Source organism: Peristeroidobacter soli (genome assembly GCF_004138485.1).
Lineage (GTDB): Bacteria > Pseudomonadota > Gammaproteobacteria > Steroidobacterales > Steroidobacteraceae > Steroidobacter > Steroidobacter soli.
On the sequence record NZ_ML142848.1, the window covers coordinates 1512785 to 1743470 of the forward strand.

Sequence of the window (230686 nt, forward strand, 5' to 3'; positions counted from 1 at the left end):
CGCCGGCGGCAAGCTGGGCAATGAGATCGAGATCAACGGCAAAGACGAGTTCGGTCGCCTGTTGCGCGCCATGCAGGACATGGACAACAAGCTGAGTGACATCGTGGGCACGGTGCGCCTCGGTGCCGATTCCGTCGGCTCGGCGGCTCGGCAGATCTCCAGCGGCAACGACGACCTGAGTCAGCGTACGCAGGAGCAGGCATCTGCGCTCGAAGAGAGCGCGTCTTCGATGGAAGAAATGACCGCGACCGTCAAACAGAACGCCGATAACGCCCGTCAGGCGAGCCAGCTCGCCACCGGTGCGCGGGATCAGGCGGATCGTGGCGGTGCCGTCGTGGGCCGCGCGGTTGGCGCGATGGGCGAGATCAGCGCCTCCAGCAAGCGCATCGCCGACATCATCGACGTGATCGACGAGATCGCGTTCCAGACGAATCTGCTCGCGCTGAACGCGGCGGTGGAAGCGGCGCGTGCCGGCGAACAAGGCCGCGGCTTCGCGGTCGTCGCCAGCGAAGTGCGTAACCTCGCGCAGCGTAGCGCGACGGCCGCCAAGGAGATCAAGGATCTCATCAACGACTCGGTCGCCAAGGTCCAGGCCGGCACCGCGCTGGTGGATGAGTCTGGCAAGTCGCTGCACGAGATCGTTGCGAGCGTGAAACGCGTCGCCGACATCGTCGCCGAGATCTCGGCCGCCAGCGAAGAGCAGGCCAGCGGCATCGACCAGGTGAACACCGCGATCACGCAGATGGATACGACCACTCAGCAGAACGCGGCGCTGGTCGAGGAAGCTGCAGCGGCGAGCAAGGCGATGGAACAGCAGGCGCAGGCGCTGGTCGACAAGATGTCGTTCTTCTCGACAGCCGGCAGCCATCACGCCGCGGCGGCGCCTGTCTCGTACAGCTCGAATGTTTCTTCGGCCCCGAGTGCGAACGTGCGTCCGATGCCGACTCGTAAGGTGTCGAAGCCGGTGAGCCGCCCCGCTGTGCGCCCGATGGCCAAGGCGAGCGGCGACGACGCGAGCTGGCAGGAGTTCTAAGGAATAACGGACGCCGCGGAGTGTGTTCCGCGGCGCGCCGACACCCAGCAGATCCGTTGCCGGCGGTGTTTCTCCACCCCACTTGAGAGAAGTGGTATCGGCACCCTGTCCCATCGGCGGGCGATATTCAACTCATATCGCCCGCGGTATTTCTTTCGATGACTGACAAGCAACTCGCGGGCTGTATCACGCGCTATATGAACGAGACGTCGTAGCGCCGCCGTGACCCGTCCAGTCGGTGTGGAAGAACTGTCCACGCGGCTGATCGATGCGCTCGTACGTGTGCGCGCCGAAGAAATCCCGCTGAGCTTGCAACAGGTTCGCCGGCAGCCGCTCCGCTCGATAACCGTCGAAATACGATAAAGCGGCGCTCATGCACGGCACCGGAATGCCACTCTGAACCGCCGCGACGATGGCTCGCCGCCAGCCGGCCTGACGCGTCGACACCGCGTCCCGGAAGAACGGGTCGAGCAGCAGATTGACCAGTTGCGCGTCGCGCTCGAACGCTTTCTTGATATCGCCCAGGAACGCCGAGCGAATGATGCAGCCCGCGCGCCAGACCAGCGCAATGCCGCCGTAATTCAGATTCCACTGGTAAGTCTTCGCCGCCGCGCGCATCAGTTGATAGCCCTGCGCGTAGCTGATGATCTTCGACGCATACAACGCCTGGCGCAGATCATCGATGAGTTGCTTGCGATCGCCCCGGAACTCGCTCACCACCGGCTTCAGCTGTTTCGACGCCTGCACGCGCTCTTCCTTCGCCGCCGACAACGCGCGAGCAAACACTGCCTCGCCGATCAACGTGAGCGGCGTGCCTTCATCGAGCGCCTCGATCACGGTCCATTTACCGGTGCCCTTCTGACCGGCCGCATCCAGAATCTTGTCGACGGTCGCCTCGCCGTTCTTGTCGACGAAGCCGAGAATGTCGCGGGTGATCTCGATCAGATAACTGTCCAGCTCGGCGCGGTTCCAGTCGGCGAACACGTCGTGCATCTCGGCATTGCTCATGCCCAGCACGCGCTTCATCACATCGTAGGTTTCACCGATCAGCTGGATGTCGCCATACTCGATGCCGTTGTGGACCATCTTCACGAAATGGCCGGCACCGTTCTCACCCATCCAGTCGCAACACGGCTCGCCGTCCGGAGTGCGCGCGGCGATCGCCTGGAAGATCGGCTTGATGTGCGGCCACGCGGCGGCACTGCCGCCCGGCATCAGCGAAGGACCGTTCAACGCGCCCTCTTCGCCGCCGGATACGCCGGAGCCGACGAACAGCATGCCGCTGCCTTCGACTCGCTTGGTGCGACGGATCGTGTCCGTGAACAAGCTGTTGCCGCCATCGATCAGAATGTCGCCCGGCTCCAGCAGAGGCAGCAATTGATCGATCAGCTGATCGACCGCGACGCCGGCCTTCACCAGCATCACGATTTTGCGCGGCTTCTGCAAAGACCCGACGAATTCCTTCAAGTCATGCGCCCCGATGAAGCGCTTGCCCTTGGCGCGGCCCTGGACGAAATCATCGACCCGCGACGTCGTACGATTGAAAACGGCGACCCGAAAGCCGCGGCTCTCCATGTTGAGCGCCAGGTTCTCGCCCATCACGGCCAGCCCGATCAGACCAACATCAGCAAATTCAGTGCTCATACGGTTCTCCGTTTTGAGCCGGTTATACGAGACTTGAGCGCGCAACGCCAGGAATGGACGTGCGCACCCGGGTTCACCAATTCACGACCCGACTTGTCATGACCCGGAGGGGCGAGTCCCCCTGACAGCCAGCCGCATCACCTGCGTGCTCAAGCGCAACGGACGCAACGGCTGATTGCGTGCATCGCCGCTCGCCCGCCAATCGCTGAACGGCGCGGCGCGCTCGTCGGCTTCGCTGTTCGGATCGATGACATCCATCACCCCGACCAGGTCATGGCCAAAAGGAGGCGCTGCGCTCACTTGAAAGCTCACCTTCTGGTTCCAGCGCGCACCGGTGCGGCGCTCCGTATTCTCGCCGGCCACCGTGCCGGTGCCGAAGCGAGGATGGGTCACGATCTGGGTGTACTCGAATGCCGTGCCCGGCGCCGTGGCATCGACGACGACTCGCCACATGCCGGGACGCGGCGTGGGAACGACAACCGTCTTGGTGACCGGTCGCGTGAAAACTTCACTGCCCCACAACTTACAAGTGCCGGTGACGCAGTCATACACGTAGAGCCCGAGACGCGACCGACCATCCGGCGGCGACGCAGCGACTCGCAGAGTCGTGCTGCCCGGCTCCACCGCAACGTTGTAAGCCCGCATGCCACTCGGCCCACCCACATCCTTCAGCGACCGACGCGCGCCGACTTCGGCGATGACTTCACTACGCTGCAACGGTGCGTAGATGTTGTTCATCCAAAGCGTGTTGCTGTTGTCGCCCGGCGGTTTCTCGTCCAGTTGGGAATCGACATAGCGGATCGACGCCGCCAGGCGCACATCTTTTGCGCCCGAGTTCGTCGGCAGCACCGTGATCTCATACACGCCCGGTGGCGGATACGGCACGAGCAACACGACCGGCGGATTCGATGCAATCACCTTGGACGACGGCAGATCGAGCGCGCCGCCCGTGAGCATCACTTGCATCTGCCCTGCGCCGACGCCCGCATCCAGACGCAGCGAGGAAATGTTCGGCGGTACTTCGACGAAGTATCTTGTCGCGGTCGCGCCAGGCAGCGACTGCTCGCGCTGCTCGACGCGATAGTTGTTCCCGGCGGTGAACGGCTCCGCCGCGATGATCGTCGTCATGAGCGCATGCACCGGCAATCCGCTCGCCTTGTCGATCAGATACAGCTGCGCGCTGTGAACGCCCGCCGCCGACGCGGAGATCTCGACCGGAATGTCGACCGACTCGTTGAACGGCAGTGAGACCTCGGTCGCCGTCGTGGCGAATGTTCCATCGTTGCCTTGCCACTGCAGTGAATAGACCAGCGGCGTGGCCGCACCACTCTGGCGAAGCAAGGTGATCTTGCGCGTATCCTTCTGGCGCACCCGCCAGCCTTCGCGCTCATACAGGCCCTGCCCCACACCGGGCTCGGGCAGGAAACGCGATAGATACGTTTTCACCGGCGCGCGCGTCTGGATATCGGGCAAGTCCAGCTTCCGATCGCGGAGCTGCTTCAACAATTCGAGGGCACGCGCAGTGTCGATGACGCCAAAGCCTTGCTCGTGCGGCTGAAAGCTCTCGATTCGTCGCGCACTCATGCGAAGCGCCCAGGCGATGTGACGCGCATCGGCGGGAAGACTCTCGGCCCGCGCAGCGGCGATCAGCGCGTCGGTCTCGCTGGCAGCTCGTGCAAACCCGCCGGGCGCGAGCAGATCGGGTTTCGAGGCACCGTCAACGGCCGGTCCCAGCGAGGCCACTTCCGGAATGCGCTCGTTCGCAAACTCGCCAACGGCCATCACCCGTCGTCCACTCGACGCCCCGGTCACGCTTTCGACGCGACCGAAGGCACCGGCGGCAAACAACAGCGGCGTGCTGTGAACTTCGAAAGCGCGGTTGGCCATGAGCGCGAACAGATCCAGACCGCCGCCCGGGAATCGGCCGGCAGCGTCGTCGCGTCCGATGACTTTGTTTTCGCCGCTGGCCGCGGCGGTCAGGAGAGATTCGATTTCGATGGCGAGCGAGGCAGACAAGGAGCCAACGTCGGCACCAAGCAGCGTATTCGTGGCATCGAACTGCGCCGGAACGGAAGCCGACGGACGCGTCTGCTCATTCAATGGATAACGCACCCGATCGCGATCGTTCTCATACAACCCGTGCTCGCCGCCGCCCTCCAGATGCGCCATCAGCACATTCGGTAGCACACCGACCTCGGCGAAGCGATCCAGCGCCAGACGCGCGCGTAGATAACCCACTTCGTCGAACCGCGTTTGAATGTCGCCGCCGAGCGCGGCGATGGCGGCCGCGACCTCGGCCGTCTTACCGACCTCCGTGGCCACCATGACCATGGCCTCGGTGTTGCCCTTCGCGGCAGCGTGGGCGAGCAACAGACGGTCGTGCAGATCGGGGCTCGCTGCCTTCCAGGAAGACAGCGACAACCCTTGTTTACTGAGTGGCGGAGGCGCGGGCGGCGGCTCGGGAGGGGGTTTGGCGCAGCCGGACAGCGTGGCGACGCCGAGCATGGCCACGAGCCAGGCCCGGCGGGACCTCACCAGATTTTGACTCGCTGCTCCGGCGGCAGGAACAATTTCTCGTCGGGCTTCACGTCGAATGCGGCATACCATTCGTCCATGTTACGCACAGCGCCGTTCACTCGGAAATATGGCGGAGCGTGCGGATCGGACAACACCTGCGCACGGAGCGCCTCGTCGCGGATCTTGGTCCGCCACACCTGCGCCCAGGACAGGAAGAACCGCTGATCGCCAGTCAATCCGTCGATGACCGGCGCGGGCTTGCCTTGCAGCGTGTTGTGATATGCCTCGTACGCCATGTTGAGGCCGCCGAGGTCGCCGATGTTCTCGCCCAGCGAGGTGGCACCGTTCACTTTCAAGCCAGGCAGCGCATCGAACGACGAGTACTGATCGACCAGCACCTTGGTCTTGGCGCCGAACGCATCGGCGTCGGCCTTGGTCCACCAGTCGGTCAGGCTGCCGTCGGGGGCGAACTTGCGGCCTTGATCGTCGAAGCCGTGCCCGATCTCGTGCCCGATGACGGCACCGATGCCGCCGTAGTTGACCGCGTCGTCGGCGGCCGGATCGAAGAACGGCGGCTGCAGGATCGCGGCCGGGAATACGATCTCGTTGTTGAGCGGGTTGTAGTAAGCGTTGATGTCGGTGACGTTCATGAACCATTCGTCGCGGTCCACCGGCTGATCCAGCCGCGCCACCTGACGGTTCCAATCCCACAGCGACGCACGGCGCACATTGCCGATGATGTCGTCGCGCTTCACATCCAGCGCCGAGTAGTCTTTCCACTTGTCGGGATAGCCGATCTTGGCAACGAACGTATTGAGCTTCTCTTCGGCGCGTTTACGCGTGTCGGCGCTCATCCAGCTCAGCGTCGCCAGCCGTTCCTTCAAGGCCGCGCGCAGGTTGCCGACCAGCCCTTCCATCTTGGCCTTGGATTCGGGCGGGAAATATTCCTTGACGTACACCTGGCCGACCAGCTCGCCCAGGCCATCGCCAGTCAGCGCGACGCCGCGCTTCCAACGCTCACGCTGTTGCGGCTGACCGCGCAGTTGCTGTCCATAAAACGCAAAGTTGGCTTGATCAAAACGTTTCGGCAGGAACGACGCATTCGAGCGCAGCAGATGGAACGTGAGGTAATCCTTCAACGTATCCACCGAAGCCTTGTCGAACACCTTCGCGCTATCACGGATCGCCGTGAGCGGACCGAGCACGAACTTCTCACGCGTGCCGACATCGGACGCGTCGAAGAACGCCTGCCAATCGAAGCCCGGCGCGTATGCCAGCAGCTGCGCCTTGCTGCGCGGGTTGTAGTTCGCCTCGGCGTCACGACGCTTTTCCAACGGCCACTGCACCTTGGCCAGCGCCGTCTCGAATTCCAGGATGCCCTTCGCCTTCCTGGCCGCATCCGGTACGCCGCCGAGCGTCAGCATCTGCTCGATGTATGCAACGTACTTGGCGCGATGCTCTTTCAGCTTGGCGTCGTCTTTCAGGTAGTAATCGCGATCCGGCAGGCCGAGCCCGCTCTGGCCGATCTCGATGGAATAGACGCTGGGATTCTTGGCGTCCGGTGAGATGCCCACGCCGAACGTGGACATGTAGCCCGGCAGACCGAACAGCGTCGCGATGTCTTTCTTGGTCCTGGCGGCCTGGATGCGCGCGAGCTCCGGCTCGATGGGCGCGATGCCCTTGGCCTCGATGCCCGCCTCGTCCATGAAGCTGGCGAAATAATCGCCGACTTTCTGTTCCGGCGTGCCGGCCGCGGGATTGGCTTGCGCGGCCTTCTCGATCAGGCTCTTGACCCGTTCTTCGGACAGGTCGTTGAGCTTGTGGAACGGGCCGTAGGAAGAACGATCCGGCGGAATCTCGAACGTGTCGTACCACTTGCCGCTGGCGTATGCGAAGAAATCGTCGCCGGGTTTGACCTGAGGATTGCCGGCGGTCAGGTCCAAGCCGAAGTCTCCCAGCTCAGGCTTCGCCGCGGCCGGGGCAGCAGCGGAAGTCACCGCTTTCGGCTCTTGTTTGGCACATCCAGACAGCAGCGCGAGCGCCGCGATCAGCAGCAACGATTTCTTCATGCCCTTCCAGGTTCCTGTCAGTGTTATCCATCATGCATTCACCACCGCGGGCTGCACCTGCTCGTCCGGTAAAGCGATGCGCCTGCCTCGCAAGTATTCATGGACATCGCCCAGAATGGAAAGTGCGGTCGGCCACCGGCCCGCGCCCTTCCCGGATAGACGCACTACCTGGCCATTTCCCGCCACTATCTCGGCGCGATTTTGTTCCGCCCGGGCGCCGGCGAGGAAATCACTCTCGGGCAGCTCGTGAAGTTTCACTACACCGAGCACCTGCCCTTCACTTCGCTCGCAGTTGCCGACCAGCTTCAAACTCGAGCCTGCTTCGCGAACCAGCGCGGCCTGACTGGCCGTGACGCCCACGATGCCGCGCACATTCAGCTCGACATGCGCAGCCTCGCCAAACGCGGCCCGCGCGATCAATTCCAGTTTGCGCGCAGCATCCAATCCCACCAGGTCGTCGTGCGGATCGGCTTCGGCGAAACCAGCGGCCTGCGCGCGTGCCACGGCCGTGTCGAAGTCTATCCGCTGCTCCAACGCATCGAGTATGAAGTTGCACGTACCGTTGAGGATGGCCCGGACCTGCGTAACGCCGGATTGACGAGCCAGCGCGGTCACCGTCTCGAGGATCGGCACAGCACCGCCCACCGCCGCACCGAACTTCAAGCGCGGCTGCTTGCCCGTGGCGAAACGCGCCAGCTTCTCCCACCAGCGGGACGCAATCAGCGCTTTGTTTGCCGTCACTACCGCCCGGCCGCGCAACAACGCGGCATGCACGATTTCACCGGCCGGCTCGAGGCCGCCGATGGTCTCGATGACCAGATCCGCCGGCTCCGTGACCGCGGCCCAAGCGTCGGTCGACAGCAGCGACTTCGGCACTTCCAGATTCGCTTCGTCGATGCGACGGGGCTTGTCCAGATCCCGCACCACGACCCGCACCACTTCAAACAAATCGGGCCGGCGGATCAGATGCGCGTACACGCCCAGACCGACCGTGCCCAACCCCAACAGCACGACGCGCAGCGGCTGGATATTTTCGTGAGGCACGCTCGCGATGTCGTCGGGGCCCTGATCGACCAGCGTGTACAAATTGGCACCGACGCAGGCGACTTCGAACGATTGGCCATGCGACTGCGCGAACTGCAGCGCGCGCGGCTGGATGATGCGGCCGCCGATTTCCAGCGCCGTGCGCCAGCTCAGACGATTGAAACGTTGCGCATGGTTCTCGAGCACGGCGGGATCGCTTTCATACACGCCATCGACATCTTTCAAGAGTCGACAGCGCGCTTCGAGATTCTTGGCGAGGAACAGCGCCGTGAGATCCGAACCACCGCGGCCGAGCAACACCGTGCGGCCTTGAATGTCCTGAGCGATGAAACCGGGGACGACCAGCACCCCGTGATCACGCAGATGATCGCGCAGATAGCCGGTGTTCAACGAGACCGGCGTGGACTCGTGCGGCTCGCCATGCGCGCGCAAGCCAGCGTCGCGCGCATCGACATAGCGTGCCGAGACGCCGTTGGCGACGAGCGCCGCCGCCAGCTTGGTGCCCGACTCTTCTTCGCCGCCCGCCACCCAGGCCGCCTGCTCGTGTAAATCGTTCGTGACTGCCCGCGTCTGCGCGAAGCGCCGATCGGTCTCGCCCGCAAAGGCGGAGACGACCGCGATGACTTGCCGGCCGGCCCGCCATTCACGGTAGATCTCATCGATCGCCTGCGGCAGGTCCGCCTCGGTCTGTAATACCGAGCTGCCGAATTTGAGCACCACAATGGAAGGATTCACGCCAGTCTCCAGCCTTATTCCGTTGGTTCACGGCGTCGACGAGGGCTGGCGGGAAAGAGACGGCGACCGGGGAAATGGTCCGGCAAGCAGGCATAAAAAAAACCGCTCGCCAAAGCTCAAGCAGGATTTGCTTCGCTTTAGCCGTATTTCTTACGCGCCCGCAAGCTGAACTCAAATCGGCGCAGGACGAACGCTAAAGGCTCGCCTCCGGGCTGTCAAGAAAACCGGGCCGCCACCGGACCGAACTGTGACCCGGGTAGAATCGGCCAAGTCGTTGTGCCGACAGGGATCTCATGCTCACCACGCTGGCCATCGCCCATTACCGCTCGCTGCGCACGGTGATCGTGCCCCTGACCGCATTGAACGTCGTCAGCGGCGAGAACGGCACCGGCAAGTCCAACCTCTACCGCACGCTGCGGCTGCTGTCCGATACCGCCCAGGGCAGCGTCATCTCCTCCCTGGCGCGCGAGGGCGGCCTGTCGTCGACGCTCTGGGCCGGCCCGGAAACGATTACCCGGGCGATGAAGCTGGGCGAGGTCCCCATCCAAGGGGGGCCGCGACGCGAGCCGGTGAGCCTGAAGCTGGGATTCGCCGCCACCGAATTCAATTACGCCATCGACCTGGGCCTGCCCACGCCTGGCACGTCCGCTTTCGGGCTGGATCCGGAGATCAAGCGCGAGTGCATCTGGACCGGACCGAAGCTCCGGCCCTCCTCGCTGCTCGTCGACCGTCGCGGCCCTGTGGTCCGCACCCGCGATGAGCACGGCGAGTGGCGGATCATCACGTCCAAGCTCGCGACGTTCGACAGCATGCTCACTGAAATTCTCGACGCCGAACGCGCGCCGGAAATTCTCACCGTGCGCGAAGAGATCCGCTCATGGCGCTTTTACGATCATTTCCGCACCGACGCCGACTCCCCCATTCGTCAGCCGCAACTCGGCACGCGCACGCCGGTGCTGAGTCACAACGGTCACGACCTCGCGGCGGCCATACAAACGATTCGCGAGATCGGCGATGTGCCACGATTCAACCAGGCGGTGGCCGACGCCTTCCCCGGCGCGTCGATCGGCATCCAGCAGATCGGCAACGGCTTTCTGGTGAACTTTCATCAGCACGGTCTGTTGCGACCTTTGAGCGCCGCGGAACTCTCCGACGGCACGTTGCGATACTTGCTATGGATAGCCGCGCTGCTCACGCCGCGCCCACCGCAATTGATGGTGTTGAATGAGCCGGAAACCAGCCTGCATCCCGATCTGTTGCCCGCGCTCGCGCGCCTGATCATCGCGGCGAGCCGCTCGACTCAAGTGTGGGTCGTATCGCACTCGGCCCGCCTGTTGTCCGTGCTCCAGCAGGACGAGCGCTGCAACGCCTTGCAGCTCAGCAAGGATTTCGGCGAGACGATGGTGAAAGATCAGGGACTGCTGGATCGCCCGTCGTGGCATTGGCCGGCGCGTTGAGGGGCGCGCGTCCGCAAATGGCCCACACTGACTTCAAGAATAGACACAGTTGAACTTTGCGACGTTTCGAATCGTTACTACGGCGCGCGGCGCACGCATGCGCTGCAGACTGTCAGGACACCGGAGACTCGCATGAACAAAGACATCGCAAGCGGCAACTTCAAGCAGCTCAAGGGCAAGATCAAGGAACAGTGGGGCAAGCTCACGGACGACGAGATCGACCAGATGGAAGGCCACGCCGAGATTCTGGCCGGCAAGCTGCAAGAGCGCTATGGAATCGCACGTGACGACGCGGAACGCCAGGCGAAGGAATTCCGCACTCGTAACAACTGGAATTGAGACAACTGGAATTGAGCGAATGAGCGTCGCGCCTCGGGTCGAACCGGGGCGCGGCGTTCTCAATCGGTGAGAGAGTCCCGCATGTGTCGCGGGTTCTCGTATAAGTCCTGCGCTTTTGCCCAGAAACGCTTTGCTTCTTTTTCGCGGCCCCGTCGCATCAAATAAACATAGCCGGCGCGACCGCCTTCCTCGGTGAGCTCGAGATCCTGCTCGACCGCCAGCAACAAATGTTTCAGGCCGCGATCGTCGTTGCGATCCAGCAGCATGCGTCCCATCAGCAGATGCGCTTTGGGATACTCGCCGTCGCGTGACAACAGTTGCTCGAGCGTCTCCATCGCCTCGACCTCGCGGTCGATTTCGAGCAGCAACAGCACCTTCTCCCAGATCTCTTTTTCGTTGAGCGCGGAGTTTTGTGCATCCTCGAGCAAGGTGAGCTTCGCCTTTGCCTCGGCGATCTCGGTGTGACGCTTGCGCCATTTGGGCGCCGTGTCCTGCTGCCACTCGTCGTCGAAGAATTTCACCAGCTGCGACGTCGATGGATGAAACAACGTCAGGGCTGAACGATCGGGATCGTGCACCGGCGTCGACGGCTCGATGTCGAGCGCAGCCAGCCGTTCGGCGAGACTGGGATGCGTATCCTCATCGGCGGCATAACGCCGCAAACTTTGCTGCAACCAATCCGGCCGCGCCCACTGCTGCTCCGCTGCTTTGAACGCGCGCGGCATCAACGCGTGCGGCATGTATGGCGGATCGGGCTGTCGCTCGACCTGATCGTACAATCGTTTCCAGAACACTTCGGACAGGAACCGGCCCGCAAGCTCCAGTTTCGTCAGTGCAGCGCCGATGGCCGCCGGGCTCGTCACATTCGCTGCCGCACGGTCCGCAACGTACTCATGATTGCGCGCGAGCACGAAGCTGTACGCATAGAAATACGGCGCGTACCAACCATAGAACGCGCCGAGAATCTGGTCGAATATTCCGACGGGATTGCTGAACTTCGATTCCAGCGCGTGCCACGTCACGCGCTGCCTGTAAATCCATGCACCGAACTTGCCGTGGGCCTGCGACAGATGGCCCATCTCATGCGCGATCACGGCTTTCAGCTCGTCGGTGGTGAGCACCATGGCGAGCGGCAAACCGATCTCCAGATGATTGCGATAATTGCCGAAGATGCCCCAGCTCGGCGTCTGCACGATGCAAGCATTGAACTCGGAGCTGACGGACACTGAGTCCACGCGCACTCCCCCGATCTTCGCCGCCACTTCGTCGATGGCTGCGAATAAACGCGGTGTTTCTTCCGGAGTGACGCGCAAGCCGGCGGGCTCAGCGATGTGAACCCACAGCGCGCGAATCATTCCCACCAATGTGACTAATCCAACGGCGCACGCCACGATGAGCGGTGCACGGAAACGTTCGCCGGAGAGCAACGGACTGAACGTGAACCAGAAGGTGATGAGGATGATGACCGCGAGCAAAAAGATCGAGGCGTAACCGAGCGCCGCGAGCGCACCGACTTTCAACGCATAAAACCCAGGATTGTCGTCGGCCTGGCGTTCCAGGCGCCCGATCAGGGCCGAGAACTCATGTCTTTCCATAATCTGTCGCCAGGGGACGGTGAACCGAGGCGAGGGTACGGAATTCGGTCACGTTTGCCGCGTGATGCGGTTCTCATTATTGGGTTATGTGTTGATGGGAGCGAAAGACCCCTCCCCTAACCCCCTCCCGTGCCCGGGTGGGAGAACAGGAAATTTATTTTTCTCCTGCGGAGGGCCCGGAACCCGATGCTCCGCTCCCCCACCGTGCGCGGGAGAGCTAAGGGATTTTTCCTGCGCAGCGCCTGGAGCTGAAGTTCGGACTCCCTGCCTCGCACGGGAGAATCGGGAATCTTTCTTTCGCTGATGGCCCGAGCCGGAGGTTCAGACTCCCCTGCCATGCGCGGCAGAACGAGGGATCTTTCTCTCTCGCTGATGACCCGAGCCAGAGGTTCAGACTTCCCTGCCGTGCACGGCAGAACGAGGGATCTTTTCTCTCGCTGATGACCTGGAGTCGGCGGTTCAGATTCCTGCCGTGCGCGTGAATGAGAGATTTTTCAGCGGGCGCGGATCTGGAAGGGCCAGCTCCTTTGTGAGCTCGGCATCGGAGGGTTCGGATTTCCCGCCGTGGACGGAGCGCAAGTTTTGAGGGGCGCCCTGTCGTTTGGAGATGCGGCTGGAATCGTCCCGGTGAATCTCCGGAAGAAAAAACTTTCTTAACAATTTGAATCCCCCTCCCGTTCACGGGAGGGGGACAAGGGGGTGGGTCTTACGGCTTGATTTACCAACAACGCTCAGTAGAACAACCCGTTCACCACACTCACAACCAATCCACTGGTAACCGCCGCCAACACCACATCATTATTCACCCGCACCCAATGATGCCCCCGCGGCGGCGCGTGCAAGTGATACCGGCCGTAGTCACTCACGATGTAGCGAGTCTCGCAGTACGACCGCGGCAGGTAGTCGCCATGTCGCCAACTGCGGACATAGTAGCCTCGCGGCGCGACGTAACGGCCTCGGTCGTAACGGTGCTGATCGACCCGGCCGTTCACATAGCCCGCCCGATACGCATCGCGTCGATCGTAACGATCATGATCGCGGCGATAGTCGCGACGGTCCCAGTCCCGGCGATCATGGTCGCGACGGTCCCAGTCTTTGCGACCATCGCGGTCATGGCTGCGATAGTCGCGGCGATCCCAATCCTTGCGTCCATCACGGTCACGACTCCACTGCTCGCGACGATCCTTGCCATGATCGTCGTAGCGACGCTCGTGACGGCCATGATCGCGATCGTCATTGCCCGCGTAGACCGTAGTCGCCGTGCCCGCGAGCATCGACATCGCTACGGCGGCAGCAAACAGGGTTTTCATCGCCATCTCCTCGTGACACCGGCACCGCCGGTGATGGGCAGGATGCCCAAATGCCTGGTTGTGCAGGGATGCAAACAACCGGCTTGGGAGACACTATTGCCCAACCGATCTGATCGGAACCTGAACGATTTTGGTCAGGTTGGGTTCAGCTGGTAACCTTCCGCCGCCTCAACCGTTGTGCCTTTCTCGTCAGCAACTTGGACCACTCATGATCCGACGTCGCGAATTCTTGCAATCCGCTGCCCTGCTTTCCGCACTCTCCGCTACCGGTCTCGCTTCCGCCGCGGAGCAACCCTATCGCGGGCCTGCCGAGCCCTTCGATTACGCCGTGCTCAAGGGCAAGGCGCGCGCGCTGGCGAGCAAAGCGTACGAGCCACCGGAGAAGCTGGCGCCGAAAGTCCTGGTCGACCTGGGCTACGACGAATATCAATCGATTCGATTCAAGCGCGAAGACGCGCTCTGGACCGATCTGCCCAACGGCAATTTCCGTTTGGAATTTTTTCACATGGGGCGCGGCTTCAAGGAGCCGGTGCGCATGCATGAGATCGTCGACGGTCAGGCGCGCGAGATTCTGTATCGCCCCGAGCTGTTCGACCTGGGTCGCAGCGGCATCAATGCCCGCAAGCTGCCCAAGGACCTGGCCTGGGCCGGCTTCCGCATTCATACCGTCACCGATTGGGAAAGAGACGTTGCGTCCTTCCTCGGTGCAAGTTACTTCCGCAGCGTCGGCAGCGACACCAGACAGTTCGGTTTGTCCGCGCGCGGCCTCGCCATCGACACGGCGTTGGATCCGGAAGAGTTCCCTCGCTTCACCGAGTATTTCCTCGAGCGTCCCAAGCCCGATGCGCGAACGTTGGTGATCTACGGCTTGATGGATTCGCCGAGCGTCGCCGGCGCCTATCGATTCGCGCTGACGCCGGGCGCGCCGCAGATCATCGAAGTTGATGCGGCCGTTTATCCGCGCAAGGCGATTCGACGCCTCGGCATCGCCCCGCTCACCAGCATGTATCAAGTCGGCGAGAACGATCGCCGCATGGGTTACGACTGGCGGCCGGAGATTCACGATTCGGACGGCCTGTCGCTGTACACGGGCAACGGTGAATGGTTGTGGCGGCCGTTGAGCAATCCGCCGCTGCTGCGCTTCAACTCCTATCTCGACGAGAATCCGCGCGGTTTCGGTCTGCTGCAGCGGGATCGCGATTTCAACAACTATCAGGACGACGGTGTGTTCTACGAGCGCCGCCCGAGCCTGTGGATCGAACCGAAATCGCCGTGGGGCAAAGGCTCGGTGCAGCTCACCGAAATCCCGACCGTGGATGAAACGTTCGACAACATCGTCGCGTTCTGGAATCCGGCGACACCGGTCAAGGGCGGCGAAGAGCTGCTGTTCAGCTACAACATGTACTGGGGCACGCAGATGCCCGTGTCTTCCAACCTTGCCGAAGCAGTCGCGACGCGCACGGGTCTCGGCGGCGTGGTGGGACAGCGGCGACGTTATTTCTCGTGGCGCTTCGCCATCGACTTCAAGGGCGGCGAGCTTGCAACCCTGCCCCGGGGAGCGAAGGTCGAGCCGGTCATTCACGTGTCGCGTGGCGAGGCCGAGATCACCTCAGCGCGTCCGCTGTTCGAGATCGACGGCTACCGAGCCATGTTCGATGTGAAACTGCTGGACGACAGCATGGACCCGGTCGACATCCGCCTGTACCTGCGCGTCGGCCATCTGCCGCTGACCGAGACGTGGACCTATCAGTGGTCGCCACCGCCGCTGAAAGATCGCTTGCTCATGCTTCAGCAAGCGGGCCACTAAAGCGGCGCAACGCGCGGCCGCCGGTGCACGATGCACCGGCGGCCGCCATTCCAGAACGGCTGCTTGAGACGAGGCAGCTCGTCAGAACCTGTAACGGAAGCCCGTCTTCCCGGTCCACGAATACTCTTCATACTGCAGCAGCCGCTTGCGACCGCCCAGGTTCTGATACGCGACGTACGGCTCGTCGCCCAGGTTCACGAACTCGGCGAACACCTGGAACTGCGGCGTCACGCGATACTTGGCACTGAGATCGAACTGGATGTGATTTTCGACGTACCGGTCGTTCTCGGGATCGTCGCCCAGCTCATCCAGATATTTGTCCCGATAAGCCGCCGTCAACCGGAAGCTCAGCGCTCCCTTCTCGTAACCCAGCGATGCGTTGAACGTATTCTCCGCCGAAGCCGGCAGCGAGATGGTGCGGCCGTTGAAGTCGCCTTCGGCATCGGTGTACGTGTAGTTGAAACCAACGATCACGCCATCGAGCGGCGCCGGCAGGAAGTTCAGCGACTGCTGATAGCTGAGCTCGAAGCCCTTCACCTTCGCTTCATCGCCGTTCTGCGGAATCAGCGCTTCGGTGAACGCGACGCCGAGGAACTCCGAGTCCTGGTACACGACGTCGACGATGAAGTCCTCGATGCGCTTGTAGAACACGCCCGCCTGCAGCACGCCGTTGCTGCCCAGGTACCATTCGGCGGACAGATCGAGGTTCCAGGCGTCGTAAGGCTTCAGCTCGGGATTGCCGAACTCGCCCTCACGCAAAACGACTTCATCGCCGTTGTCATCCTCGTCAACGGTCTCCTCGACCACGAAGCGTGGCGCCAACTGGCCAATCCGTGGACGCACCAGACTGCGATAGATGCCCAAACGCAGCAGCACATCCTCGGCGGCCTGATAGCGAACGTTCAAGCTCGGCAACACATCCGTGTATTCGCGATCGAAGCTGGTCGGCGTCACATTCACTTCTTCCTCTTCGTCCACGAATTCGACGCGGTTCGCGCGAATGTCGTTGCGCGTCTGTTCGACACGCACGCCCCCCACGAGACGTAGCGGCCCCTGATCGAGGCGACCGAGGATGTAACCCGCGTAGATGTCTTCATCGACGCTGTAGTCGGCAATGTTCGATTCGAACCTGGTGTCGAGATCGTTCAACTCGAAGTCCGCGATGTTGCGACTGATGAAATCGCGCACCGCCGGGCCATTGGGCACCGGCCCGATACCTGCGAGACCGTAGCTCGGCGAGCCCGCGACGTCCGCCAGCGTGAAGTCGCCGTCGAAGCCGTCGAAAATGTCCGCTTGCTTGTCGTAGGTCTTTTCGCGCTGCCGGGCCTTGGCGCCGAACTGGACCGTGAACTGACCGCTGCTCAGTGCGAAGTCGCGCGAGATATCGAAGCGCGCCGCCAGCTCCTCGTCCTTGGACAAGCTGAGTGAAGTGCGCTCGACTTTGTCGAACTCGTACTCCGCCGCGTCGCTGAATGCCGCGACGTTGTTGCCGCTCAGCGTGTAACGCGGCAGGCGCCAGTCGCCGTAGTTGAAGCTCACATCGAGCTCGTCGTCGCCGTCGAACGCGCGCTGGAACTCGACCGGGTCGAGCGAGCCGGCCTCGCGCTCCTTGGCGGCCGACCAGGAGCCGTTGTATTTGAACGTCCACTCGCCGGCGAAAGTCTCACCGCCGACGTTGAGCGACGTGATGGTCTGTTTCTCAAAACGATCCTTGATGTCGCGGGTGATCTGGATCTCGCCGTCGGCATCCGAGAAATTCGCCACGTCGGCGCCACCGCTGTTGGGATCTTCGTCCATCTCGAAGACCACGCGGCCGCGATACTCCTGATCTTCGAACTCGCTGCGCAGGAAACGTGCGTACAACGTCGTCGTGTCGCTCGCGCGGAAGTCCAGCGACAGTGAGCCACCCAGCCGCTTGCGTTCCACGTCGTAGTCGCGATATTCGACCGTGTCCGCGAAGGCCACGTCGTCGCTCACGTCCCAGCCATCCATCTCGATGTTGTCGGTGGAGAACTTGCGCTTGTAATAGGACAGGCCGCCGGCGATGCCGAGGCGATCGCCGATCATGCGTGAGAAATCCAGGCTGCCCTTGGGCGACCAGTCGTGGTTCATCTCGTTGAACGAGCCTTCGCCCGAGAACGACAGGAACGGCTCCTTGCGATCGAAGGCACTGGTGGTATTGATCTCGATGGACGCGCCGATGGTGTCGGCATCCATGTCGGGCGTCAGCGACTTCTTGATTTCGATGGATTCGATCAGCTCGGCGGGAATCACATCGAGCGCGACCGAGCGCACATCGGATTCGGGCGCCGGCACGCGCGCGCCATTGATGGACGCGGCGTTCAGATCGGGTGACAGGCCACGCACTGCGACGAAACGGCCTTCGCCCTGATCGTTGAGCACATTGATGCCCGCGACCCGGCGCAACGATTCCGCCGCGTTCTGATCCGGGAACTGACCGATACCGTCGCGGCTCAGCACGCTCTCGACGCCGTCCGCCGCGCGCTGACGGGACAGGGCGCTGGCGAGGCTGGCCTGCTGGCCGACCACCAGCACGTTTTCGATATAACCGCCATCGGCGCGGGCCGTGCCAAGCAGGATATCAGCGCTGCGCGTATCGCCGGCAACATCAACTTTTGTTTCGACCGCGGGAGCGCCGACGTACTGAGTCCGCAATGTGTAGGTGCCGTCCGGAACATCGCCAAAACGAAACAATCCATCGCTGCCCGTTGGCGCACGACGCTGCAATTCGACGATCTCGACCTCGGCGCTCTGCAGAAATTTGACGCCGGAAGCATCGCTCACGCGCCCCGACAGCGAGCCCGCCAGCGCCGCCGATGTCACCCACGAACCGGCCACGAGCCAGGCCGTCAAAGTCACCGGTGTGGACCAAATACCACGCCCTTCCCGGCGCCAATCCGAGCCTTTCTGAATTTTCACGACAATGCTCCCGCGACTGTAGCTGTGATTCGCGGGACGCTTTATGCAGTGGAGTCGTGACGCTGACGTTGCAATGAAATGACGAGACGGCGACAAAGTACCGCGATCACTTCGGAAAGCAGCACTGCTCGCGGGCACTGTCATGCAATTATCATCTGCACCGTCTCGCAAGGAATGCACGGGAATCAGCGGCTCGACACACCCGGCACCATGAGCAATACAGAGCACATCGTTCAATTTTTTCGCAGCGACGAAGAGTACGTGCGCGCCGCGGGCTATTTCCTGCAAGAAGGCCTGGAAGCGGGCGAGACCTGCGTGGCAGTCGCGACCGCCGAGCATCATCTGCAGCTCGATCGGCATTTACTCGCTGTCGGGCTGGATCCGAACATGCTGTCGGCCGAATATCGCTATGTACCGCTGCAAGCGGAACAAATGCTGGCGACATTCCTCGATGCACGCACCGGAATCGATCAGGAGCGCTTTCATCGACAGTTCAATCTGTTGATCAGTCAGGCCAGCTCGCGTGGACAACCCGTACGAATTTTCGGCGAAATGGTCTCGCTGTTAGCCGATCAAGGTCGGTCCGCCGCGGCCATCCAGCTGGAAGAGCTGTGGAACGAGCTCAGCCGCCAGCACCACTTCAGTTTGTTCTGTTCTTACAAAGTGTCGCCGTTCACCGAAAACCCGCGCTATCGCAAGCTTCTGCACAGCATTCACAGTCACGTGGTGTGCGAAGGCGCCTGAAGCAGCGGTTCGATCAGCTCCACCACCCGGCTCAGCGCACCCCGATTCGCCGCCACGATGGCCTTGGCTTTCGCGCCCATCTCCGCACGCGCGCCCGGGCTCGCGTACAGCTCCAGAATCGCCGCGGCCAATTGCTCGCCGGAATTTACTTCGCGAGCCGCCCCACTCTCGATCATCAGTTGCGCGATATCGGGTCCGTTGAAATTGTGGGGCCCCACCAGAATCGGACGCTCGAGCACCGCGGGCTCGAGCAGATTGTGACCGCCGACCGTCGCAATCAAACTGCCGCCCACGAACGCGATGTCGGCCGCGGCGTAGAACGTCATCAGTTCACCGAGCGTATCGACCAGTAACACCGACGTGGCGGGCGTCACCGATTCATTCCGGCTGCGCGCGGCAAACTCGACCTGCTCGCTCTTCAACCAGGCGCGCACGGCATCGAAACGATTTGGATGACGAGGCACGAGCACGAGCAATGCGTCGGCCCGTTGTGAAGTCACGATTCGATGCGCGGCGAGCACTTGCTGCTCTTCACCGTCGTGCGTACTGCCCGCCACCCATACGGGGCGGTTGGCGAGCTGAGTGGCGCGCAACGTTTGTCCGGCTTCGAGCGCTGCCTGCGGCACTTCGATATCGAATTTCACATTGCCCGTGACCAGCACCCGTTGCGCACCGATGGAACGATATCTCTCCGCATCCTGCGCGGTCTGAGCAGCCACCGTGACATTCCCCGACAGCGCATCACGAAACAGTGACGCAAACTTTCGATGCCGGACTGCGGACCGCTCGGAGATGCGTGCGCTCGCAAGCAGAATGGGAATGCGACGCCGCTGGCACTCTGCGAACAGATTCGGCCAGATCTCGCGCTCCATCACGATGGCCAGCCGCGGCCGCACCCGATTCAGGAAGCGCCGCACCGCGCCCGGCAGGTCGTAGGGCAAATAGGCATGACGGACGGAGTCGCCGAACAATGACCGCACCCGTTGCGCGCCGGTCGGGGTGGCGGTCGTGATCAAGATCAAATGCTGTGGATATTTTTTCAGTAGGGTACGGACCAGCGGCGCGGCGGCCTGCACCTCGCCCACCGACACCGCATGAACCCACAGGCAGGAGGCGGCACTCGATGACGCGCCCCCCCGCGTGTATCCCCATCGCTCCGGCAACCGATCGCGATAAGCGGGATCGCGCAGGCCTCGCAAGGCCGTGCCCACCCATACAATGGGCGCAAACACATGGAGCAGTGAGGTATAGACGGAACGCAGCATGTTGTGGTGTTCTTCTATAAGATGGTACCCGCAACTGCTGCCATCTATGAAGTGATGACTACATCACCGACGGCTCCATCCACTCAACGCGTCGCGCTTTCCCGCTTTCTCGGACCAAGGTTCTGGCCGATCTGGCTCGGGCTGGGCATCGTTCGCGCCCTGAATGTTTTGCCATTGCGCGCGCAGCTGGCGGTGGGGCGCGCGCTCGGACGGCTGGCGTATCGCTTCGCCCGACGGGATCGCCGCATCGCTGCCATCAATATCGCGCTGTGCCTGCCCGGCCTGTCCCCGGCCGAGCGCGACGATCTGGTCCGCGAGCACTTCGAATCGCTGGGCTGCACGCTGCTCGAGACCGGCCTGGTCTGGTGGGCCAGCGAAGCGCGCCTGCGCAAGCTCATTCAGTTCGACGGCGAGGAACATTTGCGGGCCGCGCTGGCCAGGGGCCGTGGCGCGCTGATGCTGAGCGCGCACTTCACCACCTTGGAAATGGGGGCGCGCGCGTTGACGCTGCTCGGTCCGACCAGCGTCATGTATCTCACGCCGAGCAATCCGCTGATCGCCGAGCTGTCGCGCCGGAACCGTGAAAGACACACCGTGCAGGCGGTGACCAGCGAGCAGATCCGCGAGCTGCTGACCAATCTGAAGAACAATTTGCCGGTGTGGTACGCGCCCGATCAGCGCTACACCGGCAAGAACAGCGCGACCGTGCCGTTCTTCGGCGTGCCCGCCGCCTCCAACGTCGCCACGTCCCGACTGGCGAAGATCTCCGGCGCGCCGGTGCTCCCCTATTTCCCTGAACGCCGCGCCGACAACTCCGGCTATGTGATCGTCATTCATCCGCCGTTGGAGCCGTTTCCCTCCGACGACCCGGTGGCCGACACGCTGCGGTTTCATGAGCTGATCGAAGATCACGCCCGCCGCAACCCGGCGCAGTACCTGTGGACCTACAAGCGCTTCAAGCGCCCCGACTACGACCCGTATCGACGTTGATGAAGACGCTGTTGCCCCTGCTCCGCCCGCACTACTGGCCGACCTGGCTGGCCATTGGCATGCTCAAGGCGCTGCAACCGTTGCCCGTGCCCGTGCTCACTCTGCTGGGCCGTGCGCTCGGCAGTTTCGCCGTGCGGCTGCCCATGTCGTTCGTGCGCATCGCGCGGACCAACATTAACATCTGTCTGCCGGAGCTTTCCGATCAACAGCGCGAGTTGCTGCTGAAGGAACATTTCAAGAGCCTGGGCCTGGGCATTTTCGAGACCGCAATGGCGTGGTGGGGCTCGAACCGCCGCATCGCGCGCATCACTCAGCTCGAAGGCCGCGAGCATTTGCGCGCGGCCCTGGAACGAGGCAAGGGCGCCATCCTGCTCAGTGCCCATTTCACCACGCTGGAAATCGGTGGGCGCGTGCTGTGCGATGAGTTGAAGCGCGAGATCAACATCATGTATCGCCCCACCGCCAACGCGGTGCTGGAACGATTCCTGGCGAAAAATCGTATCGATCACACCAAGCGAGCCATCCAGCGCGACGACGTGCGCACTCTGATCACGGCGCTGAGAGCGAACGAGCCGGTGTGGTATGCCCCCGATCAGGCGTATCGCAAGAAAGGCGCGGAGATGGTGCCGTTCTTCGGCATCCCCGCCGCGACCAACACCGCCACTTCGCGTCTTGCCCGTATGACCGGCGCGGCAGTGCTGCCGTACTTTCAGGAGCGCCTGCCGAGTGGCGACTATCGGATGGTGATCTCTCCGATGCTGGAGAACTTTCCCAGCGACGATCCGGTCGCGGACGCGCAGCGCTTCAACGCATTGATCGAATTGCAGGTCCGTCGCTTCCCCGAGCAGTACCTGTGGATCCACCGCCGCTTCAAAGGCCTGTCGCCGGACTACCCGGACTACTACAAGCGCAAACGCGCCCGTTAACCGGCCGCGTCCATCAGCCACTGCCACTGTTGCTCGCCGAATCTCACATCGGCGCGCTGGCCTTTGATCTTTTCCAGCGAGCGTCGCAGGCGCGCCAGCACCGCTAGTTCCCACGCGCCTCGGGCCTCGATCCGACCGCGGTCGAAGTCGAGCAGATAAACCTGGGATAGGTTTTCGGCGAGCAGGATGTTGTTGGCGTTGAGATCGGCGTGATGCACGCCTTCGCGATGAAAGGCCCCGACGGTCTTGCCGACCGCGCGCCAGCCCGCCTCGGGCAGATCGTGACCGGTGATCGTATCGGCGAGCGTGCGCGTGCCAGGCAACAGCTCGGTGATCAAGTCGGCACGATAAGTTAACAAGCCGCGAACGTAACGAGCCGCGATCGGCGCCGGCACCGGTAAACCCCGACGACGCAGCTCGGCAAGTAAGCGCCATTCAGCAAAGGAACGGGTTCGTGCCGCGCCGGACCAGAGATAGCTGTCCTGCGACAGCCTGGCGATCAAGCCGCCGCGCCGATAATGGCGCAGCACCCAGCGGACGCCTGCAACGCCCACATCCGAATTGGACCGATTCGAGTTGAAACCGGCCCCGCTCACATTCAATACGGCAATCGAGCTGCGCCCGCCCGCGATCTCCTCCAGCGCATTGCGCGACGCCCAGTGAGATCGCGAGAACAATTGTTCGTCTGGCTTACTTAGACGCGAGGCGTCGTATAGGATGCCGCCGCCGGCGGTGGCGATGAATTGCTCGTCGGTCATTTCGGACGGCAAATGTATAACGTCACTCATCCACCTGCCAGCGTCTGCATCCTGCGGCTCTCGGCGATCGGCGACACCTGCCATGTGTTGCCGGTCATCCGCACGCTGCAGCGGGTCTGGCCCGACACACGGATCACGTGGGTCATCGGCCGCCTGGAAGCCAGGTTGTTCGGGCATTTGCCCGACGTCGAGTTCATCGTCGTCGACAAGCGCGAGGGCACACTGAAGGCGCGCAACAAGCTGAAGCAGCTGCTGCGCGGCCGGACTTTCGACGTGCTCATGCATATGCAGCTGTCGCTGCGCGCGAGCGTCCTTTCGACCGCCATTCCGGCAAAGATCCGGCTCGGCTTCGATCGCAGCCGGGCGCGCGAGATGCAGTGGATGTTCACCAACCTGCGCATCGCGCCGGCCGCCCACCAGCACGTGATGGACAGCTTCTTCGGCTTCGCCGAGAAGTTCGACGTCTACGAGAAGCTGCTGCGCTGGGATATTCCACTCACCGCCGACGCCGTCGCCTACGCCGAGCGGGTCATTCCCCAGCCCGGCAACACCCTGATCATCAGCCCCTGCTCCAGTCATCAGCTGCGCAACTGGCGGGCCGAGTACTACGCCGAGGTCGCGGACTACGCGATCGCTTCGCTCGGCATGCGGGTGATTCTGTGCGGCGGCCCGAGCGACATCGAGCGGCGCACTGGCGAGCAGATCGTCGGGCTGATGAAGCAGAAATGCGAGAACACCATCGGCCAGGACACGCTGCTGCAGTTCTTCGCCACCCTGGAACGCGCGACGGCTCTGCTCACGCCCGACTCCGGCCCGGCGCACATGGGCACGGCTGCCGGCATTCCGGTGATCGGCTTGTACGCCGCGACCAATCCGGCGCGCAGCGGGCCTTATTTGAGCCGTCAGTGGTGCGTCGACAAGTACGACGTCGCCTCGCGCAAGCTGCTGGGCAAGCCCGCCGCCGAGATCCCCTGGACCACCAAAATCCAGCGTCCCGGCGTGATGGACCTGATCACCCCCGACGACGTCATCAAGAAGCTGCACGCGCTGCTGCTGAGCCTGGCGCGCCATAAGAAATAGCGAGCCTGCCGGGCAGGATGCCCGAACGCAGCAGGCACATGGACGTGCAGGACTGGCCATTGCCCGAGCACGCTGCGAAACTGGCGGTCATGGCCGACTCCAGTCAGCTCCCGAAGCTGCCCATCACCCTCCTGATCATCGCGCGCAACGAGGCGTCCGCGATCGGCCGCTGCCTGGACAGCGTGCCGTTCGCCGCCGAAAAACTGGTGATCGACTCGGGCAGCACCGACGGCACGCAGGAAGTGTCGCAACGGCACGGCGCCCGGGTGGTCTTTCAGGAATGGCTGGGCTTCGGACCGCAACGCAATTTCGCCAGCCTTCAGGCCAGCCACGACTGGATTCTGGTGCTCGATGCCGACGAAGCCCTGTCGCCCGAGCTCGCCAACGAACTGCGCGAGCGCCTGCCCCAGCTGATGCAGTCATCGAATGCCGGTGCAATTCTGCGGCGACAGACCTGGTACATGGGCGCGCCGATGCGCTGGTATCGTCCGATGGTTGGCGAGCGCATGGGCCGCCTCTATCATCGCGGCCGCGCGCGCTGGACCGACGTGCGCGTGCACGAGTCACTGCGCTTCGAGGGGCCGACGCCGACGCTCAAGCATCCGTTCATTCACTTGAACAATCCAACCCTGGTGCACAAGCAGCTCAAGACGTTGCGTTACGCCGAGCTGAAGGCACGGGACTGGCTGGATCGCGGCAAGCCGGTGAACATGTGGCTGACGCCGTTTGTTTATCTGACCGCGTTCATCAAGGACTACTTTCTGCGACTGGCGTTTCTCGACGGTTGGCGCGGCTTCATCGTGTCGCAGACCGCCGCGACGTATGCCGCTTACAAGCGCATGCGTTACTACGAGATGCGCCGGAATCCCGAATCGCGTGACATGGCCGCCAACTTGCTACACGGATACGGACTGGACCCCTGAATATCATAAAGTGACAAAACACTATCTTCTCTACGGCTCGGAGCGTTACGCGCTCGCCATTCTTCGTCCTCTGCAGGAAGCGATCCGCGCGCGCGGACACAAGGCCGCCTGGTTCTTCGACGGCCCGGGCGGTGAAGAGCTCCGCCCCGATGAAACATTCCTGCGTACGACGCGCGAAGTGCGCGAGTTCGCGCCCATCGCGGTGCTCACTTCCAGCAACGCCGTGCCGCATTTCTTTCCGGGCGTGAAGGTCGAAGTGTTTCATGGCTTCGACGCCGGCAAGCCGCGCCACATTTATATTCGCGGCTTCTTCGATCTGTACTGCACGACCGGTGCGCGCGACACGCAATCGTTCACCGAAATCTCGCGCAAGCTGGGACACTTCGCCGTCAAGGAAACCGGCTGGCCCAAGCTCGATCCGTTCATGCGCGAGCATGGCGCCCCCGAACCGCCGCCGGTTCGGCCGCAGCCGGTGATTCTGTATCACTCGACGTTCTCGCCTTCGTGGAGCGCGGCCGCCATTCTCTACGACAACATTCGTGAGATGTCGCGCACCGGCCGCTGGCGCTGGATCGTGACTCTGCATCCGAAGAGCGCGCCCGAGACGGTTGCCAGGTACAAGGCATTGGAGAATGACTATCTCCGCTTCGCCACCGAAGACAACATTCTCGACCTGTTCCCGCAGGTGGACATGATGATCTCGGACACCTCGTCCGCGCTGAACGAGTTCCTGCTGACCTACAAGCCGGTCGTCACCTTCAAGAACCGCCGGCCCGGTCCGCAACTGATCGATATCGACTCGCCGGAGCAGTTGCAGCCTTCGATCGAGAAGGCTCTGTCGCGCCCGCCACAGCTGATGCAAGCGATCCGCGAGTACGCCGACTCCATCCATCCTTACCGCGACGGTCACTCGAGCGAACGAGTGCTCGACGCGGTCGACCAGTTCATCGCCGCCGGTGCCCGCAATCCCAAGCCGAAACCCGGCAACTGGTGGCGTAAACTCAAGATCCGCAAACGCCTGGGCTATTGGGGGCCGAGCTGACCCCGCCGGCCCGCTTTTCCTGACGGCGCGCAGCGCCCTTAAATATTTTCTCCGTGGTCACCATGAGCACCGAAATCAAAGTTCCCATCTCCCCCGGCGAGCTGATCGACAAGATCACCATCCTGGAGATCAAGGCCGCCAACATCAGCGACGTGACCAAGCTGGCCAACGTCAAAGTGGAGCTGCAGCTGCTGCAGGAAACCTGGCAGGCCTCGGCCTATGCCTCGAGCAACATCGACGCGGAATGGAAACAGCTGCGCGACGTGAACAAGAAGCTCTGGGACATCGAGGACGACATCCGCGACAAGGAGCGGCAGCGCAAATTCGATCAGGAGTTCATCGAGCTGGCGCGCGCCGTCTACATCAACAACGACGAGCGCGCGGCCGTGAAGAAGACGATCAACACCAAGCTGGGTTCGAAGATCGTCGAAGAGAAGAGTTACGCGAAGTATTGAAGCGGCGGTTCCCGGTTCAGACCGGGAACACCGCCATGCTGACAGTGGCCAGGGTCGCGCCGATGATGGCACCAGCAGCCACATCGGTCGGGTAGTGCAGGCCCAGCACTACGCGTGACGCCGCCACCAACGTGGCGAACGGCACCAACAACCAGGCCAGCTCCGGATAGCTGGAGACGGCCAGGATCGTGAAGCTCACCGCATGCAGCGTGTGGCCCGACGGGAAGCTGTAACGGTCCAGCGCCGGCGTGCCGGGCACGATGCCCGCGAGCGAAATATACGGACGCTCGCGCACCAGGCGAGACTTCAGGTACTTGTACAGCAGCACCCCGACAATGCCGACCACCGCCATCCGTACCGAGGGCATGACGGCCGATTCGCCATAAATCGCCGGCAGCAGGAAGATCAGGATGTACCAGAACACACCGTCGCCGAGCTTGCTGACGGCGGCGAACAGGTCACGGACGATGCGCCGCCGCTGGCAGCCTCGGTTCAGGCGCAGGCACCACGCGTATTCGTACGCGTCGACTCTGCGAAATATTCCGTCCACTCGTGCCGTAGTCATGGTCATGGCAGACACCTCGCGCGATGAGTTCGCGCAGTGTCAATTTGCGCTCGGCATGCTGCGACAGCTTGACGAAGCCGTGACATTTGTGTGATGGCGGACCCGAAAACCGCGTTTGGATCACGTTTTTCAGGTATTTGCCGAGAACGGGGCGCGTTCCCGTACAATGTGACAACGATGTTTCAACGTGACCGAACCTATCCCGGCCGATATTTCCGCGCATGCGCCTGCTCCTGATCGAAGACCACCGTGACATCGCCGCCAACATCGCCGAGTTCTTCGAGGCGACCGGCGACACTGTCGAACATGTGCTCGATGGCGAGCGCGGCCTGCAATTGGCGCTGAATCAGAGCTACGACGCCATCGTGCTCGACCTGATGCTGCCCAGCCTGGACGGCCTGTCGCTGTGCCGGCAGCTGCGGCAGGCCGGTCACACGCGCGTGCCGGTGCTGATGCTGACCGCGAAAGATCTGCTTCAGGACAAGATCGAGGGCTTCGAGGCCGGCGCCGACGACTATCTGGTCAAACCGTTCTCGCTGGCCGAGCTCGACGTGCGCTTGAAAGCACTGATCCGTCGCGCGACCGTGGCGCCCGCTCAACGCTTGCTGACCGTCGGCGATCTCACATTCGATCTGGATACGCTGGAAGCCGAACGGGGTGGAGAACGAGTCAAGCTCAACCCGACCACCCGTCGGCTGTTGATCGTTTTGTTACAGAACTCGCATCGGGTGGTCACGCGCCAGGAGCTGGAGAAGGAGCTGTGGGGCGATCAGCCGCCGCAGGGCGACTTCCTCCGCGCGCACATGCATGCGCTGCGCACGGCCATCGACAAGAACTTCACGACCAAGTTGTTACATACCGTCCATGGCACCGGTTATCGACTTTCGGCGGAACCGCCTCGTCCGTAAGCTCGGCGAGCTGATCGCGCACCTCAGCCTGCGCGCGCGCATCGCCGGCACGATGATCGCGTTGCTGGCGGTCGCCGGCTTGATCCTGAGCGGCTGGGCCTATCTCGCCGACGAGCGTTTGAAACGAAACATCACGCTCGACCTGCTCTCCGAAGAGCTCACGCACTTCGAGCAGCGCCTGCATGCGGACCGCGGCGCTGAACCGTTGCGCTCGGCGCGCCTGAGCATTTACCGATCCAGCGATCTGGCCGAGCTGCCGCGACACATCGCCATGCTCAAGCCCGGCGAAATGCATCGGGTGCGCTCGGGCAAACGGTTGCTCGACGTGCTGGTCCGCGACGGCGATTTCGGCCGGCTCTACATCACCTACGATGTGACCGCTTACGCGACTCAGGAAAAGATCGCGCTATTGGTGCTGGGCTTGGGCGTGGTCGGCGTCGTTCTGGTCGCCGGTGCCGCCGCCACCGCGATCTCGCGTCGGCTGGTCGAGCCGGTGACCGTGCTCGCCGACCGGCTCACTCAGATCGATCCGGGCCAGCGGCACGTGCGCATCGGCGCGCAGTTCGCAGGCAACGAGCTCGAACCCATCGCGCGCTCCATCGATACATTCATGGAACGGCTCGACGGCTTCGTCGAACGCGAGCAGTCCTTCACCGCCACCGCCAGCCACGAGTTGCGCACGCCGCTCGCGGTCATGCGCGGCGCCGTGGAGTTGCTCGAAACGCAGACCGCCGGGCGCCCCGGGGCCGGCAAGGCCATCGCCCGCATTCAACGCGCCGTGCGCGAAATGACTGAATTCACCGACGCGCTGCTGGCCCTGTCTCGCGAGCCGCAGCTGGTCGCGCCGGCCGAAACGACCTGCGACGTGTACTCAGTGCTGGCGCGCGTGGTCGAGGACCAGCGCAGTGTTGCACCAGAAAAGCACATCGTCGTGGACCTTCACGGCGGCCCGGTGCGGGTCGCGGCCCCGGAAAGCATGGTGGCCATGACCCTGGGCAACCTGGTCCGCAACGCCGTCCAGCACGGCACTGGCACCGAGATCCTGTGCCGCTCACAAGGCCGCGAGCTGGTGGTCAGCAATGAGGGCGCTTTGCCTGCCGGACTCCCGCGGGATTTCCCCGGCCATGCTCCTTCCGTCGCACAGCCTTTGGGTCAGCTGGAAAACATCCCACCGCGCTTCACATCGCATCCTGGCGGGCACGGCATGGGCCTGTACCTGGTCAGGCGGATCTGCGAGCGCTATGGCTGGGCGATCCGGCTGGAAAACGCCGGCTCCGGCGTGACCGCCACAGTGAATTTCTGAGCGTCGGTCGACTACCACGCTCCAGGCCGGGACCGGCCCGGTTGTGATAGCATGCCGGCCCCCAAAATACCGGCAACCCACCTCTTACGAACCAGCTCCACGGAGTTCGTCGATGTCGACCGCAGTTAAACTGAACGTGCCCCCGCAGGGGCAGAAAATCACCATCCAGAACGGCAAGCTCAACGTTCCCGATCAACCCATCATCCCCTTCATCGAAGGCGATGGCACCGGTCCGGACATCTGGCGCGCCTCGGTGCGCGTGCTCGACGCAGCCGTGCAAAAGGCCTATGGCGGCAAGCGCAAGATCCATTGGATGGAGGTGTATGCCGGTCAGAAGTCGAATGACCTGTTCAACACCTGGCTGCCGGATGAAACCGTGCAGGCCTGCCGCGATTACCTGGTGTCCATCAAGGGCCCGCTGACCACGCCGATCGGCGGTGGCATCCGCTCCTTGAACGTGGCGCTCCGTCAGATGCTCGATCTGTACGTCTGCCTGCGCCCGGTGCGCTGGTTCAAGGGCGTGCCTTCGCCGGTGCGCACTCCGGACCGCGTCGACATGACCATCTTCCGCGAGAACACCGAAGACATTTACGTCGGCATCGAATTCGAAGCCGGCACGCCGGACAACAAGAAGTTCCTGGAAGCCTTCAAGGCCGCGTTCCCCAAGCAGTACGCGAAGATCCGCTTCCCCGAGACCTCGGGCATCGGCATCAAGCCGATTTCCCAGGAAGGCACCGAGCGCCTGTTCCGCTCCGCCATCGAGTACGCCATCGTCAACAAGCGCAAGAGCGTGACGATCGTGCACAAGGGCAACATCATGAAGTTCACGGAAGGCGCGTTCCGTAACTGGGCGTATGCGCTGGCGGAGAAGGAATTCGCCGAGCAGACCTACACCTGGGATCAGTGGGAGCGCACCAAGGCCGCCAAGGGCGAGAAGGCCGCGAACGAAGAGCAGGATGCCGCCAAGAAGGCCGGCAAGATCATCGTCAAGGACGCGATCGCCGACATCACTCTGCAGCAGGTGCTGACGCGCCCCGAAGAGTTCGACGTGATCGCCACCATGAACTTGAACGGCGACTATCTGTCGGACGCGCTGGCCGCGCAGGTCGGCGGCATCGGCATCGCGCCGGGCGGCAACGTGAATTACGTGACCGGTCACGCGGTGTTCGAAGCGACCCACGGCACGGCGCCGAAGTACGCCAACCTGGACAAAGTGAATCCGGGCTCGGTGATTCTCTCCGGCGAAATGATGTTGCGTTACATGGGCTGGACCGAGGCGGCCGACGCCATCATCAGCGCCATGGACAAGACCATCGGCCAGAAGACGGTCACTTACGACTTCGCGCGTCTGATGGAAGGCGCCAAGGAAGTGAAGTGCTCGGAATTCGGCGATGCTCTGATTCGCAATCTGTAATGTCGACAGGGGTGCCCTCTCCTTCCGGAGAGGGCATTCCCGCCAGTCTTTTTCCGGCGGCCCTCAATCGCCGTACGGCTCAAACCACTCCGTTCCGAGCCGTACCGCTCAAACCGCTCCGTTCCGAGCCGTACGGCGATTGAGGGCCTCTTACTTCTGGCGGTCGCGCGCATCACTGACAGCGCGGTAATATCTCAGACATGACTACGTCAGCAGCCAACGTTCTTTCTCGCGACGCATTGGTCGATACCTGCGCCGGCGCGCTCGTGCAATCGTTCGCCGATTACAACGCGGAATTTCGCTCCATCACGCGGCGGGCGCCTCAGCGCTTCGACGAGCGCGACTGGCGCGGCAGCCTGCGTGACGCGGTCGAGCGCATCGAGCTCTACGACAAGTGCGTCAATCGCGCCGTGCACCAGATGCAGGTACGACTCGGCGAAGACGTCACCGAGCGCGCGCTCTGGAGCAGTATCAAACGCCGCTTCACCGAGCTGATCGACGCCCTGCCCGACCTCGAATTCGACAAGACGTTCTTCAACTCCGTCACCCGTCGCACGTTCGGCACCATCGGTGTCGATGCCGCGGTGGAATTCGTCGCGCTGGATCTCGATCCCATCGCGTCGGTCAAGTCGCCGATCGAAACAAACGTTTATGTGAACCGCGGCTCGCTCGAGCTGCTGTTCGAGGAAGTGCTGGCCGACTTCCGCTTCCGCACGCCGTATCTCGACTTCGATCGCAGCATCCGCACGATCAGCAACGAAGTGCGCGCGCAGTGCGAAGTGGATGCCGATGCATCCAAGCCGCCGCTGCAGGTCGATCAGATCGAAATCATCCGCACCGTGTTCTTTCAAATGACGCGGGCCTACCTGGTCGGCCGCATTTCCGGCCCGGGCTGGCAGCTGCCGTTCGTGCTGGCACTGCAGAACACGGAAAGCGGCGTGCGCATCGACGCCGTGATGATGGACGAGAGCACCGTCAGCATCCTGTTCAGCTTCACGCGCTCGTATTTCCACGCCGACCTGGCGCACGTCGGTCAGGCCATCGTGTTCCTGAAGAGCATCCTGCCGCGCAAGCCGGTCAGCGAGCTGTACACCGTGCTCGGCCGCGCCAAGCAAGGCAAGACCGAGCGCTATCGCGAGCTCTTCAAACATCTGCAGAAGAGCGAAGATCAGTTCGTGCACGCACCGGGCGACAAGGGCCTGGTGATGATCTGTTTCACGCTGCCGTCGTTCGACGTGGTGTTCAAGATCATTCGCGACCGCTTCGCGTACCCCAAGAACATCCTGCGCGAAGAAGTGCAAAAGAAATACGAGATGGTGTTCAAGCACGACCGCGCCGGCCGGCTGGTCGACGCGCAGGAATTCAAACGCTTGAAGTTTCCGGCCGCGCGCTTCTCGAAGGAACTGGTTGCCGAGCTTCAGGATGAAGCCGCGAACACGGTGCACTTCGAGGACGGCTTCGTGATCATGGATCACGTCTACATCGAGCGCCGCATGACGCCGCTCAACCTGTACATCCGCAACGCTTCACGCGAAGACGCCGAGAAAGCCGTGCTCGACTACGGCCAGTGCATCCGCGACCTCGCGGTCACCAACATCTTTGCCGGCGACCTGCTGCTGAAGAACTTCGGCGTGACGCGTCACGCTCGCGTGATCTTCTATGACTACGACGAGCTGTGCGCAGTCACCGACTGCCGCTTCCGCGACGTCCCGCAATCGAAATTCGACGAAGACGACATGCGCGCCGAGGCGTGGTTCCACGTCAACGACAACGACGTCTTCCCCGAGACGTTCATGCAGTTCCTCGGCTTCGATCAGCACCTCAAGGACGTGTTCCTGAAAGTGCACGGCGAGATCATGACCGCCGAATGGTGGCGCGGCATCCAGCAGCGCCTGCGCGATGGAGAGGTACTGGAAGTGCTGCCCTATCACCGCCACCGCGTGCGGGTGTTCAGCAGCCTCTGAGCCCGATGACACGGGTGGCCGCATGGGCCACCCGTGAATCGCATTTAGAACATGTATCTGAAGATCAGCCGCGTCTGCGTACCGTTGGTCTTCTGCTCGATCTTCAGCGTCGACTGACTGATGCCGTTGCCGATGCGCGAAGTGGACTCGCCATCCACGTCCAGGAACGTGTAGCTGGCTTCACCGCCCACCGAGAAGTGGCCGCCGAACAAGTACTCGAAGCCCACTGTCGGCCCGATGCGATACCCGTCCTGATCGGTCTTGCCGTAGACCGGCAAACCGAAGCTGCTGTCATCCACCGTGGTGCTCTGGATATCGACGTAAGCCAGACGAGCGCCGTAATAGATGTGCGCGGTCTCCGCCACTTTCTTCAGGCCGAACACGCCGACGCCGAATTCCCATTGCTTGGTTTCCTGGCTGTCCGCGCCGGAACTCTGTGTATAGGTCTGTTCGTTCGAAACATAACGAACGCTCGGCTCGATCCGGAACGACGGGGTGATATCCACCGGCACATACAGAAAGCCGTCGTCCGAGCGCGCCGAGATGCCGACGCCGAAGTCCGCGGCCAGAGCGCTTCCCGAACACAGCGCCAACCCCACGGCTACATATAATTTTCGCATTCAAACTCCTCTGCTCCATTTTGGAGTGCGGGGAGTTTCCGGCATTGCCTTGCGGCCGGCTGTGCATGCGTCACAATTCGCCCGGTTTCGACCGTTCCGTGCATGAGATATGCAATCGGCGCGTCGGGCTGGCTGCAGTGGCGCCGCTTCCCTAAGATCGCTCGCGAGCGTCGATTTCCCACCTTTCAGAGGATTCAAAAAATATGCAGCGATCGCTTCTGCCTCGTTCTTCTCTGCTCCTGGCTGGTGTGCTCGCCCTGCTGAGCTCCGTGTCGAGCACGGCGCAGGCCCCCACGCCCGTCAGCAAAGTCGTTTATATCCACGCCGGCACGCTGCTCGACAATCCCGGCGCCAGGCCGCGCGGCAATTCGACGCTGATCGTGCGCGATGGCAAGATCGAAGCGATCCGCGACGGTTTCGTCGCGCCGGAAGGCGGTGCGAAGCTGGTCGATCTGAGCAAGCAGTTCGTGCTGCCCGGCCTGATCGACATGCACGTTCACATCTTCAACGACGATAACAAGCTGCGCGCCCGCATCGAGCAGAACAATCGCGACGTCGAAGACAACTTTGTGATCGGCATCGACAACGCACGCCGCACGCTCGAAGCCGGCTTCACGACGTTGCGCGATCTCGGCTCCGACGTTCACAGCGTCACGGCGCTGCGCGATGGCATCAACAGCGGCATGCTGGTCGGCCCGACGCTGTACGTCGCGGGACGCAGCATCTCCATCACCAGCGGTCACGGCGACGGCTCCAACAACACCAATCGCGACATCGCCGAAATGGTGCACGAGCACGCCAACAACACCTGCAATGGTGCAGACGACTGTCGCCGCGCCGTGCGTGCGCAGATCTCTCAAGGTGCGGACGTGATCAAGTTCGCCGCGACCGGTGGCGTGAACAGCAACATCGCCGGTGGCTTGAATCAGCAAATGTTTGCTGACGAAATGAAAGCCATCATCGATACCGCGCACATGTTCGGTCGCAAAGTGGCCGCGCACGCGCATGGTAACAATGGCATCAAGGCGGCCCTCGAGGCCGGCGTCGACTCCATCGAGCACGGTACCTACACCGACGCGACCACCAACGCACTGTTCAAGAAGACCGGCGCCTGGTTCGTCCCGACCATGGTCGCCCCGCACGCCGCGCTGGCACAGGCGCAAGCCGGCGCCCGTTCGCAGAACACCCTGCTAAAGGCACAGGAAGCCGTGGCGAGCCATGCAAAGAACACGGCGCTCGCGATCAAGGACGGTGTGAAGATTGCGTTCGGCACCGACTCGGGCGTCGGCGATCACGCCAAGAATGCCAAGGAGTTCGCGCTCCTCGTGCAGGCCGGCATGACGCCCGCCAGCGCGATCCGTGCCGCAACCATCGATGCCGCCACGCTGCTGGGCCAAGAGGCGCGCATCGGCTCGCTGGCAGCCGGTAAAGATGCAGACATCATCGCCGTCAACGCCAGCCCGCTCGAAGATGTGACTCGCCTCGAGAACGTGGGCTTTGTCATGCGCCGGGGCGTCGTGCACAAGATCGACGGCCAGCGTCAGCCGTTCCCGGAACAGCTCGCGAGCCGCTGAGCGGCGCTCGACGACGTTCCCAGGTGGCGCTGACCGGCTCCGGTCAGCGCCCCTCGCTCCGAGGGAACAAAATCCGGCCGCGCAAGTCATCACTTCCGGTTCCCGGCTTCATGGGGTTGTCACAGCAGGGGACCAGGGTGTTAACTTCGGCGTCGTTTCCGATCCGTCGGGAGACTCACCGTGTCGGCCAGTAGCATTCATTTCCCCCGTGCGGCCGCCTGGCCGCTGCGTAGCGACTTCAAGACCTCGCTGATCTGCTGGGGCGGGTTCATCCTCCTGCTGTCCTGCTACTGTGTGGTGTATCAGGCCGTCGTCGACAACGTCCCGGCGAACTTCACCGCCTCCTTCATCTATGTCTTCAAGAACTGGGGCGTGTGGCTGGTCAGCACCCCGGTCATCTTCGCGACTCTGCGCAAGTACTCCACGAAATGGCACGACCGCGCGGTCGAGTTCGTCGCATTGGTGGCGGTGGTGGTCTCCCTGTCCGCGGCGGTGCCGGTCACCATCGATTTGCTGACACACGCGCGCGACGCGTCGACCAGCCTGATGATTTTCCTGCCCCGCTATGTCGCCGTGGTTGGCGTCGTCTATCTGGTCTGGCACGTCTTCCTGAGAGAGCGCCGGGCGGAGACCGCGACGGCGAATGTTTCGCCGCCGCCGGCGATCGAACCCGCTGCGCCCGCCGCCGAGCCGCCAGCCACCCTGCTGGTCAGCAAGGGCGGCGATCAATGTTTGATCCAGATCAATCGCATCGAGTGCGTCAGCGCCGCCGGCAATTACGTCGAGATCGTCGAGCGCGGCCATCGTTATCTGCTGCGTGCCACGCTCAAGCAGGTCGAGGACCTGCTGCCCGCCACCGATTTCATTCGTATTCATCGTTGCCATCTGGTGCGGCGGGATGAAATCGAACGCATCAAGAGCCAACCCTCGGGCAACGGCACCGTGCAACTCCGCGGCGGTCAGCTCCTGCCCATGAGCAAAAAGCACAAACAAGCGCTGCAACGGTATCGCCCGGCGGAATAACGCCCCACCACCGCTGGCCGGCACGACGCATTGATTCGCAAGGCGCTGGACGTTCGTCCCAACGAGCCGCCATTCGTCCCTGACCCGCCTCCATTCGTCACATCGAGGCCCTGGCCGTCACATTTCGCTGGCCCGCCCCGGGCCTTGCCGCTGCAATGGCCTCCTAGCCAAGGAGAGCCCTGCCGCCATGCGAGCGCCGTCCATCGCGCCCCCTCTGGACCGTCGTACGTTCCTGAAGGCCTCGGCATCCGCCGCCGGCGCACTGCTGATTTCGATCCCCCTGCCTCCCCGTTCGTCGTTGGCTGCGCGAACGGTGGAGGCGTCCCCTTCCTGGTGCGTGTATCTGACCCTGCATCCGGACAACAGCGCCGAGCTGATGTCGCCGGTCATGGAGATGGGCCAGTTCATGCGTACCACCGGCCCGATGATTCTGGCCGACGAGATGGACCTGGACTGGTCGCGGGTGACCCTCACCCGGGACGAACCGGTCCGGATGATCAGAGATGACAAGGGCGAGGTGACTTACCAATACGGCCAGGCCAATGCCGGCGGCAGCCAGACCGTGCGCAATAACTGGGACTACATGCGCCGCGCGGGTGCGACGGTCCGTCGCATGCTGATCGAAGAAGCGGCGGATCGCTGGCAGGTCCCGGCGGACACGCTGATTACTCGCGACAGTTTCGTCATGGACCAGGCTGGAACCCGCCGGATCAGCTACGGCGAGCTCGCCGGCAAGGCTGCGCAGCGCCGCGTGACCCCAGAGCAGGTCGAGCTCAAACAACGTTCCGACTATCGCATCATGGGCAAGGATGCCGGTGTCGCGGATATTCGCGACATCGTGATGGGACGCCCGCTGTTCGGCATCGACGAGGACTATCCGAACGCTCTGCAGGCAGTCATCGAGCGAGCGCCGGCGCTCAACGCGGAGATCGCGGGCTACAACAAGAATGCAGCGCTGGCCGTGCCGGGTGTACGTCAGCTCATCGAGCTACCGCGCAAAGTCGAAGATCATTGGCCGGGTGGCGACGCGCAGGTTCTGGCGGCCGGCATTGCCGTGCTCGCCGACAGCCTGTGGGCGGCGATGCAAGGGCGCAAAGCACTGGCCGCTCGATGGAAGAACGCCGCCACTGACGACTCGACGCTGCAGCTTCAACAGTTTCATCGTCTCGTACAGAGCAACGACACGGCGGAGAAACTCGTCGACGACGGCGACGTGGACGCCGCGTTCGCCACGGCCGATCTGGTGCTCGATCACACGTACGAGAAGCCGCTGTTCGCGCATGCGTGCATGGAACCCTACAACTGCATTGCTGACATTCGCAGCGATGGCGCCACCATTGTCACAGGCCATCAGGTTCCGCATTGGGTCGCGCGCGAGGTCGAAAGCATCACCGGGCTCGATGCATTGAAAGTCAAAGTCATCAGCAAGCGTATGGGCGGCGGGTTCGGTCGTCGCGCGGAGCTCGATTACCTGCGTGAAGCGGTGACGTTGAGCCATCGGATCAAACGCCCGGTCAAAGTGACCTGGACTCGCGAAGACGAGATCCAACGCGATTTCTTCGATGCCGCCGCCGTCATGCGCGTGCGAGCAGCGCTGAAGAACAAGCGCATCGTCGGCTGGCATCATCGCCAGGCACAGACCCGCGGCTGGCCCGAAGCCCGCGACTATTTCCCCGCGAAGGTCGTGTCGAACTATCGCGTCGAACGCTTTCCGCCCACATCGAACATTCCTTGCGGGCCATGGCGCGCGCCCACTCAGTTGCAATGGGCCTTCGCCACCGAATCCATGCTCGACGAGCTCGCGCACGCGGCCGGCGAAGACCCGCTCGCGTTTCGTCTGCAATGGCTGCAACCGTACCAGGAACATCCCATCGAGAACTGGGCGGCCAGGAGCATTCACTCCGGCCGCATGGCTGCCTGTTATGAAGCGGCCGCGCGACTCGCCGATTGGAAACGTCCGCGTCCCAAAGGCACGGGCCTGGGAATTGGTGGCCATTTCACGTTCGGTACCTATGCCGCGTGCGTGCTCGAAGTCAGTGTCAGCGACAACGATGAACTGAAAATCCTGCGCGCCTGGGGCGCGATCGACTGCGGCTTCGCGATCAACCCGAATCACATCCGGGCGCAAATGGAAGGCGGCTTCATCGACGGTTTGAACGCGGCACTGTTCAACGCTGTGCACGTCAGCGAAGGCCGAGTCGTGAACGACAACTTCGGCAAGTTGCGCTGGATGAGGCTGCGCGAAGCGCCGCTGTCCATCGAAGTTGAAATCATCGACAGCGGTTACGCTCCCACCGGCGTCGGCGAGCCGCCCGTCCCTCCCGCCGGCGCCGCGCTGGCGAACGCCATCTTCGCCGCGTGCGGCAAACGCGTGCGTCGCATGCCCATCGCCGACAGCTTCAAGATCTGAGCCCGCCCATGCCCATCGAATTCACCCTGAATCGCCAACCGGTCACTGCGCCCGACGCCAAGGCCGAGATGCCGCTGCTGTGGTTTCTGCGAGAGGACTTGCGACTCAAAGGAACGAAGTTCGGTTGTGGCATCGGCCAGTGCGGTGCCTGCACGGTCCTTTCCAACGGCAGCGCCATCCGCTCGTGCGTGATGCGCGTGGCCGATGCGAAAGGTCTGTCCATCGTCACCATCGAAGGCCTGGCCGGCGATGAGCGACATCTGCATCCCGTGCAACAGGCGTGGATCGAAACCGACGTGCCTCAATGCGGCTACTGCCAGGGCGGCCAGATCCTTGCCGCCGTTGCCCTGCTCGAGCGCTCCCCCAACCCCACCGACACCGACATCGATGCGGCCATGACCAACCTCTGTCGCTGCGGCTCGTACGTGCGAATCAGAAAGGCCGTGAAGGCCGCAGCGCTGAGGACCAAGACGAGCCAGCGCTCACTCAGATCTTGACCTTGCCCAGCCAGATATCCCGATACATCACCCAGTCGCCGCGAAAACTGTATAGCGGCCGCTGGAAGCTGGCGGGTTTGTTCCTCTCGAAAGCGAAATGCCCGACCCAGGCGAAGCCGTAGCCGCATAGCAGGCCGACTAGCAGCCAATAGCCGTCGCCGGTGGCCAGAAGTAGTACCAGGCAACCGAGCGCCAGTGTCGAGCCGATGAAATGCAGGAGGCGGCAGGCGCGGTTGCTGTGCTCGGACAGGTAGAAGGGATAAAATTCCTCGAAGGTCCTGAACGCCTTCGGGTCGACGGCAGTCGCGGGCTCGGTGTCCATGCGGCTTCCCTCTGAATCGATACCGCATACCTTGCGCCCGCCGGCGCCAAACAGCAATGAGTTACGACGATATCCCCGACGTCCGCGATGGCCTGACCCGCAAGGAGCGCATCGTTCTGTACGTGCTGCACCAGACTCAGCAGGAACGCGGCGACCACAATGTCCCCACGCCCATGCTCTGGGGGCGCGTTTGTGAGTATTTCTATATCAGCCCGGAAGAGCTGTCGAAAATGCTGGCGCGGCTGGGCGCCATGAAATACCCGGGCCAGCCCTAGCCCGCGTTGGCCTCCGCCGCGATCTGATACGAGCGCAAGCGGGCGGCGTGATCGTAGATCATCGATGCGACGATGATCTCATCCGCGCCCGTGACGTCGGCGAACGCCTTCAACTCACGACGCACGGTGTCGACCGTGCCGATGGCCGAACAAGATAACACCTCATCCAGAATCGAGCGGTCGTGCGGATGCAGATTCTCGTAGTACCCCGGCACCGGCGGCTGCAGTTTCTTGGGCGTGCCTGAACGCAGATTCACGAACGCCTGCATCATCGATGTCACAACCACCTTGGCTTCTTCATCGGTGTCCGCGCCGAATACATTGAAACCGACCATCGCATAAGGCTTGTCCAGATACTGCGACGGTTTGAAACGCGCCCGATAGATCTCCAGCGCATGCATCAACTGCCCCGGCGCGAAATGCGAGGCGAACGCGAACGGCAATCCCAACGCCGCCGCCACCTGCGCACCAAACAAGCTGGAACCGAGAATCCAGAGAGGAACATTCAATCCCTGCCCCGGCACCGCCTGCACCCGCTGACCTTCCTGCAGCGGCCCGAAGTACGCCATCAGCTCCAGCACATCCTGTGGAAATGCATCCGGATCGGAATTGAGGGTCCTTCGCAGCGCCCGCGCTGTCGCCTGATCCGAGCCGGGCGCGCGCCCCAATCCAAGATCGATCCGGCCAGGAAACAACGACTCCAAGGTGCCGAATTGTTCGGCGACCGTCAGCGGCGAATGATTCGGCAGCATGATGCCGCCGGCCCCGACCCGAATGGTCGATGTTCCCGCCGCGACATGTCCGATCACGACCGCCGTGGCCGCGCTGGCGATGCCAGGCATGCTGTGATGTTCCGCGAGCCAGAACCTCTTGTACCCCCAGCGCTCGGCATGCTGAGCGAGATCGAGCGAATTGCGCAGGGACTGGGCGGCGTCGCTGTTCGCCGGGATAGGCGACAGGTCGAGAACGGATAGTGTAGCCATGGCGGCAGAATACTGGAGCCGCGTCTCCGGTATTCAAGCCATGCGGGAACGACAGAAGTTCACGGACAAAGAAAACCCGCCTCCGTGGGGAGGCGGGTCAGGTTCAAGGTTGGGTCGTCGGAAAACTATTGGCCGTCCCGTGTCTGTTCGTTGTGTTTGGCGTCGTAGATGTCGTGGCTCTGCTGATTCAAGTCCTGATGCAGGTCGATGCGCTCGTCCCGGGTCAACGTGCCATCGGCCTTGTAAGCCTGTTCGGTCTGCCGGATCTCACGCCGGCCGTCGCGCAGCTCCTGCGCCTCGTCATGCGTCAGCTCGCCCGTCTTCACGCCATTGACGATCCGACCGGTCTGATTCGCCTGCCGCTGATTCACGCCAGGATCGCGCACTGCCGCCGGCGGGCGATCCTGTGCGTCGTGCTTCTGGTTGTAGATATGACGGCTGGCCTGATTTTGTTCCTGATGCAGATCGACCCGCTCGGCCCGCGTCAGCTCACCATCGGATTTGTAAGCTCGCTCCAGCTGCCGGACATCGCGCTGCTCACGAGCCAGCTTGCCAGTCTCCCGACGCGTCAGCTCACCGGACTGCACACCCTGCTGTATCCGCTGCCGCTGATTCTGCTGCCGGGCATTGACGCCAGGATCCCGCACCCCGGCCTCCGCCTGACTCAGGCTGGCGACTCCCATGACACCGGCGATCATCAGCACCAAAGTGAAGCGACGTTTCATCGTTACGTTCGAGACCTGCATGGCCAGCTCCTCGTGTTGTTCCAGATCAAGCGGTCTGGGGGATACAACGCGGCTCGCCGCCGGCGGTTGACGCCTTTGGTTATTGTTAAGAGCGCGCCTGACAGTCGCTGCCCGGCGACATTGCGAGGCGTTCACCGATCTGGCGCGACAGTCGCGTTATCACTACGCCCGCGTGCTGGAAGAAACTCCCGAGGACGTCGAGTCGCTGTTATACGCCGGCACCGCCTCAATCTGGGCCCAACGCCCTGACGACCTCGCCCGTGACGGCCTGGTCCGCGCGTGGCGCGATCGAAAGATTCGTGACGATGAGATCGCCTACGCGCTGGCCTATCTATATGCACGCGACGACTATGCGGTCGCCACGCAGTATCTCGAACTCGCGCTGATGTACGCGACCGGCTATCGACGCCAGCAGCAACTCGCACGGGAGATTGGCGACTGGGGCGCGCATGCGCCGCAGAGTGCGGCGTCTAGGGAGTGAGTATAGGCAAGAAACCACCTCCACGGCGCCGACTGCTACCATTGCTTCTACACCCCCGGAATTGTAAAATCCTGCATTAGATTTCCGGGGTTGCAATTTGTGATCAGTCGCCGCCTGCGCCCGTACATCGAGGACCGGCTCAAGCACATGCCTGGTGTCGTGCTGCTGGGACCGCGCCAAGTGGGCAAAACCACAATCGCGCGCAGCATCGCTTCGCGCAAAGCGAAGTCGGCGGCTGTGTACTTGGATCTCGAGCGACCCGTCGATCAGCGACGGCTGCACGATGCGGATACGTTCCTGAGAGCACAGGCCGGAAAACTCGTGGTTATCGACGAGATCCACCGAGCTCCGGCATTGTTCGAAACACTTCGAGGCATCATTGACGACCGTCGAGCCGGAGGTGAGCGCGCCGGGCACTTCCTGTTGCTCGGCTCTGCGGCCATCGAATTGATGCGCCAGGCATCAGAATCGCTGGCTGGCCGGGTCGCATATGTGAATCTGGGGCCGATCGATGCTCTGGAATTTCCCACTCAGGTCGGCAACACCGATCGACTGTGGTTGCGTGGTGGCTTTCCGGATAGCGTGCTCGCACCCAGCGATTCAGCGAGCCTCGACTGGCGCCGCGATTTTGTCCGCAGCTATCTCGAGCGCGATGTTCCGATGTTCGCTCCGCGTCTTCCGGCTGAAACCATCGGGCGGCTGTGGACGATGCTTGCTCATGCGCAAGGCACGCCGCTGAACCAAGCGCGGCTGGCATCGAGTCTCGGCGTCACCTCTCCTTCGGTGAGCCGCTACATCGATCTGCTCGTCGATCTGCTTCTGGTCTGCCGCCTGCGCCCGTGGGCCGGCAACGTAGGCAAGCGACTGGTACGCACGCCCAAGGTCTACCTCCGCGACAGCGGGCTGACGCATGCCTTGCTGGATATCGAGACCTGGGAGGACCTGCTTGGTCACCCGGTCGCAGGCGCGAGTTGGGAGGGGTTCGTTATCGAGAATCTCATTGCGGCAGCGGGTGACAGACGTACTCCATATTTCTATCGCACCGAGGACGGCGCAGAAATAGATCTGGTGTTCGAACGAGGCGGCAAGCCGGAAATGGCGATCGAGATCAAGCGCTCATCCGCGCCAACGCTCTCACGCGGCTTCCATAGTGCTCGCCAGGCACTGAAAGTAAAGGAAAGCTATCTCGTTCACGGCGGGACGGAGTCGTGGCCGGAGAGTGACGGCGTCACCGCCATCGGCTTGGTCGAACTGATGCGCAAGCTCGCAAAGTAGGCCTGAGGGCCTGGGGTTCAACCGGCGGCCTCACAAGCCAACTTCCCTCAGACCGCCGCCCTATCTCGATTTGACCCGGCCGCCTTCGAACAGAATCGACCCATTGGCGTCCGTGGCCATATCCATGTGCTCCGAAAACCACGCATCGACCTGCTCGAAGGCGTGGGTCGCCGACGCCGGCGTTTCAAATCCGTGGCCGTCATCCACGTAGCGGAGCATCCGTGCGGGGACGTGACTTTGTCGAAGTATCGAGAACAACGCTTCAGCCGACGTAGGATCGCCCGCCGCGAGCGCTTCTTGGTTCCGATCGCCGCCGACCATGATGAGGGTCGGTGTCCGGCTCTTGTAACCATCGAACAGAAACCCGCCCAGAAAATCCTTCGGCCGCTCCGCGAGTTTGCCGACGCGCTGTTCCCAATACGCCGTTGAAGCAAGCGAACCGGTGCGAGCGCCGGTCAGTCCGTTGAGAAAATCAGGCAGGACGCCGGAGCCGATCTGATCGTGGATGGCGGCCGCACGATATCGCGTACTTCGAGTGAGAAGCAGATTGACACGCGCACCACCGGCGCTCGACCCGAGCACGCCGATTCGCCCGGCATCGATATAGGGCCGCTGCGATATCCACTCGACGCCAGCCTCGACATCGCGTGTATCGGCTTCGATTCCGCCGTAGTCGCCGTTGCGATGACGTGCGGCAGCGATCCCCGGTCCATATTCTCCGGAGGAACTGTAATCCGGCACGAATACCATATAGCCCTTGGTAGCCCAGGTGTGCCATTCCAACGGGCCCTTCGCGGTCAGCGCGCTGAGGGGAGCCATCAAATACAGAAAGCTGCTCGGCCCGCCGCCGTGGACATCCACGAACAGCGGATATTTCCTGTCGGGATCGAAGTCCGGCGGATAGATCACCCAGGCTGCCAGCTGCAGACCTGCACCGTTTGGAAACTTCACGCGCTCGAAACGACCGAGCCGAAAGCGCGTGGCCGGTTCGTTCAGTAACGCCACACGGACATCGCGATTCGCCTGCGTCGCGCGCCAGTGCAGCTCGATCCGTGCGAAGCCGTCGCTGGCGACATAGGCGAGTCGCTGCCCGTCCGTCGACAACTGCAACTCCCGCTTGAGCATCGGCGAGTCGGTCAGCGCGATGGCACGCCCCTCGAGATCGGAGCTCTGGATTTGTGTCCATCCGCCGTCGCGAGTCAGATAATAGAGTCGTCGTGAATCGGGCGCCCAGCGTACGCTCCGACCACTGACGTACTTGTCATGCGTGAGTCGTCGCACCTTGCCGGTCGACAGTTCCACCAGCAGCAAAGAGTTGAAGTCCTCCCAGATCTGCGAATCGATATCGCAAGTCAACGACATCCATCGACCGTCGGGAGAAACGCGCGGCGCGATGTCCTGCATGATTCCGCCGACCCTGAACACGTCGCGCGCCTCGCCCCCTTGCAGTACCCGCACGACGGTCTCGGTCGGTTCTCCATTCGTCGCCCAGAAGCGTTGCGTCACGAAGTACAGATCGTCCCCGGCACCAAGGTAAGCTTCGGGGCTACGAATCGCCTCGTGGTGCTCGACGCGTAGCAGACGCAGGATGCCTCCTGCGCGAGGTCCGGGACATCGGCGCTATTGCGCAGACGCGCCGACAGGAACCGCCGCAGGCGATGCCCGTACCGTACAGCGATCGCTGCTACGAAGTTCTGTTGGCGCTTGGCTGACATCGAGACGCACCGCTGACCCACCCATCCAACGGCTTAAGAGCGTTGGTGCGCGAAAAGTGGCTATGGGACGGGCGAACCCCAGCCTCGTGCGTAGCAGAATCAATCGGTTGGAGCGGCATCGGCAGGTCAGGAGCCCGCCAACGCCTCCCGCAAATCCGCGATCAAATCCTCGACATCCTCGACTCCGATCGACAACCGCATCGTCCGGTCCGATACCGCGGCCCACTTCTTTTCAGTTTCATTCAGATCCCGAGGGGTCATCAATTGCCCCGGTTGAATCAATGACTCGGTGGAGCCAACGCTGGCGGAGATAGCAAACAGCTTCAGTGCGTTCGCAAACGCCGTCGGCGCAATCCCGCCCTCTTTCAGCTCGATGGAAACGATCGCCCCGCCATCCTGCATCTGCCGCTGCGCCAGCTGATACTGCGGGTGTGAGCTCGAGCCCGGATAGGTCACACGCTCCACGTTGGGATGCGCTTCCAAAAAGCGAGCGATCTCCAAAGCGTTCGCACACTGACGTTCATACCGGAGCGCGTACGTCTTCAGCCCACGCTGGATCAGGAACGCCGTGTGCGGATCGAGCGTCGCGCCGATCACGATGAAATCGGTGCGCATCCGATCGATGAGTTCGCGACGGGCGATGACCGCGCCGCCCATCACATCGCCGTGCCCCGACGCGTACTTCGTCAAGCTATGCACGAACACATCGATGTCGAACTGCCCGTGGTTGTGAAAGCCGGCGAACGTATTGTCCAGCACCGTCAACGCACCATGCCGCTTTGCCGCCGCGGTGATGGCTTCGATGTCCGCGACCTTGAGCACAGGGTTGGTCGGCGTCTCGAAGATCACCAGGCGCGTCGGCTTGCTCGCCAGCGTCTGCTCGATACCAACCGTATCCTCGATCGACAGCATGGTGTGCGTGACGCCGAAGCGCGCCAGCAACCGACGGATCATGTAACGCGTCGGTTGATACATCTCCGCGAACAGCACGACGTGATCGCCCTGTTTGCACAACGCCAGCAGCGCAAGGTTGACGGCCGCCACGCCCGAGGCAGTCAGCAAACACTCGTCCCGCCCTTGCAGCTGAGCGAGCGTCAGGCCCAGCTGTTCCAAGGTGGGATTGGAAACGCGAGAGTACTGGAACCCTTCGCGCTGTCCGCGCGACTGCCGCTCCGACTCGGCGACGTCATCGAAGGTAAATTTCACCGATTGATAGATCGGCGCGACCAGCGGCCGGTTGTCGGCGGGCACGCTGACGCCGGGCGGGTGATTCAAGCGAGTGGAGATTTTCATGGCTCGGGCCCGATCTAAGTAAAGTCGCCACTGCGAAGATACGGCGCAATTCGCCTCCTCGCCACTATTCATGCAAAAATCGTTGACATGGGCGCGGCCGCGAGTAGGATGCGCGACCCCGAGTTCACAACGGCCTCAAGGAGCCGGTCAATGTTCGCACCGCCCAATCTCAACCTCGATATCAACTATCACGAGCGTTAGTTTCGCGAGATGACTTGCGGAGCGCGCCCGCTCCAGCAAGTCAGGTGCGTAGCCCTTTGGCTCCAACGAACCCCTGGCTGGGAAACCCGCCAGGGGTTTTGTTTTTCCGGCTTTGGAACTTACGAACACTTTATGAGCATTCACAAGCTGAGTCCCGAGAGCAGCGCGGCCGAGCAGAGCGCGTTGGCGGTCGGATTGAATTTTCATCACGAGATACACCGGTTCCCCGAAACCATCCTCAAGGCGCGGGCCATCCGTGCGCTCGAGAACATCGCGGCGAAGTACCCGGTGTATCGCCACGTGCGTTACGCGTCGCAACGCAAGCTCGAGGAGCTGTTCGACGATCTCGCCCTGCACTCGGGGTTGAGCGCCTGTCGCCTGGGCGCCGGCAGCCTGTTGCTGGAGGGGCCGGGGATCTTCATCAGCGCCGAAGGCTGGCGGACCGGCATGTTCGTGTCGTGCGGTTTCAACATCTGGACCGAGAGCGTCGCTCGCATCGAGGAAATACGCGAAAGACTGCTACGGATCATCGGCGAGGCGTTCGCGCGTCACCGCATGTTCACGCTGTCCTGGAACTTCATGGACAGCCGCTCGGGACTGAACTTCACGACGTTCGACGAGTTGGCCAACGACGACTTGCATGACGAGGCTTACCCGGTCTTCGACCGCCCGGTTCGCACCTTCATCCGCGACTATCTGGATGCGGACGAAACCGTGCTGTTGTTGCTGGGCCCGCCCGGCACAGGCAAGACCAAGCTCGTGCGGACCATCCTCGGCGCAATTTCCGAGCGCAAGGGCGATAGCGCGGAGGTGATGTACACGGGCGACAAGAAGGCGCTGGAGAGCGACGAGATCTTCGTCGACTTCATCACCGGTCAGCACGACGCGTTCGTCATCGAAGACGCCGATCATCTGCTGTTGGCACGCAGCAGCGGCAATCACGATCTGCATCGCTTCCTGGCGATCGCCGACGGCGTGGTTCGGGCGCAGGGTCGTAAGATCATTTTTACGACCAACTTGCCGAACGTCTCCGACGTCGACGAGGCCTTGTTGCGACCGGGCCGGTGTCATGCCGCCGTGCGCACTCGATTGCTGATTCGCGACGAAGCGCGGGCATTGATGCGTCGACTCGTTGCGGATGAAACTCGCTGCGACCAACTACTGAGCGAGTTGTTCCCGCCGGGCGTGCGGGCCGTGTCAGTGGCGGACGTGTATCAGGCCAGTGGCTCGACGCGACGTGCTTGATTGAGACGACACGAAACGCCCGGGCTTCGCGCCCGTGTGGTTGCCGTCGCTGATGACTTGCACGCCGTTGACGAACACGCTGGTCACACCGGTAGCGTAGCGGTGGGGTTGTTGAAACGTTGCGCGGTCGGCGACTGTGACTGGATCGAAGACGACCAGGTCCGCATAGTTGCCGACGCGCAGCGTGCCGCGATCGCGCAGACCGAGCGTCATCGCCGGCAGACCAGACATTCTATGTATGGCGTCAGCCAGGCTCAGTACGCGCTCTTCGCGGACATACTTGCCAAGCACTCTCGCGAAGGTTCCGTAGTCGCGAGGGTGCGCGCTGCGTTGAAGTGACGCTCCTTCAGCGGCACGTGAGTCGCCATCCGAGCCAAGGCTCATCCACGGCTGGCGCAGCTGCAACCGAACATTCTCTTCGGACATGGCGAAGTAGGCCACCTGCAGTCGACCGCCCTCCTCGATCACCAGATCCACGATGGCATGCTCGGGCGACACCTGCCGTTCGCGAGCGACTTCGCCAATCGTCTTGCCGAGCCACCGTCGCAAGGACGGCTGGTGAGCGCCGAGGATGAGCAACTTGTCGGGCGAACCGGCGTCATGCAGCGCATTCGACCAGCCCTGACCCGGACTTCCCATCTCACGCACGACGCGCTCGCGAATCGTCGGGTCTCGCAGCCTTGCAATCCAGGCCGCGTTACCGCCCTCCTGCACCCACGGTGGCATGGTCAGATCCAATCCAGTGAATGCGGCAGGGTAGGGATACATGTTGGCCGTCACTTGCAGGCCGCGCGCACGCGCGGCGGTGATCCTGTCGATCACCGTCGACATCTTCGGCCAGTTCGGTGCACCGAACGCTTTGAGGTGATAGATCGCGACCGGAAGCCGGGCGCGTTCGGCAATCTCGATCACCTCATCGACCGCTTCCAACAACTGCGCACCCTCGCTGCGCATGTGAGAAATGTAGCTCCCACCGAAGCGAGCTGCCTCCGACGCCAACGCCACCAACTCGTCGGTATCCGCGTAGATAGCCGGTGCGTACTGCACGGCTGACGTGACGCCGAACGCGCCATCCTGCATGGCTTCGCGAACCAGCGTGCACATTTGTTGCAACTCAGCCGCGGTCGCGCGGCGATTCTCTCGCCCTAGAACGTGCACTCGGATCGACGTTGCGCCGACAAACGACGCGATGTTGGGACTGACGCCGCGACGTTGGATCAGCTCCATGTACTGCCGTTGCGTGGTCCAGTCGGCTTGCACGTCAAGCTCCTCGAGCTCCGCCGCTGTCTCCCGACGCATGCTCGGATTGAGCGGCCCCATGGTCACGCCTTCGCCCAGCACTTCCAGCGTTACGCCCTGACGAATGTCGCTCTCGCTCCGGCTGTCGGTCAGGAAGGTCCAGCTGGCTTGACTCAACAGATTGATGAAGCCCGGCGCAACAGCGCGGCCATCCGCATCGATTTCCAGTTTCGCCGTCGACTGACTCAGGTCGCCGATGCTGACGATACGGTCGGCGCGCACGCCAACGTCGCCTTTCGTACCGGCCGTGCCGGTGCCGTCGTAGACGGTCCCATGGCGAATGATGACGTCGAAATCAGGTTCAGCGGCCATCGCTCCGACTGCGAGCAACAGCCCGACGACTGCGAGCAAACGCACTAGGGCGTCACCGGCTTGAACGCGCCGCCGAGCAGCACCCAACCAGGATCGAGCGAGCTGACGCGGCCCCGCGCATCGACTTGGAAGGTCGCAAAGAACTGCATCAACTCGGCGCCACTGGTCGCGACCTGCAAACGAAACGTATCGTGATGCCAGTGTTGCAGCCGCCAGCTGAACACGCCGGGCAGTTGCAGCGTCAGATCGTTCCCCACGCGCTCGACACGAATCTTGCCGAACGCAGCGTTCTGATAGTCGCCCGCATACGCAGACATCGGCAGCGAGGGCGGCGCCTTTGGCAAGCGCGAGCGCTGCAGTTGCCGCTCCGAGGCTTGCCGAGCCTGCTCACCACTTTGCATCGTTCGCAGAAAATCCGCGCTCCAGTCGTGGGGCGGCGCGCCCAACATCTCGTCCAATGCGCGCAGAGCGATGGCTGTGTTGAATAATCCGCGTCCGCCATAGCCATAGCTATTCGCCAGCACGACCACCGCCATGCGCCGCTCGGGCAGGATATCGATGCGCGACATGCCACCCAACAGCGCACCGCCGTGATTGATGATGCGATGACCGCGATAGCTGTTGACGAACCATCCCAGCGCGTAGGCCGGCGGATAGACGGCATGCTCACTGTCCGATTCGACCAGCCTCACCGCACGCGACGTGATATCGAACGACGCGGAGGGGGCATCGTGGACGAAGATCTGCGGCGTATGCAGCTCGCGCAAAGTATCGGCCCGTAGTAACGGCGTTGCGTTCGCGCCAGTGCCGCTACCCATATTGAAGCGCGTCCACTCGAGCAGGTCCTGGAGGTTCGACACCATCGAACCCGATGCGCCGATACCGCCGGTCGACAACACCTGCCAGGGCAATGGGCGACTGCCCTGTTCGGTGAGCCAGTGAGGCATGGCTACGTTCGCTGTGGGGACGTCATCGATACTGGCGCGCCCGGCCGGGGCCTGACCGTACATCGACGGCGCCAACCGATCGCGACTCCAGATGTCTGCAGCGACGACGTCAGCACGGGTCTCGCGCAGCTGCAGAGGAGTAAGGATGCGCTGCTGTACGAACTCACCCCAACTCATGCCGGAGACCGCCGCGACCACTTGCCCAGCGACGTCATACATCGTGTTGCTATAGAGCACGGAGTCGCGAAACGGAATGCGCGACGATAGCCTGCTCACATCGCGTAACAGCCGCTGCGCATCCGTGGGCACGATGGTATGCGTTCCGCCCTCCAGCCCGGTGCGGTGACCGACCAGATCGCGAACCGTGATGTTTTGCGTCAGCCAGGGATCGGCGACGCGAAACGCGGGCAGATGTTCGACCACAGGGTCGTCCCAGCCAAGCCTGCCCTCATCCACCAGAATGCCGAGCGCCGTGGCGGTGAATGCCTTGGTCAGCGAGCCGATCTGGAACAGCGTGTGCGCATCGACGCGCGGTTCCTTACCGATTTCTCGCGCACCGAACCCTTTGGCATACACGACCTCGCCGTCGCGAATCACACCAACCGCGACGCCGGGCACTTGCCAGTCTTGCCTCGCCTGCTCGATGTAGCGATCCAGCGCCGCCAATGAAGCGCCCGCTTCACTCGCCTGCGCCGAAGCGATCAAGAAGGCGTGACCGGCCAACACGGCCGCGGCCCCGAGCCGCAGCCGTTTCATCCACTGCTGACTATTCATGTTACCAGGTGTATTGCGCGGAGAAAGACAGGTTGCGTTCGTCGCCGTAGAAGCAGGCGAACGTGCACGCGGACACGTATTTCTTGTCCATCACATTTTTCACGTTCAGCGCAAACCGCCAATTGCGTGAATCGTAGCGCGCGGACACGTCGTAGTCCTGGTAGCTCGGCACCACGACGGTGTTGAGCGTGTTGAACGACTCGCCGATGTAACGAACGCCCGCACCGAGGCTCAGCTCTGCCTGCGCGCCGACGCGATAGTGATAATCCGCCCATAGCGACGCCGTGTTGTCCGGCACCGATGCGGGAGTGCGCCCCAGGTCCACCCCGTTGCTGCGAGTCACTTCGGCATCGGTATGGTTGTAGGCAGCGATGAGATCCAAGGTTTCACCGAACGAGACGCGCCCCTCCACTTCCACACCGCGCGCACGAATCTCCCCGGTTTGCACCGAGAAGCCGGTGTGCGCCGGGTCGATCGTGACATTGTTCTGCTGAGTCAGTTCATACACGGCGAAGGTGAGCGTGCCGAAGCCGCCCTTCGGCTCATACTTCAGTCCGGCCTCGTATTGAATGCCTTCGGTGGGATCGAACGGCTGACCCGCGAAGGTGCTGCCGCCGATCGGCTGGAACGACTCGGCGTAGCTCAAGTAAGGCGCCAGACCGATGTCGGAAAGATACAAGAAGCCGATGCGCTTGGTGAATGCATCCGCCTCGACGTTGCTGAGCGTCACCACGCCGGCGGTGGACACAGTGCGGTCGTCGGAGTTGGTGTCATCCCAACGTCCGCCGGCCAACAATATCCAACGACCGTCGAGCTTCAGGTGATCCTGCAGATAAATACCCAACTGCTGACTATCGGAGACCGTCCGAGTGGCAGTTGCCGCCGGCGTGACGACTGCGCCGTACACCGGAGCGAAAATATCCAGCGCACCGACCGTGCCCCTGCGGGAAGTGCGCTCGAAATCACGATCGCTGTAGTCCACACCGAACAACACCGAATGTTCGAAGCGGCCGAACGCCCATTTGCCGAGCACTTGATTGTCGATGCTCCAGCCCTGGTCGGCATCGCTGCGCATGTAGGGGAAGCGGTTGACTAGTCGACGCGTGGCCGTATCGGTGCTCGCACTCCCTTCGATGCCGGCGAAGTCCACTTCGTAATCGAACGCGAGCACGTTCTGGCGCAGCTGCCACGTGTCGTTGAAGCGATGCTCGAACAAGTAACCCAAGGTGCGGCCGCTCGGGTTGAACTTGTCGAAGCCCGGCTCGCCGACGAAGGTCTTGCGATCGACGCGGCCGTTGGGATTGGGCAGCACCGAGCCATCGAACGGCTTGCCGTGATCGTAGCCGGTCTTGCTATCGTGATAAGTCGCCAGCAACGTGAGCTTGGTGCGCTCCGAGAGCGACCAATCCATGGCCGCCGCGACCGAGATCCGGTCGTCGGGAATCTGCTCGATCATGGTATCGCTCTCGCGCACCAGGCCGGTCAGCCGGTAGCCCAAGGCACCGTCCGCGCTCAGCGGTCCACCGAAATCCGCGTTGATCTGGCGATGATTCCAACTGCCGATCTGCGCTTTCAAGGCATGCAGCGGCTCGGCGGTGGGGCGCTTGCTCACCATGTTGATGAGTCCGCCCGGCGGCGTCTGGCCGTACAGTACCGAGCCCGGCCCTTTCAATAACTCGACGCTCTCATACAGATACGGCTCCATCGCGCCACTGGTGGAGTTGATGGGAAACTTGCTGCCGTTGACGTACAGCGGCGCCGAACCGGTGACGTTGAAACCGCGCACCACGAAGCCCGTCGAACCGCGACGATTGGCGCCGCCGCCCATCGAGTAGATGCCGGCCGAATAACGAAACGCCTGCTCCAGGGAATCGACCGAGCGCGCTTCCATCTGCTCGCTGGTCACCACCGAGACTGACTGCGGCGTTTCGAGCAGCGGCAGGTCCATCTTGGACGCCGCACGACCGGCGGATGGCTGATAGAAGCGCGCGCCCCGCACCACGATCTCCTCGGGACCCGACTCCAGCTGGGCGACGGACGAGGTATTCGCCTGAGCCACTTTCAGCGGCCGCTCCTCGGCCGTCGAACGATAGGCAATCGGGGTCGAGGCGCCGGTGGCGGTGGCGGCCGGACGGGCCGAACGGATCGCTACCGTGCGAACATCCAAATACTCGTAGACCAGTCCCGTGTTCGCCAGCAACCGGGTCAACGCCGCGTTCGGATCGAAGCTGCCCGACAGCGGCGCGCTCATCAAACGCCGGCTCTCATCCGAGGCCAGGAAAAACACCTGCAGCCCGGTCTGGCGCGCGAACTCATTCAGTGCGTCGTCCAGCGACTGGGCACGAATCTCCATTTTCACGACGGTTGGCGGCGGCTCCTGCGCCGCCCGGACGCCGCTCACAGCCAATGTGCCGGCGACCAGCACGGCCGGAAATAGTGCTTGCATCGACATCTCCCCAGTATTTTGTAGCGGCCCGCCCTTGGTGGCGATGCCTATTGGTAATAGGCTGGGCACGCGTGCTTGAGTCACTAGTGCCGTCACGGTGCGATTTTTTTCCGCCGCGACTAGTGACTCTGGCCGGCAACACCAGTCGGTATCCTATATGGCGAACCAGAGCGTGCCGCGAAAGAACGACCAGCCGACCGACCCGTCGGAGCTGGCGGCGCGCGCGTTCGAAGAATTTCGCAGCGGGCTGTACCGCCTGTTGCTTCGCCGCCTGCGTAACGCCGAGACCGCGGAGGATCTGGCCCAGGAGGTCTACCTGCGCCTGTTGCGAACCGCCGATCCGGCGGGGGTGCGCTGTCCGCAGGCCTACGTGTACCGGATTGCATTCAACGTGCTGTATGAGTTTCGGCTGCGCGAGCGCGACCGGCCGATGTTGTTCGATTCGGCGGTGGTCGAGCACGCCACCGATCAATTGCCCGACGAAGCCGCGCGGCCCGACGAGGTCTACGAGCACACCGCGCAAACGCACGAGTTCGAACAGGCCATCCAACGACTGCCGCCCATGCAACGCGCGGTCCTACGGCTGGTCACTCATCACACGCTGTCGCATGCGCAGATCGCCGAGAAATTGGGTATCTCGGTGAGCACGGTGCGCAATCATCTGTACAAAGCCATCGATCACTGCAGGCATTACGTCGCTGCCGAATCGTCGGCGTCCGCGCGAAAGGAGTTCTGACATGCGCGCCAGTCACCGCGAAACGCACACCATCAGCGAACAAGCCTCTCAATGGCTGGGCGTCCTGGCCGAAGGCGGCGAAGCCGAGCATGCCGAGTTCCTGAAGTGGCTCAAACAATCGCCCCGTCACATCGAAGAATTCCTGTTCGCGAGCGCCACCTGGCAACGACTGCGCCAAAGCGCCGTCAGCCATCCCATGGAGATCGACGCCATCCTCGCCGAGCTCGACGAGGCGAAAGGCGCGGCAGTGATCCCGCTCAAGAAAGACATATCGCCTCGTTCGCCGCTGCCGCAGAACGCCGCCGTGGGCGCCAACAGCAAGTTCGGCCGGCAGGCCCCGTCCCGCTGGCGCTGGGCAGCCGCGGTGGCCACCATCGCCATCGCAGCGGCTTACTCATGGTGGATGATTGGTAGCGCCGGCCTCTATGCAACAGCGGTGGGCGAACAACGGATCGTGCAGCTTGCCGATGGCTCGGTGCTCTATTTGAATACGGACTCCCGCACCCGGGTGTCGTTCTCCGACCAGGCTCGAGACGTCGAATTGCTCGAAGGCGAAGCGTTGTTCGTGGTCGCTCACGACACGACGCGGCCGTTTCGCGTCAAGGCCGGAGCCGCGGTGATTCAAGCCGTCGGCACGCAGTTCAACGTCCATCGCCTGCGCAACGACACGCATGTTGCGGTGCTCGAAGGCCGGGTGAAACTGGCGAACACCTTGCTCAGCGCCGGCGAAGAAGCCGTCATCACGAATCGGGGCGGTATCGCGAAACAAGCGATCGCGGATAAGAATCAAACCACCGCCTGGCGCGAGCGTCGGCTGGTATTTCGTGCCGCACGGCTGGAAGACGTGGTGAACGAGATCAACCGCTACAATACCCGCCGCTTCGAGATCGAAGGCGCGACCGCTCGTAACACGCGACTCACCGCCACCTTCGACGCCGACAGCCCCGAGTCGCTCGCGACCTTCTTGAAACAATACAGCGGCCTGTCGGTGCACCCCGCTGGCGCCGGATTCGTGATTCGTTCGCAGTGAGCGGCGCTCCTCAAAGCTTGCAGAGCCGCTCGGCCGCCGCTTCCAGGGTCGAGTCGTTCTTGGCAAAGCAGAAGCGCAGGACGTTGAGCTTCGGTGGCGCCGTGTAGAACGGCGAGACCGGGATCGAGGCCACGCCGGCTTCGCGCAACACGCGGTCGGCGAACTCGACGTCCGTCTGGTCGGTGATGGCACTGAAATCCAGCAGCTGGAAATAACTTCCAGCGGCTGGGGTCCAGCTGAAACTCGAATCGCGCAGCAGCTCGAGAAAACGATCGCGCTTGGCCTGATAGAACGCACTCAATCCTGCGTTGTGCTCCGGCACTTCCTTGAGGAAGTCCGCGATCGCCAGCTGCAGCGGATGCGCGATGCTGAATGTATTGAACTGATGTACTCGCCGGATCTCGCGAGTGATATCCGGCGGCGCCACCGCGTAGCCGACGCGCCAACCCGTCGCATGCATCGTCTTGCCGAACGAGAACACGGCGACGCCGCGCTCATACAACTCGGGATGCTCGACGAGGCTCGCGTGACGAGCGCCGTCGTAAATCATGTGTTCGTAGACTTCGTCTGAAATCACCAACGCATCGGTCGGCCTGAGGATCTCCGCGAGAATGTCCAACTCCTTGCGCGGAATCACCGTCGTCACCGGATTGTGCGGCGTATTGATCATCACCAGCCGCGTGCGCGGCGTGATCGCGGCACGCACACGATCCCAATCGATCTGGAACCTCGGCGGATCGAGCGGAATATGAATCGGCCGACCGCCCGCCGAGATCACCGCCGGCGCGTACGAATCGTAGGAAGGATCGAACAGGATCACTTCCTCGCCCGGATGCACCAGCGAGACGACGGCGGAAAAGATCGCCTCGGTCGCCCCGAGCGTGACCGTAATTTCACTATCGAGATTGGGGAGGCGGCCGTAACTCGCCGCGAGCTTCAGCGCGATTTGTTCGCGCAACTCCGCGACACCAATCATCGGGGCGTACTGGTTCTGGCCCGCCGCGACGTGGTGAGCAAGCAGGTCCTTCAACCTGGCAGGCGCATCGTAGTCGGGAAACCCTTGCGCCAGATTGATCGCGCCCAGCTCCCGGGCACGATTGGTCATCACGGTAAAAATCGTCGTGCCGATGTGCGGCAGTTTCGAACGGATCTTCATCTCCGCCCCCACGGATAATCAGGCGCGCATTGTCGCCGATGCTTCAGGCGGCGGCGATAGCAGGCAGGGAACATCTGATCAATTGCCACTATTCGACTTCATCGGCTTCGATCGGCGAAGCATTTCAATCAGTTGCAAACTTGCCGGGACCAGGGAAGTCGATTAATCAGAGCTTCAGTAGGTCTTATTTATTTAGCAGCAGCCGCCATCTGCATGTCACGCAAGCGGCGTTTTTCCTGGCGCGCCATGAAGATGCCGGCCAGGATGACACCGATGGTCACGAGAAGCACGATGATGGTGGCGAGCGCGTTGATGTCCGGGCTCACTCCCAGGCGTACCTTGGAAAAGATCACCATGGGCAGTGTGCTCGAGCCCGGGCCGGATACGAAGCTGGTGACCACCAGGTCGTCCAGCGAAATCGTGAACGACAGCAGCCAGCCGGAAACCAGCGCCGGTGCGATGATCGGCAAGGTGATGAGAAAGAATATCTTCGCCGGTCGCGCGCCCAGATCCATCGCCGCCTCTTCCAGCGAATCATCGAGCGAGGACAGTCTGGACTGCACGATCACCGTCACGTACGCCAGCGTCAGTGTCATGTGAGCGATGGTGATGGTCGTGAAGCCCCGGCCGGCGGGCCAGCCGAAGGCCCCCTCCATCACCACGAACAACATCAGCAGCGACAGACCAGTGATGACTTCCGGCATGACCAGCGGCGCAGTCGTCATGCCCGACAACAGCGTGCGGCCACGAAACTTGCCGAAGCGCGCCAGCGCCAGTCCGGCCAGTGTGCCGAGAATGACGGCGCCTGTGGCGTTGATCGCCGCGATCTTCAAGGACAGCCACGCGGCATCCAGGATCTGGCGGTTCTCGAGCAGGCGACCGTACCACTGGGTCGAGAAGCCGCCCCACACTGTGACCAGTCGCGACTTGTTGAACGAGTAGACGATCAGCGACAGGATGGGGATGTAGAGGAACGCGAAGCCGAACACGAGCACGGAAATGCGGAACGTCGATGACTGCTTCATCGATGCGCTCCACGAGCTTCGGCAGCCTGCGCCCGCTGCAACAACACGATCGGAATCACCAGCAGCAACAACAACGCAATCGCCACGGCACACGCCGCCGGCCAATCGCGCTTGGTGAAGAACACCTGCCACAGCACCTTGCCGATCATCAACGAGTCCGACGGGCCCAACAGCTCCGGAATCACGAACTCGCCGACCGCCGGGATGAACACCAGCATGGAGCCGGCGACGATGCCCGGCAGGGACAACGGCAGCGTGATGGTCATGAACGTCTTGAACGGCCGCGCGCCCAGATCCGCCGCCGCTTCGAGCAAGGTCAGATCCATTTTTTCCAGGTTGGAATACAGCGGCAGGATCATGAACGGCAGGTACGAGTACACGATGCCGACGTAGATCGCGAAGTCCGTCTGCAACATCACGATGGGCTCGTCGATGAGCCCGGTCCACATCAGGAAATTATTGATGAGCCCGTTGTTCTTGAGAATGCCGATCCACGCGTACACCCGCAGCAGGAACGACGTCCAGAACGGCAGAATCACCATCATCAATAGGATGTGACGCCACGTCGACTGCGCACGAGCCACCGCATACGCCATCGGATAGCCGATCAGCAGACACAGCACGGTGGAGATCCCCGCGACCTTGATCGAGTTGAGATAAGCCTTCCAGTACAGGCTGTCCTCGACCATGCTGTAGAAGTTCTTCAGATGCACGTTGATCTGCATCACGCCGCCTTCCATCCACTGCACCAGCGGTTGATAGGGCGGAATGCCGATGCGCGCATCCGAGAACGCGATCTTCAGAACGATGATGAACGGGACCAGGAAGAACAGCAGCAGCCAGAAATAAGGGATGGCCGCGACCGCCGTGCGCCCCGTGATTCCCCAGCGCACCAGACGGGCCTGCGTCCAGCGATACGGCGGCAGGCGGTGCAGGAAATCGAGAATCAGCTGAACTCCCGCGGAGTGACGATGGCGGCGCGGCGCTTCAGCACGCGCGCTCATTCGCTCAGCACCACGGGACTGGAGGCATGCCAGCTCAGATACACCGTCTGCTCCCAGGTGATGGAATCGTCGGCATGCCGATACGTGTTGGGCTGCGTGACGCGCACGATCTTGTTGGAAGCGAGCTGCACCAGATACACGGACATGTCGCCCATGTACGCGATCTCCTTGACCACGCCTTGCGTGACGTTGTCGGTCTGCGCGGGCTTCTCGGTGGAGATATTGATCTTCTCCGGACGAATCGCGGCGGACACCACCGCGTCGGGCGCCGAGCTCACGCCGTGGTCGACGTAGACCGTGCCGCCCATCTCGGGCGAGTCGATGCGCACGTGATCCGGCTCGTCCTCGATCAACCGGCCTTCGAACATGTTCACGTTACCGATGAACTCGGCGACGAACCGGCTGTTCGGATACTCGTAGATGTCCTTGGGCGTGCCGACCTGGATGATCTCGCCCTGGTTCATCACGCCGATGCGCGACGACAGCGTCATCGCTTCTTCCTGGTCGTGGGTCACGACCACGAACGTCACGCCGAGCTGTTCCTGGAGATTCACCAGCTCGAACTGCGTGTGCTCGCGCAGTTTCTTGTCGAGCGCGCCGAGCGGCTCGTCGAGCAGCAGCAGCTTGGGACGCTTCACCAGCGACCGCGCCAATGCGACGCGCTGCCGCTGACCGCCCGACAGCTGATGCGGTTTGCGTTTGGCGAACTGCTGAAGCCGCACGAGCTTGAGCATGTCGTCGACGCGCGTAGCGATCTCGTCCTTGGCCACGCCGTCCTGCTTCAGGCCGAACGCAACGTTCTGCTCCACTGTCATGTGCGGAAACAGCGCGTACGACTGGAACATCATGTTCACCGGCCGCTCGTACGGCGGCAGATCGGTCACGTCGACGCCGTCGATGAAGAGCTTGCCGCTGGTGGGCTCTTCGAAGCCCGCCAGCATGCGCAGCAGCGTGGTCTTGCCGCAGCCCGAGCCGCCGAGCAGGCAGAACAGCTCCTTCTTGTAGATCTTCAGCGAGACGTTGTTGACCGCGACGAAGTCACCGAATTTCTTGGTGACACGATCGATGTGCACGTAAGGAACAGCTTGCGGATCGTTCCAGACCGCAAGCTGTTGCTGGGGCCGCGGATTCGTGGCCATGCAGTGTCTTACTTTGTTTGTTATTGACCGGTGGTGAACTTCTGCCACAGGCGCGCCATGGTCGCGGTGGCCTGTTCGCCGTAAGCCAGCGACGGGAACAGCTTGGCCTTCACTTCCGGCGTCGGATACACGCCCGGATCGTTCTTCACCTCTTCCTTCACCATCGTCAGCGAGTCGGCGTTGCCGTTGGCGTAGTTGACGAAGTTGGAATTGTTGGCCGCGACCTGCGGATCCATCAGATAGTTGATGAAGGCATGCGCATTCTTCGGGTGCTTGGCATCGGCCGGGATGGCCAGCATGTCGAACCACACGATGGTGCCTTCCTTCGGAATCGAGTACGCGATCTTCACGCCCTGGCCGGCTTCGGCGGCACGGTCGCGTGCCTGCAGGATGTCACCGCTCCAGCCGACCGCGATACACAGATCGCCGTTGGCCAGATCGTCGATGTACTGCGAGGAGTGAATCTTGCGGATGTACGGACGGATCAGCTGCAGCTTCTCGGCCGCGGCGGTCAGGTCCTCGTCCTTCTGGCTGTTCGGATCGCGGCCCATCCATTGCAGCACCACCTTGAGGATTTCATCCGGCGCGTCCAGCACGGAGATGCCGCAGTCCTTGAACTTGGCGATTTCCTTGGGATCGAAAATCTGATTCCAGGAATCGAGCGGCTTGTCGCCCAGGATCTTCTTGACCTTGTCGACGTTGTAGCCGATGCCGGTGGTGCCCCACAGGTAGGTCACGGAATGTTCATTGCCCGGATCGTGGAGCGCGACGCGCTGCTGAATGTCCGGATCCATGTGCGACAGGTTCGGGATCTGGCTCTTGTCCAGCTTCTGGAACACGCCCGCCTTGATCTGGCGCTCCAGGAACGAGGCCGACGGCACCACCACGTCGAAACCGGAATTGCCGGCCAGCAGGCGGGTCTCGAGCATGTCGTTGGAGTCGAAGACATCGTAGGTGACCTTGATGCCGGTCTTCTCCTCGAAGTTCTTGATGGTGTCCTCGGCGATGTAGTCCGACCAGTTGTAAACGTGCAGGACCTTTTCTTCGGCGGCGGCGGCGCCCGGAGCGTCGGCCTGTTTTGCTTCTTCCTTCTTGCCGCAGGCAGCGACGGCCAGAGCGATCGCCGTGACGACCAGCCCGGCGCGCAGTGAACTGTTGAACGCCCTACTCATCAGGAATACTCCCCGCAACGTTGGTTGTTGCGGGGGAGCGTAACGCAGAAGCAGGGGCCTGGGCTACAACCTGCCCTGCCGATGTAACTCGTCCCGGGTCTGATCCAAAGCGGCGCGCGCCTTTTCGACCAGTTCATCGATTTGCGCATGCGTGATGACCAAAGGCGGTGCAACGATCATGGTGTCACGCACCGCTCGCATCACCAGCCCATTGGCGATGCACAGGTCCCGGCAGATGACACCCACTTCGCCGGGGTCCGGGAAGTTCTGCCGCTTGGCCTTATCCTTGACCAGCTCGAGCGCGCCGATCAGTCCCACGATGCGAGCTTCACCCACCAAAGGATGGGACGCCAGCTCCGCCCAGCGCCGTTGCAAGTACGGCCCCACGTCGTCGTTGACCCGTGCGACGATGCGCTCGTCACGCAGGATCTTGATGGCGGCGCAGGCAACCGCGCAGGCCACCGGATGCCCCGAGTACGTGAAACCGTGGTTGAACTCGCCGGCCTTGACGGTCATGACCTCGGCCACCCGGTCGCCGACCATGACCCCGCCGATCGGCAGATAGCCCGAGGACAGGCCTTTGGCGATGGGCATCAGGTCGGGCCGGATGCCGAAATATTCCGAGCCGAACCAGCGGCCGGTGCGGCCGAAGCCGCAGATGACCTCGTCGGCGATCAGCAAGATGCCGTATTTGTCGACGATGCGCTGGATCTCGGGCCAGTAGGTCGACGGCGGGATGATGACGCCGCCCGCGCCCTGGATGGGCTCGCCGATGAACGCGGCGACTTTCTCCGGACCGACCTGCAGGATCTTTTCTTCGAGCGCCCGCGCCGCGACCAGGCCGAACTCTTCGGGCGACAGGTCGCCGCCTTCGCCGAACCAATAGGGCTGACGGATGTGCACGATGCCAGGAATAGGCAAGCCGCCCTGCTCGTGCATGGGCTTCATGCCGCCCAGGCTGGCACCGGCCATGGTGCTGCCGTGATACGCATTGTGACGACTGATGATGACGGTGCGTTCGGGCTGCCCGAGCACGTTCCAGTAATGACGCACGGTGCGCACGACGGTGTCGTTCGCTTCCGAACCTGAACCGGTGAAGAACACGTGCTTGAACTGCGGCGGCGTCACTTCGGACAGCAACCGCGCCAGCTCGATGGCCGGCGGATGAGCGACCTGGAAGAAGCTGTTGTAATACGGCAGCTCCTGCATCTGCTGGTAAGCGGCGTCGGCCAGCTCACGCCGGCCGTACCCCAGATTCACACACCACAGCCCGGACATGCCGTCGAGAATGCGACGGCCGCCGGACTCATATAAGTACACGCCCTCGGCGCGCGTAATGACCCGCGTGCCTTTCTTGCTCAGCGCCGCGTGGTCGGTGAATGGATGGATGTAATGGGCGGCATCGAGCGCCTGCCACTCACTGGTACTGCGATCGGGAATGGAAGACGCCATGTTGACCCGCTGAGCTGTCCGCTACCGATTATCTAAAACGACGAAAATAAGCCATGGTGGTTACACGTCGAGCACTCGCGTGCCCGCCTCATACATTGAGTAGCAGGTGCTCGCGCTCCCACGAGCTGATCACCTGCAAAAACGTTTCGTATTCGTTCTCTTTCACGGCCGCGTAGGCGATGACGAAACGCTCGCCGAGGATCTCGATCAACGGCCGGCAGTCACGCAGCAGCCGCAGCGAATCTTCGATGTTGCGGGGAAGAGAGAACGGCAAGTCATACGCGCTGCCGGTGATGGGCTCGCTCGGCTTCAGTCCTTCGACCATGCCGAGATAGCCGCACGCCAGCGAAGCTGCGATGGCCAGGTAGGGATTCGCGTCGGCGCCGGCGATCCGGTTTTCGACACGACGATTCTTGGGATTCGACACCGGCACGCGTAGTCCCGCGGTCCGATTGTCATAACCCCATTGTGTATTGATGGGCGCGGAGTAATGCCGCGTGATGCGCCGGTAGGAATTCACGTTCGGCGCGAACAGCGACATGGCGGCCGGCAGATACTTCTGCAGGCCGGCGATGTGCGAGAAGAACAGCGGCGACGGACGGCCTTCGGCATCGCTGAACACATTATTACCGGTGCGACGATCCACGATGCTCTGGTGGATGTGCATGGCGCTGCCCGGCTCGCGGGCCATCGGCTTGGCCATGAACGTCGCATACATCTTGTGACGGAGCGCGGCTTCGCGCGCCGTGCGCTTGAACAGGAACACCTGATCGGCGAGCGACAGCGCATTTCCATGCAACAGATTGATTTCCATCTGCGCGGCGCCGTCTTCGTGAATCAGCGTGTCGATCTCGATGTCCTGCGCTTCGCAGAACGCATACATGTCGTCGAACATCGGATCGAACTCGTTGACCGCCGCGATCGAATACGACTGACGCCCCACTTCGGGACGACCCGAGCGGCCGATCGGCGGCTTCAACGGATAGTCGGAGTCGGTGTTCGGCTCGACCAGATAGAACTCGAGCTCGGGTGCGACCACTGGATCCCAGCCGTGCTGCGCATACAGCTCGAGCACGTGCTGTAACACATAGCGCGGCGCCATCGTCACCGGCCGGCCGTCGGAATAGAAGCTGTCATGAATCACTTGCGCGGTCGGCTCGGCCGCCCAGGGCACCACGCGAACGGTGCTCGGATCGGCCTTCATCACCACGTCGATTTCCGACGGGCTGATGGCGCGCTCCTCATCCGGATAATCGCCGGTGACCGTCTGCAAGAAGATGCTCTCGGGCAGTCGCATGCCTTCTTCTTCGGCGAACTTCGCCGCCGGCATCACTTTCCCGCGCGGCACGCCGGCCATGTCGGGAATGACTGCCTCACACTCTGAAATGCCGTGTTCTTTGAAAAATTGTTGAATGGCGCTCATACATCACCTTGCCGCTCTCTGGCGGGCACGCTCGCGCGCGGCTTCGCCAAAGGCAGCGAACAGCGCACGCGAAAAAGGGTTGTCCTGGAACTTCCACTCGGGATGCCATTGCAACCCGAGCGCGAGCGACGGTGCATCCGCCGCCCGAAAAGCTTCGATCACTCCATCCGGGGCCCGAGCCTCGACGAGGAGACCGGCACCCAAGGTCTGCACTCCCTGAGAGTGCAACGAATTCACTTTCAACCGCCGCTCACCCGACAGCCGCGCGAGCAGCCCATCCGGTGTCAGCTCGATGTCATGCGCCGGGCCGTACTGCTCATCGAGCGGCGCCTCCGTGTCCTCGCGATGATTCTGGTAGCCCTGCACTTCGTGCAGCTTCTGCCAGAGCGTGCCGCCGAACGCGACATTCATCTCCTGGAAGCCGCGGCAGATCGCCAGTAGCGGCAAGCCCGCTTCGATCACTCGCGGAATCATCGGCAGCGTCGTCGCATCCCGATACGCGTCGTGCAACGTGCCCGGATCGCTGGCGGGACCGTTGTACCGATGCGGCTCGACGTTCGATGGACTGCCCGTCAGCAGAATTCCATCGAAGTCCGCCAGCAGCTCACGCGCTTCCAATCCGTCTCCCAGCGAAGGAATCAGGACCGGCACCGCTTGAGCGCCTTCCGCCACCGCGGCGATGTATTTCTCGCCGACGCAGTGGAAGTAATGGTGGCCCAGCAGACGCCTGTCCGCCGGAATACCGATAAGGGGCCTGCGAGTTGACACGTTTAAGATCTTTAACAACCGGCTGAATCAGCAGCCTGGTCGCGAGGCGTCATTTAACCACAACCGGAGCCCGGCCGCCCGTCCAGGATGGGAGGGTGGGGCTGAAATTCTCTATTTTCAATGGCTTAATGATGCCATATTGCTGGCCGCCCTCTTGCCGCCGGTCGCCGCGACTGGCTATCCTCGCGGCAGTTACATCGCCCGGTGACGTCTCAGGGCGTCCCCAAATCTTAAACAGGTAAACCCTTATGGCGGTCACTGACCCCTCTGTGCAGCTGACCTCCTTCCGGCAGCAACATCCCCATACGCGCTTTATCGATGTGCTACTCGCGGATTTGTGTGGAATCCCGCGCGGTAAGCGCGTGACCATCAACGAGCTGCCCGGGATGTACAGCGGCAGCTTCCTGCTGCCCGGCTCGATGTTCGCGCTCGACGTGCTCGGCGGCACGATTCAGGAAACCGGCCTCGGCTTCGACGAAGGCGACGCCGACCGACGCTGCCTGCCTATCGACGGCACGCTGGTGCCAGTGCCCTGGCGGCCGGGCGAAGGTATCGCGCAGATGCAGGTGTCGATGGTCGATCACGACGGCTCCCCTTTTTATGGAGACCCGCGGCATGTGCTGGCTTCTGTGCTGAAGCGCTTCTCGGCTTTGGGGCTGACGCCGGTGATTGCGATCGAGCTGGAGTTCTATCTGCTCGACACAGAGCGCACCGTCGACGGCCGCGCGCAACCGCCCCGCCTGCCCCAGACCGGCCGGCGCGAATATCAAACGCAGATCAACTCCATGGTGGACTTGAATGAATACTCGGCGGTGCTCGCCGAGATCTCCGCCGCTTGTGAGATCCAGCAGATTCCCTCCGGCACGGCGCTGGCCGAGTACGGGCCGGGGCAGTTCGAGGTGAATCTGCACCACTCCTCAGAGGCTCTGCTCGCCTGCGATCAAGCGATTCGATTCAAGCGACTGGTGAGAGGCGTGGCTGCTCGACACGGCATGGAAGCTACATTCATGCCGAAGCCCTACATGGATCATGCGGGCAGCGGAGCTCACATTCATGTGAGCATGCTCGATCGGGACGGCCGGAATATCTTCGCGTCCGACGACCCCACGGGCAGCGATCGATTGAAGCATGCAATCGGCGGACTTGCCGCGACCATGGCGGATGCCATGTTGATCTTCGCCCCGACGGCGAATTCCTATCGGCGCTATCGATCCGAGTCGTATGTACCGTTGAACCCGAGCTGGGCGGTGAACAATCGCGGCGTGGCCCTGCGCATTCCCGCCAGCACGCCGGAGAATCGGCGCATCGAGCATCGGGTTGCGGGTGCGGACGCGAATCCTTATTTGCTGACGGCAGCCGTACTCGCCGGCATTCACTATGGCTTACAGCGCGACCTCGACCCAGGCGCCCCGGTGGCCGGGAACGCGTACCGCGATGCCGTTACCACCCTGCCCATCACCTGGCCCGAGGCCGCGCTGAAGTTCGAATCCAGCGCTGTGTTACGCGACTACCTCGGCGAGAAATTCCACCAATTGTTCGTGACCACCCGCCGCGGCGAACTGCAGGCGTTTGAGTCGCATATCAGTCCGCTGGAATATGCGTGGTACGCGCGAACATGTTGAGCCATACCTAACTACTCACCCTCTTAAACTCGCCAGCCGTACCTCCAACGTGTCGGCGCAGGATAGGGGGTGGTACCTCGTCCCGGCAGATTCGAGGTACAGGGACGTGTTCTCGTATCAGGGCACACCATGGACGTGCGCCTAGGAGCGCAATGCGCGACGGGCGAGCCCGGTGCCGGGACGAGGTACCACCCCCTAGCCTGCGCGAACCACTGACGCCGACTCCGGTCTTCAGGGCGGCGCGTCCTTCCAAAACCACAACGTTTCGAGCTTCTTCTCTCGAGGCCAAACCTCATCAAGCGTACTAGCGTCGTAGATCCTTCCGTTCTTCATTACCAAACTCAGCGAGCTCGTATTGGTGATATCCGCGAGCGGATCGCGATCCAGAATCAGCAGGTCTGCGAACTTGCTCGCCTCGATGCTGCCGATCTCCGTCGCCCGACCAATCACCTCACTCGACCCAATCGTCGCCGCACGCAACACTTCATGCGTCGTAGCCCCTCCGGACGCATACGCCTCCAGCTCCCAGTGATACCCGATGCCCTGCATCTCGCCGTGACTGCCCATGCCGACCAACCCACCCGCTCGCTGAATCGCCAACGCATCCGCCGCGAACGTCGAATAAGTTTGATCTTGATGGCGGGTCCACTTCTGCGTGCGCGTCTTGACGTCCAGCAGCCCGCCTGGAATAAACCGCCGAACTTTCGGATCGCCCTGCGGCACATGACTGATCGTCATTTCATACAACGCCGGCCTACCTCCATACAGAACACTGATCGTCGGCGTGTATGAGATGCGGCTGCTGGCGAACAACTCGATCACGTCTTTGCGCAACGGCGAGACCGGCAGCGCGTGTTCATTCCCCGAGAAGCCATCCAGCGCGTGCGTGAGATTCAAACGAAAATCGGAGGCCCCTTCCGTCGTCGGCATCATCCCGAGCGCACTCGCGCCTTGAATCATGAACTGCCGCTCCTGCCTCCCACCGACCATGTACGACTTGATATTCCGCGTGCGGTAGTAATCGCGATAGCGCGTCAATACGTTGCGCGCATCCGCTTCCGAATGAATCTCGCTGCTCACGAACACGCCCGGCCCGGTGGAATAAGCACGCGGTCCCAACATCATCCCGGCGTCGATCATGTCCTGATAACCGAAGACATCGACAGTGAACGGCTGCACATCGAGCCCTGCCGTCACCCCGTAAGCAAGATTCGCCAGGAACGGCCACTGATTCGGCTCCAGGATGTCCCGCCGGATCTCCGCCCAATGCGCGTGCGTATCGACAAACCCCGGCACGATGTACTTCCCGGAAACATCGCGCACAACCGCGCCCGCCGGCACCTGCACACCGCCCCGCGCGCCGACGCCAACGATCTTGTTATTCACAACCACAACATCCGCGTTCGGCAGCACTTCATCGCCACGCATCGTGATCACCGTCGCGCCCCTCAACACCACCGCACCTTCCGGCACGTCGCGTTTGACCTCGACCACCGCGTCGAAGCGCTCAGCTGACTGCTCTGCGTCCGTCACATTGCTCAACGAAACGCGACGGAACGATGAGCCCACCGACCAAGTGATCGTGCGCCCGCCCTCAGCCCATCCGAAATAGTCCGCCCCGACTGCCGTGAGCTTCATCACCTTCGTAGCAGGCGCCAGCAGATTCACAACCGCCGGCTCATCACCCAACGTGGGTGGCACAGCGACCAGATAGAGCTGCGACGCGGCCTTGGCCAGCGCCCACTGCCCATCGGGACTGAGTCGCACCTCGTCGACGGGCGCCGGGCCATCGACATACTGCGACGGATGGCGCGACAGAATGACGACGACCCGCCGCGGCTCCGCCGAAGGCTCGTCGATCCGCAGCGTCTTGACAGCTTCGGGCGTGAAGAAACGAATCAGATTCGGCTCTCGACCGAAATCCAGGAAGCGCGCACCGTGAGCATGGGCAATCAGCTGCGCATCGCCGCCACTCACCGGCAAACGAATGATGTCGGTCGCACGACTCGGATCGATCTCCGATCGCGTGCGCAGTCGATCGTAGTGACTCGCCCGCAGCGCCAGCACGCTCTTGCCATCCGGCGAGAACACAGGCTCGGTGTAATACGCCGCTTCTTTGGTGATTTTCTTCGGAGCGCCGCCGGCGCGAGCGGGCATCGTCCACACCTGCCCGCCATCGAGCGGACTCCAAGTCACGAATGCAATCGAGCGGCCATCCGACGACCACGACGGCTGCACGCCCGCGCCCAAGGCACGCGGTTTGGCGTTCGCTTGCAGATCGAGCAGATATAACTGACCCAACGCGGAGAACACGACCGAGCGACCGTCCGGCGACTGCCGCGGCCGCTGAATCACTCGTACTCGAACCGGGCCGGTTTCCTCGTGCTGCTCGACTCGCGTCTGCGGACCGAGATCGAGCTCGACCTTCGCGGTGAACGGAATATCGGCCAGCTTGCGTCCCGCCAACTCCAGCCGCTTGATCTTGCCCCCGACGCTCAGAATGAGCGCGCGATCGTCCGACGTGAAGGTGTAGCGCGGCAGCAGATTCGCGTAGTAACCGCCGTCATGCCCATCGCGATCGACCGGATACAACAGCCATTGATCGTCGCCCGAATTCAGATCGCGGATGCGCAGGCCCGTGTCATTGAGATGGCGACTGGCGTACACCAACTTGCGACCATCGTGAGACACGACCGGCTGCATCGCCTCACCGAGCGAATTGACGATCTCCTCGTCCTTGCCGGAGCGCAGGTCTCGACGAGTGATGGACCACTGCGGCGGCTCCTGCTCGGTCCAGGTGGTACCGGCCTTCGAGGAGAAATACATGTAGCGACCCTCGGGCGAGAGCACCGCGCCCAATACGTTGCGCCGATTGTCGAAGTCCTCCGTTCCCGACGGCTTCGCCTTCGTCACCTGGGTGCCGACGCCGCCATCCTTGTTGAACATGAAGACTTCGAACGCCAACGTCGCATGCACCATGCGAGAGGCGTACAGATATTGGCCATCGGGCGACCAGCTCGGCCCGGTCCACATGACTGCCCCTTCATCCTGCGAGATCTGCTGCGGATTGCTGCCGTCCGCATTCGCGATCCACAGATTATTGGCGCCCGAGCGATCGCTGATGAACGCGAACTGCCTGCCGTCGGGCGAGAACACAGGATTGGCGTCGAACGCCGGCCCGGACAGAACCAGCCGCGCCTGACCGCCGCCGCTGCCGATGGAATAGATGTCGCCCAGCAGATCGAACAGGATGCTCTTGCCATCGGGCGCAACGTCCGGCGCCAGCCACGTGCCTTGATCCGTCTCGAACGCGATGTGCCGCGTCGACGCGAGCGGCAACGACGCGCCAGCGGTCACCGCACCGAACGACAGCAGCGAAGCAATGAAGGCCCTTGTGATCATGCGTTCGATCCCTAATGGACGGGTTAACTATGTATGAAAGACGCAGCGGCACGGAAAACCGTAAGATAGAGACCCGGACTGGAGCCCGATTTGACCACCGATCGCAACACCGCCGTCTCCTACTACGCCGCCTCCGCGAATCCCGCACCCGAGCATCCCCAGCTCAAAGGCGATGTGACCGCGGACGTTTGCGTCATTGGCGGCGGCATTGCGGGCTGCTCGACGGCGCTCGATCTCGCCGAGCGCGGCTATAAAGTCGTGCTGCTCGAAGGGCAGCGCATCGGCTGGGGCGCCTCCGGCCGCAGCGGCGGCCAGGCCATCAGCGGTTATGCGAGCGGTCAAAGCAAGCTGGTCCAGCAGGTCGGCATCGAGAACGCGAAGCGGATGTGGGACATCTCGCTGGAAGGCCTGCAGCTGATCCGCGATCGGGTCGCCAAGTACAACATCGACTGCGACCTGCACTGGGGCCAGATGCACGTCGCCATCAAACCCCGCCAGCGCGACGCGCTCTTGCACGAGAAGCGCGAAGCCGAGGAAATGTACGGCTATCGCCAGCTGGAGTTTCTGGAACGGGCGCAGGTCGAATCGAAGCTGGAGACCCAACGCTATTGCGCCGGCCTCTACGACAGCGGCGGCGGACATTTGCATCCGTTGAATTACACGCTGGGCCTGGCAGCGGCAGCGAGCGCCGCGGGTGTGGCCATCCATGAGCGTTCACTCGTTACAAACATCAGCTACGACCAGCCCGCGGTCGTGAGCACGGCGAACGGCCGGGTCAAGGCGAAGTTCGTCGTACTCTGTTGTAACGCTTATTTGAACGCGCTCGTACCGGCACTGCGCTCGCGCATCATGCCGGTGGGTACATATATCGTCGCCACCGAGTCGCTCGGCGAAGCACGCATGCAGCGACTCATGCGTGAAAACATTGCCGTCACGGATATCAACTTCGTGCTGGATTACTTCCGGCGCTCGGCGGACGCTCGTTTGTTGTTTGGCGGCCGGGTCAGTTATTCGGGCCTGGACCCCTTCAACACCGCGACCGCCACCCGCAAGCGCATGCTCAAAGTGTTTCCTCAGCTGGCCGACGTGCGGGTCGAATACGCCTGGGGCGGTTATGTCGACATCACCCTGAGCCGCGCCCCCGACTTCGGCCGCCTGGCGCCGCATATCTATTATTTGCAAGGATTCTCGGGGCATGGAATCGCGCTCACCGGAATCGCCGGCCGCCTGGCGGCCGATGCCATCGCCGGCCAGGCCGAGCGCTTCGATCTATACACCCAGCTGAAGCACCGGAATTTCCCCGGCGGCGAGCTGCTCCGTATGCCGGCACTGGTCCTGGCCATGCTTTGGTACCGGGCTCGCGATTTGCTCTAGCCCAGCGGCGCATCCTGGAACTTCCTTTGCTCTAGAGCATTGACCCTTGGCGCTCGGCAGATCTGGCCGCCGAGATCTCCTGAACGCCATAAAATATTGGGTCGCCGACCGCGAGGCGCCCCGGGTTCCAATCAGTGCGCGAATGAACCAGGTGACGGATACCGGCTCGACGCCCCACGCTCCCGCCAGCGTCGCGGCCGCCCCAGCGCCGGCCGAAGCCCGGCACCGGCCCGGCATCCTGCTGGTCGACGATCAACCCGCCCGGTTGCTGACCTATGAAGCCGTGCTGGCCGGTCTGGACGTCGAATGTGTACGCGCTTTGTCGGGCAGAGAAGCACTCAAGCAGCTGCTGACCCGGGAATTCGCGCTGATCCTGCTCGACGTGAACATGCCCGAGATGGACGGATTCGAGACCGCCCGCATGATCCGTGAACATCCCCGCTGGGAGCGCACGCCGATCATTTTCGTGACCGGCATGAACATCACCGAGCTGGACCAGCTCAAGGGCTACGAAGTCGGTGCCATCGATTACATTTCCGTGCCTGTGGTGCCCGAAATTCTGCGCACCAAGGTCACGGTGCTGACCGAACTGCATCAGCGGCGACGCCACCTCGAAGCGCTGAACTCGTCGCTGACCCAGGCACGCAACGAGCTGGAAGTCCGCCACGCCAATGCGCTCGCCGAACGCGACGCCCAGCTCCATGCCATCTTCGAACATCCCACCGAGTTGTTCGTCGTGCTTCAGGCGGTGCGAGATCCCGGGGGAACCATCGTCGATTGGCTGTTCCGGGACGCGAACACGAATTCCCTCGAGCTGCTCGGCCACAACCGCCAGCAGTTGCTCGGCTGCCGACTGACGGAGATGTTCGATCCCGAGCACGCCAGCCGCGTCATCGCCAAATGCGCGCAGGTGCTGCAGACCCGCCACGTCACTCGCTACGAAAGCCAATTCCGCAACCAGGACTTTCTGGTCACGCTGTTTCCAATGGGGCCGGACTGCGTCGTCAGCTCCGGCACCAACATCACCGAGCGCAAACAGACGGAAGCGGCACTGAGGCAAAGCGAAGCACGCTATCGGGCCAGTGAAACCCGGCTGCGCGAAGCCAATGCGCGCAAGGATGAATTCCTGGCGATGCTGAGCCACGAGCTGCGCAATCCCGCCGCCGCCATCGGCAACGCGGCACAAGCGCTGTCGCGCCTGGTGAATCATAAGAAAGAGCAAGCGCTGATCGGCATCGTCGAGCGGCAGATCGGTCATCTCGGCCACTTGCTGGACGACTTGCTCGACGTGTCGCGCATCACCCAAGGCCGCATCGAGATCAACCGCGAACGGCTCACGCTGCAGTCGTGCATCGACATGGCGATCGAAACGACCCAGCCGCTGATTCAAGAAAAGAAACACCGGCTCACCTCGAGCATGTGCCCCGAACCGCTCTGGGTGAACGCCGACAAGGTGCGCCTCGCTCAATGCATCACGAACCTGCTGACAAATGCCATCAAGTACACCGAGCCCGGCGGCGAGATCCAGGTGCGAACCATGACCGAAGACAGCTCGGCGATCGTGACGATCGCCGACAACGGCATCGGCATGCCGCCCGAACTGATTCCTCGCATGTTCGAGCTGTTCGTGCAGGGTGAGCGCGCGCTGGACCGCTCGCAAGGCGGCCTGGGCATCGGGCTCGCCGTGTGCCGCATGCTCATCGAAATGCAGGGCGGCACCGTAACGGGCAACAGCCCAGGCGCCGGCCGCGGTTCGACTTTTACCCTGAGGCTGCCGCTCGCAAACGAAACATCCGATTCGTCGATCGCCGAAACCGCCGGTAGCGGCGGTCCGGCACGCGTCATGATCATCGATGACAATCGGGACGCGGCCGACTCGCTCGCACTATTGCTTCAGCTCGAAGACCACTCGACGCTGACCGCCTACTCGGGCGCGGACGCGCTCTCACAGGCGGCGAGCTTCAATCCGCAGTTCGTGCTGCTGGATATCGGTTTGCCGGAAATGGATGGTTATGAAGTGGCGCGCCGGTTGAAGACGCTGGTCCCGCATGCGCGCCTGATCGCAGTGACCGGCTACGGCCTGGCCGGGGACAAACAACGCTCGGCCGATTCAGGCTTCGAGGCGCATCTGGTGAAGCCGGTGAGCCTCGACGATATCCAGGCGACGTTCGCCTCGCTGGCGAAGCACTGATCAGTCGCCGCGATACTCGCAGCCGCTGGTGCAAGTCTCGTGAATCACGACCTTGCTCAACAGCGGCAGCACCGCCTTGGTCTGCTGCCACACCCAGCGCGCCAGATTCTCGCTGGTGGGATTCTCCAGCCCCTCGATCTCGTTCAGATAATGATGATCGAGCCGGTCGTAGATGGGCTGGAAGGCGGCCTTCACATCGGCGAAATCCATCACCCAGCCGGTCGCCGCATCGACCTCGCCGTCGAGGTGCAGCTCGATACGGAACGAGTGCCCGTGCAGGCGCGCACACTTGTGGCCCGCCGGAACGTTCGGCAGGCGATGCGCGGCCTCGACGGTGAAGACACGGAAAATGTTCATATGTGAAAAAGGCGCCGCAAGCGGCGCCTTTCGATTATCTCAGCTGCTGAAGAATTACGCAGCTTTGCGACGACGCGAGCTGGACGCGCAGCTGCAAGTGCCACAGGTGCAACGGATGCCGCTGCAATCGCCGCAGACAGCGAAGTCCACCGAGCCGTAGTGACGGCGGCACGACTCGCAGTACGGCTTGCGACGGCCCGTACGGGCGGTCCGGTACGACTCGACGGCGGCCGCGCTCTGGTTCGCCGACTCACCCTCGCAGGGATTCAGATCCTTGCTGACGATCCCACGCATGAAGGTGCTGGAGGTCATCGAGCCGACCTTGAACAAGCGCATCTGTTCGCGGGCCAGACCCATCTGCGCGACCGGGTCGTAGATCACGACGCCCAGCTTGGGATGAAAATGAACCTGGAACGGATCGCCGCTCATAACAATCACTTCACAATCGAGTATGGGTGTGTGGCCCGGAGTGGGGGCCTGTAACGCGGGCGCAATTGTGCTGCAACGGGTCCGTCATGGCAATGCGCTTGCGCCGGTATTCGACGCTTTTTTTACGCGGGAAAACGCAGGGGCCACCCATTCCACGCAGCGTTTCCCTTAAAGCCCCTCACTCGCCGGTGGCTATTCGGACCACTGGCGGTGGGTCTTTCGCTCAGGGCAGGGCCGTCCTGCCAGCAGATTTTTCAGTAACTTCTGCCTTGGTTTCAGCGGCGGCCCGACGCCGTAAGACATAACAGGCGTGGATGCGCGGGTTGCGCTCGAAGTCCTTCGGCAGCGTGCGCCGGCCGATATCCTCGATCTCGAATGCGGCGAGCCCGTCGCGATCCAGGCGAAAACGCGTGTAATTGTTCGAGAACACGATGGTGCCATCAGGGGTCAACAGCTGTGCAGCAAGCGTCAATAGCTCGACGTGGTCCCGCTGCACGTCGAAGTCCTGGTCCATGCGTTTGGAGCGTGAGTGCGTCGGCGGATCGATGAACATCAGATCCCAACGTCGCGATTTGTCACATTGCTCGCGCAGCCAGGCCAGGCAGTCGGCCTGCACGAAGCCGTGCTCCGGGCCGGCGAGATTGTTCAAGGCCAGATTGCGCTTGGCCCATTCGAGATAAGTTCGGGACATATCCACCGTCGTCGACGACGCGGCACCGCCGCCCGCCGCATAAACAGTCGCCGTGCCCGTGTAAGCAAACAAATTCAAGAAACGTTTGCCACGCGCCAGCTCGCCGACATGACGACGCGTCAGCCGGTGATCCAGAAACAGCCCGGTATCCAGATAGTCGGTGAAATTCACCGTGAACCGGTACGGCTGCTCGCGGACGATGTGATATTCGCGCTCGTTATCGAGCTTCTCGTATTGAGTACCGTCTTTCTGCTGGCGACGCTCGCGAATGAACAGGCGATCCGCGGCGAGGCCCAATTCGTGCGGAATCACGGCCAGCGCTTCATTTCGGCGCGCACGCGCCGCTTTCGGCTCAATCGTCTTCGGCGGGGCGTACTCCTGCACGACGACCCAGCGGTCATCTTCGCCATTGCCGTACTGGTCGATGGCGAACGCGTACTCGGGCATGTCCGCATCGTAGATGCGGTAACAATCGACGTTCTCGCGCCGCGCCCAGTCCTGCATCGTCTTGATGTTTTTGCGTAAACGATTGGCGAACATCTGTGCGCCAGGCCGCTCGCGCACCTGGGCCGCATCCGGCGGCGGCTTGCGCTCACCGATGTAATCGGCAGGCGTTACCTCGAAGCGCAACAGCCGGCACTCGATGCGCCCGTTGAACAGCGTGTGCGTCCGGCGCGCATTGATGCCGACGGCTTTGGCCAGCGGCGGATTGCCCGTCAACACTGCCGCCTTCCACCCCTCGAAGTGCTCGCGCAACTTCGCGCCCAATGTTTGATAGAGCGCCTGCAATCGATCCTGTTCACCGATGCGCTCGCCATACGGCGGATTGGTGACCACCAGCCCGGTCGCCGCCTCGCTCTGACGCGTCAGCTGCTCCAGATCGCGTCGTTCGATATGTACAACTCCACGCAGCTTCGCGCGTTCGACGTTCTCGATCGCTGCGCGCACCGCAGTCGCGTCAGCGTCGTAGCCACGCAATGTGACTTTCCTCGTCGCCGCCGCTTCCCGGCGATCGCGAGCTTCCTGGATCAGCCGTTCCCACAACGCACGATCGTGACCGCGCCAGCGAATGAAACCGAAGTAGCTCCGCAACAGCCCGGGCGCCACGTCCAGCGCCATCAGCGCGGCTTCGATGGGCAGCGTGCCCGAGCCGCACATGGGATCGACCAGATCGCCGCCTTGCTCGGCGATGGCGGGCCAGCCACAGCGAAGCAATACGGCCGCGGCCAGATTCTCCTTCAAAGGCGCAGCGACACCCCGGGCGCGATAGGCGCGTCGATGCAAGCTGTCGCCGGAAAGATCCAGGCTGACGGTGGCACGATCGCGATCGAGCCGCACATCGATGCGAACATCGGGCTGCTCCAGCTGCACGGACGGACGCTCGCCGGTTCGCTCACGAAATTGATCGACGATGGCGTCCTTGGTCTTCAGCGCCCCGAAATGCGTGTGCGTGATGCCGCTCGACGAGCCGCCGAAATCGATGGCGAGCGTGCCTGTCGGATTGAGGTGTTGTTGCCAGTCGATGCTCGAGATGCCCTGATACAGCTCTTCTTGAGTCGCGGCCGGAAATGTCCCGAGAGGCAACAGCACCCGACTCGCCGTACGAGACCACAAGCACGCACGATAGGCGACTTCGAGCGAGCCTTCGGCTTGAACGCCGAGTTTGAACTCGCGCGTCTGAGTCGCGCCGCAATCCCGCAGCTCCGCGGCAGTGAGATCCGCAACGCCCGGCGGACATGAAACGAAAATTTGCATGAATAACCTTTACCCGCGCCTGCGCGCGGTCCCTCCTACTCGGAGAGAGAAAGAAATGAACGCGACGGTCCCGCCCAAACGCAGAGAAGAAACGAGCCCACGCGCTCCCACCCGGAGAAAGAACTTAAGTAGCGCTCGGCCTGCCGGAGAGCGCCGCGAATCAGCTCGCGCGCTGCCGGCCGTCGAGCGTCATGATCGGGCCGTACAACTCCGGCCGGCGATCGCGGAACACGCCCCAAGCGTTGCGATAGTTACGAATCGCATCGAGGTCGAACGTCGCAGTGAGGATCGCCTCGCCCTCGCGCGGCGCCTGCTTCACGATCGCGCCAGTTTGATCGGCGATGAACGACGAACCGTAGTAAGTCACTTTCCAACGCTCGCCCTGCTCGGTGCCGACGCGATTGGACGCCACCAGCGGCATGATGTTGGACGCGGCATGTCCCTGCATCGCGCGCTGCCAATGATCGCACGAGTCGATGCTCAGGTCCTGCGGCTCCGAACCGATGGCCGTCGGATAGAACAGAATCTCCGCGCCCTGCACGGCCATCGCACGCGCCGACTCGGGAAACCATTGATCCCAGCAAATCGCCACGCCGATGGTGCCGAAGCGCGTCGGCCACACCTTGAAGCCGGTGTCGCCGGGCGAGAAATAAAACTTCTCGTGATAGCCCGGGCTCTCGGGAATGTGCGCCTTGCGATACGTCCCCAGCAGCGAGCCGTCCGCATCGACGATCGCGACCGAGTTGTAGAACGCGTTGCCGGCACGCTCATAGACGCTGCAAGGGAGCACCACGTTCAGCTCGCGCGCCAGATCCTGGAAGCGGCGCACGGCTGGATTCTCCGCGATCGGCATCGCCACCGAGAAACACTGCGGGTTGTGCTCCTTGCAGAAATAAGGCGTCTCGAACAGCTCCTGGATCAGGATGATGTTCGCCCCCTGCCTGGCCGACTCACGCACCAGCCGCTCGGCGGTGGCGAGATTGGCCGTGCGATCCGGCGTGCTGGCGAATTGAGTGGCGGCAACAGTGGTCTTCATGACTGCTCGGGCGCTCTGAAGTAACAGTTAGAACGTGGGCGGCGTGCTGGCGCTGACGATCTCACAGGCCTCGTCGCCGACATTGCGGAACCGGTGCGGGACCGCGCTGGTGAAATAGTACGCGTCTCCGGGCCCGAGCACTCTGCTTTGACCCCCTACGGTCAATTCGATGTGGCCGGTCAGAATGATGCCGCCCTCCTCACCCTTGTGGCTGAGCATGTCGGCACCCGTGTCCGCCTTCGGCCGATACCGCTCGTGCATGATGGTCATGGCGCGGTGGGTCCGTTTCGCCGCCACCAGCCGCAGCTGCACGTCGCGATCGCCGATGTCCGCCAGCTCGTCGCGGGCGTAGAACACTTGGGGAGATTCCTGCAAATCCAAGGTGAAAAAATCGGCCAGCGACATCGGCACGCCGTCGAGCACCTTTTTCAGCGAGCTCACCGACGGACTGACCCGATTCTGCTCGATCAGCGAAATGGTGCCGTTGGTGACGCCGGCACGCTTGGCCAGCTCGCGCTGGGACAGCCCGTACATCATCCGGACCGCCTTCAAATGACCGCCTACATCGATGCTCATTGGCGCCTCGTTCATCCCAAGGCGTTTAGAATAATAGACAACCTTCCCCGGCGACTAGCACTTTATTGCGCTTTTTCGCAGGAATATTTGAGGCGCGTGTTGATTTTTCTTATCATCCCACGCATTGTCGATCTCCAATCCAATTCAGGCGGTGACCATGTCCTCGGCCCTCACGCGCGATGCTCTCGAAGCTTTCTGGATGCCCTTCACCGCCAACCGGCAATTCAAGAGTCAGCCGCGCTTGCTGGCCCGTGCCGAAGGGATGCATTACTGGACACCCGACGGTCGCAAAGTACTGGACGGGTGCGCCGGCCTGTGGTGCGTAAACGCGGGCCATGGCCGCAAAGAGATCACCGCCGCGGTCGCCGAGCAGATGGCGACGCTGGATTACGCGCCGGCGTTTCAGATGGGACATCCCGCCGGCTTCGAGCTGGCGAACCGGCTGGTCAAGCTCATGCCGGGCGATCTGAATCACGTGTTCTTCACCAACTCCGGCTCGGAGTCGGTGGACACCGCGCTGAAAATCGCGGTCGGTTATCACCGCCTGAAAGGCCAGGCTTCACGCCAGCGACTGATCGGGCGCGAGAAGGGTTATCACGGCGTCGGCTTCGGCGGCATCTCCGTGGGCGGCCTGGCGAGCAATCGCAAACTGTTCGACTCGATGCTGTTGAACACCGACCATCTGCGTCACACGCTCGACATCGAACACAACGCATTCACCCGCGGCTTGCCCGAGTGGGGCGTGCACCTCGCCGACGATCTGGAGCGCCTGGTGACGTTGCACGATGCATCGAGCATCGCCGCTGTGATCGTCGAACCAATGGCGGGCTCCGCCGGCGTCATCCTGCCGCCGAAGGGTTACTTGCAGAAGCTGCGCGCGATCTGTGACAAGCACGGCATTCTGTTGATCTTCGACGAAGTCATCACCGGCTTCGGCCGCCTGGGCACTCCGTTCGGTACGCAGTACTTCGACGTGATGCCTGACATCATCACGACCGCGAAAGGCCTGACCAACGGCGCGATTCCGATGGGCGCGGTATTCGTTCGCAAGCAGATCTACGACGCCTTCATGCAGGGCCCGGACGGCATCGAGTTCTTCCACGGCTACACCTATTCCGCGCATCCGGCCGCGTGTGCCGCCGGTCTCGCGACTCAGGAAATTTACGAGCGCGAAGGCCTGCTGACCCGTGGCGCTGAATTGGCGAAAGCGTTCGAAGACGCAGTTCACTCGCTGCGCTCGGCACCGAACGTCATCGACATTCGCAATCTCGGCCTGGTCGCAGGCATCGAGTTGCAGACTCGCCCGGGCGCTCCGATCGGCGCGCGCGGTTACGAAGCGATGGTGAAGTGCTTCGAGAAAGGCATCTTGATTCGCATCACCGGCGACACGATCGCGCTCTCGCCGCCGTTGATCATCTCCACGGCGCAAATCGACGAGCTCGTGACTCGTCTCGGCGAAGTGCTGAAGACCATATCGTAGTCTCCCGCCTACGCGCTCACTTCGAGGCCACGTGGTCGCTGGATGCAGCGACCACGCAAGGTGAGATGCATCGCTCAGTTTGGAAAATGCCTCCTGGCCAGTCGGCGCCGCGCTTCGCAAACTACGGTTCTGCCGAAGTATTTCAGCGCCGCTGTCGAAAATTAACGTGGGTTATTCTTTGTCGATCCGTGAATGGCGTCAGTGGCTCACCACTGTGCGCGGGAGACTCGCTGCCAACAGCCTGCTCTCCTCATGGAGCATTTCGACTCGGCTGATGGTTGCGTTCGCAAGTGTCGCGGTGCTGGCAGCCGCCGCGAACTTCATCGTCGAACGCAGTACTGAGATCGTCACTCACTCGACCGAGGCCGCGCCTCCTTCGCCTCCGCCGGTCGTGCGAGAAGCTGTCGCGCCTCCGGCGCCGGTTGTCGAAGTTGCCGAGCCCGTCGAAACGTTGTCGGGCGATGCACTGATCCGTGCGATCGAGCGCTTCGATGAATCGGTTTACTCGGCCGTGCAATCCAATTCGGTCGAAGCACTGGCGCGCTATCGCCAGCTCGGCAAGGAAGTCGATCGCGCGACCGCTCGCTTCATGGAGCGGGCCGAAGCGCTCGGCGAAACCTCGTACAAGTCGCTTCCGACCGCGCTTCAACGACACAAGCGCGATGCCGATCGTTGGATCGATCTGTCGCAGAATCGTCGCAAGCTGTTGGGCGAATATTCGGAAACGCTCGAACGGATGAATGGCCGGGTGAATGCGTCCCTCGACGGCGCCTTCAAGATCTTCGGACGCGTCGTGGCTCGGCAGTCGCTGATGAAATTGAACACGAGCCTGAGCGGACTGCGCGACAGCTTCGCGGCCGCCGTGCGCTCGTTCAGCTCAACGCCGGAAATCCTGGATCCACTCGGCAAGGCCGAAGCGGTCTTCGCGCAAGCGCTGCTCGACAATGGCAAGAGCCTGCGCAGCGCAGAGGGCGATGAGTGGTTTACTGCAATGGAGCAGGACTTCGCCAAGCTGACCGCGGCGCGCCTCGGACTGATGAAGACGCATCAGGAGCTGACGAAGACCAGCAACGGATTCGTTGAGCAGACGGCGAAGCTGCTGGCTCGGATGCCGAATGACGCGCCGGCGATTAAGAAACGCGCCGCCAAGCCGGCAGCGAGCAGTGCCCAGTCGCCGAGCAAAGGAGCAAACGCTCATCAGCTCGCCACGACACAGCCAACGCAGGCCGCGGGCGCAACTTCGCCTGCTCAAAATGCGACCGCGCCAGGACACACATCGAACACCAGCGCGATTGCCATTACCCCTGTCGAGCCGATGCAAACGCCGCCCACGATCTCGACCGCCAAGAACGCGATGCGCGCGGCGCAGTCGTCGCAGACGATCGCTGCCGAGAGCACGAGACCGACGGCGCAGTCGTCGCAAACGATCGCTGCCGAGAGCACGAGACCGACGGCGCAGTCGTCGCAGACGATCGCTGCCGAGAGCTCGAGACCGACGGCGCAGTCGTCGCCGACGATCGCTGCCGAGAGCGCGACATCCTCGCCCTCGCAGGCCGAGGAGCAGACTGACCGCTCTCTCGTCGCCTGGATCAGCATCGCAGTACTCGTGCTGCTGTTTTGGATCTCCATCGCCACCGTTCGCAGCGTCGTACTCCCAGTCCGCCGCCTGATCCAGGCCTCCGAAAAACTCGCCGGCGGCGAACCGTGCGCACGCGTCCCGCGCGGCGGCATCAAGGAGCTCGACTCACTCGCCGTTGCCTTCAACAACATGGCCGAGCGTCTCAGTCACGCACAGGCCGCGGCGCTCAACGCGCATCATCAGCTCGAAGAGAAAGTCGCCGAGCGCACGCGTCAATTGCAAGAACTGGCGGAAGTCGACCCGCTCACCGGCCTGCCGAATCGACGCCACCTCTTCCAACTGCTCAATGCCAGTCTGGAGCGTGCCTCGAGAACGAGCAGTCGCGTCGGCGTGCTGTTCCTCGATGTAGACAACTTCAAGAACATCAACGACAGCATCGGCCACTCATTCGGCGATCGGGTGTTACGCGGAATCGCGCAACGACTGCAGGCCGCCGCGCAGCCCTTAGGATTCGCCGCCCGCCTCGGCGGCGACGAATTCACCGTCATCTGCGAAGACGTAAACGACCTCGAGCAAATCCGCGCCGCCAGCGAACAGATCATTCGCGCATTCCAGACCCCGCTCGACATCGACGGCCGTGAACTGATCATCGGCGTGAGCGTCGGCGCCAGCATCTATCCGGATCACGAGCAGAACGCCGAAGCCCTGCTGATCGCCGCCGACACAGCACTGTTCCACACGAAATCCCTGGGCCGCGGCCGTGCAAGCATGTTCACGCCGGAGCTGCTGGCCGGCGCGTCCAACAAATTCCGCATCGAGCAGGACCTGCGCCGCGCGATCGAGCGCAACGAGTTCGAGCTGTTCTTCCAGCCCGAGGTCAGCATCGAGGATCTGCAGACTCAGCTGGTCGAAGCACTGATCCGCTGGCGCACGCCCGATGGTCGATATATTCCGCCGGGCGAGTTCCTCAGCGTCGCTGAAGAATCCGGCCTCATCATGGAGATCAGCGATTGGGTGTTGCGGACCGCGATTCGCGCCGCCGCCGAGTGGCATCGCGGGCCGTGGCCGCAGGCGCGAGTCGCGATCAACGTCTCGCCGCGACAGCTGCTGGACTATGGATTCGTCGACCGCGTGCGCGAACTGCTCGCTGAATTCGACGTGCCACCTCGCTGTATCGAGATCGAGCTGACCGAGTCGGTATTGCAGACCGGCCCCGCCACGATCGAACAGCTACATCGCTTGCGTGCGCTCGGCGTAGCCATCGCACTCGATGACTTCGGCACCGGCTATTCGTCGCTCTCCTCGCTGGAACGCTTGCCGCTGACTCGCGTCAAACTCGACCGCAGCCTGATCGAAAGCATCGACACCAACCTGCGCTCGCGCTCCATCGTCCGCGCGATAATCGACATGTGCAACGGCCTCGGCCTGCAAGTGACCGCCGAAGGATTGGAACGCGCCGAGCAGTTCGAGCGCTTCCTCGGCTGCCAGAATCTTTCGCTACAGGGATATCTGTTGTCACGCCCCGTCGCGATGGACCAGATCTTCACGGCGATGGCCAGCGCCGCGCAGCGCGCGCAAGAGCTGGTGCTGCTCTCCAAGCCCAATGCAGTCGCCAACGTGATCAAACAATTGCCCGGCCCGTCCGGCAAAGCGGCGAGCGCCTAAACAAAGAGCCCCGCACCTTTCGATGCGGGGCTCTTCATTCAAACAAACGTCAGCCTGAGAGCTGTCGTTTAGTTCTTGCTCCACGGGAAGGTGGTAGCGACCGTGAACACCACGCGGCCTTCGTTGTTGAAGGCGTCGCTGCGCACGACGACGTCGCCGTCCGTATCGACATACTTCAACGCGAGATTGAAGTTGCCGACGGTGTAGCCGACGCCGAGCGAATAATCGATCTGCTTGTCGCCGAACACGTCATCCCAATAATCGCCCCAGCTGTAACCCACGTGCGCCAGGACCGAGAAATTCTGCGGCAGCGGGAACGTGCCGTTGGCTTCCAGGTAGAAGGCCGAGGTATCGCCGGCCGTGCTGTCGCCGCCGAAATCGTTCGAGTACCACAGCTTGCCCTTGAACCAGTCCTTGCTGATGCTGCCGTAGGCTTCGAGATAGTTGAAATCGCTCTCGTCCGGATAGGTGTAGTACACCACACCCACGTCGTAACCCAGGCCGCTTTCGCTCTCGCCGGCAAAGCCCGTGTACACGTCGACTTCCAGATCCACATCGACGCCAGGACCGAAATCGACGTTGCTACCCCAGGCACCGACGTACCAGCCGCCGTCGGAGGCATAGTCGATGCTGCCCTGAATGGCAGGATCCTTGGCTGATTGGCTGTTGCCGCGGAAGTCGTAGTCGTTGGTCAAAGTCCAGGTCGATGACACACCGGCGTTGGCCACCGTCGCTGCCCCCAGCAATCCAAACGCCGCCAGAATCCTGAAATTTCGCATGGGTCTCCCCTTTGTGGTGAGAAAGAAACATACCGTACTTGGTATGTCGTTGAAGTTTACTTTAATTGGCCAGATTTACGTGAATCTGCGGCAAAAAAGCCACATGTGCGTCCCATAGTCATAATGCAGCAAGCATGCCAGGGCATTTCGAGCCGCGCGGGAGCACCGGCCGGTGGCCAGAGCTGGTCAACCAGCCAGCAACGGCGCGGGCTGTATATCAAAGGCTCGCGACCGGACGATGAGAGCCAGTGCTCACTGATGGGGCGCGGCGCCCCAGCTTGGAGCATCCCTGCCCGGCTTTGCACTATGCCGGCTCGTAGATCACATAGAGCTTGGCGGTGGGCTCGAGCACTTCCCAAACCCCGTTGAAACCCGCGGGAATGACGAAGGAAGCGCCGGCGGAAAAGGTCCATCCGCGACCCGACTCGTGCTCGATGCGCACGCGGCCGCGAGTGATGTAGCAGAACTCGTTCTCGGAATAACGCACGCGCCACTTGCCCGGCGTGCTCTCCCAGACACCGGCGAAGAAACGGCCGGTGCTATCGCTGAAGTAGTTGCGCGCGACCTGCTCGGGGTTACCGGCGAGCAAACGATCGGCGGGCGGCTTGGAATGCGTGGTCTCGGGAGCCGTGGCGCCGAAGTCCACGATCAACGAACTGGCGATTTCGGACATCACGATACTCGCTAGGCACATCTGAGGAACCCGCACTGTAGGAGCTGAGAGGGGCCATGGCTACTGCAGAAGCCGTTAAGAAGCGGCTGGCGCCGCTTTGTCCAATTGTCGAAAGCGGCCAAGGCCCTTCGACACGCCCGGCAAAAGACGCGACTTTTGCCGGGCTTCGCGGTCGTTATTGCGGACGAACTCACTCGCTACGCGCCACCGCCGTGGTGGCCGTGGGCCGAATGGACAGACTCACCCGACGCTCCCAGGCATACGCCTCCAGATCTCCCTTCGGCGCCGTGGTCAGATCCGAGCCATGCGCAGACAACTGAATCTGCTCCGGCGCGGCACCACCCCGAATCAACGCTTCCCTCACAGCGTTCGCGCGCTCCAGCGACAGCTCGAGATTCTTCTCGGACTTGCCGCGCGGATCGGCGAAACCATGCAGCTGCACTTCCAGCTGGCCATGCAGCGCCAGCAACTTGCCGAGATCCTCCAACTTGCCCACCACGTCGGCATCCATGTTCGCGTCGTTCGTACGGAACAACACGTCGGCATGCAGACGCTCGGCGAGCGCATCGAGCATTTCGTCACCGCCAGTACGCTCACTCGCCTTCGCCAGCGCGATGCGCGTATTGATCAGCTCCTGCTCGAGCTTCTGAGACTGCTCTTCCATCTGTTTGGCATGCAGCTGAGCACGATTCGTCGTGCCGACGCTGTCGCCGAGAATGCCGCCGACCATGAAGCCCACCGCCGCACCGATCGGGCCACCGACGATGGCACCCGCCGCCGCGCCGCTGAACATGCCGACGCCTTCTTCCTTCGTGAGCTTGTTCTTTTCACCCGCGTGAGCCGCACTAGCACTCATCGCCAGCGCCACCGCAGTCACCAACACTTTCTTGAACATAGTCGCACTCCTCGCCGAACCCCGTCGTTGCTCCCCTCTTGGGAGGCGGGTGACGTTTGCCCGTGAGTGCTATTCAAAGCCCGGATGCGGACGCAATCCGGGGCGGGGCATGGCGAGGTGAGGAAGGAGTGTGGCGAATTGTGGCGGGAGGTTGCTCCGCCCTTTCTTATTCTCACCCATGAATCACAGGTTGCTGGTGAGGTGACCGCCGTCGACCACCAGCGTCGCGCCATTCATGTAGCTCGACGCATCGGAGGCCAGCAACAACAACGGCCCTTCCAACTCTTCGAGCTCGCCGAGCCGGCGCAACGGCATGCGCTTGATCATCGCCAAACCACCGTCGGTATCGAAGAACTCTTTGTTGATGTCGGTCGCGAAATAGCCCGGCGCGATGCCATTCACTCGAATGTTGAACCGCGCGAGCTCCAGCGCCATCGATCGCGTGAGCTGCGTGAGACCCGCCTTCGATGCGGCGTACGGCGCGATCTGCCCCGCCTGCCTGAAACTCAGAATCGATTCGATATTGATGATGCTGCCGCCCTTACCGTCCGCTTTCATGCGACGCGCGACTTCAGTGGCGACCAGAAACGCGCCCCGCAAATTCACATTCACCACGGCATCGAAATCTTCCGCGGTCTGCTCGAGCAGCGGCTTGCCGATCGACACGCCGGAGTTATTCACGAGCACATCGATGCGCCCGAGCGACTGCTCGATCGCCTGCACGGCCTGGCGTATCGACGCGCTGTCGGACACATCGAGCTTGGTGGTCGCCGCCGCTCCACCCGCGCTTCGAATCTCCGCCGCCAGCGACTCCAGCGCATCCACGCGCCGCGCCGCCAACCCCACTTTCGCCCCCTCACTCGCAAGCACCCGCGCGAAATGAGCGCCGAAGCCGCTCGACGCACCGGTAATCAACACAACTTTGCCCCGCACGGAAAACCGCTGGCTGCTGGTCATGGCCTCTCCCTTTTGAGTCGCCCAGGACTGTAGCAAACCACGCTTGCGGAAAATCGATCTGAAGTGACGCCTTCATGGCACCGGCGACCGGCCGCCGTCGAGCGAATTCACGGCCACTTATCGGGCAAAGCCGGCATTTTCGCCCCAAAAAACGCATTTCCCGGCCGCTCGTCTTGACACCCCGGACGCCCCCCTGGAGAATCGCCGCCCCCGCTTCTCGGGAACCGCCTTCCGCGCGGCGCCCATTGTCGGAAAACGGCTTGGAAAGGTAGCTCAGCCGGTTAGAGCACAGCACTCATAATGCTGGGGTCGAGGGTTCGAGTCCCTCCCTTTCCACCATATATTTCCCTTAGCATTCCGCGAGTTACGCATTCGTAGCGTGGCGCCAGTGCCAATCCAGTGCCAGCGCCGCTTTGGGACGGGAAGGGACGGTGGGGGTCGTCGAATTCCAGCCCTGGCTCGGACCCGGTTAGCAGTGGCATTGGCGGCCTCGCCTCCATCGCTCAGCGAATCGCCTCGATGTCCTCCGACTGGGAGCCGTCGATCCAGGTGGCATACACATCGAGCATCGTCTGCACACTGTGGCCGTGCTGCTTGGCCACCCACAGCAGATTCTTGCTGAGCATCAGATTCCAGCTCACGAACGAGTGCCGCGCGTTGTATGGCTCGCGGTAACGGCCCTTCACCGTCATGGACAGCGTCCAGCGCCACCGGTCGTAGCAATACCTGAGAAGGCGGATTGGCTTGCCATTCGCGCGGAAGAACAGATGGTCGTGTTTGATCTTTCCTGCCAGCTTCATGCGCTCTCTCAATACGAGCTGGCGCTTGAGCACTTCGATTGCACGCGGACATAGCTCGACGATGCGATCGACGCCGGTCTTGGTGCGATCCTTGTCGCGGTTCATCACCCGAGCCTTGGTGACCTTGAGCTTGCCCTGCGTGAGATCGCAATCCTGGACCAGCAGTGCGATTTGCTCCGAGGGACGCAGGCCCGTAAAGAAACGAAACTCGTCGTAGTTGCCTTGCGCCTCACCCCAGTCGCGGTGAATCGCGGCGATGAGCGCTTCAGCCTCGTAGATCGAGAATGGCTCCGGCGCCGGGCGATCTTTCTTCGTCAGGCGGAAGCACTTGAGTGAGGACGCTGGGTTGCTCTTCCCGGGATGATCGCGATACCCATATTCGAACGCGCAGCGGATGACGCTCACGACGTTGTTGTGGGTCTTCTTCGAGATCTCCAACTTCGCATCCACGATTTTCGCCAGCGTCGAGTACTTCACCTCCTCGAAGATCTGGTTGCCGATGACAGGCCGCCAGGTCGACTCGAGAATCTTGCGATAACTCTCGACCGTCGCGAACGCCAGATCCGTCTTCGACATTCGCGCTTCGTTGTGAGCCATGAACTCATCGAAGACCTGGTTGCAGGTTCGCGGCTTTTGGACGGGGGCGAACGTGTCGAGATCGCGGAACTCCGGGAACTCCTCGGCGAACACGAACGTGCCGAGCGCGATTCGGCGCTTGATCTCTTTGAGTTGGACGTGAGCGCGCCGCAGGTTTGCTTCAGATGGGATGCGTTTGAGTGTGGGCCGGTAGCGCCGGCCCTGATACTCGAAGTCGAACTGGATGCGGTCCGGGCCTTTCGCTCGCACTCCAACGGTTAGCGACTTTCGACCCATCGGTGGTAGCCCTGCATGTCGATCATGATGTGACCATCCGGCGCATGCCGCCAGACTTTGCCCTCCTGCCAGTCACCGCGCTCGATCTTTCTCTCCATGGCTTTGACGGTGTAGCCGGTGAGCAGATGCGCGACGGGAAGCAAGACGTAGCGGGCGGGGTGCGAGAACCATCCTCTCTGTTGTGGCGATAGCAATCTCATTGAGCACAGCAGACATGGCGAGTTACCTCCACGATGTGTTTGCGGCTGAATTACTGGTGCCGCGCCTGATGCGGCAAAACATTCCAAGAAAGATTCTGTCGGTTGCACTATCCATGATGACCTCACCATTGTTCCGAGCGCCTGGAGCCCCGTTTTCACGAGTACAGACTTGTTCAAGCGCGCACCGAAGTCACTACCGAGTTTCGCGGAAAATTCGGCCGATATCGGCGGTAAAAGACAGCCCGCTGTTTCGCCGATATATCGGCGAAACTCGCCATCGTTCAGGCTTGCCTCTCGCATACTCCGTTGCGCCTCCGCGAACGTCACCCGACCACCTGCGGTCGAGCGGCGGTCGACTTGTTGTGCTCCTCCAGCACGTCGAGGATCCGAACCACGAAGCGCTGCTGCGTTTTTGACAGTGCCTGCAGCCGCTCCGCGTGGCGCATCGCTTTCGGCGAAAGACGCCGATTCCTGACCGGCGGTTCTGGCGCGAAGCCGAGGAATTGGTCGATGTTGAGACGGAACAGCTTTGCGAGCCGTTCGAGAATGAGGACGGAGATCCGCCGCTCGCCGATTTCGTAAGCGAACACCGCTTGCTGAGAAACACCGAGCGCGCGTGCCAGCTCCGCTTGCGTCATCCCTCGTGACTTGCGCAGCTGCGTGACGCGCTTTCCAAGCGCTGCGAAGTAGGCGCGACTTTCTCTTTTGATCTGCGGCGACTTAGGTGATGCGGATTGCGCGTCGCTCATGTTCGCGTCCTGCTCGCTCTACGCCCCATCACCGGGGCCTGCACCACCCGAGGCTGCCTTGCTGGGTGGTGGACCGAACTCGCCAGCCTTGAAGCGTCTGACGATCTTCTCCAACGCATCGACCGACTCTGCAATCAGCCTCGCGATGACCTTCGCGACGTCGGCGTGCATCGTTCCATCATCGTCATCTGAGTAAAGCAGGACGTCGTAAAGGCACCTGGCCATCCCCTGTACCTGCATGAGGTTGGCTCGCTCCGCTTCGATCAGTTCTTCGAGAGAGCGGCCGGCGGGAAGTGCTTCGTATGTTTCCTTCTCCGCCATGAGTTGTTACCTCTTGCGGAGCGGTGAACTACACAACCGCTCGATGGCTTCTGCGCCACCAAGTAGTCGTTCGTGGAGCGCCGCCTGCCCTTCGTGACATTGCTGAGCCGCGTCGCGAAGGCCGTCAGCGACGAAGAGCGCCTCGGTGACGTCGTCGTTCGCTGCTTCGCCAGTGCTTGAGCTTGCGAAGAACTTGCTGCGGGTCATGAGGATCGCGTGTATCAGCAGGCGGGTGCGCCGGAGCGATGCCACGTCACCCTGGGATCGGCACCATGCCTCGATCTGTCGGACGCTGGCCAGCAGCGAATTGAGGCCCATGCTGAGGACGACCATGTCTTCGCGGGTGGCGCGGGTCATGGCTCGTACCTCGCGCGAGGCGCGCTGACCTGGCCGGAACAATTGTTAGGAGATACCGGCGAGTAGTTGCAAACGCATTCTCGCCGCCGGTTCATGGCCGCGCCCTACCCGATGAAGTTCGGTGGAGCACGGCAACGCCGCTTGTTCTGTGAGATATACGCGCACCTACCCGCAAAAGCGCCGGGTGCGCCATAATGAAGGTAGCCATAACTGCCTCTCGTAAAGGCGTTGTGGTTAGGCCCTCGTCGGTGTGCCAACACCGGCGGGGGCCGCCCTACGCGGATGCGATCCGCGGGGACACACTATTCCTATAGCGGATCACAAGTCCAGCGTCTTGACCCGCCTGAAATGCCAGGTGATTCGTCCGGTCGGACAGGGATTTAACAGCACCGCGAAACGGACGACCAAACCGCGCCTGGAGCGGCGAGGAGCATAAAGCGCGTAGTCCGAATTACGGCCAGAAGAGGGACGTGAACGATGCTCCGGTCCGCACATCCGCAGGGATCAATCGGCACCAATTCTTACTATCAGATCAAGACGCGCGAGCACCAACGTGACGGTGCGAACTACAGGAGCTGTCGTTGGCTGTACGACACCTCAATCATCGACTTCATCTCTTGCGGCGTCAGCTTCACGCTGGTGCCGCCGTGGCGAATGTAGGCTACTTTGGTTTTGACGAGGAAGTTGATCTCAGGGGATTTGACGACTGTCACGACGACCAGTTGGGTGTCCGCAACGCTAGCAACTTTCACTTCGAAGCATTGGTTATCCTTCAGCGCCTCGCGAAGGTGGGTGCGGACGGCCTGAGCATAGGCCGCAATGGCTGAATCCGCGTCATCGCCGCGGCGGACGGCATGGCCTGCGACACCTTCGATCTCTCCTTCCTTGCTGACGCCGATAAAGAGCGTGCCGCCTTTCTGGTTTGAGAAGGCACAGACCGTTTTCTCCAGCTGGGATGCCTTGTCGTTCGCAAGGTCCACCGAGGGTTTGAACTCGCATATCTCGCTCTCGCCGCCGAGTATAAGAGCCAGTCGCTCCTGTTCACGCGCCGCTTCCTGCGGAGTGGGCGCGTACTTATAGGGCCAGTGAGTTGTTGAAATGAAGTCGATCAGCGCGTTCCCGTTCGTGAGCAGCCACAGCTCCACCTCCGTGATCGCCCTATCATCGATTGTGGCGCCCGCGTCGGCCGCGATGTCGATCACCTTGCCATTGACTTTGCCCACTAGGCGCACTGGAACAACCGCCCCCGTAATCGCGATACGGCCGTCCGCGAAGGAGATAGCTCCGCGCCTGTCCGCCACTTCGATGGTGAACTCGCCACGATCAAGTCCGTCGCGCGGATTGAGCCCAAGGAACGCCTTGGCGTGGTGCTCGGCGGAGGGCTGGTAGGGCTGATCGAAGGCGATCAGCTGGCTTTCGGAGAAGACAGCATTGGACTCAACGTTCGCCCGAAAGCGCCTGGCTGGCATGCCGGTCTTGGTGGCATGGCTCGGAACGATCTCCTCGCGCCAACGCACTGGCGAGGTAGCGGGCAGGCAGACAGCCGGAAGATCCGGTGCAATCTCTAGCCCCTCGGCACTCGCCAGCATCTCGAGAAGCTGCTTAAGGGTGATGTTGTTGAAGGCCTTGCTGACGAAAACAAACGCTGGGTAGTCCTGCCGCGCATCACCGTCTATCTTGCCTCCTAGGAGGCATTGGCCGATGCAGTATCTCCAGTCGGCATCCTGCTGCCGCGTGTAGATGACACGGACGTATGCCGCGCCCTGCACCTCGTAGACGTCGAGAGCCTTAGCTGCACTGTCAAGGTCGGCGGGTGAATGGAGGTAGCGCTGTGTTGTAATCATGGCTCGTCCTTTGATCTTTGATCAGTGTCCTGCCGCTCGCACCAACCTTGCGTGCTCACGAAACCGTCACCAGCCGCAGCACACGTTCGGCGGGCCTGTATTCGAGGGCGACGACCATGCGCTCCGGATGCCCGTCCTGCCTGGGGAACTCAAGCATGATGTTGAACTTGCTGAGCTGGTGCGTGGGCTTATCGACCCACTCCATATTGTAGAGATAGCTCATCCGCAGCTTCTCGCGGATCGCCGCCTCTAGTTCAGCCTTGGTTGATTCGGCAAGGCCGGCCTTCTTAAGCTTTCCAAACTTCGCGGTCTTCAGATACCTCTCGAACTTGGCGTCCTCGATGACAACTGTGAACTCCTTGAGCGGAGCCACCATCTCGGACATCGCCCGCAACCCGATCTCAAGATCGTCGTCCGACTCCTCCATGAGCATCCTCTCGGGCTTGTAGGACAAAAAGACGCTGAAGTATATCGATTGGAGGCTCCTCAGACGGAGACCGAGCGCCATGTAGTCGTGGAGATGCAGGTTGTGGTTCTCGGTGTTCGGTCGGTCATCCTCATGTCCGAGGATGACCGTATCGCCCTGTTTGATCACTAGGTTGGCGAGGTGCATCGACACAAAAGTCTTCGCCAGACTCGCGTAAGTGCAAGGGACGTAACCGAGATAGGCCTGGTGCGCCCGCAGGCTATTGTCGATGGCGGCAACGCTGCTTTCAGAGAGGTTTGATCGTCCCCCGATTTCGTGGAGACCACCAAAAGGTGGACAATACGAAGTTGGAGGTTGGAAGTGTCAGAGCAGAAAACGAGAAGGCAATACAGCGACGAGTACAAGTCGGAGGCGGTGCGTTTGGTGCGGGAGTCCGGCAAGCCGCTGTCGCAGGTCGCGCGCGAGCTTGGACTCAACGACAACATGCTGCATCGATGGTCACGGGAAGAACGCGGCGCTCAGGCGGCGGGCAAGACGCGAGGTGAGGTCAAGGTCGATCAGGAGGAGCTGGCTCGATTGCGTCGAGAGCTGGCGCGGGTGACCGCGGAACGCGATTTTTTAAAGCGAGCGGCGGCGTTCTTCGCGAAGGACGTGAAATGAAGTTCCGAGCCATCCGGGACAACATTGGCCGATTTTCTGTGAGTTTGATGTGCTCAGCGCTCGGCGTATCGGTCTCCGGCTATTACGCTTGGCGAGATCGACCAGCGAGCTCGCGGATGCGGGCCAATGAGCAGCTGCTGGAGCAGATTCGCGAAGCTCATCAGCGTTCACGGGGCACCTATGGCAGCCCGCGGATCACGCACGAGTTGAGGGCCCGTGGCCATCGCGTCGGCGAGAACCGTGTCGCTGGATTGATGAGAACAGCCCAGATACGCGCCAAGAGCGCTCGCAAGTGGCGTGCGACGACGCAATCCAAGCATCGATGGCCGGTGGCGGAGAATACGCTGGATCGAGCGTTCAACGTCGCCCAGCCCAATCGCGTGTGGGCCGGGGACATCAGCTACGTGTGGACCGCTCAAGGCTGGCTGTATCTGGCCGTGGTACTCGATCTGTACTCCCGAGCAGTGATTGGCTGGGCGATGGGCGAACGTCTGACTGCGGATCTAGCGACGCAGGCGCTGACGATGGCCCTGTGGCGTCGCAAGCCGCATCGCGGACTGCTGCATCACTCGGACCGTGGAGTCCAATACGCGGCCGGAGACTATCAGCGACTGCTTGCCACGCACGGTATCGACTGCTCGATGAGCCGCAAGGGTAACTGCTGGGACAACGCAGTGGTCGAAAGCTTCTTTCACACGTTGAAAGTCGAACTCGTGCATCAGCGTCGCTATCTCACGCGAGATGAAGCACGCCAGGACATCTTCGAATGGATCGAGGTGTTCTACAATCGGCAACGGCGTCACTCTACGCTCGGCTATCGTTCACCGGCCGAGTTCGAGACGATGGATCAAGTCGCTTAGCGATGTCTCCGCGATCTCGGGGGAAGATCAGTTGTTGACGTAGAGGACATAGCAGAAGCAGGGATGCTTGAAGTTCAGGTCCTTGGCGACAACCGCTGAACGCCGAAGCAGTGCGCGTGCGATCTGGTCCCGATCATCGATCAGCTCACCACCGAGAATGCTGTGTGTAGTTCTGGGATCGAGCGCCTTGAAAAGCGCGTCGGCACACTCCACGCCCGGAGCGAACTTATTCTCGCAGCGTTGTTCATCGAAAAGAAACGCCGCCTCGTGCTTCGTCGATTGCGGCGTCAGGGCGCTTCGCAAAGACGCGTAATCGATGCGCTTCGCACGAAGGACGTCGAGGAGGTCACTATGGAAGCGCTGAATTTCACGGAAGGTTCGCGCATCGGTCCAGGCACAGTGTTCCCGCATAACCGGAAGCATTACGTTGCCGCGAGCGTTGAGTGTGTGGATGCAAGCCATGATCGACTCACTTGCCAAAACGAATTTCTATTCGCGGCCGGCGGCTTAACCTGCAAGTCCGCAGAGGATAAGCAATCGCGGACACAGCTTCCTCTATGGACTCCATATCTGCGCGCCGGTAACGACGCTGCCGCCCTTGTAACAGAACGCCACGCTGTATTTCGCACGAGTGATGGCGACATAGAGTTTGTTGCGCGATTCGTCAGTCTTCGCCTTCTTGAAGGCCGTGGTGTCTCCGCACAGAAACTTTGCATGGGGATCAGGCGGAATGATCAGCACCCGCTCGAACCCCATGCCCTTCGACTCCCCGAAATTGTACGCGGCGCGGCCGTCGCATAGTGCTTCCTCCGTCTGCCGGTTCCGGCGCAGGATAACGGGGTTGTATGTTTCTATGTATTCCTTCATGCGAGCTGCCGGGACAGCGAAGATGCCCTGATGGCCAGCGTGCTCCGGTGGCACAACAGTGATCTGCGATTTCGTGGGGCTATACAACCCATCACTCGCATGCAGCCGGTCTGCCAAATCGCAGATGCTCTGAATGCAGCGCCAACTGATGGCGAGGTCATCGATCGCGAAGCCCATGGCCGTAAATTCTGCGAGTTTTTCGGCGCTTGTCTGCGGCTTCTTTGATGTTTCCGACGTTTCGTAGATCGACTGCCGGAAATCGCCCACGCAGTCGAACTCCGCGATGCTGGCCTCCAGCATCGCGCGGACCACTGCGAAATCCCAGCCGACGAGGTCTTGTATCTCATCGATAAAGACAGCGTCGTAGATCTCCGCAAGCCTATGCGCAGGCTTGCCGCCGCTTTGCTGATGAACTCTGGCGGCCAGCTTTGCCAGATAGTAGGTATGCGCATCGTTGCCCCTTGTCACGTAGTGACGAGGATTCCAGTGGTCGCCGATCTTTTCCGTACGCCCTCTGATGTAGAACGTCTTGCCTTCCACCAGATGCGGGTTTCTAGAATCGAAGGCGATTCCCGAGACCCGCTTATCGAGAACGCAGCGCTGATAGGGCCGGATCATGTCCTCGAGCAGAAAAGAGAACCACCCCTTCACGACAATGTTCTCCGGCTGGAACTTATTGATGCGGCAGATCGCCCGCACAAGCTCGAACTGGTTGTTGATCGTGTAGGTGAGCAGGAGCACCTTACGGCCATGAGAGGCCCGTTTGAGCGCTTCCTTGGCTATCCGCTCGGACTTTCCGGCACCGGCGCTCGCGAGAAGAAGCTTACGCGCCAAAGCTCACGGCCTTCTTCAGGTAGTCGGGATACTTGATGGTCTCTGCCGTATCGAAGATGCGCATCGCAGAATCGACCTTCTTCTTCGGTCCGCCATCTGTCAGGTACCAACCTGTCAGGAATGCGCGCTTGCCCGCCAAGTCGGCGCATGCGGCATATTCACCGGCATACGTCTTTCCGGACAGCATCACCTTAGCCAGTATGTCGAGTGAAGCGACGTTCTCGCCGTTTGCGGCAACCAGCGCCGGTTCCAGGGAACGCTCGTCATTGTTCTCCGGCGAAAAGCATTCAATGAAGTCGCAGCCGTCGTAATCTTCCTTCTTCCACTCAACAATATTTTTCTGGTAATCGCCGTCGTTGTCTTTCACGACACGCACCGAATGCTTCAGCGCTTTTGCGATATCGAGATAGACCTTAAAGCCGATGCCGCGCACGACGATGATGTCGATACCATCTTCTTCAGGCAGGCGACCATTAGCTGCGAGGTAGATTTTCTTCAGTACAAGCTCGTCGGAGGGACCCTCGACCAAGATCACTCTCTGCGACAGTACGAGGCGCAGCGTGTCGTACCCCGGCAACCGTTTCAGCGTCTTGATCGTGCCCGCATCTATGTTCTTCAGCTTTTCGTATTTTTTTGACAGCAGGCACAGCTTCTCGATGCTGAGCTTGTTAAGTACATAGGAGCTGTGCGTCGTGAGGAAAATCTGTTTGCCCGCGTTTTTCTTTTCAATGTAGGAGACCAACTGGATCAGGTTGATGTGCGAAAGATGGTTCTCTGGCTCCTCGAGCATCACCACATCGACGTCCTTGGCCCTGTTCTGGATGGCGACCTTGATCTGTATCTGGTTCTGCTCTCCCTTGCCAATATGCGCGAAGGAGATGTCATCGACAGCGAGCGCGAGGTTGCTGTCCCAGCTGCCGGAAGGCGTGATATCGGCTACGATTTCCAGTTTTTTCGTGCTCAGCTCGTTAGCTGCATTCAGCTGCGCGTTAATCGCCTTCACATCGCCCTTTTCATTGAACTCGATCTTCAGATGGCGGTAGGTCAGGTTGAGCATGGGGCGCGCATGCTTGTCGACCGATGCGTTGATGATACTGTTGATATAGCGCGAGCGCCCCATCGTGGGGTGCAGGCGCGTCGGATCGACGAAGAGGCAGCCGATCGGCTTCGCCACCTGCGCGAGCGGTTTCCAGGCAAAGCTCATCCACTCGATCTTGTACAACTCGAACGGCACTGTCAGGACCTTGCCCGACGTGGCAAATGGCGCGTAGTACGGCGTGAGTTCGGGATTAAAGAGCATCTTCAGGGAGATGCCTTGCGTGTCGGCACCCTCGCTGTTGTTGTTCCCCTTCAGCTCGGGATCTCCCTCGACGTACGCCTCGATCAGAAGTTCGGGCAGCGAGGTCTGTGACAGATCACCCTTGATGTACTTTTCCATGCAGGCGCTATTGAAGAGCTCCGCCATGACTTCTGGCGAGAGCGGCCTGCCGCGATGACAGTAGTTCAGGCACAGCTCGATCGCTTCCAGGACCGAGCTTTTCCCGCATTCGTTATCGCCGACGAGAATATTGATGTCGTCGTTGAACTCGAAAGTCTCGTCCGCGAACTTCTTAAAATTCTTGACGCGGAGCTTCTTGATGCGCTTCATCCCTTTTCGTTCCGTGTTGTTTTTGTGCGCAGATTTGGCTCGCCGCGAAGTATACGCCAGTGCGGGCGAATGCTGCACGGGCGGCATCATATCCATCCGCCTCGATATTGATGCTCGTCCGGCTCAATGATCAGCTGGTTTGCAGTAACCATGTCAATCAAGTTGGGACCGGCTTTACTTGAGTGATGCCGGGATCTTCTAGCGCCCCCCCCGATGTTCGCTGGCGGAAGTAGGGCGCGTCCGCTTCGGGTATATACTCGACACCCCACGCAGACGTAGCGCAGGTTCACGGTACGTTCACACTAGCGAACCAGCGGCTTGTCTTTCGACCGAACCTGGTGCAGATGCTCGATCAGCTCGTGCGCCAACCATCCCTTCTCTGTGCGCGGCGGCGGCATTCGGTTGACGAATCTCTCCACAGCATCCGCGAGTTGATGCTGTCCCTCAACGAGCAGCCGACCCCGAATGGCATTCCATCCGCTCACAACATCCTTTCTCGTCTGCTGCAGCCGCGCAGCGCCCGATCCATCCAGTGAGCCCGCTTTCAGTTCCCGAGCAACCTCATGCACTCGCGCAGCGATGCGTGACGACTCGCCCCGCTGAGCCGCTCTGAAAATCGAATCCAGCTTCGGCGCTCGGCTCTGCCCGCGAACGCTTCGCTCGGTCGCATTCGCCTCGACCCCATGCGCCCGCAGGTGGCGCGCAAACTCCTGGCGCCAGTGCCGCAGCGTAGCCTTGTGGATATTGAGTCGCACGCCGGATTCACTGACCGCCTTCACGACCACATGAACATGCGGGTGGGGCTCATCCGTATGCAGCACCGTCGCGTATCGATGCTGGAGCCCAAACTCCTCTCGGGCGAAGTCGCGGACGGCGGCGAGCACCTTCTTGGGTGGCGTGCCGGCCGGCATGGAGAAGATCAGCTTGTGGACTAGCTTCGGTGCGGCCCGCCGATTCGTAGCGGACAGCGCCGGGCGCTCTCGATCTTCGTCCAGGTCCAAGTCCCAATCCTGGATCAGGTGCCGCCCAACGCCCCGGCCGCTCAAACGCTCGCCGTCGTCCGTCTCGATCTCTAGGTCACCCCGCCGGCCGATGTAGTTGAAATGGGCGTTGACGCCATGGCTGGTACTGGCACCACCGCCGCCGGTCACCTTCACCATCACCTCAGGCGCGTGACCCACCGTGCGGGCGATTAGCGCAACCTCCGTGGGAGACAACCGGTCCCGCTGTGCCGGTCCTCGGCGAGCGTAGCTCGTCAGATCCCATATGGCTCCGCCACGATCAAGATCGAACGGTCTCATGGCCGGCCCTCCAGGCGCGTGAATTGGCCCTGATCAGATCCTTGGTGTGGTCGCGCATCGCCTCGCATACCTTGAGCATCATCCGGAGATCCTCTCGGCCAGGTCCTGCCAAGCCCGTTTGATGATGAGCCAGGCGAGTCAGCTGGTTGAGGTTGCGGCCGATCGCGCCCAGCTCGGCGACGGATCGCTTGAGCGCCATCAACTCCGCTTTGGGCAGCGGAGCCAGGGCCCGTAGGTGAGCCCGGACCAGGACTGAGACATAGGTGGCCGCCGGCATCTGTCGAGCTGCGGCTCGTTCCATGAGTAACAGCTGGTCTTCTTGATGCAGCCGGACATACAGCCGCGCCGCTCGCAATCGCCGCTCTGGCGATCTCAGAACATCTGCGTCGGCGTGGCTCACTCGCTGCACCGTCAGCTCGATGAGCTGCTTCAACAGGGCGGACTCAGTCATCTGCTGCTGTTCCGCGAAGCTGCGGAACTTCGCTTTCGTCTCCGGCGAGACGCGAGCAGCGATGAGAGGTGAGGTGCCCATGGACTGCAGTGTTAAACAAAAGCGGCCGCAGGCATATCCTGCAAATCGCGCTTTTTTCGGTCGAAACGCACCCGTCTCAATCGGCAGATTCTCAGCTCCGGGTGTGCCGCGGTGGCTGATGTCGGTTTCCTTTAATCATGGGACCGGCGCAATGAATGAAGGGACTGGACCCGTAAAGATGGTACTGGTCTCCGATTAGAGGACGCGGCGTCTCGGAAGGCCCATGATTTTGATGATCTTCCCCGCCCACGACCTGTGTTGGCTGGCATTCCGGCTAGTCCCATCTTTAAAGGGCCAGTCCCACAATTACGGGACACGCTCCAAGGGCCAACCTCTTGTTTGTGCCCGGACCGCGTCGACTGCTCAGTCCCGTAATTAAAGGAAACCGACACCTGAATGTGAATATTCGCGCAGAGTCTCGCCGACATGCTGAGATCGAGGAGGACGCATTTCAGAGCGGGACAGCTTTCAAACAGAGCCTCCACATGCGTTGCCGGTGCGCACGCGGTGAAGTCGCCCCCACTCCAAACGAATGGGCCGCGTGACACTTTGTGATGTTATGCGGCCCACATGCGGCAAAACTCAACTTACCACCCGTAATCCGCTTTGGCGCTCTCGACCACTCTAGCTACACCTTCCAACCGATGCTCACGCAGCGACTGGATGAACCCGTCAACGTCGGCGGGCACGAGATCCAATTCTTCCTGGTCCAGCACTGCCTGCATCGGCAGGGGCTGAGGAAGCCGAGCGTGCGCACGTGCCAGCCGCTCGCGGGCCACACAGCAGTAGCCCTGCTCCAGCTCAATCCCGAGATAGCGCCGGCCACTGACAGTGGCGGCGACCAGGGTGCTTCCTGAGCCCGCGAAGGGGTCAAGGACGAGCTGACCAGGGTGCGAGAATGCCTCGATGAGCGGCGTCAGGATCTGCACTGCCTTCTGCGTCGGGTGATCCGGATTGCCCGAATACACCCAGGGCTGAATGTCATCAATCGGCTCGGCCGGTATCTTCGGCGAGCCCTTCGCCAGCACATACGCCTGTTCGTAGCGGTAGTGGAGATAACGGGTTCGCGATGCGTAGTCTTTGGCCCAGACGATGTGACCGACTGGCCGGAACCCAGCCTGACGCCAGGCCCGGAAGAATGTGTCCACCTGGCCCCAACTGTAGAAGGAGATGCAGATGCTGTCGGGCTTTAGGACTCGATACAGATCCTTGAATGCGCCGAGGATGCGATTCGGATCATCGTCGTTCGCAATCATCCGGCCATTGCTGTCTTGATAGTGCACGCCATACGGTGGGTCGGTGACGACGAGATCCACAAACGAATCGGGCAGCCGGCGCAGCACGCGAGTGCAATCACCCTGAAGAACTTCGTTGATCGGGAACATGGCGGAGCCTCCGCTTTGCATCGGCAGGATTGCCGACGCGCGTTCCCAATCACGACGCGCGCAGCGGTCAAGGATCGAAGACCGCCGCAGGCGGCGAGTGCGTCTTGGCACTCGTCCTTGACGGTGAGCACGACGTGATAGGCTGAAAGAGCAGAGGCAACCCTACCGGTCCTTTTCGCCCTCTGGTCATTTATGGGGCACGAGATAGCATTTGCCTTCAGTAAGACCTCATTGATCGTGCGTTCATAGCGCGCCTCGAATGCCTCGTCCGATTGATTCAACGGCTCGTCGGCACTGGCAGCGTGAGGGCTGTGGCGAGGATCGCCCCGGCATTGACAATACATCCACGTCGCGCACCTACTCCCTCGCCGCTCCTGCCAATAGCTCAAAAGAAAACCTGTTTGTAGCCAAAGGAACGCCGCGGATTTTCTTATTCCCCACCAGCTGGCTCGATACTCGAATTTCGGATCCGTTGGCACGCGCGACGACTTGTGCCAGATATAGCCCGACGCCTCGCCCTTCTGCCACCTGGCGCGCCCACCGCCCGCGCTGCCGCTTGTTGAATATTGTTTGTATTTCGTCATCTTCGATGTACGGCCCTTGAGATTCGACCATCACTTCGACCGTATGCAGGCGTTCGGTGATAGCGATCCGAATTGCGCCCGATAAGCTGTACTTGACTGCGTTACTTATCAACGCGAACGGCACGAGCTTGAAACTATCGAACACGCGAACGTTCTTGAAGCTTTGGCCGCTAAGAAAAATCCGACTCCCGGCATCACCATCCTCGCCGTCTTGGATGCGGAACACATGCGCCAGCTTCAGCAACAACCCATGCAGCGAAATAAATGACTTTCTCCCAAACGAAGCTGCCGCCGGGTTGAAGTATATAGTCAGCAAATCAAATGAATCGCTCAGGAAACCTGCCGCCTTGACGAGAGACCGGAGATCTGAGTCGGCCCTCTGAAAGCGTTCCTCATCGGTGCCTTCGGGCAGTATTTTCGCCATCAGTCTGCCAGCGATTGTATCAATCTGACGGGCAAGCCGCGCCGGATCATGCAACGGCTCTAGCATCTCTGACTGACGCCCAAGAAACTCCGAATCGATTGCATGCAGGAGCTGCTCCACAGCCGCAACCTTGCTTTTCACTTCGTCTATGCTCGCAAACCTCCCTTTGAGGAACGGCTTCAAGACTTTATGCGCCGAATTTGGATTTCTTTCGCCCCGCAATCCGAAGAACGTGAGCCGGGCATTCCGGAGCGACACGACCACGAAGCTCATACCGTGCTCGCAAACGGCCTCGTCGACCAGACGATCCGCACGAGCGCACTGTGGCGCGCCGCCACACTTTGATGCGCACCGAGATGATCGCGGCATGACCGTACCGTCATATATCTTGTTCTCAACCACGAGAGGCCAAGGAAAGGACACTGCCTTCGTGTCTAGGAGATCAACGATTCGCATTGCGCAACACTCGGACAATATCCCGCACTACAGACCTTTCTTCACGACCATTGATCAGAGGCCAAACGAATTTGCCGAGGATCTGCTCACTTTCAGTTCCGCTCGCACTGGCCAGAGCTATATGCTTCAGTATGCGACGTCGCGAGCGACGCGGCACTGACATGAGGGAAGCATCGAGCGCACTGGCGAGACGCGGCGGATCCAGTTTTTCTCTTAGGGATAGATCGATAACATCTCTGCATTCATTAGCTCTTAAAGGCTTTTTCTTGTAATCGTTTGCCTGTTTGAAGAACGTCGTCGCCGTTGGATCGAATGACCTGCTAGACACTGCACAAATTTGCTGACGCGGGTTCTCCTCTCGCAAGCGTGCAATCAGTTTCAATCCTCCGTTCTCAATATCATCCTTCACCACACCGTGCATATCTAAGAAAACGACATCGTATTCCGCCAAATGATGGATATCGCTCAATCGAACACTCTTGTAGCTCTTGACGTGGTAACCGTCGCGACGGAGCTCTTCCACCGGGAAATCAGCGATGTTGTCATCAACAATCGCAACCTCTCCCACATCCTTAACTGTAGAAGAATCCCACGTTGGCATGAAACTCTCGACAAGAGCAGCAGCACTCGAATGCCCGCCGACTAGCCTGATCGCCTTCCGAAGAATCAAAGTCAACGTGAACAAAGATCCCCCTATGGTGATGACGTTAGCCATCCAACCCAACTCTCCGAGCCATGCCCTTATTTCTCCGAAAGCGGTCATCCGTAGCTTTCCTCCGTGATTCTTAAGCAAACGTGTCTTTGATCGAGTGTTGAGAGCCCACTCGGAAATCGCCAATGGCGGGAAGTGGGTAAAAGCCAGGCTCCGGCTCCCCAGCCGCCCGGAGGCATTGCCTCTAGCGCTCAAGCATTATTTGATCGAGTGTTTCGGTTTGCGCGCCGACAGCCAATCTCCGAGAATCTCTCCGCAGGCGGCTTTGCCGGATTATGACCATCACCGCACCACACTAGTCTGGTACGGAATTCTCAGTTCATGGCGTTCGTGTGATGAGACTTTGTTCTCTTGTTGCGGAATTCACTATTTATCCGACCTTCCCTTACCCGCGGCCATATCCCTGAGCCAGCCTTCGCAAGTCCCGAACGAAGGCTCACAACCCGCGGCCAACCGCCGGGGTCGTGCAAACCTCAACTGTGAGGCGTCTACGGCAGCAGCACTCCCGATGACCGGGCAAGTCGCCCATAAATTCTTTATCGATTGTCCCTTGCGCCACTGACTCGCGGGCCCGATCACAGCGACTTCGTCATCATAGAGGTGGAGCATTGTGTCGGGTTGTTGTATAGATCCGGCATCTCGGGTGCATTGCCATCGCCCCATTCTCAAGGAATCGATGTTCGTCCCCACCTGGTTTGACGATGAACTGGACAACGAGTGATGCGGTTTCAGAAATCCCACGGGCTTACGGAATCAGAGCGCGTCCTAGCGAATCTCTGCGAGGGCTCCTTCCTGCGGCTTTGGACGTATCCCAACCTCTATAAGAAGCTCAATAAGGAGCTAGCGGATCTACTAGTAGTGTTCGGAGACGATGTGGTCATATTTTCGGACAAGTCCTGCGTATACCCCGAAAGCGGCGATACCACGCTGGACTGGACACGCTGGTTCAGACGGGCCATCGCCGCCTCTGCACATCAAATCCAGCAGGCTGAACGATGGATTCGCGCGAATCCTGACAAGATCTTTCTCGACGCAAAATGCATACGGCAACTGCCGATTCCCATGCCGAGCAGCGACCGCATACGCATTCATCGCGTTTGCGTGGCGACGGGTGCAGCGCACCGGTGTCTCGCCGAGACAGCCCGTCCGAGCCTCGCTCTCGACCTGTCGATCCGGGGAGACGCCATGCCGCTTACCCTGGGCCGAGTGGACGAGGTGTCCGGGCATCTGCATGTGCTCGATGAAGCAAGCCTCACTTCCGTCCTTAATGAACTCAGCACGACTGCAGACTTCATTGCATATCTTGTTGCGAGAGAAGAACTCGTGAGCCGAGGTTTCTTTCAGTCTGCCCGAGCAGAGGTTGACGTGCTGGCAGAGTATCTGTGGCACAACCGCTCATTCCCCGCAGTCGCAGTCCCGTACAGCTTACGCGCAGGCTTATGGGAGCAATTGCTAGCGGACCCGACGTATCAAGCCGGACGTCGTGAAAACGCGGTGAGCGCTTTCTGGGATGGGCTCATAGAGTACGTAACCGATCACTATCTCGAAGGTAGCCTCGAGTTCGGCAATGACGTGGAGATGAGCCAGTACGAGGCACTTGCGCGGACAATGGCAAGCGAGAATCGCTTCTATCGCCGCATACTTTCAAAATCGGTACTGGAGCGTGCAGATAAGGCTAGGGAGCGAATGATCTCAAGTCTTCTTCCTTCAGGACAACAGGACGTCTTCTACGTCCTGCTCATTGGCCCTGGCGCACAAAGCGGTGACTATGGCGCGTATCGCACTGCCCGAGGTCAGGAGTTGCAACTCCGATGTTATGCCGCGAAGGTCGTGCGACCAGAAGCCCGCATCATCGTCGGCATCGCTCTGGATGCTCGCGGGCTAGACGGAGGCTCGGAGGATTTCGTGTTCCTAGACACTGCGAATTGGACGCCCGATGACATGGAACGTGCGGCGCGCATCCGGAACCAGCAGAAATACTTTGTCCCGGGTCGGGTCATTGAGAGCCGAATGAACGAGGATGAGTATCCCGGCGCTCACTAATCCAGAGAAATACGAGAAGACTGTGGACGATCGCGAAAAGCAAATTCCAGCGCCGAAATCTTGGGTAACGTTTGAAGATCTTTGCCACTCGCTTTTCAAGACCATATGGCGAGACCCACTTGCGCAGAAGAACGCTCGCGCGGGTCAGCCTCAACACGGCGTAGACATCTTCGGCTCTCCAGGCGGCCTGTACGGGAGTTACCAGGGAGTTCAATGCAAAGGCAAGGAGGCACAGTTCGGAGCCCAGGCATCACTTACCGAGATCGAAGCAGAAATCAGAAAGGCTGAGAAATTTGCACCTACGCTTGACCACTGGATCTTCGCGACAACAGCACCGGTAGACGGGCCGCTACAACAAGAGGTGCGAAAGATCTCTCGAACGCGAAGGGAGACAGGTCGCTTCACGGTGACTGTTCTCGGCTGGGGCGACATAGAGACCTTGCTCTGCGAGCACAAGAGTGTGCTCAAGACATTCTATCCCGAACTGGCCTTTGACATCGGGACCCTGCTCGATCGGCTCCAGAGCATGCCTCACGGTTTGGAGGTTCGAGAGCTTCTTGAGACAGTCAAAGGGCTGGGCACTTCAGGCCACCTGGCCCCCGGAATCCCAGTCTCTCCATGGAGACTCATTGAGTTCGGCGCAGGTCGGGATCTGGGTCCCGCGCTCTTGGGACGCCCGCTTGGGCCAAATGACGTGGCTGCCTGCCCGAAACTGGAAGAGGTGGACACGGTCCTTGCCGAGCTTAAGAACGCATTCTATGTTCGAATCGTTGGGGAGCCGGGCGCCGGCAAGTCAATCTGCGCATTTCAGGCAGCGATGCAATTGGCTGCAGATGGTTGGTCCGTTCTTCAGCTAAGAGATCCTCGCGCTCATTCCATCAGCTTAGTCAACCCAGATTCGGATCGGCCGACACTCTTCTTCATCGACGATGCCCATCTAACTGATCCCGCTACACTAGCCTCCGCAGAAGCAGCAGCCGGCTCGAAGCGATATCTCATCTCCGCACATAATGGAATCGACCGCGAAGGACCGTTCCGGGGCTGTGTAGTTATTGATGCCAAACGCGCCGTGCGAACGATAGCGACTTCACTTCGGTCCAATCCTGCACAAACCCTTGCCGTCGTTCAACGCGCAGACGATCACGTCGGCGAGTTAATGACGTACAGTCCTATCGAAGAGCGAATTGATCATGCAGAGAGAACCGCCAAGTTCCCTTGGCAGTTCTGCTTCATTCTCGGAGGAGGGTGGCGAAGAGCAAAGCAAGCAGCAGACAAAGCGCGGGCGAAGCGCGCCGATATCGTGCTCGCCGCTGCTGCAATTCATCAGCTAGCCTCGCGAGACTCCCCCCCAACGCTCGGGAAACTGACAGAGCTTCTTGAAGTGGCGGATATCAGTGCCAGCCAAGCGCACGAAGCACTGCAATGGCTGGTAAATGAACGGTTACTACTCGACCTAACGGACTTGCGTTGCCCTCACCAACGGTTTGCTATCGTAGTGCTCGGCCAGATCCTGGCCACGGAGGAAAAGACGGGCAGAGATCGCATTGGACGCATCCTTTGCCATGTGATAAACGACATCTCGCACCCAATCGCCGGCCTCCGTTTGCTGCTTCATGAGTTCTCTTTTTGCGGTTCTGGCCAATATTCGTGGACGCATCTAGTTCCGAACGACAGTCTCAAGCCTCTCATCGAGAGGTGCTGGAAAGCATCCGGGCCAGAGGAACGAATGTTTGCAGCGCTGCTGATCAGCGAACTCGGCATGTACAACAAGGAGTGGCCGAAAATCCTTTTTAGTGACTCTCAGAGAATCCAGGTTATCGCCACGTGGATCTCTAATCTATCTCCACCCATCGGATATGGTTTGGCGCGACTGCTACATGCAGTTCGACACAACAACAACGATGCGCTTGCTACAAAGATCGTTGAAGCAGCAGATCCACGCACGGTGGCGGCAGCGATATCCTTGGTTACGCCGACGACGGCGTATCATCTAAGCGAGTTCTTGTCCGCCGCCAGGATTAGGGACACGACTCAATGGGGACAGAACGTCTTGTCGATCATTGAACGTGAAGCACTCATCGGACTGGCCAAAACTTGGCCACCATCGGAAGGCGCCAGCGGATTTGCAGCATTCTGTAAGAGCCTTGTTTGGACAGACGAAGACCTGCTTCTCAACATGGTCGAGGCATTCGTTCCAATAGCCCACCAACTACTGTCAGCTGATCCGATCTCTGCATTTCGCGACCTAGATGATATTGCATGGCATGTGCTGCGGGTTCTCGATCCGCTGAAAGTCTATGTGGGACAGTATGGCCCGAAATCTCGCCATCGCAAGATCGCCGCAAAGATGCTTGGCGGCATCAAGCCCGATCGCGTCGCTGCGCAAATCTCTTCGGCACGCCTTCGCGACTTTCAAAGTGTCTCGTTCTTGCTGTCGTTCATGGCGCGTGCGGCGCGTAAGAAATTCGAGGCGACTGCCGCAGCTATGGACTGGACCAAGATCTCTGACACCATTGGAGCACATTGGCGCGGCCTGCCCCATGATGCCGAAGTGTTTATCGCAGTCGCCTATTCGGCGACTTCTGCAAGGAATGCGGTTCTGACGATGATTGAAAACAACATGACACGCATGGAGGTGATGCCAGCACGACTTGCTCTCATGGCACCTTCATTAGCATATAAATACGTGGAGCAAGATGGTGTCATCGGGTTGGCCCACGGCGACCATGTCCAATGGCGCTTCGGAGTTGGAGTTATCGCTTACTTCGCCAGAGATCGTTCTGATCTACTCGAACGGCTCTTGCGCCCAGCCGAAGCACCGACGTCGAGCGTCCTTTCGAACGTCCACCCAAGCTGGTATAAAGATGCCGCTGAGTACATCGAGATCCTGTCCGAAGTAGCGCCACAGAGCATGCAGCGCGTGCTTGACGGCGTCGACGTGAGCCGAGCTAGAGAAGGTTGGAGTAATGCCTTAGCTGCTGACAGCGGGGCGAGGCGCACAATTGCACTGCTGGTGGAAGCCAGCTCGGGTCGCTGTGATGAGCTAGGGGATCTGGCACGTGACTTACGCCTACGCTTCCCGAAAGCCTCCCTCGCGAAGCGGAAGAAGCGTGAGCGGATATCCGAGCGTGAAGCTTGACACCGCCGTTGGTTCTTGCGGGACTTGCGAACTAGCGACCATCTTGGTGAGATTCGCATCAGTGACCGGCGAGACTCGACGTACCAACTCGGCGAACGCTGTGGCGATCAGAAGTGCCCGCAACGTTACGCGCGTTCTCTCCACCGAACGCCAGTGCCAAATCCAGTGCCAAACTCGGGGATTTTTGAGGTGTTCCGGGGATCTACATCCAACCACAATTCCGTAACTTACGAATTCTCCGATTCGCGGTCGAGTTTTCGAGTCCCTCCCTTCCATCATCCCTCACCTCAAGCCGCTGATTTCAGCGACAGCCGCAAACCCAGCGCCTTGCTGATTCTGACCACCGTCTCGAACGAGAGCTCCGAGCCAGGCGCCAGGGCTTTACACAAGCCCGCGCGAGTCATTACCCGTATCGTTCGCCAGCTTCATGATGCCTCGTGCGCGAGCGATGTCATTTAGCACCGCCGTGATATAGGCAGGATCATCAGCCGCGTCCTCCATCGCCGCTTCCAGGTAAGCGGCCATGTCCCCCTCGCTCTCGAGGTAATTCGCCGCATCCCAGCGTCGATATCCGGCGGGCAGCTGTTGTTTGGCGCGCACCTTGGCGCGGGATTTGGTTCGAGCCTTTGTTGCCACGGGTCAGCCCTCCAACTCAGCCACCATCTTCAGCACGCGATAGATATCCGTCGCCACGTTTGCTGATTGAACCCAGACGCCGAATATCGCCGGAGGAATACTCCCGCGGCGTCACCCCGCGTATCCACCTCAAACGATCGGCCCGAAGCTCTCGCGATGACTGATCGAGTGCATATATCGATCTCGACCGCTGCACACGCCCAGCCAGCCTGATGAGAATCAATCGCCTCCGCGGCAGGCCTTCACTCCTCGATCAGAACCCGGTTCCTCGCCGTAGCAGCGTTGCTCGATTGTCAGCGAAGCCGACGAATCAGACCTCCCCTAGCCGAAGATGCTGGCGAAAGAACTCAGTCACGCGTTGGAACGCGTCAGTGGCGGTCTCACGCTTGACCCGCGTGTGTCCTTCATCGGTATAGCGCACCAAGGTCACCTCACGGCCTTCGGCCCGCAACACGCTGTACTGCGCGACCATCTGCATGATCCAGGTGCTGTCGAAGTCCCCGACCAGCAACAGCATCGGAGTGGTGACATCGCGCATGCGGAAGATGGGCGAGACAGCCACGTAATCGTCGAAGTTATCGAACACGTTGCCGCCGGTGGCCGGGTCCATCCCTCGCGTGGTGCTGACAGTGAGATCCAGCGCCATGCCGATAGCATTGCTGATCCCCGACTGCACAGCCGCGGCGGCCAGCATTTTGGTCTCGGTGACGAGCATGTTCGCCAGCCAGCCGCCGTTGCTGAAGCCATAGATGCCGACGCGCGCCGGATCGACGATGCCTTGGGCGACCAGCGCGGCGACGCCGGACTCGAAATCGTCCACCATTTTTTTCACGCCCTTCGCGCCGACGGCTTCGCTCTGATATGCCTCGCCGCGCGTGAACCAATACCTGCCGTGGGGAGTGCGAATCGCCGGTCTGAAAATCACGAAGCCTTGCGCGGCCATCAACTGGCCCGTGTCTTCCACCAGGGCGGACAGCCTGAACCGGTCTCGCGCCTGATTCGGATACGCATCCACGATCATGGGATATCGCTCACCGCTGCGATAACCGGGCGGCAGAATGACGACGCCGTCGACCTCCTCGCCGCTTTTGTTCTTCCAGGTGATCCGCCGTTGCTCGCCCAATGCGAGCTGGGCGATCTGCGGATTGGCGTCATGGATCACCCGTGCCGGCGCATTCGGCTCGGATATCACCAGCCGCCCTTTGAACGTGCCGGATTCCGCCCAGAACGCGAGCGACCGGTCAGCGAGGAAATCGAACCCCGTCACCTGCCAATCGAAGGTCTGCGTCGGCGTAAATTTGTTGGAGCGCGGCTCGTAGGACCACACGGTATCCACGAAGCGATCACCCAAGCGAACCGTTGCACTCCCCTTGCGGCCAGCCTGCAGTTCCAGCACCGGCTGCCCCGCCGGAGTCTCGATGGAACGAGTGCGGCCACTCGCCGTCTCGATCACGGCCAGCCGGGGAAAGCCGGAAAGTTTTTTTCCTGTTTCAGTCACCGCGATCAGTCGGCCGGGATCCGACCACACCAGGGTACGAATGCGACCCAGCGGATCGGCGGGCAACAACCGCTCCCGCCCGGTGCGCACGTCATATAACGCCACGGTGCTGTTCTTGGGCGAGCCCAAGGCACCGTAAGATTCGTTGCTTTCGGTCGCGGGAGTGATGTCCGCGATGCTGGCGATGGTGCGGCCATCGGCGGACCAGGCCGGGCAGAAATACTGCGCGGCCGTGCCGGAAACAAATTTCGTTTCACCGGAGGTGGTATCCAGCACGGCGATCCGATTGGCGATGGACTCCGGATCCCGCGTACCTTGATTCATCGCCGCGACGAATTCCGGGTCGCTGCCGAACCAGACCGTCCAGTCATCGGGTGCGCGCAATACCCCGGCGTTGGCGGCTCGATTCTTGAAGATTGCCTCCAGCGAGCTGCGTCGATCGCTGGGGTGCGATTTGACGACATACACGCCCGGCAGCGTTGCATCGACGGGTGGAAGGCCCTTGAGCGACATCGCCACGGTGACGAAGGCAATGGACCGTCCATCGGACGACCAGGAAGTCCGGTGCGGGCTGCACGCAGCCCCCAAGGTCTTGCTCTGAGTGATGCCTGTCGGCAGTGTCGTCCCCTGCACTTCCGTGTCGGCGGCCATCGTCCACACATGCAGCTGTGTGTGACCGCTCTTGCGCGAGAAGAACGCGAGCTTCTTGCCGTCCGGCGACCACTGCGGTGAATGACCATCGAGGCGCTTGAGCTCGCGCCCATCCTTGGCCTCGACGATGCGAATGCCGCCGCTCTCCTCCACCGCCAGCACCGGCCGAGTCGGATGCGCCGCGATCGCACCGACGCCTTTGATGGCGAAGGCATCATCGAGAGTGATCTGCCGCAGGCCAGCTTCATCGGCCGCGGCAGGATGTAACAGACCGGCGGCCAATCCCACCGTCAGGCAAATCTTCGTGAATACAGTCTGCATGGAAGTAGTGCTGCTGAAACGCGCTCCAGCGCGGCGGGCTGGCATCGAGTACATCTGTGTGGCGGTTTTCATGTTCTATCCCTGGTTCAGAAGCGCTTCTTGATGCCGAGCCAGTAGCTCGCCAGCCTCGGGTCACCGAACGTGCTGTAGTAACCGTTGTAGGTGTTGTTGGCGTCGAACGGCGGTTCCTTGTCGAACAGATTCTTGATGCCCAGCGTGATGTCGGTGTCCGCGAGCACCGCGACCCTGGAATCGTCGGCGAAGCGATAGGTCGCGAACACATCGTGATAGATCTGGCTGGGCACCCGCCCGCCGTTGCCCTGCCATCGATTGATGGTCGGCGTCAGCCCCGCGACGTAGGAATCGAAATATCTGGCGGCCCAGCCGGCGGACCAGGCGCCGTGACGCCAGTTCAAGCCGATGTTGCCTTTGAGCTTGAGCGGATTGGCGCTGGTGATATTCACGTTGTTGACCGACACGCCATTGGGCAGGAACTGCTGCACGAATTCCGTCTGCAGCGAGGCAAACACGAACGGCATGAAGGTGCCGAACGCGGTATCCCACTCATAGTCGGCCTGCAGATCGAACGCTTCGACCCGCGCCTTCGCAACGTTGATGAGCGTGCCGTCCACCGCGATGATGGGTCCGGCCCAACCGGCTGGATCGTCCGGCAGATTCGCGCCACGAGTGATGCGGTCGGGAAAATAATTGACCAGCGTCTCGACCGTGGGCGTGGTGATGATGTCGCTCTTCTTGATCTTGGTGTAGTCGAGCGACAGGCGCAGCCCGGGCACGATCGTCGGCGTGAAGATGATGCCCGCCGACCAGCTCTGCGATTCTTCCGGCGTCAGATCGGGATTGCCGCCGCTGATGTAAGACACGGTGCCGAGCGGCAAGCCGCCTCGCAGCGGATCGGTCCCCAGGCCCGGACTGACGATAGGAGCGCCGGGCACGACCTGGCCCACGCTGGGCGGCAGGAAGCCGGTGCCATAACTGGCGCGCAATGTGACATCCCGTATCGGTTGATACAGCAACGCGAAGGTCGGATCGGTGGAGGCGACTTCATTGGTGCTGCGGACGATGCCGGAGATCTCGCCACTGGGCGGGATGATGATGGTCGCATTCGATCCCCGAATGGTGTAGTCGTCGCGTCGCACGGCAAGTTGCAGCTCCAGCGACTGCACGCCAGGGAGGCTGTTGCGTGCGGATATCCAAGGCAGGCGCAGCTCCGCGTACGCGCTGCGAATCGACTGAGAGCGGCTGGGATAGAAATAGCGAACGAATTCGCCGGCGCCGCTGAAGTTGGAACTGTTGCCGGTGCCCAGCAGCTCTTCGCGATACTCCGCCAGTACCGTCAGTTGCATATCGCCGCCAGGCAGTGCCCATAGCGGCCCGGCGACACGCCAGCTCGCGGCCTTGAGCGTCACGTCGAAATGGCCGCGTGAACCCGCGGCACTATCCAGGTAAGGCAGAAAGTCGAGCGGATAAAGCGCCGTATCTCGCAGCAGGTCCATCCTGCCATCGTTCACTGCGGCCCTCGGGCCGGACAAGTTCGATGCAAACTGACTGGCATAGTCGAATTCCGCGCGAGCCCAGGTGTAGTCGAGCGCGGTCATCCAACTGCGCGGTAGCTTGACGATCAAGCCGCCCACGAGACTGCGCTGTTCGGTTTCGGATTGCAGCCTGCGCAACTCCGACACGCTCGCGGCGGTCACCCGAATGTCCTGTTGAAACGGATTGTTCGGTGACGCCGCGGGCACCGTGTAGACGGTGTTGGCCTGGCCGATGATGGCGTCGAGATCGAAGCGCTGCCGGCTCTGCGAAGCGTTGGCCTGCAAGAATCCTCGCAGGTTCGGCGTGATCTCCTGACGCACGGTGAGCGCCAGAGATTTGAGCTGAGGATCCTGACCCATGCGCGCATTGCGGCCGCCGACCGTCTGCGCCGAGTAAGCCGGCTGGATGTTATAAGTACCGGCCTGCCCCACCAGCGCGGCGCCACCGTCACCGGACGACAGTCCCACGTAACCGGCCGGCACATGCGTGATCGGCGAGCCGAGTGGCGTGCCATTGTCCAACACCAGATTCTCACCGGTCACGCTGCGGATGTTGGGCGTGGCGCCGAGCACCGGGTCGCCGACCAGTTCGACGGCGCGATAGTTGTTGCCACTATTGGCCAGCACGCGCTGACGGCCACGCAGCCAGAAATTGCGATCGCCGTAACTGGGTTGATCGCCTTCCATGTAAGTGCCCGCCATCATGACGTTGGTCGTGCCGCCAAACAGGTTCACTCCGGCAGCCATGTCCACCCGCTGATTCGGCGCGTCGGCGCGAACCGAGTCCTCGTATCTCACATTGACCTCGGCGCCTTCATAGTCACGACGCAAGATCACGTTGACGACACCGCCGGTGGCGCTGCCGCCGTAAATGCCTGAAGCCGTCGTCGGCAGCACTTCGATACGTTCGATGGCAGCCAGCGGAATGCCGTTGAGATCGGCTTGCGCGGCGTTGCCAAAGTTGGGGAAGCTCGGCTGCCGGCGCCCGTCGACCAGGATCAATGTCTGGGCCGCGCCCAGACCGCGCAGGTTGATGCTCGAATTGTTGGCGAATGCCGCGGCCGTCTGCTGACTCAGCAGGGTCGACTGGGTATTCATGGTCAGGCGCTGCTTGAGAAAATCTTCGATGCTCACGGCGCCCGAATGTTCGAGCTGGACCTGATCGAAAATGGTGTAGGGCTGCGGATCGTCGCGATCGCGCCGGATATCCATGTTGAGCACGCGCGACCCGGTGACCAGGATTTCCGGCACGCCTCGCAGTGTTGGATTGATATCGCCGGCATTCGCGCGGGGCTGCAAAGGCTCCACCGCAACCGCATTGGCGGAGATCACCCGAAAGCGTAGACCACTTCCCTGCAACAACGCTTGCAGTGCCTCGCCCACGGCGTGCTCGCCTGAAATCCCCGGAGACGTCAAACCGGTGAGATCCGCGCTCGCGGTCATCACTTGAATCTTGGCTTGTTCGGAGAATGTCAGCAGTGCCGCCGACAGCGACTGCGACGGAATGGTGAACGTATATCTAGCAGTCAGCTCCGTGGTGCTTGCTGCCAGCGCGCTCCCGGAGAAAACGCTAACGGGGAAAATGCTGGCGGTGGCCAGCAGGGTGCAAAGCCGAAAGTCACGTAGCGTCGCGGTCATGTCATCTCACGTCTATTTATTTGCCGAGTGATGTAGAACATCACCTCCCTGTCGTTTAGACGTGTGACGAAAATATTGTGGAAATGGTTTCGAGGGTTGCCGTCACGGCCGTGGCTGCAGCACGATTCGATCGGGATGCGATTCATCCACGCTCACTTTGAAAACCACTTGCACGCCCTTCAACCAGTCATCGACGCTGTCGTCGAACACTGTGCCGGTGAAGCGCAGCTCCTGCAGGCTCGGGTGTCCCAACACGATGGGCTTGCTGGTATATCGGCTCAGGCTCGCCACCACGACACGCAGAGGTTCCTCCTCGAAGCGCAGGCGGCCCCGTCGCCACACCACGTCCTGCTCGGTGTGAACGGCTTGCGGCACGGCTTGCAGGTGCCCCTGATCGAAACGAATCCGTTCGCCGGCCTTCACTCGCAACCTTGGCTCCACGTCCGCCGCGCCACTCTCGGCCAGCGCGTTGACTTCGACAACGCCCTCGGTGACGACCACCGACACCATCCCCGCCTCGCGCCGAACCGAAAACGCCGTGCCGATCGCCTTGACGCTGACCGGCCCCGCCTCGACGACGAACGGCCGCGATGGGTCATGCTCGACCCGATAGAACACTTCGCCCTCATCGGCGATGACCAGGCGTCGCTGCGGCGAGAACTGCACGTCCACGCCCGTCAGTCCCCCCAGCTCGATGCGAGATCCATCGGACAGCACCGCGGATTGCTGCTCTCCTCGAGCCGTCGCGATGCGTTGTTCCTCGCTACCGGTCAACCATGCCATCGCAGGATCGAAGCCGACGACCAGCAGCGCCATGGCGCACGCCGCGAAGCCAGTGATGAGCGCCCACACCGGCGGCTGGACGATTCGCCATCTCTTGGGGGAAGGCGCCGTGCCGGGTAGCAGCTCGGCCAGCTCCTCCGGCCGCGGCCAGGGCTGCGGGTCCACTTGCCCGGCGGTGTCCCAGATCTCCTGCACCGCTTCGAACGCCTCTCGATGCGCGGGGTCCGCTTCGATCCATTGCAACCATGCCAGGTGCAATTCGGAGTCCGCCTGCCGCGAACGGATGCGCAGAAACCAGTCTCCCGCTTCTTCGAACAGCGCCGTCGACACTTCGTGCCTGCCGCTCATGACGACGAACCTCCGTTGTCCTCGTGCCGCTTCCTGACTTTGTCCAGTGCCGCTCGACAGCACAGCATGCCTTGCAAGATGTAATTCCGGACCATTCGCTCCGTGACTCCCAGACGTCCAGCGACTTCGTCGATGTCCAGGTCGGCGAAGCGATGTAATAAAAAGGCGTAGCGCGGCTTGGCGGGCAGCGACTCGAGCGCCACTGCGATCACGCGCAGTTCGTCCTCCGCGAGCGCCCTGCGGTCGGGCGAGATTTCATCCACTCGGGGATCGAAGACCGGATCTCGGTGGGCCGCCAATCGTACCGAGGCGCTCCGCAATCGATCCGTGGCAATGTTGAGCGCGGTACGGAAAAGATAGGTCCGCAAATAGCTCACGGTGCCGGGCCGATCCAACTGCAGCAGGCGTACGTAGGCCTCCTGGGCCACATCCCTCGCCTCCTGGTTGGAGCGCAGCTTGGCCCGCAGCAGTGCGATCAATGCCGCGTTATGTTCTTCGAACAGGCGAGCGAGATCTGACCCCATCCCCGTGGGGGCGGGATCCGGTCGCTCTTCGCTGCCACTGGCCTCTTCCGGCTGTCGATTCTTTGCGCTCATGACGCCGCAGGTTGGGAGCGGGACGCTCCTCACCTGAGTTTAGACGGCCGAGACGCGTTTTCTGGAAATGCTACGCGGTACTTGCCGGAACGCCTCTGTGGCTCGATACGGGCACCGTTCTCGACCGCAGCGTGACGCCCGAGACCAGCAGTGCGAGCCACTGCTGATCCTGAACTCCCGCCCGCGCCGACCAGGCCAGCCCCATCTCATCGCCTTTGACGCTCACGGACATTGGAACAGAGCCGTCCGGCAGGAGCGTCATCAGCCCGACCGCCTCTAAAGAGGCAGCGGATTCGCGAACCACCCGGAACAGCGCCCAGCCGTCGACGGCGAGGTCTTCCAACCCCCAAAGCATGGCGTAGATGGCGGCGGCCACATCGGCACCCGGCTCATCGACACGAATCTGAATTGGGAACAGTCGCAGCAACTGTTGACGAACCGATTCCATAGTCGATCAACCCTCCCTGTGGTAGTCGTCACGCCGCCCTTCATATCTCCGCGAGGATCGCCTGCTTCCTGGCGGCGAACTCTTCGTCGGTGATCAATCCCTGGTCATGCAGTCTCTTCAGTTCCTGCAGGCGAGCGCTGCGATCGGGTGTCGGGGTCGTGGCTGCCGATTCAGTCTGTACAGGAACCAGGATGGGGCCCACGCTCACCGAGCCGAACAACTCGTCAATCAGTGGCCGAATCTTGTCTGCGGTACGGCCAAATTTGTCCAGGCGCGCGCCGCCCCGGCGGGCGTCGTAGAAAGCGGAGCCGGCAACGCCCTTGGCGTCGTAAACAAGAAACGAGGCATAGTGCAGGTACACCCCCACATCCCACCGCCAGAGTGCTTTGTATTCAAGGTAGTGCGAACACTCAGCGGGCCTCTCACCGGTGTAAACCTGGGTGGGAATGTGTTTCGCTTCGAGCTGGCGCTGGATCTCAGGCTGGAATTCGTCCATCAAAACGTCCTTGTTATCCAGCACGCACACCTGGCTGACTTGCGGCGGCTCTATCGGCGTGACCGTTTTGGTAATGGAGCATCCGGACATGCCCGCGCAGGCCGCCAGCAGAGCGAACACTCGAATCCGGCACATCTGCAACTCCCTTGCGAATATGGAAGCAGCTGACATTCTGCTCATTTCGGCGGGAGAATGCACGACCTGGCAGGTCGGCCTGCCGACCGCGACTGGAGTTATGGTGAGCGCACCGGTCCAGCTCGGCCTCTCACTGCTGTTTCCGCAGCAGCCGTGCCTCCGGATAGTGCTGTTTGCCTTCGAGCAAGGGCGTGGCCGCATCGAACGCCACAAGCACGCCCAGCAGGATGATCACGGGCCGCATGATCAGCGCCACACCTGCGAGCACACCCGCATGTAGTTGCGCCCCAGAATGTCCTCGACTGCGGACTCGGCATAGCCGTGCGTGAGCATGAGTTCGATCAGCTCGACGAGTTGTTCCGGCATGGCATAGCTGAATCCCGGCCAGGCCGGATCCTGGGCCATTGGCCATTCCTCCGGACGGCCGCGCGCCCAGCGATTCAACGGTTCTGGCTCGAACACGATATCGAGTCCGATGCCGACGTGCGCCGGACCGATCAGTTGCACATAGTGATCGAGATGCCGGAACAGCGTCTCGCTGCGGCACTGGGTATCGCCCAGATATTCGCTGGAGCCCGAGATCGCCACCAGCCCGCCGGTGTCCGCGCAGGCCGCGGCCTGCACATCGTCGATGTTTCGAAAGCTGGTGTGCACGGCGTTGGCATTCGAATGACTGATGACCATGGGCCGCTGCGCCATCGCCAGTGCATCCAGAGACGTCTGTCGCCCCACGTGACTCAAGTCGATGAGCATGCCGACGCGTTCGGCTTCGCGAATGAAGCGGCGACCATACGCCGTGAGCCCGCCATCGACGCGCTCCGCACAGCCGCTACCAGTGCAATTGGCGGTGTTGAAAGCCAACAGGGTCTGGCGCACGCCGAGCGCGTAGAAGGCGTCGATGAGATTCAGGTCGCGCTCGAAACAGCGTGTGCCTTCAAATTGCATCACCACCGCGAGCTTGCCGGCACGCTTGGCAGTGGCAATGTCGTCCACCGTCTGCGCCAGCATGAGACTGGACGATCGGGCACGCAGCTCATTACGCGCCCAGCCGGTTAAACGCAGCGCCTCGGCACTGTTGTGATTGTCGCCGGCGAGTGTCAGCCCCAGCGCGGTCACGCCTGCAGCCGCAAACCGCTCCAACCGATCCCAGGTATTGCCGACGGACTCGAGACCCGGCAGATCGACCGGCCACACGTTGTCCCACACCACACTGGACTTCAGCAATTGGCGAGCACGCTCGGCGTGCGCCGACGACGATTCAGTTTGCACCAGACATCTTCCTCGATCTAAACAGCCAGGACAGCGCGGCGGCCACCACCGCAAAGAACGTGACGATCACTTCAGGCGCCAGCCATCCGCCTTCAGCGACAGCAGAAACGATGACATAGGCGGCCATGGCCGCGGCCACGACGGCGCCCACAATCACGATGCAGCGTTCGGCAAGCGTCACCGCATGCCGCCACGTTGCGATGCTGACCAGCAGATAAACCAAGCCGAAGCACATCGCTGCGACGTTGACGATAGGCACCAGGGCAGGACGGCCCGCGAGTGAGAACGTTCCGCCAATCACAGTGATCGCGACGGTCGCGAGGCGTGCGTCCCACTCTCTGCCGGTCAGCTGCATTCGCAGTTGCTTCAACACACGCACCGAGGCTGCGAAGCAGGCAATCCACGCGGAGCAGATGCCAAGCAGCCCGGACATCAGCACCAGGTTCGCAAACGTCGTGCTGGAGAGTCCATCGCGAAATGCCGTCGCTGCTGGCAACGGCGCCGTGATCAGCGTTTGCCACGGCACCACGTAAGCTGCCGCAAGCACGATGCACGCGTAGAACAAGCACGCCGCGAAGATGGAAGCACGCATCGCGCCCGCCACGTCGCTCAATCTCACGCTGTCGGCGCGTTCGTTGGAGAGAATGGCCACGACGTGAAAACCGGCGTACCACAGCGGCATCGTCGCCGTCAGAGCCAGAACGCCGTGCCATGCCGAAACGCCATCGGGAGGCTCCGGCAACAGTGGCAGCAGATTCCGAGCTTCGCCACCGAACACGCCCGCGAGACAGAACAACGCGGTGACCCCGAGCTTCACCATGACGAGGACGTTTTGTACGCTGGCGGTGCTGGAGATGGGCTTGATATTCAGCACAGCAACGATGACAGTGCCGGTGAGCGCGATGACCACGCTGCCGACATGAACCTGCTGACCGAACACTTGATACAACGGCTGGCCTTCCAGCGCCGGAAACAGAGTCACGAGAATCCAACCCGCCGACACCGCCTCGAAAGCAACGACGCTCAGTGTTGCCAGTGACAACGCCGCGGTGACGCAGAAAGCCGCGCCGGCGCCCAGTGAGCCCTTGACTGCACCGATCTCACCGCCCACCGCGAACAGATCTTTGCGCGCCAGCAGTGCATAGTTGGATGCCACCACTGAAACCGCGAGTGCGCCCAACACCAGCGCCACCAAGCTGCCGCCCGGCCCGGCCTGCGACAGCCACTGCCCGAGCACAGTGATCCACCCGACGCCGACGATGGCACCGAAGCACATCATGAAAAGATGCAGTCGCGTGAGCCCTCGCCGCGGCCCGGTGCCCGCGGCGAGTAGCAGAGTCGATCGATCCGACGACTCGTTCATTCTAGAAGTCCAGATTGACGCGCGCGTAAATGTACCGGCCTCGCAAATCGTTCTCGTAACTGTTGTAGTTGTTTCGATAGACGACGAACGGTACCTCGCGATCGAAAGCATTCTCCACGCCCAGGGTCAGGCGCATGGCGCGGGTCGGCAACCAGTCGACCGCACGTCCGTCCTCGCCCAATGCATAGCTGACCTGGAAATCGACCGTGGCGTAGTAAGGGATCTTGTGATCGATCGGCTCGCCGCTCACCGACAGGTCGCGGTAACTGGTCATGAAATGATATTGCGAGGCGGCCGACCACGCGCCCTGCTCCCAGTTCAGCCCCATCAAGCCGCGCAGCTTCGGCAACGCGCCGGTGGAAAAGAAGTCGCCGGCCGACGGGTCGTACCCACCGACGATGTCGACCAGCCCGCCGTTGCCATCCTGCACTTCGAACGACGCCATGCGCGCCAGCCCCACGTCGACGCTGAGTTTTCCGACGGAGAGTTCAGGCAACGCGTAGTTCACATTCAACTCGTAGCCCGAGCTGCGGCGCTCACCGGCGTTATAGAAGTACGTCTCGACGATGACATCCTCACCGCCGGGGCCGATGTTGGTACCGTAGGTCGCGACGCCGTTGTCCGTACCGTCGAGCACGCCCTGCGCGCTGGTGGTCCCGGGCACGAAATCGTTCTGCTGGATGCGGTAGTAATCCAGCGACACCGTCAGGCCCGGCACCGCGTGCGGCGTGAAGATCGCGCCGATGTTCACCGTCTTCGAGGTTTCCGGCTTGATGTCGGGCGTGCCCGAGCCATAGATCAGCGCTTCGATGGGATTGCCGGTCGTTGGGTCGATCAGCACGGTGCTGTACGAAAAGTTGTAGTCGTAAGTCGCCAGCTCGAGATACGGCGCCAGGAACGCCTCGCCATAGGAAGCGCGCAGCGTCAGTTGATCGTCCAACGTCGCGAAGCGCAGCGTCGCCATCGGCGACGTGGTCGTACCGAAATCGCTGTAGTCCTCGTAGCGTGCGGCCAATGACAATTCCAACGGACTCACGTCGCTGCCGGCCCGAGGCGCGAGCAGCGGCACGCGAACTTCCGCAAACACCGAATAAATATCGCGCGACAGATCGTATGGATCGACGGTGCCCAGGCCCGACCAGCCACCGACCACCCACAGCGGATCGTAGTCGACCGTCACTCGCTCACGACGATACTCACCGCCCACCGCCGCTTGTACCGCGCCGGTCGGCAGATTGAACAGCGAGCCGCTGGCGCGGATATCGGCAATGTCCGAATAGAAGCCGATGTCACTACCGCGCGTGCCCAGCAGGCCGCGGTACTGCTCGTCGGTGTTACAAGCATTGCAGAACGGATTGAACGCTGTCGGGCCACTGCGATTGACGGCCTCCGCCAGGCGCGAAGAGATGAAAGTATCATGCGACTTCTGGACGACCTCGCTGCGATACCAGGTCAGTGCCGACTCCAGCTGCCAGGTGCCGATATCGCCCCGCAATCCGCCACTCAAGCGACGCGTGGCCGCCGTGTTCTCATCGCGTTGGCGCCCCAGCTCCATCGCACGATAGCTCACGTCGGTGAGCTCCTCGCCGAACGGGTTGTAGGGATTGCTGGCGGGAATGGTGCCGACCGAGCTGAAGGAGACGGCACGCGGCGCGTTCCAGACATTCTCTTTCATCTGGAAGTACAGGCCGGTTGCGAAGAACGTTACGGCGCCATCACCGAAGTCGTGCTCGAAATTGCCGAGCACCGTCAACCGCTCCGGATTGGAAATGATGCTCGGATCGCCGGTCGCGAGCGTGTCGAACATATCGGTCGCGGCGTCATAAGAACGATAGTCGGCGGGATTGAGCGAGTAGTTTCCCGGGCGCACACGCGTGGGGTCGGCGATCAGATCGGGAGAACCGGCGACGCCGCCGATGCGGCCCGGGCTGCCGAGGGTGCTGCGTGCATCGAAGCCGCCAAAGCGGCGCTTGTCGCTGGTGGATGTGATGTCACGTTGGGTCGCCCTGATCTCATCCCGCGTCATGCGATTGCCGAGAAAGAAAAATCGCGAGGTGTCGGTTTCGAAACCGCCGTAGAAGTTGAGGTCCGTGGTCGCCCCGCCGCCTTGCGTGGTATCGCCGTAAGTCATGTTCGCGTGCATGCCGTCGGACGACGACTTGAGAATCACGTTCACCACACCGGCGACCGCATCGGAACCATACACAGCCGACGCACCGGATTTGAGCACTTCGACGCGCTCGACGGCATCGGCTGGAATGGCCAGCACGTTGGCAGGATCGTTGGCCGACAAGCGGCGACCATTTACCAGCACCAGCGTGTATTGCGTGCCCAAGCCACGCAGGTTGACGAAGCCCCGGCCGCCGCTGCCCTGCTCGGCCTGCGCACCGCCCGTGATCGAGGGATTGCTTGCGAGCACATCGGCCAGCGAGTTGGCGCCGGTCTTCTCGATGGCCTCAGCGGTAATCACCTCCACGGGTGCGCCGCGCTTCTCGGCGTCCAGGGAGGACACGATATTGGAGCCGGTGACGATCACCTCCTCCAGCTCGGTCGACGGCGTGTTCTGTGCCAGCGCCGTGGAAGTGCCCGCAATGGCAAGGCACAACAGCGCGGACCGGCCGCGAATCCGATGAGTCATGAATCATCCTCCCCAAATATAGTTGTCGGCGACGTCGAGCCAGACCGAACCTAAGTCAGTGCGGGTAAACGCTCATCCGTTCGCGAGTAAGCTCGCGGGATTTTTTCACCGCGTCGTGAACTGCGGGGCGTCGCCAAGCACCGGCAAAGTCAGTGCCGATGCGAGATTGCCGCCGACATGGATACCGAGCCGAGGCACGGGTTGTTGCTCCATCGTGACGGTATTGCCTCGATCCGCGCCCGAGAGAGTCAGGCGCAGTTGCTCGCCCGCGTGAAATACGCGCCCCGTGGCAAGCATCGCGAATTCCAGCATGACGGGCGTCTGCGACAGCGGCTCGGCGGCGATCACATCCGACGACTGCGACGTGGGAAACGGCAGGTCGAAGTTCTTATAGGGCGCCTTGCCCAGCTTGCGATGCGAGGCGCGCAGAATGCCCTCCGCGACCAGACGCGATGCCCCGTCCTCCTTGACCGCCGACAGATACGCATACACATCTGTATCCTTGGCATTCTCGGACGACAACCACAACTTCACCGTCGGCACGCCGACCACCTGCAGATCCCGCGCGAGTGGTGGCGTGGTAAACGTCAGCGACTTCATGTCGTTGCTCGCCATGTCGATCTCATAGACCTTGCGCAGCAACCAACGCGTGCCCACTGTACCTGTCGTCGTGGTGTAGTCGACTGTCCACGGCTGACGTGTGGACTCGGATTGCGGAGCGGGCAAGAGCGAACCGTCGTTCTGAGAAAGCACGCTGCGAGCCGGCTGCGCGGATAGATATAAATCTCGCGCAACGACACCTTGCGGCGGCCACTGCTGAGCGTCGTACCATTCCGTGCGCTCGCGCGTTCTCTGCAAACCATAGTGAACGGGCGCACGCTGTTCGGCGTCGTTACGAATCCCGAGCAACCATCGATCGAACCACCGCAAAGTTTCGCGCGACACTATCAGCCCACGCTCGGCATCTCGTGGATCGTTGGGCATCGGTCCCAGGTAACCGTGCGCCCACGGCCCGTAGATCAGTTTCTTCGGCACGTCCAGATTGGCGTACCAGTACAGCATGTCGTTCGAGTAGATGTCGTGCCAGCCGCCGAACAACAGCGCCGGCACGCCGCTGCGATTGACGCGATCGACAAGGGTGTGCAGGTTGTTCTGTCCTTGCGGCTGGTAGTGATCGATGAACGGCAGCCGGTCACGCAACACACCGAGCGTCTCGAACTCCTGCAGATGAACGGCATAACCATCGGGGTTGCCACCGCGCCGATGCTCCTCGATCGCCTGCCGAAGCAACGTCTGATCTGGATCGGCATCCACTTCGGCAATGTTGGTGATGCGCTGCTGCTGTATCGTCGTGGAGCGATTGTCGATGTCGGCCACCCTGGCGCTCCACGCACCGACCCAGCCGGCGCGATAGACACCGCCCATGGAGTACGCGCTATTCGGGCCATCGAAGAACGCGACCTGCATGGACATCGCCTTCAAAGCGCGCGGACGCTCGGCCGCAACGCGCGGCTGGATCTCAGCCAGATAGGACGCGCCAAACATGCCGACCGCGCCATTGCTCCAACGCTGGCGGCCCATCCACTCGACCAGATCGAAGCCGTCCCTGCCTTCGACATCGTCGCCCTCGTTGTACGAGGGTCCGAAGGACGCACCGGCCCCGCGCATGTCGGCGACGACGACCGCATATCCATAGGCGAGAAACATCAGCGGACCCGAAGCGCTCGCTGGAATCTTCAAGACTCCGTTTTTATCGGCTGGCGCGTCAGCCCAGCGTACGGTGCCTCCATCTGGCCGGGGCACCGCGCGGCCATAGCGGGTGTACTCAAACAGGATCGGAAACTTGCCACGCGCGACGCGCCCGTTTACAGCGGGCAGGTAATAGTCCACTGCGAGGCGGACACCATCGCGCGCCGGCACATAAATCGAGCGGCGGATGGCTTCGTTATAACGAAAGGGTTCATCGATGCGGTATTGGCCCAGACCGGTTTCGGCCAGGGTGCGCGGGGCCGGCACGTCGGCCATCGCTGTCGAGACGACACAGCCGGCGAACAGCACCAGCAGAGAGATCGTAGAGAGTTTCATGAAGGATTCGCTGCAAGTCGCGCCGCTGCGCGGAGGGATCGGAGGAACACTGCCTCCGCTGAAGTAAGCGAGCATCCGCAGAAAGGTAACAGCGCCCGCTACGCTGCCTCGACCGCAAGCCCTCGGGCATGCAACAACGTCCGGAACGCGGGTTCGCGACGCAGGTTTTCCAGCATTGGCAGCGTCGGTGCGTACAGCGTCCAGGCGGCGGCATCGGTGGTGGCCACGCGAAACCATTCGATGGCGCGTTTGTTCTGGCCCAAAGCAGCCGAGGCGAGCATCGCGGCCTCGGCATAGGAAGGCGAGCCTGGCGCTCTCGCTTCCAACGTATGCAATTGTTGTAATGCTCGCTCGCGCTCGCCGAATCGGGCCAGCGCCGAAGCGAAGACCCCGCGATACAGGGGAGTGCCCGGAGACAGCTCGACCGCACGACGCCCGCGCTCGATCCCCTCGACATCGCCCAGCATCATCGCGTTCAAGCTGAAGAAGCAGTGCGCGCCCGCTGCCCGGCTGTCCAACGCCAAGGCTCGCTCCAGCTGTTCATGCGACTCCTTGAACAAGCCCGCCAGGTGCAGCAGCTGGCCGAGCTGCGCGTGGACGACGACATTCTCCGGCGCACGCGCCACCGCCAGATGCCCGACCTGGACGGCTTCCTGCACGCGGCCTTGCGAGACCAGAAAATCGGCGTACCACTGCAGGGCCACCGCGCTGGACTCATCGAGTTGAATGGCTCGCAACAGTTCACGCTCCGCGTTGGCGAAACGCAGGCGTGCGAGATTGATGAAACCGCAGGTGGAATGCGCGGCAGCGAGATCGGCATTGAGTGCCAGCGCTCGCTCGACATACGTCATCGCACGCTGCGTGGCTGCGCCCGCATCCGCCCCGTCGTAGAACGTACTGAGGATTTCGCAGTCGGCCATGCCGACCAGCGCCGGCGCGCAGCCTGGGTCGGAGGCCAGGGCAGTCATGAACATCTCGCGCGCGGCCAGAAAACCCGCGCCGCTGCGGATCGCGACGAAGCGTTGTCCCTCGACCACCGCGCGAAAGCTGCTCGATTGGCGATACTGTGTCCACACCTGCCTGCCACTGTAACTGGCGGCGGCAAAGCGCAGCTCGGCCACGAGCCGCTCGCACAGCGCTGTCTCGGCATCGTAGGTATCGCTGAGCGGCGCTCGCTCGCCTGACGTCCAACACACCTTGCCATCGTGCGGCGTGACCAGACGAACGTTGAACAACGCCACTGAGCCAAGCAGCCTGACTGACGATTGAATCGCCAGCGTGAACTGCTCCGGCTCATCAGCTGCAAGCGAGGCTCCACGCACACTGACTTCGAGACTCGACTCGGCTCCCAGGCTGGCAAGCAGCGTGTCACGCAGACCGGCTCCCAGCCTCAACGCCTCACCACCCTCCGACAGCATCACCGGCTCCATCACGGCGATGAGCATGCGCCCGCGCGCCTTGTGGGCAACTTGCACGAGTGCCGACGTGGATTCGCAGGGTTGATACGGCACCATGAGCACGTAGCCGGTGCCTGCCTGGGTTTGAATGACCGGGCTGCCTGCAAAGTACGGCGCGAGTTGCCGGCGCACCGTGACGACCAGCATGGACAGCGCCTTGTCGCTGACATCGCGTTCGGGCCATAGATCGCGCAACAGGGCCTGGCGTCGCACCGGCACGTTCGGTGTGCGACCCAGCCGCATCACCAGTTCGACACCCTTGCGGCTCACCGCCAGTGGTTGACCGTCGGCTTGAATGACCCGTGCCAGCTCATCAACCAGTAACGGCCCAAGCTTGGATTTCATCGCCGCAACCCCTCGCCCATCGACGCGAGATGAATGTACCTTACTTTACGTCCACCCAGCGTTGCGTCTCGGCACTACGATAGATGCCGAGCAGCGTGCTCAAGGCGCCTATGCCCAAATCGATGCTGCTCGGGGCCGGCTGCGCGCGGTCCAACGCATGAATGAAGGCCCGGAGCTGTCGCCCGAAGTGTTCCGGCGCGGCTCCCGCAGGCACCGTCAGCTCCCGCACCTCCCCCGGCACGGCAAGGAACAGACGGTTGGCGTAGTGAAAGATCCGAAGCGCGCCATGCGTGCCGTGGACTCGGATGAAGCTCGCCCCGGCACTCCACTCGCCGACCGCCCCGACGAAGCCCTCGTTGAGAACCCAACTGTGGCCATGACTGAACACGCCCTCCCAGGGCAGGTCGGAACTCACCGTGGACTCGTCATAGGTGAGCATGCCAAGCGCGCCGCATTCGTGCTCCAGCAGTGCGAACTCGGGTTCCATGGCCCGCCCCGTGTAATTCCCCCGCCCCAGCACGCGACGGATCGGACTGCCCAGCAGCCAAGGAAAAATATCGAGCAGATGCACGCCGTGATCGAACAGTCCGAAGCCGCCGCCACCCGGCGTGCCCTCGGGATAGTGAGCAGCCGACATCGGCACGAATTTATCCGCGCCCTGGCCGACCACTCCGCGCTCTTCGATCAAGCGCACCCGGCCAATGGTGCCGCTGGCGATCAGCTCCCGAGCCTGCATCACCGCCGGCAAATACCGATACGACGAACCGTACATGAATTGCACGCCGTGGTGGGCGCAGGCTTCCTTCATCGCCAGCGCGTCCTGCACTCGATTGGCAATCGGCTTCTCGCACAGCACGTGGATGCCAGCCGCCGCCAGCATTTCAGTCAGCGTTCGATGCGACGCTACGGTGGATAGCACGCAGGCGATGCGCGGGCGCACCTGTTTCAGCATGCTCGCGCAGTCGAGGAATCCTGGAGCCCCTACTCGCTCGGACACTTGCCGAACACGCTCGGCGCGCGGATCGACGACAGCAACGATCTCGATCTCGGGCAGCTCACGATAGGCGGCAAGGTGGGAATCGGCCACCGCGCCGAGCCCGATGATGGCGACAGGAATACTCATGACCGCGAGCGTGAGCGAGCCGTGGTAAGCGCACATCCGCTCGCGGTAAATCTTCAACTGGTCAACGGCAGGCTCAGGTCCGGGCGCGCTGCATATCGGCCGGCGCCGCCAACGCCGCCGCGTACAGAACCATCGCCGGGATGGGCATCAAACAGATCGGCGCCAGCAGCGCATAACGCAGCGATTCCACGCCCAGTCGGGAAGCCAGCAGGTCGCTCAGAAAACCGACGAACGTCGGCCCGAGCCCGAAGCCCACGACGGAGGAGAAGAAGATCGAGATGGCTCCCGCGGTGGCGCGCATTCCCGGCGGGACGACACTATAGAGCGTCGCCACCTGCGGCCCGCTCGGCACGCTCCACAATAGCCCGGTGACAAACACCAACATGATGGAGACTCCGACCGAGGGCGCGAGCAGCGAGCCGAGCGATGCTGGAATTGCCAGGCACATACCGGCCGCGCCGAGCAGCAGCGGCAGTTTGGTATCCCGCTGCGCGCCTTTGTTCGATAACAGTCCGCCGATCAACATTCCCAATCCCGAGCCGCAGCCCAAGCCCACGCCCAGGTACAAGCCCACCGAAGACAGGCTCAACCCGAACGAGCGCGCATAGAACGACGGCCACCATTGGGTGAGCGCGCAGTAAATGAAACCATGCATCACCGTGGACAGCATCAGCAGCTTGAACGTCCGGCATCGCCACAGGACCACGAGGGTGGCCAGAGGGCTCAGGCTTTCGTCGCGAGCCGCTTTCGTTTCTTTGACAGCAGCTTTCCTGTCGAGCACCCCGCGCGCCGGCTCACGCAACGTGAGCCTGACGATGAAGGCCACGCCGATTCCAGGCAGTCCCAGCGCCACGCACGTCCACCGCCAGCCGATGATTTCCGACAGCGGCCCCGCCAACGCCATCCCGAGCATCATGCCGACGATCAGACCGAACGAATGGATGGCGAATACCCCCGAGCGGCGCTCGACCGGAACGTAGTCGCACAGGATGGACTGCGCCGGAGGCAGACCGCCGGCCTCTCCCGCGCCAACGCCTACGCGCGCCATGAACAACTGCCAGAAGTTCTGCGCCGTGCCGGACAGCGCGGTCATGATGCTCCAGACCGTCAGAGAGATCGCAATGACATTGCGCCGGATGCCTCGATCCGCATAGCGTGCGATGGGAATGCCGCAGATCGCGTAGAACAGCGCGAAGGCGAAGCCCACCAGCAGGCCGACCTGTCCATCGGAGAGCGCCAGGTCCGCTTTGATCGATGGCAACAGCACCGACAAAGCCATCCGATCCATGTAATTGAAGACATTGACGATCGTCAGCAAGGCGATGACGTACCAGACGTACGTCGTGGAGTAGTCTCCGGGCCGCGCCAGCAGCCGATGATCGGTTTTCGGAAGACTCTCGCTTGGATCTCTTGCGTGGCTCGCCTGGTTGGGCGAAAGCGAAGCGGACTCGACGTGAACGCTAGTAGGCATTGGTTTCCGCGAGCATCCAGGACTGAATATTCCTCACGGCCACCGGCTGATTGCCACTGAAGACTTTGATCTGAGTACTGCTCTCCAGCTCCGGATACACGAGCTGCGTCACCGCCTGCCGTCCATTGGCAAACACCTCGATAACGCAACGATCGAGGAACACATCCAATATCAAGGATTCACCGTCCGCGAGTTGCAGCGGCGCCCTCTGTGCGGAAACGCGCTCGACGAAGGCCCGGTGCGCCGGATCGGTGTCGGGATGAAAGCCCGGCTGCACCTCCTTGCCGAACAAGAACGCCGGCACGGAAACCGGAGCGGCCACGGAGGATTTCACGAAGTCGACCACCACCTGCTGTTGTGCCGGCTCGTAACGAATGACGGTCTGCTCGCGTCCATCCGGCGAGGCAAAGACCTTGATGCCGAACGGCGTGGTCGATTTTCCGCCGGCGATCTCGATCTTCAGTTCGAGCGATCGTCCCCGGGTCCGCAACGTCGTCTCGGTGTCAGGCTGCAGAACGAGGTCGCGCTCCCGCGTCTCTTGCAGTCGGATCGTCTCGATCTCTTCGGGCGGATCGATCCGCACCACTCCCGTGTCATCGAGCGACACCACTCTGGGCAAGCTCATGATGCCGGACCAACCGTAGTCCGGCAGGTGCGCCGGCTTGTTGTGCTGTGTGATCCATCCCCAGACGATGTTTCTTCCTCGCGCATCCGTGAGATGTTCGATCGAGAAAAAACTTCCCCCGGGCCAGGTCATGCGCCCGTGCCGCTCGGGCGTGAATCGATCGTCGGCGAAATCGCCGACGTAGTACTGCGCTCCCAGCGTGTGGCTGATGAACAGCAGCATCCATTTGTCGCCGACCGGAAAGAAGGCGGGACACGCCACGTCCTCGAATTCGTAGCGCATGCGGTTCTCGCCGCTGACGGCGTTCCCCAGATATTCCCATTCGCGCAGATCGCGGGACTTGAACAGCCCCGGCTTCATGCCCCCGGAGATCTGGTAGTAATAGTCCGACGCGCGGTCGTACCAGGCGCAGGGATCGAACACACTGAAGGACTCATTGGGCGGAGAATCCTCTTTCAGCGCGGGCGTCGTCAGCTTGGTCCACAGCTTCAGATCGTCATCCGCCGCGCAGGCGAGCAGATTCGCCCCGGTGCCGAAACCGTGATAGATCAGATGCGGTGTGCCTTCCTTCGACAGAAACGCGCCGCCACTGAATATTCCCTTCTCCCGATCGCCCTCCGTGAAATTCAGCATGTCCGGATAAAGCGTCCAATGCAGCAGATCGGTGCTGACCGCATGACCCCAGACATGGCCGCTATCGAAGGTAAAATCCTTCGTCGGACGCTTCTGATAGATGAAACCGAGGTGATACTTCCCTTTCCAATAGATCGCGCCGTTGGGATCGAAGGGAAACGCATAGCCCTCCGGAGCGACAAAATGAAAGATGGGCCGGTGCGGATCGGACTGGATCAACTCTCGTATCGAGCGCGCGCTCTCGACGAGATCCAGAATACTCCGCGGTTCAGGTTGAGCGGCCATAAATTCACGCACGAGGGGACGTTCTTTTAATTGACCCCCTCAGCGGGCGGCTTCATCCCCCCGGGCGATTTCGAGCCGAATCTATGTCACATTCACTGCGATCCGCGGCTCGCGGCGTCCATGGCGAGCGCCAGCGCGCCCTTTACACCCGCCTGATTCCCCAACCCCGGGGCACGGAGAAATCCGTCCTCGTGAATCTCCGGCTGAACGTTGTAGCTGCCGAGCCAGTGCCGCATCCGTGCGCGCATCAACCCGAACAATCTCTCCTGCTGCATCACGCCGCCACCCAACAGAATCCGATGCGGAGACACCGTGCTCACCAGCTGCGCGCACAATTGCCCCAGATAGTCGGCCTCGATCTCCCATATCTCATCCGCATCGGACGCCTCAGCGAGCGAGCGCCCCGTGCGCGCGACGATGGCGGGGCCGCACGCGAGTCCTTCCAGACAATCCCCGTGAAAAGGGCACACGCCGGCGAACTGCAGATCCCGCGGATGCCGACGCACGTGAATGTGGCCCATCTCCGGGTGAGTGAGCCCGAGCAGCGGTTGTCCTTGATAGATGATTCCGACCCCGAGCCCGGTCCCGACCGTGACATAAACCAGCGACGGCAGACCCACGCCATTGCCCCAGCGTGCCTCGGCCAGCCCCGCGGCATTCACGTCAGTATCGATTCCCACCGGCTTGCCGAACTCACGGACGAGGACACCGCGCAGATCGAAATCAGACCAGCCGGGCTTCGGCGTGCTGGTGACGCGGCCATAACCCGCGGATCGCGGATTGATATTCAAAGGCCCGAAAGATGCGATGCCGTAAGCCTCGAGCTCGCCGTGTTCCGCCCGAGCGGCGCGGAAGAAATCGAACACATCGCGGAATGTCGCGACCGGATCGCGGGTCGAGAACCGCGATTCGAGGATCACGCGACCGTCGGCATCGCCGATGGCGCAGACAAACTTGGTCCCACCCGCTTCGATACCGCCAAACAATGCGTTCTTCGCCGAGCTCATGCGTACCCCAGTTGTATCGTGACATCGATACCTGCGATGTCGGTGCATACTGGAATATTAACCAGAGCTGCTTGCAAAGTCCCGGCTGAACGACCGATGACCCGCGCTTGTAGTTGTTATCGGGCGAAGCCGTTTCTGCGCGACGTTTCTGCCCGACCCGCGAGATATCCTTCGATCGCATCGGCGGCGGCGGTCGGACCGGGCGTCGTCGCAAAACGAGACTGCATGCGCTTCACTCGCGCCAGCATTGCTTCATCCGACGATGCGGTAGCGACCGCCTCTGCGAGTATCGCGGGCGTCACGCCTCGTTCGCGGACATAAACCCCCAACCCCAGATCGGCCATCCGGAATGCCACTTCGGAATTGAACGGGTTGAGCGAGACGGCGACCACGGGAACGCCGTGATACAACGCTTCCAGCGTGGTCCCCATTCCTCCCTGACACAGCATCACATTCGCGAACGGCAGGATCTCGCAGTTGAACGCCGTCCGGTTGATCTCGAAATTTCCCGGCCAGGATGCGGGCTCCGGAGTGTTCGGCGCCTTCGACACCACGACGTGATACTTCGACCCCGCGAACGCGGCGAGGCACAGTCTCAAGAAACTGCCGTCCGTGCCCGACGTCGCCTCGGAGATCAAGATGACCGGCCGCCCCCGCTCGACTGTGTTCCGCCATGCCCCCTGCCTCGGCGTGCGGTTGTGGGTCGCGCCGACGAACACGAAGCGACCGTCGAGACTTTCGAAATCGTATTGAAATTCTCTCGGCACACAGAAGATGTTGAGATCTTCGTAGTGCCACAGCTGATTGCTGCCTTCGAATCCGTACGTCGCCAGGAAGGCGTCGAGAAACCTGCCGAATCCGCTCATGGGCTCCGGCGTGGTACAGACACCGTCGATTCGCATCAGCGCGTTTCGATGGGCAAAGTGCGATTGCAGCTGGATCGCCGGGCAACCGAGCTGCTTCGCCAGTATCCGCCCCCCAAAGGCGAACCAGTCATAAAGAATCAGGTCCGGAGGATTCGCCGCGTAGAACGTTTGCAACTCCGCCACTGCGGCGGCCGAGCTCGCAAGCGCCGTCGGGGCAGTCACAAATGCGAACGCGCGCCAGTACTTGATGTCGTCGGACGCGACATCCTCATAGATCTTTTCCGCATTCCTGAGCTGAGGAAACTTGAGCTCGAGCGGCGTTACACCGGCTTCGCGTATCCGCGCGACGTAACTTTCATTCGTCGGATAGGTGACGCGATGGCCCCGCCTCACCAGTTCGGCACACACACCGAGGGCTGGAGCCACGTGCCCGCCGATCATGGGCGTGAATACTGCGATGTGGCGCGGTTCCATGTGCTGCTCCTCTTCTCGCTGCCGCCCGGACATCGCACGGCACGTTCGTGGGGCATGGACCCTACCCCGAGCTCCAGCGCAGTTAAACAGCATCGGTACATGCCATCGGGAAACGAGCGCCGAACGCCGGCCCCGCGCCGCTGCCGTGCGTGAAACTCGATTCACGCACGGCAGTGACAGACCAGGATCTTTGCTAGAGGACCGTTGGCGTTCCGGCGGGAAGAATTTGCACTCCCCGGTGTCATGTCGGCCGGATTCTCGAAAGCCAAAAAACCCAACTCGGTGCTGCTCCGGAATACATTTCCTGCGTCGATGGAAATTGGCGGCCGGCCGCGGCACTCACCGCTCCATTCTCAAGAAACAGTTGAGCGATCGGACCAGGGCGCTTGATCGCCGCGCGGATGTGACTAGCCTGTGCCGCCTATCGAAAGGATTGCCCACGAATGATCGCCCAGGAAAAAGTCATCGTCTTCGATGTGGACGGCACATTGGCGGGCCGCTGCGCCACCGGCCAGTCCTATGCCGCGGTGAGCCCCGTCGCGGGTGTCGTGGAACAAATGCGTCGCCTGAAAACACAGGGCTATTGGATCATTCTGTATACCAGCCGGAATATGCGCACCTACGATGGCAACATCGGAAGAATCATGCGCCACACCGCACCCGTGCTGGTGGAATGGCTGGCTCGCCACGAGATCCCGTACGACGAGCTTCATTTCGGCAAACCCTGGTGCGGCCATCACGGTTTTTACGTGGACGACCGGGCGATCCGTCCCCGGGAATTCGTCACGCTGAATTTCGAGCAGATCGAATCCCTCCTGCGCAGAGACCGATTGTCAGATGAATGATATTGCTGTGCTCGTGCCCGGCTGGGCCCGCCTGTCACCCGATATGGAAGCCGAGACGGGCGCCAAGTATGCGGCGTTCATCCAGCTCGGCGGCGCGCCCTTGTACAAGCGCATCATTTCGCAGTACCGCTGCGATGACGCCCGCGTCCGGATCGTCTTCCTGCTGGCCCCGGACGCGCCCGAGTTCGATATCGATCCTCCGGAAAACATCGGCATCGAAGCCGTCCGGCTCAAGGCCAGCGGCAGCATCGCGGAGACGGTTCTCGCCGGACTCAGGAATATCACGTCCGGCCAGCCGGTGGTGGTCCACATGGCGGACACTTTGATCGACATGGACGGCGTCCCGCTCGGCGATGCCGTGTATGTGCAATCTCGTAACGACCTTTATCGCTGGACCAGCGTGTCCGTCGATGCCGGTGGACGCATCAAGATCACCAACGATCGCAATGAAATCGAGCCGGGCGGTCCCAGGCCGGTCTGTGTCGGTCTGTTTTCGTTCGAGGATGGCAAGCGCCTGGCCACCGAGCTGAGCCGGGCGTTGGAGCATGGCAGTCCCGGACACGAACCGTTCTTCGCGGCGCTCGAAAGCTACTCCGCCGCCCGACCGATGGACCTGCGGCCCATCCAGCGCTGGCTGGATTGCGGGCACGTCGATGGTTACTACGAATCGCGGCTGTCCTATCAGAACCTGCGACACTTCAATACATTGAGTTATGACTCCGTGAAGGGCAGGGTCACCAAGAAATCGTTGAACTCGGAGTCGTTTCGCAAACAGGTGCGCTGGTTCAAACAGATTCCCGATGAAGTCGCGCCGTTCATTCCGCGGGTCTTCGAGAGCAGCGACGGCACCGAGCCGTTCATCACGATGGAGCTGTTGTCGATCCCGACGTTGGGCGATCTGCTGGTCAGCCAACGGCTGAATCTGGGGGCGTGGAACGATGTGGTCCGCTCCATTGCCTGCATTCAGGCCTGCTTCGCCGAGAAGGCCGTGAAGAATTCGCTGGCACCGCAGCTGGCGCGCGTCGTCTATGTGGACAAGACCCGTTCGCGCCTGGCGGACTTCCTTGCGCAGCACCCGTCGGCCAAGCGCCACTTTGTCCGTGTCGGCGGCGAGCAATGGTCCATCGGTCGAGTCCGGCAGACCCTGGACCGCTTCGTCGAACAGACGGGACTGCTGGAACTGGATGAGTTGACGCCGATCCACGGCGATTTTTGTTTCAGCAACCTGCTCTACGACCCCAAAGTCCGGCTGGTGAAGATGATCGACCCGCGCGGCGAATTCGGCGTGCCGGGAATTTTCGGGGATCGCCGATACGACCTCGCCAAGCTGGCCCACTCTTACGCAGGCAAGTACGACTTCATCGTGGCCGACCGGTTTTCGGTCGCCGTCGAACCGGAGGGCGGCTTGCACCTGCAGGTGCAGGCCAACGATTACTACACCCGAGTGCGATCGATCTTCGACGCGATGCTGTTGCCGGACGTTGCGCTTCGACAGCAGGTCTATGCGTTGCAGGCGCTGCTGTTTCTAAGCATGTTGCCGCTGCATGCGGATCAACCGCGCCGGCAGCTTGCGATGCTCGCGACGGGTCTGGAGCTCTATGCTCAAAGTTGGCACGCGGGAGCGCAGGGATGACGGTACTGATAACGATGGCTGGTTTGGGCTCTCGCTTCAGGCAAAGCGGCTACCTGCCCCCCAAGTTTCGGATCATGGCCCGCGGCCGCACTCTGATGGATTGGTCGCTGCTGTCACTGCGGGCTTTCTTCGCGGAGCGATTCGTCTTTGCCTGTCTCGATGAAGAGGATGGAGATTGGATTCGCTCGGCGGCGGCCGCGCTCGGTATCGCCGGCCCCGTCATTGCCAAACGCTCAGGCGTGAGTCGCGGGCAAGCCGAGACGGCATTCGACGCATTGAGCTACGTCGACCCGAGCCAGCCGCTGTGGATATATAACATCGATACCTGCGTTACCCCCGATGCCATGCACCCACGGGATCTAGGCACAGCGGCCGGCTGCATCCCGGTGTTCGATTGCAGCGAGCCCAACATGAGCTTTGTCCGCTATGGTTCGAGCGAGGCTGTGATCGAGATCGCGGAGAAGCGACCGATCTCGAGCTGGGCAACGGTCGGCCTTTACGGGTTTCGTTCCGCCGCGAGCTTTGCGGAACATTACGAGTCGGCCTACGAACGGGGACGCGTAAAAATCGCGCACGGCGAACGCTACGTTGCACCTATTTATGAGCTGATGATCAATGCCGGCGAGCGCGTCGTCGCGCCGCGCCTGAGCCCGGACGACGTCACTATTCTCGGCACGCCCGCACAGGTATTGGCTTTCGATCCGGCCGCGCAGCCGCCCTACGGCAATACTGCATGATGCGTCGAGCGCGGATCTCTCCGCGCTCGACTGAGCTTCGTTCAGTAGTGATATTCCAACTGCAGACCGATCGTACGCGGACGCAACCGGATGTGACCGTAGGCATCGGGTGTCGGGATGGGTGTGCCGTCCTCATCCGTCAGGTTGTCGACGAACAGGGCGGCGCTCCAGCCGTCCGGCGAATTCACGCCGAGGTTCAAGCGCGCCGTCAGAATGTTATCGCCGACCAACACGGTGGATTGGCCGCCGATCAGGGCGCGCGCCTCACGCAGCGAAACATAGCTCGCGGAGGTCGACACCACGGCCTCGTAGCCCCGACTGCCCACGGGGAAGGTGTAGTCGGCTGAGACACCCGCGGTGTATTCCGGCGAATTGGTGATGCGATCGCCCTTCTTGAATACCAGCGTGGTGCCGGAGAACACGTCCGCATCCATGGTCAGATCGTTCCAGCCGAAATTCGCCCCGAGCAGCAGGCCCTCGACGGGCCGGAAGTTCAACCCGAACTCCGCACCGAGTCCGCTGGCGGATTCGCCATTGACACCCGCACTCACGGTGAAGGCACTGCCCGTGCCCGAGATCGCCTGAATCGTGAGTTGTTGCTGGATGTCCTGCCAGTCGATGTAGAACACCGCGACCTCGAAGCTCAACCGGTTGTCCCATACCGAGCCTTTCGAGCCGATCTCGTAGTTGATCAGATTGTCGGCATCGATCGGCGGCAGGCTGGGCGCGCTCAACAGCACGATCGGTTGCTGGCTGAAGCCACTGCGGAAGCCTTCGGCGTAGGACGCATAGGTCATCAGCGAATCGTTCCAGTGCCAGGTCACGACGGCGCGCGGCGAGACGGCATCGAACTTATCGTCCACGGTAACCAGCGTGGCGTTCGGATCCGAGGTGCGCGCGGTCTCGTGCGTCACGACCTTGTCTTCGAAGTAACGTAATCCGCCCGTGAGCTCGAGCCGATCGTCCGCCAGCCGCCGCGTCAACTCGCCGAACACCGCCACCGATTCGGAGGTATCGTAGAAGCGGTTGCCCTTCGGATTGAGGTACTGGCGCCGCCATTGGAAGAACTTGTCCTTGGCGTCGCGGTACATGGCGCCCGCCGTCCAGCGCCACGGGCCGTCGCTGGTCGAGCTGAAGGTGAACTCCTGCGAGAACACCTGCGAATCGAATTGCGAGAGCAGCAGCGTGTTGGCGAACGCCGCACCGAAAATCGCTTCGTAATCCAGCGTGGCCGCATTGGTGAAATCCAGATAGCTGGTGGCGCTGGTGAACGTCACGGCCTGGAAATCGTAGCCGACCTTCAATCCATACACATCGTAGTCGACCGCCTGGGGTTCGTTCACTCTCGACACATAGGTGCGTCGATCGGTCGACGCGTCGCGGTTATCGAAGTCACTGCGAGAGCTCCACGCGGACAGACCGACCGAGAGCGCGTCCGTCGGCTGTGCATTGACCTTCAGCCGCATGTTGCGAATTTCGCTGCCGTTCGCGTCCTTGCGGAACGGACGATCGATCCAGCCGCTCCAGTCCTCATACCCCACCACGGCCCGCGCCGCGAGCTTGTCCTCGATGATCGGCACGTTCACCGCCATGTCGCCGCGGAAGTTGTCGCCGCCATCTGTCGTGCTCGAGCCGGTGACGCGCGCCTTCATCCCGAAATTCTTGAGATCCGCATCCTTCGTGAGCACGCGCACCACGCCGTTCGCGCTGCTCGCGCCATACAGCGTGCCCTGCGGGCCGCGCAGCACCTCCACACGATCCAGGTCATAAGCATTCGAATCGGGCACCGGCGAATTTCTGATCATCGCGAACGGCGCCGAATCCAGATAGTAACCGACCGGGCTGGATCCCTGGTTGACACCGGGACCGCTCACGCCGCGGATCGTCAATTGGGTAGTGCCGGTGCCCGTATCGATCGTGGCCACGCCCGGGCTGCGGGTCAACGCTTCTCTCATGCCCTGCACCGAACGGTCCAGCGTGTCGCCCTCGAGCACCGAGATCGACATCGGCACATCTTGCAAGCGCTCCACCCGCTTCTGCGCCGTGACAAAAATCTCATCGATGACTTTGCCATCCTCGGTAGCCGCGCCCCGGTCGGCACCGAGCAGCGCTGGCGAGACGGACGTCAAAGCAACCACGGAACAGACGGTGGCCGCGCTCCTTGCGCCACGTATCCGAGGAATCCTTCCTGACCGTTGATTCATATGAACAGTCGAAGCCATCGGAGCTCCCCATCTAGTTGTGTCGTTTGCCACCTGCTCAATATGACCGTGCTGTGACGACACCTACGCCCCCCCGGCAACAGCAAACAAATTCATTTCAGTTCGAATGGGATGACATCTCCCCGTGTGCCGATCTAGATCAAAATGGGTTCATTTTCGGCCACCGCGAGCCGGCGCATAATCCCATTCTCCAAGTCGGACACCGCGCCAATCGCGAGTGCTTTGCCGGCGCCGGCGCATGGGCGGCGCAACCGCTTTTGATTTGGGCAATAGTGGGCGCTTCGTACGCCCGATCGATGCCGCCAGTGAAAGACCTGACCCGAGGCTCCATCGCCATCCACATCCTCAGCATGGCGGCGCCCGTCGCCATCAGCATGGTGGCGGGCGTTGCGTACCACCTGATCGATTTGTACTTCGTGACGCGCCTCGGCACCGAAGCGACCGCCGGCATCAATGCGGCAGGGACCGCAACGTTCATTCTCTCGGCGCTGACCCAGGTGCTGGGCACTGGCACGACCGTGCTGGTGGCTCACAGTCTGGGCCGCAAGGACGTGGCCAACACCAATCTCCTTTTCAACCAATCCATGGTCATGGCCGTGGTGTGCGGCGTCATCGCGGTGATCAGCGTGTGCCTGCTGATGCCACCGTACATGCGCGTGGTCTCTCGCGAAGCGGGCACCATCGCAGCGGGCACCAGCTATATCTACTGGGTCGCACCCGCCTATGCCCTGTTGTTTCCGATGATTGCCATGAGCTCCACGCTGCGGGGCGCGGGTGTGATCAGACCCGCGGTATTCTTCGTGTCTCTGACCGTAGTGCTGAATGCCGCGCTGGCTCCGGTGTTCATCGCCGGCTGGGGCACCGGCATTGCTTTGGGCGTGAAGGGCGCGGGCCTGGCCACCAGCGTCGCGATCTTTGTCGGCGTGCTCTGCATGGGGCTGCATTTTTCTCGCACGCAGCGACAGTTCCGCCTGGAGCGTGCGCTGATCTATCCACAACTGAAGCAATGGCGACGCATCCTCGCCATCGGCTGGCCCGCCGGCGCCGAGTTCGTGCTCATGTTTTTAATGACGGGCGTGGTGTACTTCGCGATCCGGGACCAGGGCTCGACCGCGCAGGCGGCGTTCGCCATCGGTTCGAGGATCATGCAAACCCTGCTCTTGGCTGGAATGTCGGTCGCCTCCGCGGCGGGCCCCATCGCCGGCCAGAGTTACGGCGCCAACGATGCCGGCCGCGTCAACGAGGTGTTTCGAATCGCGGCGTTGCTGAGCAGCGCGGTGATGCTGACGACGACGGTGCTGGTACTGTTTCGAACCCCCGAGCTGGTCGGCCTGTTCGGTGCCGATGCCCGGACCGCGGGCGGCGCGACGCTGTTCCTGCACGTGATGTCCTGGACCTTTGTCGCGCAAGGCCTCGTCTACACCTGCGCGTTCATGTTTCAAGGCATCGGCAACACAGTGCCTTCGCTGCTCAGCGCGATCACCCGCTTCATCGTGTTCGCGGGGCCGGCGCTCTGGCTGGCGCGACAGCCTGGATTCCAGATCGAGCAACTGTGGTATCTGCTGGCGGGCTCGGTGCTGCTGCAGGCAGTCCTGAGTTTGTTGCTGCTGCGCATGGAGTTGCGACGAAGATTGCAGCCCCTCGCCCGACCCGCGGTGGCTGCGATCAGCTCGATGGCTCGATAGTCTTGCGTCGTCCGTGATACGCCCAACGGGCTACCCGTATAACTGCTCGCCGTCGGGCGCGAGCACCTGGCGTTCGCCCAGATCCAGCCCGGTCAGCTGCGGCTCGATCTTCGACAGGTCGCCCGCGATGGTCCAGACCATGCGCTCGACGTCCAGCAGGCGCACGGCGATTTCGTTCACGTCGTCCAGGGTCAGCGCCTGGAGACGGTCCGGGTGGGCCTCCCAGTACTCCGGCGTCCGGTTCTTCTGGACCAGGGATTCCATCACGGTCTGCAGGCCGCCGAGGCTGGCGATGGAGTTGTATCCGCGTCGAAATCGACGGCGGCCCCACTGTCGAGCCAAAGAGCGCTGCCGTTCGGCAACGACGCTTGCGTCACTGTCCCGATCGGGCTGGCAAAGTCGTGCTGGATGAACGACTGACGACCGCCCCTGCCGCAATCGGACGCACCATCTAACTATCGCGTCACCGCCCGTTCTGTCGCAAATTCCGCGTTCCGTTTTGGATCGCGGCCGGTCGAGGAGCCGCGCACAGAAGGAAATGTCAGAGCATCGCAATAGCACTTCCGACAAGTGGAGAGAGCAATGACACAGACCCATGACGTACAGCAGCTGAATCAAGCACTACAAGCCGCGATGCGCACAACGCGCGGTGGCGGAGCGCAATTCGGCGGGGGGCAATTCGGTGGCGGTTTCAACAGAATGAGCGGTGACTCGTCCGGTTGGGAACAGCAGATTGGCGACCAGCTTCGCGACCGCATCCGCGACGCGATTCATCAGCAATTGGTAGACACAGTCCACGAGCAATTGGCGGACACCTTGAAACGACGCCTGCGCGAGACGCTGCGACGGCGCCTGGCGGACGAGATTCGCGCTGCGTTCATGGAGGGCCAGAGCGCTCCGGAGGGATTCGATGTAGAGCGCATCGAATCCAGACTGAGCGAGCGTCTCTCGGAGATGGTTCACGAACGCATCGTCGAAGCACTGCGTGAGCGTGCCGGCGAGATACTGCGTACGCGGCTGAAACAAGTCTGCCGGGAGGCTGTGATGAATAGCCCCATCGCTCAGCAGTTCGGTCGCGAAGAAGCCGAATCGATCGGCTGGCGACTCAGCGCCACGCTCGAATCGCCGTTGCGCGAGCGAATCATCAGTGCGGCACGGGAGCGCCTGAAAGACGAGATTCGCGAGCGGGTCCAGAAATCGATTCGCGAACGGTTGCGTCAGGCATTGCAAACGGGCCTCACCCAGATGCAGTCAGGCAACGCCGACCCCGAACGGCTCATCTCGCTGGTGCGTGAGCACTTGAGCGAAGAAATCGAAGAGCGGGTGGGCGATGGCATTCGCGAACGGCTGCGGGAAGTTGTGCGTACCGGCGTAGGCGAAGCGCTGGAGGAGCGCCTGCAAGGCGCCGTGCGCTCGGCGGTCTCCGAACGTCTCATGATGAAGGCATCAGGAGGCGGATCGCAGCGGCTCGGATTTGGCGGACAGGCCGTGGGCGGTGGCATGGCAGGCGGCAGCGGCGGAGGACTGTCGGAGTCCATGCTGGATTCGCTGCGCGAGCGGATTGCAGACAACATTCGCGAGCGCGTCGGCCAGGACGTCCGCGAGCAGCTCAAGTCAGTCGTCGAGGATCGAATCGAGAGTGCGCAACGTGAGCGCCTGGGCGCAGCGGTTCGCGCGGCGGTGGCGGAACAGATCGTTCTCGGCGGATCCTTCAACATAGAACAGATCGCGCAAACGGTCCGAGACCGGATCGTGGACCCCGTGTGCGACCTCATCGTCTCGGGCATTCGCGAGCGTCTCGGTGAAGTAGTAGGTAACGGACTCGCCGAATCCGTCCGCAACGCCGTGTCGGAAACCACACAGCGCAGCGACTCATCGGGCATTCACTAGCACCCGCGTCGAGCGAACCGAGGAATCGGAGAGCGCACAGCACGGACGCGGCGCTCTTGCGCTGGATTCAGACGCGCAAGGTCGGTCCGTTAGTCTCCTGGGTGTGGCCGTTCCGGCCGAGCGGCAAGTAACCCGGCAAGGATCGCGCACTCACCCGCGCTCCTGGTGGAATCGCACCGACGCCGGAGCGATTCCAGATCCTGCTTCAGGCGCTGCATCTGCGCCACGCGGCGGGTGACGTCGGCGATGTGATCGTCGATCAGCGAATTCACCTGCTCACAACTGCTCTGCGGGTCTTCCTTCAGCTTGAGCAGTGAGGATATTTCCTCCAGCGTCATGTCGAGGGAACGACACTGGCGGATGAACACCAGACGGTCCCGATGAGCTTCCGAATAGAGCCGGAAATTTCCCGCCGAGCGATTCGGCTTCGGCAACAATTGCTCGCGTTCGTAGTAGCGAATCGTCGCCACGGGCACGTCGACTTGACGCGCCAGTTCTCCGATCCGATATGACCTGGCCATTGCAGTCTCCTCTTGACTCTGAAGTTACTACAGAGTGCTCAATAGCCGCACCCTGCTATTGAAGGAACCGCGATGAGTGATTGCCACCAGGGGGGCTGCTGTGCTCCGCCGACGGGAAATTCGGCGCGTTTTCGCCGTGCGCTGTGGCTTGCGCTGGTCGTCAACGGCGCCATGTTCGCCATCGAATTCTCCGCTGCCTGGCACGCCAGCTCGGTCTCCTTGCTGGCCGACGCCGTCGACTTCCTGGGCGATTCGGCCAACTACGCCATAGCGCTGTTCGTGCTGGGACTGGCTCCTGTGTGGCGCTCCCGGAGCGCGCTGATCAAAGGCCTCTCGATGGGGGTTTATGGAATCTTTGTATTCGGCCAGGCCGCCTGGGCGGCTTTCGACAGCACCGTTCCCAATGCAATCACCATGGGCCGCGTCGGCTTCCTCGCGCTCGCCGCCAATGTCGGCGTGGCACTCCTTCTTTATAGCTTCCGCGACGGCGATGCCAACATGCGCTCGGTATGGTTATGTTCACGCAACGACGCCATCGGCAACGTCGCCGTCCTGCTCGCCGCACTCGGCGTTTTCGGGACGGGGAGCGGCTGGCCGGATCTGGTCGTTGCAACCATCATGAGCGGGCTCGCGGTGTTCGCAGCGGTCAGCGTGGTGAAACAGTCGTTGACGGAGCTGCGCGGAAACGCTGGGCAGGTCAGCGCCAAGCCGGAGGCTGCCGGCCACATGCACTAGTGCTACTCTGGAAAGGATGAACGCAGAGAACGCAGGCAGAAATTACAGCCGGAGAGCGCGATCGTATGTTGCCGCGTCGGTCGCCGTGGTCATCGCAGCGATCGTTCTGTGGGCACTCTACTGGCCGGACAGCGATTGCGATCAGCCCAGCTGCGCGCGACAGCGCTATTCAGTCGCGCTGGAAGTCGACTCATTGGCGCACATCGAGCCCATCAGCTTCGACGTTGACGAAGCGGACGAACCCATTTCCCTGGCTGGGATTTTGCGTGACGGCGGCATCGAGCTGAACCTGGCGCTCGATGAGACCCACCTGCCCTACGACCCGGCCAGCGGTCCGCTCGACCGCGCCGATCTGTTCCAGTTCGTCAACGCCTGGAAGAACAAATCCGTGCCGGGAACGGATGCGACGCTGTACGCGCTGTTCGTCAATGCCTTGATGGCGGACGACGGCTCGGAGTTGTTCGGCATCATGTTCGACACATCGGGGCGCGAGGGCTTTGCCGTCGCGCCAAGAACGACCGAACGTTTCTTTCGCGCGCATGAGCCCACGCAGATCGCGACGCTGCAACTGAGAACGTTCGCTCACGAGCTGCTACATGCGTTCAACAGACATCACACCGATGCCGCGCAAACGCGAGAGGGCCGATTGACGCTGGAAGCGCCGACACGCTGCATCTCCGAAATGCAGCCGCGTGGCTGGCGCTTGCGCGAAGCACCGCTCATGACGATCAGCCCGAGCACGATCCGTTTCTTTCAAACAGCCGGTGCGCGCGACATTCTGCCCGGACCGGCGAACTCGCCCTACACTTCTCGACGTGCGTCACCAACGGAATGTGACGATGTCCGTACGCAAGTGGTGAATCCAGACGAGCGCTCGCGCTTTGCATTGGCGCTGCGCAGGTTGCAACTACTGTTCGGCTTCAGTAGCGCGGAAGCCGCGGAAGCGGAGTCGCCGCCGCCCAGTGCGGACATTCGACTGCAGGCTCAGTCGGCTGCGTATCCCCTTGGATATCCGGTGGCGATCCGGCTCACCGTCAACAACACGGGCGAACAGGCCCTGCCGATCGTCGGCAGACTGAATCCCCGCTATGGCATGTTTGTAATCGAATATCGTCAATCGGGCGCGGCTGAATGGCAGACGGTGCAACCGCTCAACTGGTTCGAACCGACCAGCGACGACAATGCCCGGCTCGCCCCCGGCGCCATCACCGAAGCAACCATTCCCATCTATTTCGGCGACGAGGGCTGGAGCTTCGACGCAGCCGGCGACTATGAAGTTCGCGCGCGGCTGCAGGTCGGGCCACCTCATGAAGACATCGTCAGCGAGCCGATCACCATCGCGGTCACCAAACTGAGCACACCCGATGATCTCGCCGCTCTGCAGGTGCTGCTCGACGCCGACGGCCGACTGGCCAAGGACGTGGGCCGCCTGCTGTACTTCGGCGGCCGCATTGGCGATAGAGATGACCTCGAGCCCCTGGAGCGCGCGACCCAAACGCTAGGCCACACCTCCGTGGGCGGCGCCTTGCGTTTGACGCTGTTATCGCAGCGCCTGCGCCGGCCCATCGATCCAACCACCGGCATCCGGCCAGCGCCGAACTTCGAGGATGCCATGGATCTGATCGAAGACACCTGCACCGACAGCGGCGTGGCCGCAATGACGTCCGAGGTCCTGGAACAGCGCTCGGACATACCCGGCAATCTTCGGGCGCGTGCGGCAACGGATGCAATGGCATGGGATGGCATCACAGCCAGCGGGCGCACGATTGCGACGTATTCGGATCCTTTACTGCGACGACGCGGCCCCTCACTGCATTTCTGTTTCAACGAAGCCGAGCTTCGTGCCCCGGCGCGCACGGCGATCACGAAACTCGCCCGACAACTGCGCCGAGAGCGCGCCTCACGCGTCGTGGTGGTGGGTCACAGCGATTCGGTAGGAACATGTCGTTACAACGACACGTTGGCGCTCAAGAGAGCCCGCTCGGTACAGCGGGCGCTGGCGGCATCCGGCATGGGCCGCATCCCCGTCGAAGTCGTCAGCATCGGGGAACGCCGGCCCATGAGCTTCTCGTCGGCGAACGAGGCGCAACAGTTGAATCGCAGAGTCGAGATCCTGGTCGAAGGAAAAGCCGACGACACCGCGAGTGCTCACATCATTCCCAAATGCCCCACGAGCCGATAGGAGCCACCATGGACCGCTTCACCGGAGGTTGCCTGTGCGGCAACGTACGAATCGTGGCGTCGGGTCGTCCTTATCGAGTCGGCATCTGTCACTGCCTCGACTGTCGCAAACATCACGGCGCGCTCTTCCTCGCTACCGCGATATTCCCTCAGGACGCAGTGACCATCGAGGGTGAAGCCCGCGACTACGCCGGACGGTTCTTTTGTCCTCGCTGCGGCTCGTCGGTTTTCTCACGCAGCGGCGACGAGATCGAAGTGCATCTGGGATCGCTGGATGCCCCGGATCAACTGCAACCCACCTACGAGCTCTGGACGGTTCGCCGCGAATCCTGGCTGCCGCCGTTTCCGCTCGCGAGACGATACGAACGCAATCGTGACGGTGCGAGTCGCTTCGAGGAATAACCCGGCCACCGCAGTGGCCGGGCCTATCGACGCTAGAACTTGCCCGCCGCTTCCCGCGGAAGACGAGCAACGCGGTCCAGCGCCGCAACGAGTCGAGTCGCGATACACTCCGCCCTCCAGCGGGAACGTATCGGGAATGTCATGCAAATTCGTCGAGGTACGCGAGCAATCGCGATCGTGGGCTTGGCCGTTGCAGTGAGCACCGGCTTGGGCGCGTGCGCGGAAATGTCGCAGGTTCTGCAGTCGAGCGGCGGAGCCTCTGGCAGTTCCAATCAGTCCGGTTTGTCGCGCGCGGTCAAGGAATCGCTCGAGCTGAGCAGCACCCGTGCGGCGGAGCTTCTGTCAAAGACCGGCGCCTATCAGAACAGCTCGATCTATCGCATCCGGCTGCCGGAATCGGTGCAGCCCCTCGCCACCCGGCTGCGACAGTTCGGCCTGGGCGGGCAGATCGACCAGATCGAGAAGCTCATGAATCAAGGCGCCGAGCACGCCGCGGTTCAGGCGAAGGACGTGTTCGTCAGTGCCGTGCGAAGCATGACGATTTCGGATGCGCTGGGCATCGTGCGCGGCAACGACACTGCCGCGACCGCCTACTTCCGCCAGCACACTGAAGCTGAATTGCGACAGAAATATCTGCCCATCATCCAGAGCAACCTGCAACAGATCGGCTTCTACAATCAATATCAGCAGCTGCTCAGCGCTTACAAACAATTGCCGCTGACCAACAAGCCCGACCTGGATCTGGAACAGCACGTGCTCACACAGAGTCTGAACGCGCTGTTCACTCAAGTGGGCGAGGAAGAAAAGGCGATTCGCAAAGATCCGATCGGTCGCGGCAGCAGCGCGATCGCGGCCGTGTTCGGTCGCTAAGCGCTCGGAAACGGCCGACTGATCGCCTCCATGAACGGCATCGGCCGCGCCAGGAAATATCCCTGGGCGCAGCCCGCGCCGAGCTGTCGCAGCGTCCGCAACTCCGCTTGCGTTTCCACACCTTCGGCAACGATGCGTGCCTGCGTTTCGCGAGCAAACGCGATGAGCGCCGAGGCCAGCGCCCGACGCTTGGGATCGCTGTCGATGTCGCGAGTCAGACTGATGTCCAGCTTGATCAGATCCGGCTGAATATTGAGCACGTGGCGCAGGCTGGCGTAGCCCGCGCCCGCATCGTCGATGGCAACCCGCAATCCCTGTGCGCGTAACGGCGCGAGAGACGAAAGCAGCGCCGGGTAATCCTGAATGTAATCGTGCTCGGTGATTTCCAGAACGATGCGGCCGAGTCCCGCCGAGAGCAGCAACTCGTGCAGGCGCCCGCTCAACAACGTCTGCGGCGAACAGTTCAATGCCAGATAAACATCCGTGGGCAACGAAGGCAACGCGCTCAGCGCGTTGCGGATCGCCGCAAGCTCGAGATCCACGACCATGCCGACCCCCGCCGCTTGCGCGAACCATTCATCGGGCGGGCGCTGCGGTTCGAGACGGAAGCGCGACAGGCATTCCAATCCAGCCAGCCGCCGGGTCGATAGATCGTAGATCGCCTGATACAGGATCGAGGGCTGCCCGGCATCGAGCGCGGACGTGACGATTCTCTTGCGCTGTTCGAGCGTGCGCTGCTGCTCCAGATCGCGATCGATCTGATCGGCCAGCAACGCGGCGAACACATGCATCACCTTCAGGTCACGCTCCCCCAGCGACGGATCGGGCGCGAAACTGAAACAGCAAAAGGTGCCGAAGACGCGTCCGTCCGACAGTCGAATGGGCACACTCAAGTGAGCGCCGATTGGAATGGCCTGCGTGTCCGGCAACGCCTGCGCCGCCGGGACCTGCTGCGTGTCCGGAATCAACTCAGGCAGTCGCCCTTCGACCACTCGTTTGCAATAGCCCTGTTCCAACGGCGCGGCATCGCCGGACACGATGGGCGTACGATCCCGGGCGTCCACATGACGGAAGATACGATCGTGAGTGCGGAATTCCGCGACGAAAGCGACGTCCATGTCGAGGTGGTTGCGAATGGCATGCAGCACCTTGTTGACGGCGTCCGTGCCGACGGAGGGCTGAAGATTGCTGTCGATCAACTCTGTCAGTGGCATCTTCACCGCGCCGTGTGCCATGAAAGACCTCTGGTTATCCACCTCGCCGAGGGTCGTTCATATCATAGGAGCTGACGCGCCCGCGTCAGGGGTCGACGAAGCAGTTGATCGACAGCCGGCCGGTTCTGGGATTCGGATCCGGCACGAAGGCGCGGTCGATCGAGCCCGAGTGCAGGGAGTTGCGGCGGTAGACGAGCACGCGGTTGAAGACGCCCTCGGCTCGGGCGATTTCTTCGAACAGCGCCGTGTCGCCATTGATGTATTCCAAGGACGGCCGGTCCGGGCCGGCACATTCGGAATCCAGCGCACGCGAGTACACCGGCCCGCGCTCCCGATCCAGATATTCGTAGCCCGTGGCTCGATGACGATAGAACGCGGTGCCGCCGTGTTTCGCCGTGAACAGATAATGGATGGTCGCCAGCCCTTCGGGGGCGAGTGAATCGACGTGGGGCAGCCGCTGTAACAGCGTCAGCTCCGCGGCCGGCGTCGTCACCAGGGAGTAGTGACACATGCTCAGGCGCAACGACGGGCTCGTCAAGCCGAAATGCTCGCCGACCAACGCAGGCAGGCGAGTCACCATGAAGTGCTCGTATGAAGGCGGCGCCTTGACCCGAATGCCCGGATAGTACTGCCCACCCGACGCGAACTGCGCCGTGGCCGCCTTCTTCACCAGCCGCTCGGGCTCGGCGACGAAATTATCGATCACCACCAGCGGCGCGCCTTCGCGTCCGAGCGTGAGTTTCTGGATGCGGAGCTGGGGGTGCAGGTCCAGGATCATGCAGTCGATTGTAATCGGGCCGGCGGCCGGCGCCACTGCTTACGTCATCGGCACCAGTTCATCGAGCGCGTCGAGCCATTCGGCGGTTCCCAGGCCGCCGCCGGGTCGTTGCCGGCGCCCGATCCATCATGCGACTGGCAACGCAGCCTCTGGAAACACGAGTTCTGGCTCTCGCGGCTCGCCTTCTCGTAGAAAAAGTTGCGGTCCTCATACGCCGGAGGGCAAGCGCGCGACACAAAGTCAGGGCGCGGCGCGCCCCGGCTCGCCGTTACTCGCCTTGCGCGCGTAGAAGGTGGCAACCTCGTCGATCTCCGCGTCGGTCATGGCGCGCGCCATGTTGCGCATCTGGGCGCCGGGATCGTTGTGCCGGGTGCCGGCGATGAACGCTTTCAGCTGAGTGACCAGATAACGCTTGGGCATGCCCTCCAGCCAGGGTGCGCCGAGCTTCTGATCCACGCCACCGTGACACGAGATACAGGGTGCAATGTTTCTTAGCGGATCGCCGACACGGATCAACGCGGGCAATGTTTCATCGTAGGTCGTCGGCGCCGTGCGGGCCTTGGGCAGATACGCGTAGTAAGCCGCCAGGTCGCGGACATCGCGGTCGCTGAGTCCGTTGACGATGGCTTCCATGATGGGGCTGGAGCGATGACCGCTGCGATAGTCCTCCAGCTGTTTGATGACGACTTCCGGATACTGGCCGGCGAGATTCGGCGCATCCGACCGACTCATTCCCTGCGCGCCATGACACATCGTGCAATTCAATGCGAGCGTCGCGCCGCGACCGATCTCGGCATTGGTTCCAGCCCTGGCCATCGCAGGCTCGAGCACGACCGACGTGGACGTGCCCGCCTGACTCGCATTGTCCGACCCCCAATTCGCCGGCACACCCGCGGCCCGGCAGATGCCGGCCCATAGCCCTTCCAGCGTGAAATCTTCGTGCACCGGCGGCAGCCAGATGAAGCCGATCAGCATCGACACGATCGTCAGCGCCACCAGCGCGATGACGGATCGTTTCACCACGCGATTGTGCCACGAGAACAGCCGTTCCTCGGACATCACCGCCCTCCGATGGGAATCACCGGCACGGACGCCTGCTCCAACGAGGCGAGCTGCACGATGGGCCAGCCATAGTTGACCAGCGTGAGCGCGATCATCATCGTCACCCACACGGCAAAGGTGTTGAGGGCGACGGGCGTGCGTGCGGGCATGTGAATGGGCTCGCTGAACGTATATGGGACCGGAGCCTCATGCGTCCGCCGCGCCCGCGCCAGAATGTAAACAAACAACACCGCCGAGATGACCAGCAGCAAGCCACCCAGCGTCGACGCCGTCACCGTCCACGCCTGCGCCTGCAACTCCGGATGACTGTAATCGTAGTACGCCATGCGCCGGGGCATGCCGAGGATGCCCACCCAATGCCACGGCATCGTCAGCACCATCATGCCGACGAACCACAGCCACAGCTGCGTTCGCATCAGCCCCGCCGGCATCGACCCGCAACGCATGAGCTGCGGCCACAAGTCGTAGGCGATCATGAAGTACATGATGACGATGGCGCCGGCGAAGATCAGATGGAAATGCCCCGTCACCCACTGCGTGTTATGGACGGTCTCGTTGAGCTGATAGCTCATGTTGATGATGCCGCCCGCGCCACCGAAGCCCAGCATGATGAACGCGAAAGTCACTGCGAGCATCATGGGATTGTCCCACGGCAAGGCCTTGATCCAGCCGAGCATGCCTTTGCCACCGCGCAGGCGACCCGCGATTTCCACCGACGCGACGATCGTGAACACCGTCAGCAACGTCGGCACCGACACCATCGCCGTCATCGCCGCATGCACGAACTTGAATCCCGCACCGACCTGCGGATCGGCGAACAAGTGATGAATGCCGATGGGCATCGAGAACACCAGGAACAGCGCGAACGCCACGCGCCCCATCGTGTCGCTGTACAGCCGTCCGCCGATGGCTCGCGGCACGATGGAGTAGAACGCGATGTACGCCGGCATCAACCAGAAATAGACGATCGCGTGCAACGTCCATGAGAAGAACACGCGCGCGAGGCCGGCATTGATCGTATCGGTGAGACCGAGCGAGGCCGGCAGGATCAGCACCAGTACTTCCACTGCCGCGCCCACCGATGTCCAGGCCCACAAGTAAGCGCCCGCGAGATTGCCGTACATCGCAAGCGGCACAGTCGCGCCCGGATTCTCCTTGCGCCACGCCCGCAGATTGATGGACATCAGCGCGACCCAGATCCACGAGCCGACCACGACCAGCACCACCCCCAGGTAATAGAACGGACTCGCAATCATCGGTGGATAGAACGTATAGAGCACCGATGCCTTGCCGAGCGCGACAGTGATGGCCGCCATCGCCGTGCCGACAATCACCAGCCAGAAGCCGGTCCACGCCCAGCGCAATCCGATGAGCGGACGTTTCAATGCCAGCTCCGAGATCGCGTAGCCGAAGCCCATGGCGACCAGCGTCGGCAGCACGTATGCCATGACCGTGCCGTGCGCGGTCACCGAACGATAGTAATGTTCCGGGTTGTTGATCCACGCGCTCAGCGGGCTGCGCATGAACATCTGCCACTCGCCCAGAAAAATGGCGCCGAGGAAGGCGACGAACGCGACCCAGAAATGAGCCAGGACCAGGCGTCTAGCGACGAACACAGCTCAACCTCTTTTCTTGGCCGATACGGGCGAGGAATTCCTGCTGGGGCACGACCTGCACGCGCGCCCACATCGCTTCGTGACCGATGCCGCAATACTCGTGGCACGGCATGAGATGCTCACCGGCAGTCCGGAAGGTGGTGGTGAACGTCGCCACGAAGCCGGGAATCATCATGGTGTTCGCATTCGACTTGCCGATCGAGAAGCCGTGAATGGCGTCGCTGCTGGTGCCGCGAAACGTCACCGGCATGCCCTCCGGCACGACCAGACATTGCGGCTGGAACGAATACTGTTGAGCCAGCACTCGCACCACCACCTTGCCGTCGCTCTCCAGCGCGGTGCCAAGATTGCTTTCGACGAACTCGCCCTTGAGATGCAGCGTCTTCACATCCACCGTCTCGACGCGCGACGGCGGCATCGCCGCCCAATGCAGACCGGTGACCACCATCATGGCGATCAGCACGGCGATGATGGCCGCGACGATGATCGCCCAGCGCTGCTCGGCCGCTTCGGCAACCGCACTCACTGCACGGCACCTCGCGGCAGATAGATGAAGAAATAAAACGCGAAATAGATCAGCACGACGATGGCGGTCGCGATGCCCGCGAGCGCGAACGCCCCGGCCGGCCCCTGCGCCACGATCTTCTCGATCTCCTCGTCGCGTCGCGCATCATCTGGCGATGGTTGCATGGCGGTTCTCCGTCATTCGGGGATCAAGGTACGCAGCTCGTTCGCCTGCTCGGGCGTCACCGGTGTACCGCTGTTGTTCCAGGCGACACGGATATAAGTCACCACGGCCGCGACGGCCTTGTCGTCGAGCAAATGCGAGAACGGCGGCATGCCATGCGGACGCGGATTCTTCTTGGTACCGGGCGAATAACCGCCGTTGAGCACCATGCGAATCGAGTTCACGGGCGAAGACATGGTGATCGATTGATTGCCGGCCAGCGGAGGAAACGAGACGCCGTGCCCCTCGCCTTCCTTGCCGTGGCACATCGAGCACTGCTCCTCGTAGGTCTTGCGCCCCAACTCCATCACGGATGGATCCACCAATCGCGCCTGACTCGGCGGCGGCGGTTCGGAGTCGCGAGGCGGTAGCGATCTCAAATACACCGCCATCGCCTTCGCATCGTCATCCGTCAGGTACTGCAGACTGTTGTAGACGACCTCGGCCATCGGGCCATAAACGGCGCCACGCTTCGAGGTGCCGACCTGCAACAGATCCGCGATGTCCTGCAGATCCCAATTGCCCAGGCCCGCCTCACGATTCGACGTGAGCGACGGTGCGTACCAATTCTGATTCGGAATCATGCCGCCCTCGAACGCCTGCGACTCGCGCGAGCCGCCCAGCGCATTGACCGCGGTATGACACATCGAGCAATGGCCGAGCCCCTTCACCAGATACGCGCCCCGATTCCATTGCTCGGATTGTTTCGGATCGGGCTGATATTCCCCTTCCCTGAAATACAGCGTGCGCCAGCCGATCAGCAGCTCGCGCTGATTGAAAGGGAAGCGCAACTCGTGCGGACGGTTCTCCCGCTTCACCGGCGGCACCGACATGAGATACGCATAGATGGCGTCGGAGTCCTCGCGCGTGACGTTGGTGTAGTTGGCGAACGGCATTGCTGGATAAAGCAAGGTGCCGTCACGCGACACGCCCGTATGCATCATTCGATAGAAGTCATCGGAGCTCCACAGACCGATGCCGGTATCGTCATCCGGCGTGATGTTCGGGACGTAGAGATTGCCGAAAGGCGTCGGCATGGGCCGGCCGCCAGCGAATGCAGGTCCGTTGACCTCGGTGTGACAGGCGACACAATCGCCCGCCCGCGCCAGATATTCGCCACGCTCGATGATTTCAGTGGTCGCGTTGGTGCGCGCCCCTTCCATTCTCGGCAACAGGCCGGGACGTAGCAGATACAGGGCGACCATCGCCACCACCAGCCCGATCACGACAAACAATGCGAATCGCGTCCGCTTGCGCACGGGCTCACTTCCTCGGTTGGCTGCCGCACGCCAGCGGCATGCGGATCAGATTCGACGACTCCGGCGACAGATCCTTCGGCGCCTCTTGTCGCGACAGCCAGGCCGCGACCGCGACGATGTCCTGATCGGACAGCCGGGTGGCGATGCGCTTCATGCAATCCGGCTCGGTCGCGTGCCGGTCGCCGAGTTGCCAGCGCGTCAACTGCGCCACGATGTAGGTGGGTCGCAGTCCAGCCAGGCCGGGGATGCCCGGTTCCATGCCGGTCAAGCGCTCGCCGTGACAGGCCACGCAAGCTGGAATGCCCCGACTCTCATCACCGCCAGTGACCAGTGACTGCCCGCGCGTCACGACGGCCGGATCGGCGGGCGTGATTTCGCGCGCAGCGAATGGCGGCCGCTCACCAGCAAAGTGCTCGGCGATCTCGTGCAGATATTTATCCGGAAGGTACGCGACCAGATAGTTCATCGGCGGATACTTCCGCGTGCCGTTCTTGAACGCCAGCAGCTGGTTGTACAAATAGCCGGCGGGTTTGCCCGCGATCCTCGGAAAATAGCCGCTGCTCGTGCCCTGCCCCTGGTGTCCATGGCAAGTCACGCAGCCCTGCACGCGCGCATCGATCGAGTCGACGCTCGTGAACGCGGGGGTGGTGTCGCGAGGGGATTGTGGATTTTGTTGAGCCATCGCTGCCGACCCGCCCATCAGGCCAACAGCGATCGCTATCGCTCGCACGAGCATGAACTGCCTCCTTGGTCGCCTCGAGGAGGGTGCATGCAGCTCCAGCGTTGCGCTGTCCGTATGTACCGCGACGCCGTGCTGCAAAACTAGAACAAAAGGGGCCTGCTGGAATTTTTTATAAGGATTGTGGCAATTCCTACCGGTCAGCGCCGCTCCGGCGCAGGAGGCGATGTGCCGGTGGCACTGCTGGCGGGCGGCATGAAAACCTCTTGACTGCGTCGAGGCGGCTGCTCGATCTGCGCCTGCGTCGTATCGTCGGGGCGACGAGCGTCCTCTTGCGGTGTCCCGGCCGTGGGCGCCTGAGGCGCGATTGGTGCCTGCCTGGTGAGCAGAACGATACCGGTGCCCGCCGCGAGCAGCACGCCCGCGACGATCACCACTATGAGCACTCTTCGAGTCATGTCGACTGAGCCATCGCAAGGGATGTGGGCGTCGGAGTGAATACGAGCGCAGCCCCCGAAGATGCTTGCACCATCAAGCGCCGCTCCTCCCACCAGCTTTCGCCGAGCACATCGTCAGCGTCGAAACGATCCAGCACCCGCCGCGCGGTCGGTTCGTACAGCAGCACGGACAACTCACTGACGATGCACAGACTGGATCCCACGCCATAAATGGCATGCACTTCATCTTCGAGATCCACACTCACAGCCGCCTTGCCCGGCACCAGGAGGTGGAATCGGGCGCCTGCCCACAAGGCGATCGCCGATGCGTCGAGAATGGCGACCCCGGGCAGGTACCAGATGGGCAGATCCACGCGCCACTCCCCGCCCGGGTGCACGACCACCTGCAAAGTCCGCTGCTCGCTCGTGGCCGCGACCTCCACGAGGCTGACCGTCAGATGCTGGCTGATGTAGCGGGTCGAATACTGTGCTGTCATTTGGGCATGGCCGTTACGAAATCCACGCTGCCTTCGGCTGTGATCTGCCACACGGATAGAACGTTCGCCGTCTTACCGTTCGCACCCGTCATCGTGCCGGTGGCGCGAACTTTATTACCTTGCATGGTCGCAGTCCCAAAATTGTCGATCAAGTGCTGCTTCAACGCCGGCTCCAGATTCTTTTCGCTGAAGCCCAGCACGCCGCGGAAGAAACCGCCCTTGCCTTTGCTTTCCACGCTGTTCACATTGCCCAGCAGGTAATCCACCTTGCCCAGGGTCGAGTTCACCGGGCCGGGCACGCGGATCGCGTGGATGTCCAGAATCTCGCCGGAGGTGCGACTGATGAATCGTGCCGAGCTGCCGCGCCGGACCGCCCGCTCGATTTTCTTTTCCGCGCCCAGGAAAGGAATCCAGTTCCAGGGACTGCTCGCCTCTTCGTCGGCGATATCGGCAAGATCGCTCGCTCCTTGGGCGACCATTTTGGCGCCGCGGGCCGCGCTCTGGCGGGTCAGCTCGTATTCGCAGGTCTCGTCGCAAGCCGTGTCGGCGGACTGGCGTCCGTTCGGATCGATGAATCGATACGGATTGTTGTTGCTGTAGCCGTACCTGTTGAAGGTGAACGGATCGGCGGGATTGATTCCGGCCGGATCGATGCTCATGAAGCGCCCGAGATACGGGTCGTAGTAGCGCGCGCCAAAGAACGTGAGCCCGGTCGCGTCGTCATGTTCCTTGCCGGTATAAGACAGCTTTTCGTTCCCGGCGGTCGAGTCGAGCTGCTGGCCGAACGGCGCATATTCCTTACGCCACAACAACTGCCCGGACTCATCCGAAGCCGCGACCACCGAGCCGAGGGCATCATTGTGATAGAACGTCGTGGTGCGCTCGGCGAATGCCTGCATGGCGATTGCCGCCAACAGCACTGCCAGCAGCAGACGGACGAGCGAGTGGACGATCATGGCGCGTTGCTCGCTCACAGGCCGCTCCTTGTATCGTCGAACGTTTGCTCCGGCGCCCGTGCCCCCGGCGGCGTCGCACTGAGGCTGCGCACTACGATGTTGTCGAACGTGGCACCGCCATTGCGCCAGCAGTAGAACGCCACCGAACCGCTCGCCACGCCGGTATCCGTGCCGGTGTAGAACACTTGCCCGTCGATCATCACCGTGATGGTGCCGTTGTAAGCGGAGATCGATAGGCGATACGTCTGATTCAGATTGAATGCGACGCTGTCTTCCTTCAACACGGTGAAGGTGCCGGCCACGCGCTTGACCAGCCGCCGTTGCGACAGCGTGCGATCCATCGAGAAGCGGTAATAGTTGGTGTTGTCCAGGTAGCGGAACATCAGACCCAGCGTGTCCGGATCGCTGGCTCGCAGGTCCGCCTCGACCGTGTAGTTGGTCCAGCTCGTGCCGTTCGTCCAATACATATAAGTGCCGAGTCGCGGGATGGTGGCAGGCGTGGTCGCGCCGCCAAAGATCTGCGAGGTCTGCACCGCCGCTTGCGTGCTCGCGCTCCACACGGGTGGGCCGCCGCTCGTGCCGGCATCGGTGACGATGGTGAAGCCACCGAGGCTGCGATTGGTGAAGTCGTTGGACATCAGCACCGGCCGCGCCGCGCCCACTGTAATGGTGATCGTCGGCGCGTGAACGGCGCCCAGGCTGTCAGTGACCCGCGCTGTGATCGTGTGCGTGCCGGTGGACAGCGTGCTGGTGCTGATCTGACCGGTCGAGCCTAGATTGCCATTGATGCTCGAGGACCACGTGATCGAACTCGTCAGCGGCCCATCCTCCTCGTCGGTTGCAGTCGCGGAGAACGCGATGAGATCGCCGAGGCCATACGCCGCGCCATTGGCGGGAGAGACGATCGTGACCACGGGTGCGTGATTCACGAACTGATTGACCGTCAGGCTGATCGTCGCGAGTCCAGTGACGTTGCCACTGTCCGTGCTACTCGCCGTGATCACGTGCGTACCGAGACTGAGTGTGCTCACATTCAACACGCCGCCAGTCCCCAACGCGCCATCGACGCTCGAAGACCATTGGATCGTGCTGGAGAGCGAGCCGTCTTCGGCATCCTCCGAGATCGCGCTGAAAGTCACATTCCGGCCTTCGACCACCGAGGCATTGTCGGCGGGGCTGGCAATGGTCACGACCGGCGCGTTATTCGAGCTGGCCGTCGTCAGGTTCTCGACTTCGACGTTGTCGAACGCTGCGCCCTGGCTGCCCCACGAATACAGCGCGATCGAGCCGCGCAGGTGGCTGGGGTCGTTGCCGGTGTAGAGCTGGACCCCGTCGAGGCGGATCGTGATGGTCGTCCCCACCACCTCGACTTCCAGCTGATAGCTCTGGTTCTGCACGTACTGCCACGTGTCTTGCCAGATCGTCGAGTACACGCCGTTCACTTTCTTGACCAGGCGACGGAAGCCGCGCTCCCGATCCATCGAGAAGCGGTAATAGTTGTTGTCGTCGCGGACGCGGAACATCAGGCCGAGGCTGTCGTCGTCCGGCGAGCTGATGCTCAGATTCACGCGATAGTCGGTCCAGTGCGTGCCGCTGGTCTGCAACAGATAAGTCGCCTGCTTATCGATCGCGGGCGACGTGAGCGATCCCGACCACGTGCCGGTGAGCTCGGTCGCGGCACCGTTGGATACTCTCCACACCGACGCGGCGATCGGTGCGTTATCGACGACACGCCAGCCCGCCAGCGCGTCCGGCCCGACCGACACATCGAACGGATCGTACATGTGATAGGCCTGGCCATCGGCGTTGATGACGATGGTCCTGGTCGCGCGGCCGGTGACGCCACCGCCATCGGTGGCGGTCGCAGTGATCACATGCTCGCCGGCGGTGAGATTGCCGACTCGAATCGAAGCGCCGCGCCCCAACTCGCCGTCGATGTTCGACGACCAGACGATCGACGAGCTCAGATCGCCTTGCTCGCGATCGGTCACGGTGCCCACCAGAGGAAGGGTGCTGTCGACGGTGTAGAAGCCGTTCAAGCCCAGCGACGTGATGCGTACCACCGGCGGATAGTTGGCCGGAATCGGCAGCACTTTCACCGCGATCTCCTCGGCGGCTTTGGCGCCGGCGCTGTCCATCACCAGCGCTGTGATGATGTGATCGCCGACTTGCAGATTGCTGACCGTGATGGTGGAGCCCGTGCCGATCGCGCCCTGCAGGCTCGACGACCACTGGATGGCATTGAGCTGGCCTTCCTGCGGGTCATAGCCGATCGCGCTGAACGTGAGCGGATCGGTGAAATAGATTTCGGTGTTGGTCGCGGGCGCCTCGATCACGATGAACGGCGCCTCGTTGTCCGGCGAGTCGACGATGGCCCATACCATCCGGGTGGTCGTGAGGCCGGAGCTGTCAGTCACCGCTGCACGGATTTGATGCCAACCGACACTCAGCGACGATGTGCTGAACGAGGAGCCCGTGTGCAGCGGACCGTCCAGCGGCGAGGTCCACTGGATGCTGCCGCTCAGATCGCCGTCGCGCTGATCGTAGGCGCTCGCCTCGAAATACACCTCTTCGCCCGCCATCACCTCGACGAAGCCCCACGGCGAGTTGATGTTCAACTCCGGAGGCAGGAGCGCGACGGTGATGTTGCGCGTTTGCGATGCCTCGGCGCCCGAGCTGTCGCGCACACGAGCTGTGATCACGTGCGGCCCCGTACTCAGACTCGACGACGAGATGAACGCGCCGGTCCCGATGAGGCCGTCGCGATCGGAAGACCATTCGATGCTGCTGCTCAGATCGCCATCCGCGGTGTCATACGCTTCGGCATCGAAATAGATTGGGGTGCCTTGTTCGTATGTTCCGTCCGCGGATGGAGAATAGATGTAGAGGTTCGGCGGAATGATCTCCACCGTGATCTGCACGGTCGCACTCGTCGACGTGCCGCTGCTGTCCGTAACCTTCGCAGTGATCGTATGCGAGCCTGCCTGCAACGTCGTGACGGTCAGCGTACTGGCCGTGCCCAATGGACCGTCCAGACTCGATGACCATTCGATCGCGGCGCTGAGATCGCCGTCGACTCGATCCTGCGCAGTGCCGGCCAGCACGACAGCTGCGCCGCGCTCGAATTGTGCATCGGTGGTCGGCGACGTGATGGAGACAGTCGGCGGCACGATGCCTACCGTTGCGGTGAACGTGTCGCTGCCGCTGAGGTTGCTGCTGTCCGTGGCAGTCGCGGTAATCGTGTGAGTGCCGGCGCGCAGTGAATGCAGAGACAACGACGCACCGCTGCCGAGTACGCCTTCCAGATTCGAGGACCACTCGACGCCGGCGCTCAACTCTCCATCGGTCATATCCACCGCATAGGCGCTGACGTTGAGCAGCTCGCCAACATCGAGGTTGACGGTAGCGCCGGAACCCGGCGCGGTGATCACCACGCTCGGCTCGGGGCTGGGCGGCACGGGCACGATCCGAGCTGTATTGCGACTGTTTCGGTTATCGCGATTCCTGGTTGGCCACGGCGAGTCGGCGAGACCGCTCGAGCCCGAGACGATCAGCACGCGCTGGCCCGCCGGGCCCAGATAAATCGTGCCATCGATCAGAATGACCGGATAAGTCACATCGCCGGAGCTGTCTAGCATTGCTTCCGACAGTCTCACGCCCGCACTGCTATACGACGCGAACGCGTTGTTGCGCGTGGCCACGTAGATGCGACCGTTCGAACCGATCACGGGCGTACCAGCGAACGTGTAGGTTTCCGTCGCAGTCCAGGTCAACACGCCCTGACGCGACACTGCACACAGTGCGCGCTGCGTTCCGCAGAGTTGCAGAATCAGCCCATCCGGCGTGATCACGGGCTCGCCGCGCGCGCCCGCGAACGTCCATTGGCGAACGCCGCTGACCGCCGCAATCGCGTGCAGGCCGGCGGAGTTGCTTATATAAATCGTGCCGTCCGAATCGATCGACGGCGCCGAGAACTCCGTGCCGGTGCCTCGCGATGTCGTGTCGACCCAGCGCTGCGTTCCAGACACTGCATCGTAAGCACGAATGCCACTCGCGCCGTCATGCGCGATGACGTCGCCATTCAATCCGATCGCGAGCTTCGGACGGCGACCCGAGAACCGCACGCCATTGCCCCACACCGGACGCCCCTTGCTGTTGATTGCAAGGATCAGATCGCCAGCGGAGTCACTGCTGCGCACGCCGAAATACAACGTACCATTGGCGCCGAGTACCGGCGGTTCATACAAACCAACGGAGGTCGAAGGCGCGGCGACGCTGTACGACCAGCGCTGCCTGCCATTCGGGAACAGCGCGACGACACGCTGCGCGTTGTCGGCACGCGCCGTGATGACATAGATCGTGCCGTCGGCGCCAATCACCGGATGACCGACGATCTGCGTCGGCCAGGTCCACTTCACCGAGAAATCGGGATTGAGCGCTTCCAGCCCGGTGCTGCTGTTCTGATAGATCGTGCCATCGACGCCGAGCGCCACCGATCGCATCGGCATGGTGCTGTCGTTGACTTGCAGAGCGACCGCACCCTCCGTCGGCACCGACGTCGCGTTGCGCAGATCGGTGCCCGCCCAATATTCCTGGCGATTGCTGAAGCCGTCGCCGTCCGCATCCTCGAGTGCGTCGGCTGCGTTACGCGGATCCAGGCCGTACTGAACTTCCTGCCCATCGCTGATGAAGTCGCGATCTGAATCGGCATTCAGCGGATCGGTGTGATACGTGAGCACTTCCTGGCCGTCGTTGAGGCCGTCGCCATCGCTGTCGGCGACATTCAATCGCGTGCCCGCGGCATGTTCCTGCGCATTCGTCAGGCCATCGCCATCGGGGTCCTGAGCCGCATCGGCGGGATTCGCCGGATCGAGACCATAGGCAAGCTCGGCGCAATCGTCGATGCCATCGCCGTCTCGATCCGCCGCGATGCTGAATGCTTCACTGTCGAAGCATTGATAGGAACTGCCGGCACTGTCGTGCCGTGAAGTCGGCCAAGGCGTGCGAGCGAGACCTCCGCCGTTGTCGACGACGGCGAACAGCTGGCCCGTGCGTGAGCCGTAGTACAACGTGCCGTCGCGATCGATGACCGGCGGCGCACTGACCTCGGTATCGACCTTGTGAATCCATAACAGCGTGCCCGCCGGGCTGTAAGCGCTGATGGCACCGCCGAAGTTGGTGACGTAGATGGTGCCGTCCGCCGCGACCGTCGGGGTGTATGAGGTGCCGTAAGTTGCGGCGGACCACAACGTGCTGCCGTCCTGATCGCTCACCGCGTACAGCTTGCTGTCGTAGGCGCCGATGTAGAGTGTGCCGTCGCCACCGACGGTTATCGTCGAACGCGTCTGCTGATCGGGCGACTGGCGCGTCCACAGAATCTCCCCTTGTGGACTGACCGCGTAGGTGCGACCGATCGTATCGGAGAAATAGATCTTCTGATTCGGGCCAATGACCGGCGCGGCCGCCGCCTCGGCGATTCCTTCGATCGACCAGAGCTGCAGTCCTCCAGGACTGAAGGCGCGCATGACGCCCGACGCGTCCATCACATACACGTTGCCATTCGCGGCAACCACCGGCGGATACGTCACACCATCGTTGAATGAGCCGACCGCAACTGACTGCCCGTCCTCATTCAGCGCGCTCCATCGACCGAAGACGCTGATGCCGAAGGGTCCCGCGCTGATGGTGTAGGCGGCGAAATAGACACGGCCGCCTGTGCCCAGCACGACGCCGGTGGCATTGCTGGCGGCATGAACCCAGCGGCGCGTGCCGTCGGGATTGATCGCGTGAATGCCCGGCGTTGCGCCGGCGGCGGAGATATAGATCGTGCCGTTCGGCGCAACGATCGGTGCCGACAGCGACGCCTGCGGCACCGTATATCGCCAGCGCTGCGTGCCATCGGGATAGATGGCGTAGAGATTTTCATAGTCGGCGCTGACGTAGATCGTGCCGTCCGGCCCGATCGCCGCCGACGACATCACTCTGCCAAGAGTCTCGAAGCTCCATGCCTGTCGACCACGCGCCGGCGTGCTTTGTGCGCGGGTCGGATCGAAGCCCGCCAGGCTTTCCTGCCGGTTGCTGAATCCATCGCCATCGGCATCGAGCCGCGCATCGCTGGGATCGTGCGGATTGCTGCCGAGTTGCAGCTCCCAGTAATCCGACACGCCGTCATGATCCAGATCGGCCAGCGCCGGATCGAGTTGTGAGTTACCCGCCTCCGCGCCGTCGCTCAGCCCATCGCCGTCGGAGTCGGCCAGTGTCGGGTCCGTGAGATACTGATTCATCTCTTGGTAATCGGACACGCCGTCGTTGTCCGTGTCCGCCCTGGACAGTGACGTGCCCGCGAGGAACTCCTGCAGATTGCTCAGCCCGTCACCGTCGCGATCCGCGGCCGCATCGCTGGCGTTCGCCGGATCGAGGCCCAACTGCACCTCCATGCAATCGTTGATGCCGTCGCCGTCGGTATCCACCGCCGCATTCGCGAACCGATCGTCCGATTTCGCGAGCGTCAACGTGCCGAGCCGGATGTAATCCGTGCGTGTGCAAGTCGCGATGGAATCCTCGAACAACAACGCGCCGGTGTGCGCCGGGACGCTGTAACGAATGTCGTAGGATCGATGTTTCTTCTCGACGACGCGTTGCCCGTTGCCGTCGTACACGAACTCCTTGTCCACCACCGACGTGGTCTGCGACGGGGTGCGACTCACCACCCTGGCCTCGACCAGGTTGGAAGCCGCGTCGTAGCTGAACTGTTTGTCGTCGACCGTGACGACGCGCATGCCGGCATCGAATCCATACTGGCGCCGGGCGACGGCATTGCCGCGGGAATCGAAGTCCATCCGAATGCGCGCCAGCTCACGCGTACTGTCGGTCGGGCTCATCTGCTTGACCTGACGCAACCGGCGCTGGTCGTCCATCTGATGGTTGAGCGTGTCGCTGCCGACGACTCTGCTGCGCATGTTGCCGAAGAAGTCGTAAGCGAACTGCGCGCGCCCCCACGAGCCATTGGCGATCAGCAACCGATCCAGGCCGTCGTAGCTGCCCGCGTCCTGCATGCGCACGGACTTCGACGCGTCGATGCCGTCGACCATGGCAGTCATGTTGCCGGCCAGGTCGTAGCTGTAGCTCAGGTCGACCAGGCCACCGGCGCGAATGGTTTCGGGGATCATGCGCTGACTGAGCGTGACGTTGGTGACCACGCCGTTCGCCAGCCGATAACTTTGCAACTGGCCACCCGGATGCCAGGTCACGTTGGTCGCGAACGTGCCGGCACGCGTCGGGCGACCGAACGCGTTCGGCGCGTAGTCGACCGCCAGCCCGCTCGGATACGTCACCCGCGACAGCGCATCCAGATCGTCATATTGATTGGCGGTGACGTAGCTGCGAACCCCGAGCACCGCATCGGCGATGCTCAGCGTCTGGTTGGTGAGATTGTCGTTCTCGTCATAGTCATAGACCCAGTGCGCTGCTCCTTTGGTGACTTCCCGCACATTGTTATTGGCATCGTAGAGCCGCGCTTCATCGGGCGTCGTATCCGGATAGTTGGTGTGAGTGCGCCGGCTGAGATCGTCGTACCCGAACAGGACCGGCTCATTGTCGTTCACGCGCTCGCTGAGCACATTGCCGATCGGGTCATGCGTGTAGACGGTGGTGCCGACTTCGGGCTCGATGGCGCGCACCAGAAACTGGTGCTCGTCATATTCATACTCCTTGCCATAGCCGCGCACGCTGCCGTTCGAGAGCAGCTCGCCTTGGAATACCCGCGTGATGTTCTCGTAGGCGTTTCTGAAGATGAGCGTGCCGACGTTCTCGGGCGCCTTGACGAAAGCCAGCGACATGCTGGCGAAGTCGATGCCGCGGACGTGATAGTTGTACGTGGTGGTGAAGCCACGCTCATTGGTCACCCGCACCTCGTCATCGTCGTACACATACCCGACGTGACCGCCGTCCGACCGCTCCGTGCGAACGATGCGCCCCAACGCGTCATACGAGCTGGCGATACCGGCAGCCGAGCTGGGATAGGAAACAAAAATCTGGCGGCCGCTGGCGTCGTACCGCTTGGTTCGATAGATCTCCTGTCCGGTGACGCTGTCGCGCCGCTCGGTCCGCAACGCCTGCCCGAAATCGTTGATCAGCTCGGACTGCTGATAACCGCCGCGCGTGAGTGTGCGCCGGTAACCGCCACCGACCGTGTCGTAATGGATGGTCACATCGGCCTTGATCGGGAAATCGATGGCCGTGAGCCGGTTCAGCTCGTCATATTGAAAGGCAGTCGTAAAACCGCGGCCATTGGTGTCCGAGCGCACCGTGCCCGTGTCGTTGACGACCCGCTCGATCGTGACCGACTCCGGCAGCCGCTCCAGCCGCGGAACGCCGCGTTTGTAATTCGAGTAACGCCGGATCTTGCCGCGGGCATCCTCGATGGTCGCGATGTCGCCGGCGTCGTTGTACGTGTACTTCGTTTCCACGCCGAGCGAGACTTCGCTCAGCAGCTTGCCGTTGGCGTTGAAGGTGCGCTCGATCTCGCCCACGGTGTGCGGAGTGGCGCCCCCGAGCTCCTGCCGGATTTCGTCCTTGGGCAGCTGGACGATCCATTTGGCCGGATCGATGAAATACGTCAGCCGCGTCTGTATCGAGGGCCGATCGCTGAAGTTGGTGCTCTCCACGATGCGGCCCGGATTGCCATAGGCATCGTGATCGAAATATTGTTTGTAATGATTGAAGCCCTCGGTCGGCGCCCGGGAGTCGCGGTCGACGTATTCGCCACTGAGCATCGGTGCATAAGTGCCGTCGTCGCGCCACCAGGAGCGATACCCCGCACCGTGCCAGTAGTCTTCGGTTGAAATCCGCCGCCCGGTCCACGAGTAGCCGGTGCGCTGGAGCAATGCATTGCCGGTGCTGTAGATCTCGTGCATCACCTGTAAGCCGACGAACGACGGCCGCACGAACACCTGGCCACCGGTGGGACCGGCGGCGCGAAAGTCCTTGCCGTAGTGATAGAACTTCTGGATGTCCTCCGGCCCGATGATGGTGGTGACGTCGTGCCGGAGCTGACCGCCGAAGCTGTCATCGTAGGGATAACTGAAAGGCGCGAACGCATAAGTCCACTGACCGCCGGTGACGCCCGACCCCGAGACCGTCTTGGTTTGAATCGCGGTGGTCTTCTGCATCGGATCGCCGGGATCGAAGGCCACGCGCTGATACGTGTAATCGATCTCGGCGCCGTGCGGATAGCTGACATGAATCAACGAGAAGCTGGCGGGCCCGTCCTCGAGCACATCGTCGTTGGGATCGGGATCGCCGAGCTTGGGGTTGTATCTGTAATACCAGCTGCGGCCATCGGGTCGTACCACCTGGGTCAGCTGATAGTAGTTGTCGAACATGAAGCCGGGAATGGACTCATATAGATAACCGACGCGCTGACCGTTCGCCGAAATCGCTCTGAGCCGGATGCCGGCGCCGCCTTCATCGTCATACTCATAACGCACCACCGGCGTCTCGTCGCCTTCCTCGCTGCGAAAGACCGCGTCGATATAAGAGATGCCGAGCGCGTTGGTTTTATAGGCGATGCGGATCCAGTTGCCTTGCAGGTCTTCGATGCGGGTCGTGAGCCAGGCCGGCTCGTCGTGCAACACATCGAATTGATTCATCGTGTAGCGCGTGCCGTTCGGGCTGGTGACGGTCAGCCCGACGCCATTCGGCCCACACTGCGCGCGCCAGTTGCTGCGCGTAATCATGCTGCCGTCGTTATTGATGTGATTCAGCACCAGCAGCTCGCGCCCGCCGTCCGGCATTTCGAGCGACGGGTTCTCGCGCGTGGTCAGCGGAAACGCGCCTTGGTTACATAGTGTCGACTGATATTGGCGCGGCACGACGATGCGCCCGAAATGCATGGTCCAGCCGAGCCCGTTCAGACCGAGCTTGGGATACTGGTTGGTCTGCAGGCTGGTGTAGACGCGGGTGACGTTGATATCCATCCCGCCGTTGCCGGGGATGGACAGATCGACATACTTCAACTGCAACGTGCCCGAGAACGGGTCGACGTGCTCATTGAAGTGCTGATTGATGGATTCCTTGAAAGGATTGAGCCCGGGTTCGGCGTAGTAATCGCGGATTTCTTCCGCCCGCACCTGACCGACGGAGGTCAGGCTGCCGAACAACAGCCCCCAGAAAAGCGGACGCAGCCAGCCGAGCGTGGGCATGCCCGCACCTCCCTGTTACAGACACTCGCTCACTTCCTTGTGGCGCCCGATCCGTGGCGCCGAATGCGTCGCGATTAAAGCGCGATGGATTCGCCGCCGTCAAATATTTCTTGGATGTTTGTTATGGGCTGTTACATCCAGCTGCCGCCGTTGACGTTGAGCTCCTGGCCGGTGATGTAACTTGCCCCGTCGGAACGTAGAAACGAGCACGCGGCGGCAATATCTTCCGGCGTTCCGGGGCGCGCGATAGGAATCATCTGTGAAATGACTTCGAGCGGCGGGACTTCGCCGCTTTGCTCGCTGCGACGGGCGAGCGGCGTAGCGACGAGTGAAGGCGGAATCGTATTCACAGTGATCGCGTGCCGGAGGAGTCGCGCGCGCCTTGGAACAGGCGCGCGCGTGATCGAACTTATTGCTGAAGCGTCCAATTCACCGTCTCGGTGAGGATGGCACCGTTCGACAGCTCGACCGTCCATTCGATCGGCGCACCCGCCGCCTGCGGCAGCACTGCATCGGCGGCCGGGCACAGCACCGCGGGTCGACCGGCGCTGTTCGGCGGCGGCACCAGCGAGCAATAACCTGGATAGCCGATCGGCAACGGCGCACCGTTCGCCTTCGCGATCACGTTCACGACGTTGCTGTTACGAGGCAGGGTCAACGCGGCATCGAAGTGTTGATTGGGCAGGAAGCTGCCCGCGGCCGGCGATATTTCGACGGCGTCCGCGACGATCAACTCGGCGGCCTCGATGTCGGCGCTGATGAAATACGACAGGCCGGGGCCGGTGATCGTGATTTCTTTCGTGCCGTAGTTGGCCAACGTGGGCGCAACAGTCGGCAGCGCCGTCGATTGAGTCACGCTGCCAGAGCCGAAGAATTCCACCCTGATGTCGTTGACCGTCGTGCCATTCGACAACGGCTTGTTGTCCGAGCTGGACATTACGAAGGCGCCCATTGAGGAAGGCCCCTCCGCGCCGACGCTGATGTAGATTTCCTGAGTGGGCTGCACGTTCTCGAACACGAAGCCGCCCGCCGCGAAACGCATGCGCGCTTCGTTGACGTAGGGATGGTATTGGCCGATATCCGGCGTCGGCGACCCATTGGGCGTATTCGTGTTGTAAACATACGTCCCATTCATGCGTGAGCCCGGCACGATCTTGCCGTTGAGCGCACCCTGCATATCGACCGCCTGGATGACTCGCGCCACCACTTTCACGCGGACCACCTCCGCCATCGCCGGTGCACTTGCCAACACCGACAACAGCAGACCGCTGACAAACAATGCTGCCTTCTTCATGGTTCTCCCTAACGTAAGTTGCGAGTTGATGGACATGCGAATCCATCGCGCGCGACAGCGCCTCGCCCGGGAGCAGTTCGTTACTGAGTCGGCGGCGCACGAACGGCGCCGCGAAAGTCGCAACTATTGCCCGATCCCTGGCGGTTCCCTGTTGCCGGCCTCAGTCATTGAGGCCGTGTTTCCAGATTCGCGACGCCATCTTACTTATTCGAAGCTCGCCTTCACAGTGAACATGAAGTTACGAGGCTCGCCATACCAGTTGCCGTTGCTGAGGCCGCCGATGGTGCGCAGGTAGGTTTTGTCCGTGAGATTGTTTACGTTGAGCGCCAGATCGATGCGGTCGTTGAGCTGATAACCCGCGCGCGCCGACCAGACCGCATAGCCGCCTTGCTGGAAACGGATCGCACCCGAAGTCTTGTACGCTTCGGTCTGCGCGTTGACGCCGCCACCGACACTGAGGCGCGACAGCAATCCCGGCAACTTATAGTCGGTCCACACGCGGACACTGTGCTTCGGCGTGAACGAGCTGAGCGGTTTGCCTTCGTTGGCGCTCGGTGTGCCGGTGGCGGTCTTGTCGCTCAGATATTCGGTGGTCGTGTAGGTGTAGCCGGCGAACACGTTCCACGAGTCGGTCAGCGTGCCGTTGATCTCGGCGTCGAAGCCACGGCTGCGCACTTCGCCTTCGGCGATGGAGCAGACGCCGCCGACCGGCGAGGCGGGGCAAGGATTGGGGGTATTCGGATCGGTCTGACGCCGGTTGACCTCTTCGATCTGGTAGGCCGCGAAAGAAACATTGGCCAGTCCTTCGAACAGCTCGCCCTTCAAGCCCATCTCGTAACTCTGGCCTTCGGCCGGAGCGAGCGGCTCGCCGGCGGCGGTGTAGCTGTTGGCCTGAGACGTGAACGTCTCCGCATAACTCACATACGTCGACCAATTCTTGGTCAGCTCATAGGAAACCGCGCCGTACGGCGTGAACACATCGCTGTCCCTGGCGTGCGCACTCGTCAGGCCGGTGACCTTGTTGAAGACCTCGTTCTCGTACTCACTGAACCGACCGCCGACGATCACGCTCAACGGATCGGTCAATCGGAAACGTACCGAACCGAAGATCCCCGTCTGCTCCGTCGTTTCCTCGGTACGCGTCTTGGCACGCGCCGGCACGGTCGGGAACACCGCGTACTGATTTGGATCGAACGTGAACGGATTGATGGCGGGATTCGGCACGGTGAACAGCTGGCTGTCCAGATCGTACGTGCGCTTCCAATAGTTCGCGCCCACGATGACATCGTGACGACGCCCGAACGCGTCGAAGCCGCCCGTCAACGTCGCGTCCGCGGAATTCTGATTGCCGATCAGGTGCTGATTGAACGCCGACAGACTCGAACCCGCCAGCGTGGTCACGCTGACGGTGCCGAATGCCGAGCCGGAATGATCGTGATTGTCCTCGCGATCGTTCAGCGCGCCGATCTTCAATTCCCACACGTCGTTGAAACGATGTTTCAGATCGGCGAACACCGTGGTGCTCTTGGCATTCGTGTCGGACCAGGCGGCATTGAGATACGTCGAACGGCTCAGGTTCAGCGACCTGCCGTCGGCGTAGCGCGGCAGGCCGGCGTAGAACGGCGTCATCTGGTTCTCTTCGTACTTCATGCCGGCCGCGATCGTGGTCGCCGAGCCCAGGTCGTACTCGATGATGCCGTAGCCCACCGGCTTGCTGGTTTCGGCCACGTCGTAGAAGAACTCGCGATCCTGATACGCCGCCACGAAACGGCCACGCAAGCTGCCGGAGCTGTTCAAGCCGCCGGTGACGTCGATCTCGCCGCGATAGTTGTCCCAAGAGCCGACGCTGAGCGAGCCGCGCACGGCAAAATCGGCGCTGGCACGTTTGCGAACCAGATTCACCGTGCCGCCTGGCGTCGAGGCGCCAGCAAACAATCCCGCCGGCCCGCGCAGCACTTCGACACGATCGTAAATGGCCGTGTCGCCCTGAATCGCAAAGCCCTTGGCCGTCTGACTGAACTGGGTCGGCACGCCGTCGAATTGCACCGAGCTGATCTGGAAGCCGCGCGAGTAGAAGGCCCGCTCATAGCTGCTGTTCTGCTCGACGACGATGCCGGTGGCCGCCTGCAACGCCTCATCGAGCGTGCGCAGGTTCTGATCTTCGAGACGCTCGCGCGTGATGACGGTGACCGAATTGGTGACGTCCTTCAGACGCTGCGAGCCTTTGCCGATGCTCGCGCTCGACGCGCCGTAAGAGCCCGTGCCTTCGGTGGCATCGCCGATCTCGCTGGCCTCGACCCGGAGCTTCTTGAGCTTCTGCGCGTCCTCGCTCTCCTGCGCCGCTACGGATGTGACAGCGGCAAACGCGAGCACGAGAGCGACACCCGCGCGAACGGAACCAACGCAAGCCATGCGAACTCCTCACCAAAATGTTGAGCGAGTGCTGGCCGGATCGGATCGATGCGTGGGCGCTGAAACGGGCCGCTGGAGTCGCACTCGCGAGCGGCGGGCGGGCTCCTGGGGAAGGAGCGTGGCTAGCAGTTCCAGATGCGAGCTATTCTCAGGTAGCGCCGCGAGGATTGCAACTTCGCCATGCCGCTCGGTAGGCTGCGCGCGAAGGAAATTCTCATCGTGACCGATCGACTCCCGCTGCTTTTGTTGCCCGGCCTGTCATGCGATCAGCGCCTGTGGCGCGATCAAGCTCGCGACCTCAGCGACATTGCCGAGCCCACTCTCCCGGACCTCACGCTCGACGACAGCTTGAGTGCGATGGCCAGACGCGTTCTCGACGCCGCGCCTCGGCGTTTCGCATTGGCGGCGCTGTCGATGGGCGGTTATGTCGCGTTCGAAATCCTGCGTCAGCAGCCGGAACGAGTGACGCGACTGGCGCTCGTGGACACCAGCGCCGCGCTCGACTCTCCACAACGAGTGACGCAACGAATGGCCGGCATTCAGTCGTTGAAGCACGGACGATTCTTCGGCGTGACGACTCGCATGCTCCCGCAACTCGTACACACCAAGCATGTGCACGGCCCGATCGGCGAGGAAGTGCAAGCGATGGCCAGGCGCGTCGGGGGCGATGCGTTTCTGCGTCAGCAGAACGCCATTCTCAATCGGCCCGACTCGCGCCCGCTGCTGCCGTCGATCAAGATTCCCACGCTCGTTGCGGTCGGCGACTCGGACGTTCTCACGCCACCGGGCGATGCCGAGGACATGCATCGACAGATCGCGGGCTCGACGTATCACGTGTTCCCTGAGTGCGGCCATTTGCCGCCAATGGAACTGCCGGAGCAGACATCGCAGCTGCTGCGCCGCTGGCTCCTTGAATAAATTTCACGACTCGCGCCGGTGGTTGCCACTGTCTGGCGCCGCGTCGCCCGCCGGCGCATGATCGCCGCATGAGTCGCATCGTTGCCTCCCTGGGTACCCTGATCAGTGTCATCGCACTCGCCAGTTGTGCGACGACCCACAATCCACCCGCTGCCTCGCCGACGCTGCACTTCCAGATCGACGAAGGGCGCAACATCAACAGCTTCGTGCGCGAAGGCGCGGTCGCCGCGCACTTGTTACTACGATCTGGAACTGATCCACGCATTCTCGTGGCGTTTCCTGCCGGCAATAGCGGTGTGGGCCTCTGGTTCAACAAAAGCGACCCGCCGGTTGAATGGACACTCTCGCAGCCTCCCACGCCGCTGACAGAGAAAGATGCGAAGGGCCGGCCACTGCATGGCCTCGAAGCAGAGGTCACAGTCGATACCGCGACACTCAACATTCACGAAGCCGTGCTGTCGTCAGTGCGCGTGCTGCGCGACTATCAAGCACTCGGCACGCTGCCGGATGGCATTGCCGTCGCGCCTGCTATCAGCGGCAATCGCATCGTGTGGGCCCGATCGCGACTGGACGGCGCCACTGGGTATCGGCTCTCGGTCGAAGCGCTCGATGGCGCGCAAGTTTCCAAAGAAGCCATCAGTGGCAACGGCAAGCTGCGATTGAAGATCGTCGCGCTCACTGGCGAGACACCACTCACGCCGATCGACAATACTTCGCTGCTGACCGCGACCGCCGCTCGCGACACACGTGCTCGTGACGTGCTCACGTTCCTCAGCTATCGCGAGAAGTATCTGGCCGGCTCGTGGCGCTTCGACACGTATTTCGGCCGCGACACCCTGATGTCACTCACGCTGCTCGCACCGGTGCTGCAAAACCTGGCCATCGAGAGCGGCATCGGCGCCGTGCTGACCCGCCTCGCGCCGAATGGGGAAGTCGCGCACGAAGAAGACATCGGCGAGTTCGCCGTGCTCCGCAACGCCAAGGAAGGGCGCGGCGCCATCGACACGCCGATCTACGACTACGGCATGATCGATGACGATTTCATGCTCGCGCCGGTCACCGCCAATTGGCTGCTGGCGAGCGCAGGCCGGGCGGTTGCGCCGAAGTTTCTTGCGGACCAAAATGCCGCCGGCCGGCGACAAGGCGACGCTCTGGTACGGAATCTGGTGTGGGTGGTCGAACGCACGGCTGCATTCGCCGCCGATCCGACAGCTACGAATCTGGTCGGCCTCAAGGAAGGCCGCATGACCGGGCAATGGCGCGATAGCGAGGAAGGCCTGGGTCGGGGACGTTACGCCTATGACGTGAACGCGGTGTTTGTTCCCGCCGCGCTCGACGCCATCGATCGATTGCTCGAGAGCGGCTTGCTCGATGGCTATCTCACCGATGCTCAACGTCGCACGTTGCAGAAAGCGAGCGCTCAACGCGACGTGTGGTCTCGCAAAGCGCCGCCGATGTTTACTGTGACCTTGCCAGCGAAACAGGCGCGGGATCAGATTACGACTTATGCGACCGCGGTCGGCGTGGATGCGAAGACGGCGCTGGAGAATCTGCGCGAGCCCTCACTGACCTTCAATGCGCTGTCGCTCGATGCGAGCGGCAAGCCGATCCCCATCATGCATTCCGACGATGGCTTCGCGCTGCTGTTCACCCAGCCGACGGCGGCACAACTGCAACGTTCGATCGATGCGCTCATGCGGCCGTTCCCCGCCGGGCTGTTGACGCCCGTCGGCATGTTGGTCGCGAACCCTGCGTTTGCCGATCGCGAGACGCAGTCACGCTTCGATAACACGGCGTATCACGGCACGGTCGTGTGGTCGTGGCAGCAGGCGGTGTTTGCGGCGGGATTGAGTCGTCAGCTGGCGCGGACTGATCTGTCGGCGGATCTGCGCACTCGATTGCAAACGGCGCGGTCGCAACTGTGGAAGGCGATCGATGCCGGTAACGCGCTACGCTCGTCGGAACTTTGGTCGTGGTCGTTCTCGAACGGTCGGTATCGACCCGAGGCGTTCGGACAGCACAACACGCACGCGGATGAATCGAACGCGGCTCAGCTCTGGAGCACGGTGTATCTGTCGTTCCAGAACGGCGAATGGCTGGGCGCCCGGCAGTCGCCTTGAATCGACCGTAATTTGGCGCTGCTCCGAGCAGGCGTCGAGAATCGACCGTAATTGGCGCTGCTCTGAGCAGGCGTCGAGAATCGACCGTTACTTGGGGCTGCTTCGGGCGGAGCGACGCGATTATTGATTCGAACCGGCGGCTGCGCGCCGGCGCGAGATCGCGACCGGCACGAGCGAGGCAAGCAACAACAAACCGATGACGGCCCAGGCCGGCGGCAACCACGACTGCTCTTCGGCAACCGCGCCTTGCTTCTCGATGAGCTTCGGTCTGGCATCGGCGACGGCGTCGATCTCAACGTCCACGCCATGACCTTCGGCGGCATACGCCGAAACACGGTAGCGATGTCCGTTCACGACCGGGAAGCTGAACTTGCCCTCCTTGTCAGTCTCGCCAGCGGCGGCAGTGGCGCCCTGAGTCGACAGATCGAGCAGTTCGACAGACTCGCCGACGGCCAGCTCGCCGTTCGAGTAATACACGGTGCCTTCGATCTCATCGCCCACAGGCTTCGCATCGAGCAACAGACCGTGCGCCGCCGCCGGACCGGGCAGCAGGACCAGCAGGCAAACGAATCGTGCGATGAGTTGCATGCGACTACTTCGCGTCGAACCCGAAGGAATATTCATAGCTCAGCTCCGTGTATTTGGGATTGCCCGTGACCGGAATGCGCTTGCCCGCCCACAGACGATTGAAACCCTGCTTCGGCACGAACGCCGCAATACCCTCGGCATCGGTGACGGGATCCGTCGCCGTACCCTCTTCGCCGTGACCGAGTTTTACACCAGCCGCGGGCTTGCCGTCCTGGAGCACGCGAACGCGGAACGGCTGACCAACCGCCGGCTGCTGCGCCGACAGAGGAACCACCTCGAACGGCTGACCGAGGGTCTTGGTCACGAGCGGCGCCCAATCCACGACCGTCTTGTGATACTTCACCGCATAAGTCGCGCGCGTCGCGCCGGGCACTTCGTTCATCGGCTTCTCGACGCTCGGCCCTGTCGCTGGCTTCGTGTGAATGCCGTTGTCGAAATGCATGGAGATCAGGGCGGGCGCGCCATCGACATGCAGGCGCACGGCATCGGCGGTGACGTCCTGCTCGACACTGAGCTTCTTGCCTTGCTTGTCGAGCGCCTCGATCTGTTTGATTTTCTCGGGCCGGTAGGTCTCGAGCTTGCCGGCGTGACCGCCGAACTTCACCTGGAAATCACTCTTGCCCTCCGGCTCGAGCCACACTGTGTGCGCCATCGCGGCCGAAGCGCAGCAGGCGAGCATGGCGGAGAAAATCAGCTGACGCATGTGAATGTTCCTTAGAAATCGAACTGGATGCCGGCGCGCACCGTGCGCGGCGTGCCGGGAGCAAACAGGAGCTGGCCGCCGATGACCGAGACCGACGTGGCGTATTTCTCATCGGTGACGTTGTCGAGCCGGGCATAGACGCGGTAGTTACGCTCGCCGCGGGCCGTGTATGAAACGCCGAGATCGAGCAGATCGTAGTTCTCCGCCTGCAGTGTATTGAACGCATCGACGTCGTACTCGCCGACGTAGCGCCAGAACGCGCTGAAGCTCCAATCCTCGAACGGCCGGAGGGTTGCTTCGAGGCTGCCGGAATTCTCAGGCACGCCGGCCACCGACAATCCCAGCAGACGGGCATCCGCGTTCTGCGTCACCTCAGTGTCGGTAACGCCATAGACCGCGCTCAATTCAAAACTCTCGACCGGTTTCCATCGCGCGCTCGCCTCGACGCCTTTGCGCAAGGTCGCGCCGTAGTTCTCATAGACGCCCGGCGACACCGTGCGCACTTCGCCAGTCGACTTCAGACGATAACCGGCGACGTCGAATTCGAACACGTCGGCCGCGGTGAAGTGCGCGCCAATCTCGGTCTGCCGGAAGATGTTCTCGTCCAGCGGCTGGCCGCCGATCGCATATTTCACAAACCCGTTCGGCAGTGCGAAGCCTTCCGACCAGCTCGCGCGCAGTTGCAGCCAGTCGGCCACTTGCGAGTTCAAACCCAGCTTCGGACTCACATGATCCGCTTTGTTGAGCGCACCGCAGGGGTCGGAGCCCGTCTCCGCTCCGCGCAACTCACAACCGCCCGTGAAACGATCCGCGCGCAGACCGACCGACAGCTGCGCGAGCGGGTGCAGGGTTGCCCTGATTTCAGTAAACGCGGACACGCTGTTGAGCTCGGTCTCGCGATTCGACTGCGCCGGCAGAACTCGGCGACGATGATCCAGGCCGTCGAAGAACTTGTACTCGGTGGACTCGCGGAAGGTTTCGACGCCGGCGATGTAACTCACCGGGACCGACGCCAGCGACGTCACGCCATTCAAGCTCGTGCCGGCGCCGTATACGCTGCGATCGTAAGTCTCTTCGCGCTGCCGCCAGGTCGTCGCATTGATGGGCCGCGAGAACCATCGCGTGAAATCCTGCTGAGTCGTGTATGCGAACGTCAGCAGCTTCAGCTCGTCATTGATCGCATAGTTCAAGTCGCCGCGAACCGTCAGGAATTCCTTGTCCGCGCCGTCGTTCTGAGTGTTCGGATCGATGCCGCGAGGGTCGGTTTCGAACTGCGTCTGTGTCAGATACGACGCAGAATCGCTCTCCGACTGTAAGTAACGCGTCGACAGCGCGACCTGCAGCGCCGGCGTGACTTCCGCCGACCAACGACCGGCGAACGTGCCACGCTCCGTGTGACCCTGCGGCCGATAACCGTCAGTGCGAAACAGCTGGCCGGCAAGGTTGACCTGCTGAGTGTCACCGAGCTGCGAGCCATAGGCCGCTTGCAGATCCACCGTGCCATACGAGCCCAGCGACAGGTCCGTCTCGGCGTAGTCGCCGCTCTTGCGCGTCTGGATATCGACCAGGCCGCCGCGATTGTAGTTGCCGTACAGCGCCGACACCGGGCCTTTGAAAACCGTGAACGAATCGATCTCCAGCGGCACGACCGTGTTCAGATCGACGTAGCCGTCGGCGTGCGACATGGCTTCGTTGAGCGGAATGCCATCGATCACCGCGCCGAGATCGCCGCCGTGACCGCCATTGCCGAAGCCGCGAATCACGATATTGCTGGCCACCGAGCCGAGCTGCAGATCGCGCACGACCATGCCGGGTACGAGCCGAAACAGATCGTCGACATCCGCCAGCGCCTGCTCGCGAATCATGGAAGTATCGAGCACCGTCGCGCTGTAAGCCGACTCTTGGGCACGAAGCAACTGACCCTTCACAACCACTTCGTCGATGGTCGCCTCACCGGGCTGCATGTCGGCCACCGCGCCGAGCGACAGCGAGCCCAGCGCGCAAGCCACCGCCCATCGCAATCCGTTATTGATCGCCACGACCGTCTCCATCACGAGGGGTAAACAACGCCTTCAGTCACCGCAGCAGCTGCCTGCGAGGATGTGACATAGCCATGCACTTGCAGAGCCAACAACACCGCGCTCGCCGCGATCAAAGCACCGTTGGCGACGCGCGTGATCGCAGGGAACGCAGAACTCGTGCGCCAGACCTTGACGACCGCGGTCATCAACACCAACGCGGCGATCTGCCCGAGCTCGACGCCGATGTTGAATGCGATGATTTTCGTCACCAGCTCCGGATCTTTCGCCAGCGTCATCTGCTGCAGGCGGGTCGACAGGCCGAAGCCGTGAATCAAGCCGAACACGAACACCATGAACAGCAGATTGGGCGCAGGCCGCCCGAACCAGCGACGAAACAAATCGAGATTCTCGAACGCCTTGTAAGTCACGGTCAGCGCAATGACCGCGTCGACCAGATGAGGATTGGCGGTGATGCCCGCCAGCGTCGCGAACAACAGCGTGATCGTGTGACCCGCGGTGAACGCGGTGATGAAGACGACGATCTGGCTGAAGCGCGTCAGAAACAGCATCACGCCGAGCAGAAACAGCAAATGATCGTAGCCAGTGAGCATGTGCTCGGCGCCGATCCACGCGGCATCGAAGAAGCCGCCGATCAGCATGCGCTGTTGCGCTTGTTCGCTGACCGAGTGCGCCATCGCCGTGGCAGCGGCGAGCAGCGCGCTCGCCGAGCCACATGCGACACACAATAGCTTTGAAAAACGGCTTCTCACGACCGGCCACGCCCCTCATCGAATCATTCGCATCGAACCGTCCGAGGCGCGAGCGGGGTGTATGATGAATCTGAAATATTTCACACCGATTGCAGATCGCCAAATTTTTCTGCCTCTGCATGACGCCCGGGAATGCGCGCATTCCTTTGAGTTATGCTGACGGCCTCGCGACACGAGAGCTCCCATGCGCCGACTCACCATTTCCATCGACGACGATCTCGCCGACACCTTCGATCAGTTCATGCAGCAGAAGGGTTACCAGAATCGTTCCGAGGCCTTTCGCGATTTGTTACGCAGCGAGCTGGACCGGGACACGGTGAATCACGGCGGCGCGCACCACTGTGTGGCGGCACTGAGTTATGTGTACAACCATCACGAGCGTCAGCTCGCCGGACGGCTGGCGCAGATCCAGCACGATCATCACGACGTGACGGTCTCGACCATGCACGCGCATCTGGATCACGACAATTGCATCGAGACCATGATCCTGCGCGGACACACGAACGAGGTGGTGCAGTTCGCCGAAGCGCTGATCGCCGAGAAGGGCGTGCGCCATGGCAAGTTCAATGTGATCCCGGTGGAGTCCGAAGCCAACGGGCGCACGCATCACCACCATCACCACGTCCACTTGCGACCGCACCGCTGAAGCCGCGATTATCCACGTCTCGTCTGACGGAGACTCTCGATGCGATCCAAACTGTTCACGCCGGCCCAGGTCGGTCCGCTCACGCTCGCCAACCGCATCGTGATCGCGCCCATGTGCCAGTATTCAGCCGACAACGGCTCCATGACCGACTGGCACCTGATTCATCTCGGCCAGCTGGCGCTGTCGGGCGCGGCGCTGCTGACCATCGAAGCCACCGCCGTCACGCCCGAAGGCCGGATCTCCTACGCCGACGTGGGCCTGTTTTCCGACGAGAACGAAAGCGCGATGCGCCGGGTCGTCGAATCGGTGCGACGCTGGTCGGACATGCCGATCGCAATTCAGCTCGCGCACGCCGGCCGCAAGGCTTCCACCGATTTGCCTTGGAAAGGTGGCGCGCAGCTGCCGCCCCATCACGCGCACGGCTGGCAAACCGAAGCGCCCTCTTCAGTGGCCTATCACGAGAGCGAACATCCGCCGCTCGCGCTGGATCGCGATGGCCTCAAAAAGGTGCGCGATGCGTTCGTTGCAGCGGCACGCCGTGCCGTGCGGATCGGTCTCGATGCAATCCAGCTGCATGGTGCGCACGGTTATCTGCTGCATCAGTTTCTATCGCCGCTCTCGAATCGCCGCCATGACGAATACGGCGGCTCACTCGAGAACCGGATGCGCTTTCCGCTCGAAGTGTTCGATGCGGTCCGGGCCGTGGTGCCCGCCGAAAAGCCGGTCAGCATTCGTGTCTCGGGAACGGACTGGGCACCGGAGGGCTGGGACATCGAACAGACTGTCGAATTCGCCAAGGCACTGGAGGCGCACGGCTGCCAGGCCATCCACGTTTCCAGCGGCGGACTCACGCCGGCGCAGAAGATCGCGGTCGGCCCTGGTTATCAAGTGCCGCTGGCGCGCGCCGTCAAAGCGGCCGTGAAGATGCCGGTGATCGCGGTCGGCTTGATCACGGATTTCGAACACGCCGAATCGGTGCTGGTCAACGGCGACGCGGATTTCATCGCGCTGGCGCGCGCCATGCTCTACAACCCACGTTGGCCATGGCATGCCGCGGCTCATTTCGGTGCGCGAGTGAAAGCGCCCGATCAATATTTGCGCTCTCAGCCGGCGCGATTCCGCGGTTTGTTCGATATCCGCGCCGACGACTGAGCGCGTATCAAGTGCTCGGCTTCGTCGCCTGCTGCGTCGGGACTGTCTTGTTGCCCTGATACACAGGCTGCGCGCCGAGCACCATCGCGTCGAGCTTGCGACGCTGATTGGTGTCGGTATAGAAGCGCGCGACCCGTTCGCGCGCCTTTTCGATCGTGTCGCGATCGACGCCGGACGACGAAGAGATGACACGCAGGCTCGACACGAGATAGCGCTCCGCATCGTCGTTGCGCTTTTCACGATGCAGCACTTCGCCCAGCGCGCTGGCGGAACGGGCCGAACGCCATTCGGGCGCATCGGTGCGCTTCCAGCGATTCATCGACGCGGTGAACGCAGCCTCGGCGTCCGCCAGCTTGCCGCTGCCGGCCAGCGCCTCGCCCAGATAGTGCTCGGCCGACGCCACATACTCGTGATCGGGCGGCAGGCTCTTGGCAAACAGATCCAGCGTGCTACGAAGCACTTCCTCGGCATCGGCGAACTTGGACTGCTTGATCAGCACCGTGCCCAGCATGGTTTGCAGGTAGCCGATCTTGCCGTAAGCGGTGCTGCCTGAATCGTGGTGCGCGGACAAAGCTTCGCGGACCAGCCCTTCGGCGGACTTCGGATCGCCTTGCGCCATGCGGACCTGTGCCAACGATGCGAGCGTATCGGCGACCTTGCTGTTCGACTTGTAGAGCAAGCGCTGCGCCGTCAGCGTCCGCTCGAAGATGGGCGCGGCTTCAGAGACGCGGCCTTGATAGAGCAGAATCTCGCCGAGGTGATAGTCGGCCTTGATGCGATCGGGATACAGCTCGGCCACGTCGCGATAGATATCGACCGCTTCGCGAGCCGCCGCTTCCGCGCCCTGCAGGTCGTCGGACCAGGCCAGAATGTTGGCAATCTCGCTCAGGATGCTGCCGACTTCAGGATCGCGCGGCCCGCGCGCCTGGCGCATCAACTGCAGCGCCTTGGTGAAGGATTGATAGGCCTGGGTCGTATTGCTGCGCAGGTTTTCGAGCCGGCCGTTTTCGACCAGCAGCGTCGCCGTGACTTCCGGATCGGTCTCGCCCGACAGCTGGGTCATCTGCTGCGCTTCGGTGAACAGCTGATCGGACTGTTTGAATTGCCCGGCCTCGCGCGTGGCAATCGCCAGCTCGATCAACAACGACGCCGTGCGGGGGTTGTTGCCCGGCTGCAGCTGTCGCTGCAGACGCAGGGCGCTTTCCAGCTGCGGGATGGCCCGGTCGGGCAAGCCCATACGGCGGTACGCAACCCCGATGGTTTCCAGCAGCGGCGAACGCACTTCGGGCTGCTCGCCCAGATCGGTTTCGATGGAACGGCTGGCCTGATCCAACACGTCGCGAGCGGTTTGCTCGCGCCCGAAGTTCACGAACGGGTCGGCCGCGGCGAACATGTTTCGCATGAAGCCCGACACCTTCTCGGCGCGCTCCTTTTCCTGCGTGGCCAGGACCAGCGCGGCTTCCGTCTGCGAGCGCTGGTAGGACATCACCGCCGAGACGCCGATGAGGAACATCACGAAGCTGGCGCTGGCCGCGACCGCGAGGCGATTCCGGCGCACGAACCGATTGGTGTAGTAAACCCAGTTGCCCTGCCGCGCCTGAACCGGCTCGCTCGACAGGTGACGCCGGATGTCGGCCATCAGCTGTTCGACGGAGCTGTAACGGGCCTGCGACTCCTTGCGGAGCGCGCGCATGATGATGGCGTCGAGGTCGCCGATCAGAGTGCGCTCCAGCTTGTCCGGCGTCGTGCCGCGAGCGGTCGCGAGGGCGGCAATCGACGGCTCGTCTTCGGTCGGCACCGACGACTTCGCCGCACTCACGGCGGCGCTCGGGCGCATCGGATCGGTCACGCAGATGGCGCGCTCGAGTTCGAGCTGACTCGCCGACGACGAGGACAATGTGTACGGACGCAGGCCAGTGAGTAATTGATACAAAACGACGCCGAGCGAATACACGTCGCTGGCGGTGGTCACCGGCTTGCCCAGGATCTGTTCAGGACTCGCGTACTCGGGCGTGAGCAGGCGATCGTTCATGCGCGTCAGATCGGACGGCTTGGTGACGTCGCTGGAGTCCAGCAGTTTGGCGATGCCGAAGTCGAGCAGCTTGGGCACGGCTTCGCCGGTCACCAGGATGTTGGCGGGCTTGATGTCGCGATGAACGATCAGGTTCTGGTGCGCGTACTGCACGGCGCCGCAGACCTGAAGAAACAATTCGAGCCGCGCGCGCAGATCGAGCTGCTGCCGGTCGCAGTATTGATCCACGGGCTCGCCGTGGATGTATTCCATGACCAGGTACGGTTGACGGTTCTCGGTCTCGCCGGCATCCAGCAGCCGGGCGATGTTGGGATGATTCAGACTGGCCAGGATCTGGCGTTCGGCCCGGAACCGCAGGCCGAACGAGGCCGCGGCACTCTCATCGATGATCTTGACCGCGACCTGGGCGGAATACTGTTTGTCGGCGCGCTCGCCGAGATAGACGGTGCCCGAGCCGCCGCGGCCCAGCACGGAAACGATCATGTACTGGCCGATCACCCGGCCAATCAGATTCCGATTGTGATTGTCGGCGGAATTGTGCACCGCCTGACCGATCGCCCGCGAGATCGGTCCGGTGCCATGGTGAGTGAAAGCGAACGCCACCAGGTCCAGCAGCTCCCGCATTTCCTCGGGATTGATGGCGTGTTTACGAATGAAAGACTCACGCTCCGCGCGCTGCAGCTTGGTCGCTTTGGCGAATAGATCCTCTATTCGCTTCCAGCGTTCTTCTGGCGCGTTCGGACTTGTCATAACGCAGTCATTTCTTCGCCGCAGCGCAGGCCCTTCTCACAACGGGCATTCCAACAAAACTCACACGAAAACATGAGTTACGGCGCCTCACTTTTAAAAACAAACAGCGCTGTGACATCCACGTAGAGCCCGTCGCAGGTTGAATTCAGGGTTCTCCTGAATATCCATTTTCCTTTGCATAATGAACAATCCATGTGACGGGCTTCACAAGTTAAGATCACTTGGAATAACGAGCCCGGCGTTTTGAAGGTTGGGACACATTTTTTTCTCGCGGGAGTGTTCAATGCGCATTCGTCTAGTCTCTGTAGCTGCCGCCACCATCGTTGGCGCCCTTATGACAAATGCCGCGCTCGCTGGCGACACCGGCGGCGCGAAACGCCCCCTGCTCCAACTCGCCGGCGACACCGGCGGTGCCAAGCGCCCCCTCCTCGCCGGTGACACTGGCGGTGCCAAGCGTCCCCTGTTCCAGCTCGCCGGCGATACCGGCGGTGCCAAGCGTCCCCTGCTCGCCGGCGACACCGGCGGTGCCAAGCGTCCCCTGTTCCAGCTCGCCGGCGACACCGGCGGTGCCAAGCGTCCCCTGCTCGCCGGCGACACTGGCGGTGCCAAGCGTCCGCTGCTCGCTGGCGACACCGGCGGTGCCAAGCGCCCGCTGCTCGCTGGTGACACCGGCGGTGCCAAGCGCCCCCTCGTGGTCGCGGGTTGATCGAGCAGATTCAGGAGCACAGTCATGAAAAAGTTCTTCCTGCTTTCCCTTAGCGTCGTTGCCCTGCTCCCGGTGGTGGCTGGCACGGCTGGTCCGGCCAACAGCTCCACCCCGGTCGCGCAGTCGACCGACCTGTCGCCCGCGCTGATCGATGCGCTCAAGGCTCAGGCCGGCACGACCCTGTCCCGCCCGCTCTAAGTCCCGCGCAGATCCCAACCGAAGGCGCGTGGTCCGGTCATCCCGGGCCACGCGCCTTATTCATTTCTGCGGAGCACTCGCGCCACTCTGCAGCGCGGCACGGCTGATTAGCAAATTCAGATGTCGGCCCGATTGCAGGAATGTCAGCGGCGGGCCGGCCTCTCAGGCTTTGTATGCCTTTTTCCTACAAAACTCAGCGCGAGCCCTGCTGGCGCTCGACCTGGGCCCGCAACTCCTCTTCCTTGGCGCGCAGCTCCGGGGTGAACTCGGCACCGAAATCCTCCGCCTCGAAAAAGGGACGGATTTCGATCTCGGTGTCCTCGCCGGGCATGGGATGCGGGCAGCGACGCACCCACTCGACGGCTTCGTCCATGGATTTGACCTGCCAGATCCAATAGCCGGCGATCACTTCCTTGGTTTCGGCGAACGGCCCATCGATGACCAGTCGCTTGTCGCCCGCGAAGCGCACGCGCTTGCCTGCGCTGGTGGGCTTCAAGCCATCGCCGCCGAGCATGATGCCGGCCTGGACCAGCGCCTCGTTGAACCTGGTCATGTCGGCGAGCAATTGCTCGCTGGGCATGACGCCGTCTTCGGTGTTTTTGGTGGCCTTGAGCAGAACCATGACGCGCATTGTCGGACTCCTGATTGAATTGCCTGCGATCTGACTGGAAGACGACCGGGCCAGGGCCGGGCCGACACTTCGACACAGACTTTCCGCGTCGGACGGATCAGCCCGGAGTCCAGGGGCGCAGTTCTTCGAGCCGCTGTCGCACGTAAGCCATGACCTGCCGGCGCTTTTCCGGCCCGCGCTTGCCATCGTCGCCACCGGCGGCGTCGCCGAAGAAGCTGGGCATGCGATCCTCGATCCGCTCGTAAATGCCCCGCCAGAGTTTTTTCAGGCCATGCACCGAGACGTCGAGGGTGGGCATCAAAGCTTCGTCCGATTCGTCGAACAGCGCGAACCACAGCAACCGTCGTTGCGAGGCGGAGAAACAGAACAGCGGCGGCTGATGTTCGAAGCTGTTCCGGGTCGGCGGGCCCGGCAACTGGTTCCATGCCTCCGCCCGCGTGAGCCCGAAGTAAGCAGGCCGAAGCTCGAGCGGCACAGTCAGCAGATCCGACTCGTTTGCGAACCGTCGTCGCAAGAACCCGGAAGGCGCGGCGGCGTACTGATCGATCGCGTTGGTCTCGTAGTAGATGGCGCGCAGGTTGTAGCCGTCGTGAAACGTGCGATAGGTATCGTTGGCCGTCGCGATCAGGCTGTGTCCATAAGGATTCTCGGGGCCGTACTGACGCGCCGAGAAATTCAGGATCAACATGGTCAGCTCGCCGGCCGCGTTCTCCTGGCCGATCTCGCGATCGGTCATCGGCCGGAAGCGCCCGTCGAGCAGCGACTGATAGACGCGACGGGTGAGGAAAGCCTCGGGCTCCTGATCGAGACGCAGCTCGCTGACCTGCTGCCTCGGTACGATCAAGGTCACGCCCCAGCCCTGGATGCGTTCGCCCGGCAGCGCCATGTCCTCGATCACGGCACTGACCATCGACGGCTCATCCACGAGTTGCTGCCACAGTCGCGGCAGCGCTTGCCTTTGCTCCGCGCTGAGCCCCTGCCACGGCGGCAACAGGCTCATGCACTCGTCTATGTCACGGCGAGTGACGGGACGATAGCGCAGGCGGGAAATGCGACGAGGATTGGGCGGCGGCGCGGACATCGGGCGAAGTTTAGCCCAACGCCGCGCCGGTTCGTCCGTCGGTCAGAAGCTATAGCCGGCCTTGATGCCGATCATGCGCGGCCGCGTGCGGTCGGCATTCGCCCAGGCATGGTACGGGTCGGCCCATTTGTTCTGATTGGTCAGGTTGTCGACGAACACCTCCAGGTCGACCCGCTTCACCGTCAGGCCGGCGCGAACGTTGACCAGGTCGATCGCGTCCGACCATTGCGGCAGGAACTGCGGCAGGAAGCTCGCGCGATCGATGTAAGCGACCTCGTCGCGATGGTTGTAATCGAGGCTCACGAACGCCGGCAGATCGCCGAGCGCGCTGAACTCGTAACGCCCGCCCACGCTCCAGCTGAACTTCGGGGTGTAGTCGGACGAATCGCCGACCACGTTGACCTGGTCGCCCGGATCGGTCTCGATCATCTCGCTGTCCAGCCAGGCGCCATTCGCATAGAACGACAGGCCATCCGCGGGCTGCAGTGTGAGCCCGGCCTCGACCCCCTTCACGCGCACCTTGCCGATATTGCGCGACTCCGACAGGAACGCGCCGTCGATGACCGTCATCCGACGCCGGATCATGTCCTCATAGTTGGTGAGAAAGCCGGCGAAGTCGTATTGCACCAGCCCGTCGCCCGCCGAGCCTTTGACACCCAGCTCATAGGTGAAGACCTTCTCCGGCTGGTACGGCGCGAACGGCTCTTGATTGAACCCGCCGCTGCGGAAGCCCTTCGCGAAGTTCAGATACAACGTGGTCTCGTCGTTCGGCTTGAAACGCACATACGCGCGCGGATCGACGGAATGAAATGTCGCGTCCAGCTCGGTGCCGGTGCCGGGCGAGTACTCGATCAGGCTGGTCTTCTTGTCCTCGAAGTAGCGCACACCGGTGCCGACTGTCCAATGCTCGTTGAACGAATAGCTGCCGTCGGCGAACAATGAATAGGACCTGGCGGTCTGGTGACTGAAGTAATACAGGTTGCCGACGAAGATGCCGCCGCCCTGGTACAGACTGCCGTCGGTCGTATACTCGTATTCGTAGGTCACGGGATTGCGATAATCCAGATCGCGATAGAACGCACCGAGCGTCCACTCGAACGGTCCACCGGAAGACGCGAGCCGCACCTCCTGGCTGAACTGCTCGGCGAGAATGGCGCGATCGTCGTTGCCCTCAACGTAGCCGTACTGAAGATTGCCCTGCCGCGGAATATAGGTGAACGGCAGGTGATGATCGAAATCGATATACGACGTCGCGCTGATCAGCTTCGCGAAGCCGGCATCGTAGTTCAAGGTGAGATTGTAGAGCTCGAAGTCGACCGTCTTGGGTCGCAGCACCTTGGAGCGATCCGGGCCCACATCGACGGTGCGATCCGGCTCTTCGTACCCCATGCCGAGTTTGGTCTCGGCGCGATTCACCTGGATCATCAGGTTTGCACTGAACTCTTCGGTCGGCTGCCACAGCAGCTTGCTGCGCACGTTGAGCAGCTCGGTGCCATTGCCGTCTTTGATGCCCGCCTCGGGCTGATCCTGCCAGCCACCGCCGCCTTGATACGAACCGGCGAAGCGCCACGCCAGCCGGTCCGTGACCAGCGGCACGTTCAACACCGCCGAACCTTTGCCGCCCATCTCGCCGCCGGAGACATCGTAAGTCTCGGCCTCGAAGCGACCCTCGAGCGCATCGAGCTTGGGATCGTTGCTGATGAAGCGCACGGTGCCCGCCGCCGAACCCTGACCATACAACGTGCCCTGCGGCCCTTTGAGAATTTCCACGCGCTGATAATCCAGCACCGCCGGCGACACCTGATCGAAACCGGTCAGCGTCAGCGGCACTTCATCCAGATACATGCCGACCAGCGCATCCGTGCCCGAATGATTCGCCAGACCGCGAATGAATACCTGATACGTTCCCGGGCCGTCCTCACGCAACGTGAGACCCGGCACGTTGTACGCGAGGTCCTTCATCGTCTCGATGCGACGCTGCTCCAGTTGCTCACCGCTCAACACGTCCAGACTGATGGGCACGTCGATCAGACGTTCGGCGCGCTTCTGCGCCGTCACGATGACCTCCTCCAGCTCCTGCGCAAAGCTCATCGTCTGCACGGCCAGCACGCCCACGGTGGCGATGACGGCCTGTCCGATCGCTCGACTCTTCATTCTTCGTTCCCCTTCATTACTTGTGATCCCCACGTCCTTCGCATCGATCGAGGCGCGTCAGCGGCGCGCCTTCTTCGCAACTTGTTGCCAGCGTCCGGGATTGATCGTGAGCGCGCCGCCGGCATCGAAACGCAACAGCAATGGATAACGGCCCGGCACGGTGAACTCGTTGGCGCTCACGGGCAGCAGCTCGACGGCCTCGTCCCGCGGGATCGCGTAGATGTCACGCTCGCCCGTGGCTCGACCGAACAACTTGCCGTCGGCCGCGGTCACGGTGAGTTTCGCGAACTGACTGAAGGGATAGTCGCCGGAATATTTGTTGAGTGCTTTCGCATCGGCGACCGGGGTGCTCGACGGCACGGGTATCGTCGGCTGCTCGGGCGCGGCACTCAGAACCGCATCCCACATCACTTCGCCCGCGAGCAGGCCGAGGTTCACCAGAGAAATACGTTTATCCTCCGGCGGCGAGAGCTCCGCCGTGGACACGGCATATAGAACATCGCCGTCATACTCCGTCGCGAACGGCTGAATCGCGCGCCCCATCGACGTGTGTACTTGAACGGCGAGCCGCTGCAGCTCCCACGGCGCCAGCGCTTGATTGACGATGACCAGGCTGATCGTGGTGTTACGTCGTGCGTCGCCCGGAGCGGGCGGCGGCGGCCAACCGTCCTTGCGCGTGTTCATCGCGTCGGCCATCAAGTCCTTCGCCTTCAGCTCCTGCGGCCAGCCTGGCTCGCGATTGCACTTGGGCACGCGGCCGTCGCGATCCGTAACGATGCCGAACGCATTGACGACGGTGAACGCGGCGATCTTCAAATCGCCGATCTGCCGGAATGCCCCGCCTTGACCGGAGTGCGCGTTACAACCGAACACCGCGCCGGTCATCACCAACCGTCCCGCGCCGTACGGGCCGACCGGATAAACGCCGGGCTGTACCGCGCGCAACGCGGCCTGAGCGAGCTTCTTGTCGGGATAGATTTCGTTGAGCCGGCGCGAGCCGAGGTCGTACACGATCGAGCCTTCGACCAGCCCGACGTTGTCCCAGCGTCCGCCGCGATAGCCTTCGTCGACGAAGGCCGTGTTGACCGCCGTGACGGTCTCGAGCCCGTACCATGAGCCGCCCGAGAACACGATGGCATCGAGCGCCGGCCGGTCGTAGCCCAGTTGCAGGAATTCGGGATTCACCGTGCCCGGGCCGCCGCCGCGCGCATCGATGGCCCCGTGCACCGGACGGGCGAATCGAAACACCGTGACGCCGGTGGGGCCCTCGTCGTATTCGCCGGTGCCGATGCGGATCATCGGCCAGTCGAAGCGCAAGGCCGACGGCCCCTCCATGCCGGCATTCAACACCGGCTGTAAATTCGCCTGGGATGGCGGCGGCGCCGCAGCGGGCGTTACTGTGGATCCTGCGAGCGCCACGAGCGCACAGCAGAGTTTAGAAAACTTGGAGGCAGCGACGTGCATGGCCCCCAGTCTAGAAAGTCCGCAACGCTACCCCGCCGACTAGTTGTCACCAGCGTTGCGGTGTGGTCACCACCGGCTAGCGGCTCAGAACTCCTGCCACTCCACAACCGGCGCGGCGGCGACCGGCGCACGAGCAACCGGCTGATGCGCCGCTGCCGGAAACAGCCTGGGCCCGCACCGGGGATCCCTTAGAGCACGAACTGAGGTCACATCCCGTCCGGGAAACCCCTTTGACAGCGCGATCAGCGCCAAGACTTTGTCTATCGGCGTCATCCGATCAATCGATTTCTGTGATCTGTGTTCGCCGCGTACCTTGCGCCTCACCGACCGATGAAACAGGCGCTGACCGATGAATAAAACGGATATCGAACCCGCGACGGCTGTCACACTCACCACCAGTGCCGGCAACCCCGTCGCCGACAATCAAAACTCACTGAGCGCCGGGCCGCGCGGACCGCTGCTCCTGCAGGACTATCAATTAATAGAGAAGCTCGCTCATCAGAATCGCGAACGCATTCCCGAGCGCGTGGTGCACGCGAAGGGCTGGGGCGCTCATGGAACATTAACGGTGACAGGAGATATTTCCTCGTACACCAAGGCGAAGGTGTTACAGCCTGGCGCGAAGACCGATCTGATCCTGCGTTTCTCGACCGTCGCGGGCGAACTGGGCGCCGCCGACGCGGAACGCGACGTGCGCGGTTTCGCGCTGAAGTTTTATACGCCCGAAGGCAACTGGGACCTGGTGGGCAACAACACGCCGGTGTTCTTCATTCGCGATCCGCTGAAGTTTCCGGATTTCATCCGCACGCAGAAGCGCCATCCGCGCACCAACCTTCGTTCGCCGACCGCGCAATGGGATTTCTGGTCGCTGTCGCCGGAGAGCCTGCATCAGATCACGATTCTGTTTTCGGACCGCGGCCTGCCGACTGACGTGCGCCACATGAATGGCTATGGCTCGCACACCTACAGTTTGATCAACGACGCCGGCGAGCGCGTCTGGGTGAAGTTTCATTTCAAGACCCGGCAGGGCCATCGTCACTGGACCAACGCCGAAGCGGCCCAGGTTGTCGGACGCACGCGCGAAAGCACCCAGGAAGATCTGTTCTCCGCCATCGAGCAAGGCGACTTCCCGCGCTGGACGCTGCAAGTGCAGATCATGAACGAAGCGCAGGCGGCCTCGTGGTCGGAAGACACCGGGTTGAATCCGTTCGATCTCACCAAGGTGTGGCCGCATCGTGACTTTCCTTTGCTCGATGTCGGCGTGCTGGAGCTGAATCGGAATGCCAGCAACTATTTCGCTGAGATCGAGCAGGTGGCGATGTCGCCTTCGAACATCGTGCCGGGCATCGGCTTCTCGCCCGATCGCGTGTTGCAAGCTCGTATCTTCAGCTATGCCGACGCGCATCGTTATCGTCTGGGCACGCACTATGAGGCGTTGCCGGTGAACGCGCCCAAATGTCCGGTGCATCATTATCACAAGGATGGCTCGATGCGGTTCTTCCAGAACGACACCGGCAACAGCGACGCGTACTACGAGCCGAACTCGTTCAACGGTCCGAAGCAGGACCGGCGTTTCGCCGAGCCGCCTCTGCCGCTGCACGGCGCGGCCGATCGTTACGATCATCGCTCCGGCAATGATGATTTCGTTCAGCCAGGCAATCTGTTCCGTCTGTTCGATCCAGCACAGCAGCAGCGACTGTTCGACAACATCGCGGCGGCGATGCAAGGCGTGCCAGAGTCCATCGTCCGACGCCAGCTCGCGTTGTTTACCAAGTGCGATCCCGCATACGGCGACGGTGTGCGTCGTGCGCTGAAGCTCGATCCGAGCGACGATGATCGGCTCAAAGGCACCAGCGCGACGGATGAAGCGAAGCAGAGCGACGCCATCGACGCCTGAGTTTTCCTCGACTCCTCCTCCCTGCACTCGCCCCGCTCGACGCGGGGCATTTTTATTCCAATCCACACTCGCCCCCGCCGAAGGCGGGGGCTTTATTCATTGGCCTTTCGAACCCGAAGACTGTGAGGACTGTTGTACGATAGAGCCCGTGCTTTCCCGTTCAGGCGCCGGTTCTCATGAAGCAAGTCACCTCACAGGATGTCCAACTTCGCGTCGAACACACGCCCCGGCCGGGCGCGCCCGCGCTGTTGCTGCTGAATTCGCTGGGCACCTCGTTCGAAATGTGGGATGACCAGTTCGAAGCGCTGAGCGAGCGCTTCGAACTGATCCGCTTCGACGCGCGCGGCCATGGCAAATCTACAATCGGCACTCACAAAGAAGCGACCATCGATCTGCTGGCGACCGATGCGCTCAATGTGCTCGAGGCCTGCGGAGTCGCGCGTGCGCATCTTTGCGGTCTGTCCTTGGGCGGAATGATCGCGATGCATGTCGCCGCCAAGTGGCCGGATCGCGTGCTCAAGGCCGCGTTGTGTAATACCACGCCTCACATGCCACCCCGCGAGACCTGGGAGACGCGAATTCAAATCGCGCTCACGCAAGGAACCGCTTCGTTGATCGAGGGCACGCTGGGGCGTTGGTTCACGCCGCAGTTTCATCAAACGCATCCCGAGAAGGTCGACAAGATCCGTACGTTACTTCGGGAGACTTCGCCACAAGGCTACGCAGCCTGTTGCGCGGCCATTCGCGACATGGATCAGCGCGAGTCGATCAAGAACATCACCGCGAAGACGCTGATCATCGGCGGCACGCAGGACGCGGGGACGATGCCTGCACAGGCGGAATCGATGGCGAAGGCGATTCCAGAGTCGAAGCTGGTGCTGTTGGAGGCCGCGCACTTGTCGAACGTCGAGCGCTCCGACGAATTCACCGCGACCTTGATCGAGTTCCTGCAGGGCGAATTGGCGCCGCCCGTGACGCAGGCTTGACAAATGTTATGCCGCGCCCAGCTTCTTCAGTAAAGCGGCGCGCTGCTCGGAGCTGATCTCGTAACAGCTGAACAGATCGGCCAGCCACATTCCGTCGGCCACCAGCCGCAGATGCAATTCCTCGAGCGACGTTTCGCCCGGCAACGCATCCGGGTGAGACATATTCAGGCGTGCCCGCACGCGCCCGGCCAGCTCCGGCTGCGCCGTGCAAATGATGGTCAGGGCTTTGAACACCTGCTCATCCTTCGGCAGCTCGCCCATGCGCGACACGACCTGCAAATAAGCCTTGGCGAGGCTGCCACCCGCGGCCTGACGCTCGACTTCCAGTTGCAGCTGTTCGGCGAGGTAATCGGCCAGCGCTTCGAGCAGGGAATTCTTGGAGTCGAAGTAGTACAGCAACCCGCCTTTGCTGACGTGCGCGGCTTCGGCGACAGCCTCCAGCGTCAAGGCGGTGGTGCCCTTCTTCAGCACCAGGGCCGCGGCGGCATCCAACAATTGTTGCCGTCGATGGCTCGCGGCACGGGCACGAACAGTGGAAGGAATCGTGGACATGACACCCAGGGTTGCGACGGAACACACGCTTATCAAGACGCCGGCGCGGGCCTTAGGGGAATGCCTAAGGCCCGCGCCAGGTGTCGTGGATAGCGAATTGGACAGGCGCTGGCCGCCTCAGTTCCGCCTTACACCGGCACCATGAACAGTGTGAGCAGCGTCCCGACGATCATGCCGGTCACCAGCACGATGCCGATACTGTTCCGCGCCTCGGCTGCCGGGCCCGAAACCAACACCAGCGGGAAGTGCCCGAACACAGTGGCTGCCGAGGTCATCAGCACCGGTCGCAAACGGGTCAGCGACGCCTCACGCAGAACAGGGTCCACCTCGTGCCGGCCAAGCAGTAATTATTCGCTGCGCCAGAGCTGCCAGTACTGACCGATGCGTTTCACGAAACGACGCGGCTTTTCTTCGAAAATCCGGGCGCCCAGCTCGCAGGCCTTGTCCTGTAACCTGGTGCGGCGACGGTCCAGCACCGCAACCAAAGCATCGTAGTCCTGGCGCTCGAACGCGTCCTGATGGGCGGTGAGCCTGGCATGCAATACCGCGAGGTCGTGATCGTCGCCCAGATGTTCGGACAGCTTGTGAACCTGACCGGCCAGCTCTGGCAACAGCCCCGGCCAGGCCGGCTCCAGGATCTGCAGCTGATGCCATAGATATTTCACTTGTTTGCGCCAGTCGTGCAGATCCTCGCTGAGCCGCGAGCGGGCAGCCCGTTTCATTTTCTTCCGGCCGCCGCGATAGATACGTTGCAACCCGCCGCCGATGACCTGCCAGTCATCGCCTGCCATGTTCCACCGGCTGCTGCGAGCCGCCACTTCGCGCAACGCCTTGCGTTGCTTGTTCATCAAGGTCTGCGTGATGGCCTGGCGGGCCGATGTTTGTTCCTGACGCAGCACGCGCCGGAATTTGTCCAGTTTCAGCGAACGAGTGGCCGGCTCGAAGCGTTCGACCAGATCGTCCAGCGCGACGCTCAGCACTTTGCTGTCGCGGGCGACCCCCAACGGCCTGGCGGCATCGCGCAGGGCGATGTTTTCGCGTCGATACGCGATCTCGCCGATCGTCTCCCGCAACAACCGGAGTGCGGCCCGGGATTTCTTCAGCTGCTTGCGCGCGTCGTGAATGTGCGCGTCGGTGACTCTTTTCCGATGGAGCGAGTCGCCGGCGCCGGCCAGCCACTCCTGAAAAATTCGCCGCACCCCGGACAGACCCGCTTCGTCAGGTTGCAACTCGGCCATCGGTTACGTGCCCTTCGTCTTTGCAAACTCGCGGACGGCGTCGCGAAACATCTTCTGCGCCTGCCGTGCACCGCCGCGTCCCGTGATCCTGAACTCACGGCCCTGCGCCCGATTATACGACGACAGAAAATGTTCGATATCCCGCAGACGCTGCGAGTCCAGCTGCTCGAGCCGGGTTATTGCCGGTTTGTTTACGGGCGTCTCGATGGTCGCGAGCAGCCGGTCGTTGCGGATCGTCTTGCGCCCTTCCTTCTGCACCGCCTTGAGTACCCCGATCAGGTGTACGTAAACCAGGCAGCCAGGAAACAGCGGTGCCTCGCTCAGCACCATCACATCCAGCGCATCGCCGTCCTCGGCACAGGTGGATGGAATGGAGCCGAAGTCATGAGGAAAGGACATGCCGGCCGGCAGGATGCGACTCAGTTTGAGCAGGCCGAGCCTGGCATCGAATTTGTACTTGTTACGACTGCCCTTGGGCGTGTCGATCACGACGCGCACCAGGCCGGTATCCGGATCCAGCGCGGGCAGCTCCATGGGAGAGGGATTGGACATGGCTGCCTCCTGGTAAATGCAAGAGGCGAGCCCGGCGGTGAGTTCCCGGAAACAACCCGGCGACGGCCGAAGCCGCCGCCGGCAGGGGGTCAGAAGCGGACGCGGGCGCCGAAATAATATTGGCGGCCGGTGTTGTGGTAGAGCACGACCCGATCGTCCGTATCGATATAGAAATCCTGGAACTCGTCGGTCAGGTTCAAGGCTTCGAGCGTGATCGACAGCGCGTCGGTGACTTTATAGGACGCCGATGCGTCGACCGTCAGCGACGAATTCACGCCCTCTTCGCTGCTGCTCTCGCGAGCTCCGCCGGCGAACGCCGTGACATAGCCGGAGCGATACGACACCGAACCACGCAGACTCAGACGGTCGTCTTCATAGAACAGCGTGCCATTCGCGGAATCCTTGGACAGGTTCGTCAGCGGGCCGCTCACGGGCGCGCTGCCCCCTGGACCGGGATACTCGATATCGGCATCGACATAGGTGTAGTTGGCGAGCACACCCAGGTTGGACAGGAAGCCCGGCAGGAACCGCAACTGATGCTGATAGTTGAGCTCGAAGCCATTGATCTTGCCGCCCTCGCCATTGACGACGCGGCGATACTCGAACAGATCGCCGGGCTGCACGTTGGTGCCATTCAACAGGCTGGCCGGCAGGCCCAGCGACGAGAACGGCACCGAGTCCGCGATGCTGGTGCCGCTCAGCGTGCTGATGTCTTTTTGGAACAAGCCGACCGACAGCATCGAGCCCGGCGCGAAATACCATTCCGCGGCCAGGTCCAGATTGGTGGCCTTGGTGGGATCGAGGAACGGATTGCCGGTGTTGTACACGCGATTCGACGGCAGGATGGTCAGCGATCCGCCCGGCGACAACGACGCCAGCGTGGGCCGCGTGATGACCTTGGCGGCGCTGAAGCGAACCACCACGTCCTGGACCAGTTCAGCCGCCAGATTCAACGACGGCAGCCAGTTGCCATACTCTCGCTCCACCCGCAGCGGACTGATGTCGACCGAGCCGTTCGGATTGGTGATCGCCGCGTAACCCAAGGTGTCCTGCTTGGTGCGCGCATAGCGCAGACCGACATCGCCACGCAGTGTGATCGGCCCCACCGGCACCTCGAAGTTGGCTTGCACGAAACCGGCATACGCATCTTCTGTCACCGAGGCCCAGTTGCTGCGCGCGGTCGCATTCTCGATGCCATACATGCGCAGATCGATGCTCTGCCCGTTGATGGTAGTGACGCAGTCACAATACAAATTCAGCTGCGACACCATCGCGTCGTAGTTGGGAATGACGTAGCTGCCGTAGTTGGGATCGCCGGTCAACGCGCTCAACGTCATCGTCAGGCTGCTGAGCTGATCCGCAGTCAATGTCGGCGTCTGCGTTTCGGCGACGGCGCGGCGATACTCGCGACTGTCGTATTCAAACTTCCGGGCCTCGCCGCCGAAGGACACGCGCAGCTCCGGCACGATGGTCCAATCCGCCACCAGCTTGGTGCTGGTGAATTCGTTGTCGGCGTAGTTGCGCCGGATCCGCAGATCCGACACGCCATTGGTCATGGTCCACGCCGCCGGATCGGTCGGATCGAAACCCAGATTGATGACGGGCTCGCGACTGTTGGCACGATAGTCCCACGAATAGCCGTCGCTGTTGGCGCGATCCAGCGTGATCGTGGTCTGCACCGGGTTGCTGAAGGCGGACTGCGAATGGCCGACGAACGCCGTGGTCTTGAAACTGTCGGTGAACTGATATTCGAAGGCCGCGGTGTATTGCTGGAACTGCGTTTCGAGCTCGTCGTAGCGCGACTCGATGCGCATGTCGACATCGTCGAACACGCCGTACACCAGCTCGTTCTGAGCGTTCACCGCGCCGTCGCGGATGATGGTGAAGGGCTTGCCGCCAGCCGACGCCGTGCGACTGAACGACAGCGCTTCGATATAGTTTTCGGCGCGTGAGGTCTGGGCGTTCGAGTACAGCGCATCGATCGTGAGCATGGCGCGATCGGACGCGCGCCACTGCAACGAACCGGTCACGCCCAGACGTTCGATTTCGTACTGCCAGTTGTCGTAGCGGGGAATGCGGGGATGATAGAGCAGTTGATCCCAGTTGCCGCCGTTGCCGGCCGGCGAAGCATTGATCTGCGCGATGCTGTAGCCAGGCAGGGTCGAGGCCGCATTGAAACCGCCGTTCGCTCCCGACGGTCCCCAGCGCACGGTGCTGTGCCCTTCTTCCAGGACATCGCGCTGAGACCAGGCGACGGATACCAGCGCACCCAGCGTCGAAGCTTCGTTCTGCCAGCTCAGCAGGCCCGCGAGACGCGGATCGGTCGATTCGGACAGATCGTTGTAGCCGCCTTGCGCCGAGCCGGCCATCACCCACTGATCGGTGAAGTCGAGCGGGCGCGCGGTCTGCAGATCCACGGTCGCGCCGAGCGAGCCTTCCTCGACATCCGCCGACGCCGTCTTGCGAACGGTGATGGAGTTGAACAGCTCGGAGGCGAACACGTTGAAATCGAAACCGCGGCCGCGGTTGACTCCGCCATTGGCATCCGCGCCGCCCGTAGTCGCCACCGCTTCCATGCCGTTGATACGAACCCGTGTGAAATCCGGCCCGAGGCCGCGCACCGACAAGGATCGACCTTCGCCGCCATCGCGGGAGATCGCGACGCCCGGCACACGCTGAATCGACTCGGCCAGGTTGTTGTCGGGAAAATCCGCGATGTCCTCGGCCTTGATGACGTCGACGACGCCGCTGGCGGCGCGCTTTTCATCCTGGGCCGCATTGACGCTGCCACGAAAGCCCGTCACCACCACTTCCTCGAGGCCGCCTTCACTGCCGACTGAAGTGTCCGCAGTCTGCGACGCTTCCTGCGCATGCGCGGCCCCTGCGCACAGCGCGGCGATCGCCAGAGCCAGGACCGGCGAGCGCCGGTGAATCGGATGAGACACGATAGGTTTCCCCCAAACTGCGACGCTCGTTGGCGGCGTCATTCGATGTTCGACCGGCCGGGGTGTGCCCCTCGGCGCTGGAGTTACCTTAGTGCCGTCGCCGTGACGAAAGCGAATTCCATGTCGGCATCGCCCGATGCGGTTTTGGCAATGATGCCGCCCGTGGATCGATCCATAGAGTATTTGACTTAGACGCCCCGGCGCCCACCGCCTAGCATCCGGCAACACTACGAGAACGACGAGGGGGAGCATGTCGATCGCCGCCATCGCCGAACGGCGCACGCGGGTGCGCTACTTCATCATCTTTTTCGTTTTCATCGTCACCTCGATCAATTACGCCGACCGCGCCACGTTCTCGATTGCCGGCAGCGACGCCGCGCGCGAGCTGGGCCTGTCGCCAATTGCCACCGGCTATATCCTCTCCGCCTTCGCCTGGGCTTATGCGCTGGCGCAGATTCCCGGCGGCGCGCTGCTGGACCGTTTCGGCACCAAACGCATCTATGCGGGCGCCATCGCCGTGTGGTCGGTTTTCACGTTCCTGCAGGGCTTCGCCGGCTTCATCGCCGGGCTGTCGGCGGTGACCATGCTGTTCGCGCTGCGCTTCCTGGTCGGTCTCGCCGAAGCGCCCTCGTTTCCCGGCAATGCCCGCATCGTCGCCGCCTGGTTTCCGAGCAGCGAGCGCGGCACCGCCTCCGCCATCTTCAATTCGGCACAGTACTTCTCGCTGGTCGCGTTCGCCCCGCTCATGGGCTGGGTCGTTCATAACCACGGCTGGCGCGCGGTGTTCTATGTGATGGGCGGCCTCGGGTTGCTCGCGGCACTGGCGTTCGTGCGCTTCATTCACGATCCGGTGCGTCATGCGGGCATCAATCAGGCGGAACTGGACTACATCGAAAGCGGCGGCGGACTGATCGCGCTCGACCAGGCCAACGCCGGCAAAGGCAATGCGTTTCGCTGGTCCAACGTGAAGCAGTTGCTCACCAATCGCATGCTGCTCGGCGTGTATCTGGGTCAGTACTGCATCAACGTGCTGACGTATTTCTTCGTCACCTGGTTCCCGATCTATCTGGTGAAGGAACGCGGTCTGAACATTCTCGAAGCGGGCTTCGCGGCGGCGGCTCCCGCGCTGTGCGGCTTTGTCGGCGGCGTGCTCGGCGGCTATGGCTCGGACTGGCTGTTGAAGCGCACCGGCTCGCTCACCATCGCGCGCAAGACGCCGTTGCTGATCGGCATGCTGCTCGCCACGCTCATCATCGCCTGCGTGTACATCGAGCAGGAGTGGCTGGTAGTCACGGTGATGGCGATTGCCTTCTTCGGCAAAGGCATCGCATCGCTGGGGTGGGCAGTCGTTTCCGATGTCTCGCCGCGACAGCTGGCCGGACTCACCGGCGGCGTCTTCAATATGTTTGGCAATTGCGCCGGCATCGTGACGCCCATCGTCATCGGCTATCTGGTCGCGGCCAGCGGCTCGTTCGACGGCGCGTTGATCTTCGTCGGCGCACACTGCCTGCTGACCATCTTTGCGTACTTCGTCATCGTCGGACCGATTCGCCGGCTGGAGCTGAAATGAATCGCCGGCAATTCGTTACCGGCGCGGCCGCCCTTGCCGCGTGGCCGGCCGCAGCGAATTCCGGTCTGATCGCCGCGACGCCCATGGCGCCGCCGGAATGGGCATTGTTACAGCGAGAGTTGCTCCGCGTTCAGACCGAAGCGTGCGAAGCCTTCTACGCAAAGTATTTCGATGAACGCGGCCACTTGCGCGCCTTCGAGCGTTGGGGCGCGAACGACGGCCCCGACGACGCCATCGAGCAGGTGAACGACTGGGCGCTGTTACATGCGCTCGGCGGCTCGGATCGCATCCTCGATCTGTATCGCAAGGCTTGGGAAGGTCATCTGCAACAGTACTCGAACGTGCGGACCAAACAGGTCGAGCTCGGCCGTCGCGGCATGTACGTGCGCGAGTTTCCACCGCAGATGGATTGGCAGCACATCAGCGAAGGCCTCACGACGTTCAATCTGATGGGCTTGTCCACGCCGCAGGATGCCAGGCTCATCGAACGCACGCGTCGTTTTGCCGGCTTCTACACTGGCGACGATCCGGGCGCGCCGAACTACGATTCCAAACATCGCATCATTCGCAGCGTCTTCAACGGCAGCGCCGGGCCGCTGCTGCGGCCCGCGACCGAGCTGGACTGGGCTGGCGATCCGTTCGATGTTTCCAAATTCAAGATGGAACACGGCGAGCGGACCTACGAAGAGACGCTCGCGCATTACCGCGAGTACACCGACATCGTCGGCGACAACCCGCTCAATCTGCATTCAACCACGCTGGCACTGAACGCCTTCATGCTCACGGGGGGTCGCAAGTATCGGAGCTGGGCGCTGGAATATCTGGATGCCTGGGTGGCGCGTGCCGAAGCCAACGGCGGCATCCTGCCGAGCCTCATCGGCCTCGACGGTCGCATCGGCGGACCGAGCGGCAAATGGTACGGCGGCGTGTATGGATGGAATTTCAGTCCCATCGTCCCGCAAACCGGTCAGCGCGAAGACCGCAATCGGGTGCCGCGCTCCATCGTGGCCTTCATGAATGCCAGCCTGTTGACCGGCGACGATCGTTACATGCAGGTCTGGCGACGCCAGAACGAAGTGATCAATCAGCAGGCGCGCACCATCGACGGCAAGCTGCACACGCCGCGCATGTATGGCGAGCAAGGCTGGTACAGCTTCGCTCCCGGCCCCTATCGCAGCAATGCCTTCGAGATCTGGTATGTCTCGATGCGTGCCAGTGATCGCGAGCTGGCCGGCGATCATCCGTGGCTCGCATTTCTCGAAGGGCGCAACGCGAACTATCCGGTCGAGGCACAACGCGCGGCATTGAATCGCGTCCGCGAACGGATCGCGGCCATGCAGGCGGACCGGAGCACACCGGAAACGCGACTGGCCGACAATGCCATCGATATCAATCCGGCGACGGTGACGGCATTGATTCAACTCTCGCAGGGTGGACTGCATATCGCCCGCCCGCCATGGTCGAGCACCTCGCCACACCAAGGCGGCGCGCCCTTGCACTGCCGGTTGAGATATTTCGATGGTGAGCGGCGGCGTGCCGGCTTACCGTCGGATGTCGCCGCATTGGTCGATGAGCTGGGTGCCGATCGCACCAGTGTGACGCTGGTGAATCTCAATCCCGTGAGCTCGCGCGTGGTCACGATCCAGGGCGGAGCCTACGCCGAGCATCGCATCGAATCGGCGACGCTGGGCGAGCGACGCATCGACATCGGCAACTCCGCGTTCGACATCGAACTGCGGCCGGGCTGCGGGGAGCGTTTGCAACTGAGCATGCGACGCTATGCCAACGCGCCGACGCTGGCGTTCCCCTGGATGCGTTAACGCGCCTCAGCGTCGATGCCGAACTCGGCGCACAGATTCAACATCGGCTGTAAGGCGGGATTGCCATTGTCACGACGCCACACCATGTGCAGCTCGACCGGCTGCGCGGGGCGCGTCGTGAATTTCCGGAACTGAATCGCATCCATGTGCAGCTCGATCGCCGACGCCGGCACGATCGCGGCCGCTAGCCCCGCGCGCACCAGCCCCAGCATCGAATGAATCTGCGTCACGTGTTGCACGTACTCGGGTAACGCGCCGGCCGCCTCGAACAGACGGGTGAGCATGTTGTTGAAATAGCCGGCGCCGAGGCGCGAGTACATGATGAGCGGCTGACTGTCGAAGTCACTTGGCGTCAATACTTGTTTGTCCGCGCGCGGATCGCCGGCTGGCAACGCGGCCATCAACGACTCTCTGAGAATGAGCCGCGACTCGAAGCTCGCCTGCTCGACCGGCGGCCGCACGAATGCGATATCGATCTGACCGGTCATCAGCGCCTCGAATTGATCCGAGGTCACCATTTCGAACAACTCGAGCTCGAACTGCGGCAGCGACGCGCGTGCGCGAGCCACGATGCGAGGCAGAAAACTGTAGCCCGAAACCGCGGTGAATCCGATGGCCACCCGCCCCGTGTCGCCTTTGGCAACCCGGCGAGCGGCTAGCGCGGAGGTCTCGGCGAGACGAATGATGCGACGGGCTTCGGGAAGGAACGTGCTACCCGCCGGCGTGAGCTTGACCTGACGGCTACTGCGCTCCAGCAGCTGGACGCCGAGGCCTCGCTCCAACAATTGGATCTGCCGGCTGAGCGGCGGCTGGGTCATGTTCAATCGCACGGCCGCCCGGCCAAAGTGCAGTTCTTCGGCGGTGACCACGAAACAGCGCAGCTGACTGAGTTCGAACATGCACAGACATATAGCGTGCTCAGACGCTGCGTACCAGAGGCTCTCCAAAAACTGCTGACGGCGCCGTCTCGACGCGCGCGATCAGGGCTCGCAATTCCTCCAGCTCGCGCTCGTTCAAGTCGGTCAATGGCGGGCGGACGAAACCTGCGGGCTTGCCGATCGCACGCATGCCCGCCTTGACGATGGCGACCGCGTAGCCTTTGCCTCGATTCCGCAGCGTGATGTAGGGCATGACGAAGTCGCGCAGGCCCGCCAGCACTTTCGCTTGATCCTCGGCGCGCACGGCCTTGTAGAACGTCGACGCCCAACGCGGCATGAAGTTGAAAATCGCTGAAGAGTACGTGGTCACACCCATCTTCAGGTACGGCGCGGCGAATGTCTCGGCGGTGGGCAAGCCGCCGATGTATGTCAGCCTGTCGCCCATCCGCGTGTAGATGCGCGTCATCAATTCGATGTCGCCGACGCCATCCTTGAAGCCGACCAGATTGGGATGCCGGTCGCACAGACGCGCCAGCGTGACATCGTCGATGATGGCATTGTCGCGGTTATAAACGATCACGCCGGTCGAGACGGCTTTGCAGACGGCGCCGATGTGCGCCGCCAGCCCTTCCTGCGAGCCATTCACCAGATAAGGCGGCAACAGCAGAATGCCGTCGGCACCCGCGGCCTCCACCGCTTTCGCCAGTTCGACGGCCATGGCGGTGCCGTAGCCGCAGCCTGCAATCACAGGCAAACGGCCAGCGCATTCGGCGACCGCCGCGGACACGACATCGACGACTTCTCCGAACGTGAGCGAAAAGAATTCGCCGGTGCCGCCGGCGGCGAACAGCCCGGCCAGCTCATGTTCCATCATCCACGCGCAGTGCGCGCGATACGGTTCGACGTCGAAGCGATTGTCGGCATCGAAATGCGTGACCGGGAACGACAACAGTCCGCGGCCGATCGCCCGGGCCATTTCAACAGGTGTGACAGGCATGGGCGCTAGCGTACGAGCAACGCTCGCTCCCGGTCCAAACCAAAGGCGCTATTGATCGATGCCGATCCGCTCTCGATCGAGGGCCGGCCGCATCGCGAGGCCAGTCTTTACAATAAACATCGCGCCACAACCAACGCTCCGTTGTTAGATTTCCGCCACGACCTTGTCGCCAGGCGACGACGTCGGGGCTCGAATCCGAGCGACGCTGCTCCGAGAACAGTAGAATACATTCAGCGCATCGACGCGCTACGTGAGAGTGAATGAACGAACCTATGAAGATGAACGCCAAGACTTTGATCTGTGCCGCCGCCCTTGCTCTGCCGTTGGCGGCTTCCGCCGAGCAGCTGAGCTACCGCTTCGTGGACGTCGCGCACTTCCCCGAAGCGAAAATCGATGGCGGACGCTTCGACGTGGACGGCGATGGCATTCAGCTGCGCGGCTCGCTGCCCGTGTATCAGAACATTTTCGCGCTGGCTGAATACCAGGACCTGAGCCTGGATCACGGCATCGACGTCACCCGTTTCATGGTGGGTGCCGGCGGCCATTGGCCCCTCGGCCAGAACCTGGACATCATCGCGCGCGGCGGTGTGGTCCACTATGAAGTCGACTCCGACGACGACACCGGCCTGTTCGCCGGCGTGCGCCTGCGCACGTTCGTCGCACCGAAAGTCGAAGTGGAAGGCGGTGTCGAACATGTCTCCGCGAAAGCGGGCGGCATGGACAGCGACACCTACCTGATCGGCGAAGGCCGCTACAACTTCAACTCGCAGTTCTCGGCGGGCCTGCTGATCACGGTCGGTGGCGACACCCGCGTGTTCGGCGCCCAGGGCCGATTCAACTTCTGATCTGCCCGTTGGCGGGTGGCGTGACCGGTGGGTCACGCCGCTCGCAGCTCACATTCCCGCCTGTTCCGCCGCGACCTTTCCCAAGGCGGCGATGTCATCACCCTCGCCGCCACGCGCCAGCAGCGTAAGAAACTTATCGCGCACCAGGCTGCCCAGTGGCAGCGGCACTTTCAAACTTTCGCCGGCGGTGAGCGCCAGGCGCACGTCCTTCAATCCCAACGGCGCAGCGAAGCCGGGCGGCTGATACTGCTGCTTCGTGATCAGCGGCGCATAGCCTTTATAGATCGGCGCGGCGAACAGCGTGCTGGTCATCAAATCGACGAATGCGTGCTCGTCGACACCGCCCTTGCGTATCAGCGCGATGCTTTCGGCGAGCGCTTCGACGGCGGCGAAGATCATGAAGTTGCCGCTGAGCTTGACCAGATTGGCGGCGCTCGGCCGTTCGCCGAATGGCCACACTTTCTGTGCCATCGACTCCAGCACGGGCAGCACACGCTTCACCGGCTCGGCGGCGCCGGCGGCGAGAATGTTCAATTGGCCGGCAGCCGCGACTTGCGGCCGACCGAACACGGGCGCGGAGACGAAGTGCTTGCCCGACTGGCTGTGCTCGATGGTGAGACGATCGGCCAGCGCGACGCTGATGGTACTGGCGGAAACATGCACGGCACCGACGCTGAGATTCTCGAGAATGCCGTGAGCGCCAAATGTCACTTCTTCGACAGCGGCATCGTCCGCAAGCATCGTGATGACCACGTCGCCACGGCACGCGTCAGCAGGTGTCTTGGCGAGCCGTGCGCCTTTTGCGACCAGCGCGTCAGCTTTGCTCGCCGTGCGGTTATAAACCGTCAGCTCGTGTCCGCCACGAAGCAGGCTTTCCGCCATGCCGTGGCCCATCAACCCCAGGCCGATCAATCCGACTTTCATGATTGCGCACCTCGTCCCGCGGGGGCGGGACCCGACTCCAGGCCATGCTATGGGCTGGCGCAGCCAGAGTCATCCGCTTGAATTATGTTCCCGGGCCCGCGCAAGTAACGCGACGCCTTGCTATAGTCCGCGGCGCGGCATTTATTACAAGCAAGCCGCGGATGTTTCTCAGCGGAATCCAAGAAATGACGTGGAACACGGCGGTTCTTCGCGGGCTCTTGAGTGCGTGCGCGCTTCTGTTGCTGCTGACCGGCTGCGGCGGCGGTGGCGGTGGTGGCGGAGACAGCAGCAGCAACGGCCGCTATTCGATTTCGCTCTCCACCGGCACGTTGACCTTTTCCGGCGCGCAGTACACTACGCCGCCCACGCAGACCGTGACGGCCACCTTCAAGGGCGACGGCGTGGTGGTCGGCACGTTGCCGGGCCAGACCCTGCCGCCATGGCTGAGCGTCAGCAACAGCGGCACTGGCAGCGGCGATCGCACCGATTTCACCGTCCAGGCCCGGCCGGGCGGGTTGGCCGTCGGGACCTACTCCGCCACGCTGCGTTTCGCCAGCGGCAGTGCCGACGGATCGAACGTCGTCTATCGCGATCTGTCCGTCACGATGACCGTGCGAGAAGGCTTCAGCGCCACGCCGAACCGCGCGGAGTTCACGGCTATCGAGGGCGGTTCGTTTGCGCCTGCTGAAGGCGTCACGCTCCAGATCACCGGCGAGAATGTTTCCTGGACCGTGCAAGCCCCGACGTGGGTGAATGTCTCCGCGACGAGTGGCAATACGCGTGGCACGATCCGTGTGACGCCCAACATGACGGGCCTCGCGGCGAACCGTTATCAAGACTGGATTCGTATCACCGATTCGGTGTCCGGCGGCCAGGTGATGGTGCTGGCAGTCGTGCAAGTCACCCAGCCGAGTCTCACGATCAGCCAGCTGCAGTTCGATGTCACCATCGATTCGCAAACGCCCGATTCGGCGCTCCATCACAGCATCGTGATCTCGGACACCGCGCAAGGTCAGAACGCAGCGCGAGCCATCCCCTGGTCGGCGACCAGTAATTCGCCGCTGCTGACCGTCGCACCGCCCAGCGGCACCAGCGCAGGCGCGCCGACGACGGTGACGATCGACTTCGATCGCAATCAATTGAATGGCGTGCGTGCCGGCACCCTCAACCCGAGCGCGATCATCAGCACTTCGCAATACGACAACCGTTACGTTCGCTTCACCACGAACGTGAATCTGCCGCGAGCGAACAGCGCCCTGCCCTACGTCCTGCGCTCCGGCACGCCCGCCAACGTGACGTTGTTTGGGGAAAACTTCACGCAGGACGATATCGCTCGACTGCGCTTGAACGATCAGCCGCTGTCGGCCTTCGGCGCCTCGGCAACCCGAACCAACGCAAGTGAGATCGCCCTGAGCCTGCCGGCGCTCGCCGCCGGCGCTTACGACGTGAGTTTCCAAAACCAGCTCGGCCTGCGCCGCTCGGTCGCCACCCTGAAGGTCGCCTCCGCACCCGCGCCGGGCCCCGGTGAGATGGTCGGCACGGGCAATCGCATCAAGCTGCTGTTCGATGCCGCCCGCTCGCGACTGTATGCGGTCGACGAGCGCTATAACGAGCTCGAACGTTACGAATGGAACGGCACGCAGTGGAACACGCTGTCGAGCATTGCTCAGTCGCAGATCGAGGATGCCGCGCTGATGCGCGATGGCAAGCAGCTGGTCATGTCTTCACGGGACGGCCTGCGCACCGTCGATCTCGACACCGGGGCAGTGGCACTCATTCCCGGCACCTCGTTTCCAAACTGCACCTCCACCTACGGTCTGTACGTCGCCGCCCCCGCGAGCGGCTCGTTGTTCGCGACCGGCCACAACAGTTGTGGCTCGTTGGGCGAGGTCCGGGAGCTGGATCTGCTGACCGGCGCGGTCGGCGGCATCGTGATGCCGACCTATGTCGAGTCTCATTACTATGATCCGATGGTGGCTTCCAGCGGCGATGGCCGGGTGCTGGCCATCGGCAACACCGGCTCGAGCGGAGGTGCGTATGGACTGTTCGATCTTAACACGCGCACCTACATCGATCGCGGCGACTGGTGGCGTTACCTGCATTACTACTATTACCGCATGAACCTGGACTACACGGGCACCAAGGTTCTGATCAACCACGGCTACATGCGCGATCGCGCGGGTAACGCGGTCGGAGTGTTGCCGGTCAACGCGGCGGCCACGCTATCGAGCGATGGCAACCGCGCCTATATCTACGTCCATGGCGCGGGTGGCACGGGGCACGTGGAAGTACTGGATGTGTCGACACCGGTCGGCGCCAACATCTATTACCCGCAGATCGGCGCGAACATTCCGGTGCCGGACGACCTGGGCACGCCGGATCCGAACTACTGGGACAACTACGGCAGCGTCACCAGCTTCGGCATGACGCTGTCGGCCGATGAGCAATTGCTGTTCATCGCGGGCTCGACGCGGATCGTAGCGATCGATCTGCCTTGAGCCCGGCCGATCCGACTTCGCTCGCCCACTACACGTCTCGCGGCGACTCCAGTTCGAGCCCGGCAGCACGCGTGATGAGCGACAACATCGTGAAATAGCCGACTGTAACCGCGATGGCGATGAGTCCGGAATCGCCCCACCTCAGCTCGATCGCTGCAACGTCGTTCGGCTCGAGTGCAAAGCCCGTCACCATCGACTCCACGGCACGCAGCAGCAGTTGCTGATCCAGATCGATGTCGCTGGCCGGGAGGCCCAAGAGCCATCCAACGATGTCGCAGTCGGGAATCCCCAGCCGTTGCGCGACCCGGCGATGTTGCCCTTCGACATAAGCGCTGCCGAACAGCCGGCCAACGCGCAGCGCGATCAGCTCACGCACGCGAGCGGGCAATGCCACTTCATCGTTCATGACTTGTGCGCCGAGCGCGGCGATTCGGGCAGCCAGCGGCGGATGGTGACCGAGCAAGCGGAATAGATTGATCGGCGGTGTGCGCGCGAGCAGCGTCCGCTGTTCCTCTGTTTCCTGGCCCGCCTCGATCAACTTCCACATCACGCTGCGCTCGTCGCTGCGGGCGGCCGCGGCGGCCGATAACTGAAGCGGACCAACTGTTCGATGGCGTGGCCGACGCGAAGCACACGAGCTTCGTCGAACGGGCGGCCGACGACCTGCACCGACAGCGGTAGCCCATCGGCCGTGAGGCCCGTGGGTACGGCGAGTGCCGGTTGGCCGGTGACGCTGAAAGGAATCGTCAAGCCGGTAGTGGCATCGGCAATGGACAGGTCCGTGCGTGAGCTGACTTTTCCGGCCTTCGCTGCCTCGAAAGAGAAGGCAGTCGTAGGCGTGGTCGGCACGATGAGCACGTCCACGTCGCGCATTGCATCCACCAGCGCGCGCCTGAGCGCATGCCGTCGATCGAGCGCACGAATGTAGTCGACACCGAGCGACCCTTGCATATGCGTCAATCCCGCCAGCGCGGCCGGGCCGTAATCATCGCGTCGCATAGGAAACGTCTTGGCGTGCCAACGGCTCGCCTCCGGCGCCGTGATGGAGAGCCATAGCTCGAGACAGCGCGTGAGATCCGGCAGGTCGATGTAGCGCAGCTGCGCGCCGGCCGCTTCCAGCTCGGCCAACACGGAACGCCAGTTCGCCTCCACCGCGCCCGATAGCCAATTCTCAAAGAACGCACGCGGCACTCCCAGCACCACGTTGCGAGCACCCGCTTTCAGAGTCGCAACGTAATCCTGCGTTGGTTGCTCACTGGAGTGTCGATCGTCGGGATCGTGTCCGGCAATCGCTGCCAGCACAGTCGCGGCATCCGCAACGGATCGCGTCATAGGCCCGACTGTGTCCATGGAGCCGGCGAGCTCGCCGACACCTCGCGTACTCACGCGCCCGTGCGTTGGCTTCAAGCCAACGACGCCGCAATACGAAGCAGGGTTACGAATCGATCCGGCTGTATCGGTACCGATGCTCAATGTTCCAAGTGCCGTCGCCGCCGCGACCGCCGATCCGTTGCTCGAACCGCCTGCGACATGACGCGCCTTCCAGGGATTGCGTGCGTCACGAAACAACGGACTCGGCCCGTTGAAAGCGAACTCGAACGTGTTCGTCTTGCCGAGGATCACGGCGCCTGCCGCACGAAGTCTTTTCGTGACCGTTGCATCGAGCGCAGGCCGTCGCCCCTCGAACACTCGCGAACCATAGGTAGTTGGCAGATCCGCGGTATCGATAATGTCCTTCAAACCAATGGGTACACCCAGAAGCGGGCTGCAATCGCCGGAGCGACGACGCTTATCGGCCTGCTCGGCTTGTGCGACAGCCGCGTCCGCATCGACCGCCACATACGCACGCAGCTCCCCATTAAGGGTCTCGACACGTTGCAAGTACGCACACGTCAGCTCGACGGAGGAATAGTCACGCGCGGTCATGCGCGCCTGCTGAGTTTCGGCGCTTGCGAACAACTCTTCATCGCTCAGAATCATGCGGACTCCATCGCTTGCTCGACAGTCGGCGAGGACCAGCCATTGACGCGCGACCAACGATCGACGACGCCGGCGCCTCCCGCGACGACCCAATAGCTGTCGTACATCGCGGCGGTCATGCAGGCGTGATTCGGAAATATCCGGACTCGCGAACCTACTGGAAGCCGCTCGAAGGGCAAAGGCGTTGCACTACGAATCTCACCGTGCTCCTGGTGAACGTCACGAACAGACATTCGCCCGAATGACAACTGCCCCTCGATGTCAGCGACGATTCCGTAACCGCCGTCACCGTCGCGAAGCTCCGCCGTGCTTCGATCCTTCGATAACGCCAGGCCACCCGCGTCGATCACGATCTGATTTCTACGTCGGTTGTGGCTGATGACCGTGGCCAGCACGCTGAGCGCGACGTCTGCCATCGGCACCGTGCCGATGGCGGCCTGAAACAAATCGCCGACCATGTACACGCCGGCCCGCAGCTCGCTGAGCCCGTCGAAGTTCTCGCCATGCGCAGCCGTCGGCGTCGAACCCGCGCTGGCGCCACGAACATCGCAGCCACCCCGCAATAAACGTTGCCTGGCTTCGAGAAGCGCTGCACGCTCCACCTCTGCGATACGCGCATGGGCGGCAGGCTCATGCACCGCGTACGCCTGCCCGGCATGCGTCGCCACACCTTCGATGCTCAAGTTCCGCACCGATGACAGGCAGTGCGCGATCTCCAGCAACAGCGGATCGTCGGGCGCGACGCCGGTGCGATGCTCTCCACAATCGATCTCTATCCAGATATTCCAATGGCGGTCGGACGCAGCCAGTGCGGCAAGCGCGCGAGCCGTGGCGATGCTGTCGACGAAGAAGCTGAATTTCCGCGAGGGAACTCGCACGGCGCGCAGCAGCTTGTCGGGCGGCAGGCAGACCGCGAGCTGGATGTCCGTGATGCCAAGAGCTGCGAAGTATTCCGCCTCGCGCAGTGTCGAAACCGCGATGCCGCCGTGTTGCGGGTCGATGCAATAGCGAGCGGCTTCGATGGACTTGAGCGTCTTCATATGCGGCCGCAGGCGGGTGCCGCGCCGGTGACATTGATCCAGCATGCGCTTCGCATTGATCTGGAGCTTGTTGCGATCCAGGACCAGCGCCGGTGTTGCGCACTCAGCAAGCGTCTTCATACGGCGTTCGCGGCGCGCAGCGCCTGCTTGTCGATCTTGCCATTGGCCAGCACGGGAATCTCGGCGACGATCTGAATGATCTTGGGCACTTTGTAGTTGGCCAGCCGCTCGCGTGCATGGCGGCTCAGCTCGCTGCTATCGAGACTGGCGCCCGCCGTGGCGACGACGTACGCCTTGCCGACTTCGGAATAAAGCGGATCGGGCTGCGAGATCACCGCCGCCAATGCCACCTGCGGGTGTGTCTCGAGCGCAAGTTCCACTTCGCGCGGATAGACATTGAATCCTCCGGACTTGAACATCTCAGCACGACGGCCGACGAGCGAGATGTTGCCGTCCTCGCGCCAATAGCCAATGTCACCTGTGCGCAGCCAACCATCCGCGGTGAATGCTGCCTGCGTAGCTTCGGGCCGGCGCCAGTAGCCCAACATGTTGGTCGGTGAACGGAATTGCAGCTCGCCACTGTCACCGACCGCGCACAGCGCCCCGTCGTCGCTAACGATGCGGCAGTGGAATTCCGGCGGCGGTCGTCCGATGGTATTCGCCAGCACCTCATCCGAGGCACCAGGATCGGTCCACGTCACATTGACGGTCGTCTCGGTGGACCCGTAAACGTTATAAAGATCGGGCGTCAGAGCGCGCATCCGCGGGATCATTCCACTCGGCATGGGACTGCCGCCCCACCCTGCGCGCCGAATGGACGACAAGTCATAGCGGGCAAAATTCGGCAGATCCAGTGTCATCTGTACCATCGTCGGAATGCCGCCCCAGATGTTGACGCGCTCGCGTTGAATGAGCTCGAGCTGCTCCTCGGGGCGAAAGCGTTCGGTCAGGATGGTGGTGCCGGACGCCAGCAGGTTCGCGACGCAGGTATCGCCGACACAGGCAATATGATTGATCGGAAACGCGCACAGCGCGATCGGGCGCAGGCCTTCGACACGCGATAGCTGAGCGCGATTGCCAGCGACCAGCCCCAGATGCGAAAGCACGGCGCCCTTCGGCTTGCCCGTCGTTCCGGACGTGTAGACGAGCAGCGCCGCATCGGAGGGCACTACAGTGCGTGCCGCGGCTACAAATGTTTCATTGGATACCGTGGTGTGACGCGCAATCCAGTCGGTGTATGCCAAGCCATCGGTCACGGCGCCGAGGACGATCAGTTCGCGGATGGAAGCCTGGCCGCGCTGCAACTCCACGAGCTCCGGCCGGTAGTCGCGGCCTTCGAACTCATCGATACCAATGAGCAGATCGGGCTCGGCGTCGGCGACGATGTAACGCAGCTCGTCCAGCCGGTTACGGATGCCGAGTCCCACCCAGATGGCCCCGATAGAGGCGGTGGCCAGGAACACAGTGAAGAATTCGAGGCGCGTCGTAGCGAGCATCGCCACGCGGTCACCATGCTTGACGCCGGAGGCGAGCATGGCGCGTGCGACACGCTCGACTTCAGTTCTCAATTGAGCGTACGTGAGGCGCCGACTGCCGCACACGATGGCTTCGACGTGCGCGTGACTTTGTGCCACGTCCAGCAAGGCGCCGAACAGGGTATCGCGAGAATGAAACATGGTGATACTAAGAATTGGACGGCGTGGGTCGCAAGCCGGCCAGCGACATCGAATGTCGCGGCAGCAGTGTCATCGAAAGCCATCGAGCGACGAGCGCGGGACGTTGCTTGTGCTCGATCTCGACCGTGACATCGATGCTGCGTAATAACCGGTCCACAGCCACCGCCTCGACTGACACGAGCGTCGCTCGCGCACGAATGCGACCGCCAACCGGCACCGGCTCGATGAAGCGCAACCGGTCGCAGCCGTAGTTGATACCGATCAGATCGGCGTGATCGATATTTTCGTACTGGCCGCCGTCTTGACCGCCGTGCAGCTCGTGCAACATCGCGGTGGTCATCGACAGCGTCCAGAAGCCGAACGCGATCGTGCCGCCCAGTGGGCTGTGAGTGCGTGCCCACTCTGGATCCACATGCATTGGATCCGGATCGTAAGTGCAGCGGCCGAAGTCGCCGATGTCGGACTGACGCACGTCGCGCCAGCGACTCGGCCCCAGTTCCTTGCCTAACGCCAGGCGCTCGCGTTCCAGCAGATCCTCGATCTTCATGCGTGGGCTCAGTAGCGGTAGCTCAAGCGGAGCGACCAGTTGCGCGGCACGCCGTAGGTTCGAGTCTCTCCGATGGCGGCCGGCACCAGTCCGATCAAAGAATATGAACCCTGGTAGGCGAGACGCACATTATCCTCGTCGAGCATGTTCTGACCGTACAGTGCCAGCTCCCAGGCGCCGCGCCGTACACCGAGTCGCGCGTCCAGTTGCCGGATCACCGTCGTCATCGAATTCGGATTGTTGTTGGCCGCCGTGAACGACTTCGAACGGTAGCCGTAGTCGAATCGGAAGAACCCTTCCGTGCCGCCCGCGCCCAGAGTCCGCGAGTAATCGAGCGAAGTGCTGACCGTCCACTCAGGTGCGAACGGCAGCGTGTTGCCCGAGTAATCCGTCACGCCGACCGTGTAGTCGTCGTACTTCGCGTCGGTGTAGCCGACGTTCAGGCCGAGCCACAGCCCCTTGGCCGGAATGCCGCTCAGTGACAACTCCGCGCCTTCGCTGGTGGCCTCGCCCGCGTTGGTCGTGACGTTGGCAAAGATGCCACCGCCCAGCGGCACGGATTGATTGACTTGCAGATCTCGATAATCGAGCCGGAACACGGCCAGCTCGGCGTTGAGGCGCCCGCCGAAGAACACGCTCTTCAAGCCCGCTTCGTAGTTGGTCGCCGTCTCGTCGCCGAAGTCCAGGTCCGTGCTGGTGACGAAGTCCGCGTTCCAGCCGCCGCTCTTGAAGCCGCGACCGACAGTGGCATAAAGATTGACTGCGTCGGTGGCGCGGAACAGAACACTGGCGGTCGGAGAAACATCGCTCGGGGAGAAGCTGTCCCGAAGATTGAGAATGTTCGGATAGGCCGGGTTGACCGAGGTCTGGTTGAAGAAGAAGTCCTTGTCTTCCTCCGTATAGCGTGCGCCGGCGTTGATGGTCACGCGCTCGGTGACGTGCCAGTTGGCATTGATGAAGGCGGCATAGGCACGGGTGTCGATGGTGCCGAATTGCCGTGTGGTCGCGGTGCCGTAGGCAAAATTGGGAAAGCCGATAAACGGTGCGACCTGGCCCCAGTCCGCGCCCGAGCGCAGCGCCTGGTCGCTGTCGATGCTCTGATCGTAGTAGTACAGGCCGGCGACGAAGTCGAACGCGCCCAGGCGGGGCGAGGCGATTCTCAGCTCCTGAGTCAGCTGCTCATCTTCGACGTGGATATCGAAGAACAGCAGATCCGCCGCAGCGCCGTCGAAGTCGCGGCCGAAAATGGAGTCGCTGGTGCGGTAGCCGGTGACCGAGGTGAGTTTGAAGCCATTGGAGAATTCATAGTTCGCGGTCAGCGCGGCGCCGCCGAGCTCCCGCTCGGTGCCGCGATCGAAACCTTCCATCACGGTGCGCTCACCGGGGGCGAGCGCCGGGAACATCGAATTGAACAGATTGAACGTTCCCTGTGCGCCCGGCGCCGCACTGAGGGAAACCAGCTCGTTCTGGTAGTCACGCGCCTTTTGATCGGTGTAATCGGCGCTCAACGTCACATCGAGCCGATCGGTCGGCGTGAAACGCAACGCGCCGCGCACACCCGTCGTATCGTCGTTGCCCTGAGCGCGACCGGTCGTGAGATTGTCGAAGTAGCCGTCGCGCTCGTTGTGAAAGGCGCTGATCTTGCCGAACAGCGTATCCTCGCTCAGCGGCCCGCTCAGGTAGGCCTCGGCGCGTTGCTTGCCGAAGTCACCACCCGACAGGGCTACTTCGGCGCGCAACTGCTCGTCGGGCGCGCGCGTGACGATATTGATGGCGCCGGCGATCGTGTTCTTGCCGAACAAGGTTCCTTGCGGACCGCGCAGCACTTCGACACGCGCGACGTCGGGCAGGTCCTGGTTGACCGATGCCGCTCTGCCGGCCAGCACGCCATCCACGTACACGCCATAACCGGCTTCGATGCCGAAGTTGCGCTGAGGAATGCTGATGCCGCGAATGGACACTTCCGGCTGAATCGACGTCTCGGTGGCGCTGAACACCATGTTGGGAACGGCGTACTGCAGATCCGACAAGCGCTGCGCGCCGCGCGCCTGGATGTCCGCCTGAGAAATGGCGGTGATCGAAATCGGCACATCCTTGGCCTGCTCTTCGACCTTGCGGGCCGTGACCACGATGGTCTCGATCTCGATGTCCTCGGCCACGGCCTGCGATGCCAGCGCCGCAACCATCAGGCTGGACAGTGCGATGGGCTTGAATGTGTGCATGCGAACCCGCTCCCCGATCTAGTTATTGCCAGTGTGGCGTATTAATACTCGATGTAGTTTCGAATTTCTAGTGTCACGTTTCCGCACCGAGATCGACCGCCGAAGCGCCATATGGCGCCAGTCCGCACCGGAGATGCCAGACGGCCCGGCTTGACAGCACCCCAATACTGGATGAAACATCGGGTTTGGCTCTCTGGAATTCCGATGCGCCTCATCCACCATTGCTTGCACGCCTGCCTCGTGGCCGGCTGGACATTCACCGCTCAGGCGGTTGCTGCAGATCCAGCTCCCAAGGCACCGGACAAAGCCGCGGTCGAGACGCTCGACACCTTGCGAAAGGAGTACGGCTTCCCCGGCGCTGCCGCTGCGTTCAAGTTCGCCGATGGCACCGAGATAGTCGTGGTGAGCGGGTTGGCCGATCGCGAAACGCAAGCGCCGGTCGAGCCGGACTCGCGATTCATGTCGGGCAGCACAGGCAAGACCTTCGCGGCAGCGACGGCGTTGCATCTGGCGCATGACGGTAAACTGGACCTCGATGCGCCGATCAGCCGCTATCTCGGCGAGCGCGCCTGGTTCTCACGCCTGCCCGGGGGCGCGCGCATCACCACTCGACAATTGCTGATGCATTCCTCGGGACTCATCGACCACGTGTACACCGAAGCTTTCGCTCGCGACTCAATAGCGATGCTCGCGGAGCCGGACAGTGCGCTCACGCCGGAGCAATCGATATCGTACGTACTCGACTCGAAACCGCGCTTCGCGCCGGGCACACGGCATGGCTACACCGATACCGGCTATCTCCTCGTCGGCTTGATCATCGAGCAGGTCTCCGGCCGCCATTATTACGATCTGGTCGCCGACTATTTCTTACGGCCACTGCATCTGGATGGAACGGCGCCAGCCGAGCGGCGCGCGCTCGACGGCCTGGTGCAGGGATATCCGGCGCCCGACATGGGTTTTCCGCTGCCCTCGACCACGCTCGAAAAGCCCGGCGTGTTGCGTTGGAACCCAGCATCGGAATGGACTGGCGGAGGCTTTGTAACGACACCGCGCGATCTCGCCCGCTGGGCATGGCACCTCTATGGCGGCAGCGCTCTGCAGGGTTCCTATGTAACTGATCTCGTCACGGGCATTCCGGCTCGCAACGATGCAGACATGCCGCGATACGCACTCGGCACAGTCGTGTTCGCGAGCCCCGCCGGGCTCGCGTACGGTCACAGCGGCTGGTATCCGGGCTATCGTTCGGATCTCGTGTTTTATCCCGAGCACTGCCTAGCCGTCGCTTTCCAGATCAACACGGACGGCAAGGACTATGGCAACGCGCGCATGGCGGCGATGCGAGACCGGCTGACGCAATCAGTCATCGGCAAAGCAACCTCATCCACTTGTCGGCGCACGAGCGCGGTCGCGCCATGAGCGAATCGTCGAGCGTCACGCGCCTGCCGAGGCGGCTGTTGCTTGGCTATTCGATTGGATCGCTGGGAACGGGCGTGTATTCAACCGTTCCCGCGCTGCTGCTGCTGTACTTCATGACGGACATCCTGGGCGTTCCGTCCGCCTGGGCCATGGTCGCGCTGCTCGTGCCGAAGCTGTGGGGCGCGATCATCGACCCGGTCGTCGGCATGCTGTCGGACCGTACGCGCTCGCGCCTGGGACGACGACGGCCCTGGCTGCTGGTCGGCGGACTGGGGATGAGTCTGACTTTCGTATTCCTGTTTCGCGTCCCCGATTTCAGCGATGTGTTCAGTCGATTTCTCTACGTCGCCGCGGTGTTTGCCGCCAGCGCTACCGCATACTCGATATTCGCCGTGCCCTACGTCGCGATGCCCGCGGAGATGAGCCCCGATTCGAGCGAAAGAACGCGCGTAATGACCTATCGCATGAGCCTGGTGATGACGGGCATCGTGTTGGGATCGGCAATCTCGCCCATGCTCGTAACGCACTTCGGCGGCGGTCGCGAAGGTTATGCGCACATGTCAGTCGTCGTCGGCGCCGCCTGCGCTCTCGCGATGCTGTGCACGTTCTTCGCTACTCACGCGGCGGCCGCAGGAAAACCGCCAGAAGCATCGCACCTGCCGCTGCGAACACAACTGCGTTCGATCGCGAACAACCGGTCGTTCACACGCCTGATCTCTGTGTTCGTTTTACAGACGATTGCACTGGGCACATTCGGCGCCTTGCTGCCGTATGCGATCGCTCGGCATTTGGGGCAGGACGAATCCATGGTCGGCGTGCTGTTCCTGCTGCTGATCGGCTCCAGCATCCTGAGCATGCCGTTGTGGTATCGCATGTCGCGACGCTGGGGCAAACGTCGCTGCCTGATGAGCGCTTCGGCCGCGCATGGATTGCTGATGCTGCCGCTGATGTTCGTCTCGCCGGAGTACCCGCACGCACTGCTCTACATGCAGTTTGCAGCGGGTGGAATCGCATACGCGGCTCTGCAACTCATGCCATTCGCGCTGGTCACCGACATCATCGAGCGCGATTGTCGGGAAACCGGCGTGCGACGCGAAGGTTTGTATTCGGGCGTCTGGACCGCCTGCGAGAAGATCGGCCTGGCGCTGGGGCCGGCGACTGCAGCGGCGTTGCTGGCATCGTCCGGCTACGTCGCCTCCAGCGAGGCAACGACAGTGCAATCGGCCGCGACGTTGGACGCGATCCGCTACGGGCTGGCGATCATCCCTGCCGTCATTCAAATCGCGAGCCTGGCGCTGCTGAGCTCCTATCCCGAGGATCACGCCAGGGGCCCGGTGGGTTCGGTGGAGTCACCCACCGCGCGGACCAGCTCGATTGCCTAGCGCTTTCCGGCGGATTTTGCTTTCCGTGCGTGCGGCGGAGGCGACCAGGCGCGGCCCGCCGGCTCGCCGGGCGGAGCACTGGGTACACCACGTCGAGGCAACACGGGCGGCAGGTAGTTGAGCAAATAAGACACGACCGCGCGCTTGGCTTCGGCGAGATGGAAGTCAGTGATTCGCCCGTGCAGCTCCAGAGAGGGCCGGAACCCTGCATCCACGACGCGGGTGGCAAACGTGAATATCTCGACTGCGTTGTCCAGCTTCGGCCGCTCGAACTGGCGGTCGATGGCGGCGAGCATGCGCTCGGCCTGTTGCTGATAAGCCTGGTCGTGCGCGGGATAGACCGCACGCGAGATCTTCCATGCCGAGAACAGCTGCGCGAAGGCGAGGTCTTCGTTGTAGTTGCTCGCCAGCGCATCCATCAGGCGCTCGAGCATTTGTTTCCACGATTCGGCCGGTGCGTTGAGTGCCGTCAATGTCACCTCCGCGAACCAATGGCCGGCGTGATCGATCAGCGCGGCGAGCAGTTCCATCTTGCCGGGGAAGAAGTGATAGCAAGAGGCCAGCGGCATCCCCGCCGCGCGGGCAATGTCCTGGTAGGTGATCTCCTCGACGTGTCGCTCCCTCAGCAGTTGCACCGTCGTATCGAGCAGCAGCTTGCGCCTGATCTCGCCGCGCTCCTGCGTGTAGGGACGCCGTACGCGAGCGGCAACGCGGGTTCGGGAACGTGTCTTGGGCATGTATGGAACATCCGTTGGTAACGAATGACGCTCTTCGATGAGCGGTCTGTGGCGCGGAGTATAGATGATCGCGGTTGCCGGCCGGTCTAAAACTCGATACCGTATCGATAATTAGTCATACCGGAACCGAGCATGGGGCGCCCATCGGCAGCGATGTTTTTGAATCATCCCCGCGGACTCGCCGTACTGGTCGCGCTCAAAATCTGGGAGCTGTTCAGTTACCAGGGCATGCGCGCGTTCCTGGTGCTCTACCTGATCGCGACGTTTGCGCTCGGAGACGCCGAGGCCGCGGTGCTGTTCGGGTCTTACGCTTCTCTGGTCCTGGCCACCGCGGTGTTCGGCGGTTTGATCGCGGATCGTTGGCTTGGCGCCAAGGAGCCGATGATCGTGGGCGCGTGCTTGATCATGGTCGGGCATCTGGGACTGGCGCTGGAAAACTTCCTCGGCGGCCGAGGCTTGCTGCAGCCGGAAGCCATCTTCGACATGTTCTGCGGCTCGCTCGCGGTCATCGCGGTCGGCACGGGTCTGCTCAAACCCAATGTGCTGAACCTCATCGGCGGACTGTATCGACGCGATGATCCACGGCGCGACACAGGCTACTACCTGTACTACATCGGCGTGAACATCGGCAGCTTCAGCGCGCCGCTGGTGTGTGGCTATTTGAGCAGCCGTTATGGATGGGCCTATGGCTTCGCCGCCGCGGCGCTGGGCATGGCGGCAGGCCTGCTCGTACTGGTCCTTGGAAGACGACACATCGTGAGTGCCGAACAGGACGAGAGCGCCACACCGCGCGTTATCACGCTGCGACATCGATTGGGGATCTATGCGAGCGTCGCTGCGGCAATCGCGCTGGCCGCGTTGCTCATTCAACAGGGCGTCGTGCTAGCGATGCTCCTGGCAGCGACGCTGATGTTCGGCGCGGTGTACCTGCTAACCGTGGCGAAAGCCCATGGCAACGAGGCGACAGCCGCCGTTTGGGGATTTTTCGCGGTGATGCCCGTGCCGGCGCTGTTCGTCATCCTGTTCGAACAATTCTCGCTGTCCGTCAATCTGTTTGCCGATCGCCTGGTCGATCGTGACTTCTTCGGCGCAACGTTCGCCGCCCCTCAACTGCTCTCCCTCAACAGCATCTGTGTGCTGGTCGTCTTACCGCTGCTCGCGATGGCCTGGGCGGCGCTGCGCGAACGAGGTGTGGATCCGGCGACCACCACCAAGTTCGCGGTCGGCTTTGCTCTGATGGCCATCGGATTCCTCGTGCTGACGACTGGCGTCGTCGCCAGCGCCGGGCGTGTCGACTTGAAATGGGTGGTCGCCGGCTATGTGCTGATCACGGTGGGTGAGCTTTGTATCGCACCCCTCACCTACGCCATGGTCGGCAAGACGCTGCCGAAGCCGCTGGAAGGCGTAGGCATGGGGCTGCTGCAATTGTCGTTCTCGATCGGCAATCTGTGTGCCGGCCTGTTCGCGACGCTGGGCGCCGTCCCCAAGGGCAGCTCCGACATACAGATCAAGGAAATCTATGCCGAGTTCTTCGTCATGGCGAGCCTGCTGGGAGTCGGCGCAGCCGCCTTCTGTTTGTTGATCGGAAGATGGTTCGCGGCTCGCGATGCGCGAACGGCGCCGCAGCGACTCCCCGCTTGATCCTGCTTAGAAGTCGACCTCGACCGCCGCGCCCGAACGCAGCGCCGTGGCCAGAGCGAATTCAGCGATCGCGAGATCCTGCAGCGCCATGCCGGAGCTGTCGAACACTGTGATTTCATCCTCGCTGCCGCGGCCCGCCAGCGCTTCGCAAAGTACTGCACCCAACGGACGAATGAGTTCGGGCCGAAGCACGCCAGCGCGCACCGCGGACTGAAGCTCCCCGATCGACGTCGACTGAGCCGGCACGTCGGCGAAACAGGTAGCGCGCGCGATCAGCTCGACATCGAGTTCCTGCTTGCCCGGCGCATCGGCACCCATGGCCGAAACGTGAGTTCCAGGGCGCACCCACTCATTCATGACCAGAGCTTGTCGCGATGCTGTCGCCGTCACGACGATGTCCGCTTGCCTGACGGCCCGATCGATCGGTAACGCCTCGCACGCCAGCTTCAACTGCTGCTGAACGCGCTCGGCGAATTGGCTCGCGGTCTCAGACATGCGGCTCCACACATACACACTTTCGATCCGACGAACGGCGCATACCGCCAGCAAGTCGTACCACGCTTGATGACCAGCACCGATGATCGCAACCGATCTCGCATCCTTCCGGGCAAGCTTCCGGACGGCGACACCGTCGGCGGCGGCGGTACGTAACGCAGTGAGATGCGTGGCTGCAACGATCGCACGCACGGTTCCTGTGGCGTCATCCAGCAGCACGGTCGTCGAGCCATGACTGGCCAGCCCTCGCGTACGATTCGATGGCCAGTACGTACCCACTTTCATGCCCGGCAAGCGCTTCGATCGGATCAGCCCGCTCTTGATGGCGAAACCGTTGCCTGGATCGGAACCGTGCCCCGCTACGACGGGAAAGACTTCGGCCGTGCCCGCGTGCAGCGCACGGAATACCTCGTCGATGACCTCGATGGCATCGGCCATCGTCACCAGCGCCTGGGCGACGGCTTCACTGACTACATACATGCTTTGCGACCGATGCTTCGGCGGGCGAAGGTGACGGCGTACCGGGCCGGATCGAATCCGTCAGCGATCCGATCCACGAAGCCCCGGCGGGATTGAGATAAAGAACACAATCGATTTGGGCTCGAGCGGCAGCGAGATCGCCGCGCGCCACGTAGGCCGACGCCAGCGACGCATGCGCGTAGGGCGACTCAGGGAACAACTCGACGTTGAGCGCAGTCAGGCGTAACGCATCGGCGAGTGCCTGCGTCCGATTCTCAGCCGTGGAGAACGCCACGATAGCACCGGCCACGTCCGTCGCAGTTCGTTCTCTGATGAACATGCGGCTGTTCGGGTCGAAGAATTGCGCGCGGATGCCTTCGATAGCGGACTCGATACCTTCAGTCGCGTACAGCATATGCAGATACGAGTGGCCATGCTCATGACACGCGTTCTGCTGAGCCACGCCCGCGCCATCGAGCGCACGCCGCCAGCGGCACAGCACATTGACGAGCACGCCGTTACCCGCTTCGCCATTCGCCAGCACCACGATGCCCTCGCCCGACTCGGGCACCACCATCGCCCAGGCTTTGGTGCCCCAGATGCTACCGCCATGACCGATGAGTCGGCGCCCGTCCGGCAAGCTGTAAATGAGCGGCCCCACACCGTAGCGCGCGATCAGCGGCTCACGCACGGCTTCGGGTGCCAGCGCGATTGTGAATGGACTGGACGACGGCTCTCCCGCGGCAGGCGAGATTGGAGTGGTCAGCAGCGTGCGCGTCGCGGCGGAAATACTTGATTTGGAGTCTTCGCGTAAGAAGACCGACTCCATGAAGGTCGCAAGATCGCGTGCGCTGATGGCGAGTGACGCGGCACTCTCCTCGGTGAAGTAGCGCCTCGGCGCGCGAGTGCCGTCGGGATTGTGAACAGCAGCGACGTCCTCGCCATCGGCGAATTCGGCCGCGAAGCTCGCATGCTTCATTCCCAGTGGTATGAACAACTCCCGTCGCGCCAGCTCAGGCAGCCTTCGTCCGGTGACATCTTGCACCGCTTGTTGAACCAACGCGTAGTTCGCACCCGAGTACATCCAGACCGAACCCGGTCGCCGAACGATTCGCACCGCCGTACTGGAGCTCGGCCGGCCGAGCAACGAATCGCCGAGCGTCGCACTCGTATCGCGCTCCAAGCGCCCCAGATACGAGACGGCCGCGAGCCCGGCACTGTGCGACAGCAAGCGACGCATCGTGACCCGCTCGAAATCCGGATCCGCCGGTAAAGTCACGCTCCGCGAATATCGAGCGATGGGAGCGTCGTAATCGATTCGTCCCTGCTGCGCGAGACGCGCCACGAGCGCGCTGAAAACCAATTTGGAAATCGATCCGACCTGAAACGCGGTATCCGGCGTTACCGTGCGATTCGTCGTACTGTCAGCGACACCATAGACGTGAAATCGGGTCGGCTCCCCCGCCCGTAGCAGCGCGATGGCGACGCCGGGCGTGCGGTATTTGGCGGCGAGCGCGGGGACGACGCTGCCCAAGGATTCCTGGAACTCCGCCACGGCGTTGCGCTCCGCACCGCCGGCGGTGGAGGCCGCCACCAGCAACGTTAGAAGCAGCCATCCACGCCGCCATTCACTGGGCGACTCGGCCGGTGGCCGAGCCCGATTCTCTGTCGACATCATGCAGCGATCCGTCCGGTGAACTGGGGCGCCCGTCAGGCCTGTGCTTGACAGCCTCGTTGAACAATACTAGAAATGATATCGAGTTTTAACTCGAATACAACTCTGGCGGAATCGAAGTGCAAGCACGCCCCTGCGGGCCATGGAATGCGATCGAGGTGGACGCTGTGATCGCTGCCGATGCAATCGAAGTGAGCGAGCTGGCCGGCGACGCGGCTGCCGCGTACGCGTTGATCGCGTCGCCGACCCCGGATCGAGGTCCAGCGCTGCTCCGCCTGGAGACTCAGACGGCTGTATCCATGAGCACGGCCGGAGTCGCGATCGGCAACTCTGTGCACGGCTACGGACTGCATTCGTTGGCAGCGATGCCCGGTGGCGTAGTGGCATGCGAACGCGAATCGACGAACTTGCAACTGCTGCTCGCTGACGGCGAGACCCGAACGATAGAGGTCGACGTCGATGGCGCGATCGGCGATCCGGTGTGGCACGCAACCTCACGACACGTGCTTGCCGTGCACGCAGAGCCCGGCAAGGCCGACCGTCTGATCGACATTGGTTCAGTGGGCGATAGTCGGACGGTGTTCGAATCCGATGGAATGCTGGCAAGGCCCGTGTGCGGACCCGACGATCGGGTCGCTTGTATCGGCTGGCAGCTACCATGGATGCCGTGGCAACAGTCTTCACTGTGGGCGGGGTCGATGCAGGCAGGCTCGTTCGCGCGCGTGCCGACGCCCGCCGGGGCGGCAGTCGCACAGCCCATGTTCACCGCACACGGGCAGCTCTATTTTCTATGTGACGCGACCGGTTACTTCGAGCTGTGGCGCTTCGATGGCCGCGACGCCCGACCCGTAACGCAGCTCGATGCGGATATCGGCTTGTCTCTTTCTCGCCAGACGAGCCGCAGCGTTGCGTTCCTCGGGGAGGATCGAGCGGTGGCAGTCGTGTGGCGACGTGGAGTCTCCGAGCTGTGTTCGTTGGACCTGGCGAGTGGAGCGACGAGCACGTTACAAACGCCTTCGCCGCCTGCCGATCAAGTCCTCTCGCGAAACGGTTGCCTGTGGTACACGACCTTACCCACGGAAGGCGCTGTCGCTATCCGTTCGATAGATTCCTCGCAATCGGATCGCGCCGTATGGAACGCACCCGCAGTCGACTCGCCAGCAGCACCTGCGCCCATCACTGTCACGCTCGACGCCGCTGATGGCGCGCGCATCGATTCATTTGTGTTTCGCGCAGTTCCCGAAAGGCGGCGTGGAATTCTGCTGATCAACCTGCACGGGGGGCCGAACAGCCTTGCGCCGCGACGTTTGAAGGGCGCGCTGCGCCTGCTGCGTGATGACGGCTTCGACGTCGTCGAGCTGAACTATCGCGGCTCGGCGGGTTTCGGCCGGCGCTACCGCAGTCGATTGGATGGACAGTGGGGTGTCGCGGATGTCGAAGATGTGCTGGCGCTGAGCCGGCATCTGGAAAAGCTTGGCGTTGCGAGCCGCGCTCGAACCTTGTTACGTGGTGCCAGTGCTGGCGGCTACACAGTTCTCAACACACTGTGCCGACACGATGGTTTCGCCGGTGGCATCGCCTATTGCGGCATCAGCGACCTGCAGGCGCTGGGCACAACCACGCACGCCTACGAGTCGGGCCTGCTCAAGCACTTGGCAGGCGCCGCGGATCTCGCCGACCCGCGCTTTATCGATCGCTCTCCCATCCATCGAGCGGAACATATCTCGGCGCCCCTGCTCCTGCTGCAAGGAGCAGCCGATCGCGTAACGCCGCCGGAACAGTCGGTCGCGATTGCGAAGCGCATGCGCGCGCACAACCGCAGCGTTCAGCTGCACATATTCGACGATGAAGGACACGGATTCACGCGCCTCGAAACATTGCGCCGCTGTGCGTCGCTGGAGCGCGATTTCCTCATCGAAGCGACTCGTCATTTTTAGCTCGACTTATTCTTGGAGAAACCAGTGAAGCAGCTCACCATCCGGCACGCCCTGCTCGGCACGATCGCCTTGCTTGCCGCTGCCTCGAGCCTGGCATCCGCAACCCCGCCGCGTTTCATCGAGCAGGACTGCAAATTGCCGGCGGCAGGCGTACCGATGCGCTGTGGGGAAGTCATCGTTCCAGAGAGTCGTGACAAACCCTCGGGACGCACCATCGCACTGGCAGTTCAAGTCGTGCTCGCCAATCGCCAACCGAAACAGCCGGACGGCATCGTGGTTCTTGGCGGTGGTCCCGGCGAGATCCTCACCGATAAGGCCGCTGCCGTAGCAGTCGGTGAGCGCGATCGCGATCTGATTTTGCTCGATCAGCGCGGCGTCGGCATGTCACGCCCCGTGCTGTTGTGTGAAGAGGGCCGCCCCGAGGAACGCATCGAGGGATTTCTGTCTCGGGCGGAGCGTGACCGTCGGCTCGCCGGTTGCGCTCAGCGGCTGAGTCAGTCGGCGGATCTATCCGCCTACTCGACCAGGGAGAACGCCGCCGACGTGGTCGATGTCATGCAGGCGCTGGGCTACGAGAAGTGGAATATTCTAGGTGTATCTTACGGTAGCCGGCTTGCCCTCACCGTGATGCGCATGCAGCCGAAAGCGCTGCGCTCCGTGGTTCTGGACTCGCCGTATCCGCCACAGGTCAACGGCTTCGACATGCAGCGGCCGCAGTTCTTCGCTCAGCTCGATGTCATGTTGGCGGACTGCGCCGCGAATGCCGGGTGCGCCGGTGCCTTTCCGAACCTTCGATCACGCGTCGTCAAGGCTTTGCAAACGATAGCGCTCGAGCCGGTGCAAGCGCAGGTGCGTAGCCATCGCGGCGGCCCGGCGCAAAGCGCCAAGGTCGGGGCTCGTCTCGTGCTCGGCGATCTGCGCAGCGCCATGTACGACCCGGCCGCACTACCGTTACTTCCGGCGGCACTCAACCGGCTGGCCAATGGAGATGTCGCTGGTTACTTCGCGATGCTCGACGGTCCGCGTGGCGTGACCGACCAGGTTCGGCCGATGCGCCCCGAGCAGTTTGCCTTCGGCATGCAACTGTCGATTCAATGCCAGGACGATCAAGCGTGGGCGAAGGGCAATCCGGTACGCGGCGACTGGCCACGCGAGGTCGCGGACTCGTATGGCAGCGGCTATAACATCGACGACTGCAAAGTCTGGAAGGTGCGCTCGGCCGATCGCTCGTTGCACCTACCGGTGCACAGCGATGTCCCCGTACTGATCCTGGCGGGACAGTACGATCCGGTGACGCCGCCCGAGCTGGGCCGACTGTTGCTGGCCGATCTCAAGAATGCGCGCCTCATCGTCATTCCTGGCGCCGGCCACGCGCTGACTCGGATGCCTTGCGGCCGCTCGCTGATCGATCAATTCGCCGCCAACCCGACCGGGGACCTGGATGAGCGCTGCGTGGCCGAGGCCGCAAAGTCGTTCAAGTTCCGGACCGAGTGAGAGCGACGATTTCGGCCAAGCTTCGCTGCTGTTGACGTCTGCTGCCAGCCACAGACGTCGATAGCTTTCCTCAGACGTTGAAGCGGAAGTGCATGACATCGCCTTCGTCGACGATGTATTCCTTGCCTTCCAGACGCAGCTTGCCGGCTTCCTTCGCGCCCTGCTCGCCCTTGAAGTTCACGTAGTCGTTGAACGCGATGACTTCCGCACGGATGAAGCCTTTCTCGAAGTCCGTGTGAATGACGCCAGCCGCCTGCGGCGCCGTGGCGCCGACGCGAACGGTCCACGCGCGCGCTTCCTTCGGACCGGCGGTGAAATACGTCTGCAGGCCGAGCAATTTGTAACCCGCGCGAATCACGCGATTCAAACCGGGCTCTTCCAAACCGATGTCCTTCAGGAAGTCGGCGCGATCGGCTTCTTCGAGCTGCGCGATTTCGGCTTCGATCGCCGCGCACACAGCAACGACTTCTGAGTTCTCGCGCGCCGCGAGCTCACGCATCGAGTCGAGATGCGGATTGTTGGTGAAGCCGTTCTCGGCCACGTTGGCCACATACATCAGCGGCTTGATGGTGATGAGATGCAGCTCGTGCAGCAGCTTCTTCTCTTCCGGATCCTTGATCAGCGAACGCGCCGGCTGGCCGGAATCCAGATGGTCCTTGAGCTTTTTCATCAGGTCGCGCTGTTTGATCGCGTCCTTGTCGCCCGCCTTCGCGGCCTTCTCGGCGCGCTGCAAGCCGCGCTCGACGGTGTCGAGGTCGGCGAGCGCGAGCTCGGTGTTGATGACTTCGACGTCATCGAGCGGCTTGATCTTGCCCGCGACGTGCACGATGTCGTCATTCTCGAAACAACGCACGACGTGCGCGATCGCATCGGTTTCGCGAATGTGAGACAGGAATTTGTTGCCGAGTCCTTCGCCCTTCGACGCGCCGGCGACCAGGCCCGCGATGTCGACGAACTCGACCGTGGCGGGCAAGCGCTTTTCGGACTTGGCGATGCCGGCGAGCACATCGAGCCGCGGATCGGGCACGGGCACGATGCCGACGTTCGGATCGATGGTGCAGAACGGATAGTTCTCCGCCGCGATCTGCGCGCGCGTCAGCGCGTTGAACAGAGTCGACTTACCGACGTTGGGCAGACCAACGATGCCGCATTTAATTCCCATGGAAGTGACTACTGACTGATGACTGATGAATAGCGAGTGCGTTCAACCGTCACTCACTTCTTGGAATGCAGCCCGTTCATGGCGCGCTCCGCGCCTTGCTCGAGAAAGGTGGGCAACGCCTGCAAAGCCGTATCGATGGAGGCGAGGATTTTTTCTTCCTCGGCCTTCGGCGCCCGGCGCAGCACGTAATCGATCACTTGCGATTTGTCACCGGGATGTCCGACGCCGATGCGCAGTCGCCAGTAATCGGGCCCCATGTGAGTGGTGGTGTCGCGCAGGCCGTTGTGGCCGCCGGCGCCACCGCCGAGCTTGAAACGCACGTCGCCGACCGGCAGGTCCAACTCGTCGTGCACGACCAGGATCTCGCCGGGCTCGACCTTGATGTAATCGGCGAGCGCGCGTACCGCGAGACCGCTGCGATTCATATAGGTGCTGGGCTTGAGCAGAGTGACGTCCTGACCGCAGTACTGCACGCGGCAGATATCACCGTGAAATTTCGCATGACTGCGAAACGTACCACCGAGCCTGGCCGCCAGCGCATCCACGAACCAGAAGCCCGCGTTGTGCCGTGTGAGCAGATGCTCCGGCCCGGGATTGCCGAGGCCGACGATGATTTTGAGGTGGGTACCCGCCATAGCCATGGGTCCGAAAGTAACGCAACGATGGCGGGCTGCCTATGCGCCCCGCCATCGTTTTCACGCCACCAGCCGTGTTGCCACGGCTGGGCGCGAACGCGTTACTTCTTCGCCGGGGCCTTGGCCGCCGGAGCAGCCGCCGCCTTCTTGTCGCCACCCGCCGCAGGAGCGGCAGCAGCGCCAGCCGCCGGAGCGGCACCAGCCGCGGGAGCCGCAGCAGCGGCAGCCGCCGGAGCTTCGGCCTCTTCGGCACGCGGATGATGGATGGAGACCACCGCCTCGTCGCGACCGTGCGCGAGCAACACCAGCTCGACACCGGCCGGCAGCGGCAGGTCGGACAGACGACGCATGTCGTTGATCTGCATTTCCGACAGATCGATCTCCAGATATTCCGGCAGATCCTTCGGCAAGCACAGCACTTCGACTTCGTTCAACAGGTGCGACACCACGCCGCCCTGGGTCTTCACGCCCGGCGATGCGGCCGCGCCCTTGAAGTGCAGCGGAATGGTCATGCGGATCTTTTCGTTCTCCAGCACGCGCTGCAGATCCATGTGCAGGATCTGGTTCTTGGCCGGATGACGCTGCACGTCCTTGAGGATGGCGGCCTGCGGCTGACCGTCGATCTTCAACTGCAGAATGGTGGAGAAGAACTTTTCGTTCACCAGCAGGGTGAGCAGGTTCTGGTGATCCAGAACGATCTGCTTGGGCTCCTGATGGCCACCGTACAGAATCGCCGGAACTTTCCCCGTACGACGCAGGCGGCGGCTCGCACCCTTCCCCTGCTCGCTCGGCCGGGAATCGGCGACGAGGTCAAATGAATATTTCATGGTTACTCCAAGTGAGAAACGAAGCGACGGCGTATCGCGACCAATTACGCCGTCACCGTAGATGTTTCTTTGCTCGGCTACGCCTCGCGAAGAAACAAGAAAACAATTACTGGCGCCACGAGGCGCGCCTCTTCCAAAACCTGCGCGGCGAAGCCGCGCAACAAACCAAATATTTCTTACTGAGAGCGGCGCCGTCAGGCAGCCGCGAGCACTCAGTCGATGTACAGCGAGCTGACGCTCTCTTCGTCACGGATGCGGCGCATCGTCTCCGCCAGCAGGCCCGCCACGCTCAACTGCCGGATCTTCTGGCAGTTGCGGGCATCCGGGCGCAACGGAATCGTGTCCGTCACCACCAGCTCATCCAGCTGCGACTGCGAGATGCGGTCGATCGCCGGACCGGACAGCACCGCGTGGGTGATGTACGCCACGACCTTCTTCGCACCGTTCGCCTTCAACGCCTCGGCCGCGTGACACAGCGTGCCGGCGGTATCGACCAGGTCGTCGATCAGCACGCAGGTCTTGCCTTCGACCTCACCGATGATGTTCATCACTTCGGATTCGTTCGGGCGCGGACGGCGCTTGTCGATGATGGCCAGCTCGGCGTCGTCCAGGCGCTTTGCCAGCGCTCGGGCGCGCACCACGCCACCGACGTCCGGCGACACCACCATCAGGTTGTCGTACTTCTGCTTCCACGCATCGCCGAGCAACACCGGCGAGGCATACACGTTATCCACCGGGATATCGAAAAATCCCTGGATCTGGTCGGCATGCAGATCGACCGTCAGCACCCGGTTCACACCGGCGCTGGCGATCATGTTCGCGACCAGCTTGGCCGTAATCGGCACTCGCATCGCCCGAGGACGGCGGTCTTGCCGTGCATAGCCGAAGTAAGGAATCACAGCGGTGATGCGTGCGGCCGAAGCGCGGCGGCACGCATCGGTCATCACCAGCAATTCCATCAGGTGATCGTTGGCCGGAGAACAGGTCGGCTGCACGATGAAAACGTCGCGACCGCGGACGTTTTCCAGCAGCTCGACCGTGCACTCGCTGTCACTGAAGCGACTGACGCTGGCCCGGCCGAGCGGCACCATCAGGTGACGCGCGATCTCTTGGGCGAGCGGCTGATTGGCGTTGCCCGTAAACACCGCCATCGTGGCACGATCCATTCAACACTCCGACTGCAACTGCGACTGGCTGGGGCGGAAGGTTCGAACCTCCGCATGGCGGGAGCACCCCGACAGGAGGACTAACGGAATCAGTAACTTATTGATTCCACTCGCCTTTCAACCCCCTCCAGTCCCATCGACTCCCCATGGCTGGCACCAAAACTGGCAGCAGCGATAGCGGTGAACCAGTTAAAGCACACGGTCGAAAGCGGGGGCGCAATATACACGAATCCGGGCGGTCTGATGCTCCCCGCTTCAAGGATTTGTAAGGCCGGCCCCCTGTCGGAACGCCGCGGCCGGCTGCGGAAGGCATTGGCCTTCGGACAGGAGCGGGCATTACACTAAGCCCCTGTTCCCTGCCGGTGAAAACAATCCGACGATTCGAGGCAGACGACCTCATCCAAGAAGGACCGGTGGTCAAGGCTCTTGGGTCAGTCTCAACCACCTACCGAGGGCGCGATGAAGTCACCTATCGTCGGCGTTGGCGCCTCGGCCGGCGGATTGGAGGCAGTTTCCGAGCTTCTGGGAGGCCTGGCTTCACATCCGCGCCTGGCAATCATCGTCGTCCAGCACCTGGACCGCGCGCGTGACAGCCTGCTGCCAGAGATTCTGCGAGGGCGCACGACGCTGCCCGTCATCGAAGCCCGGGACGGGATGCCTGTCGCGCCCGATCATGTGTATGTCATTCCTCCCAATGCCACTTTGACGGTTGATGCGCGCGTGCTGAGGCTCTCGCCGCGCGCGGCCGCTGGAATACACATGCCGGTCGATGCCCTGTTTCGATCGCTCGCAGAGGACTGCGGAGAAGCGGCGGTAGGCGTCGTTCTCTCCGGCGCCGATTCCGACGGATCGGCGGGCATGCAGGCCATAAAACACGCGGGCGGCATCACCTTCGCGCAGGATCCCAACACCGCCCGAGTGCCTGGGATGCCCCAGGCCGCCATCGAAACCGGATGTGTCGACTTCGTGCTTCCGGCTGGAGAGATTGCCTCTGAGTTGCAACGTCTCGCCGCGCACTCCTATCTCAGAGCTGCTGACGTTCCCGACGCTGGCACAGGAGAGAGCGAAGAGCGCGAAGGCGCGACCGAGGCAGAACTGCTGCGTAGGATCTTTCGTCGGCTGCGGCTCACGCACGGAGTCGATTTCTCCGGGTACAAGTCCAGCACCTTGCGTCGCAGACTTGCACGGCGCATGGCCGTGCAGCGCATCGAAACGCTCACGGAATACACAGCATTCCTGGAGAACGACTCCGGAGAAGCCGCGGCGCTCTACCAGGACTTCTTGATCCGTGTGACCTCGTTCTTTCGCGATCCAGCCACCTTCACCGCGCTGACCGAGCACGTGTTCCCGCGCCTCGCCAGCGGGCGTTCTCCCAAAGAGCCGATTCGGATCTGGGTGCCGGGTTGCGCGACCGGCGAGGAGGTTTATTCGATCGCCATCGCCTTGCTGGAGTATCTGGGCGATCTGTCGCCGCCGGCGGGGATTCAGCTCTTCGGCACCGATATCAGCGAAGCCGCGCTCGAAAAATGCCGCGCGGGCGCCTATCCCGACTCCATCGCGCTCGATGTTTCCGCAGACCGGCTCCGTCGCTATTTCGTTCGGCAGAATTCTCACTACGTCATCGCGCGCTCCATCCGTGATTTATGTGTGTTTGCCCGGCAGGACATCACGCGAGACCCACCGTTCTCACGGCTCGATCTGGTGAGCTGCCGCAATGTGCTGATCTACCTCGGGGCTGCCGCCCAGGCCCGCATCATGCAGACCCTTCGATATGCTCTGCGACCCAACGGTTTTCTTCTGCTCGGTCCGTCGGAGAGTATCGGGCAGGGGACAGAGCTGTTCGAGGCGGTCGACAAGCCACATCGGCTCTACAAGCCCGGGCCGATAGCGAGCTTCGCGGCTGCCGATCGCGCGCTCACCGGCATTCACGGTTCGATATCCGCGTCGTCGCAGCACCCAGCAGATCCGCTCATCGAGGCGGAGTCGGCCGTGCGCCATGCCGACCGACTGCTGCTCGCTCGCTACTCGCCCGCCGGCATCGTCGTCGACGATGCACTCAACATTTTGCAATTCCGCGGCGAGACCGCGCCTTTCCTGGCGCCTGCAAGCGGGCCTCCCAGCCTGAACCTGCTCAGGATCGCGCGCCCGGAACTGCTGCTGACCGTTCCGCCCGCGATCGAGGAGGCGCGCGCGAGCGGGAAGGTTGCCCGCCGGGCAGGTTTGATCATCGAGGGGATCGGAGCGGTGAATGTCGAAGTGATTCCGCTGCGGCAGGCAGGCACTCTCGCCTGCTATCTGATCCTGCTGGAAAGCGAATCTTTCCGGACCGTTGGCCGGCGGGAGCGCTTGACCAGCACGACATCGCTCACGGAATCGGAGAAGGACAAGCACCTCGCCGAGCTGGAGCGCGAGAACGTGGAGCTTCGTGAGTTCCTGCAGGCGACGATGGAGCAGCACGAGGCCGCCAAGGAGGAATTGAAGTCGGCGCATGAGGAGGTACTTTCGGCGAACGAGGAATTCCAGAGCACCAACGAAGAGCTGGAAACGTCGAAAGAGGAACTGCAGTCCGCGAACGAAGAGCTCATTACGACCAACGACGAACTGCGGGAGCGCAATCGCGAGCTCGCCGTTCTCAACATGCAGCTGGCAAGTGCACAGCAGATGTCCGAGCGGGCGCACGCGTTGGCAGAGGCCATTGTGGAGACGGTGCGCGAGCCGCTCATCGTCCTCGACCCCGACCTGAACGTTCTGCGCACCAACAGGGCCTTCACCGCGCAGTTCGGCGTAACGGTCGAGGATATGAGAGGCCGGTCGCTCGATGTACTTGGCGTCGCGCTCGAGGACCAGACGCTGCACCAGCGCCTGTCCGCCATTCTCACCGACGGGCCGACCTTCACCGACTTCGAGGTCGTCATGCCGCACGGTCGGGACGGCCGTCGCATCCTCTCGCTCAGCGCACGAAAGATCGCAGCAGACGCCAATCGCATCGAGCTCATCCTGCTGGCGATGGAGGATGTCACCGAGAAGAGCGCGCGAATCGAGATGGTGCGCAAGGAACTGGTGGAGTTACGACGCAACCTCGCTCATGCCGGTCGAGTCACGGCGCTTGGCGAGCTCGCCTCCGGCCTGGCTCACGAGCTTCGTCAGCCCCTGACCGCGATCCTGACCGATGCGCAGGCGGCGCAGATGCTGCTGCGTGGACCGGATCCCGATCTGGTGGACTTGCCGGAGATCCTCGGCGAAATAGTACGCGACGCGCAGCGTGCGGCGGGAGTGATCGACCGATTGGGCAAGATGCTGAAGCGTCGGCCGATGGCACTCGCACGAATGTCCGTGGAGGACTTGCTGAAAGATGTCACCTTGCTGGTCCACGGCGACACCGTGAGGCGAGGAATATCGCTGCAGACGAACCTCGGCTACCGCTCCATGTTCGTCCAGGGCGACAGAGTGCATTTGTCCCAGGTGCTGATCAACCTGATCATCAACGCGATGGACGCAGTCGACGGCCTCGATGACGCACGCCGCCGTGTCATCCTGCAGGCTCGCACCAACGCCGAGGGTTGGATCGAGATCGGCGTGTCGGACGCTGGCCCCGGCGTTCCGCCTGAAGCGATGAAGAAGATCTTCGAGCCCTTCTTCACGACCAAATCCTCCGGGATGGGAATGGGATTGGCCATTTCTCGCACCATCATGGAAGCCCACGACGGCAGACTCTGGGCGGAGAACAACCCGGAGATTGGCGCAACCTTCTGGTGTGCGCTGCCCGCGTCCGCCGAGCAGGCGTGAAATACAGCCGCTGCCACGTGTCGTACGCGCCTCGTGCCGGGACGACAGCCATCACGCCTCGCTTCGGCCGCCTTTCGTGATCGCCCTGCTCGAGCAGAGGAAACAACTCCGTTTCTTCCCGTTGCCCCCTTCTGTTCTTTGGCTCGAGTAAACACATTGCGAGCAGGAACTTCGCTTCTTCCTGGTCGTTAGTCCGGCACACGGGAGGTTCTCCATGCGGTCATCTCGATCTCAGCCATCCGCGAGGATCTCTCCATGCTCACACCATTTTCATTGTCGACCGCAGTGCTTGCCGGAATCCTTACAGTCACCGCAGTGAATGCGCAGACGACCGAGTCGGCAACCAAGCACGCAGCCGCCGACAATACCAAGGCGAACGCGACAGACCGGAACACGGCTGCGAAAACGCCGGGCGATCAATCGAACGACAAGGACGCAATTGAAGTTACTGCCGGCATTCGCAGAGCCGTGCTGGACGACAAGTCGCTGTCGACTTCGGCGCACAACGTCAAGATCATGACTGACGGA

General features: G+C 62.2%; 177 protein-coding genes, 1 tRNA gene and 2 pseudogenes (2 of these 180 cut by a window edge). 62 read left to right on the forward strand and 118 right to left on the reverse strand.

Annotated features, from left to right (window positions below; genetic code table 11):
• A protein-coding gene (locus tag EKO19_RS39455; protein ID WP_129775511.1) for a methyl-accepting chemotaxis protein crosses the window boundary here: on the forward strand, positions 1–1033 show its 3' portion. It extends 683 nt beyond the left edge of the window; only the last 1033 of its 1716 coding nucleotides appear in the window; the start codon falls outside the window, past its left edge; the stop codon is at positions 1031–1033.
• Positions 1034–1219: 186 nt separating this feature from the next.
• Here EKO19_RS39455 and gnd read toward each other — a convergent pair whose 3' ends face one another.
• The 4 genes from gnd to EKO19_RS06390 all read right to left on the reverse strand — a co-directional run bounded on the left by gnd (position 1220) and on the right by EKO19_RS06390 (position 9042).
• Positions 1220–2677 carry a decarboxylating NADP(+)-dependent phosphogluconate dehydrogenase gene (gnd, locus tag EKO19_RS06375; protein WP_129775512.1) on the reverse strand — a complete coding sequence of 486 codons (1458 nt, stop codon included), beginning with the start codon at positions 2675–2677 and terminating at the stop codon, positions 1220–1222.
• A gap of 96 nt (positions 2678–2773) precedes the next feature.
• On the reverse strand, positions 2774–5212 hold the full coding sequence (locus tag EKO19_RS06380; RefSeq protein WP_129775513.1) for a hypothetical protein: 2439 nt from the start codon (positions 5210–5212) through the stop codon (positions 2774–2776).
• Positions 5209–7263 carry a M13 family metallopeptidase gene (locus tag EKO19_RS06385; RefSeq protein WP_129775514.1) on the reverse strand — a complete coding sequence of 685 codons (2055 nt, stop codon included), beginning with the start codon at positions 7261–7263 and terminating at the stop codon, positions 5209–5211. Before EKO19_RS06385 ends, EKO19_RS06380 begins: the two co-directional genes overlap by 4 nt.
• A gap of 30 nt (positions 7264–7293) precedes the next feature.
• Positions 7294–9042 carry a homoserine dehydrogenase gene (locus tag EKO19_RS06390; protein WP_129775515.1) on the reverse strand — a complete coding sequence of 583 codons (1749 nt, stop codon included), beginning with the start codon at positions 9040–9042 and terminating at the stop codon, positions 7294–7296.
• Positions 9043–9335: 293 nt separating this feature from the next.
• Between EKO19_RS06390 and EKO19_RS06395 the strand changes: the two genes are divergently transcribed.
• Together EKO19_RS06395 and EKO19_RS06400 are read left to right on the forward strand one after the other, a co-directional pair.
• Entirely contained in the window at positions 9336–10499 is a 1164-nt protein-coding gene (locus EKO19_RS06395) for an AAA family ATPase (RefSeq protein WP_129775516.1), read from the forward strand.
• Between the two features lie 132 nt (positions 10500–10631).
• Positions 10632–10838, forward strand: a complete 207-nt coding sequence (locus tag EKO19_RS06400) for a CsbD family protein (protein WP_129775517.1) — start codon at positions 10632–10634, stop codon at positions 10836–10838.
• 59 nt (positions 10839–10897) lie between these two features.
• On the opposite strand, the gene EKO19_RS06405 is transcribed toward EKO19_RS06400, so the two are convergent.
• Complete coding sequence (locus tag EKO19_RS06405) at positions 10898–12433, reverse strand: M48 family metallopeptidase (protein WP_129775518.1); 1536 nt, start codon at positions 12431–12433, stop codon at positions 10898–10900.
• A 731-nt stretch (positions 12434–13164) separates the two neighbouring features.
• Entirely contained in the window at positions 13165–13743 is a 579-nt protein-coding gene (locus EKO19_RS06410; RefSeq protein WP_157995135.1) for an RcnB family protein, read from the reverse strand.
• 211 nt (positions 13744–13954) lie between these two features.
• On the opposite strand from EKO19_RS06410, the gene EKO19_RS06415 reads away from it, so the two are divergent.
• Complete coding sequence (locus tag EKO19_RS06415; RefSeq protein ID WP_129776022.1) at positions 13955–15550, forward strand: OpgD/OpgG family glucan biosynthesis protein; 1596 nt, start codon at positions 13955–13957, stop codon at positions 15548–15550.
• Positions 15551–15631: 81 nt separating this feature from the next.
• Here the strand turns inward: EKO19_RS06415 and EKO19_RS06420 are convergent, their stop codons facing one another.
• Positions 15632–18490, reverse strand: a complete 2859-nt coding sequence (locus tag EKO19_RS06420) for a TonB-dependent receptor (protein WP_217705142.1) — start codon at positions 18488–18490, stop codon at positions 15632–15634.
• 210 nt (positions 18491–18700) lie between these two features.
• Between EKO19_RS06420 and EKO19_RS06425 the strand changes: the two genes are divergently transcribed.
• Entirely contained in the window at positions 18701–19234 is a 534-nt protein-coding gene (locus EKO19_RS06425) for an MEDS domain-containing protein (protein ID WP_157995136.1), read from the forward strand.
• Here EKO19_RS06425 and waaA read toward each other — a convergent pair.
• On the reverse strand, positions 19210–20499 hold the full coding sequence (waaA, locus tag EKO19_RS06430) for a lipid IV(A) 3-deoxy-D-manno-octulosonic acid transferase (RefSeq protein WP_129775522.1): 1290 nt from the start codon (positions 20497–20499) through the stop codon (positions 19210–19212). The genes EKO19_RS06425 and waaA overlap by 25 nt on opposite strands.
• 54 nt (positions 20500–20553) lie before the next feature.
• Between waaA and EKO19_RS06435 the strand changes: the two genes are divergently transcribed.
• On the forward strand, positions 20554–21489 hold the full coding sequence (locus EKO19_RS06435; RefSeq protein WP_129775523.1) for an LpxL/LpxP family acyltransferase: 936 nt from the start codon (positions 20554–20556) through the stop codon (positions 21487–21489).
• The gene (gene lpxL / locus EKO19_RS06440) at positions 21489–22415 is read left to right on the forward strand and encodes an LpxL/LpxP family Kdo(2)-lipid IV(A) lauroyl/palmitoleoyl acyltransferase (RefSeq protein WP_129775524.1); all 927 of its coding nucleotides are present in this window, start codon (positions 21489–21491) and stop codon (positions 22413–22415) included. The genes EKO19_RS06435 and lpxL overlap by 1 nt, the downstream gene beginning before the upstream one ends.
• On the opposite strand, the gene EKO19_RS06445 is transcribed toward lpxL, so the two are convergent.
• Positions 22412–23203, reverse strand: a complete 792-nt coding sequence (locus EKO19_RS06445) for a 3-deoxy-D-manno-octulosonic acid kinase (RefSeq protein ID WP_217705143.1) — start codon at positions 23201–23203, stop codon at positions 22412–22414. The genes lpxL and EKO19_RS06445 overlap by 4 nt on opposite strands.
• A 54-nt stretch (positions 23204–23257) precedes the next feature.
• Here EKO19_RS06445 and EKO19_RS06450 point away from each other — a divergent pair, with 54 nt between their 5' ends.
• The 4 genes from EKO19_RS06450 to EKO19_RS06465 all read left to right on the forward strand — a co-directional run bounded on the left by EKO19_RS06450 (position 23258) and on the right by EKO19_RS06465 (position 26673).
• The gene (locus tag EKO19_RS06450; protein ID WP_407676640.1) at positions 23258–24253 is read left to right on the forward strand and encodes a glycosyltransferase family 9 protein; all 996 of its coding nucleotides are present in this window, start codon (positions 23258–23260) and stop codon (positions 24251–24253) included.
• A gap of 89 nt (positions 24254–24342) precedes the next feature.
• The gene (locus EKO19_RS06455) at positions 24343–25176 is read left to right on the forward strand and encodes a glycosyltransferase family 2 protein (RefSeq protein WP_129776023.1); all 834 of its coding nucleotides are present in this window, start codon (positions 24343–24345) and stop codon (positions 25174–25176) included.
• Positions 25177–25186: 10 nt separating this feature from the next.
• Entirely contained in the window at positions 25187–26218 is a 1032-nt protein-coding gene (locus EKO19_RS06460; RefSeq protein WP_129775527.1) for a CDP-glycerol glycerophosphotransferase family protein, read from the forward strand.
• A 62-nt stretch (positions 26219–26280) separates the two neighbouring features.
• A complete protein-coding gene (locus tag EKO19_RS06465; RefSeq protein WP_129775528.1) occupies positions 26281–26673 on the forward strand; it encodes a DUF6165 family protein in 393 nt (130 codons plus the stop codon).
• A gap of 16 nt (positions 26674–26689) precedes the next feature.
• Here EKO19_RS06465 and EKO19_RS06470 read toward each other — a convergent pair whose 3' ends face one another.
• Complete coding sequence (locus tag EKO19_RS06470) at positions 26690–27244, reverse strand: phosphatase PAP2 family protein (RefSeq protein ID WP_217705146.1); 555 nt, start codon at positions 27242–27244, stop codon at positions 26690–26692.
• Positions 27245–27459: 215 nt separating this feature from the next.
• Between EKO19_RS06470 and EKO19_RS06475 the strand changes: the two genes are divergently transcribed.
• The 4 genes from EKO19_RS06475 (at position 27460) to aceK (ending at position 32827) form a co-directional block, all read left to right on the forward strand.
• Entirely contained in the window at positions 27460–28146 is a 687-nt protein-coding gene (locus tag EKO19_RS06475) for a response regulator transcription factor (RefSeq protein ID WP_129775529.1), read from the forward strand.
• Positions 28103–29449, forward strand: coding sequence for a sensor histidine kinase (locus tag EKO19_RS06480; protein ID WP_157995138.1), 1347 nt, complete (start codon positions 28103–28105; stop codon positions 29447–29449). The genes EKO19_RS06475 and EKO19_RS06480 overlap by 44 nt, the downstream gene beginning before the upstream one ends.
• Before the next feature lie 112 nt (positions 29450–29561).
• Complete coding sequence (icd, locus tag EKO19_RS06485; protein ID WP_129775531.1) at positions 29562–30863, forward strand: NADP-dependent isocitrate dehydrogenase; 1302 nt, start codon at positions 29562–29564, stop codon at positions 30861–30863.
• 200 nt (positions 30864–31063) lie between these two features.
• Positions 31064–32827: a bifunctional isocitrate dehydrogenase kinase/phosphatase gene (gene aceK / locus EKO19_RS06490; protein WP_129775532.1), complete on the forward strand. Its 1764-nt coding sequence runs from the start codon at positions 31064–31066 to the stop codon at positions 32825–32827.
• A gap of 44 nt (positions 32828–32871) precedes the next feature.
• On the opposite strand, the gene EKO19_RS06495 is transcribed toward aceK, so the two are convergent.
• The gene (locus EKO19_RS06495; RefSeq protein ID WP_129775533.1) at positions 32872–33447 is read right to left on the reverse strand and encodes a hypothetical protein; all 576 of its coding nucleotides are present in this window, start codon (positions 33445–33447) and stop codon (positions 32872–32874) included.
• A 203-nt stretch (positions 33448–33650) separates the two neighbouring features.
• Between EKO19_RS06495 and EKO19_RS06500 the strand changes: the two genes are divergently transcribed.
• The 4 genes from EKO19_RS06500 (at position 33651) to EKO19_RS06515 (ending at position 38951) form a co-directional block, all read left to right on the forward strand.
• Positions 33651–35021 carry a metal-dependent hydrolase family protein gene (locus EKO19_RS06500; protein ID WP_129775534.1) on the forward strand — a complete coding sequence of 457 codons (1371 nt, stop codon included), beginning with the start codon at positions 33651–33653 and terminating at the stop codon, positions 35019–35021.
• Between the two features lie 180 nt (positions 35022–35201).
• Positions 35202–36044: a LytR/AlgR family response regulator transcription factor gene (locus tag EKO19_RS06505; protein ID WP_129775535.1), complete on the forward strand. Its 843-nt coding sequence runs from the start codon at positions 35202–35204 to the stop codon at positions 36042–36044.
• 187 nt (positions 36045–36231) lie between these two features.
• Entirely contained in the window at positions 36232–38454 is a 2223-nt protein-coding gene (locus EKO19_RS06510; protein ID WP_129775536.1) for a xanthine dehydrogenase family protein molybdopterin-binding subunit, read from the forward strand.
• 8 nt (positions 38455–38462) lie between these two features.
• Positions 38463–38951 carry a (2Fe-2S)-binding protein gene (locus EKO19_RS06515; RefSeq protein ID WP_129775537.1) on the forward strand — a complete coding sequence of 163 codons (489 nt, stop codon included), beginning with the start codon at positions 38463–38465 and terminating at the stop codon, positions 38949–38951.
• Here EKO19_RS06515 and EKO19_RS06520 read toward each other — a convergent pair.
• On the reverse strand, positions 38941–39273 hold the full coding sequence (locus EKO19_RS06520; RefSeq protein WP_129775538.1) for an Mpo1-like protein: 333 nt from the start codon (positions 39271–39273) through the stop codon (positions 38941–38943). The two genes, EKO19_RS06515 and EKO19_RS06520, sit on opposite strands and share 11 nt — an antisense overlap.
• Before the next feature lie 56 nt (positions 39274–39329).
• On the opposite strand from EKO19_RS06520, the gene EKO19_RS06525 reads away from it, so the two are divergent.
• Positions 39330–39548 carry a hypothetical protein gene (locus tag EKO19_RS06525; RefSeq protein WP_129775539.1) on the forward strand — a complete coding sequence of 73 codons (219 nt, stop codon included), beginning with the start codon at positions 39330–39332 and terminating at the stop codon, positions 39546–39548.
• On the opposite strand, the gene EKO19_RS06530 is transcribed toward EKO19_RS06525, so the two are convergent.
• Entirely contained in the window at positions 39545–40531 is a 987-nt protein-coding gene (locus tag EKO19_RS06530) for an LLM class flavin-dependent oxidoreductase (protein WP_129775540.1), read from the reverse strand. The two genes, EKO19_RS06525 and EKO19_RS06530, sit on opposite strands and share 4 nt — an antisense overlap.
• Before the next feature lie 125 nt (positions 40532–40656).
• Complete coding sequence (locus EKO19_RS06535) at positions 40657–41277, reverse strand: hypothetical protein (RefSeq protein WP_129775541.1); 621 nt, start codon at positions 41275–41277, stop codon at positions 40657–40659.
• A gap of 82 nt (positions 41278–41359) precedes the next feature.
• On the opposite strand from EKO19_RS06535, the gene EKO19_RS06540 reads away from it, so the two are divergent.
• Positions 41360–41758, forward strand: a complete 399-nt coding sequence (locus EKO19_RS06540; RefSeq protein ID WP_129775542.1) for a hypothetical protein — start codon at positions 41360–41362, stop codon at positions 41756–41758.
• Positions 41759–41857: 99 nt separating this feature from the next.
• A complete protein-coding gene (locus EKO19_RS06545) occupies positions 41858–43033 on the forward strand; it encodes an ATP-binding protein (protein ID WP_217705147.1) in 1176 nt (391 codons plus the stop codon).
• A gap of 60 nt (positions 43034–43093) precedes the next feature.
• Here EKO19_RS06545 and EKO19_RS06550 read toward each other — a convergent pair whose 3' ends face one another.
• On the reverse strand, positions 43094–44539 hold the full coding sequence (locus EKO19_RS06550) for a prolyl oligopeptidase family serine peptidase (RefSeq protein WP_129775543.1): 1446 nt from the start codon (positions 44537–44539) through the stop codon (positions 43094–43096).
• Positions 44540–44874: 335 nt separating this feature from the next.
• Positions 44875–46041: a trans-sulfuration enzyme family protein gene (locus tag EKO19_RS06555; RefSeq protein WP_157995139.1), complete on the reverse strand. Its 1167-nt coding sequence runs from the start codon at positions 46039–46041 to the stop codon at positions 44875–44877.
• Positions 46042–46374: 333 nt separating this feature from the next.
• Here EKO19_RS06555 and EKO19_RS06560 point away from each other — a divergent pair, with 333 nt between their 5' ends.
• Entirely contained in the window at positions 46375–47487 is a 1113-nt protein-coding gene (locus tag EKO19_RS06560) for an AAA family ATPase (RefSeq protein WP_157995140.1), read from the forward strand.
• Here EKO19_RS06560 and EKO19_RS06565 read toward each other — a convergent pair.
• From EKO19_RS06565 to EKO19_RS06575, 3 genes are read right to left on the reverse strand one after another with little or no spacing between them, the layout of a single operon-like run.
• On the reverse strand, positions 47440–49098 hold the full coding sequence (locus EKO19_RS06565) for an N-acyl-D-amino-acid deacylase family protein (RefSeq protein ID WP_129775546.1): 1659 nt from the start codon (positions 49096–49098) through the stop codon (positions 47440–47442). The genes EKO19_RS06560 and EKO19_RS06565 overlap by 48 nt on opposite strands.
• A 44-nt stretch (positions 49099–49142) precedes the next feature.
• Positions 49143–50819: a serine hydrolase gene (locus tag EKO19_RS06570; RefSeq protein WP_129775547.1), complete on the reverse strand. Its 1677-nt coding sequence runs from the start codon at positions 50817–50819 to the stop codon at positions 49143–49145.
• Between the two features lies 1 nt (position 50820).
• A complete protein-coding gene (locus tag EKO19_RS06575) occupies positions 50821–53265 on the reverse strand; it encodes a TonB-dependent siderophore receptor (protein ID WP_157995141.1) in 2445 nt (814 codons plus the stop codon).
• A 157-nt stretch (positions 53266–53422) separates the two neighbouring features.
• Between EKO19_RS06575 and EKO19_RS06580 the strand changes: the two genes are divergently transcribed.
• Positions 53423–54001 carry an RNA polymerase sigma factor gene (locus tag EKO19_RS06580; RefSeq protein WP_129775549.1) on the forward strand — a complete coding sequence of 193 codons (579 nt, stop codon included), beginning with the start codon at positions 53423–53425 and terminating at the stop codon, positions 53999–54001.
• 1 nt (position 54002) lies between these two features.
• Positions 54003–55031, forward strand: coding sequence for a FecR family protein (locus EKO19_RS06585; RefSeq protein ID WP_129775550.1), 1029 nt, complete (start codon positions 54003–54005; stop codon positions 55029–55031).
• A 10-nt stretch (positions 55032–55041) separates the two neighbouring features.
• Here the strand turns inward: EKO19_RS06585 and EKO19_RS06590 are convergent, their stop codons facing one another.
• The 8 genes from EKO19_RS06590 to EKO19_RS06625 form a co-directional block, all read right to left on the reverse strand.
• Positions 55042–56187: a methionine aminotransferase gene (locus EKO19_RS06590; RefSeq protein ID WP_129775551.1), complete on the reverse strand. Its 1146-nt coding sequence runs from the start codon at positions 56185–56187 to the stop codon at positions 55042–55044.
• A 188-nt stretch (positions 56188–56375) separates the two neighbouring features.
• Positions 56376–57212 (reverse strand): ABC transporter permease subunit, encoded by an 837-nt coding sequence (locus tag EKO19_RS06595; RefSeq protein ID WP_129775552.1) that lies wholly within the window; start codon positions 57210–57212, stop codon positions 56376–56378.
• Positions 57209–58216, reverse strand: a complete 1008-nt coding sequence (locus tag EKO19_RS06600; RefSeq protein WP_129775553.1) for an ABC transporter permease subunit — start codon at positions 58214–58216, stop codon at positions 57209–57211. Before EKO19_RS06600 ends, EKO19_RS06595 begins: the two co-directional genes overlap by 4 nt.
• Positions 58213–59355 carry an ABC transporter ATP-binding protein gene (locus EKO19_RS06605; protein ID WP_129775554.1) on the reverse strand — a complete coding sequence of 381 codons (1143 nt, stop codon included), beginning with the start codon at positions 59353–59355 and terminating at the stop codon, positions 58213–58215. Before EKO19_RS06605 ends, EKO19_RS06600 begins: the two co-directional genes overlap by 4 nt.
• Positions 59356–59375: 20 nt before the next feature.
• Positions 59376–60527, reverse strand: a complete 1152-nt coding sequence (locus EKO19_RS06610) for a polyamine ABC transporter substrate-binding protein (RefSeq protein ID WP_129775555.1) — start codon at positions 60525–60527, stop codon at positions 59376–59378.
• 63 nt (positions 60528–60590) lie between these two features.
• Positions 60591–61979 carry an aspartate aminotransferase family protein gene (locus tag EKO19_RS06615; RefSeq protein WP_129775556.1) on the reverse strand — a complete coding sequence of 463 codons (1389 nt, stop codon included), beginning with the start codon at positions 61977–61979 and terminating at the stop codon, positions 60591–60593.
• Positions 61980–62067: 88 nt separating this feature from the next.
• On the reverse strand, positions 62068–63402 hold the full coding sequence (locus tag EKO19_RS06620; protein ID WP_129775557.1) for a glutamine synthetase family protein: 1335 nt from the start codon (positions 63400–63402) through the stop codon (positions 62068–62070).
• A gap of 3 nt (positions 63403–63405) precedes the next feature.
• Positions 63406–64170 carry a gamma-glutamyl-gamma-aminobutyrate hydrolase family protein gene (locus EKO19_RS06625; RefSeq protein ID WP_217705148.1) on the reverse strand — a complete coding sequence of 255 codons (765 nt, stop codon included), beginning with the start codon at positions 64168–64170 and terminating at the stop codon, positions 63406–63408.
• Positions 64171–64532: 362 nt separating this feature from the next.
• Between EKO19_RS06625 and EKO19_RS06630 the strand changes: the two genes are divergently transcribed.
• Complete coding sequence (locus EKO19_RS06630; protein WP_217705149.1) at positions 64533–65792, forward strand: glutamine synthetase family protein; 1260 nt, start codon at positions 64533–64535, stop codon at positions 65790–65792.
• Positions 65793–66023: 231 nt separating this feature from the next.
• Here the strand turns inward: EKO19_RS06630 and EKO19_RS06635 are convergent, their stop codons facing one another.
• Positions 66024–69194, reverse strand: a complete 3171-nt coding sequence (locus EKO19_RS06635) for an amidohydrolase family protein (RefSeq protein WP_129775559.1) — start codon at positions 69192–69194, stop codon at positions 66024–66026.
• 90 nt (positions 69195–69284) lie between these two features.
• Here EKO19_RS06635 and EKO19_RS06640 point away from each other — a divergent pair, with 90 nt between their 5' ends.
• A complete protein-coding gene (locus tag EKO19_RS06640; protein WP_129775560.1) occupies positions 69285–70568 on the forward strand; it encodes an NAD(P)/FAD-dependent oxidoreductase in 1284 nt (427 codons plus the stop codon).
• Between the two features lie 142 nt (positions 70569–70710).
• On the forward strand, positions 70711–72759 hold the full coding sequence (locus tag EKO19_RS06645) for a hybrid sensor histidine kinase/response regulator (RefSeq protein ID WP_129775561.1): 2049 nt from the start codon (positions 70711–70713) through the stop codon (positions 72757–72759).
• Here EKO19_RS06645 and queD read toward each other — a convergent pair whose 3' ends face one another.
• The 5 genes from queD to EKO19_RS06670 all read right to left on the reverse strand — a co-directional run bounded on the left by queD (position 72760) and on the right by EKO19_RS06670 (position 77603).
• Positions 72760–73116: a 6-carboxytetrahydropterin synthase QueD gene (gene queD / locus EKO19_RS06650; protein ID WP_129775562.1), complete on the reverse strand. Its 357-nt coding sequence runs from the start codon at positions 73114–73116 to the stop codon at positions 72760–72762.
• 54 nt (positions 73117–73170) lie between these two features.
• Positions 73171–73545, reverse strand: coding sequence for a hypothetical protein (locus tag EKO19_RS06655; protein WP_129775563.1), 375 nt, complete (start codon positions 73543–73545; stop codon positions 73171–73173).
• Positions 73546–73768: 223 nt separating this feature from the next.
• Positions 73769–75991 (reverse strand): bifunctional 23S rRNA (guanine(2069)-N(7))-methyltransferase RlmK/23S rRNA (guanine(2445)-N(2))-methyltransferase RlmL, encoded by a 2223-nt coding sequence (gene rlmKL / locus EKO19_RS06660; RefSeq protein WP_129775564.1) that lies wholly within the window; start codon positions 75989–75991, stop codon positions 73769–73771.
• 160 nt (positions 75992–76151) lie between these two features.
• Positions 76152–77027, reverse strand: coding sequence for an N-carbamoylputrescine amidase (gene aguB, locus EKO19_RS06665; protein ID WP_129775565.1), 876 nt, complete (start codon positions 77025–77027; stop codon positions 76152–76154).
• Positions 77028–77054: 27 nt separating this feature from the next.
• Positions 77055–77603: a cupin domain-containing protein gene (locus tag EKO19_RS06670; protein WP_129775566.1), complete on the reverse strand. Its 549-nt coding sequence runs from the start codon at positions 77601–77603 to the stop codon at positions 77055–77057.
• Between the two features lie 157 nt (positions 77604–77760).
• Between EKO19_RS06670 and EKO19_RS06675 the strand changes: the two genes are divergently transcribed.
• On the forward strand, positions 77761–79083 hold the full coding sequence (locus tag EKO19_RS06675; RefSeq protein WP_129775567.1) for an omega-aminotransferase AptA: 1323 nt from the start codon (positions 77761–77763) through the stop codon (positions 79081–79083).
• A 274-nt stretch (positions 79084–79357) separates the two neighbouring features.
• A complete protein-coding gene (locus EKO19_RS06680) occupies positions 79358–82327 on the forward strand; it encodes a putative bifunctional diguanylate cyclase/phosphodiesterase (RefSeq protein WP_129775568.1) in 2970 nt (989 codons plus the stop codon).
• Between the two features lie 68 nt (positions 82328–82395).
• Here EKO19_RS06680 and EKO19_RS06685 read toward each other — a convergent pair whose 3' ends face one another.
• From EKO19_RS06685 to EKO19_RS06700, 4 genes are all read right to left on the reverse strand, one after another.
• Positions 82396–83106 carry a TorF family putative porin gene (locus EKO19_RS06685; RefSeq protein WP_129775569.1) on the reverse strand — a complete coding sequence of 237 codons (711 nt, stop codon included), beginning with the start codon at positions 83104–83106 and terminating at the stop codon, positions 82396–82398.
• 304 nt (positions 83107–83410) lie between these two features.
• On the reverse strand, positions 83411–83779 hold the full coding sequence (locus tag EKO19_RS06690; RefSeq protein WP_129775570.1) for a cupin domain-containing protein: 369 nt from the start codon (positions 83777–83779) through the stop codon (positions 83411–83413).
• Between the two features lie 190 nt (positions 83780–83969).
• Positions 83970–84674: an OmpA family protein gene (locus EKO19_RS06695; protein WP_129775571.1), complete on the reverse strand. Its 705-nt coding sequence runs from the start codon at positions 84672–84674 to the stop codon at positions 83970–83972.
• A 183-nt stretch (positions 84675–84857) separates the two neighbouring features.
• Complete coding sequence (locus tag EKO19_RS06700; RefSeq protein ID WP_129775572.1) at positions 84858–85631, reverse strand: SDR family NAD(P)-dependent oxidoreductase; 774 nt, start codon at positions 85629–85631, stop codon at positions 84858–84860.
• Between the two features lie 262 nt (positions 85632–85893).
• On the opposite strand from EKO19_RS06700, the gene EKO19_RS06705 reads away from it, so the two are divergent.
• Positions 85894–85970: transfer RNA gene (locus tag EKO19_RS06705), tRNA-Met, on the forward strand.
• Positions 85971–86134: 164 nt separating this feature from the next.
• Here the strand turns inward: EKO19_RS06705 and EKO19_RS06710 are convergent.
• The 7 genes from EKO19_RS06710 to EKO19_RS06740 form a co-directional block, all read right to left on the reverse strand.
• A complete protein-coding gene (locus EKO19_RS06710; protein ID WP_129775573.1) occupies positions 86135–87304 on the reverse strand; it encodes an Arm DNA-binding domain-containing protein in 1170 nt (389 codons plus the stop codon).
• The gene (locus EKO19_RS06715) at positions 87286–87504 is read right to left on the reverse strand and encodes an excisionase (protein WP_129775574.1); all 219 of its coding nucleotides are present in this window, start codon (positions 87502–87504) and stop codon (positions 87286–87288) included. The genes EKO19_RS06710 and EKO19_RS06715 overlap by 19 nt, the downstream gene beginning before the upstream one ends.
• Positions 87505–87827: 323 nt before the next feature.
• Positions 87828–88253 carry a helix-turn-helix domain-containing protein gene (locus EKO19_RS06720; protein ID WP_129775575.1) on the reverse strand — a complete coding sequence of 142 codons (426 nt, stop codon included), beginning with the start codon at positions 88251–88253 and terminating at the stop codon, positions 87828–87830.
• 18 nt (positions 88254–88271) lie between these two features.
• Positions 88272–88574: a hypothetical protein gene (locus tag EKO19_RS06725; RefSeq protein WP_129775576.1), complete on the reverse strand. Its 303-nt coding sequence runs from the start codon at positions 88572–88574 to the stop codon at positions 88272–88274.
• A 6-nt stretch (positions 88575–88580) separates the two neighbouring features.
• A complete protein-coding gene (locus EKO19_RS06730; RefSeq protein ID WP_129775577.1) occupies positions 88581–88931 on the reverse strand; it encodes a hypothetical protein in 351 nt (116 codons plus the stop codon).
• A 566-nt stretch (positions 88932–89497) separates the two neighbouring features.
• A complete protein-coding gene (locus EKO19_RS06735; protein WP_129775578.1) occupies positions 89498–90775 on the reverse strand; it encodes an AlbA family DNA-binding domain-containing protein in 1278 nt (425 codons plus the stop codon).
• A 55-nt stretch (positions 90776–90830) separates the two neighbouring features.
• Entirely contained in the window at positions 90831–91394 is a 564-nt protein-coding gene (locus EKO19_RS06740; protein ID WP_217705150.1) for a hypothetical protein, read from the reverse strand.
• Positions 91395–91562: 168 nt separating this feature from the next.
• On the opposite strand from EKO19_RS06740, the gene EKO19_RS06745 reads away from it, so the two are divergent.
• Positions 91563–92722 (forward strand): IS3 family transposase gene (locus tag EKO19_RS06745; RefSeq protein ID WP_129775579.1). Its coding sequence is split into 2 segments (ribosomal slippage): positions 91563–91827 and positions 91827–92722, totalling 1161 coding nucleotides; the frame shifts between segments, so codons are not numbered across the junction.
• Positions 92723–92749: 27 nt separating this feature from the next.
• Here the strand turns inward: EKO19_RS06745 and EKO19_RS06750 are convergent.
• From EKO19_RS06750 to EKO19_RS06785, 8 genes are all read right to left on the reverse strand, one after another.
• Complete coding sequence (locus tag EKO19_RS06750) at positions 92750–93184, reverse strand: hypothetical protein (protein WP_217705151.1); 435 nt, start codon at positions 93182–93184, stop codon at positions 92750–92752.
• Positions 93185–93277: 93 nt separating this feature from the next.
• Positions 93278–94423: a DEAD/DEAH box helicase gene (locus EKO19_RS06755; RefSeq protein ID WP_129775580.1), complete on the reverse strand. Its 1146-nt coding sequence runs from the start codon at positions 94421–94423 to the stop codon at positions 93278–93280.
• Positions 94413–96161 (reverse strand): ATP-dependent nuclease, encoded by a 1749-nt coding sequence (locus EKO19_RS06760; RefSeq protein ID WP_217705152.1) that lies wholly within the window; start codon positions 96159–96161, stop codon positions 94413–94415. Before EKO19_RS06760 ends, EKO19_RS06755 begins: the two co-directional genes overlap by 11 nt.
• 212 nt (positions 96162–96373) lie before the next feature.
• Positions 96374–97231 carry a relaxase/mobilization nuclease domain-containing protein gene (locus EKO19_RS06765; protein ID WP_157995142.1) on the reverse strand — a complete coding sequence of 286 codons (858 nt, stop codon included), beginning with the start codon at positions 97229–97231 and terminating at the stop codon, positions 96374–96376.
• A gap of 121 nt (positions 97232–97352) precedes the next feature.
• Complete coding sequence (locus EKO19_RS06770; protein ID WP_157995143.1) at positions 97353–97805, reverse strand: plasmid mobilization relaxosome protein MobC; 453 nt, start codon at positions 97803–97805, stop codon at positions 97353–97355.
• Positions 97806–98491: 686 nt separating this feature from the next.
• Positions 98492–99289: a DNA methyltransferase gene (locus tag EKO19_RS06775; RefSeq protein ID WP_129775583.1), complete on the reverse strand. Its 798-nt coding sequence runs from the start codon at positions 99287–99289 to the stop codon at positions 98492–98494.
• A 357-nt stretch (positions 99290–99646) separates the two neighbouring features.
• A complete protein-coding gene (locus tag EKO19_RS06780; RefSeq protein WP_157995144.1) occupies positions 99647–100570 on the reverse strand; it encodes an ATP-binding protein in 924 nt (307 codons plus the stop codon).
• 169 nt (positions 100571–100739) lie between these two features.
• Positions 100740–101516 (reverse strand): response regulator, encoded by a 777-nt coding sequence (locus tag EKO19_RS06785; RefSeq protein ID WP_129775585.1) that lies wholly within the window; start codon positions 101514–101516, stop codon positions 100740–100742.
• Between the two features lie 807 nt (positions 101517–102323).
• Between EKO19_RS06785 and EKO19_RS06790 the strand changes: the two genes are divergently transcribed.
• Positions 102324–103508 (forward strand): hypothetical protein, encoded by a 1185-nt coding sequence (locus tag EKO19_RS06790; RefSeq protein WP_129775586.1) that lies wholly within the window; start codon positions 102324–102326, stop codon positions 103506–103508.
• The gene (locus tag EKO19_RS06795) at positions 103486–106647 is read left to right on the forward strand and encodes an nSTAND3 domain-containing NTPase (protein WP_129775587.1); all 3162 of its coding nucleotides are present in this window, start codon (positions 103486–103488) and stop codon (positions 106645–106647) included. Before EKO19_RS06790 ends, EKO19_RS06795 begins: the two co-directional genes overlap by 23 nt.
• A 381-nt stretch (positions 106648–107028) precedes the next feature.
• Here the strand turns inward: EKO19_RS06795 and EKO19_RS06800 are convergent, their stop codons facing one another.
• The 18 genes and pseudogenes from EKO19_RS06800 to EKO19_RS06885 form a co-directional block, all read right to left on the reverse strand.
• On the reverse strand, positions 107029–107283 hold the full coding sequence (locus EKO19_RS06800; RefSeq protein ID WP_217705153.1) for a helix-turn-helix domain-containing transcriptional regulator: 255 nt from the start codon (positions 107281–107283) through the stop codon (positions 107029–107031).
• Between the two features lie 40 nt (positions 107284–107323).
• Positions 107324–107479, reverse strand: a pseudogene (locus tag EKO19_RS39460) (transposase); the annotation flags it as partial.
• Positions 107480–107593: 114 nt separating this feature from the next.
• The gene (locus EKO19_RS06810; RefSeq protein ID WP_129775588.1) at positions 107594–109825 is read right to left on the reverse strand and encodes a S9 family peptidase; all 2232 of its coding nucleotides are present in this window, start codon (positions 109823–109825) and stop codon (positions 107594–107596) included.
• A 14-nt stretch (positions 109826–109839) separates the two neighbouring features.
• Entirely contained in the window at positions 109840–112944 is a 3105-nt protein-coding gene (locus EKO19_RS06815; protein WP_129775589.1) for a TonB-dependent receptor, read from the reverse strand.
• Between the two features lie 102 nt (positions 112945–113046).
• Complete coding sequence (locus tag EKO19_RS06820; RefSeq protein ID WP_129775590.1) at positions 113047–114075, reverse strand: FecR family protein; 1029 nt, start codon at positions 114073–114075, stop codon at positions 113047–113049.
• Positions 114072–114671, reverse strand: coding sequence for an RNA polymerase sigma factor (locus EKO19_RS06825; protein WP_129775591.1), 600 nt, complete (start codon positions 114669–114671; stop codon positions 114072–114074). The genes EKO19_RS06820 and EKO19_RS06825 overlap by 4 nt, the downstream gene beginning before the upstream one ends.
• Positions 114672–114741: 70 nt before the next feature.
• A complete protein-coding gene (locus EKO19_RS06830; RefSeq protein ID WP_129775592.1) occupies positions 114742–115119 on the reverse strand; it encodes a hypothetical protein in 378 nt (125 codons plus the stop codon).
• 40 nt (positions 115120–115159) lie between these two features.
• Positions 115160–115786 (reverse strand): Sbal_3080 family lipoprotein, encoded by a 627-nt coding sequence (locus EKO19_RS06835; protein WP_217705154.1) that lies wholly within the window; start codon positions 115784–115786, stop codon positions 115160–115162.
• Positions 115787–115996: 210 nt separating this feature from the next.
• Positions 115997–117019, reverse strand: coding sequence for a dipeptidase (locus tag EKO19_RS06840; protein WP_157995145.1), 1023 nt, complete (start codon positions 117017–117019; stop codon positions 115997–115999).
• Positions 117009–118382, reverse strand: coding sequence for an APC family permease (locus EKO19_RS06845; protein WP_157995146.1), 1374 nt, complete (start codon positions 118380–118382; stop codon positions 117009–117011). Before EKO19_RS06845 ends, EKO19_RS06840 begins: the two co-directional genes overlap by 11 nt.
• Position 118383: 1 nt before the next feature.
• Positions 118384–121020: a TonB-dependent receptor gene (locus tag EKO19_RS06850; RefSeq protein WP_129775595.1), complete on the reverse strand. Its 2637-nt coding sequence runs from the start codon at positions 121018–121020 to the stop codon at positions 118384–118386.
• 105 nt (positions 121021–121125) lie between these two features.
• Entirely contained in the window at positions 121126–123105 is a 1980-nt protein-coding gene (locus EKO19_RS06855) for a CocE/NonD family hydrolase (RefSeq protein WP_157995147.1), read from the reverse strand.
• 98 nt (positions 123106–123203) lie between these two features.
• Positions 123204–124907 (reverse strand): winged helix-turn-helix domain-containing protein, encoded by a 1704-nt coding sequence (locus tag EKO19_RS06860; RefSeq protein ID WP_129775597.1) that lies wholly within the window; start codon positions 124905–124907, stop codon positions 123204–123206.
• Between the two features lie 40 nt (positions 124908–124947).
• On the reverse strand, positions 124948–126030 hold the full coding sequence (locus EKO19_RS06865; RefSeq protein WP_175596973.1) for a Gfo/Idh/MocA family protein: 1083 nt from the start codon (positions 126028–126030) through the stop codon (positions 124948–124950).
• A gap of 73 nt (positions 126031–126103) precedes the next feature.
• Positions 126104–127501 (reverse strand): spinster family MFS transporter, encoded by a 1398-nt coding sequence (locus EKO19_RS06870; protein WP_129775599.1) that lies wholly within the window; start codon positions 127499–127501, stop codon positions 126104–126106.
• Entirely contained in the window at positions 127491–129044 is a 1554-nt protein-coding gene (locus EKO19_RS06875) for a glycoside hydrolase family 32 protein (protein ID WP_129775600.1), read from the reverse strand. Before EKO19_RS06875 ends, EKO19_RS06870 begins: the two co-directional genes overlap by 11 nt.
• 92 nt (positions 129045–129136) lie before the next feature.
• Complete coding sequence (locus EKO19_RS06880; protein ID WP_129775601.1) at positions 129137–130051, reverse strand: ROK family protein; 915 nt, start codon at positions 130049–130051, stop codon at positions 129137–129139.
• A gap of 116 nt (positions 130052–130167) precedes the next feature.
• A complete protein-coding gene (locus tag EKO19_RS06885; protein WP_157995148.1) occupies positions 130168–131391 on the reverse strand; it encodes a nucleotide disphospho-sugar-binding domain-containing protein in 1224 nt (407 codons plus the stop codon).
• Between the two features lie 443 nt (positions 131392–131834).
• Between EKO19_RS06885 and EKO19_RS06890 the strand changes: the two genes are divergently transcribed.
• The 3 genes from EKO19_RS06890 to EKO19_RS06900 are packed head-to-tail and all read left to right on the forward strand — an operon-like array spanning position 131835 to position 134606.
• On the forward strand, positions 131835–132236 hold the full coding sequence (locus EKO19_RS06890; protein WP_129775603.1) for an HAD family hydrolase: 402 nt from the start codon (positions 131835–131837) through the stop codon (positions 132234–132236).
• Positions 132229–133869, forward strand: coding sequence for an aminoglycoside phosphotransferase family protein (locus tag EKO19_RS06895; RefSeq protein WP_129775604.1), 1641 nt, complete (start codon positions 132229–132231; stop codon positions 133867–133869). The genes EKO19_RS06890 and EKO19_RS06895 overlap by 8 nt, the downstream gene beginning before the upstream one ends.
• The gene (locus tag EKO19_RS06900) at positions 133845–134606 is read left to right on the forward strand and encodes a glycosyltransferase family protein (RefSeq protein WP_129775605.1); all 762 of its coding nucleotides are present in this window, start codon (positions 133845–133847) and stop codon (positions 134604–134606) included. The genes EKO19_RS06895 and EKO19_RS06900 overlap by 25 nt, the downstream gene beginning before the upstream one ends.
• Positions 134607–134647: 41 nt before the next feature.
• On the opposite strand, the gene EKO19_RS06905 is transcribed toward EKO19_RS06900, so the two are convergent.
• Entirely contained in the window at positions 134648–136744 is a 2097-nt protein-coding gene (locus EKO19_RS06905; protein WP_175596974.1) for a TonB-dependent receptor, read from the reverse strand.
• A gap of 389 nt (positions 136745–137133) precedes the next feature.
• On the opposite strand from EKO19_RS06905, the gene EKO19_RS06910 reads away from it, so the two are divergent.
• The gene (locus EKO19_RS06910) at positions 137134–138513 is read left to right on the forward strand and encodes an MATE family efflux transporter (protein WP_157995149.1); all 1380 of its coding nucleotides are present in this window, start codon (positions 137134–137136) and stop codon (positions 138511–138513) included.
• Between the two features lie 30 nt (positions 138514–138543).
• On the opposite strand, the gene EKO19_RS06915 is transcribed toward EKO19_RS06910, so the two are convergent.
• On the reverse strand, positions 138544–138855 hold the full coding sequence (locus tag EKO19_RS06915; RefSeq protein WP_129775608.1) for a hypothetical protein: 312 nt from the start codon (positions 138853–138855) through the stop codon (positions 138544–138546).
• Between the two features lie 240 nt (positions 138856–139095).
• Between EKO19_RS06915 and EKO19_RS06920 the strand changes: the two genes are divergently transcribed.
• On the forward strand, positions 139096–140403 hold the full coding sequence (locus EKO19_RS06920; protein WP_129775609.1) for a DUF445 family protein: 1308 nt from the start codon (positions 139096–139098) through the stop codon (positions 140401–140403).
• Positions 140404–140492: 89 nt separating this feature from the next.
• Here EKO19_RS06920 and cadR read toward each other — a convergent pair whose 3' ends face one another.
• Positions 140493–140924, reverse strand: a complete 432-nt coding sequence (gene cadR / locus EKO19_RS06925) for a Cd(II)/Pb(II)-responsive transcriptional regulator (protein ID WP_129775610.1) — start codon at positions 140922–140924, stop codon at positions 140493–140495.
• 72 nt (positions 140925–140996) lie between these two features.
• Between cadR and EKO19_RS06930 the strand changes: the two genes are divergently transcribed.
• The 4 genes from EKO19_RS06930 to EKO19_RS06945 all read left to right on the forward strand — a co-directional run bounded on the left by EKO19_RS06930 (position 140997) and on the right by EKO19_RS06945 (position 145112).
• Entirely contained in the window at positions 140997–141659 is a 663-nt protein-coding gene (locus tag EKO19_RS06930) for a cation efflux transmembrane domain-containing protein (RefSeq protein WP_129775611.1), read from the forward strand.
• Between the two features lie 16 nt (positions 141660–141675).
• Complete coding sequence (locus EKO19_RS06935) at positions 141676–143841, forward strand: OmpA family protein (protein ID WP_129775612.1); 2166 nt, start codon at positions 141676–141678, stop codon at positions 143839–143841.
• A gap of 8 nt (positions 143842–143849) precedes the next feature.
• Positions 143850–144242 carry a GFA family protein gene (locus EKO19_RS06940; protein WP_129775613.1) on the forward strand — a complete coding sequence of 131 codons (393 nt, stop codon included), beginning with the start codon at positions 143850–143852 and terminating at the stop codon, positions 144240–144242.
• Positions 144243–144383: 141 nt separating this feature from the next.
• Positions 144384–145112, forward strand: a complete 729-nt coding sequence (locus EKO19_RS06945) for a DUF4197 domain-containing protein (RefSeq protein ID WP_217705155.1) — start codon at positions 144384–144386, stop codon at positions 145110–145112.
• Here the strand turns inward: EKO19_RS06945 and EKO19_RS06950 are convergent.
• From EKO19_RS06950 to EKO19_RS07015, 15 genes are all read right to left on the reverse strand, one after another.
• Positions 145109–146347, reverse strand: coding sequence for a sensor domain-containing phosphodiesterase (locus EKO19_RS06950; RefSeq protein ID WP_217705156.1), 1239 nt, complete (start codon positions 146345–146347; stop codon positions 145109–145111). The two genes, EKO19_RS06945 and EKO19_RS06950, sit on opposite strands and share 4 nt — an antisense overlap.
• A gap of 64 nt (positions 146348–146411) precedes the next feature.
• On the reverse strand, positions 146412–147104 hold the full coding sequence (locus EKO19_RS06955) for a DUF6445 family protein (protein WP_129775614.1): 693 nt from the start codon (positions 147102–147104) through the stop codon (positions 146412–146414).
• A 240-nt stretch (positions 147105–147344) separates the two neighbouring features.
• Positions 147345–148163: a c-type cytochrome gene (locus EKO19_RS06960; RefSeq protein WP_129775615.1), complete on the reverse strand. Its 819-nt coding sequence runs from the start codon at positions 148161–148163 to the stop codon at positions 147345–147347.
• Positions 148163–149782, reverse strand: a complete 1620-nt coding sequence (locus EKO19_RS06965; protein ID WP_129775616.1) for a cbb3-type cytochrome c oxidase subunit I — start codon at positions 149780–149782, stop codon at positions 148163–148165. The genes EKO19_RS06960 and EKO19_RS06965 overlap by 1 nt, the downstream gene beginning before the upstream one ends.
• On the reverse strand, positions 149769–150308 hold the full coding sequence (locus EKO19_RS06970) for a cupredoxin domain-containing protein (protein WP_217705157.1): 540 nt from the start codon (positions 150306–150308) through the stop codon (positions 149769–149771). Before EKO19_RS06970 ends, EKO19_RS06965 begins: the two co-directional genes overlap by 14 nt.
• Positions 150305–150472 (reverse strand): hypothetical protein, encoded by a 168-nt coding sequence (locus tag EKO19_RS38565; protein WP_175596975.1) that lies wholly within the window; start codon positions 150470–150472, stop codon positions 150305–150307. The genes EKO19_RS06970 and EKO19_RS38565 overlap by 4 nt, the downstream gene beginning before the upstream one ends.
• Before the next feature lie 12 nt (positions 150473–150484).
• Positions 150485–151714 carry a c-type cytochrome gene (locus EKO19_RS06975; protein ID WP_129776032.1) on the reverse strand — a complete coding sequence of 410 codons (1230 nt, stop codon included), beginning with the start codon at positions 151712–151714 and terminating at the stop codon, positions 150485–150487.
• 58 nt (positions 151715–151772) lie between these two features.
• The gene (locus tag EKO19_RS06980) at positions 151773–152504 is read right to left on the reverse strand and encodes a c-type cytochrome (protein ID WP_129775617.1); all 732 of its coding nucleotides are present in this window, start codon (positions 152502–152504) and stop codon (positions 151773–151775) included.
• Between the two features lie 143 nt (positions 152505–152647).
• On the reverse strand, positions 152648–152905 hold the full coding sequence (locus tag EKO19_RS06985) for a hypothetical protein (protein WP_129775618.1): 258 nt from the start codon (positions 152903–152905) through the stop codon (positions 152648–152650).
• Entirely contained in the window at positions 152902–153381 is a 480-nt protein-coding gene (locus EKO19_RS06990; RefSeq protein ID WP_129775619.1) for a hypothetical protein, read from the reverse strand. Before EKO19_RS06990 ends, EKO19_RS06985 begins: the two co-directional genes overlap by 4 nt.
• Complete coding sequence (locus tag EKO19_RS06995; RefSeq protein ID WP_129775620.1) at positions 153378–154355, reverse strand: RHS repeat domain-containing protein; 978 nt, start codon at positions 154353–154355, stop codon at positions 153378–153380. Before EKO19_RS06995 ends, EKO19_RS06990 begins: the two co-directional genes overlap by 4 nt.
• Positions 154352–164539, reverse strand: a complete 10188-nt coding sequence (locus tag EKO19_RS07000) for an outer membrane protein assembly factor BamB family protein (protein ID WP_129775621.1) — start codon at positions 164537–164539, stop codon at positions 154352–154354. Before EKO19_RS07000 ends, EKO19_RS06995 begins: the two co-directional genes overlap by 4 nt.
• A 131-nt stretch (positions 164540–164670) precedes the next feature.
• A complete protein-coding gene (locus tag EKO19_RS39465) occupies positions 164671–165015 on the reverse strand; it encodes an SDR family oxidoreductase (protein WP_129775622.1) in 345 nt (114 codons plus the stop codon).
• Positions 164949–165833, reverse strand: a complete 885-nt coding sequence (locus EKO19_RS07010) for a hypothetical protein (RefSeq protein WP_129775623.1) — start codon at positions 165831–165833, stop codon at positions 164949–164951. The genes EKO19_RS39465 and EKO19_RS07010 overlap by 67 nt, the downstream gene beginning before the upstream one ends.
• 204 nt (positions 165834–166037) lie before the next feature.
• Positions 166038–168245, reverse strand: coding sequence for a TonB-dependent siderophore receptor (locus EKO19_RS07015; protein WP_129775624.1), 2208 nt, complete (start codon positions 168243–168245; stop codon positions 166038–166040).
• Between the two features lie 180 nt (positions 168246–168425).
• Between EKO19_RS07015 and EKO19_RS07020 the strand changes: the two genes are divergently transcribed.
• Together EKO19_RS07020 and EKO19_RS07025 are read left to right on the forward strand one after the other, a co-directional pair.
• Positions 168426–169163, forward strand: a complete 738-nt coding sequence (locus EKO19_RS07020; RefSeq protein ID WP_129775625.1) for an alpha/beta fold hydrolase — start codon at positions 168426–168428, stop codon at positions 169161–169163.
• Between the two features lie 68 nt (positions 169164–169231).
• Positions 169232–171283: a hypothetical protein gene (locus EKO19_RS07025; protein ID WP_217705160.1), complete on the forward strand. Its 2052-nt coding sequence runs from the start codon at positions 169232–169234 to the stop codon at positions 171281–171283.
• A gap of 120 nt (positions 171284–171403) precedes the next feature.
• On the opposite strand, the gene EKO19_RS07030 is transcribed toward EKO19_RS07025, so the two are convergent.
• The 4 genes from EKO19_RS07030 to EKO19_RS07045 are packed head-to-tail and all read right to left on the reverse strand — an operon-like array spanning position 171404 to position 175365.
• On the reverse strand, positions 171404–171871 hold the full coding sequence (locus EKO19_RS07030) for a carboxypeptidase-like regulatory domain-containing protein (protein ID WP_129775626.1): 468 nt from the start codon (positions 171869–171871) through the stop codon (positions 171404–171406).
• A gap of 4 nt (positions 171872–171875) precedes the next feature.
• Positions 171876–172574, reverse strand: a complete 699-nt coding sequence (locus tag EKO19_RS07035) for a DUF4198 domain-containing protein (protein ID WP_129775627.1) — start codon at positions 172572–172574, stop codon at positions 171876–171878.
• A gap of 11 nt (positions 172575–172585) precedes the next feature.
• Complete coding sequence (locus EKO19_RS07040) at positions 172586–174613, reverse strand: TonB-dependent receptor (protein WP_175596976.1); 2028 nt, start codon at positions 174611–174613, stop codon at positions 172586–172588.
• 11 nt (positions 174614–174624) lie between these two features.
• Positions 174625–175365 carry a HupE/UreJ family protein gene (locus EKO19_RS07045; protein WP_246038839.1) on the reverse strand — a complete coding sequence of 247 codons (741 nt, stop codon included), beginning with the start codon at positions 175363–175365 and terminating at the stop codon, positions 174625–174627.
• Positions 175366–175549: 184 nt separating this feature from the next.
• On the opposite strand from EKO19_RS07045, the gene nikR reads away from it, so the two are divergent.
• Positions 175550–176011: a nickel-responsive transcriptional regulator NikR gene (nikR, locus tag EKO19_RS07050; protein ID WP_129775629.1), complete on the forward strand. Its 462-nt coding sequence runs from the start codon at positions 175550–175552 to the stop codon at positions 176009–176011.
• A 39-nt stretch (positions 176012–176050) separates the two neighbouring features.
• Entirely contained in the window at positions 176051–177163 is a 1113-nt protein-coding gene (locus EKO19_RS07055) for an NADH:flavin oxidoreductase/NADH oxidase (protein WP_129775630.1), read from the forward strand.
• Between the two features lie 7 nt (positions 177164–177170).
• On the opposite strand, the gene EKO19_RS07060 is transcribed toward EKO19_RS07055, so the two are convergent.
• On the reverse strand, positions 177171–179945 hold the full coding sequence (locus EKO19_RS07060; protein WP_129775631.1) for a serine/threonine-protein kinase: 2775 nt from the start codon (positions 179943–179945) through the stop codon (positions 177171–177173).
• 283 nt (positions 179946–180228) lie between these two features.
• Here EKO19_RS07060 and EKO19_RS38180 point away from each other — a divergent pair, with 283 nt between their 5' ends.
• Positions 180229–180651 (forward strand): hypothetical protein, encoded by a 423-nt coding sequence (locus EKO19_RS38180; protein ID WP_157995150.1) that lies wholly within the window; start codon positions 180229–180231, stop codon positions 180649–180651.
• 24 nt (positions 180652–180675) lie between these two features.
• Positions 180676–180849 (forward strand): hypothetical protein, encoded by a 174-nt coding sequence (locus EKO19_RS38185; RefSeq protein WP_157995151.1) that lies wholly within the window; start codon positions 180676–180678, stop codon positions 180847–180849.
• A gap of 193 nt (positions 180850–181042) precedes the next feature.
• On the opposite strand, the gene EKO19_RS07070 is transcribed toward EKO19_RS38185, so the two are convergent.
• From EKO19_RS07070 to EKO19_RS07085, 4 genes are all read right to left on the reverse strand, one after another.
• Entirely contained in the window at positions 181043–181480 is a 438-nt protein-coding gene (locus EKO19_RS07070) for a YciI family protein (protein WP_129775633.1), read from the reverse strand.
• Between the two features lie 97 nt (positions 181481–181577).
• A complete protein-coding gene (locus EKO19_RS07075) occupies positions 181578–182480 on the reverse strand; it encodes a hypothetical protein (protein ID WP_129775634.1) in 903 nt (300 codons plus the stop codon).
• 123 nt (positions 182481–182603) lie between these two features.
• Positions 182604–184715 (reverse strand): TonB-dependent receptor, encoded by a 2112-nt coding sequence (locus tag EKO19_RS07080; protein ID WP_129775635.1) that lies wholly within the window; start codon positions 184713–184715, stop codon positions 182604–182606.
• Between the two features lie 57 nt (positions 184716–184772).
• Positions 184773–186134: a P1 family peptidase gene (locus tag EKO19_RS07085; RefSeq protein ID WP_157995152.1), complete on the reverse strand. Its 1362-nt coding sequence runs from the start codon at positions 186132–186134 to the stop codon at positions 184773–184775.
• A 394-nt stretch (positions 186135–186528) separates the two neighbouring features.
• Between EKO19_RS07085 and EKO19_RS07090 the strand changes: the two genes are divergently transcribed.
• Together EKO19_RS07090 and pcaD are read left to right on the forward strand one after the other, a co-directional pair.
• Positions 186529–188076 carry a catalase gene (locus EKO19_RS07090; protein ID WP_129775637.1) on the forward strand — a complete coding sequence of 516 codons (1548 nt, stop codon included), beginning with the start codon at positions 186529–186531 and terminating at the stop codon, positions 188074–188076.
• 176 nt (positions 188077–188252) lie between these two features.
• A complete protein-coding gene (gene pcaD, locus EKO19_RS07095; protein ID WP_129775638.1) occupies positions 188253–189062 on the forward strand; it encodes a 3-oxoadipate enol-lactonase in 810 nt (269 codons plus the stop codon).
• 6 nt (positions 189063–189068) lie between these two features.
• On the opposite strand, the gene EKO19_RS07100 is transcribed toward pcaD, so the two are convergent.
• The 5 genes and pseudogenes from EKO19_RS07100 to EKO19_RS07120 form a co-directional block, all read right to left on the reverse strand.
• Positions 189069–189614, reverse strand: coding sequence for a TetR/AcrR family transcriptional regulator (locus EKO19_RS07100; protein ID WP_129775639.1), 546 nt, complete (start codon positions 189612–189614; stop codon positions 189069–189071).
• Positions 189615–189748: 134 nt separating this feature from the next.
• Positions 189749–189925: pseudogene (locus tag EKO19_RS07105) on the reverse strand (efflux RND transporter permease subunit); the annotation flags it as partial.
• A gap of 36 nt (positions 189926–189961) precedes the next feature.
• On the reverse strand, positions 189962–190852 hold the full coding sequence (locus EKO19_RS07110) for a CHAD domain-containing protein (protein WP_129775640.1): 891 nt from the start codon (positions 190850–190852) through the stop codon (positions 189962–189964).
• Between the two features lie 3 nt (positions 190853–190855).
• Complete coding sequence (locus EKO19_RS07115) at positions 190856–191404, reverse strand: inorganic diphosphatase (RefSeq protein WP_129775641.1); 549 nt, start codon at positions 191402–191404, stop codon at positions 190856–190858.
• 89 nt (positions 191405–191493) lie between these two features.
• Entirely contained in the window at positions 191494–194349 is a 2856-nt protein-coding gene (locus EKO19_RS07120; protein WP_217705162.1) for a TonB-dependent receptor, read from the reverse strand.
• A 250-nt stretch (positions 194350–194599) separates the two neighbouring features.
• On the opposite strand from EKO19_RS07120, the gene EKO19_RS07125 reads away from it, so the two are divergent.
• Positions 194600–195919 carry an MFS transporter gene (locus EKO19_RS07125; protein ID WP_129775643.1) on the forward strand — a complete coding sequence of 440 codons (1320 nt, stop codon included), beginning with the start codon at positions 194600–194602 and terminating at the stop codon, positions 195917–195919.
• Entirely contained in the window at positions 195916–197739 is a 1824-nt protein-coding gene (locus tag EKO19_RS07130; protein ID WP_129775644.1) for a hypothetical protein, read from the forward strand. Before EKO19_RS07125 ends, EKO19_RS07130 begins: the two co-directional genes overlap by 4 nt.
• Here the strand turns inward: EKO19_RS07130 and EKO19_RS07135 are convergent.
• The gene (locus tag EKO19_RS07135; RefSeq protein WP_129775645.1) at positions 197736–198638 is read right to left on the reverse strand and encodes a LysR substrate-binding domain-containing protein; all 903 of its coding nucleotides are present in this window, start codon (positions 198636–198638) and stop codon (positions 197736–197738) included. The genes EKO19_RS07130 and EKO19_RS07135 overlap by 4 nt on opposite strands.
• A 19-nt stretch (positions 198639–198657) precedes the next feature.
• Complete coding sequence (kdgD, locus tag EKO19_RS07140; RefSeq protein WP_129775646.1) at positions 198658–199614, reverse strand: 5-dehydro-4-deoxyglucarate dehydratase; 957 nt, start codon at positions 199612–199614, stop codon at positions 198658–198660.
• Between the two features lie 278 nt (positions 199615–199892).
• Here kdgD and EKO19_RS07145 point away from each other — a divergent pair, with 278 nt between their 5' ends.
• Positions 199893–200459 carry a hypothetical protein gene (locus EKO19_RS07145; protein WP_129775647.1) on the forward strand — a complete coding sequence of 189 codons (567 nt, stop codon included), beginning with the start codon at positions 199893–199895 and terminating at the stop codon, positions 200457–200459.
• A 48-nt stretch (positions 200460–200507) separates the two neighbouring features.
• Here EKO19_RS07145 and EKO19_RS07150 read toward each other — a convergent pair whose 3' ends face one another.
• Positions 200508–201383 (reverse strand): NAD(P)-dependent oxidoreductase, encoded by an 876-nt coding sequence (locus EKO19_RS07150; protein WP_129775648.1) that lies wholly within the window; start codon positions 201381–201383, stop codon positions 200508–200510.
• 185 nt (positions 201384–201568) lie between these two features.
• On the opposite strand from EKO19_RS07150, the gene EKO19_RS07155 reads away from it, so the two are divergent.
• Positions 201569–203881 (forward strand): BACON domain-containing protein, encoded by a 2313-nt coding sequence (locus EKO19_RS07155; RefSeq protein ID WP_129775649.1) that lies wholly within the window; start codon positions 201569–201571, stop codon positions 203879–203881.
• 28 nt (positions 203882–203909) lie between these two features.
• On the opposite strand, the gene EKO19_RS07160 is transcribed toward EKO19_RS07155, so the two are convergent.
• The 6 genes from EKO19_RS07160 to EKO19_RS07185 are packed head-to-tail and all read right to left on the reverse strand — an operon-like array spanning position 203910 to position 211346.
• Positions 203910–204428 carry a carboxymuconolactone decarboxylase family protein gene (locus EKO19_RS07160; protein ID WP_246038856.1) on the reverse strand — a complete coding sequence of 173 codons (519 nt, stop codon included), beginning with the start codon at positions 204426–204428 and terminating at the stop codon, positions 203910–203912.
• Positions 204428–205861 carry an amidase gene (locus tag EKO19_RS07165; protein WP_129775651.1) on the reverse strand — a complete coding sequence of 478 codons (1434 nt, stop codon included), beginning with the start codon at positions 205859–205861 and terminating at the stop codon, positions 204428–204430. The genes EKO19_RS07160 and EKO19_RS07165 overlap by 1 nt, the downstream gene beginning before the upstream one ends.
• Positions 205858–207021: an alanine racemase gene (locus EKO19_RS07170; RefSeq protein WP_129775652.1), complete on the reverse strand. Its 1164-nt coding sequence runs from the start codon at positions 207019–207021 to the stop codon at positions 205858–205860. Before EKO19_RS07170 ends, EKO19_RS07165 begins: the two co-directional genes overlap by 4 nt.
• Complete coding sequence (locus EKO19_RS07175; RefSeq protein ID WP_129775653.1) at positions 207018–208577, reverse strand: class I adenylate-forming enzyme family protein; 1560 nt, start codon at positions 208575–208577, stop codon at positions 207018–207020. Before EKO19_RS07175 ends, EKO19_RS07170 begins: the two co-directional genes overlap by 4 nt.
• 7 nt (positions 208578–208584) lie before the next feature.
• On the reverse strand, positions 208585–209124 hold the full coding sequence (locus EKO19_RS07180) for a MaoC family dehydratase (RefSeq protein ID WP_129775654.1): 540 nt from the start codon (positions 209122–209124) through the stop codon (positions 208585–208587).
• An 8-nt stretch (positions 209125–209132) separates the two neighbouring features.
• Positions 209133–211346: a TonB-dependent receptor gene (locus EKO19_RS07185; protein ID WP_129775655.1), complete on the reverse strand. Its 2214-nt coding sequence runs from the start codon at positions 211344–211346 to the stop codon at positions 209133–209135.
• 204 nt (positions 211347–211550) lie between these two features.
• Here EKO19_RS07185 and EKO19_RS07190 point away from each other — a divergent pair, with 204 nt between their 5' ends.
• Together EKO19_RS07190 and EKO19_RS07195 are read left to right on the forward strand one after the other, a co-directional pair.
• On the forward strand, positions 211551–212762 hold the full coding sequence (locus EKO19_RS07190; protein WP_157995153.1) for a serine hydrolase domain-containing protein: 1212 nt from the start codon (positions 211551–211553) through the stop codon (positions 212760–212762).
• Complete coding sequence (locus tag EKO19_RS07195) at positions 212759–214144, forward strand: MFS transporter (protein ID WP_129775657.1); 1386 nt, start codon at positions 212759–212761, stop codon at positions 214142–214144. The genes EKO19_RS07190 and EKO19_RS07195 overlap by 4 nt, the downstream gene beginning before the upstream one ends.
• Here the strand turns inward: EKO19_RS07195 and EKO19_RS07200 are convergent.
• Positions 214141–214881 carry a TetR/AcrR family transcriptional regulator gene (locus tag EKO19_RS07200; RefSeq protein ID WP_129775658.1) on the reverse strand — a complete coding sequence of 247 codons (741 nt, stop codon included), beginning with the start codon at positions 214879–214881 and terminating at the stop codon, positions 214141–214143. The genes EKO19_RS07195 and EKO19_RS07200 overlap by 4 nt on opposite strands.
• Before the next feature lie 132 nt (positions 214882–215013).
• Here EKO19_RS07200 and EKO19_RS07205 point away from each other — a divergent pair, with 132 nt between their 5' ends.
• Positions 215014–216522, forward strand: a complete 1509-nt coding sequence (locus EKO19_RS07205; RefSeq protein ID WP_129775659.1) for a peptide MFS transporter — start codon at positions 215014–215016, stop codon at positions 216520–216522.
• A gap of 6 nt (positions 216523–216528) precedes the next feature.
• Here EKO19_RS07205 and EKO19_RS07210 read toward each other — a convergent pair whose 3' ends face one another.
• On the reverse strand, positions 216529–217497 hold the full coding sequence (locus tag EKO19_RS07210) for an ornithine cyclodeaminase family protein (protein ID WP_129775660.1): 969 nt from the start codon (positions 217495–217497) through the stop codon (positions 216529–216531).
• On the reverse strand, positions 217481–219154 hold the full coding sequence (locus tag EKO19_RS07215) for a serine hydrolase domain-containing protein (RefSeq protein WP_129775661.1): 1674 nt from the start codon (positions 219152–219154) through the stop codon (positions 217481–217483). The genes EKO19_RS07210 and EKO19_RS07215 overlap by 17 nt, the downstream gene beginning before the upstream one ends.
• Positions 219155–219270: 116 nt before the next feature.
• Between EKO19_RS07215 and EKO19_RS07220 the strand changes: the two genes are divergently transcribed.
• Together EKO19_RS07220 and EKO19_RS07225 are read left to right on the forward strand one after the other, a co-directional pair.
• Positions 219271–221088 (forward strand): alpha/beta hydrolase family protein, encoded by a 1818-nt coding sequence (locus EKO19_RS07220; protein WP_129775662.1) that lies wholly within the window; start codon positions 219271–219273, stop codon positions 221086–221088.
• Positions 221089–221112: 24 nt separating this feature from the next.
• Complete coding sequence (locus EKO19_RS07225) at positions 221113–222582, forward strand: alpha/beta hydrolase (protein WP_129775663.1); 1470 nt, start codon at positions 221113–221115, stop codon at positions 222580–222582.
• Between the two features lie 70 nt (positions 222583–222652).
• Here EKO19_RS07225 and ychF read toward each other — a convergent pair whose 3' ends face one another.
• The 4 genes from ychF to EKO19_RS07245 all read right to left on the reverse strand — a co-directional run bounded on the left by ychF (position 222653) and on the right by EKO19_RS07245 (position 226357).
• Entirely contained in the window at positions 222653–223744 is a 1092-nt protein-coding gene (gene ychF, locus EKO19_RS07230; protein WP_129775664.1) for a redox-regulated ATPase YchF, read from the reverse strand.
• A 53-nt stretch (positions 223745–223797) separates the two neighbouring features.
• Positions 223798–224379 carry an aminoacyl-tRNA hydrolase gene (gene pth / locus EKO19_RS07235; RefSeq protein ID WP_129775665.1) on the reverse strand — a complete coding sequence of 194 codons (582 nt, stop codon included), beginning with the start codon at positions 224377–224379 and terminating at the stop codon, positions 223798–223800.
• Between the two features lie 101 nt (positions 224380–224480).
• Entirely contained in the window at positions 224481–225206 is a 726-nt protein-coding gene (locus EKO19_RS07240; protein WP_129775666.1) for a 50S ribosomal protein L25/general stress protein Ctc, read from the reverse strand.
• A 212-nt stretch (positions 225207–225418) separates the two neighbouring features.
• Positions 225419–226357, reverse strand: a complete 939-nt coding sequence (locus EKO19_RS07245) for a ribose-phosphate diphosphokinase (RefSeq protein WP_129776035.1) — start codon at positions 226355–226357, stop codon at positions 225419–225421.
• 474 nt (positions 226358–226831) lie between these two features.
• On the opposite strand from EKO19_RS07245, the gene EKO19_RS07250 reads away from it, so the two are divergent.
• Both EKO19_RS07250 and EKO19_RS07255 read left to right on the forward strand, forming a co-directional pair.
• A complete protein-coding gene (locus tag EKO19_RS07250) occupies positions 226832–230158 on the forward strand; it encodes a chemotaxis protein CheB (protein ID WP_129775667.1) in 3327 nt (1108 codons plus the stop codon).
• Positions 230159–230413: 255 nt separating this feature from the next.
• On the forward strand, positions 230414–230686 hold the 5' portion of the coding sequence (locus EKO19_RS07255) for a BON domain-containing protein (RefSeq protein ID WP_129775668.1). Its footprint extends 120 nt past the window's final position; the window shows 273 of its 393 coding nt (coding positions 1–273); the start codon lies at positions 230414–230416; its stop codon lies off the right edge, out of view.

Coding starts and splice junctions, on each gene's coding strand:
- EKO19_RS06885 (WP_157995148.1), bottom strand. CDS start 131,391: ATGGAACCGCGCCACATCGCAGTATTCACGCCCATGATCGGCGGGCAC.
- EKO19_RS06500 (WP_129775534.1), top strand. CDS start 33,651: ATGCAGCGATCGCTTCTGCCTCGTTCTTCTCTGCTCCTGGCTGGTGTG.
- EKO19_RS06675 (WP_129775567.1), top strand. CDS start 77,761: ATGTCCTCGGCCCTCACGCGCGATGCTCTCGAAGCTTTCTGGATGCCC.
- EKO19_RS07180 (WP_129775654.1), bottom strand. CDS start 209,124: ATGAAGATCGAGGATCTGCTGGAACGCGAGCGCCTGGCGTTAGGCAAG.
- EKO19_RS38180 (WP_157995150.1), top strand. CDS start 180,229: ATGCGCATTCGTCTAGTCTCTGTAGCTGCCGCCACCATCGTTGGCGCC.
- queD (WP_129775562.1), bottom strand. CDS start 73,116: ATGAACATTTTCCGTGTCTTCACCGTCGAGGCCGCGCATCGCCTGCCG.
- EKO19_RS06820 (WP_129775590.1), bottom strand. CDS start 114,075: ATGAGCGGCAGGCACGAAGTGTCGACGGCGCTGTTCGAAGAAGCGGGA.
- EKO19_RS07150 (WP_129775648.1), bottom strand. CDS start 201,383: ATGAAAGTCGGATTGATCGGCCTGGGGTTGATGGGCCACGGCATGGCG.
- EKO19_RS06560 (WP_157995140.1), top strand. CDS start 46,375: ATGAGCATTCACAAGCTGAGTCCCGAGAGCAGCGCGGCCGAGCAGAGC.
- pcaD (WP_129775638.1), top strand. CDS start 188,253: ATGAAGCAAGTCACCTCACAGGATGTCCAACTTCGCGTCGAACACACG.
- EKO19_RS06865 (WP_175596973.1), bottom strand. CDS start 126,030: ATGAGTATTCCTGTCGCCATCATCGGGCTCGGCGCGGTGGCCGATTCC.
- rlmKL (WP_129775564.1), bottom strand. CDS start 75,991: ATGCAAATTTTCGTTTCATGTCCGCCGGGCGTTGCGGATCTCACTGCC.
- lpxL (WP_129775524.1), top strand. CDS start 21,489: ATGAAGACGCTGTTGCCCCTGCTCCGCCCGCACTACTGGCCGACCTGG.
- aguB (WP_129775565.1), bottom strand. CDS start 77,027: ATGAAGACCACTGTTGCCGCCACTCAATTCGCCAGCACGCCGGATCGC.
- EKO19_RS06920 (WP_129775609.1), top strand. CDS start 139,096: ATGACACAGACCCATGACGTACAGCAGCTGAATCAAGCACTACAAGCC.
- EKO19_RS07135 (WP_129775645.1), bottom strand. CDS start 198,638: ATGTTCGAACTCAGTCAGCTGCGCTGTTTCGTGGTCACCGCCGAAGAA.
- EKO19_RS06655 (WP_129775563.1), bottom strand. CDS start 73,545: ATGAGCGGCGATCCGTTCCAGGTTCATTTTCATCCCAAGCTGGGCGTC.
- EKO19_RS06940 (WP_129775613.1), top strand. CDS start 143,850: ATGGACCGCTTCACCGGAGGTTGCCTGTGCGGCAACGTACGAATCGTG.
- EKO19_RS06785 (WP_129775585.1), bottom strand. CDS start 101,516: ATGACCGCTTTCGGAGAAATAAGGGCATGGCTCGGAGAGTTGGGTTGG.
- EKO19_RS06850 (WP_129775595.1), bottom strand. CDS start 121,020: ATGACTCATCGGATTCGCGGCCGGTCCGCGCTGTTGTGCCTTGCCATT.
- EKO19_RS06980 (WP_129775617.1), bottom strand. CDS start 152,504: ATGCTCGTGCGAGCGATAGCGATCGCTGTTGGCCTGATGGGCGGGTCG.
- EKO19_RS38565 (WP_175596975.1), bottom strand. CDS start 150,472: ATGCAACCATCGCCAGATGATGCGCGACGCGACGAGGAGATCGAGAAG.
- EKO19_RS06525 (WP_129775539.1), top strand. CDS start 39,330: ATGAGTTACGACGATATCCCCGACGTCCGCGATGGCCTGACCCGCAAG.
- EKO19_RS06585 (WP_129775550.1), top strand. CDS start 54,003: ATGCGCGCCAGTCACCGCGAAACGCACACCATCAGCGAACAAGCCTCT.
- EKO19_RS07175 (WP_129775653.1), bottom strand. CDS start 208,577: ATGTTTCATTCTCGCGATACCCTGTTCGGCGCCTTGCTGGACGTGGCA.
- EKO19_RS07245 (WP_129776035.1), bottom strand. CDS start 226,357: ATGGCGGTGTTTACGGGCAACGCCAATCAGCCGCTCGCCCAAGAGATC.
- EKO19_RS07155 (WP_129775649.1), top strand. CDS start 201,569: ATGACGTGGAACACGGCGGTTCTTCGCGGGCTCTTGAGTGCGTGCGCG.
- EKO19_RS07025 (WP_217705160.1), top strand. CDS start 169,232: ATGAGTCGCATCGTTGCCTCCCTGGGTACCCTGATCAGTGTCATCGCA.
- EKO19_RS06465 (WP_129775528.1), top strand. CDS start 26,281: ATGAGCACCGAAATCAAAGTTCCCATCTCCCCCGGCGAGCTGATCGAC.
- EKO19_RS06975 (WP_129776032.1), bottom strand. CDS start 151,714: ATGGTCGCCCTGTATCTGCTACGTCCCGGCCTGTTGCCGAGAATGGAA.
- EKO19_RS07125 (WP_129775643.1), top strand. CDS start 194,600: ATGTCGATCGCCGCCATCGCCGAACGGCGCACGCGGGTGCGCTACTTC.
- EKO19_RS06590 (WP_129775551.1), bottom strand. CDS start 56,187: ATGAAGATCCGTTCGAAACTGCCGCACATCGGCACGACGATTTTTACC.
- EKO19_RS07015 (WP_129775624.1), bottom strand. CDS start 168,245: ATGGCTTGCGTTGGTTCCGTTCGCGCGGGTGTCGCTCTCGTGCTCGCG.
- EKO19_RS06645 (WP_129775561.1), top strand. CDS start 70,711: ATGAACCAGGTGACGGATACCGGCTCGACGCCCCACGCTCCCGCCAGC.
- EKO19_RS06530 (WP_129775540.1), bottom strand. CDS start 40,531: ATGGCTACACTATCCGTTCTCGACCTGTCGCCTATCCCGGCGAACAGC.
- EKO19_RS07080 (WP_129775635.1), bottom strand. CDS start 184,715: ATGAAGAGTCGAGCGATCGGACAGGCCGTCATCGCCACCGTGGGCGTG.
- EKO19_RS06890 (WP_129775603.1), top strand. CDS start 131,835: ATGATCGCCCAGGAAAAAGTCATCGTCTTCGATGTGGACGGCACATTG.
- EKO19_RS06580 (WP_129775549.1), top strand. CDS start 53,423: ATGGCGAACCAGAGCGTGCCGCGAAAGAACGACCAGCCGACCGACCCG.
- EKO19_RS06425 (WP_157995136.1), top strand. CDS start 18,701: ATGAGCAATACAGAGCACATCGTTCAATTTTTTCGCAGCGACGAAGAG.
- EKO19_RS06600 (WP_129775553.1), bottom strand. CDS start 58,216: ATGAGCGCGCGTGCTGAAGCGCCGCGCCGCCATCGTCACTCCGCGGGA.
- EKO19_RS06410 (WP_157995135.1), bottom strand. CDS start 13,743: ATGAAAACCCTGTTTGCTGCCGCCGTAGCGATGTCGATGCTCGCGGGC.
- EKO19_RS07000 (WP_129775621.1), bottom strand. CDS start 164,539: ATGCCCACGCTCGGCTGGCTGCGTCCGCTTTTCTGGGGGCTGTTGTTC.
- EKO19_RS07115 (WP_129775641.1), bottom strand. CDS start 191,404: ATGTCCAATCCCTCTCCCATGGAGCTGCCCGCGCTGGATCCGGATACC.
- EKO19_RS07070 (WP_129775633.1), bottom strand. CDS start 181,480: ATGCGCGTCATGGTTCTGCTCAAGGCCACCAAAAACACCGAAGACGGC.
- EKO19_RS38185 (WP_157995151.1), top strand. CDS start 180,676: ATGAAAAAGTTCTTCCTGCTTTCCCTTAGCGTCGTTGCCCTGCTCCCG.
- EKO19_RS06990 (WP_129775619.1), bottom strand. CDS start 153,381: ATGACAGCACAGTATTCGACCCGCTACATCAGCCAGCATCTGACGGTC.
- EKO19_RS07145 (WP_129775647.1), top strand. CDS start 199,893: ATGAACGCCAAGACTTTGATCTGTGCCGCCGCCCTTGCTCTGCCGTTG.
- EKO19_RS07240 (WP_129775666.1), bottom strand. CDS start 225,206: ATGAAATATTCATTTGACCTCGTCGCCGATTCCCGGCCGAGCGAGCAG.
- EKO19_RS06700 (WP_129775572.1), bottom strand. CDS start 85,631: ATGACCAGCAGCCAGCGGTTTTCCGTGCGGGGCAAAGTTGTGTTGATT.
- EKO19_RS07090 (WP_129775637.1), top strand. CDS start 186,529: ATGAATAAAACGGATATCGAACCCGCGACGGCTGTCACACTCACCACC.
- EKO19_RS06815 (WP_129775589.1), bottom strand. CDS start 112,944: ATGACCGCGACGCTACGTGACTTTCGGCTTTGCACCCTGCTGGCCACC.
- EKO19_RS06845 (WP_157995146.1), bottom strand. CDS start 118,382: ATGAACGAGTCGTCGGATCGATCGACTCTGCTACTCGCCGCGGGCACC.
- EKO19_RS06725 (WP_129775576.1), bottom strand. CDS start 88,574: ATGGCGGAGAAGGAAACATACGAAGCACTTCCCGCCGGCCGCTCTCTC.
- EKO19_RS06875 (WP_129775600.1), bottom strand. CDS start 129,044: ATGGCCGCTCAACCTGAACCGCGGAGTATTCTGGATCTCGTCGAGAGC.
- EKO19_RS06730 (WP_129775577.1), bottom strand. CDS start 88,931: ATGACCCGCGCCACCCGCGAAGACATGGTCGTCCTCAGCATGGGCCTC.
- EKO19_RS06765 (WP_157995142.1), bottom strand. CDS start 97,231: ATGGTGAAGGTGACCGGCGGCGGTGGTGCCAGTACCAGCCATGGCGTC.
- EKO19_RS06510 (WP_129775536.1), top strand. CDS start 36,232: ATGCGAGCGCCGTCCATCGCGCCCCCTCTGGACCGTCGTACGTTCCTG.
- EKO19_RS06830 (WP_129775592.1), bottom strand. CDS start 115,119: ATGGAATCGGTTCGTCAACAGTTGCTGCGACTGTTCCCAATTCAGATT.
- EKO19_RS07110 (WP_129775640.1), bottom strand. CDS start 190,852: ATGGCCGAGTTGCAACCTGACGAAGCGGGTCTGTCCGGGGTGCGGCGA.
- EKO19_RS06870 (WP_129775599.1), bottom strand. CDS start 127,501: ATGCCTACTAGCGTTCACGTCGAGTCCGCTTCGCTTTCGCCCAACCAG.
- EKO19_RS39465 (WP_129775622.1), bottom strand. CDS start 165,015: ATGGACGGTCGAGCTGTCGAACGGTGCCATCCTCACCGAGACGGTGAA.
- EKO19_RS07010 (WP_129775623.1), bottom strand. CDS start 165,833: ATGAAGAAGGCAGCATTGTTTGTCAGCGGTCTGCTGTTGTCGGTGTTG.
- EKO19_RS07035 (WP_129775627.1), bottom strand. CDS start 172,574: ATGCGTCAGCTGATTTTCTCCGCCATGCTCGCCTGCTGCGCTTCGGCC.
- EKO19_RS07250 (WP_129775667.1), top strand. CDS start 226,832: ATGAAGTCACCTATCGTCGGCGTTGGCGCCTCGGCCGGCGGATTGGAG.
- kdgD (WP_129775646.1), bottom strand. CDS start 199,614: ATGCCTGTCACACCTGTTGAAATGGCCCGGGCGATCGGCCGCGGACTG.
- EKO19_RS06835 (WP_217705154.1), bottom strand. CDS start 115,786: ATGTCAGCTGCTTCCATATTCGCAAGGGAGTTGCAGATGTGCCGGATT.
- EKO19_RS07215 (WP_129775661.1), bottom strand. CDS start 219,154: ATGATGTCGACAGAGAATCGGGCTCGGCCACCGGCCGAGTCGCCCAGT.
- EKO19_RS06950 (WP_217705156.1), bottom strand. CDS start 146,347: ATGGCACACGGCGCGGTGAAGATGCCACTGACAGAGTTGATCGACAGC.
- EKO19_RS06690 (WP_129775570.1), bottom strand. CDS start 83,779: ATGTCCGAAATCGCCAGTTCGTTGATCGTGGACTTCGGCGCCACGGCT.
- EKO19_RS07020 (WP_129775625.1), top strand. CDS start 168,426: ATGCCGCTCGGTAGGCTGCGCGCGAAGGAAATTCTCATCGTGACCGAT.
- EKO19_RS07160 (WP_246038856.1), bottom strand. CDS start 204,428: ATGTGGAAGTTGATCGAGGCGGGCCAGGAAACAGAGGAACAGCGGACG.
- EKO19_RS06565 (WP_129775546.1), bottom strand. CDS start 49,098: ATGGCCGCTGAACCTGATTTCGACGTCATCATTCGCCATGGGACCGTC.
- EKO19_RS06795 (WP_129775587.1), top strand. CDS start 103,486: ATGAGTATCCCGGCGCTCACTAATCCAGAGAAATACGAGAAGACTGTG.
- EKO19_RS07170 (WP_129775652.1), bottom strand. CDS start 207,021: ATGAAGACGCTTGCTGAGTGCGCAACACCGGCGCTGGTCCTGGATCGC.
- EKO19_RS06680 (WP_129775568.1), top strand. CDS start 79,358: ATGGTTGCGTTCGCAAGTGTCGCGGTGCTGGCAGCCGCCGCGAACTTC.
- EKO19_RS07205 (WP_129775659.1), top strand. CDS start 215,014: ATGGGGCGCCCATCGGCAGCGATGTTTTTGAATCATCCCCGCGGACTC.
- EKO19_RS06615 (WP_129775556.1), bottom strand. CDS start 61,979: ATGGCGTCTTCCATTCCCGATCGCAGTACCAGTGAGTGGCAGGCGCTC.
- EKO19_RS07100 (WP_129775639.1), bottom strand. CDS start 189,614: ATGTCCACGATTCCTTCCACTGTTCGTGCCCGTGCCGCGAGCCATCGA.
- EKO19_RS06535 (WP_129775541.1), bottom strand. CDS start 41,277: ATGCAGGTCTCGAACGTAACGATGAAACGTCGCTTCACTTTGGTGCTG.
- EKO19_RS07165 (WP_129775651.1), bottom strand. CDS start 205,861: ATGATTCTGAGCGATGAAGAGTTGTTCGCAAGCGCCGAAACTCAGCAG.
- EKO19_RS06605 (WP_129775554.1), bottom strand. CDS start 59,355: ATGGCCACGAATCCGCGGCCCCAGCAACAGCTTGCGGTCTGGAACGAT.
- EKO19_RS06495 (WP_129775533.1), bottom strand. CDS start 33,447: ATGCGAAAATTATATGTAGCCGTGGGGTTGGCGCTGTGTTCGGGAAGC.
- EKO19_RS06955 (WP_129775614.1), bottom strand. CDS start 147,104: ATGATCCTGGACCTGCACCCCCAGCTCCGCATCCAGAAACTCACGCTC.
- EKO19_RS06400 (WP_129775517.1), top strand. CDS start 10,632: ATGAACAAAGACATCGCAAGCGGCAACTTCAAGCAGCTCAAGGGCAAG.
- EKO19_RS06610 (WP_129775555.1), bottom strand. CDS start 60,527: ATGAGTAGGGCGTTCAACAGTTCACTGCGCGCCGGGCTGGTCGTCACG.
- EKO19_RS07060 (WP_129775631.1), bottom strand. CDS start 179,945: ATGACAAGTCCGAACGCGCCAGAAGAACGCTGGAAGCGAATAGAGGAT.
- EKO19_RS06595 (WP_129775552.1), bottom strand. CDS start 57,212: ATGAAGCAGTCATCGACGTTCCGCATTTCCGTGCTCGTGTTCGGCTTC.
- EKO19_RS06750 (WP_217705151.1), bottom strand. CDS start 93,184: ATGGCTTGCATCCACACACTCAACGCTCGCGGCAACGTAATGCTTCCG.
- EKO19_RS07185 (WP_129775655.1), bottom strand. CDS start 211,346: ATGCACACATTCAAGCCCATCGCACTGTCCAGCCTGATGGTTGCGGCG.
- EKO19_RS06470 (WP_217705146.1), bottom strand. CDS start 27,244: ATGACCATGACTACGGCACGAGTGGACGGAATATTTCGCAGAGTCGAC.
- EKO19_RS07195 (WP_129775657.1), top strand. CDS start 212,759: ATGAGCGAATCGTCGAGCGTCACGCGCCTGCCGAGGCGGCTGTTGCTT.
- EKO19_RS06930 (WP_129775611.1), top strand. CDS start 140,997: ATGAGTGATTGCCACCAGGGGGGCTGCTGTGCTCCGCCGACGGGAAAT.
- ychF (WP_129775664.1), bottom strand. CDS start 223,744: ATGGGAATTAAATGCGGCATCGTTGGTCTGCCCAACGTCGGTAAGTCG.
- aceK (WP_129775532.1), top strand. CDS start 31,064: ATGACTACGTCAGCAGCCAACGTTCTTTCTCGCGACGCATTGGTCGAT.
- EKO19_RS06895 (WP_129775604.1), top strand. CDS start 132,229: ATGAATGATATTGCTGTGCTCGTGCCCGGCTGGGCCCGCCTGTCACCC.
- EKO19_RS06720 (WP_129775575.1), bottom strand. CDS start 88,253: ATGAGCGACGCGCAATCCGCATCACCTAAGTCGCCGCAGATCAAAAGA.
- EKO19_RS07210 (WP_129775660.1), bottom strand. CDS start 217,497: ATGTATGTAGTCAGTGAAGCCGTCGCCCAGGCGCTGGTGACGATGGCC.
- EKO19_RS06880 (WP_129775601.1), bottom strand. CDS start 130,051: ATGAGCTCGGCGAAGAACGCATTGTTTGGCGGTATCGAAGCGGGTGGG.
- EKO19_RS06520 (WP_129775538.1), bottom strand. CDS start 39,273: ATGGACACCGAGCCCGCGACTGCCGTCGACCCGAAGGCGTTCAGGACC.
- waaA (WP_129775522.1), bottom strand. CDS start 20,499: ATGCTGCGTTCCGTCTATACCTCACTGCTCCATGTGTTTGCGCCCATT.
- EKO19_RS07200 (WP_129775658.1), bottom strand. CDS start 214,881: ATGCCCAAGACACGTTCCCGAACCCGCGTTGCCGCTCGCGTACGGCGT.
- EKO19_RS06515 (WP_129775537.1), top strand. CDS start 38,463: ATGCCCATCGAATTCACCCTGAATCGCCAACCGGTCACTGCGCCCGAC.
- EKO19_RS07075 (WP_129775634.1), bottom strand. CDS start 182,480: ATGAGCCTGTTGCCGCCGTGGCAGGGGCTCAGCGCGGAGCAAAGGCAA.
- gnd (WP_129775512.1), bottom strand. CDS start 2,677: ATGAGCACTGAATTTGCTGATGTTGGTCTGATCGGGCTGGCCGTGATG.
- EKO19_RS07130 (WP_129775644.1), top strand. CDS start 195,916: ATGAATCGCCGGCAATTCGTTACCGGCGCGGCCGCCCTTGCCGCGTGG.
- EKO19_RS06670 (WP_129775566.1), bottom strand. CDS start 77,603: ATGAGCATCGATGTAGGCGGTCATTTGAAGGCGGTCCGGATGATGTAC.
- EKO19_RS06760 (WP_217705152.1), bottom strand. CDS start 96,161: ATGATGCCGCCCGTGCAGCATTCGCCCGCACTGGCGTATACTTCGCGG.
- EKO19_RS06780 (WP_157995144.1), bottom strand. CDS start 100,570: ATGAGCTTCGTGGTCGTGTCGCTCCGGAATGCCCGGCTCACGTTCTTC.
- EKO19_RS06825 (WP_129775591.1), bottom strand. CDS start 114,671: ATGAGCGCAAAGAATCGACAGCCGGAAGAGGCCAGTGGCAGCGAAGAG.
- EKO19_RS06570 (WP_129775547.1), bottom strand. CDS start 50,819: ATGAATAGTCAGCAGTGGATGAAACGGCTGCGGCTCGGGGCCGCGGCC.
- EKO19_RS06715 (WP_129775574.1), bottom strand. CDS start 87,504: ATGAGATTGCTATCGCCACAACAGAGAGGATGGTTCTCGCACCCCGCC.
- EKO19_RS06475 (WP_129775529.1), top strand. CDS start 27,460: ATGCGCCTGCTCCTGATCGAAGACCACCGTGACATCGCCGCCAACATC.
- nikR (WP_129775629.1), top strand. CDS start 175,550: ATGCGCCGACTCACCATTTCCATCGACGACGATCTCGCCGACACCTTC.
- EKO19_RS06620 (WP_129775557.1), bottom strand. CDS start 63,402: ATGAGCGCCATTCAACAATTTTTCAAAGAACACGGCATTTCAGAGTGT.
- EKO19_RS07030 (WP_129775626.1), bottom strand. CDS start 171,871: ATGCAACTCATCGCACGATTCGTTTGCCTGCTGGTCCTGCTGCCCGGT.
- EKO19_RS06480 (WP_157995138.1), top strand. CDS start 28,103: ATGGCACCGGTTATCGACTTTCGGCGGAACCGCCTCGTCCGTAAGCTC.
- EKO19_RS06810 (WP_129775588.1), bottom strand. CDS start 109,825: ATGAAAACCGCCACACAGATGTACTCGATGCCAGCCCGCCGCGCTGGA.
- EKO19_RS06985 (WP_129775618.1), bottom strand. CDS start 152,905: ATGACTCGAAGAGTGCTCATAGTGGTGATCGTCGCGGGCGTGCTGCTC.
- pth (WP_129775665.1), bottom strand. CDS start 224,379: ATGGCGGGTACCCACCTCAAAATCATCGTCGGCCTCGGCAATCCCGGG.
- EKO19_RS06960 (WP_129775615.1), bottom strand. CDS start 148,163: ATGTCCGAGGAACGGCTGTTCTCGTGGCACAATCGCGTGGTGAAACGA.
- EKO19_RS06445 (WP_217705143.1), bottom strand. CDS start 23,203: ATGAGTGACGTTATACATTTGCCGTCCGAAATGACCGACGAGCAATTC.
- EKO19_RS06405 (WP_129775518.1), bottom strand. CDS start 12,433: ATGGAAAGACATGAGTTCTCGGCCCTGATCGGGCGCCTGGAACGCCAG.
- EKO19_RS06945 (WP_217705155.1), top strand. CDS start 144,384: ATGCAAATTCGTCGAGGTACGCGAGCAATCGCGATCGTGGGCTTGGCC.
- EKO19_RS06555 (WP_157995139.1), bottom strand. CDS start 46,041: ATGAAAATCTCCACTCGCTTGAATCACCCGCCCGGCGTCAGCGTGCCC.
- EKO19_RS06855 (WP_157995147.1), bottom strand. CDS start 123,105: ATGAAACTCTCTACGATCTCTCTGCTGGTGCTGTTCGCCGGCTGTGTC.
- EKO19_RS06860 (WP_129775597.1), bottom strand. CDS start 124,907: ATGAAATCCAAGCTTGGGCCGTTACTGGTTGATGAGCTGGCACGGGTC.
- EKO19_RS06455 (WP_129776023.1), top strand. CDS start 24,343: ATGGCCGACTCCAGTCAGCTCCCGAAGCTGCCCATCACCCTCCTGATC.
- EKO19_RS07190 (WP_157995153.1), top strand. CDS start 211,551: ATGCGCCTCATCCACCATTGCTTGCACGCCTGCCTCGTGGCCGGCTGG.
- EKO19_RS06385 (WP_129775514.1), bottom strand. CDS start 7,263: ATGAAGAAATCGTTGCTGCTGATCGCGGCGCTCGCGCTGCTGTCTGGA.
- EKO19_RS06685 (WP_129775569.1), bottom strand. CDS start 83,106: ATGCGAAATTTCAGGATTCTGGCGGCGTTTGGATTGCTGGGGGCAGCG.
- EKO19_RS06435 (WP_129775523.1), top strand. CDS start 20,554: ATGACTACATCACCGACGGCTCCATCCACTCAACGCGTCGCGCTTTCC.
- EKO19_RS06775 (WP_129775583.1), bottom strand. CDS start 99,289: ATGTTCCCGATCAACGAAGTTCTTCAGGGTGATTGCACTCGCGTGCTG.
- EKO19_RS06695 (WP_129775571.1), bottom strand. CDS start 84,674: ATGTTCAAGAAAGTGTTGGTGACTGCGGTGGCGCTGGCGATGAGTGCT.
- EKO19_RS06395 (WP_129775516.1), top strand. CDS start 9,336: ATGCTCACCACGCTGGCCATCGCCCATTACCGCTCGCTGCGCACGGTG.
- EKO19_RS07055 (WP_129775630.1), top strand. CDS start 176,051: ATGCGATCCAAACTGTTCACGCCGGCCCAGGTCGGTCCGCTCACGCTC.
- EKO19_RS06735 (WP_129775578.1), bottom strand. CDS start 90,775: ATGATTACAACACAGCGCTACCTCCATTCACCCGCCGACCTTGACAGT.
- EKO19_RS06635 (WP_129775559.1), bottom strand. CDS start 69,194: ATGATCACAAGGGCCTTCATTGCTTCGCTGCTGTCGTTCGGTGCGGTG.
- EKO19_RS06575 (WP_157995141.1), bottom strand. CDS start 53,265: ATGCAAGCACTATTTCCGGCCGTGCTGGTCGCCGGCACATTGGCTGTG.
- EKO19_RS06935 (WP_129775612.1), top strand. CDS start 141,676: ATGAACGCAGAGAACGCAGGCAGAAATTACAGCCGGAGAGCGCGATCG.
- EKO19_RS06710 (WP_129775573.1), bottom strand. CDS start 87,304: ATGGGTCGAAAGTCGCTAACCGTTGGAGTGCGAGCGAAAGGCCCGGAC.
- icd (WP_129775531.1), top strand. CDS start 29,562: ATGTCGACCGCAGTTAAACTGAACGTGCCCCCGCAGGGGCAGAAAATC.
- cadR (WP_129775610.1), bottom strand. CDS start 140,924: ATGGCCAGGTCATATCGGATCGGAGAACTGGCGCGTCAAGTCGACGTG.